The organism is Chryseobacterium sp. PvR013 (genome assembly GCF_017833095.1).
Classification (GTDB): Bacteria; Bacteroidota; Bacteroidia; order Flavobacteriales; family Weeksellaceae; genus Chryseobacterium; species Chryseobacterium culicis_A.
Genome location: NZ_JAFIBT010000001.1, coordinates 288,356 through 519,041, shown reverse-complemented (window position 1 = coordinate 519,041; position 230,686 = coordinate 288,356). Strand labels below are relative to the sequence as shown.

The 230,686-nt window shown below is 35.4% G+C and carries 215 protein-coding genes, 6 tRNA genes and 1 pseudogene (2 of these 222 cut by a window edge); 108 read left to right on the top strand and 114 right to left on the bottom strand.

Going from position 1 to position 230,686, the window contains the following annotated elements:
- The 7 genes from JOE44_RS02405 to JOE44_RS02375 all read left to right on the top strand — a co-directional run.
- Window positions 1–33: the end of a heme-binding domain-containing protein gene (locus JOE44_RS02405; RefSeq protein WP_209784187.1), read on the top strand. Its footprint begins 924 nt before the window's first position; the window shows 33 of its 957 coding nt (coding positions 925–957); its start codon lies off the left edge, out of view; its stop codon occupies window positions 31–33.
- Window positions 34–36: 3 nt separating this feature from the next.
- Window positions 37–510: a hypothetical protein gene (locus JOE44_RS02400; RefSeq protein WP_209784186.1), complete on the top strand. Its 474-nt coding sequence runs from the start codon at window positions 37–39 to the stop codon at window positions 508–510.
- Window positions 511–564: 54 nt separating this feature from the next.
- A complete protein-coding gene (locus tag JOE44_RS02395; protein WP_209784185.1) occupies window positions 565–1,458 on the top strand; it encodes a hypothetical protein in 894 nt (297 codons plus the stop codon).
- A gap of 224 nt (window positions 1,459–1,682) precedes the next feature.
- The gene (locus tag JOE44_RS02390; protein WP_245169684.1) at window positions 1,683–2,615 is read left to right on the top strand and encodes a histidine kinase; all 933 of its coding nucleotides are present in this window, start codon (window positions 1,683–1,685) and stop codon (window positions 2,613–2,615) included.
- Window positions 2,590–3,357, top strand: coding sequence for a LytTR family DNA-binding domain-containing protein (locus JOE44_RS02385; protein ID WP_047383899.1), 768 nt, complete (start codon window positions 2,590–2,592; stop codon window positions 3,355–3,357). Before JOE44_RS02390 ends, JOE44_RS02385 begins: the two co-directional genes overlap by 26 nt.
- Before the next feature lie 76 nt (window positions 3,358–3,433).
- Window positions 3,434–4,000: a glutathione peroxidase gene (locus JOE44_RS02380; RefSeq protein ID WP_105682041.1), complete on the top strand. Its 567-nt coding sequence runs from the start codon at window positions 3,434–3,436 to the stop codon at window positions 3,998–4,000.
- A 312-nt stretch (window positions 4,001–4,312) separates the two neighbouring features.
- Window positions 4,313–4,894: a hypothetical protein gene (locus JOE44_RS02375; RefSeq protein WP_105682040.1), complete on the top strand. Its 582-nt coding sequence runs from the start codon at window positions 4,313–4,315 to the stop codon at window positions 4,892–4,894.
- Window positions 4,895–5,179: 285 nt separating this feature from the next.
- On the opposite strand, the gene JOE44_RS02370 is transcribed toward JOE44_RS02375, so the two are convergent.
- Window positions 5,180–5,632, bottom strand: coding sequence for a GNAT family N-acetyltransferase (locus JOE44_RS02370; protein WP_209784183.1), 453 nt, complete (start codon window positions 5,630–5,632; stop codon window positions 5,180–5,182).
- Window positions 5,633–5,825: 193 nt separating this feature from the next.
- Between JOE44_RS02370 and JOE44_RS02365 the strand changes: the two genes are divergently transcribed.
- Both JOE44_RS02365 and JOE44_RS02360 read left to right on the top strand, forming a co-directional pair.
- Complete coding sequence (locus tag JOE44_RS02365) at window positions 5,826–6,539, top strand: 2OG-Fe(II) oxygenase (protein WP_209784182.1); 714 nt, start codon at window positions 5,826–5,828, stop codon at window positions 6,537–6,539.
- A 25-nt stretch (window positions 6,540–6,564) separates the two neighbouring features.
- Complete coding sequence (locus JOE44_RS02360) at window positions 6,565–6,804, top strand: Ada metal-binding domain-containing protein (RefSeq protein WP_209784181.1); 240 nt, start codon at window positions 6,565–6,567, stop codon at window positions 6,802–6,804.
- A 191-nt stretch (window positions 6,805–6,995) separates the two neighbouring features.
- Here the strand turns inward: JOE44_RS02360 and JOE44_RS02355 are convergent.
- A tRNA-Met gene (locus tag JOE44_RS02355) sits at window positions 6,996–7,068 on the bottom strand.
- Between the two features lie 273 nt (window positions 7,069–7,341).
- Here JOE44_RS02355 and JOE44_RS02350 point away from each other — a divergent pair.
- Window positions 7,342–8,115, top strand: coding sequence for a GLPGLI family protein (locus JOE44_RS02350; RefSeq protein ID WP_209784180.1), 774 nt, complete (start codon window positions 7,342–7,344; stop codon window positions 8,113–8,115).
- Window positions 8,116–8,251: 136 nt separating this feature from the next.
- On the top strand, window positions 8,252–8,455 hold the full coding sequence (locus tag JOE44_RS02345; protein ID WP_209784179.1) for a hypothetical protein: 204 nt from the start codon (window positions 8,252–8,254) through the stop codon (window positions 8,453–8,455).
- A gap of 131 nt (window positions 8,456–8,586) precedes the next feature.
- Here JOE44_RS02345 and JOE44_RS02340 read toward each other — a convergent pair.
- From JOE44_RS02340 to JOE44_RS02325, 4 genes are all read right to left on the bottom strand, one after another.
- A tRNA-Met gene (locus JOE44_RS02340) sits at window positions 8,587–8,659 on the bottom strand.
- A 38-nt stretch (window positions 8,660–8,697) separates the two neighbouring features.
- Window positions 8,698–8,770, bottom strand: a tRNA-Met gene (locus JOE44_RS02335).
- A gap of 38 nt (window positions 8,771–8,808) precedes the next feature.
- Window positions 8,809–8,881, bottom strand: a tRNA-Met gene (locus JOE44_RS02330).
- A 38-nt stretch (window positions 8,882–8,919) separates the two neighbouring features.
- Window positions 8,920–8,992 (bottom strand) — tRNA-Met (locus JOE44_RS02325).
- Window positions 8,993–9,093: 101 nt separating this feature from the next.
- Between JOE44_RS02325 and JOE44_RS02320 the strand changes: the two genes are divergently transcribed.
- The 8 genes from JOE44_RS02320 to JOE44_RS02285 all read left to right on the top strand — a co-directional run bounded on the left by JOE44_RS02320 (window position 9,094) and on the right by JOE44_RS02285 (window position 16,144).
- A complete protein-coding gene (locus JOE44_RS02320) occupies window positions 9,094–9,708 on the top strand; it encodes an L-threonylcarbamoyladenylate synthase (RefSeq protein ID WP_209784178.1) in 615 nt (204 codons plus the stop codon).
- Between the two features lie 23 nt (window positions 9,709–9,731).
- Entirely contained in the window at window positions 9,732–10,448 is a 717-nt protein-coding gene (locus JOE44_RS02315) for a type II CAAX endopeptidase family protein (protein WP_209784177.1), read from the top strand.
- A gap of 4 nt (window positions 10,449–10,452) precedes the next feature.
- A complete protein-coding gene (gene yaaA / locus JOE44_RS02310) occupies window positions 10,453–11,211 on the top strand; it encodes a peroxide stress protein YaaA (RefSeq protein WP_209784176.1) in 759 nt (252 codons plus the stop codon).
- Complete coding sequence (prmC, locus tag JOE44_RS02305; protein WP_209784175.1) at window positions 11,212–12,060, top strand: peptide chain release factor N(5)-glutamine methyltransferase; 849 nt, start codon at window positions 11,212–11,214, stop codon at window positions 12,058–12,060. It begins immediately after the preceding gene.
- 27 nt (window positions 12,061–12,087) lie between these two features.
- On the top strand, window positions 12,088–13,110 hold the full coding sequence (locus JOE44_RS02300; protein ID WP_209784174.1) for a serine hydrolase domain-containing protein: 1,023 nt from the start codon (window positions 12,088–12,090) through the stop codon (window positions 13,108–13,110).
- Between the two features lie 2 nt (window positions 13,111–13,112).
- The gene (locus JOE44_RS02295) at window positions 13,113–13,472 is read left to right on the top strand and encodes a DUF4180 domain-containing protein (protein WP_209784173.1); all 360 of its coding nucleotides are present in this window, start codon (window positions 13,113–13,115) and stop codon (window positions 13,470–13,472) included.
- Between the two features lie 550 nt (window positions 13,473–14,022).
- Window positions 14,023–14,595 carry a hypothetical protein gene (locus JOE44_RS02290; RefSeq protein ID WP_209784172.1) on the top strand — a complete coding sequence of 191 codons (573 nt, stop codon included), beginning with the start codon at window positions 14,023–14,025 and terminating at the stop codon, window positions 14,593–14,595.
- Window positions 14,596–14,602: 7 nt separating this feature from the next.
- A complete protein-coding gene (locus tag JOE44_RS02285) occupies window positions 14,603–16,144 on the top strand; it encodes a hypothetical protein (protein WP_245169683.1) in 1,542 nt (513 codons plus the stop codon).
- 14 nt (window positions 16,145–16,158) lie between these two features.
- Here JOE44_RS02285 and JOE44_RS02280 read toward each other — a convergent pair whose 3' ends face one another.
- The 7 genes from JOE44_RS02280 to JOE44_RS02250 form a co-directional block, all read right to left on the bottom strand.
- Window positions 16,159–17,151, bottom strand: a complete 993-nt coding sequence (locus JOE44_RS02280; protein WP_209784171.1) for an NAD-dependent epimerase/dehydratase family protein — start codon at window positions 17,149–17,151, stop codon at window positions 16,159–16,161.
- Window positions 17,148–17,933, bottom strand: coding sequence for an SDR family NAD(P)-dependent oxidoreductase (locus JOE44_RS02275; RefSeq protein WP_209784170.1), 786 nt, complete (start codon window positions 17,931–17,933; stop codon window positions 17,148–17,150). The genes JOE44_RS02280 and JOE44_RS02275 overlap by 4 nt, the downstream gene beginning before the upstream one ends.
- Before the next feature lie 157 nt (window positions 17,934–18,090).
- Window positions 18,091–19,179, bottom strand: a complete 1,089-nt coding sequence (locus JOE44_RS02270; RefSeq protein ID WP_209784169.1) for a helix-turn-helix domain-containing protein — start codon at window positions 19,177–19,179, stop codon at window positions 18,091–18,093.
- 31 nt (window positions 19,180–19,210) lie between these two features.
- Entirely contained in the window at window positions 19,211–19,852 is a 642-nt protein-coding gene (locus JOE44_RS02265; RefSeq protein ID WP_034696498.1) for a rhomboid family intramembrane serine protease, read from the bottom strand.
- Window positions 19,853–19,892: 40 nt separating this feature from the next.
- Window positions 19,893–22,484 (bottom strand): DNA gyrase/topoisomerase IV subunit A, encoded by a 2,592-nt coding sequence (locus JOE44_RS02260; protein WP_209784168.1) that lies wholly within the window; start codon window positions 22,482–22,484, stop codon window positions 19,893–19,895.
- Entirely contained in the window at window positions 22,459–22,965 is a 507-nt protein-coding gene (locus JOE44_RS02255; RefSeq protein WP_245169682.1) for a hypothetical protein, read from the bottom strand. The genes JOE44_RS02260 and JOE44_RS02255 overlap by 26 nt, the downstream gene beginning before the upstream one ends.
- A 102-nt stretch (window positions 22,966–23,067) precedes the next feature.
- Complete coding sequence (locus JOE44_RS02250) at window positions 23,068–24,954, bottom strand: DNA topoisomerase IV subunit B (protein ID WP_105682024.1); 1,887 nt, start codon at window positions 24,952–24,954, stop codon at window positions 23,068–23,070.
- 140 nt (window positions 24,955–25,094) lie between these two features.
- Between JOE44_RS02250 and JOE44_RS25335 the strand changes: the two genes are divergently transcribed.
- From JOE44_RS25335 to JOE44_RS02230, 4 genes are all read left to right on the top strand, one after another.
- On the top strand, window positions 25,095–28,001 hold the full coding sequence (locus JOE44_RS25335; protein ID WP_209784167.1) for a histidine kinase: 2,907 nt from the start codon (window positions 25,095–25,097) through the stop codon (window positions 27,999–28,001).
- Window positions 27,991–28,722: a response regulator gene (locus JOE44_RS02240; protein ID WP_209784166.1), complete on the top strand. Its 732-nt coding sequence runs from the start codon at window positions 27,991–27,993 to the stop codon at window positions 28,720–28,722. Before JOE44_RS25335 ends, JOE44_RS02240 begins: the two co-directional genes overlap by 11 nt.
- A gap of 108 nt (window positions 28,723–28,830) precedes the next feature.
- Entirely contained in the window at window positions 28,831–29,028 is a 198-nt protein-coding gene (locus tag JOE44_RS02235; RefSeq protein WP_105682021.1) for a hypothetical protein, read from the top strand.
- A gap of 114 nt (window positions 29,029–29,142) precedes the next feature.
- A complete protein-coding gene (locus JOE44_RS02230) occupies window positions 29,143–30,858 on the top strand; it encodes a hypothetical protein (RefSeq protein WP_209784165.1) in 1,716 nt (571 codons plus the stop codon).
- A 98-nt stretch (window positions 30,859–30,956) separates the two neighbouring features.
- Here the strand turns inward: JOE44_RS02230 and JOE44_RS02225 are convergent, their stop codons facing one another.
- Entirely contained in the window at window positions 30,957–31,490 is a 534-nt protein-coding gene (locus tag JOE44_RS02225) for a DUF2867 domain-containing protein (protein ID WP_209784164.1), read from the bottom strand.
- 228 nt (window positions 31,491–31,718) lie between these two features.
- On the opposite strand from JOE44_RS02225, the gene JOE44_RS02220 reads away from it, so the two are divergent.
- The 3 genes from JOE44_RS02220 to JOE44_RS02210 all read left to right on the top strand — a co-directional run bounded on the left by JOE44_RS02220 (window position 31,719) and on the right by JOE44_RS02210 (window position 33,415).
- The gene (locus JOE44_RS02220; RefSeq protein ID WP_209784163.1) at window positions 31,719–32,867 is read left to right on the top strand and encodes a methionine aminotransferase; all 1,149 of its coding nucleotides are present in this window, start codon (window positions 31,719–31,721) and stop codon (window positions 32,865–32,867) included.
- A 187-nt stretch (window positions 32,868–33,054) separates the two neighbouring features.
- On the top strand, window positions 33,055–33,213 hold the full coding sequence (locus JOE44_RS02215) for a hypothetical protein (protein WP_209784162.1): 159 nt from the start codon (window positions 33,055–33,057) through the stop codon (window positions 33,211–33,213).
- A gap of 25 nt (window positions 33,214–33,238) precedes the next feature.
- Window positions 33,239–33,415: a hypothetical protein gene (locus tag JOE44_RS02210; protein ID WP_209784161.1), complete on the top strand. Its 177-nt coding sequence runs from the start codon at window positions 33,239–33,241 to the stop codon at window positions 33,413–33,415.
- An 86-nt stretch (window positions 33,416–33,501) separates the two neighbouring features.
- Here JOE44_RS02210 and JOE44_RS02205 read toward each other — a convergent pair whose 3' ends face one another.
- Window positions 33,502–34,266: an SDR family oxidoreductase gene (locus JOE44_RS02205; RefSeq protein WP_209784160.1), complete on the bottom strand. Its 765-nt coding sequence runs from the start codon at window positions 34,264–34,266 to the stop codon at window positions 33,502–33,504.
- 89 nt (window positions 34,267–34,355) lie between these two features.
- A complete protein-coding gene (locus tag JOE44_RS02200) occupies window positions 34,356–35,294 on the bottom strand; it encodes an AraC family transcriptional regulator (protein WP_105682017.1) in 939 nt (312 codons plus the stop codon).
- 282 nt (window positions 35,295–35,576) lie between these two features.
- Between JOE44_RS02200 and JOE44_RS02195 the strand changes: the two genes are divergently transcribed.
- From JOE44_RS02195 to JOE44_RS02185, 3 genes are read left to right on the top strand one after another with little or no spacing between them, the layout of a single operon-like run.
- Window positions 35,577–35,768 carry a hypothetical protein gene (locus JOE44_RS02195; RefSeq protein ID WP_209784159.1) on the top strand — a complete coding sequence of 64 codons (192 nt, stop codon included), beginning with the start codon at window positions 35,577–35,579 and terminating at the stop codon, window positions 35,766–35,768.
- 39 nt (window positions 35,769–35,807) lie between these two features.
- Window positions 35,808–35,990, top strand: coding sequence for a bacteriocin (locus JOE44_RS02190; protein WP_209784158.1), 183 nt, complete (start codon window positions 35,808–35,810; stop codon window positions 35,988–35,990).
- Between the two features lie 55 nt (window positions 35,991–36,045).
- A complete protein-coding gene (locus tag JOE44_RS02185) occupies window positions 36,046–36,204 on the top strand; it encodes a hypothetical protein (RefSeq protein ID WP_165791640.1) in 159 nt (52 codons plus the stop codon).
- Between the two features lie 446 nt (window positions 36,205–36,650).
- On the opposite strand, the gene ychF is transcribed toward JOE44_RS02185, so the two are convergent.
- The 5 genes from ychF to JOE44_RS02160 all read right to left on the bottom strand — a co-directional run bounded on the left by ychF (window position 36,651) and on the right by JOE44_RS02160 (window position 42,871).
- Window positions 36,651–37,742: a redox-regulated ATPase YchF gene (ychF, locus tag JOE44_RS02180; RefSeq protein WP_105682013.1), complete on the bottom strand. Its 1,092-nt coding sequence runs from the start codon at window positions 37,740–37,742 to the stop codon at window positions 36,651–36,653.
- A gap of 180 nt (window positions 37,743–37,922) precedes the next feature.
- On the bottom strand, window positions 37,923–38,474 hold the full coding sequence (locus JOE44_RS02175; RefSeq protein WP_209784157.1) for a ferritin: 552 nt from the start codon (window positions 38,472–38,474) through the stop codon (window positions 37,923–37,925).
- A 236-nt stretch (window positions 38,475–38,710) separates the two neighbouring features.
- Window positions 38,711–40,327, bottom strand: coding sequence for a family 10 glycosylhydrolase (locus JOE44_RS02170; protein ID WP_209784156.1), 1,617 nt, complete (start codon window positions 40,325–40,327; stop codon window positions 38,711–38,713).
- A 132-nt stretch (window positions 40,328–40,459) separates the two neighbouring features.
- Window positions 40,460–42,265 carry a translational GTPase TypA gene (typA, locus tag JOE44_RS02165; protein ID WP_209784155.1) on the bottom strand — a complete coding sequence of 602 codons (1,806 nt, stop codon included), beginning with the start codon at window positions 42,263–42,265 and terminating at the stop codon, window positions 40,460–40,462.
- 354 nt (window positions 42,266–42,619) lie between these two features.
- Complete coding sequence (locus tag JOE44_RS02160) at window positions 42,620–42,871, bottom strand: DUF1294 domain-containing protein (protein ID WP_209784154.1); 252 nt, start codon at window positions 42,869–42,871, stop codon at window positions 42,620–42,622.
- A gap of 138 nt (window positions 42,872–43,009) precedes the next feature.
- On the opposite strand from JOE44_RS02160, the gene JOE44_RS02155 reads away from it, so the two are divergent.
- Window positions 43,010–43,366, top strand: a complete 357-nt coding sequence (locus JOE44_RS02155; protein ID WP_209789045.1) for a hypothetical protein — start codon at window positions 43,010–43,012, stop codon at window positions 43,364–43,366.
- 71 nt (window positions 43,367–43,437) lie between these two features.
- On the opposite strand, the gene JOE44_RS02150 is transcribed toward JOE44_RS02155, so the two are convergent.
- Together JOE44_RS02150 and JOE44_RS02145 are read right to left on the bottom strand one after the other, a co-directional pair.
- On the bottom strand, window positions 43,438–44,115 hold the full coding sequence (locus JOE44_RS02150) for a YceI family protein (protein ID WP_209784153.1): 678 nt from the start codon (window positions 44,113–44,115) through the stop codon (window positions 43,438–43,440).
- Between the two features lie 111 nt (window positions 44,116–44,226).
- Window positions 44,227–44,448, bottom strand: coding sequence for a hypothetical protein (locus tag JOE44_RS02145; protein ID WP_209784152.1), 222 nt, complete (start codon window positions 44,446–44,448; stop codon window positions 44,227–44,229).
- A gap of 331 nt (window positions 44,449–44,779) precedes the next feature.
- On the opposite strand from JOE44_RS02145, the gene JOE44_RS02140 reads away from it, so the two are divergent.
- Together JOE44_RS02140 and JOE44_RS02135 are read left to right on the top strand one after the other, a co-directional pair.
- Window positions 44,780–46,903 (top strand): Tex family protein, encoded by a 2,124-nt coding sequence (locus tag JOE44_RS02140; RefSeq protein ID WP_209784151.1) that lies wholly within the window; start codon window positions 44,780–44,782, stop codon window positions 46,901–46,903.
- Between the two features lie 52 nt (window positions 46,904–46,955).
- Window positions 46,956–47,606, top strand: coding sequence for an HAD family hydrolase (locus JOE44_RS02135; RefSeq protein ID WP_209784150.1), 651 nt, complete (start codon window positions 46,956–46,958; stop codon window positions 47,604–47,606).
- Window positions 47,607–47,657: 51 nt separating this feature from the next.
- Here JOE44_RS02135 and JOE44_RS02130 read toward each other — a convergent pair whose 3' ends face one another.
- Window positions 47,658–49,019 carry a LuxR C-terminal-related transcriptional regulator gene (locus JOE44_RS02130; protein ID WP_209784149.1) on the bottom strand — a complete coding sequence of 454 codons (1,362 nt, stop codon included), beginning with the start codon at window positions 49,017–49,019 and terminating at the stop codon, window positions 47,658–47,660.
- 1,171 nt (window positions 49,020–50,190) lie between these two features.
- On the opposite strand from JOE44_RS02130, the gene JOE44_RS02125 reads away from it, so the two are divergent.
- Window positions 50,191–50,577: a transposase gene (locus JOE44_RS02125; protein WP_245169681.1), complete on the top strand. Its 387-nt coding sequence runs from the start codon at window positions 50,191–50,193 to the stop codon at window positions 50,575–50,577.
- Between the two features lie 246 nt (window positions 50,578–50,823).
- Here JOE44_RS02125 and JOE44_RS02120 read toward each other — a convergent pair whose 3' ends face one another.
- Complete coding sequence (locus JOE44_RS02120; protein ID WP_209784147.1) at window positions 50,824–51,258, bottom strand: LuxR C-terminal-related transcriptional regulator; 435 nt, start codon at window positions 51,256–51,258, stop codon at window positions 50,824–50,826.
- 819 nt (window positions 51,259–52,077) lie between these two features.
- Between JOE44_RS02120 and JOE44_RS02115 the strand changes: the two genes are divergently transcribed.
- Window positions 52,078–52,416 (top strand): helix-turn-helix domain-containing protein, encoded by a 339-nt coding sequence (locus tag JOE44_RS02115; RefSeq protein ID WP_209784146.1) that lies wholly within the window; start codon window positions 52,078–52,080, stop codon window positions 52,414–52,416.
- Window positions 52,417–52,768: 352 nt separating this feature from the next.
- On the opposite strand, the gene JOE44_RS02110 is transcribed toward JOE44_RS02115, so the two are convergent.
- The 3 genes from JOE44_RS02110 to JOE44_RS02100 form a co-directional block, all read right to left on the bottom strand.
- The gene (locus tag JOE44_RS02110; protein WP_209784145.1) at window positions 52,769–54,340 is read right to left on the bottom strand and encodes a M20/M25/M40 family metallo-hydrolase; all 1,572 of its coding nucleotides are present in this window, start codon (window positions 54,338–54,340) and stop codon (window positions 52,769–52,771) included.
- 268 nt (window positions 54,341–54,608) lie between these two features.
- Entirely contained in the window at window positions 54,609–54,785 is a 177-nt protein-coding gene (locus JOE44_RS02105; protein ID WP_047377485.1) for a histone H1, read from the bottom strand.
- Window positions 54,786–55,091: 306 nt separating this feature from the next.
- On the bottom strand, window positions 55,092–56,507 hold the full coding sequence (locus JOE44_RS02100) for a PLP-dependent aminotransferase family protein (protein ID WP_209784144.1): 1,416 nt from the start codon (window positions 56,505–56,507) through the stop codon (window positions 55,092–55,094).
- Between the two features lie 116 nt (window positions 56,508–56,623).
- Between JOE44_RS02100 and JOE44_RS02095 the strand changes: the two genes are divergently transcribed.
- From JOE44_RS02095 to JOE44_RS02085, 3 genes are all read left to right on the top strand, one after another.
- Window positions 56,624–57,139, top strand: coding sequence for a hypothetical protein (locus JOE44_RS02095; RefSeq protein ID WP_209784143.1), 516 nt, complete (start codon window positions 56,624–56,626; stop codon window positions 57,137–57,139).
- A 183-nt stretch (window positions 57,140–57,322) separates the two neighbouring features.
- Entirely contained in the window at window positions 57,323–58,243 is a 921-nt protein-coding gene (locus tag JOE44_RS02090; protein ID WP_209784142.1) for a helix-turn-helix transcriptional regulator, read from the top strand.
- Window positions 58,244–58,323: 80 nt separating this feature from the next.
- Window positions 58,324–59,529 (top strand): MFS transporter, encoded by a 1,206-nt coding sequence (locus JOE44_RS02085; RefSeq protein ID WP_209784141.1) that lies wholly within the window; start codon window positions 58,324–58,326, stop codon window positions 59,527–59,529.
- A 16-nt stretch (window positions 59,530–59,545) separates the two neighbouring features.
- Here JOE44_RS02085 and JOE44_RS02080 read toward each other — a convergent pair whose 3' ends face one another.
- Entirely contained in the window at window positions 59,546–59,899 is a 354-nt protein-coding gene (locus tag JOE44_RS02080; RefSeq protein WP_209784140.1) for a DUF488 domain-containing protein, read from the bottom strand.
- Between the two features lie 208 nt (window positions 59,900–60,107).
- Between JOE44_RS02080 and JOE44_RS02075 the strand changes: the two genes are divergently transcribed.
- Window positions 60,108–60,584, top strand: a complete 477-nt coding sequence (locus JOE44_RS02075) for a MarR family transcriptional regulator (RefSeq protein ID WP_209784139.1) — start codon at window positions 60,108–60,110, stop codon at window positions 60,582–60,584.
- The gene (locus tag JOE44_RS02070) at window positions 60,581–61,423 is read left to right on the top strand and encodes a universal stress protein (protein WP_209784138.1); all 843 of its coding nucleotides are present in this window, start codon (window positions 60,581–60,583) and stop codon (window positions 61,421–61,423) included. The genes JOE44_RS02075 and JOE44_RS02070 overlap by 4 nt, the downstream gene beginning before the upstream one ends.
- A gap of 28 nt (window positions 61,424–61,451) precedes the next feature.
- Here JOE44_RS02070 and JOE44_RS02065 read toward each other — a convergent pair whose 3' ends face one another.
- Both JOE44_RS02065 and JOE44_RS02060 read right to left on the bottom strand, forming a co-directional pair.
- Entirely contained in the window at window positions 61,452–62,048 is a 597-nt protein-coding gene (locus JOE44_RS02065; protein ID WP_209784137.1) for a Crp/Fnr family transcriptional regulator, read from the bottom strand.
- 114 nt (window positions 62,049–62,162) lie between these two features.
- Entirely contained in the window at window positions 62,163–62,519 is a 357-nt protein-coding gene (locus tag JOE44_RS02060) for a helix-turn-helix domain-containing protein (protein WP_209784136.1), read from the bottom strand.
- 117 nt (window positions 62,520–62,636) lie between these two features.
- Here JOE44_RS02060 and JOE44_RS02055 point away from each other — a divergent pair, with 117 nt between their 5' ends.
- The gene (locus tag JOE44_RS02055) at window positions 62,637–63,239 is read left to right on the top strand and encodes an NAD(P)H-dependent oxidoreductase (RefSeq protein WP_209784135.1); all 603 of its coding nucleotides are present in this window, start codon (window positions 62,637–62,639) and stop codon (window positions 63,237–63,239) included.
- Window positions 63,240–63,465: 226 nt separating this feature from the next.
- Window positions 63,466–63,882, top strand: a complete 417-nt coding sequence (locus JOE44_RS02050) for a RidA family protein (protein ID WP_209784134.1) — start codon at window positions 63,466–63,468, stop codon at window positions 63,880–63,882.
- Here JOE44_RS02050 and JOE44_RS02045 read toward each other — a convergent pair.
- Window positions 63,879–65,198: a M20/M25/M40 family metallo-hydrolase gene (locus JOE44_RS02045; protein ID WP_209784133.1), complete on the bottom strand. Its 1,320-nt coding sequence runs from the start codon at window positions 65,196–65,198 to the stop codon at window positions 63,879–63,881. The genes JOE44_RS02050 and JOE44_RS02045 overlap by 4 nt on opposite strands.
- A 472-nt stretch (window positions 65,199–65,670) precedes the next feature.
- Here JOE44_RS02045 and JOE44_RS02040 point away from each other — a divergent pair, with 472 nt between their 5' ends.
- The 6 genes from JOE44_RS02040 to JOE44_RS02015 all read left to right on the top strand — a co-directional run bounded on the left by JOE44_RS02040 (window position 65,671) and on the right by JOE44_RS02015 (window position 74,316).
- Window positions 65,671–66,117, top strand: coding sequence for a hypothetical protein (locus JOE44_RS02040; RefSeq protein ID WP_209784132.1), 447 nt, complete (start codon window positions 65,671–65,673; stop codon window positions 66,115–66,117).
- Entirely contained in the window at window positions 66,114–68,192 is a 2,079-nt protein-coding gene (locus tag JOE44_RS02035) for a GMC family oxidoreductase (RefSeq protein WP_209784131.1), read from the top strand. Before JOE44_RS02040 ends, JOE44_RS02035 begins: the two co-directional genes overlap by 4 nt.
- A 4-nt stretch (window positions 68,193–68,196) precedes the next feature.
- On the top strand, window positions 68,197–69,651 hold the full coding sequence (locus JOE44_RS02030) for a ferritin-like protein (RefSeq protein ID WP_209784130.1): 1,455 nt from the start codon (window positions 68,197–68,199) through the stop codon (window positions 69,649–69,651).
- Between the two features lie 18 nt (window positions 69,652–69,669).
- Window positions 69,670–71,196: a peroxidase, FMP-type gene (locus JOE44_RS02025; RefSeq protein ID WP_209784129.1), complete on the top strand. Its 1,527-nt coding sequence runs from the start codon at window positions 69,670–69,672 to the stop codon at window positions 71,194–71,196.
- Window positions 71,197–71,547: 351 nt separating this feature from the next.
- Window positions 71,548–72,702: a helix-turn-helix domain-containing protein gene (locus tag JOE44_RS02020; protein ID WP_209784128.1), complete on the top strand. Its 1,155-nt coding sequence runs from the start codon at window positions 71,548–71,550 to the stop codon at window positions 72,700–72,702.
- Between the two features lie 138 nt (window positions 72,703–72,840).
- Window positions 72,841–74,316, top strand: coding sequence for a serine hydrolase domain-containing protein (locus tag JOE44_RS02015; protein ID WP_209784127.1), 1,476 nt, complete (start codon window positions 72,841–72,843; stop codon window positions 74,314–74,316).
- 112 nt (window positions 74,317–74,428) lie between these two features.
- On the opposite strand, the gene JOE44_RS02010 is transcribed toward JOE44_RS02015, so the two are convergent.
- From JOE44_RS02010 to gndA, 5 genes are all read right to left on the bottom strand, one after another.
- A complete protein-coding gene (locus tag JOE44_RS02010) occupies window positions 74,429–75,067 on the bottom strand; it encodes a TetR/AcrR family transcriptional regulator (RefSeq protein WP_209784126.1) in 639 nt (212 codons plus the stop codon).
- Between the two features lie 721 nt (window positions 75,068–75,788).
- Window positions 75,789–76,427 carry a TetR/AcrR family transcriptional regulator gene (locus tag JOE44_RS02005; protein WP_209784125.1) on the bottom strand — a complete coding sequence of 213 codons (639 nt, stop codon included), beginning with the start codon at window positions 76,425–76,427 and terminating at the stop codon, window positions 75,789–75,791.
- Between the two features lie 684 nt (window positions 76,428–77,111).
- Window positions 77,112–77,822 carry a 6-phosphogluconolactonase gene (pgl, locus tag JOE44_RS02000; RefSeq protein WP_209784124.1) on the bottom strand — a complete coding sequence of 237 codons (711 nt, stop codon included), beginning with the start codon at window positions 77,820–77,822 and terminating at the stop codon, window positions 77,112–77,114.
- Window positions 77,823–77,849: 27 nt separating this feature from the next.
- Window positions 77,850–79,331, bottom strand: a complete 1,482-nt coding sequence (gene zwf, locus JOE44_RS01995) for a glucose-6-phosphate dehydrogenase (RefSeq protein ID WP_209784123.1) — start codon at window positions 79,329–79,331, stop codon at window positions 77,850–77,852.
- An 11-nt stretch (window positions 79,332–79,342) separates the two neighbouring features.
- The gene (gene gndA / locus JOE44_RS01990) at window positions 79,343–80,761 is read right to left on the bottom strand and encodes an NADP-dependent phosphogluconate dehydrogenase (RefSeq protein ID WP_209784122.1); all 1,419 of its coding nucleotides are present in this window, start codon (window positions 80,759–80,761) and stop codon (window positions 79,343–79,345) included.
- A gap of 253 nt (window positions 80,762–81,014) precedes the next feature.
- Here gndA and JOE44_RS01985 point away from each other — a divergent pair, with 253 nt between their 5' ends.
- Complete coding sequence (locus tag JOE44_RS01985) at window positions 81,015–81,374, top strand: prevent-host-death protein (RefSeq protein ID WP_105681978.1); 360 nt, start codon at window positions 81,015–81,017, stop codon at window positions 81,372–81,374.
- 163 nt (window positions 81,375–81,537) lie between these two features.
- Here the strand turns inward: JOE44_RS01985 and JOE44_RS01980 are convergent, their stop codons facing one another.
- On the bottom strand, window positions 81,538–82,296 hold the full coding sequence (locus JOE44_RS01980) for a LuxR C-terminal-related transcriptional regulator (RefSeq protein ID WP_209784121.1): 759 nt from the start codon (window positions 82,294–82,296) through the stop codon (window positions 81,538–81,540).
- A 772-nt stretch (window positions 82,297–83,068) separates the two neighbouring features.
- Between JOE44_RS01980 and JOE44_RS01975 the strand changes: the two genes are divergently transcribed.
- Genes JOE44_RS01975 through JOE44_RS01965 form a run of 3 tightly spaced genes read left to right on the top strand, consistent with a single transcriptional unit; the run spans window position 83,069 to window position 90,920 of the window.
- Complete coding sequence (locus JOE44_RS01975; RefSeq protein ID WP_209784120.1) at window positions 83,069–87,580, top strand: fibronectin type III domain-containing protein; 4,512 nt, start codon at window positions 83,069–83,071, stop codon at window positions 87,578–87,580.
- 51 nt (window positions 87,581–87,631) lie between these two features.
- Window positions 87,632–90,454, top strand: a complete 2,823-nt coding sequence (locus tag JOE44_RS01970) for a T9SS type B sorting domain-containing protein (RefSeq protein ID WP_209784119.1) — start codon at window positions 87,632–87,634, stop codon at window positions 90,452–90,454.
- A gap of 28 nt (window positions 90,455–90,482) precedes the next feature.
- Window positions 90,483–90,920 (top strand): hypothetical protein, encoded by a 438-nt coding sequence (locus JOE44_RS01965; protein WP_209784118.1) that lies wholly within the window; start codon window positions 90,483–90,485, stop codon window positions 90,918–90,920.
- Window positions 90,921–91,003: 83 nt separating this feature from the next.
- Here the strand turns inward: JOE44_RS01965 and JOE44_RS01960 are convergent, their stop codons facing one another.
- Window positions 91,004–92,443 carry a LuxR C-terminal-related transcriptional regulator gene (locus tag JOE44_RS01960; RefSeq protein WP_209784117.1) on the bottom strand — a complete coding sequence of 480 codons (1,440 nt, stop codon included), beginning with the start codon at window positions 92,441–92,443 and terminating at the stop codon, window positions 91,004–91,006.
- A 451-nt stretch (window positions 92,444–92,894) separates the two neighbouring features.
- Between JOE44_RS01960 and JOE44_RS01955 the strand changes: the two genes are divergently transcribed.
- On the top strand, window positions 92,895–94,130 hold the full coding sequence (locus JOE44_RS01955; RefSeq protein ID WP_209784116.1) for a PKD domain-containing protein: 1,236 nt from the start codon (window positions 92,895–92,897) through the stop codon (window positions 94,128–94,130).
- A 100-nt stretch (window positions 94,131–94,230) separates the two neighbouring features.
- On the opposite strand, the gene JOE44_RS01950 is transcribed toward JOE44_RS01955, so the two are convergent.
- The 7 genes from JOE44_RS01950 to JOE44_RS01920 form a co-directional block, all read right to left on the bottom strand.
- Window positions 94,231–95,397, bottom strand: a complete 1,167-nt coding sequence (locus tag JOE44_RS01950; protein ID WP_209784115.1) for an iron-containing alcohol dehydrogenase — start codon at window positions 95,395–95,397, stop codon at window positions 94,231–94,233.
- Window positions 95,398–95,463: 66 nt separating this feature from the next.
- Window positions 95,464–96,339: a helix-turn-helix transcriptional regulator gene (locus JOE44_RS01945; RefSeq protein WP_209784114.1), complete on the bottom strand. Its 876-nt coding sequence runs from the start codon at window positions 96,337–96,339 to the stop codon at window positions 95,464–95,466.
- A gap of 189 nt (window positions 96,340–96,528) precedes the next feature.
- Window positions 96,529–96,954, bottom strand: a complete 426-nt coding sequence (locus tag JOE44_RS01940) for a nuclear transport factor 2 family protein (protein WP_209784113.1) — start codon at window positions 96,952–96,954, stop codon at window positions 96,529–96,531.
- A 9-nt stretch (window positions 96,955–96,963) separates the two neighbouring features.
- Window positions 96,964–97,716, bottom strand: a complete 753-nt coding sequence (locus JOE44_RS01935; RefSeq protein ID WP_209784111.1) for an SDR family oxidoreductase — start codon at window positions 97,714–97,716, stop codon at window positions 96,964–96,966.
- Between the two features lie 37 nt (window positions 97,717–97,753).
- Entirely contained in the window at window positions 97,754–98,239 is a 486-nt protein-coding gene (locus tag JOE44_RS01930) for a DUF1097 domain-containing protein (protein ID WP_245169680.1), read from the bottom strand.
- Between the two features lie 25 nt (window positions 98,240–98,264).
- Entirely contained in the window at window positions 98,265–99,005 is a 741-nt protein-coding gene (locus JOE44_RS01925) for an SDR family oxidoreductase (RefSeq protein WP_209784108.1), read from the bottom strand.
- 95 nt (window positions 99,006–99,100) lie between these two features.
- Window positions 99,101–100,033 carry a helix-turn-helix domain-containing protein gene (locus JOE44_RS01920; protein ID WP_209784107.1) on the bottom strand — a complete coding sequence of 311 codons (933 nt, stop codon included), beginning with the start codon at window positions 100,031–100,033 and terminating at the stop codon, window positions 99,101–99,103.
- Between the two features lie 194 nt (window positions 100,034–100,227).
- Here JOE44_RS01920 and JOE44_RS01915 point away from each other — a divergent pair, with 194 nt between their 5' ends.
- The 4 genes from JOE44_RS01915 (at window position 100,228) to JOE44_RS01900 (ending at window position 103,796) form a co-directional block, all read left to right on the top strand.
- The gene (locus JOE44_RS01915) at window positions 100,228–100,815 is read left to right on the top strand and encodes a TetR/AcrR family transcriptional regulator (protein ID WP_209784106.1); all 588 of its coding nucleotides are present in this window, start codon (window positions 100,228–100,230) and stop codon (window positions 100,813–100,815) included.
- 94 nt (window positions 100,816–100,909) lie between these two features.
- Window positions 100,910–101,716, top strand: coding sequence for an SDR family NAD(P)-dependent oxidoreductase (locus JOE44_RS01910; RefSeq protein WP_209784104.1), 807 nt, complete (start codon window positions 100,910–100,912; stop codon window positions 101,714–101,716).
- Between the two features lie 274 nt (window positions 101,717–101,990).
- Complete coding sequence (locus tag JOE44_RS01905) at window positions 101,991–103,289, top strand: epoxide hydrolase family protein (protein WP_209784103.1); 1,299 nt, start codon at window positions 101,991–101,993, stop codon at window positions 103,287–103,289.
- Between the two features lie 48 nt (window positions 103,290–103,337).
- A complete protein-coding gene (locus JOE44_RS01900; RefSeq protein ID WP_209784102.1) occupies window positions 103,338–103,796 on the top strand; it encodes an organic hydroperoxide resistance protein in 459 nt (152 codons plus the stop codon).
- 104 nt (window positions 103,797–103,900) lie between these two features.
- On the opposite strand, the gene JOE44_RS01895 is transcribed toward JOE44_RS01900, so the two are convergent.
- Complete coding sequence (locus tag JOE44_RS01895; RefSeq protein WP_209784100.1) at window positions 103,901–104,470, bottom strand: hypothetical protein; 570 nt, start codon at window positions 104,468–104,470, stop codon at window positions 103,901–103,903.
- A 207-nt stretch (window positions 104,471–104,677) separates the two neighbouring features.
- Entirely contained in the window at window positions 104,678–106,477 is a 1,800-nt protein-coding gene (locus JOE44_RS01890; RefSeq protein ID WP_209784098.1) for a POTRA domain-containing protein, read from the bottom strand.
- A 305-nt stretch (window positions 106,478–106,782) separates the two neighbouring features.
- On the opposite strand from JOE44_RS01890, the gene JOE44_RS01885 reads away from it, so the two are divergent.
- A complete protein-coding gene (locus JOE44_RS01885) occupies window positions 106,783–107,655 on the top strand; it encodes an AraC family transcriptional regulator (protein ID WP_209784096.1) in 873 nt (290 codons plus the stop codon).
- A 52-nt stretch (window positions 107,656–107,707) separates the two neighbouring features.
- On the opposite strand, the gene JOE44_RS01880 is transcribed toward JOE44_RS01885, so the two are convergent.
- From JOE44_RS01880 to JOE44_RS01870, 3 genes are read right to left on the bottom strand one after another with little or no spacing between them, the layout of a single operon-like run.
- Complete coding sequence (locus JOE44_RS01880; protein WP_209784095.1) at window positions 107,708–109,171, bottom strand: hypothetical protein; 1,464 nt, start codon at window positions 109,169–109,171, stop codon at window positions 107,708–107,710.
- Window positions 109,171–110,559: a RagB/SusD family nutrient uptake outer membrane protein gene (locus JOE44_RS01875; protein WP_209784094.1), complete on the bottom strand. Its 1,389-nt coding sequence runs from the start codon at window positions 110,557–110,559 to the stop codon at window positions 109,171–109,173. Before JOE44_RS01875 ends, JOE44_RS01880 begins: the two co-directional genes overlap by 1 nt.
- Window positions 110,560–110,569: 10 nt before the next feature.
- On the bottom strand, window positions 110,570–113,584 hold the full coding sequence (locus tag JOE44_RS01870; RefSeq protein WP_209784093.1) for a SusC/RagA family TonB-linked outer membrane protein: 3,015 nt from the start codon (window positions 113,582–113,584) through the stop codon (window positions 110,570–110,572).
- A gap of 647 nt (window positions 113,585–114,231) precedes the next feature.
- Between JOE44_RS01870 and JOE44_RS01865 the strand changes: the two genes are divergently transcribed.
- Window positions 114,232–114,528: a hypothetical protein gene (locus JOE44_RS01865; protein WP_209784092.1), complete on the top strand. Its 297-nt coding sequence runs from the start codon at window positions 114,232–114,234 to the stop codon at window positions 114,526–114,528.
- A gap of 101 nt (window positions 114,529–114,629) precedes the next feature.
- On the opposite strand, the gene JOE44_RS01860 is transcribed toward JOE44_RS01865, so the two are convergent.
- The 5 genes from JOE44_RS01860 to JOE44_RS01840 are packed head-to-tail and all read right to left on the bottom strand — an operon-like array spanning window position 114,630 to window position 119,528.
- Complete coding sequence (locus JOE44_RS01860) at window positions 114,630–115,745, bottom strand: response regulator (protein ID WP_209784090.1); 1,116 nt, start codon at window positions 115,743–115,745, stop codon at window positions 114,630–114,632.
- Window positions 115,742–116,467 carry a hypothetical protein gene (locus tag JOE44_RS01855; RefSeq protein WP_209784089.1) on the bottom strand — a complete coding sequence of 242 codons (726 nt, stop codon included), beginning with the start codon at window positions 116,465–116,467 and terminating at the stop codon, window positions 115,742–115,744. The genes JOE44_RS01860 and JOE44_RS01855 overlap by 4 nt, the downstream gene beginning before the upstream one ends.
- Window positions 116,464–117,051, bottom strand: a complete 588-nt coding sequence (locus JOE44_RS01850) for a hypothetical protein (protein WP_209784088.1) — start codon at window positions 117,049–117,051, stop codon at window positions 116,464–116,466. Before JOE44_RS01850 ends, JOE44_RS01855 begins: the two co-directional genes overlap by 4 nt.
- Window positions 117,048–118,310 (bottom strand): hypothetical protein, encoded by a 1,263-nt coding sequence (locus JOE44_RS01845; protein WP_209784086.1) that lies wholly within the window; start codon window positions 118,308–118,310, stop codon window positions 117,048–117,050. Before JOE44_RS01845 ends, JOE44_RS01850 begins: the two co-directional genes overlap by 4 nt.
- An 18-nt stretch (window positions 118,311–118,328) precedes the next feature.
- Window positions 118,329–119,528, bottom strand: a complete 1,200-nt coding sequence (locus JOE44_RS01840) for a reverse transcriptase domain-containing protein (RefSeq protein WP_209784085.1) — start codon at window positions 119,526–119,528, stop codon at window positions 118,329–118,331.
- Window positions 119,529–120,041: 513 nt separating this feature from the next.
- Between JOE44_RS01840 and JOE44_RS01835 the strand changes: the two genes are divergently transcribed.
- Window positions 120,042–121,001, top strand: coding sequence for a restriction endonuclease (locus JOE44_RS01835; RefSeq protein ID WP_209784084.1), 960 nt, complete (start codon window positions 120,042–120,044; stop codon window positions 120,999–121,001).
- Between the two features lie 459 nt (window positions 121,002–121,460).
- On the opposite strand, the gene JOE44_RS01830 is transcribed toward JOE44_RS01835, so the two are convergent.
- From JOE44_RS01830 to dinB, 4 genes are all read right to left on the bottom strand, one after another.
- Entirely contained in the window at window positions 121,461–122,249 is a 789-nt protein-coding gene (locus JOE44_RS01830) for an alpha/beta hydrolase (RefSeq protein WP_348635068.1), read from the bottom strand.
- Between the two features lie 493 nt (window positions 122,250–122,742).
- Window positions 122,743–123,354, bottom strand: a complete 612-nt coding sequence (locus tag JOE44_RS01825) for an alpha-ketoglutarate-dependent dioxygenase AlkB (RefSeq protein ID WP_209784082.1) — start codon at window positions 123,352–123,354, stop codon at window positions 122,743–122,745.
- A gap of 23 nt (window positions 123,355–123,377) precedes the next feature.
- A complete protein-coding gene (gene dnaE / locus JOE44_RS01820; RefSeq protein WP_209784081.1) occupies window positions 123,378–126,431 on the bottom strand; it encodes a DNA polymerase III subunit alpha in 3,054 nt (1,017 codons plus the stop codon).
- 18 nt (window positions 126,432–126,449) lie between these two features.
- Window positions 126,450–127,598 carry a DNA polymerase IV gene (gene dinB / locus JOE44_RS01815; protein WP_209784080.1) on the bottom strand — a complete coding sequence of 383 codons (1,149 nt, stop codon included), beginning with the start codon at window positions 127,596–127,598 and terminating at the stop codon, window positions 126,450–126,452.
- A gap of 61 nt (window positions 127,599–127,659) precedes the next feature.
- On the opposite strand from dinB, the gene JOE44_RS01810 reads away from it, so the two are divergent.
- The 3 genes and pseudogenes from JOE44_RS01810 to JOE44_RS01800 all read left to right on the top strand — a co-directional run bounded on the left by JOE44_RS01810 (window position 127,660) and on the right by JOE44_RS01800 (window position 132,452).
- Window positions 127,660–128,436: a LexA family transcriptional regulator gene (locus JOE44_RS01810; protein ID WP_209784078.1), complete on the top strand. Its 777-nt coding sequence runs from the start codon at window positions 127,660–127,662 to the stop codon at window positions 128,434–128,436.
- 520 nt (window positions 128,437–128,956) lie between these two features.
- Window positions 128,957–130,360, top strand: coding sequence for a DUF3945 domain-containing protein (locus tag JOE44_RS01805; RefSeq protein WP_209784077.1), 1,404 nt, complete (start codon window positions 128,957–128,959; stop codon window positions 130,358–130,360).
- Between the two features lie 26 nt (window positions 130,361–130,386).
- Window positions 130,387–132,452 (top strand): annotated as a pseudogene (locus JOE44_RS01800) (DNA topoisomerase).
- A 35-nt stretch (window positions 132,453–132,487) separates the two neighbouring features.
- On the opposite strand, the gene JOE44_RS01795 reads toward JOE44_RS01800, so the two are convergent.
- The 3 genes from JOE44_RS01795 to mobC form a co-directional block, all read right to left on the bottom strand.
- The gene (locus tag JOE44_RS01795; protein ID WP_209784076.1) at window positions 132,488–133,729 is read right to left on the bottom strand and encodes a hypothetical protein; all 1,242 of its coding nucleotides are present in this window, start codon (window positions 133,727–133,729) and stop codon (window positions 132,488–132,490) included.
- A complete protein-coding gene (locus JOE44_RS01790; protein ID WP_209784075.1) occupies window positions 133,707–135,911 on the bottom strand; it encodes a hypothetical protein in 2,205 nt (734 codons plus the stop codon). Before JOE44_RS01790 ends, JOE44_RS01795 begins: the two co-directional genes overlap by 23 nt.
- A gap of 103 nt (window positions 135,912–136,014) precedes the next feature.
- Window positions 136,015–138,009, bottom strand: coding sequence for a conjugal transfer protein MobC (gene mobC, locus JOE44_RS01785; RefSeq protein ID WP_209784074.1), 1,995 nt, complete (start codon window positions 138,007–138,009; stop codon window positions 136,015–136,017).
- A 176-nt stretch (window positions 138,010–138,185) separates the two neighbouring features.
- Here mobC and JOE44_RS01780 point away from each other — a divergent pair, with 176 nt between their 5' ends.
- The gene (locus JOE44_RS01780; RefSeq protein ID WP_209784073.1) at window positions 138,186–139,193 is read left to right on the top strand and encodes a PDDEXK nuclease domain-containing protein; all 1,008 of its coding nucleotides are present in this window, start codon (window positions 138,186–138,188) and stop codon (window positions 139,191–139,193) included.
- Between the two features lie 14 nt (window positions 139,194–139,207).
- Here the strand turns inward: JOE44_RS01780 and mobB are convergent, their stop codons facing one another.
- Together mobB and mobA are read right to left on the bottom strand one after the other, a co-directional pair.
- Window positions 139,208–140,491 (bottom strand): conjugal transfer protein MobB, encoded by a 1,284-nt coding sequence (mobB, locus tag JOE44_RS01775; protein ID WP_209784072.1) that lies wholly within the window; start codon window positions 140,489–140,491, stop codon window positions 139,208–139,210.
- Window positions 140,481–140,930: a conjugal transfer protein MobA gene (gene mobA / locus JOE44_RS01770; protein ID WP_209784070.1), complete on the bottom strand. Its 450-nt coding sequence runs from the start codon at window positions 140,928–140,930 to the stop codon at window positions 140,481–140,483. Before mobA ends, mobB begins: the two co-directional genes overlap by 11 nt.
- A 555-nt stretch (window positions 140,931–141,485) precedes the next feature.
- On the opposite strand from mobA, the gene JOE44_RS01765 reads away from it, so the two are divergent.
- Genes JOE44_RS01765 through JOE44_RS01755 form a run of 3 tightly spaced genes read left to right on the top strand, consistent with a single transcriptional unit; the run spans window position 141,486 to window position 143,283 of the window.
- A complete protein-coding gene (locus JOE44_RS01765) occupies window positions 141,486–142,253 on the top strand; it encodes a ParA family protein (RefSeq protein ID WP_209784069.1) in 768 nt (255 codons plus the stop codon).
- Between the two features lie 10 nt (window positions 142,254–142,263).
- Complete coding sequence (locus tag JOE44_RS01760; protein WP_209789043.1) at window positions 142,264–142,665, top strand: DUF3408 domain-containing protein; 402 nt, start codon at window positions 142,264–142,266, stop codon at window positions 142,663–142,665.
- Window positions 142,666–142,668: 3 nt separating this feature from the next.
- Window positions 142,669–143,283, top strand: coding sequence for a conjugal transfer protein TraD (locus tag JOE44_RS01755; protein WP_209784068.1), 615 nt, complete (start codon window positions 142,669–142,671; stop codon window positions 143,281–143,283).
- Window position 143,284: 1 nt separating this feature from the next.
- On the opposite strand, the gene JOE44_RS01750 is transcribed toward JOE44_RS01755, so the two are convergent.
- Both JOE44_RS01750 and JOE44_RS01745 read right to left on the bottom strand, forming a co-directional pair.
- A complete protein-coding gene (locus tag JOE44_RS01750) occupies window positions 143,285–145,027 on the bottom strand; it encodes an ATP-dependent helicase (RefSeq protein ID WP_209784067.1) in 1,743 nt (580 codons plus the stop codon).
- Complete coding sequence (locus tag JOE44_RS01745; RefSeq protein WP_209784066.1) at window positions 145,020–147,146, bottom strand: AAA family ATPase; 2,127 nt, start codon at window positions 147,144–147,146, stop codon at window positions 145,020–145,022. Before JOE44_RS01745 ends, JOE44_RS01750 begins: the two co-directional genes overlap by 8 nt.
- A gap of 199 nt (window positions 147,147–147,345) precedes the next feature.
- Between JOE44_RS01745 and JOE44_RS01740 the strand changes: the two genes are divergently transcribed.
- The 11 genes from JOE44_RS01740 (at window position 147,346) to JOE44_RS01690 (ending at window position 156,321) form a co-directional block, all read left to right on the top strand.
- Window positions 147,346–147,651 (top strand): DUF4134 domain-containing protein, encoded by a 306-nt coding sequence (locus JOE44_RS01740; RefSeq protein WP_089696771.1) that lies wholly within the window; start codon window positions 147,346–147,348, stop codon window positions 147,649–147,651.
- A gap of 11 nt (window positions 147,652–147,662) precedes the next feature.
- Window positions 147,663–147,995: a DUF4133 domain-containing protein gene (locus JOE44_RS01735; RefSeq protein ID WP_209784065.1), complete on the top strand. Its 333-nt coding sequence runs from the start codon at window positions 147,663–147,665 to the stop codon at window positions 147,993–147,995.
- Window positions 147,992–150,502: a TraG family conjugative transposon ATPase gene (locus JOE44_RS01730; RefSeq protein ID WP_209784064.1), complete on the top strand. Its 2,511-nt coding sequence runs from the start codon at window positions 147,992–147,994 to the stop codon at window positions 150,500–150,502. The genes JOE44_RS01735 and JOE44_RS01730 overlap by 4 nt, the downstream gene beginning before the upstream one ends.
- Window positions 150,503–150,523: 21 nt before the next feature.
- Complete coding sequence (locus JOE44_RS01725; RefSeq protein WP_209784062.1) at window positions 150,524–151,156, top strand: DUF4141 domain-containing protein; 633 nt, start codon at window positions 150,524–150,526, stop codon at window positions 151,154–151,156.
- A gap of 1 nt (window position 151,157) precedes the next feature.
- Window positions 151,158–152,150: a conjugative transposon protein TraJ gene (traJ, locus tag JOE44_RS01720; protein WP_209784061.1), complete on the top strand. Its 993-nt coding sequence runs from the start codon at window positions 151,158–151,160 to the stop codon at window positions 152,148–152,150.
- 16 nt (window positions 152,151–152,166) lie between these two features.
- Entirely contained in the window at window positions 152,167–152,790 is a 624-nt protein-coding gene (traK, locus tag JOE44_RS01715) for a conjugative transposon protein TraK (RefSeq protein ID WP_209784060.1), read from the top strand.
- A gap of 10 nt (window positions 152,791–152,800) precedes the next feature.
- Window positions 152,801–153,079, top strand: a complete 279-nt coding sequence (locus JOE44_RS01710; RefSeq protein WP_209784059.1) for a hypothetical protein — start codon at window positions 152,801–152,803, stop codon at window positions 153,077–153,079.
- Window positions 153,076–154,374, top strand: coding sequence for a conjugative transposon protein TraM (traM, locus tag JOE44_RS01705; RefSeq protein WP_209784058.1), 1,299 nt, complete (start codon window positions 153,076–153,078; stop codon window positions 154,372–154,374). Before JOE44_RS01710 ends, traM begins: the two co-directional genes overlap by 4 nt.
- 17 nt (window positions 154,375–154,391) lie before the next feature.
- Window positions 154,392–155,291 carry a conjugative transposon protein TraN gene (gene traN / locus JOE44_RS01700; RefSeq protein WP_209784057.1) on the top strand — a complete coding sequence of 300 codons (900 nt, stop codon included), beginning with the start codon at window positions 154,392–154,394 and terminating at the stop codon, window positions 155,289–155,291.
- Between the two features lies 1 nt (window position 155,292).
- The gene (locus JOE44_RS01695; protein ID WP_209784056.1) at window positions 155,293–155,847 is read left to right on the top strand and encodes a conjugal transfer protein TraO; all 555 of its coding nucleotides are present in this window, start codon (window positions 155,293–155,295) and stop codon (window positions 155,845–155,847) included.
- 66 nt (window positions 155,848–155,913) lie between these two features.
- Window positions 155,914–156,321 carry a DUF3872 domain-containing protein gene (locus tag JOE44_RS01690; RefSeq protein ID WP_245169865.1) on the top strand — a complete coding sequence of 136 codons (408 nt, stop codon included), beginning with the start codon at window positions 155,914–155,916 and terminating at the stop codon, window positions 156,319–156,321.
- Window positions 156,322–156,589: 268 nt separating this feature from the next.
- Here JOE44_RS01690 and JOE44_RS25230 read toward each other — a convergent pair whose 3' ends face one another.
- From JOE44_RS25230 to JOE44_RS01675, 4 genes are all read right to left on the bottom strand, one after another.
- Window positions 156,590–156,661 carry a hypothetical protein gene (locus tag JOE44_RS25230; RefSeq protein ID WP_348635067.1) on the bottom strand — a complete coding sequence of 24 codons (72 nt, stop codon included), beginning with the start codon at window positions 156,659–156,661 and terminating at the stop codon, window positions 156,590–156,592.
- A 2-nt stretch (window positions 156,662–156,663) separates the two neighbouring features.
- Window positions 156,664–157,032: a JAB domain-containing protein gene (locus JOE44_RS01685; RefSeq protein ID WP_280893232.1), complete on the bottom strand. Its 369-nt coding sequence runs from the start codon at window positions 157,030–157,032 to the stop codon at window positions 156,664–156,666.
- A gap of 62 nt (window positions 157,033–157,094) precedes the next feature.
- Window positions 157,095–158,168, bottom strand: coding sequence for a DUF932 domain-containing protein (locus JOE44_RS01680; RefSeq protein ID WP_209784054.1), 1,074 nt, complete (start codon window positions 158,166–158,168; stop codon window positions 157,095–157,097).
- A 41-nt stretch (window positions 158,169–158,209) separates the two neighbouring features.
- Window positions 158,210–158,620 carry a single-stranded DNA-binding protein gene (locus JOE44_RS01675; RefSeq protein WP_209784053.1) on the bottom strand — a complete coding sequence of 137 codons (411 nt, stop codon included), beginning with the start codon at window positions 158,618–158,620 and terminating at the stop codon, window positions 158,210–158,212.
- 553 nt (window positions 158,621–159,173) lie between these two features.
- Between JOE44_RS01675 and JOE44_RS01670 the strand changes: the two genes are divergently transcribed.
- Window positions 159,174–159,398 carry a hypothetical protein gene (locus tag JOE44_RS01670; RefSeq protein ID WP_209784052.1) on the top strand — a complete coding sequence of 75 codons (225 nt, stop codon included), beginning with the start codon at window positions 159,174–159,176 and terminating at the stop codon, window positions 159,396–159,398.
- A gap of 1,577 nt (window positions 159,399–160,975) precedes the next feature.
- Here the strand turns inward: JOE44_RS01670 and JOE44_RS01660 are convergent.
- The 4 genes from JOE44_RS01660 to JOE44_RS01645 form a co-directional block, all read right to left on the bottom strand.
- Window positions 160,976–161,047 (bottom strand) — tRNA-Arg (locus tag JOE44_RS01660).
- 69 nt (window positions 161,048–161,116) lie between these two features.
- On the bottom strand, window positions 161,117–162,880 hold the full coding sequence (locus JOE44_RS01655; RefSeq protein ID WP_209784051.1) for a TonB-dependent receptor: 1,764 nt from the start codon (window positions 162,878–162,880) through the stop codon (window positions 161,117–161,119).
- A 34-nt stretch (window positions 162,881–162,914) separates the two neighbouring features.
- Complete coding sequence (locus tag JOE44_RS01650) at window positions 162,915–163,406, bottom strand: hypothetical protein (RefSeq protein WP_209784050.1); 492 nt, start codon at window positions 163,404–163,406, stop codon at window positions 162,915–162,917.
- A 3-nt stretch (window positions 163,407–163,409) separates the two neighbouring features.
- On the bottom strand, window positions 163,410–166,373 hold the full coding sequence (locus JOE44_RS01645) for a tetratricopeptide repeat protein (protein ID WP_209784049.1): 2,964 nt from the start codon (window positions 166,371–166,373) through the stop codon (window positions 163,410–163,412).
- 257 nt (window positions 166,374–166,630) lie between these two features.
- On the opposite strand from JOE44_RS01645, the gene JOE44_RS01640 reads away from it, so the two are divergent.
- The 4 genes from JOE44_RS01640 to JOE44_RS01625 all read left to right on the top strand — a co-directional run bounded on the left by JOE44_RS01640 (window position 166,631) and on the right by JOE44_RS01625 (window position 173,547).
- Window positions 166,631–168,871 carry a CocE/NonD family hydrolase gene (locus JOE44_RS01640; RefSeq protein WP_209784048.1) on the top strand — a complete coding sequence of 747 codons (2,241 nt, stop codon included), beginning with the start codon at window positions 166,631–166,633 and terminating at the stop codon, window positions 168,869–168,871.
- Window positions 168,872–169,020: 149 nt separating this feature from the next.
- Window positions 169,021–171,273 (top strand): CocE/NonD family hydrolase, encoded by a 2,253-nt coding sequence (locus JOE44_RS01635; RefSeq protein ID WP_209784047.1) that lies wholly within the window; start codon window positions 169,021–169,023, stop codon window positions 171,271–171,273.
- Window positions 171,274–171,377: 104 nt separating this feature from the next.
- The gene (locus JOE44_RS01630) at window positions 171,378–173,060 is read left to right on the top strand and encodes an amino acid permease (protein ID WP_209784046.1); all 1,683 of its coding nucleotides are present in this window, start codon (window positions 171,378–171,380) and stop codon (window positions 173,058–173,060) included.
- Between the two features lie 154 nt (window positions 173,061–173,214).
- Complete coding sequence (locus tag JOE44_RS01625) at window positions 173,215–173,547, top strand: DUF962 domain-containing protein (protein WP_209784045.1); 333 nt, start codon at window positions 173,215–173,217, stop codon at window positions 173,545–173,547.
- A gap of 332 nt (window positions 173,548–173,879) precedes the next feature.
- Here JOE44_RS01625 and JOE44_RS01620 read toward each other — a convergent pair whose 3' ends face one another.
- From JOE44_RS01620 to JOE44_RS01610, 3 genes are all read right to left on the bottom strand, one after another.
- Entirely contained in the window at window positions 173,880–174,344 is a 465-nt protein-coding gene (locus JOE44_RS01620) for a hypothetical protein (RefSeq protein ID WP_209784044.1), read from the bottom strand.
- Window positions 174,345–174,369: 25 nt separating this feature from the next.
- A complete protein-coding gene (locus JOE44_RS01615) occupies window positions 174,370–174,828 on the bottom strand; it encodes a lipocalin family protein (protein WP_209784043.1) in 459 nt (152 codons plus the stop codon).
- Between the two features lie 136 nt (window positions 174,829–174,964).
- The gene (locus JOE44_RS01610; protein WP_209784042.1) at window positions 174,965–176,986 is read right to left on the bottom strand and encodes a hypothetical protein; all 2,022 of its coding nucleotides are present in this window, start codon (window positions 176,984–176,986) and stop codon (window positions 174,965–174,967) included.
- Window positions 176,987–177,121: 135 nt separating this feature from the next.
- Between JOE44_RS01610 and JOE44_RS25080 the strand changes: the two genes are divergently transcribed.
- A complete protein-coding gene (locus tag JOE44_RS25080; protein WP_245169678.1) occupies window positions 177,122–177,736 on the top strand; it encodes a DUF4377 domain-containing protein in 615 nt (204 codons plus the stop codon).
- A gap of 127 nt (window positions 177,737–177,863) precedes the next feature.
- On the opposite strand, the gene JOE44_RS01595 is transcribed toward JOE44_RS25080, so the two are convergent.
- On the bottom strand, window positions 177,864–178,796 hold the full coding sequence (locus JOE44_RS01595) for an SPFH domain-containing protein (RefSeq protein WP_209784041.1): 933 nt from the start codon (window positions 178,794–178,796) through the stop codon (window positions 177,864–177,866).
- A 197-nt stretch (window positions 178,797–178,993) separates the two neighbouring features.
- On the opposite strand from JOE44_RS01595, the gene JOE44_RS01590 reads away from it, so the two are divergent.
- The 6 genes from JOE44_RS01590 to JOE44_RS01565 all read left to right on the top strand — a co-directional run bounded on the left by JOE44_RS01590 (window position 178,994) and on the right by JOE44_RS01565 (window position 182,743).
- Entirely contained in the window at window positions 178,994–179,566 is a 573-nt protein-coding gene (locus JOE44_RS01590) for a Crp/Fnr family transcriptional regulator (protein WP_105681884.1), read from the top strand.
- A gap of 107 nt (window positions 179,567–179,673) precedes the next feature.
- Complete coding sequence (locus tag JOE44_RS01585; RefSeq protein ID WP_209784040.1) at window positions 179,674–180,207, top strand: YceI family protein; 534 nt, start codon at window positions 179,674–179,676, stop codon at window positions 180,205–180,207.
- Window positions 180,208–180,234: 27 nt separating this feature from the next.
- Window positions 180,235–180,453, top strand: coding sequence for a 4-oxalocrotonate tautomerase family protein (locus JOE44_RS01580; RefSeq protein ID WP_105681882.1), 219 nt, complete (start codon window positions 180,235–180,237; stop codon window positions 180,451–180,453).
- Between the two features lie 8 nt (window positions 180,454–180,461).
- Window positions 180,462–181,196 (top strand): SDR family oxidoreductase, encoded by a 735-nt coding sequence (locus JOE44_RS01575; RefSeq protein ID WP_209784039.1) that lies wholly within the window; start codon window positions 180,462–180,464, stop codon window positions 181,194–181,196.
- Window positions 181,193–181,645 carry a nuclear transport factor 2 family protein gene (locus tag JOE44_RS01570; protein ID WP_209784038.1) on the top strand — a complete coding sequence of 151 codons (453 nt, stop codon included), beginning with the start codon at window positions 181,193–181,195 and terminating at the stop codon, window positions 181,643–181,645. Before JOE44_RS01575 ends, JOE44_RS01570 begins: the two co-directional genes overlap by 4 nt.
- A gap of 24 nt (window positions 181,646–181,669) precedes the next feature.
- Entirely contained in the window at window positions 181,670–182,743 is a 1,074-nt protein-coding gene (locus JOE44_RS01565; RefSeq protein WP_209784037.1) for a nitronate monooxygenase, read from the top strand.
- Between the two features lie 7 nt (window positions 182,744–182,750).
- Here the strand turns inward: JOE44_RS01565 and JOE44_RS01560 are convergent, their stop codons facing one another.
- Window positions 182,751–184,106, bottom strand: coding sequence for a deoxyguanosinetriphosphate triphosphohydrolase (locus JOE44_RS01560; protein WP_209789041.1), 1,356 nt, complete (start codon window positions 184,104–184,106; stop codon window positions 182,751–182,753).
- A gap of 202 nt (window positions 184,107–184,308) precedes the next feature.
- Here JOE44_RS01560 and JOE44_RS01555 point away from each other — a divergent pair, with 202 nt between their 5' ends.
- A complete protein-coding gene (locus JOE44_RS01555; protein WP_209784036.1) occupies window positions 184,309–184,938 on the top strand; it encodes a class I SAM-dependent methyltransferase in 630 nt (209 codons plus the stop codon).
- Between the two features lie 89 nt (window positions 184,939–185,027).
- Complete coding sequence (locus JOE44_RS01550; protein ID WP_209784035.1) at window positions 185,028–185,762, top strand: DNA-formamidopyrimidine glycosylase family protein; 735 nt, start codon at window positions 185,028–185,030, stop codon at window positions 185,760–185,762.
- Window positions 185,763–185,956: 194 nt separating this feature from the next.
- Here JOE44_RS01550 and JOE44_RS01545 read toward each other — a convergent pair whose 3' ends face one another.
- Together JOE44_RS01545 and JOE44_RS01540 are read right to left on the bottom strand one after the other, a co-directional pair.
- The gene (locus JOE44_RS01545; RefSeq protein WP_209784034.1) at window positions 185,957–186,679 is read right to left on the bottom strand and encodes a LytTR family DNA-binding domain-containing protein; all 723 of its coding nucleotides are present in this window, start codon (window positions 186,677–186,679) and stop codon (window positions 185,957–185,959) included.
- On the bottom strand, window positions 186,679–187,755 hold the full coding sequence (locus JOE44_RS01540) for a histidine kinase (protein WP_209784033.1): 1,077 nt from the start codon (window positions 187,753–187,755) through the stop codon (window positions 186,679–186,681). Before JOE44_RS01540 ends, JOE44_RS01545 begins: the two co-directional genes overlap by 1 nt.
- A 191-nt stretch (window positions 187,756–187,946) precedes the next feature.
- On the opposite strand from JOE44_RS01540, the gene JOE44_RS01535 reads away from it, so the two are divergent.
- From JOE44_RS01535 to JOE44_RS01525, 3 genes are all read left to right on the top strand, one after another.
- On the top strand, window positions 187,947–188,375 hold the full coding sequence (locus JOE44_RS01535; RefSeq protein WP_209784032.1) for a hypothetical protein: 429 nt from the start codon (window positions 187,947–187,949) through the stop codon (window positions 188,373–188,375).
- 7 nt (window positions 188,376–188,382) lie between these two features.
- A complete protein-coding gene (locus JOE44_RS01530; protein WP_209784031.1) occupies window positions 188,383–189,354 on the top strand; it encodes a DUF6268 family outer membrane beta-barrel protein in 972 nt (323 codons plus the stop codon).
- Window positions 189,355–189,609: 255 nt separating this feature from the next.
- Window positions 189,610–190,266: a glycosyltransferase gene (locus JOE44_RS01525; RefSeq protein ID WP_209784030.1), complete on the top strand. Its 657-nt coding sequence runs from the start codon at window positions 189,610–189,612 to the stop codon at window positions 190,264–190,266.
- On the opposite strand, the gene JOE44_RS01520 is transcribed toward JOE44_RS01525, so the two are convergent.
- On the bottom strand, window positions 190,263–190,598 hold the full coding sequence (locus tag JOE44_RS01520; RefSeq protein WP_209784029.1) for an SMR family transporter: 336 nt from the start codon (window positions 190,596–190,598) through the stop codon (window positions 190,263–190,265). The genes JOE44_RS01525 and JOE44_RS01520 overlap by 4 nt on opposite strands.
- 1,127 nt (window positions 190,599–191,725) lie before the next feature.
- On the opposite strand from JOE44_RS01520, the gene JOE44_RS01515 reads away from it, so the two are divergent.
- From JOE44_RS01515 to JOE44_RS01490, 6 genes are all read left to right on the top strand, one after another.
- Window positions 191,726–192,442, top strand: coding sequence for an ATP-binding protein (locus JOE44_RS01515; RefSeq protein WP_209784028.1), 717 nt, complete (start codon window positions 191,726–191,728; stop codon window positions 192,440–192,442).
- 151 nt (window positions 192,443–192,593) lie between these two features.
- A complete protein-coding gene (locus tag JOE44_RS01510) occupies window positions 192,594–193,001 on the top strand; it encodes a hypothetical protein (RefSeq protein ID WP_209784027.1) in 408 nt (135 codons plus the stop codon).
- A gap of 9 nt (window positions 193,002–193,010) precedes the next feature.
- Complete coding sequence (locus JOE44_RS01505) at window positions 193,011–193,757, top strand: YggS family pyridoxal phosphate-dependent enzyme (RefSeq protein ID WP_209784026.1); 747 nt, start codon at window positions 193,011–193,013, stop codon at window positions 193,755–193,757.
- 6 nt (window positions 193,758–193,763) lie between these two features.
- Complete coding sequence (locus JOE44_RS01500; protein WP_209784025.1) at window positions 193,764–194,186, top strand: hypothetical protein; 423 nt, start codon at window positions 193,764–193,766, stop codon at window positions 194,184–194,186.
- 482 nt (window positions 194,187–194,668) lie between these two features.
- Complete coding sequence (locus JOE44_RS01495; RefSeq protein WP_209784024.1) at window positions 194,669–195,280, top strand: transposase; 612 nt, start codon at window positions 194,669–194,671, stop codon at window positions 195,278–195,280.
- A gap of 117 nt (window positions 195,281–195,397) precedes the next feature.
- Complete coding sequence (locus JOE44_RS01490) at window positions 195,398–195,796, top strand: helix-turn-helix transcriptional regulator (RefSeq protein ID WP_142016916.1); 399 nt, start codon at window positions 195,398–195,400, stop codon at window positions 195,794–195,796.
- Between the two features lie 96 nt (window positions 195,797–195,892).
- Here JOE44_RS01490 and gcvP read toward each other — a convergent pair whose 3' ends face one another.
- From gcvP to tpx, 28 genes are all read right to left on the bottom strand, one after another.
- Window positions 195,893–198,751 carry an aminomethyl-transferring glycine dehydrogenase gene (gcvP, locus tag JOE44_RS01485; RefSeq protein WP_209784023.1) on the bottom strand — a complete coding sequence of 953 codons (2,859 nt, stop codon included), beginning with the start codon at window positions 198,749–198,751 and terminating at the stop codon, window positions 195,893–195,895.
- Between the two features lie 637 nt (window positions 198,752–199,388).
- A complete protein-coding gene (locus tag JOE44_RS01480) occupies window positions 199,389–200,036 on the bottom strand; it encodes a DnaJ domain-containing protein (protein ID WP_209784022.1) in 648 nt (215 codons plus the stop codon).
- A gap of 500 nt (window positions 200,037–200,536) precedes the next feature.
- Window positions 200,537–200,794: a hypothetical protein gene (locus tag JOE44_RS01475; RefSeq protein WP_209784021.1), complete on the bottom strand. Its 258-nt coding sequence runs from the start codon at window positions 200,792–200,794 to the stop codon at window positions 200,537–200,539.
- Between the two features lie 91 nt (window positions 200,795–200,885).
- Window positions 200,886–201,218, bottom strand: coding sequence for a hypothetical protein (locus tag JOE44_RS01470; RefSeq protein WP_105681861.1), 333 nt, complete (start codon window positions 201,216–201,218; stop codon window positions 200,886–200,888).
- An 11-nt stretch (window positions 201,219–201,229) separates the two neighbouring features.
- Window positions 201,230–201,784 (bottom strand): sigma-70 family RNA polymerase sigma factor, encoded by a 555-nt coding sequence (locus JOE44_RS01465; protein WP_228421575.1) that lies wholly within the window; start codon window positions 201,782–201,784, stop codon window positions 201,230–201,232.
- A 779-nt stretch (window positions 201,785–202,563) separates the two neighbouring features.
- Window positions 202,564–204,567, bottom strand: coding sequence for a S9 family peptidase (locus JOE44_RS01460; protein WP_209784020.1), 2,004 nt, complete (start codon window positions 204,565–204,567; stop codon window positions 202,564–202,566).
- 176 nt (window positions 204,568–204,743) lie between these two features.
- Entirely contained in the window at window positions 204,744–205,202 is a 459-nt protein-coding gene (locus tag JOE44_RS01455) for a hypothetical protein (protein ID WP_209784019.1), read from the bottom strand.
- Between the two features lie 116 nt (window positions 205,203–205,318).
- Window positions 205,319–205,777, bottom strand: coding sequence for an SRPBCC domain-containing protein (locus tag JOE44_RS01450; protein WP_209784018.1), 459 nt, complete (start codon window positions 205,775–205,777; stop codon window positions 205,319–205,321).
- A gap of 88 nt (window positions 205,778–205,865) precedes the next feature.
- Window positions 205,866–206,294 (bottom strand): SRPBCC domain-containing protein, encoded by a 429-nt coding sequence (locus tag JOE44_RS01445; RefSeq protein ID WP_209784017.1) that lies wholly within the window; start codon window positions 206,292–206,294, stop codon window positions 205,866–205,868.
- Between the two features lie 115 nt (window positions 206,295–206,409).
- A complete protein-coding gene (locus JOE44_RS01440) occupies window positions 206,410–207,243 on the bottom strand; it encodes an SDR family oxidoreductase (protein WP_209784016.1) in 834 nt (277 codons plus the stop codon).
- Between the two features lie 47 nt (window positions 207,244–207,290).
- Window positions 207,291–208,157, bottom strand: a complete 867-nt coding sequence (locus tag JOE44_RS01435) for a VOC family protein (protein ID WP_209784015.1) — start codon at window positions 208,155–208,157, stop codon at window positions 207,291–207,293.
- A gap of 144 nt (window positions 208,158–208,301) precedes the next feature.
- Window positions 208,302–208,541, bottom strand: coding sequence for a hypothetical protein (locus JOE44_RS01430; protein WP_245169677.1), 240 nt, complete (start codon window positions 208,539–208,541; stop codon window positions 208,302–208,304).
- Window positions 208,542–208,576: 35 nt separating this feature from the next.
- Window positions 208,577–208,990: an SRPBCC family protein gene (locus JOE44_RS01425; protein ID WP_209784013.1), complete on the bottom strand. Its 414-nt coding sequence runs from the start codon at window positions 208,988–208,990 to the stop codon at window positions 208,577–208,579.
- Window positions 208,991–209,068: 78 nt separating this feature from the next.
- Window positions 209,069–209,500 (bottom strand): VOC family protein, encoded by a 432-nt coding sequence (locus JOE44_RS01420; protein WP_105681853.1) that lies wholly within the window; start codon window positions 209,498–209,500, stop codon window positions 209,069–209,071.
- 129 nt (window positions 209,501–209,629) lie between these two features.
- Complete coding sequence (locus JOE44_RS01415) at window positions 209,630–210,406, bottom strand: alpha/beta hydrolase (RefSeq protein WP_209784012.1); 777 nt, start codon at window positions 210,404–210,406, stop codon at window positions 209,630–209,632.
- Between the two features lie 2 nt (window positions 210,407–210,408).
- Complete coding sequence (locus JOE44_RS01410; RefSeq protein WP_245169676.1) at window positions 210,409–210,909, bottom strand: DinB family protein; 501 nt, start codon at window positions 210,907–210,909, stop codon at window positions 210,409–210,411.
- A gap of 224 nt (window positions 210,910–211,133) precedes the next feature.
- Complete coding sequence (locus JOE44_RS01405) at window positions 211,134–211,595, bottom strand: hypothetical protein (protein WP_209784010.1); 462 nt, start codon at window positions 211,593–211,595, stop codon at window positions 211,134–211,136.
- Between the two features lie 29 nt (window positions 211,596–211,624).
- A complete protein-coding gene (locus tag JOE44_RS01400) occupies window positions 211,625–212,035 on the bottom strand; it encodes a VOC family protein (protein ID WP_209784009.1) in 411 nt (136 codons plus the stop codon).
- Between the two features lie 119 nt (window positions 212,036–212,154).
- The gene (locus JOE44_RS01395; RefSeq protein ID WP_105681848.1) at window positions 212,155–212,562 is read right to left on the bottom strand and encodes a VOC family protein; all 408 of its coding nucleotides are present in this window, start codon (window positions 212,560–212,562) and stop codon (window positions 212,155–212,157) included.
- Window positions 212,563–212,639: 77 nt separating this feature from the next.
- Window positions 212,640–213,230, bottom strand: a complete 591-nt coding sequence (locus JOE44_RS01390) for a Crp/Fnr family transcriptional regulator (RefSeq protein WP_209784008.1) — start codon at window positions 213,228–213,230, stop codon at window positions 212,640–212,642.
- A 260-nt stretch (window positions 213,231–213,490) separates the two neighbouring features.
- On the bottom strand, window positions 213,491–214,702 hold the full coding sequence (locus JOE44_RS01385; protein ID WP_209784007.1) for a DUF763 domain-containing protein: 1,212 nt from the start codon (window positions 214,700–214,702) through the stop codon (window positions 213,491–213,493).
- Between the two features lie 91 nt (window positions 214,703–214,793).
- A complete protein-coding gene (locus JOE44_RS01380; protein ID WP_209784006.1) occupies window positions 214,794–215,924 on the bottom strand; it encodes an NAD(P)/FAD-dependent oxidoreductase in 1,131 nt (376 codons plus the stop codon).
- Window positions 215,925–215,973: 49 nt separating this feature from the next.
- Window positions 215,974–216,807, bottom strand: a complete 834-nt coding sequence (locus JOE44_RS01375; protein WP_209784005.1) for a helix-turn-helix domain-containing protein — start codon at window positions 216,805–216,807, stop codon at window positions 215,974–215,976.
- Window positions 216,808–216,842: 35 nt separating this feature from the next.
- Entirely contained in the window at window positions 216,843–217,247 is a 405-nt protein-coding gene (locus JOE44_RS01370; protein ID WP_209784004.1) for a glyoxalase superfamily protein, read from the bottom strand.
- A gap of 12 nt (window positions 217,248–217,259) precedes the next feature.
- The gene (locus JOE44_RS01365) at window positions 217,260–217,607 is read right to left on the bottom strand and encodes a VOC family protein (protein WP_209784003.1); all 348 of its coding nucleotides are present in this window, start codon (window positions 217,605–217,607) and stop codon (window positions 217,260–217,262) included.
- Between the two features lie 85 nt (window positions 217,608–217,692).
- Complete coding sequence (locus tag JOE44_RS01360; protein WP_209784002.1) at window positions 217,693–218,382, bottom strand: alpha/beta hydrolase; 690 nt, start codon at window positions 218,380–218,382, stop codon at window positions 217,693–217,695.
- Between the two features lie 67 nt (window positions 218,383–218,449).
- On the bottom strand, window positions 218,450–219,025 hold the full coding sequence (locus JOE44_RS01355) for a Crp/Fnr family transcriptional regulator (protein ID WP_209784001.1): 576 nt from the start codon (window positions 219,023–219,025) through the stop codon (window positions 218,450–218,452).
- A gap of 82 nt (window positions 219,026–219,107) precedes the next feature.
- Entirely contained in the window at window positions 219,108–219,608 is a 501-nt protein-coding gene (gene tpx / locus JOE44_RS01350) for a thiol peroxidase (RefSeq protein ID WP_209784000.1), read from the bottom strand.
- A gap of 359 nt (window positions 219,609–219,967) precedes the next feature.
- Here tpx and JOE44_RS01345 point away from each other — a divergent pair, with 359 nt between their 5' ends.
- On the top strand, window positions 219,968–222,187 hold the full coding sequence (locus JOE44_RS01345; RefSeq protein ID WP_209783999.1) for an NADP-dependent isocitrate dehydrogenase: 2,220 nt from the start codon (window positions 219,968–219,970) through the stop codon (window positions 222,185–222,187).
- Window positions 222,188–222,509: 322 nt separating this feature from the next.
- On the opposite strand, the gene JOE44_RS01340 is transcribed toward JOE44_RS01345, so the two are convergent.
- On the bottom strand, window positions 222,510–222,845 hold the full coding sequence (locus JOE44_RS01340) for a helix-turn-helix domain-containing protein (protein WP_209783998.1): 336 nt from the start codon (window positions 222,843–222,845) through the stop codon (window positions 222,510–222,512).
- 100 nt (window positions 222,846–222,945) lie between these two features.
- On the opposite strand from JOE44_RS01340, the gene JOE44_RS01335 reads away from it, so the two are divergent.
- The 7 genes from JOE44_RS01335 (at window position 222,946) to JOE44_RS01305 (ending at window position 228,730) form a co-directional block, all read left to right on the top strand.
- The gene (locus tag JOE44_RS01335) at window positions 222,946–223,692 is read left to right on the top strand and encodes an SDR family oxidoreductase (RefSeq protein ID WP_245169675.1); all 747 of its coding nucleotides are present in this window, start codon (window positions 222,946–222,948) and stop codon (window positions 223,690–223,692) included.
- Between the two features lie 172 nt (window positions 223,693–223,864).
- On the top strand, window positions 223,865–224,845 hold the full coding sequence (locus JOE44_RS01330) for a heme-binding domain-containing protein (protein WP_209783997.1): 981 nt from the start codon (window positions 223,865–223,867) through the stop codon (window positions 224,843–224,845).
- Complete coding sequence (locus JOE44_RS01325; protein ID WP_209783996.1) at window positions 224,842–225,285, top strand: hypothetical protein; 444 nt, start codon at window positions 224,842–224,844, stop codon at window positions 225,283–225,285. Before JOE44_RS01330 ends, JOE44_RS01325 begins: the two co-directional genes overlap by 4 nt.
- Window positions 225,286–225,439: 154 nt before the next feature.
- Window positions 225,440–226,453 (top strand): sensor histidine kinase, encoded by a 1,014-nt coding sequence (locus tag JOE44_RS01320; protein ID WP_209783995.1) that lies wholly within the window; start codon window positions 225,440–225,442, stop codon window positions 226,451–226,453.
- Complete coding sequence (locus JOE44_RS01315; RefSeq protein ID WP_209783994.1) at window positions 226,434–227,198, top strand: LytTR family DNA-binding domain-containing protein; 765 nt, start codon at window positions 226,434–226,436, stop codon at window positions 227,196–227,198. Before JOE44_RS01320 ends, JOE44_RS01315 begins: the two co-directional genes overlap by 20 nt.
- A 326-nt stretch (window positions 227,199–227,524) precedes the next feature.
- Window positions 227,525–228,301 (top strand): DUF1223 domain-containing protein, encoded by a 777-nt coding sequence (locus tag JOE44_RS01310; protein WP_209783993.1) that lies wholly within the window; start codon window positions 227,525–227,527, stop codon window positions 228,299–228,301.
- Window positions 228,302–228,337: 36 nt separating this feature from the next.
- Entirely contained in the window at window positions 228,338–228,730 is a 393-nt protein-coding gene (locus tag JOE44_RS01305) for a DoxX family protein (protein ID WP_079242171.1), read from the top strand.
- 371 nt (window positions 228,731–229,101) lie between these two features.
- Here the strand turns inward: JOE44_RS01305 and JOE44_RS01300 are convergent, their stop codons facing one another.
- Both JOE44_RS01300 and JOE44_RS01295 read right to left on the bottom strand, forming a co-directional pair.
- Window positions 229,102–230,094, bottom strand: coding sequence for an MBL fold metallo-hydrolase (locus JOE44_RS01300; RefSeq protein WP_209783992.1), 993 nt, complete (start codon window positions 230,092–230,094; stop codon window positions 229,102–229,104).
- A gap of 85 nt (window positions 230,095–230,179) precedes the next feature.
- On the bottom strand, window positions 230,180–230,686 hold the 3' portion of the coding sequence (locus tag JOE44_RS01295) for an aldo/keto reductase (RefSeq protein ID WP_209783991.1). It continues 495 nt past the right edge of the window; only the last 507 of its 1,002 coding nucleotides appear in the window; the start codon falls outside the window, past its right edge; it ends in the stop codon at window positions 230,180–230,182.

The following is a 230,686-nucleotide window of genomic DNA, read 5'->3' as shown; positions in this document are numbered from 1 at the left end:
GATTTTGTATTCACCTCTCCTATTAACCATTAAGCTATGAAAAATCTGATCGTTTATTTACTACTATGCTTATTTACTGTGAGCTGTGGTTCCAAAAAAGAATACGAACCCGTGAATGAAAATGCGTCCCTTCCTGAAAGTTTTGATTTTAATGCAATGAACTTAAAGGTGGTAACCTCATCAATCAATCATAAAAAACAGACCATGATGACTCTGTATGGTAATGATTCCGCTATTGATGAGTTGAAAGATCATCCGGAAAATGATAACCATAAAGAAAGAATACTGGCTCTTATTACCTGGTCGCAGAAAGAAGATCCCTATTGGTATGGAGCAAAAATCCCCAATCATTTGCTGTCTGTAGAAATTGTTAAAAGTAAGGAGCCTTTTTCAGAAAACTCAGAGATTTTGTATCAAAAATACGAAGGGAAAGAACTTAGGAAAGCCAACGCAGACGGAAGAGACAGAATCCGTACAATACAGAGTATGAAACCTTCCATAATGCCTTAACACAGGTTTTTTAAATCACATATAAAAAAATAATATTCATTAAAACTATTAAAAATGGAAAAATTCACATTCAGTTCAAGCCTGATAACAGGATGTATTTCAACAGCATTACTGCTCTTCACCTCTGTTGCCTGTTCGAAGGATAATCAGGATGAGTCGTCCGATCCTGCCGTTAAAGAAGTTCAATTGAGGAATGATGCAAGTCTTGGCAGTGTTCTTACCGATAAAGAAGGACATACCCTTTATTATTTTGCAAATGATGCTACTGCCACCAATAATTGCACCGGAGGATGTGAACCGGTATGGCCCATCTTCAATATAGATAACCTTTCTTCCGAAAAACTGGGAGCCGGATTAGAGCTTTCTGATTTTACTACGATAACAACAGGTTCAGGGAAAAAACAGGTAACCTACAAAGGAAGACCTCTTTACTATTATGCACCTTTGGTGAACGGAACCAATGTAAAAGAAGAGGCAGGGAAAACCGGAGGCGAAAATATAGGAGGCGTTTGGTTCGTTGCCAAACCTGATTATACCATTATGCTTACTAACGTCCAACTTGTAGGACATGACGGGAAAAACTACACTTCCACTTATACGGAAGGCACAGGAAAAACATTATATTTTACAGATGCTAAAGGAGTAACATTGTACACCTTTAAAAATGACAAACAAAATAAGAACAATTTTACAGCTTCTGATTTCTCAAATAACGGAGTCTGGCCAATTTATGAAACAGATAAAATTGTTGTTCCTTCCGGACTTGATAAAACACTTTTCGGATCTATTACCATATTCGGAAGAAAACAGCTTATGTATAAAGGATGGCCTCTTTACCGTTTTGGTCAGGATAATATGATTATGGGATCTAATAAAGGGGTTTCATTTCCTGTTCCCGGCGGTGTCTGGCCAGTGCCTGTAAAGAATATGGCAGCAGCTATGCCTTAATCTTGTGTTTTTATAAAAATCTCTGTGCTAAATAACGGATGTGCTGCCGTGCCGTTATTTAGCTTTTGTATCTTTGTGACAGCTTAACTGCCTGATTTTTATTTATGATCTATGCAAAATATATAAACACAAACGGAAGAAAGGTATTCAGGATTGATCCGAGAATCATTCTCTTTAGTGCTCTTTTTATGGGGATCCTGGCTTCGGTACCCAAAATACTCCGTATGCATATTACATTGGGAGAGCTGATGATAGATTTCTCCATATCCTTTTTATTCTCGCTGTTTGTATGGTATTTTAATATCTATAGTCTGCCTAAGTTTTCTATTCAGAATATATCAACACGATTTTTCAATAAAAAACTGGTGATCAGCTTATTCATCGGAGTGCTGGTGATGGCCGCAATAGTACTTATTCATCATGTTATATTTCCGAAATATGGATTTAACACCATGGTATTGATGTATGAATTCCGGGGAGTACTGATCAATCTGACCATTTATATGTTTTTGTATCTTTTGTATCAGACTTATAATTCTCAGCAGATTAAATTTGAACTTGAACAGATCCGGACAGATAATCTGAATGCTCAATACGAACTGCTGAAACAGCAGATTAATCCTCATTTTTTATTCAACAGTCTCAATACCTTGAAATCTATGATTGATATAAAAGATGAAAGTTCGGGTGATTTTGTGGTCAGACTGGCAGATTTCTACCGTTTTACTTTAGATAACAGAAAAATGGATCTCATTTCCTTAAAAAAGGAACTTGCCATATTGGATGCCTATGTTTTTCTTCTGACCTCAAGATTTGAAGATGGTATAGAATTTAAAATAGATATTCAGGAAGAGATATTAAACTCCTATATTCCTCCTTTTACGCTGCAGCTGCTGTGTGAAAACTGTATCAAGCATAATATTGTATCACTGGCTTATCCGTTAATCATAAAATTATACAGTGACTCCGAATATATTGTCATTGAAAACAATTTTCAGCCTAAGAATATTCCACAGGAATCTGCAGGAATAGGAATTGAAAATATCAGAGAACGTTATAAGCACTTTGCAGAAAAGGAGGTGACTATACTTCAGAATGATTCTAATTTCACCGTCAAATTACCCATAGTAGATGAAAGTTTTAGTAATAGAAGATGAGATAAAAACTGCGAAGGCACTGGGGCGAATGATCGTCGCTGTACAGCCGGAGGCTACCATAGTACAGTATATTGAAAGCGTTGCTATGGCTGTTGAATATCTTTCTGGCTCTGAACTTCCGGATGTTATATTTATGGATATTCAGCTGGCAGACGGTAATTGTTTTGAAATATTCAGTCAGATCAGGATAAAAGTTCCTGTCATTTTCTGTACCGCTTTTGATGAATATGCTATAGAGGCCTTCAAAAGTAACGGAGTCGATTATATTTTAAAACCCTTTGAGAAAAAAGATATCCAGTCGGCTTTTGAAAAGATCAACAATCTTAAAAATTTCTTTCAGCATTCTCCTTCTCCCGACCGGAAACTGGAAGATATTCTGAATAACCTGACAACGGGAAGAGGAAAAACCAATTTCCTGGTCTTTTCCAACAATAAATACAGTAATATCCATGTCGACAGAATTGCCTGCTTTTACAGCCAATTTGGAAATACAGTACTGGTGACCCTTGATCAGAAAGAATATTCAATTTCTCAGTCGTTGGATGAGATAGGACAACTGGTTTCAGGAACTCAGTTCTTTAGGATTAACAGGCAATATCTGATTAACTTTGCAGCCATTGTTGAAGTGGAACATTATTTCTCACGAAAACTTCTGGTTAGTTTAAAAATTACCACTCCCGAAAAACCTCTTGTCACCAAAGACAAAGCTTCCCGTTTTCTTCAATGGCTTGAAGAACGGTAAAATGATCAAGTAAAAAACAGGAAATATGACATTAAATAAATCTAAGTTTTATAAATTAATATTAAAATCTTTTTAAATGAAAAAAATACTTTTTATCGGAATGGTGCTTATAGGAATCATAAGCCTTTCATCATTTATTACATCAGATGATACTACAGGTCCAAAACCTGCAAAGTCCATTTATGATTTTAAAATTGAGTCCATAGACGGCGGAAAAATTGATTTTTCCGAGTACAAAGGGAAATACATTCTTATTGTAAATACAGCATCCAAATGTGGCTACACTCCTCAATACAAAGGATTGGAACAGCTGTATAAAGATTATGGTGACAAACTGGTTGTGGTAGGCTTTCCTTCTGATAATTTTGCAGATCAGGAATTCCACGACAATGTTGAAATCAAATCTTTCTGTGAAAAGAACTATGGAGTAACTTTTCCGCTTACCACTTCTGTGGATGTAAAAGGTGCTAAAATCACTCCTGTATTTGATTATCTTACCCACAAATCTCAAAACGGAGTAATGGATGCGAAAATAAGCTGGAATTTCAATAAGTTTCTGATCAGCCCGGAAGGAAAATTATTGGAGTACTTTGATTCTAAAGTAGTTCCTGAAAGTGATAAAATCACCCATTATTTCAAGTAAATAACTCTAAAAAAAACACTACTATCATGACTATAGTAGTGTTTTTTTATTCTTTTGCTTCATTGTTTTTCTTATTATACTTAGATCATCATCATATAACTCCCCAATAATATATCCAAACGAAAGCAACTGAAATACTATACATTAACAATTTAAATTACAAAAATCACTTCGATAAAGACCCCAAACGCATCATTTTTACAACAATGGATCCTATACATTAGAGATTTGTTAAATTTTATTAAATAAATATTAAAATGTATTTGTTTTAACCGGGAAATTATATTTATTTTAGTGCTTTAAAAATTTCTCATGAAAAGATATAATTTATTGATTGTACTATTACTGCTTATTTTCAATGTTACTACAGCACAAAAGAAGGGTTCTCCGGCTGCTGATCTCAGCATTCTAAAAGATACGAAATCAAAAATCGAAGCTACCGTTCCATTGGTAATTCAACATCTTCAAACTATTGCAACTAAAGAAGGAGATAATAATATTGTCAACAACGGAAAAATAGCTTTAGGCAAAGAATATGGTATTTTAGAATCTGAATGGTTTTTATACAGAAACAATATGAAAAACTGTATCCTGAACAATTCTTCCAAGAAAGCTAAAAAATGTATGGAATATCATAACAATATGATGAGAGGTACCATGATCAATTACAACAATTATATCACCAACCTTACAAGAAAGAACGGATATCTGGGGGTTGAAGGTGATACAAAGTTTGAATTTAAGCCTGCCGATATTGCTACAAAATTAAATGAAGCTTATTTCAATGCAAATGATGCAGCAGGAAGAATGAAAGCTGATCAGAAAAGAGACTTTTTAGGACAGACAATGTCTGACGACAACAAGCTTACTCCTTACGCTCAACTGGCACAATAATATCTAAATCATATTTAAAAATAAAAAAAGAGAACTGCAGTTTGCAGTTCTCTTTTTTATTCAAAAGCAAAAAATCTCCGCCGGAAAAAGCAGTTTTGTGGTACTAATCATAAAACCCTTGGGGAAAAAGTAGAAAATTTGGCAGAGATTTTTTTGCATACACTCTACAGATCAACTGTCCTACCCATGATCTGTAAGAGCTTTACAAAAATAGGATTATAGCCACCTGCTGGCTTAAAATACCTGTAGAATTAAATATTCAGAATTGTAGAACTAATACTACTTTTATCTTTGCTTCCACCAGTGGTAGTAGTTATGCAGTCCATCATACTCAAATCCACAACGCGGGTACAAAGTGTTTCCTATATCATTCGTTTTTTCTGTTTCAAGCATCAGCCCACATGCACCTGTTTCCTCGCACCACTGCTTACTACGATCAATTAATGCTACAGAAATTCCTTTCCCTCTGTAATCAGGATGAACAAACAGATCACTTAACAGCCATTGCTTCTGTAATTGAGTATAATGGAATAATTTGTAAAGCTGTACAAAACCTACTGCTTTTCCATCGGCTACTGCAAGAAAAATATCAGACTCACTGTTTAAAAACCGTTCTTTGAGAAAAGCCTTTCCTTTTTCCACATCTGATTCCTGTCTGTAAAAAACACGATAGAGATTGAACAATTCAGCCGTTTCATCAAGATCCTCAAGACTTGCCTTTTTAATAATGTAATTCATCGTTATATATATTTTTATTAACACGGCAAAAGTAGCCTTAAACAGGTCCAGTGATATCATCCAGAATATTATTAAAAGTATAGTCCAGATAAATTTAATAAGGGTTTCCCACATTCATATTCCATAAATACCGCACGTTTCGGATTGTATCACGCTGAACAAGTCCTGATTTTTACAGAATAAAATCAAACCAATGAAAGAGATCATTCATAAAATCGAAAACGCAGACTGGCAGCACCTTACGGAAAAAATGCATCAAAACGGGTATGCCATTATTCCTCATCTACTGTCTGAAGATGAATGCGAAATATTAAAGTCCAGCTACGATCACTCTCCGTTTTATCGTAAAACAGTTATTATGGCCAGACATCGTTTCGGCCTGGGAGAATATAAATATTTTAACTATCCATTACCTGAAGTTATTCAAACCATACGCTCAACGATCTATCCCCATCTGGCATCTATTGCCAATTCATGGTTTAATGCGTTGCATATCGATACTCAGTTTCCCTTAAATCATCAGGAATTTTTACATCAATGTCATACTAATGGCCAACAGAAAGCTACCATCTTAATTTTAAAATATGGAAATGGTGGATTTAATACGCTGCATCAGGATTTATATGGAGACCTGTATTTTCCTATTCAAATCGTATTAATGCTCAGTGAACCGGATAAAGATTTTACAGGAGGTGAGTTTGTGCTTACCCAACAGATTCCGAGAGCACAGTCAAAAGCTATTGTTTTAAAGCCTAAAAAAGGAGATGTCCTTATGTTCACAACGCAATTTAAACCAGAAAAAGGAACCAAAGGATATTACAGGGTTAATATGAAACATGGAGTAAGTGAAATCAGAGAAGGAAGCCGCTATGCTTTGGGAATTATCTTCCATGATGCAATCAGTTAATTATTAAATAGTCAATACATGAGCTATGATTCAACATTCTCAAATATCTCCTGAAAGCCTGAGAAGCAAAATACACTGCAGAGAAATTCGTTTTGGGGGAAATATGAAACTGAAAATCTACGGATTACTCAGTTGCCGGTCAGGAAAAAGAATGAAGAAAGCAAACAGGGTTTTCTTCACAGAGGAAAAAGAAGCTTTACAAAATAACTATCGTCCCTGCGGACATTGTATGAGAGAAACATATAAGCTGTGGAAAAACCAGTAGTACTGACCATATAATCCTTCTTCCTATTTATTTTACCCAAAATAAAATCTTTGAGTCTTACCCAAAATGTAAATTCAGTTATAAAAGTTTGTCTCTTCAAATTATTCCGACCTGAGATTGCTTCACTTTGTTCGTAATGACTGGATAATAAATGAAAAGAGAAGCAATATAATATTGCTTCTCTCGTTTAGTAGCGGGAACCGGACTCGAACCGATGACCTTCGGGTTATGAGCCCGACGAGCTACCTACTGCTCCATCCCGCGATATTGTAGTACAAAGATAGGGCTTTTTCCATAAATTAAAAACATTTGTTCCATATTCATCCTGCATAAAACATAGTGTTCAGACAATCAGTAAGAAAAATTTCTCTTTGTTTGAATATTAACGTTTGCTAAGAGTGAACAAATGTAAAATCGTACTCAGCTACATATTTTATATGATAATATTTTTAACATAATAAAAAATATTTTAAAATTACGGATTCACTTACTAATTGATCAATATAATTTAGTATCATTAAAATACAAATGAAATCTATGAAAAATAAATTATTAGCATCATTATTTATTGTTAATCTTTCTTTTTTATCTGCTCAAAATAATAAAGCAATAATGGAAATAAACTATGAAACTAAATTAGTTTCGGATAGTTTAAATAAAGATAAAATGACAATTTTCGCATCAACACTACTATGTAATAATGTAGAATCAATTTACTTTAGTAGAGAAGCAAAGGCATTTTATAATGGTACTTCTAAAGAAACAATCAGTACAACTGCAGGTGCCATTCCAAAATATCCCAAATCTGTTGGAAGTGTATATAAATCTAAAGAAAATCTTCTTTTATCGCTTCCTGTTGGGAAATATATTTTCACCTATGAAGAACCAAAGTTAAAATGGGAAATCTTAAACGATACTAAGGACATTAAAGGCTTTAAATCAAGACTTGCTAAAACCACAACAGATACAGGAAATACATTCTTTGCTTGGTTTACTAATGACGTGACAATTCAAGACGGACCATTCAGGTTTAAAGGATTATCTGGTTTGATTTTGGAAGTTTATAACAAAAATAAAACTATTGAAATCTATGCAACAGATATAAAAAAATCTGATGAAATAATTGAACCTTTGAATTATGGAAATGATGTAAAAACAAAATCTAAGGATCAGTTTTTAGAAGCAAGAAAGAATTATACAGAAAATCCGTCTATGTACAATGGAAACTTAAGGGTTGTGGATGCCAATGGTAATGATAAAACTAAAACAATGTCTGATCGTCTTAAAAAGATGAATACTTTTCTTGATTAACAATTTTTCGACAATAAAAAAACATTAAATTTAAAAATTTCTACTATGAAAAAATTAATTTTCGTGGGCTTACTAGCTTTATCAACATTTACATTTGCGAATACTAAAAAAGAAGAAGTAAAGCAAGAAATTAAACATGAAAAAAACAATTGAAGTTAAGGAATTAACTATTGAACAAAAACAAGCACTAGCTATAATGTTTCAAACATGGTCTGTTGCTTACACTAATTCTTGTGGAACAACTAATACCGTTTTTTTCCAATCAGATAACGCAGATGGAAGCCCTGCCTTTATCAGAGAATTGGCATATGCTGTAAATTCAACTTATGATATTTGTTAATTAATACCATATCAACGTAAGAAGCATCTTATTAAAGGTGCTTTTTTCAAAAATATAATGCAATCTTGCAGATTATTAATTGCTAATATAAAAAAATCGGTATAACTGTTGTTATACCGATTTTAGTTTAGTAGCGGGAACCGGACTCGAACCGATGACCTTCGGGTTATGAGCCCGACGAGCTACCTACTGCTCCATCCCGCGGTGTATTTTTAGAGTGCTTACCGAAAGCACTTGCTTAGTAGCGGGAACCGGACTCGAACCGATGACCTTCGGGTTATGAGCCCGACGAGCTACCTACTGCTCCATCCCGCGGTATATTTTTAGAGTGTTTACCGAAAACACTTACTTAGTAGCGGGAACCGGACTCGAACCGATGACCTTCGGGTTATGAGCCCGACGAGCTACCTACTGCTCCATCCCGCGGTGTATTTTTAGAGTGCTTACCGAAAGCACTTGCTTAGTAGCGGGAACCGGACTCGAACCGATGACCTTCGGGTTATGAGCCCGACGAGCTACCTACTGCTCCATCCCGCGATATTGGATTGCAAAGGTACGAATATTTTTCACAAATCCTAATTTTTCTTTTAAATAAAGGACTTTTATGAAAACTATTTTATTATTTGTATCTTTGTTTTATGGCAAAAATATTAAAAATTTATCCGGAAAACCCACAGGAAAATCTTGTGAATGAGGTTATTAAAACTTTAAAAAATGGCGGGCTGATTATCTATCCTTCTGATACGATTTATGCTTTAGGCTGTAATATTTTTGATATAAAAGCCATGGAAAAACTGGCTCAGCTCAAAAAAATGAAGCTTGAGAAGTCAAAATTCTCAATTATCTGTAATGATCTAAGCCATCTTTCCGACTTTACAAGACCTATTGATACTTCGGTTTTCAGATTTCTGAAAAGTCACCTTCCGGGACCGTTCACTTTCATTCTTGAAGCGAATAAAAGTTTACCTTTAGCCTATAAAGGTCATAAGACCATCGGTATTCGTGTTCCTGACCATCCCATTCCACAACTTATTGTTGAAAAACTGGGACACCCTATTGCTTCTACTTCCATTAAAGATGATGATGAAATCCTTGAATATTCTACCGATCCTGAACTCATTGCAGAAAAATATGATCATTTGGTAGACATTGTCATTGATTCAGGGTATGGGGATAATGTGGCTTCCACTATTGTAGACCTTACTTCGGGAGAGCCGGAGATTATCCGTCAGGGAAAAGGGATTATTTTGTAGAGTTTCAGTTTCAAAGTTGACAGTTGGCCGGTTGGATTATGGGTTTTAATGGGAAATATTCTATAGGAATTTTACTCACTTTTATTCTTTTAACTGCAGCAATGCTTTATTCCAATCCGCTGATCACTTTGATAACAGGAATGGGTAAAATTACTGCAGATCATTTTTTTCTCAGCAGAATTCTGTTATGGGGCATTCTCATTATAGTGTTTCTGTACAACATTTTTGTAGAGAAGGGTACTTTTTTACTTAAAGAAGAAAAAAAATATTCGGCAGCATTTTATAGTAAAGCAGCGCTGATCTTATATTTCATCTGCATTCTTGGGGGAGCCATTCTGAATACCTTCATGATGTTCGTTATAGAAGAAAAAGTAAGTACCAAGCTTCTTAATCTCATACCCATTTTTAGAAACAATTATTTTTTAATTATTTTTACCTGTCTTACAGCTGCTATTGTAGAAGAATTCCTGATGCGGGGTTACCTACAGCCCAGGATTGAAAAAATATATAACAATCCGGCAATAGGAATTATTATTTCAGCTGTTTTATTTGGAATATTGTACAGCACTTACGGTACCATAAGCCAGGTTCTCGGGCCTTTCTTTATTGGAATTGTGTTTGCTATATTTTATAAACGCTATTCAAATATTAAAATTCTGATGATCTGTCATTTTATGATTGACTTTATAGCAATGATGATCATGAATTTTATGGATATTAAACACTTATCTGTATTTTAACATTATGAAAATTATAACATCTCCTGCAAAACTCATGAATGTAGAAAATTCAACAGACCTGTTGAGAACCACTACTCCGAAATTCATTGAAGATGCAGCATTCATTCAATCTTATTTAAAAGAAAAATCACCAAAATATCTTTCCGAACTGATGGAAATATCATCCAAGCTGGCTGATGAAAACTGGGAAAGAAACCAAAAATGGAAATCTAAACCTACTGCAAAAGAATCTGCTCCTGCCATGTTTGCTTTTACAGGAGAGGTTTATAGAGGCCTGGATGCCAAAACGCTGGATAAAAATGCTGTAGATTACCTGCAGAAAAACTACAGAATGCTTTCCGGACTTTACGGTTTACTGAAACCATCTGATAAAGTAATGCTTTACAGACTGGAAATGGGACGTCCATTTGAATTTGAGCAATACAAAAATCTGTATGAATTCTGGAGAGAAAAAATTACAGAACAATTAAATTCTGAGATGAAAAAAGGAGAAATACTCCTTCACCTTGCCAGCAATGAGTATGGAAAAGTAATCGACAGAAAGAAGCTGAACCATACTGTAATAGATTTTGATTTTTACGAATTAAAAGAAGGAAAACTGAAAACCATTGTGGTGTATACCAAGCATGCAAGAGGTCTTGTGGTGAGGTTCTGTGCTGAAACCAATGCAAAGACATTGGAGGATGTAAAAGCCTTTAATTATGAAGGATACAGAATTGATGAAGAGAAGTCAACGGATACAAAACTAGTTTTTACAAGATAAATGACAATTTCAGCATTTAAAAAATATTTCAAAACAGAACTTTCCGGCCTTTATACTGAGTCGGAAAGTGTGTTTTTATCGTCTTTGTTCATTCATCAGATTGTAGGATTTGATAATTTCCAGCAAAGAAGATCCTCCGAACAGGAACTTTTGATGGATGATGAAAAAAAGCTTTGTGATCTCGTTACAGAACTTAAAACAGGAAGACCTTATCAGCAGATATTGGGTGAAACAGAATTCTATGGGATGAAAATCCTTGTGGATGAAAATGTACTGATTCCCCGCCCTGAAACAGAAGAATTGCTGGAGATGGCGATCAGAGAAATTCAAGGTTTAAAGTTTGACGTTCAAAGTTTAAAGATTTTAGACATAGGAACCGGAAGTGGAATCATTCCGTTGGTGTTAAAGAAGTATTTTCCCGAGGCTCATGTTTCATCCATTGATTTTTCTGAAAAAGCACTGGAAACAGCTCAAAGGAATGCCGAATATCATCAACTGGATATCAATTTCATTCACGCCGATTATCTCAATTTTGAGCTGGCTGAAAGTTATGATATTATTATTTCGAATCCTCCCTATATCGGGATTGAAGAGGAGATTGAAATTGCCGATTCCGTGAAAGAATTTGAACCTAAAATGGCTCTTTTCTCCCCTACTGCTGATGCTTTGATCTTTTACAGGAAGATTGCGGAAGATGCTAAAAAATATCTGAAAGACGAAGGATTGTTGTTTTTAGAAATCAATCAGAAACTGGGGCCTGAAACCCTGGAACTGTATCAATATTTCTCTAACGCTCAATTATTGAAGGATTTATCCGAAAATGACAGGTTTATTTATGGAAGGAAATAAGTAATTTTGCTGCCATACACCTAACCTATGAAAACTTTGATATGGAACTTCTTCATCGCTATTTCACTAATTATACAACTAATATCCTGCAAACAGCATCCTCAGGATATTGTGAGTGAATATTACCGCAAAGGAGAATTCAACGGTTCTGTTCTGATTATAAAAAATGGCCAGATTGTTTGTGATACGGCTCTGGGATTCCGTAATATTGAAAAAAGGCTGAAAGCAGATAAAAATACTTCGTTCTATATTGCATCTCTCAGTAAACCTTTCACGGCTGCTGCTATTCTCATGCTAGAGCAAAAAGGGGCATTGAAACTGGATGACAAAGCTTCCCGGTTCATTACACTTCCTGAATATGCTAAAAACATTACTATCAGACAACTTTTGCATCATACTTCAGGAATTAGGGATTATGAAAATCTGTTTTCTAAAAAGGAATTAACCAATCAGGAGGTGATTAACTGGCTGCTCAGTGGTAAAAATCTTGATTTTGCTCCCGACAGCAAGTTTAAGTACAGCAATACTGGGTATATAATTCTCTCATGTATTATTGAAAAGGTTTCCGGAAAGTCTTACAGTACTTTTATCAATGAGCATATTATTACTCCTTTAAAAATGCATCATACCTATGTATATGAAGCTGGTACGGTTATTCAGAATAGAGCCTTAGGTTATAATAAAGAGAAGAAACCTGATGACTACTCGATTTTAACAACGGGTGACGGCGGAATCTACTCTACCCCTGAAGATCTTTATCAATTTGATCAGGCTTTACGAAATTATACTTTGATTAATAAAGAAAATACCCAGGCGATGTATTCTACTTTCCCATTATCTGACGGCAAAATATCTGATTATGGATTCGCATGGTTCATAGAGAATAACAATGGGGAAATTTCAGCGATGCATACCGGTGGTTTAAATGGCTTTAAAGCTTTATTCTGGAGAGATTTACAGCATAACACCTGTATTATTGCTCTTACCAATCAGGGAGATGCATTTCCACTAGGTAACTTTTTACATGATATAAAAAAAGCAATACGGTAAACATGACTATTCAATCACACGAAATCAACAATATAAAAATCGCAGAAATAATTTCTGATGATATGATTATCCAATCCGCACAGGATGGGCTGGATCTTATGGGAAATATCTATTACCAGGGTTTTGATAAAGTTATTCTTTATGAAAAAAACATTACCCCTGAATTCTTCGATTTAAAGACCAGAATAGCGGGAGAAATTCTCCAAAAATTCTCAAACTATCGTATAGGTTTGGCTATAGTAGGTGACTTTAGCAAATATGAAAGTAAAAGCATGAGAGATTTCATTTTTGAAAGCAATAAGACCAAACACATCAATTTCGTTGATCAATTAGAAAACGCACTGGAAAATTTTTCAAAATAAGCTCTTTTTCAAATCTTTATCTAAGAAGTTTGATGTTTGTAATGTTTTCAAAAATAATAATACTTTTATAAATTTAATTTTTAGAATTCCTTAATAAAACATAAAAATTTACACAATAAAAACAATATTGTTAGTTTATCAATTGTGTAAAAATTTAAATTAAAACTTATTAATTATTAATAGAAAACTAGAATTAATTCTATAAACATAATCTTATCAATATTTCTTTGTACATTTGCATAAAACACGAGGGAATATGAATCTTACTTATTTAATGGCTATTACAGCTACATAATTCAATTTATTTTTCCGACTATTTCAGATTAGACATAGAATGCTCATGGATGGGCATACTTGTAACATCTGCTATTGGCTTTTGGAGCAAAAGTCTCCTCATGCCATGCTACGACATTCTACATTTCATGAGCCAAATGAATTGTTAGAGACACTTATTTTCCTTACGGAATTAAGCCATCAGAAAGGACTTTTCTAAAAACATAACCATCAAAAAAAAACATAAAATACACAGATAAAAATTATTAAGAACATCATGATTAAAAAATTATTTCTACCATTCGTTTTAGTAAGTTCGTTATCATTCGCCCAAGTAGGGATTAACACAGCCATGCCTGACGAAAGTGCAATCCTGGATGTTTACAGTCAAAATAAAGGAATGCTGATCCCAAGACTTACTACAGCAAAAAGAGACGCCATTACCAATCCAGCCAACTCACTTCTTATCTATGATACGGATAAAAAATGCTTAAGCCAGAATATTGGTACCCCTACAAAACCTGATTGGCTTTGCATTAGTAATAATGCTGTAAAAATGTTTTATATGCCTAGTGTTTCTTTTGATACATCAAGTAATGCCACTGGCCGAACAAAAGATTTGTATACTCTTTATAAAACCCAGTTCGGATCTCCAAAAGCAAAAAGCACCAGTGCTCCAGCTTCAATCCCGTTTTTCCCATCTAGTAAAGATCTTTACTATTATGTAACTGATGCTGATCCTAATGTGTTCAGTAATATCTCAATTTCTGATGACGGTGTGATGACTTATGATGTAAAAGCTGCAGCCACAGACTGTTCATTTATCAATATTGTTTTTGTTGTTAAATAATTGAGCTATGATAAAAAGTACTTCAATTGTACAGCACAAAAAGTTTTTGTTTATTCTTTCCTTATTTGTTTTCTCTCAAAATATTCAGGCACAGAATGAGCAAGGGACAGGCTATCCGTATTTTGTCAATTTTACCCAGGGATTACAACCTCAGGAAGCTTATAAAGTGGCAACCAGCGGGGTTCAGAATGATGCAACCTTTACTACGGACGGGCTAAGGCTTACCCGAAGTGTGAATAATATTTCAGGAGGTGTTATACTTGCCGATAAAATATTCAAAAGTGATCAGGGAATTAAATTCGAATTTGAATTTGCTATTTATGGAGGAAATACCAACGGAGGAGACGGTATTTCCATATTCTTAGTGGATGGATCTATTCCTAAGAGCCAGCTTAATCTGGGATATTTTGGAGGAGGATTAGGATATAGTTTTGTACGTGGAGGAGAGTCTACGGAAGGACTGAGAGGAGCTTATCTGGGAATTGGTCTGGATGAATTCGGAAATTTCAAAACAAGCTTTAACCAAGGGGAAAGAGTTAGAAATGGAATATTTGGAGTGGGGTTAGCTGATGGACGCAGTAATGTTTCTTTAAGAGGTAAGCGTGGAAATCAATATCTGTCTTCAGCTGAGCCTGCGGGATACAATGGTTATCCACTGCTTTACAGCATAGCAACCAATGCATCACCTTCCAGCACTAACAGATCAGCTTATCTGGATACCACAACTGGGAAATATATTGGTGTTAAAAATACAGCTCTTCAACAATTCAGTATAGAAAGCGGAGGAACTACAATTCCTCTAAATGAAAATGATGTAAGATTCCGTAAAGCCTATATTACATTAGTTCCCAATCCTGCCGGAGGTTACAATATATCCCTGGAAATACAGCACGGAACAGTGAAAGAAAAAGTGATTGATAATTATTACTACCCCACTTCTCTGAAATATACCGAGACTACGATATCCAACAGTACAGTGAGAACGCTGGATACTTCAGCGCCCTCTACTTTCAGAATTGGGTTTGCAGCTTCTACAGGAGCCGCAAAAAATATACATTTACTGAAAAACTTAGGGGTTACAAGACCTTATGCTGCCGAAGTAACAGATGATCTGTTTGCTGGCTGCCCGGGGATAAAATCAATCTATTATCCTTTGCTTAATGATGCAGCTTATTCTTCTGCAGCCGGACAAAATCCGCCAACACTTTCCTATAACAACCTTGATTTTAATTCATTCCGCTTTTTGGATAACAACGGAGCCGTAATCCCGAATATAACAGGAGGTGTCTATACCAGCAGCCAGGGAACATGGACCTATTTTCCAACTACCGGAGCGCTTTCTTTCAAACCTGCGGCTGGATTCACAGGAGTTGCCCAGGTACAATATGATATTAAAGGAGGTGGAAGCAACGGTACCGAAGCTCCTTACAATAAGGAAGAATACAGATCATTGCCGGCATTGGTACAGGTTAATATTTCAAGTACTAATAACTGCAGTAAAGCCTGTGTTATTTCCAACAAAAATGTAACTCAGAAAATAACAAGATAATTTGATAAAACCAGCTATTGAAAGCTGGTTTTTTTATTATTAACGTGATTTTCAATAAAATACTGAACAGCATCTTCTATCGCTTTATCAGTAGACTGGTATTGAAGATTCAGATCTTGTACTGATTTCCGATTAGAATAATAATTACAGATCTGCAGGGCTTTCATATTGGAAGTACTGAGGTTTGTTTTTATGTTTAATTTTCTCAAGCCGTCACCTATCAATCCAAGGAAACTTAAAATTCTGTTGGGAATGGCTATCATAACCGGATTTTGATTTGTAATCCGGTTTATTTTCTTAAAAAATTCTTTGTAGCTTAAATTTTCATTGGCTAAAAGGTATTTTTCACCATTCCTTCCTTTTTCAATAGCAGTTACTATTCCGTTGGCGGCATCTTCCGCGTGTACAAAGTTTTTGCCTCCTTTCGGATACAATATTACTTTCTTTTTCCATGCCCAGAAAATAATTTTTCCGGAACTGGGTTTGCTGTCATAGGCTCCGATCATAAAGGTTGGGTTAACAATCACAACCTCTGTATTTTTCCGGTTGTTTAAAAGATAATCTTCTGCTTCCCGCTTACTCTGAGCATAGAATGATTGGGTAAAAGGATATAGCTGCGGTGCATTTTCATTTCCCGGGAAAGCAATATTTCCAAATCCTAAAGTATTCGCTGAACTTACAAACAAAAATGTTTTTACTCTCATCAGTTCTGCATGCGTAAAGAGATTCACAACGGTTTCATAGTTCACTTTCCTGTATTCATCATAATTGAAGAGATTTTGACGTGTTTCTGCCGCTATATGAATGATACAGTCGACATCAGTGAAAAGTGCTGATATATCAGACGAAAGATCAGCTTCCATCAGTTTCACATTTTCATTTTCTTCGCCCAGCCAGCTGCTTTTCTTGCGCACCAGAGCAATAACAGAATAACCATTTTGTAATAATTTTAAGATAACATTAGTTCCCAGAAGACCTGTTGCTCCGGTTACACAAATTTTTTTCATGCTTCAATCTCTCTTTTTATAGCCTGGGTCATCAAGGGAAGTTTAATCCATATGGGTAATATTTTCATTACCAGCCAGCTGATTGGATTCACCATAATTACGGAATCTTTTTTAAACAGTTGACGAATACAGTATGAGGCTACTTTATCAGGATTTAAAAGCGTTAATCTCCCCATAAAACCTTGCTTTTCTATTCTTTCACATACATCCTGATTCGTTTTCATCGCGCCCGGATTTACTACACTTACAAAAACGTTGGTATCTTTCAGTTCTTCATGAAGTCCTCTTGAAAATGAATGGATAAAGCTTTTGGATGCGGGATATACAGTCTTAAAACCAATGGGTGAAAATGCAGCCATGCTTGAAACATTCAGAATATAGGCTTTGGGTTGTTTTAATAGATTTGGAAGCAGCTGATGGGTAATTAATGATGTTGCTGCTACATTCACCTGCAATATCGTGTTGATATAATCCGAAGAAGCTTCTGTGAACTTTTTTGTTCCGCCCAGCCCTGCATTATTAATCAGGATATGAATATCAAAAGAGCGATTAAGCCATTCCGTAAGTTTCATCACATTTTCATTGACAGAAAGATCCGTTTCATAATAATGGACTTTTATTTTATAGTGTTCTTCCAGCTCTCTTGAAAATTCTTTGAGGTTCTGATCCGGAAGACTTATAAGAATAACATTGATCTTTTTTTTGGCCAACTGTTCTGCGAATGATTTGCCTAATCCCTGACTGGCTCCTGTGACTACAGCATATGATTCTTTGGTATCCATACGTTTAAATTTATGGTACAAAGCTATCATGAAAGACAGGCTTGAATGTTCAGAATTATCTGAGCGAACTCATTTTAAAATTTTAAAAACAAATAATTAATTAGTTTAAAATCAGAAAATTAAACACAGAACAAAGTAAAACTTTATAAACCGGAACTTATTTTTTGAATTCAGAAGGGGTTTGTCCGGTTACTTTTTTAAAAGTTGTATTGAAAGAGGTTTTGGAGTTGAATCCGGATTCGTAAGCAATTCCTAGAATGGATAATTTACCGTTCGGTTCTTTCAGAAGCTTTTTAGCATAGTCTACCCTATACTCATTTACATATTGGAAGAAATTTTTTCCAAAACCTGTATTGATCACATACGACAGATGATGGGTAGAAACGGATAACATTTCAGCCAGCCTGATCAGATTAAGCTCACTGTCAAGGTAAGGTTTTTGTGTTTCCATAATACCTTCCAATGAGGTTTTAATCTTTACTAATTCTTCATCGGAAATAAGTTTTCTTCTGGTTTCTTCCGGATCAGAATCTTCATCAATAGAGATCAGCTCCTGTCTCTGTTTTTCTTCCAAAGGATAAATTTCCTTCTGCTTTAGGGAATAGTAGCCCACACAGTAAATAACGGATAAGAAGACTGCATTGATAAAGAAATTCAATGATTTTGGATCGTAGAAAAGATTGTAAATTACATAGATAATATTTACAATGAGAAGCACCAGAATAATATATTCCAGCCAGTTCAAGTTGATTCCTTCTGTGTTGGAAGAAAACTGCTGGATCTTCTTTTGATGTTTTCGGATGGTAATATAAGAAAGTGCCGTATAAAACAAAGCCTGAATCAGGATCAAAATAACACTCAGGTATTCAAAAGGCTTTTCATAACCGAGGTTTACTAAGATAAGACACAACAGAAAAGCTGCAGGAAGTAACAGGAATCTAACATCCCTGATTTTGAAGGTAAAAGAGGGATTGGTAAAGAACAGTACACTAAAGTAAAAAACAATGGGTGTGAAAAACTGAATACATCTCACGAAAAACAGGGAGTGAAACTCTATAGTTACGCCTGTAATAAGAAACAAAACTTCATCCAGCCAGAAGGTAGACCACAGAAACAGAAATATCCCAAACCAGAAATTGGCTTTACGGTTTACTTTCAAAGGATTGGCCAGCTTCAGCAGAGAAAGCAAAACCAATGAACCATAGATAAGTATCACGATGAAACTGTTTAACTCTGATGTGTTCATTGGTTTTGATATTTTAATTAAAAATAGTCTTTTATCCTATTCGTTTCCTTACAAAAATTTCATATCCTAAATAAATTAACGGAAGCGACATGATTCCTAAGAAAAGGATATTGCTCATGGCCAGCTGTGGATGCATTACAATAGAGTAAACCAATCCAAAAAAAGCACCTCCCAGGTGAGCAGCATGGCCCAGGTTATCCCACTGCTTCGGGTTCAGCATCATATACACTGAATATCCGAAATATAATGTTCCAAATAACCATCCAGGCAGGAAATTCACGCTGATCTCATTGGGAGCCATGGCGATGGAAGCAAAAATAATTCCCGAAACCGCACCTGATGCTCCAATTGCAGAATACCAAGGCTGATTTTTATAAATCTGTAAACTGAATAAATTCCCAAGAATCATTGATCCGAAATAAAGAATCAAAAATCCTATTTCCCCAAAGAAACTAATGACTACTCCCTGGAAAAAATACAGGGAAAGCATATTAAAAAATAAGTGCATAAAGTCTGCATGTAAAAACGCAGAACTGATAAGCCTTACATATTCTTTACGGTTTGCAATAGCTCCAACATTGAATTTATATTTTTCAAATAATGCTGTATTATTGAACCCCATGTAACTAAAAATACACGTGGCTGCAATGATAATGATAACAACTATATCCATTGTATTCTTTTTATGTTATACCTGAACAGATGTGTTCAGTCTATTCATTTTCATTATTTCCATCACCTTGAAACAAATCACCAATAACTCCTCCGTCTTCATCCCCATCTCCTGTAGGTTCCGGATCTTCATATACTTCAGGCTCTTCTTCTATAGGTTCAGGAATAGTGATATTGATGGCTTTTACTTTGAACTTTGTAAACTGGTTACCAATGGCTTTTATTCCTTTTACCGCGATGAATTCATCGATATTAATTGTTTCCGGATCACGTTCTTTTCCTTTATCTTTTGCAAAAATAATTTCTGCAGTAACATCGTTGGCAACAATTACATTTTCAATGAATGATTTCGGATGTTCAGAAGGCATAAAAGTCTGTACATTTACGGTATTTTCCAGTAAGAATCTTTTAATGAAATAAATATCTTTTTCTCCATCGTAATAGATACAGGTAATTGGCTGTGCAGGTCTCCATTTTTCCAACACCAGATATTCATCATCAAAACGGTTACCCAGATCAAAAGACACCAGTTTCACCTCGCCGTTTGTATTGATCGTCAGGATTTTGTCATCTCCTTTAAAGCTTCCCAGTAGTGTTCCTCTTACATCAGCATTCAGTCTTCTTACCGTATCATCAAACCAGATCTTTCTAGGTGCCAGAGTAGAAACTCCTTCTTCCTTCATATCTACTTTCTTCACGGCATACTTAGTCACAAGATTCCCTTTGGAATCACGTCCTTTAATCGCAAGATCGGAGAAGTTGATCTCCATTTTATTCTTTCTGATTCTGGGATTAGGTTTTAAAAGCACGGTTACCGTTTCTGCTTCCCCATTAGGATTTGCTGAGAAATATAGGGTTTCCGATCCTTTTTTATCTGAAGCTAGCGGATAATCTGTATTTCGGGTAACTCCGGTTACAGAGAATCGTTTCATATAATATGGTCCTTCTCTTCCTTCGCGATAGATCATATTATATACCGTTCTCTTATCATTTTTCTTCCAAATAGCGACATGCAGAATATCTTTACCAACAAATGTTTTGGCCTCTACTTTTACCACTTTCATACTTCCGTCTTTTCTGAAAATGATGATATCATCAATGTCTGAACAATCGAAAAGATACTGGTCTTTTTTCAGAGATGTTCCGATGAAACCTTCTTCGAAATTAGCATAGAACTTCTCATTGGCAACGGCTACTTTTGTAGCATCAATGGTATCAAAGATTCTAAGTTCTGTTTTTCTCTGCTTGTCTTTACCGTATTTTTTCTGAATGTTTAAATAATAATCAATAGCATAAGCAATCAGGTTGGCAAGATGGTATTTTACCTGTTCAATTTTACCTTCAAGTGAGGCTATATTTTCTTTAAATTTATCTAAATCGAATCTTGAAATTCTCTTGATTCTGATTTCTGTCAGTTTTAAAATATCCTCTTCTGTAACCGCTCTTAAAAGATGTTTGGTATGAGGTTTTAATCCTGCATCAATGGTTTTTATTACCTCTTCCCAGGTTTTCACCTCTTCAATATCATGGTAAATCCTGTTCTCGATGAAAATTCTTTCCAATGAAGAGAAATGCCAGCTTTCCTGAAGTTCGTGAAGCTCAATTTCAAGTTCTTTCTTCAGTAAGGATACGGTATGATCTGTATTTGTTTTCAGAATATCGGATACCGTCAAAAACATAGGTTTATCTCCTACAATCACACAGGCATTTGGAGAAATGGTTACCTGACAGTCTGTAAATGCATACAAGGCATCAATAGTTTTGTCTGGCGACACATCATTATGAATATGAATCAGAATTTCTACCTTATCTGAAGTATTGTCTTCAATCTTTTTGATTTTGATCTTTCCTTTCTCATTGGCTTTTAAAATAGAGTCAATAAGATCAGTTGTCGTTTTAGAATAAGGAAGTTCCGAAATCACCAATGTATGCTTATCCGTCTGGGTAATTTTGGCTCTTGCTCTTACCTTTCCTCCTCTGTGACCGTCATTGTATTCGGAGACATCAAGATAACCGGCTGTTAAAAAGTCCGGATACAGTTCAAATTTCTTACCTTTTAAATAGGCTACTGAGGCATTGATAAGCTCATTAAAGTTATGAGGAAGTATTTTTGTGGAAAGCCCTACCCCAATACCTTCTACTCCCTGTGCAAGAAGCAGGGGGAATTTCACCGGTAAATCAATGGGTTCATTGTTTCTTCCGTCGTAAGACTTTGTCCAGTCTGTAGTTTTAGGATTAAATACTACTTCCAGGGCAAAAGGAGTCAGTCTTGCTTCAATATATCTTGCCGCCGCCGCAGAATCTCCTGTATAAATATTCCCCCAGTTTCCCTGAGTATCAATTAACAGCTCTTTCTGCCCAATCTGCACCATGGCATCTGTAATGGAAGCATCACCGTGTGGGTGATATTTCATGGTATTTCCCACGATATTGGCCACTTTATTGTAACGGCCATCTTCCAGTTCACGCATGGAGTGCATAATTCTTCGTTGAACGGGTTTTAAACCGTCATATATTGAAGGGATAGCTCTATCCAGAATTACATAGGAAGCATAATCAAGAAACCAGTCTTTGTACAGCCCGGAAACTTTTTTCAAGCTTTCACCCTCATGCGAATATTCTTCTGTCGTCATCTGTTTTATCTTTTTTCTCTTTATTAGCTTTCACTACTTTGTTTAGAGAGAGTTTTAAATCGTTTACTTGTTTTCTGTTCAAATAAGAAATCTGGTACTTAAGTATTGTAGAACCATTATTCTTACTGGAAACCGTAATGTATAATCTTTTGAAAAAGAGAATACTGACTACATCATATTTTATCAGTTTATATTTTGGAAATTCATCGTGAAGAGGTTTGTTTAAAAAGGGAATAATATTCCTGTTTTTAAAATTCAACGCTTCTCCATCGCTGTCATATTCAAAAATCTGTCTGCCGCTGATGTAAAAGATAATCAGCAGTAGAAGGGGAACAATAATCAATAAATAACTTTCTTTGCCCATTGCATTAAACCTGTATTCATTAGCGACAAATGCGATTATACAAAACACAGTTGTCATCAAAAGCAATGTACTCAAAGAGTTATAAATTGATGCTTTATTACGGTTACTTAGTCTCATTTTAATTTTTTGGCTGGGTAAGTATTATAATTCTTACTTCATCCAAAATTGTGTTTTTTTCAGTATTTGCAATGGTTTTGCAACCAGTTTTTTTAAGTCCTATTAATTTTCTACTTCATCCAGAATTTGTTTTTTATCAATATCCGTATCATCTTCCACCACAAGGTTTTCAAGGATGAAGGTCTGTCTGTCCGGAGTATTTTTCCCCATGTAGAATTCCAGAAGCTGATCAATCGTCTGGTCTTTTCCCACTACTACGGGTTCTAAGCGGATATCTTTACCAATGAAATGCTTAAATTCATCTGGAGAAATTTCTCCTAATCCTTTAAATCGGGTGATTTCCGGATTTTTTCCCAGTTCATTTAATGCTTTCACTCTTTCGGCTTCTGAATAGCAATATCTTGTTTCCTTTTTATTTCTCACTCTGAATAAAGGAGTCTGAAGGATATAAAGGTGTCCGTTTTTAATCAGATCCGGAAAGAACTGCAGAAAGAAAGTAATCATCAGCAGACGGATGTGCATCCCATCCACATCGGCATCGGTAGCAATGATCACCTGATTGTATCTCAGGTCTTCCAGACTTTCCTCAATATTTAAAGCTGCCTGAAGAAGGTTAAACTCTTCATTTTCATATACAACTTTCTTCGTAAGGCCGTAGCAATTCAGGGGTTTACCCTTCAGTGAAAATACAGCCTGCGTTTCTACATCTCTGGATTTTGTGATTGATCCTGATGCAGAATCTCCTTCGGTAATGAAGATCTGAGTATCACCTTTTCTCTCAGCTTTCTGATCGTTATAGTGCTGCCTGCAGTCACGAAGTTTTTTATTATGAAGAGATACTTTTTTTGCTCTTTCTCTGGCCAGTTTCTGGATTCCGGAAAGTTCTTTTCTTTCTCTTTCGGAAATTAGTATTTTTCTCTGGATTGCTTCTGCTATTTCCGGATTTTTGTGTAGGAAATTGTCCAGTTTACTCTTAAGGAAATCAATGATGAATGTTCTTACAGTAGGTCCGTTCGGTCCCATATCATTAGACCCTAATTTTGTTTTGGTCTGGGATTCAAAAACCGGTTCTTCTACATTGATTGAGATTGCCGCGATGATAGACTTTCTGATATCAGAAGCATCAAAACTTTTATTGAAAAACTCACGAATCGTTTTTACATACGCTTCACGGAATGCATTAAGGTGAGTTCCCCCCTGCGTTGTGTTCTGTCCGTTAACAAATGAGAAATAGGTTTCTGTCTGTGATTTGTCAGAATGGGTAATGGCTAACTCAATATCATTATCCTTCAAATGAACAATCGGGTAAAGGATATCGCTTTCCAATTCTTCTTCCAACAAATCTTTAAGACCATTTTCAGAATAAAACGTTTCTCCGTTGAAAAGTATTTTAAGTCCCGGATTCAGATAGGCATAATTGCGGAGCATTCTTTCGATATACTCTTTTCTGTATTTGAAATGCAGGAAGATTTCTCCATCAGGAATAAAAGAAATCTCAGTACCGTTTCTATCCGAAGTTTCCTTTTCATCAAAGTTTTCCTGGATCATACCACGGGAGAATTCCGCTACTTTCATTTTTCCGTCACGGAAAGAGCGAACTCTGAAGTAATCGGAAAGGGCATTTACCGCTTTGGTACCGACCCCGTTCAATCCTACAGATTTTTTAAACGCTTTACTGTCGTATTTACCACCGGTATTCATTTTTGAAACAGCGTCTACCACTTTCCCAAGCGGAATTCCACGGCCAAAGTCACGGATAGTAACTTTGCCGTCATCCAGCTTTATTTCAATTCTTTTCCCTGAACGCATTCTGAACTCATCAATAGAGTTGTCCAGGATTTCTTTTAACAGGATATAAATACCGTCATCAGCAGAAGAACCATCACCGAGCTTCCCGATGTACATACCGGGGCGCAGACGGATGTGTTCCTGCCAATCAAGGGTTCTGATATTATCTTCGGAGTAGGTTGGATTTATTTCTTGTGACATATATGATTTCAGCAAACATACAAAAGTACAAAATTGTCTAAAATTATCCGAATTTTTTCAACTTGTTTTTTTCAATATTCCGCTGTAATCATTGTATTATTATTAATCAAATTATATATTTACGAAATTATCAATATCATGTGAAAAATATATTTACTTTCCTCACATTATCTGTAGTTTTATTCTTTTCCACATTATTTTCTTCACAGATCCCCGGGATGGTGAACTATAGTGATGAGGAAGGATTAAACTGCTCCTATACGTATCATCTGAGACAAGATAAAAATGGCTTTATCTGGATAGGCAGTGATAATGGCTTATTCAGATTTGATGGAAAAGAGTTTAAACAATATGGTAAGCAGGAAGGTTTAAAGAATATTGATATTATATCCTGTGAACCTTTGCCCAACGGTGAAGTATTCATTCTTCCCTTTCTGAATGATTTTGCTTACTTAAAAAACGGCCGCGTTATCAATCTGAACATTAATGACTATGTAAAAAATCAGTTTTCAAGCTCAATTCCGAAAGTAACCCGTAACGGAAACCGACTTTATTTTTATGGAAATTTCAATCCTCAGAATATTTTCATTTATGAAAATGGAAAAGTTAAAAAGATCCCCGTCCCGTTAGATTATGAGAAAAAATCTTTTGAAACACTCAGGTTTGAACCCCACACTTCCAATCTCTACTTACATGATCCCCATCAGGGAGAAATACTTGTCTACAATATCATTACCGGAAAAAAACAATATTTGAGAGGGAGTATTGGAAATATGATCTGTGAAAAGGATGATCTATTTGTGTTCTTACATAAAAATACGATTGAAATTTATCAACTCTCTGCTTTCTCAGCCATAAAAAAGATACTGTCTTATAAATGTGGTACACAAGAAAATGTTTTCTACGGACTTATTGATAGAAACAACAAACTGTGGCTGAATTTAAGCAATGGAGGAGTTTTATATTTCAATCAATCCCTGACTGAAAAGAAGAAAACCCTTGCTACTCCTATCAAAATACTGGATCGGTATGTGATCAATAATGTTCTGGTAGACAAGGATGAAAATGTATGGTTCAATTCGCGGAACAATGGTGTATTTTTCATTTCAAAGTCTCTTTTCGCCAATCATATCAATTTGCCTTTAAAAAGTAATTCTGAATATATAAAAGCCATTGCAAAAGATAACGGAAATATTCTTGTCGGCTATAATCATTCTGCAGGCGCACTTATCAGTAAAAACAATAAAATACAAAATATAATTCTTGATAAAGGAGATAAAGATGAAAATATTGCTGTTTATTTAAAAGGTACTATTAGTATTTTCGGTTTATCAGGTAAGGTTATTGTTCATGATATGGCTAATAACACTTCTGAAAAAATATACTGTTCCCTCAAAAACATTGTCTCTTACACACCGGATTCCCTGTTTTTCTGTACTTCAGGCGGTTTATTGAGCTACAGTTTAAAAAGTAAAAAAATAAACACTCTTTTTCAGGAACGCGTATACACGGTTTTCCCTTATGACAGGGAGAATCTCTTTATTGGCAGCTTCAGTGATCTTTACAAATATAATATCAGAACCCGGCAGAAGACTTTATTTTTAAAGGGATACTATTTTACGGATATTAAAAAATTAGACGATCATACGTATTTGGGATCTACTAACCTCTATGGGATCATTATTTTTAATACTAAAGGAATTATCAGGAAGATCGGAAAGAATGATGGATTAATCAATGATCAGGTAAAAAAAATAGAGGTAGAAAATAAAAATACGTTCTGGGCAAGCACCAATTCAGGGATATCGAGAATCGAACTGGCAGCAAAAGATCAACACATCAATAACTTCACCCAGACAGACGGACTTCCCTCTGATGCAGTAGCCGGTTGTGTGATAAAAAATGACACCATCTTCATTGGAACCTCTAAAGGACTTGGAATATTTTCCATCAAAAAACTACTGACTCAGGAAAAATTCATTCATAAAAAGGTAGTCATTAACTCAGTATCCATTGAAAATAATGAACATTATGACCTACAGAAAAGCCTGGCTGCCTACACCCATAATACGGTTATTTTCAATCTGAGCTTTCTTGATTATCCCTCATTGGGAAAAATAAGCTATAAATATAAGCTGGAAGGTCTTAATAACTCTTGGCAGATCAATAATTCTTCTAAAATCATCTTCAGCTCTATTCCCCCAGGTAAATATACTTTCCGGGTTTACGGTTTAGGATATAACGGAAAACAATCCTACACCTCTTCCGACATCACCTTTGATATAAAACCTCTGTTCTGGCAGACCTGGTGGTTCAGGCTGATATTAGCTATCGTCATCATCGGAGCGCTGTTGATGATTACCTTTTCTTATCTTCATAAAAAACGGAATAAGAAGCTAGAAAAAATGGAGTATGAAAAGAAAATTGCTGAACTTGAACTCCAGGCTATTAAAGCTCAGATCAATCCTCATTTTATTTATAACTGCCTGAATTCCATTCAATTTCTCCTGTATAAAAAAGATTACCGCGAAACAGAAAACTACCTCGATATTTTCGCCAAAATGATACGAAAAACACTTTATTATTCAGAAAAGACCTTTATGTCTATTAAAGATGAAGTGGAATATCTCACATTGTATCTTGATATGGAAAAACTTCGTGTAAAAGATCTTTTTGATTACAAAATCATCATTTCTGAACAGGTAGATCAAAACTGGACGATTCCTTCTTTACTGATACAGCCTTTTGTAGAAAATGCGATAAAGCATGGTATTTCAGGATTAAAAGACAGAAAAGGACAAATTATCATCAGCTTTGATTATACGAATGTATCTTTATGTATTATCATTGAAGATAATGGTGTAGGAATCTCCAATAAGGAATCTTTGAAAAAAGACAACTCTTTTGGGGTAAAACTTTCACATAAGAGGATTGAGACTTTTAAACAGCTTTTTGATACCAATATATTTTTAGAAATCAATACACTTACTGAAAATAGTGGGCAGGGAACACAAATCAAACTTTATATACAACCTTATGAGAAATAAAATACAGGCATGCATTGTTGATGATGAAAAAGATGGAAGAGATTATATTGCATTACTTATGGAAAATGAATTTCCTGAGATCAACATAGAATTCCAGGCTTCCTCCGTTGAAGAAGCGTATATTTACCTTATCAAAAGTTCTCCTGACATTCTGTTTCTGGATGTTCAGTTAGGTGATGGGACTACTTTCGATTTACTATCAAAGTTGAATGAAGTTCATTCTCAGATTATTTTCATTACTGCGTACGAAAATTTTGCTATTCAGGCGATTAAAAATGGGGCTACAGATTATCTTTTAAAGCCTATAAAAAAAATGGATTTCATTATTGCCGTCAATAAAGCGTTGGATCATATCAAAAAAATGCAGCCTTCACAACCTACTCTTTTAAAAGATAACAGAATCATTCTTTCTACTCTTCAGGGATTCAAGATCGTAGATATAGCCTCTATTATCCGATGCGAAGCAGATTCGAGCTACACCACTTTTTATCTTACCAATAAAACTAAAATCATGGTATCCAAAACCCTTCATGAATTTGAACCTATACTTCTTGAACAGAACTTTTTCAGGATACATCATAAGCATCTTATTAATATTGATCATCTGCAGGAATACATTAAAGGGAGAGGCGGACAGGTAGTAATGAGTGATGAATCTGTTCTGGATGTATCTTACCGGAAAAAAAATGATTTTCTCTCTACAATAGGAAAAACGGAATAAAAGCATTTTCCTGCGCACTTGCTTGCCCATCCTCCACACTTATTAATTGTTCCTGTTGTGTATTAAGCCTCTTTTCTATTTTCGTCATGTTAAACAAAAAAAATCATCATGAAAATCACTAGAAAAGTACTCAAGAGAAATCAAATGAACTCCATTATTGGAGGAACAGCGTTTATTACACCAAGCGGTCCCGGAGCGATTCCTCAGCCCCAGCCTCCCGTTGCTCCAAATCCACAACCCATTGGAGGAATTCCTTTTATCTACACAATGCCATGGAATGGATTGCCATGGATTGAACCTAAATAACAGATTAAAGATACATTCCAGTCTGCAGATTGGAATGTTATTTTTTAAACAAAAACATCCGGTAGTTCAATTACCGGATCAGAAAACAATACAAAAAACTGAAAAATCAAAAACATGAGAAAAATAACCCTCTATATTGCCTTGGCTTGCCTTTTAACGGCATCCTGCTCCGATACGATGGAACAATACAACACTGAAGCTTCCAATTCTGAACTCATGAACAGGAATCTCACTTCAGAAGATGAAACAAAATATGCTGAAGAAGGAGAACCTACAGTATTAGGAGAACAGCTTCCTGTTCCTTACACGATTGAAAGCATGATGGCTGCTTACAAATCATTACTGGCTGAACAAAAAGCAGAAGGCAACAGATCACTGACTGCTGTGAACATTCGTCCTACACACAAGTACATTAAATTTAATCCCATAACAGAAGATGAACTGGAAGCACTTCAGCAATCCGATCTTATTCTTTATGATTATCCGCTTGACAGAGAAGTATTGGTAGTCGGTAAATTCTATCATGATCCCGATGTTCCCGCTGATCAGCCTACACCTCAATATGCAACTGTAAGAAACGAAACCCCCTTACCTGCAGGAGTTAGCTATGAAGTTCTTCAGGAAGTGTATCTTCCCGAGGAGGATATCGAACTTTTAGGCACAGGTAATATGAATTATAAATTCGTCTATAGCCTGGTCCACAGAGCAGAAAATCTATCCGGGTTCACACCTTGGGAACCAAGCGACTATAAGCCCTGGGATAATATAGGAGAACCAGGGCAATGGTATCCCAATCCAAACCCGAATCCCGGAGGAGGCGGAGGTGGTGCCCCAATATATGGTACTATCCGAATCTTCGATACAAGATTAAACACACTCATCCCTTTTGAAGGCGCCAAAGTTACTGCCAAAAGGAGCTTGAGAACAAGAGAAGGCATCACCAATGCAAACGGCCAGTACGGATTGAGCGGCACCCCTTTTCCAAACAATAAAAAAGTAGATTTCAAGCTGCATATGGATAGAAAGCATTTTGTAATAAAGGATAATATGGTGAGTCCTTCCAATGTTGTACGAAATAATATTAAAAGCAACCATTGGAGTCATGACATCATGCCTGGATATGAAAATATGCAGGGTCATATGTTCAGAGCAGCCTACCGCTATTTTTATAAAGACATTGGAGGTTTACAAAGACCCGTCAGACCAAGTGGAAACCGTTCACACATTATAGCTAAGAATACAGCTAAAGATTGGCAGGGAATCAATTATGTTGCTTTTCCATACCTGAAAATAGCAAGATTCCGACCTGGTTCAACTACAGAATATAACTCTGATGACTATTTCTCAACCACTGTACATGAACTCGCCCATACGTCTCATGTTATCAAAATGAACACCGGTTTAGTTCAGTATTCACAGGTTAGCTCTATGCTGCAGGAAAGCTGGCCATGCGCTGTAGAATGGTTTGTAACAGGAATAGAATACAGAGAAAGAGGAATTCCTAATTATGGAACTCCTAATTATAATCCATCCAATCCTCCTGTATTTCCTAACCGTTTCGGGTATCAGTTCTGGAGTTTGAATACAAGTTCTGACTATACAAGCTTATTCATTAATTTAGTTGATAACTTTAACGAATTGGGACAGTCATTCAGCCCTCAACCTATGGGAACGGTAAATGATCAGGTTACCGGCTATACTTTAGCCAATATTGAAACTAATTTCCTAAAATATTGTTATGGATTAAGCAGTTTAAGTGTTCAGCTTAAGGCGAACAGACCCGCTGGAGTAAGCAATGCACAGATTGATTTACTATTAAGTTCCTATTAAATTTATTCCTTTTAAAATAATGACCATCCTCACAACAGGATGGTCGTTTTTATATAACTATTTTATTTCAAGCATACCTTATGTGAGGATTCAAAATATTACCTTTTATTTTCCAGCTGCCCAATCATATTTTTCAGCATCGCTGGTACAATCAGTCTATGGAAAGGCCGAACGGGTAAAAAATAGAGAACTCCCAGCCAGTTATGAAATTTTACCGTCGTTGATATGGTAAGGGAGTTTTTATTGATCTCTTTTTTATTCTTTTCTACGAAAAGAGAAACTCTGAAATCCAAATGTTTGTCATCTTCGCCCAGGACAATTTCATTATGGGTTTTATCCAGCACCTGAAAAAGTCCAAGGCGCTCTCCCACTTCACATGTAAAATCTTTTTCCGTCTGATTATTTTCTGTTTCCGCTCCGGTTCTCAACCCGAACAGTCCCACTAACTTATTTCTGAAGGTAAACATTTTCTTTCCCCATTTCGGACTGCTCGTAAAGAAAGCTTTTCCAACTGTCGTGATATCAAGTTCTTTATTCATCAGTTCTCCTTCAAAGCTATCCATATAATCAAAATCTTTTTTTCCCGGAGATAGAATGGATTTTTCAGGAAACTCAGTCTTTTTAATCTTCATTGTCATTGTTTTTAATGGTTGTTTGTCTAGCAAATGTAGCAATATTGCTGTGGATTCGAAAGAAAAAATCAAACACATGTTTAAAATCATGTTCTGTCTGAAAACCAGGTTGTTTATTCTTAAAAATACTCAGCATAAGAGGTAAACTTGTACTTTATATAATTTTTATCCTGTCAATTTCAAACCGTTGTAAATATTTCAGTAATTTCGGTCAACAAAACTGTTTTTATGATACAACTTCCTTTGTCGAAACTTTCCAATGTAGGAACTACTATTTTCAGTCAAATGACTCAACTTGCCAATGAAAATGAAGCCATCAATCTGTCTCAGGGATTCCCGGATTTTATGCCCGATTCAGAATTGTTAGATCATGTGGACCACTTTATTAAAAAAGGCTTCAACCAATATGCTCCTCTTGGCGGAATGATTGGCCTAAAGGAAGAAATTGCACGAAAAATAGAAAACAGCCATCAGGCCATTTATCATCCGGATTCTGAAATAACAGTTACAGCAGGTGGAACTCAGGCTATTTTCACCGCGATTGCTTCTTTTATTAAAAAAGATGATGAAGTGATTATTTTTGAACCTGCTTATGATTGTTATGAACCTACTGTAGAGCTTTTCGGAGGGATTGTAAAACGTTTTGAAATGAAAGCTCCGGATTATGAAATCGACTGGGCTGCAGTAAAAAATCTTGTCAGCGAAAAAACCAGAATGATTATTCTTAATAATCCCAACAATCCTTCAGGAAAAATACTGAAAGAAAATGACATACAAGAACTTATTGAACTCGTAAAGGGAACTTCCATTCTTATTCTGAGTGATGAAGTGTACGAGAATATTATTTTTGACGGAAAAGAACATTTAAGCATTTGTAAATATCCTGAGTTGAAAGAAAGAAGCCTTCTTGTTGCCTCTTTTGGAAAGCTTTTTCATGTTACAGGTTGGAAAGTGGGTTATTGTGCTGCACCTAAAAGTTTGACAGACGAATTCAGAAAGGTTCATCAGTTCAATGTATTTTGTGTAAACACACCTATTCAGCTTGCACTGGCAGAATACATGAAAAACGATGAACATTACACTTATCTGAATCAATTTTTCCAGGAAAAACGGGACTTTCTGAGAAAAGGTCTTGCAGGCACTTCATTTGAACTATTGGATTGTGAAGGAACTTATTTCCAGGCGGTAAAGTATGATAAAATTTCTGATAAAAATGACTTTGATTTCGCTTCCGAGCTTACCATCCGTCATAAGGTAGCCAGTGTTCCTTTCTCCTCATTTTATAAAAACAAACTGAATGAGAATGTGATCAGGTTATGCTTTGCCAAGAAACAGGAAACCCTGGAAAAAGCACTTGAGAATTTATCAAAGTTGTAATAGGAATCTGTACTTTCAAGAAACGATTTCGAAGAGTAAAAGTATCTGCTCTACCTTTTAATCAGTGAGAATTTTTATTATGATTTGATTATTTTCTGGTACAATTATTTATTTTTGTCATTAATGAGTGATTTATTCAATTTGTTTTCCTATTTTTATAATAATCAATCATTTAAATATCAAAATCATGAAAAAAGTAGTTTTGCTGCAAGGACAAAAATTAAACAAAAAAGAATTAAATATGATCAAAGGAGGTCTGAAGATTTGTATTCTTCCCGGAACTACAGAATGTTCTGAATATGCAAGATATTGCGGAGAACCTCAATGCCAGGTGCCTATCAACTAAAATCAATAACCATTAAAACGATCCCATGAAAATCAAGAATGTAAACAAAGGAAAAAAATTAACCAGAAAAGAACTGCATGCAGTCAATGGAGGTCTTGGCAATGTAAGATGTACCAATTCTTCAGGGTATTGTGTATACATCGGACCTGGATGTATGGAGCAGAAATGCCAGCTTCCGGAACCTCTTGAAGCTGTAGAATAAAATACATTATTCCACATTAAAAATCGGCCGGCTCATTTTGAGCCGGCCGATTTTTAATAATATTGTTTCGTTTGGGTGATAAAACGTTATAAAAACATTCCTCCTGAAACTTCAATTCTTTGTCCATTGATCCATCTTGCATCTTCTGTACACAGGAAGGCTACTACTCCGCCAATATCATCGGGAAGACCAACTCTTCCAAGAGCTGTAGCTCCGGCTACCATACCGTTGATCTCTTCATTATCTCTCACTCTTCCTCCACCGAAATCCGTTTCAATAGCTCCCGGAGCCACCACATTGGCTTTGATTTTCCTTGAACCTAATTCTTTAGCCATGTATTTTGTCAGCATTTCTACTCCTGCTTTAATTGACCCATAAATGGAAGAACCTGGTGTTGCAAATCTGGCCAGTCCTGAAGAGACATTGATAATCCCTCCTCCATCATTCATAAATGGTAATAATTTTTGAGTCAGAAAAAACACCCCTTTAAAGTGAATATCCACTACATCGTCCAGCTGTTCTTCCGTTACTTCCGTAATTGGTGAATATAGGGCCGTTCCTGCATTATTGATAAGAAAATCAATATGAGTACTTCCTGTGTTTTCCTGCAAATGATCTGTTACATTTTTTACAAAGGCATCAAAACTTTTCAGGTCTTTTGTATCCAGCTGAAATGCCACAGCATTCCTTCCCATTGATTTTATCTCATTCACAACAGCTTCTGCTTCTTCTTTGTTGCTTCTGTAAGTAATAATAACGTCTAATCCTTTTTGAGCAATTTTAAGTGCTGAGTTTTTCCCTAATCCACGGCTTCCTCCGGTTACCAGTGCGATATTTGTTTTTGTGTTCATTGTATTTTGATTATTTTGATGATACAAAGTTGGGATATTTTCAGACTGAAGGAGTTGCTTGAATCAATCTGAAATTTGCAAAATTCAAATCAGGAACGAAATTCTAATGGAGTAAAGGTTGTTTTCCTTTTAAAGAAATTAGAAAAATGGGCAATCTCCTCAAATCCCAGCGCGTAAGATATTTCTGAAACATTCCATTTCGTTTGTTTTAAGAGTATTTTGGCTTCCTGAGTAATACGGTCAGAAATAAATTCTGTAGTGGTCTTTCCGGTACTTTCTTTTAATCTTTTATTTAAATAGTTAACATGAACTGCCAGCCTGTCTGCATAATCTTTCGCGGTCTTCAATTGCAGTCTCTGTTCCCAGGATTCAATAGGAAACTGTCTCTCCAACAGCTCTATAAACAAAGAAACCACTCTCATGGAAGCATCGTTTGAAGCCGATATTTTGGACGCCGGCTGTAATTTCTGTCCGTAATGGATCAGCTCCAGAACATAGTTTCTGATCAGATCATATTTAAATACATAATCTGAGTCGATTTCTTTTTTTATCTTTTTAAAAAGACTTTCAATCTCTTCTGCAAGTTCATTATCAATTTCAAAGACAGGAACTCCTCCCGGCTGAAAAATAGGGAGATCTTCGAGATTGTAGTAAGATTTATCTTTAATGAAAAAGTCTTCAGTAAAAACACAGAAACTTCCTGACTGATCAGGGTCTTCGGGTACCCAGTGATATGGAACCTTAGGCGTTGCAAATAGCAGGGCATTCTGTTGTATTGAAATTACTTTATCTGCATATTCTGCTCTGTTCCGTCCCTTAATGAAGCTTATTTTATAGTACTTCCTTCTGTTATAAGGCATTTCAGAAGTAGTTTTTGCCCTTTCTATAGTCTGGGCGATATCAAAAACATTAAAATGACCAATGTCTTTATGAAGACCCTTTGGAAAAATACTTTCAAGATCTTTCCCCAGTTTGGCAGCCATCTCTTTATAAAAATCTTCCAGTGAAGTATGTGCTACTTTTTCCATCGCAGATGATTTGTAAAATTCAAATATACGAACTTATAAAACAGTCTATTTCAAATGGATAACAAATTATCCTCTGAACTCCAAATTCTTATAGGCATTTTCAGTATAAAACACCTTACCCGCACATTAAAAAACTCCGCATATTTATTGATTTAACCTAAAATCAATAACTGACATCAAGATATATCATTTAAAAAATTCTTATTTTTTTTCTAAACACAGTGATATAACTCATTTATTTTACTTACTTTCGTCAAAACTAACCCTTTAAAAATCAAACCAATGAAAAATCAAATCAATCAAATTGGAAAAAAATTAAACAAAAAACAATTAAGAACAATTAAGGGAGGCCTTATCAACTGTATGGAACCAGTTCTATGCCCTAGCCTTCCTTGTGAGCCTTCTTCTGATCCGAATGGATGCACGATCATTTCTCCAAAATGTGCGCAAAAAGAGTGCAGACCTCAATTATAAGACCCAATAATTTCATCAACGAAAAAAACTATGAAAAAAATGGAACTTAACAAAGGCAAAAAACTCAACAAAAAAGAATTAAAGTCTATTCAAGGAGGAATGCTTAACTGTATGGAAGCCATTCCCTGTACAGAGTTTCCTTGCGAAGCCTATCCTCCAGGGGATATTAGAAATTGTACCACAATATCTCCAGGCTGCGCTCAGAAAATTTGCAGACCATAAAAATCTCCTATCTATTGAATTATAATTATATCAACAATCACTAAAACCAAACATTATGAAAAATCAAGATTTAAATCACGGAAAAAAACTTAACAAGAAACAATTAAGAGTCATTACCGGCGGAAAAGAAATGTGTCTGTTACCAGACCTTACTTGTAAGAAATATTCGCTTGCCTGTGCAGAATTACAGTGCCAGCCTGGTATTGAATTGTAATAAACCTAAAAAAAACTAAACCATGAAAACTTTAACGAATGAAAAAACAAATGTTAGAGAATGGTAAAAAACTCAATAAAAAAGAGTTGAAAACTATTCATGGAGGTGTAATGATATGCAGCCATCAGGGCATTTGCGCACAAATTCATCCATCATGTTATGAGCCCAAGTGCCGAACAGGTGAGGCAGAATTAAGATGTACAGATATAGTTGGCAACTGCGTTATGATCTCCCTAAGTTGTATGGAACCAAAATGCCGATTCGAAACAGGTATTCCACTTTAAGGATAAAATAATAGAACTGCTCTCTGATTTCAGGGAGCTGTTTTCTTTAACAGAAGCCTTCGTTTTGAACTTCAGCTAAGAAGTATAAATCCAACTTGCAGCAAAAAGCGCTCCCAAATACATGGAAGCGCTTTTTATTATAACTAACTTTAATACTTTTCTTTATACGTTGAATCTAAAGTGCATGATGTCACCATCCTGTACAATATATTCTTTACCTTCTACAGAAAGCTTTCCTGCTTCTTTTATCTTTACTTCGGAACCGTAAGTGATGTAATCGTTATACTTGATTACTTCCGCACGGATAAATCCTTTCTCGAAGTCTGTGTGGATAACACCTGCAGCCTGTGGAGCTGTCCATCCCTGTCCGATAGTCCAGGCTCTTACTTCTTTCACACCCGCTGTAAAATAGGTCTGAAGTTTTAGAAGGTCATACGCCTTTCTGATCAGACGATTCACACCTGGCTCTGTAAGACCTAGTTCATCAAGGAATATTTCTCTTTCTTCAAAAGTTTCAAGCTCATTGATGTCCGCTTCGATCTGTGCAGCTAGTACTACTACTTCAGCTCCCTCATTCTTAGCCATTTCTTCAATCTTACCAATCCAGTCATTTCCGTTTTTAATAGAATTTTCATCTACATTACAAACGTAAAGTACCGGTTTGTTGGTTAGCAGCTGAACCTCTGCAATAACTGATTTTGTGAAATCATCAGTCGCAAATTCTCTTGCATTTTTACCATCTTCAAGGAATTTTTGTAAATTCTGAAGGGTTTCGTAGGTAAGAATATCTTCTTTCTTCCCTGATTTGATGAATTTCTTAGCCTTCTCAACTGCTTTCCCTACTGTTTCAAGGTCTTTCAACTGAAGCTCGATATCAATAATTTCTTTATCTCTTAATGGATCTACTGAACCTTCTACGTGAACAATATTTCCGTTATCAAAACATCTTAAAACGTGAATGATTGCCTCACACTCACGGATATTTGCTAAGAACTGGTTCCCCAATCCTTCTCCTTTGCTGGCTCCTTTTACAAGACCTGCAATATCAACAATCTCAACTACAGCAGGTAAAACTCTCTCAGGTTTTACGATTTTCTCTAGTTCAAACAATCTTTGATCCGGTACAGAAACTGTTCCTAAGTTAGGTTCAATAGTACAGAAAGGATAGTTTGCTGATTGAGCTTTTGCATTACTCAAACAGTTAAAAAGAGTTGATTTACCTACATTCGGCAGGCCTACGATTCCACATTTCATATTGTAAAATTCAAAGTTTAAGGTTTAGGGGTAATTCAAAGACGCTTCAACTTTAAACATTGAACTCAGAACCTTGAATTACGAGTGTGCAAAGATAGTGATTTTTGAGGGAGTTTCATAATAAAAAAATCTGCCAGTGTTCTGACAGATTTTCAAAAGGTTCAGGATTCACCTGATAATTTATGGATTGTTTCCTGTGGCATTCTGAGCCAGAGGAACATCATTCGGTGCTTCCTGTAAAGTTTTATCTAAAGTAAATAAAGATTCATCCGTAGCTCTGTCTCCACCTGCAATTTTCAATTTGTCAATTAAATTCTGAGCTAATGTTTCCTCTTCAATCTGCTCCTGTACAAACCATTGCATAAAATTCCAGGTTGCCCAGTCTTTTTCTTCCATGGAAAGATCTACAATTTTGTAAATAGCGGTTGTATTATCAACTTCATGTTTAAAAACACCATCAAAACAAGCGGTAAGGCTGTCCGGATCTGCCGGAGGAGCTGGAATTGCTGTTACCTGTGGTTTTCCGCCTCTGTTTAAAATGTATTCCATGAATTTGATTGAGTGATTTCGCTCTTCCTGAGCATGGCGGTAAAGAAAATTGGCAATTCCCTGATAGCCCTTGTCATCAGCCCAGATTCCATACGATAAAAAAACGTGTGATGCATGAATTTCCTTGTTCATCTGGTCACTAAGTGCTTTTTCCATGTTGGTGGAAAGTCTTTTAGTATTCATAATGTTATATTTTGGTGATTATGGAATAAATAATGCAAAAACAGTTCCGATAAGGTGATTACATTATATACAACATGACAACAAACGAAAATAGATATCTGATTTTCAATATTTTAAATTATTAATTTATAGCTATTCTAAAATACAAAACCAGCTCTTTTTCAAGAACTGGTTTTAAAAGTTATCATTGAGATTGCTTCAACTTATGGTTCGCAATGACTCATAATGGATCAGTATTATTTAATTTTTCTGGCGGTATAATCACTTTCATTTCCTAATCTGTCAATCGCTTTAATAGCAACGGCATTCAGTTTTTTACCGTCTTTAGATTTAGGAATGTCTTTTGAAAGGGTATCCAATGTCAAAATTTCTGTCTGCCAGACCCCGTTATATTGCGTAAAAAGTACCCATAGAAAAACGTCTGCTACATTTTTTGTACTCCAGCTTGTCTGTGCAAAGCTTCCGTTATCAGCAATAAACAATGTAGGCGTCTGAAGCGGAATAGCTTTTATCCATGGAGATTTCGGTACTAATGCTTTTTCATTGTATGGTCCGTTTTTCAGAGTTGGAAGCATATTTGGATTTTTAGTAAGCCCGGCAATACTCCAGTGAATTTCTCCGACATCATTTTTCAAAATATTTCTCGAAATTGCAATTTGATTTTTGATTTCCGTAGGGCGGTCAGACACTTTAATCTCAACAGTATTCAATCCCGGCCATAAGTGACGGTTCATCGTATTTTCAGACTGCCACCAGCTCAACAGGGCTTCAAAGCTCTGTCCTTTGGAATCAATAGGCCAGTAAAGCTGTGGTGAAAAGTAATCTACCCAACCTTTATTGAGCCATAATTTAGCATCTGCATACAGCTCGTCATACTGTGAAGACCCTACAATTCCTGCAGGATATCCAGGTTTCCATATTCCGAACGGGCTGATCCCGAATCTTACATTATTTTTTTCTGCGTGAATTTCTTTATAGATACGTTCTACAAATTTATTAACGTTATCTCTTCTCCAATCTGCTCTGGATAATGTACCGCCATTGCTTACATAGGTATTCCAGGTTGCGTTATCGGGGAAATCCGCCCCTTTGTTATAAGTTGCATAAGGATAGAAATAATCGTCAAAATGAACGGCATCAATATCATATCTTTTTACAATATCTTTCACCACATTTGATACGTGCCCCTGTGTTTTGGGATTGGCAGGATCAAACCAGTACATTCCATTCTTTAGTCTTACAACAATATCAGACAATTTATTGGCCATTGACAACTTATTCACAGCACCACCATTAGTATGATGGGCACGATAAGGATTTAGCCAGACATGCAACTCCAATCCTCTTTTATGAGCTTCCTCAATCCAGAACTGAAGCGGATCATAATTGGGTGATGGAGCTGTTCCAGTTTCTCCGGTAAGAAAATAAGACCATGGCTCGATATTACTCGTATAAAGTGCGTCTGCAGAAGGTCTGATCTGGAAAATAGCAGCGTTAAAATTATTATCTTTCAGCATATCAAGCATACTGATTGCTTCGGCCTTCTGTTGGTCCACCGTAAGATCATTTCTTGAAGGCCAGTTGATATTCGCTACACTGGCAATCCATGCTCCGCGGAATTCTCTTTTGATTTCCGGAAGGTTGGTTCTGAAATTTTCTTCCGTTGAAGCTGTCGTTCCTGTAGTAGGTTTTGTAGCTACCGGATTTACTTTTGGCGGGTTTGTATTGTTGGTTGGTTTTGTCGGATTCTTTGTGGAAGGTGTTTTTACAACATTGTTCTGAACAGAACATGAGGTAGTGTAAGATGCAAAAACGCCCAATAAAACGATAAGTTTTAATTTATTCATTCTCATAGTCACAAAACTACTTTAAAATTTATTTTTTATTTCTCAGAGATTATTATGCCAAAATAAGCATTTTAATGGGTTGGCATAGAAAAAAAAGCCTCGAAAATCGAGGCTTTGATTTTATGTATAAGATTTTTATTATGCTTTTGCAGATCTTTCTAATCTTTTTCTTTCTTCTTCAGAAAGGATTTTCTTTCTCATTCTGATGAAGTTTGGAGTTACCTCAATCGCTTCATCACCTTGGATGTATTCCATACATTCTTCCAGAGAGAATAAGATTTTCGGAGCAACACCAGTATCTTTATCTTTTCCTGAAGCTCTCATGTTGTTCAACTGTTTTGCTTCTACGATGTTTACTACCAAATCTCCAGGTTTGTTTTGTTCACCAATGATCATTCCTGTGTAGATTTCCTCACCCGGATCAACGAAGAACTTACCTCTATCCTGCAGTTTTGCAATAGAATATTCTGTAGCAGGACCTGTAGTTTTGCTAATCAAAACACCATTGTTTCTTCCTGGGATAGTACCTTTGAAAGGCTTGTATTCTGTGAAACGGTGTGCCATAATAGCTTCACCAGCAGTAGCTGTCAACATCTGAGAACGTAGTCCAATCAAACCTCTTGAAGGAATTTCGAACTCCATGTGCTGCATTTCACCTTTAGTTTCCATAATATGAAGGTCACCTTTTCTTTGCGTTGCCAAGTCGATAACTCTTGAAGCAAATTCTTCAGGAACATCTACAACCAAAGATTCATAAGGCTCACATTTCTCACCGTCAATTTCTTTGAAGATAACCTGCGGCTGACCAATTGTCATTTCATATCCTTCTCTTCTCATTGTTTCGATCAAAACAGATAAGTGAAGAATACCTCTACCGAATACCAAGAAAGTGTTTGCATCATCAGTCTGCTGAACTCTTAATGCTAAGTTTTTCTCTAATTCTTTTGTTAATCTTTCTTTCAGGTGGTTAGAAGTAACATATTTACCATCTTTACCGAAGAAAGGTGAATTGTTGATAGAGAACGTCATGTTCAAAGTAGGCTCGTCAATTGCAGTTCTTTCCAATGGCTCTGGATTTTCAAGATCTACAAAAGAATCACCAATCTGGAAGGCATCAAAACCTACTACAGCACAGATATCTCCTGCTTTTACTTCAGTTACTTTTTTCTTTCCTAATCCTTCGAAAACGTAAAGTTCTTTTACTTTTCCTTTTACAATTTTACCTTCTGCCTGAGCAAGACCGATCCATTGGGATTCTTTGATCTCACCTCTTGTCACTTTCCCGATTGCAATTCTTCCTAAGAAAGAAGAGAAGTCAAGAGAAGTAATCTGCATCTGAAGATTTCCTTCTGTTATTTTCGGTTCAGGAACATATTGTAAAATACCATCTAATAGTGGTAAGATATCCTCAGTTGGCTCTAATGAAGTGTTGAACCATCCTTGTTTTGAAGATCCATAGAACGTAGGGAAATCCAATTGCTCTTCTGTAGCTTCAAGGTTGAAGAATAAGTCAAATACTTTATCGTGAACTTCGTCAGGACGGCAGTTTGGTTTATCTACTTTATTGATTACCACTAATGGTCTCAATCCTAACTCCAATGCTTTCTGAAGTACGAATCTTGTTTGTGGCATTGGTCCTTCGAACGCATCCACCAACAAAATAACTCCATCAGCCATTTTCAATACTCTTTCTACTTCTCCACCAAAATCGGCGTGACCAGGAGTATCAATTACGTTAATTTTTGTGTCTTTATAAGTAACAGAAATATTCTTGGATAAGATAGTGATCCCTCTTTCTCTTTCAAGATCGTTGTTATCCATAATTAACTCCCCACTCTCCTGATTTTCTCTGAAAATGTTGGTAGCGTGAATGATCTTGTCAACCAAAGTCGTCTTTCCGTGGTCAACGTGTGCGATAATCGCAATATTTCTAATGTTTTGCATAAAAGATTTTTACGGGTGCAAAAGTAGTGATTTTTAATGAAAAAATATTTAGTTATATAAATATTTAATATTTTGTTTAAAATACTTATTTATAAGACAATGAAAAAGTGTGTCCAAAAAACACTCTTTAAGTCATTTATACTTCCCTGATTTCTCACTGCCGGTTCTCCACATATCAGCTCAGATAACCTGCAATTAAAGGGAAACCAGATTTCATTTCCGGAAATTCATCTAAGATTCCTCTTGGAGTTTGCCTACTCATTATCAGCATGATAAAATTATAAATAAAATACATAGCGGCAAATATTTTTCACAATATTTAACATTTAAGGAAATACTGTAACATTTATTGTATCAATGTCTTATCAATCGGTAAAAAAGAACCAGATCAATTAAAACCACAATGAAAAACTTTACAAGAAAAGATTTTTTTGAAACTTTATGATGGAAAATAATCATTCCTGATGCGGCTCCCAGGATGCCAATCAGAGAAAGTCCTAACAGAGTATTTTCGGAAATCCTCCATTGATGTTTTTTGGCTTGCCATTTGTCAAAACCAAAGACACCAAATGTAATCAGGTTTGCGATCAGCAGAAAAGGGATCATTTTCAATTAATTTGCCGCAAAAATAAAATTTAATTTACAGATAGAAAAGCTGCGGGAATTTAAATCCAGGTTCAGAAAAATATTTTTGATGCTATGAGAACAAGATTTTTTACATTTGCTCTTCTTAAAAACAAATCAATGACGGTACAGGATCTTGCAGGAAGCTATTCAATTGAAGGAAGTAATCAGGAAGAATCTTCCAACCCTACTTACCATGGCATATTAACCTTATCCATTGATGAGAACAACCGTATTATTGCTCAATGGATCATTGGTGATCACCAACAGAATGGCACCGGATTTTATAAAGATCATATTTTAGTTATCAACTTTCATTATGAAGGAGATGATCATAAAATCTATAAAGGAGTTGCCGTATACCGCTGTTTAAGCAAAGATGTACTGGATGGCTTTTGGTCTGAGAAGCATGGTAATCCCTTATATCTTGGAAGTGAATTTTGTGTAAGAATTCAGAACTCCATGATTTTGAACTGATTCCATTTGTAATATTAAAAAGAGCTGTCTTCCATGAAGACAGCTCTCGTAGTTATTGAAATTTAAATAACTTATTTTTTAGCTTTTACGTCGATCGCAATCTCAATATCTTTGCTGATCATCCATTCTGCAGGATCTGCTTCAGAAGTACCGAATTTGATTCCCCAATCTGCTCTGTTTACCGTAAATTTAGCCTGAATAGCTGCTGTATTTTCTGCTACATCTACTTTAGCAGGGAAAGTAACATTCATTGTTTTTCCTGATAACGTAAGGTTTCCGCTTACTGTTTTATTAGCTCCTGCTACAGCATCTTTTGGTGCTTCTTTCAAATCTGTAACACTTGTAATTTTGAAATCAGAAGTAGGGTTTTTCGCTACATCAAAGAAATCAGGGTTTTTAAGGTGAGCTTCAAGATCTGCCGGCTTTTTATCTTTTTCTGTTACTGAAGCCGGATCTACTTTGATTGAGTTCATATCAATCACAAAGTTTCCTGCAGAAACCTGACCTGCATCAACACTGATATCTCCTGATTTTACAGTAAGTGTTCCCCAGCGAGGTGCCATTCCTCCTTTGTGGAAAGCTTTCCAGTTTACGATAGAAGTTACAGTATCTACTGCCAATGTTTCTCCTTTGCTCTCTGCTACAGTTTGTTCCTGAGCCGTAGCTGCAGTTTCTGCTGTTTTTCCTTTATCACATGATGCCAAAAGCAATCCTACTCCTACTAATGCAATTACGCTAATTTTTTTCATATTGAACTGTTTTAAAAAAGTTTATTGAAATTTTGTTGTTTTCGGGTACAAAAATAGAAAAACCAGCTTACCTTCATCTTAACATATATCAAGAAATACAAATTCGTATAATTATTTACAGTCATACATCCACTGGCGATAGACATCCCATCTATATTGAGAATCATAACTGCTGAAGAATTCTTTACTCTTCTGAGTCCCATTTCTAGAGCATTCAACGGTATTATCTTTCTGTGGATCTCCTTTAGCCACCCAGCCCGTATCTGAATAATCGGTATAGGTACCATCGTGATCATTTTTTAAGGTCACAGTCCGTTCATACTCCTGTACCATACAGTTACATTTTTTAGGTTCTTCAGAATCAGCATATATACAGGATTTCATAAAAGAACAACAGATGAATAGGATCAATATTTTCCTCATATTTATCATAGCGAGCTACTAGTTTTTGAATTCATATAAATAAGTAAATATTTAAATACAAAATCAGGACAAACACAGATTTAAAAATTAATTATCAATCAATTAAAATACAGTTAAAATCAGACACAAAAAAAAGAGTGGAGAAGAATAATTTAAGATTAAAAAAATAAAGAGATTAATGCATTCCGTATTCGTTATTTCTCATTCCAAAACCCTATTTTAGCTTTCCGAAAACAGAACAATGACGACCGTAGAATTTATACAGAAGCAGCTCAATATTTCTGAAAAGAGCATCAACAATACTTTACAATTATTAGCAGAAGACTGCACTATTCCTTTTATTTCCCGTTATCGAAAAGATAAAACCGGAAACCTTGATGAAATACAAATCGAACAGATTTCAAAAATCAGCAAGCAATTTGAAGAAATCGTCAAGAGAAAAGAATCTATTGTAAAATCTATAGAAGAACAGAATGCTTTGACTCCTGAGCTTCGACAGAGAATAGAGGAAAGTTTTGATATCCAGGAACTTGAAGACCTTTATCTGCCTTTCAAAAAACGCAAGAAAACCAAAGCGGATACAGCCAAGGAAAAAGGACTGGAACCTCTCGCCAAAATCATAATGAGCCAAAAAAACAATGATATCTCTTTTCTGGCTTCAAAATATCTTAACAATGAAGTAGCTTCAGAAGAAGAAGCATTGCAGGGCGCAAGAGACATCATGGCAGAATGGATCAATGAAAACATGTATGTCCGTAAGAATCTCCGCAGACTATTTCAGCGCAAGGCAGTGGTTACCTCTAAGGTTGTAAAAGCTAAAAAAGATGAGGAAGAAGCACAGAAATTCTCCCAATATTTTGAATGGGAAGAAAGCCTTAACAGAACACCGTCTCACAGACTTCTCGCCATGTTAAGAGCAGAAACCGAAGGCTTTGTAAAAACAAATGTAGGAATAGACAAAGAAGAAGCCATTGATTTCATTGAAAAAGCCATTATCAAATCCAATAATGAAAGTTCGGAACAAATTGCACTGGCTATAAAAGATAGTTATAAAAGACTTTTGGAACCAGCAATTTCAAATGAAGCCCTACAGGAAGCCAAAGAAAAAGCAGACAAAAAAGCCATTGAAATTTTTTCTGAAAACTTAAGCCAACTCCTTCTGGCTCCACCTTTGGGAGAGAAAAGAATTCTGGCAATAGACCCCGGATACCGAAGCGGATGTAAAGTTGTATGCCTGGATGAAAAGGGAGATTTATTACACAACGAAACCCTTTACCCTCACGCTCCGCAGAATGAAAGCGGTATGGCTATGAAAAAGATCCGCTCTATGGTCAATGCTTATAATATTGAAGCCATTTCTATAGGTAACGGAACAGCAAGCCGTGAAACAGAGTTCTTCATTAAAAAAATTGCCTTTGATAAACCCCTGCAGGTTTTTGTGGTTTCAGAAGCCGGAGCATCAGTCTATTCTGCAAGTAAAATTGCAAGAGATGAGTTCCCTTCATATGATGTAACGGTGCGTGGAGCAGTTTCTATCGGAAGAAGACTTTCTGACCCACTGGCAGAATTGGTAAAGATTGATGCCAAATCAATTGGTGTTGGGCAATATCAGCATGATGTAGATCAGACCCAGCTGAAAAATGAACTGGATTCTACAGTGATGAAATGTGTAAATTCTGTAGGAATTAATTTAAATACGGCGAGTAAGTCCCTTTTAAGTTATGTTTCGGGAATCGGGGATAAAATGGCGGAAAACATTGTTAATTACCGCACTGAAAACGGTGCATTTGAAGACAGAAAACAGCTTAAAAAAGTACCAAGACTAGGAGAAAAAGCTTTTCAGCAGGCTGCCGCTTTTGTAAGAATTGCGAATGCTAAAAATCCGTTAGACAATTCTGCTGTACATCCTGAAGCGTATGGAATTGTAGAGAAAATGTCAAAAGATTTAGGAATTAAAACCAATGAACTGATTGCTAATAAAGAAAAAATAGCGCTGATAAAACCTGAAAACTACCTCACAGGTGAAATCGGAATCTTAGGAATAAAAGATATTTTAAAAGAACTTGAAAAACCAGGACTGGATCCAAGAAAAGCCGCAAAAGTGTTTGAATTCGATCCCAATGTTAAAAGCATTAAAGATTTAAAAGCAGGCATGATCCTTCCGGGAATTGTCAATAATATTACAGCTTTTGGGTGTTTCGTAGACCTTGGCATCAAAGAAAGCGGACTTGTTCATATTTCCCAGCTGAAAGACGGATTTGTATCCGATGTCAATGAAGTCGTAAAACTTCATCAGCATGTTCGTGTAAAGGTAACAGAAGTAGATGAAGCAAGAAAAAGGGTACAGCTGAGTATGATTTTATAATTTTCAACTGTTTACTTATTTAAATTAAAGCAGAAACCACAAAACAGTCATTTTGAACACAAAAAATTTAATTTTCGACCTCGACGGCACATTATGGGATTCCAGAGCCACCATCATCAAAATATGGAATGAAGTATTGGGTAGAAATCAGTGGCTCAAGCAGGAACTGAAACCCGAAGATATGGATCAGTATATGGGATTATTAGCTCATGACATCATAAAAGATATTCTTCCCGGTATTTCAGATTTGCAAGCCCAGGAACTTCTTTCTGAAATTGTAGCCGAAGAAAATAAAATACTACACCTACAGGGCGGAATTTTATATGATGGTGTTGAAGAAACTTTAAAGAGTTTAGCCAACACCCATTCTCTTTTCATTGTAAGCAACTGCCAGGAGGGTTATATTGAATCATTCTTAGACTACTATCAATTCAATGGTCTGTTCGTTGATTTTGAGTCTCACGGACGAACCCAAAAACCAAAATCTGAAAACATACAGCTTCTGATGGAAAGAAACCAACTGTCCGTTGAAGATTCGGCATACATCGGCGACACCCAAACCGATTATGATTCAGCCAATTCTAATGGATTACCGTTCATTTTCTGTCAATACGGATTTGGAAAGTTAATTGATCCCTTTTATGAACCGGCAATTCTGACCTTTTCACATCTGAGAGATCACATTTCCGGTACTTCAAAATAAAAGGCTTCCTCTGGTGAGGAAACCTTTTATTTTCGCACAATATTTACCAACTCAATAAGCATCCTCAGGCGGTTTTACTGAATTTAAGCTTTGTAAAAAAAAGTAAATATCCACATCAGAGGGAATATCCAATTTTTTCCGTAATCTATTTTTCTTTGTTTGTACTGACCTGTGCTGCATAAACCCATACTGCGCAATTTCTTTAGAAGAAAAACCTAATTGTATCATTGCACAGAAGGAAAGTTCATTAGTGGAGAGCTTTGGATTAATATCAAGAAGCTTTTCTACTAACTCCGGATAAGCGCTTTGATATTCATTAAAAAATAAAGGATCATTTTTCTTGGCTAAAAAGATCAGTCTTTCATCATTAATCGACATTTTTTTTATTAAAAATTCGGTCTCTAATTCTCTAGCCTTTATAATTTTACGTTTTCGGATAATTCTTTTATTATAACTATAATACACGAATATAATAATGGCAATTAATAAAAAAACAAGTCCATTATAAATAATAGCGGAACTTCGTCGCTCACTATCTACTTTCTCCTTTTCCTGAGTCATTTTATCAATAGAAGTATTGATTGACTTATCCCATGCACGGCCCAGGCTATCATTTAATTTACTATATTTCTCCAGATACTCCCTCTCTTTTGAACCATCATTTAATTTTTTATAAGTATCGACAATAACTTGGTACACCCTCGGGATTTGATAAATTCTTCGAGTCTTTTTAAGAATTTCTACTGACTTCATATAGTAATCCAATGCTGAAGTATAATTCTTCTTTGCAAATAAAAAATCCCCATAATAAAGATAAGTGATTGCCCTTTGAGAATCCCAGTAATCTCTTTTTCCTAAAAGAGCAAAAGCTCTGTTAAAATAAACCTTTGATGAATCTTCATTTTTACCATAAAGCAAATAGTGATTAGCTATTGTGGAAGTAATAACCGGCGTAGGTTTTACATCTAAAGCCTTATGTAAATAAATTAGTGAAGAATCAATTGAGCCGGTTTCCCTTAAAAAATCAGCTCTGTTGGCATACACCAAAGATAAAATTTCCTGATTGCGTTTATCTTCTATGAGTTTTCCGTAGTAAATTGATTTTGAATTATACTTAAGCGCTTTTTTATAAAGACCTATTACATAATTAGCCTGACCATATTCCTGATATAATTTAGTATACAGATAGTAATCTTCTCCCCCTTCAAGATTATCTTCAGCAATCTGAAGATACTGGAATGCATTATCATACATTCCAACTGTTGCATAAATATTACCTAAATTAATATAAGAAAGAACTTCACCTCTCTTATAATCCTGCTTTTTACTAATATCACAAAATTTCTTATTAAGATCAATCAGTTCTTTCCTTCTGCCACTTATCCTCAAATCCTCATTAACCTTTAGCAGCATACTATCAATATATTGAGGAGTATACGTCTGAGAATATAGTAAATCAGAAAATAACAGACAGATTAGGGTGCTAATCAATATTTTCGAAAATTGATTAAGCTTAGGCATTCGCATAGTAAATTCAATAATAATTAATTTCAAAAAGATAAAAAAGATGTTAATCCCTCATATATAAAATAGTACTTAACAGGATCTTTATAACACTTTTTTTCAAACCCATCACACACTGCAATTTGTTTGCCATAAAATTAAAAAAAATAAAAATATTTACAATATTTTTACTAATTTTAGTTAAAATTGGTAAAAATATAAACATTATTATCACTATGCATTGATTAATTATAACAGTTTAAAAAACATTGATACTGAGAAAAATAAAATCAAAAAAACGCATCATAAATTGATGGATAGAAAATTTATTTTTTTTAAGTAATTATCATCATTTTATGAATTTTAAATTCATTTACAGATTCTATTTTAAAATTTCATCAAAAAAAACAATTCATCTGCCCCTAAATCCTATTGACAGACCTAAAAAAACAAATGATGTACTTTTGATGTATCTAAAATTTTGCTTGGTGTAATGATCAAATCTAAATTTGCAAGAGATAATTCTTTTGGTAAATCTATATTTCTGATTTAAGAATTTCGTTAAAAGTAGGAAAGATTTGTTTTAAAGTTTCAGTCCATGCCCTACCAATAAAAAATCTATTGTATTTAAACTTTAATAACACAAGCAGTTTTCATTTTGACTTTTATAAGTCTTTATACTGATCAAAGTTGCTACTCCCGTTTTTTTACGGGAGTTTTTTTTAATTTTATACATAAAGTTCATTACAAAACTATCCGTTCTAAATCAGGGAGTTTCAAAATGGTGTACTTATGATGTATATCTATTTAGTTCGAACAAAATAATCAGTACTAAATTTGAACAAAAATTATAACCAAGCTTTTACTTAATTATTTCCACTTCTATTCAAGTAGAAATTAATGTTGAAGATCTATTAATATTGTGAAAATTTACACTATACATTATAAATCCTCACTCCAGCTTGGTAAAAAGAACCTTAGATCTTTACTATAGTTTCAAAAAATAAATTTTAATTATATAATCCCGTTTATTTTGAACTTTAAAAAAATACATATTGGCAGCACAATCAAAGCTAAATTTATGGAAGAAGCACTGGATATGCAGAGAGCTTGCAGTTTTATGAAATGCACCGAATCCGAAATTGAACAAATGTTCCTTGAAAAAGATCTGACAACAGATAAATTATTGAGATGGAGCAAACTGTTAGAATATGATTTTTTCCGGACCTACTCACAACACCTGATACTCTTCTCTCCTCCTAAAAAAGAAATTTCAAACAAAACTCCCCATAAAAAACCATCTTCTTTACCTGAATTCAGGAAGAACATATACACTAAAGAAATCATAGAGTTCATCCTGGAACAAATTGAAACAGGAAAAAAGACAAAATTAGAAATTATAAATGATTACAAAATCCCAAAAACTACACTGTATAAGTGGATTGCCAAGTATTCAGAAAAAAAATAACTTGATTACAGGAATTCATCAGAAAATAAGAGAACAGAAAAAGCATCAACCACTGTTGAAGCTACAAAATTAAATAACCTTTCAAAGCAGAATACCGAAAGCGGAAAGGCCCTTAACAAAACATAGACTTAAGAATAAGCCTGTTTTTTTGTTATTTGAGTTTCTAATCCTTTTGAATATGAGCTATATAGACCTAACCGTTTTCAAAGTAAGAATTGATACAATCTTAGCTTATTCTTCTGAAACCTAATGTTCAGAAAGATTTTTAAAGAACAAATACAGGTCAACATCAGAAGAAATATTCAGTTTTTTTCTAAGCCTGTGCTTTTTATTCTGTACAGATCGGTGCTCCACAAAAGTATATTGTGCAATTTCTTTTGATGATAATCCCAGCCATATCATTGCACAAAAAATCAAATCAGATTTTGACAGATTAGAATTTATCGCAAGTAATTTTTTAATAAAATTAGGATACGCTTCCTGAAATTTATTAAGTAAATCAGGATCATTTTTCCTCGCCAATTCAATCATACAATCGTAAGAATTATTGAGTTTTTCCTTTAAGATATTCGTTTCAGATTCTTTTTGCCTTAGTATACCTTTGTTCTTACGACAACGGATATAGGCAAAAAGTAAAACAACAATAAGGCACAAAACCAAGATATTGTAAATAAAAAACATATTTTTCTTTGAAATATTTTCAGATTCTTTTTCTTTCTCCTCATCATTTAACACCCTTTAAGTATTGGCATTACTTTGTCAATTGAGGAAAACTACAGACCTTCTTTGTCTTTTTTCAGAATAGCCACTACTATCCCTGGTAACAAATTCTGATTTAATTTTCGGGACAATGATTCTACTTCGAACAATCAACTGTGTTGGGTTTACAACTCCGCCTAAAGTAATTTCAGGAGCAGAAGAATCAATTCCGACTTGGGAATACACATGCAATAAGTATAATATTAATAAGGCTAATACAATTTTTATCTCCACGCTATTTTTTTGTTTCGCCGTAAAAGTATAAAATAAGCATTATGATGTATTAAATAACACGTACATCATAGATACAGCATGGCGAAATGCGCGTAATTTCAAACAAATAACCCTATTTTATTGAGGAAGGCAAGTTGCTTTTTGTTGTAGCAAATTTTTGCATTTTTTAGCATTAAACAAAAGCTGTACACATGATGTATATGAAATATTGCAACATATAGAATGGAAAGCTAATTTTACATGAAAACACAAACTATATACTTTTTATCAGCTTTCAAATTGTTTAGTTGATATTAAGACTAGGTACTAGGGCCGTAAATGAAATTAAAGAAGTAAAAACACTATTTAAAGTTTAAAAGCAGTTTCCGCATTATTATTTTTAAATATTGAAATCATTCTTATTGGTTGGGGATCTTTCTTTAATTAATTTATGAACTCTAGTATCTATTTTTATCAATATGGCTCATTCAAAAAAGTTTATAAAATAATTAAACCACATCATTATATATGGATCATCATAAACAATCTCACTCAACGACTCCTGATTACAAAAAAATTTACAGCGATCTTGTTGACCTGAAATATCCGGAGAAAAAGCATGAATGTGAAAAAATTTTATCGAAGAAAAATCTTTCTGCGTTTGATGTAATAGAAATAAACAGGATCATATTTAGTTATAATCAGAACATTAAGGAAAACCAGTCTCACCGTTCTTATAACAAGGAAACGATATACAAAATTCTTGAATATCAAAAAAAGAATTATCTTAATAACACTCAGCTTGCTTTACATTTTAAACTAAGTCGTAACACCGTTGCAAAATGGAAGACTTTATTCAGTATTTAATCAATTCACACTCCTATACATTTATTATAAAGTTCATCTGTAGTTAAAAATATTATATTTTTTATTTAGAATATATTTTATACAGAGGGTAAAAGAATATTATCTCTTTCTTATTTAGATAGTAAGGAATATTCTATTTCTTAGGAAATTCATAATAAAAAATGCCATCATTGGCTAAAACATATATTATTCAACTAGATAAATAAATGCATTAGCCAATAACGGCAAAAAAGAATAGGATAAATTAAAAGGCTTTACTGTTATTTATTCAGAGAAATTTAAAATTATACTGAACTAATATATCTGCTCCACCCATATATCTAATCTTTTATCTGTTTCAAATAAAGAATACCTATTTGTAATCTTTAGAACTTCTTCTAGGTTCTTTTACTTCCGGCCATTTTACGACCTCTCCTTTTTCATCCTGAGGCATTACTCTTTTTTCTCTGTTGCTGAATTCAGGATCTTCGGAAGCCATATAAGCTAAGGCTGCCGTTAAAATCACATTATTTTTAACTTCATCAAAAACGATCTTATCGTAAGTATCTTTTGTAGTATGCCACGTATATCCGAAATACCCCCAGTTCAGAGAACCTAAAGAAATTCCGGGTACTCCTGCTGCCACGAACGAAGCATGGTCAGAGCCTCCACCTCCAGGCATCCCTGGGAAATCAGTCTTAATATGGCTTCTTACTGCTTTGGGAACACCATCAAGCCATCTTCCAACATAATCATAAGCTTTTACAAATCCCTGACCGCTGATATTCACAACACGTCCGGTTCCGTTATCCTGATTAAAAGCAGCCTGTACTCCTTTAATAATCTGTGGATTATCGGCTACAAAACCTCTAGACCCATTTAATCCCTGCTCTTCACTTCCCCAAAGTCCGATTACAATAGTTCTCTTGTTATTAGGATAATATTTTTTCAGAATTCTCATTGTTTCCAGCATGGTGATCGTTCCTGTTCCGTTATCTGTAGCTCCCTGAGCTCCGTCCCATGAATCAAGGTGGGCAGAAAGGATCACGTACTCATCAGGTTTTTCTTTACCTTTGATCATACCGATTGTATTAAAGCTTTTTGCTTCAGGAAGTATTTTGGATTGAGCATCAATTTTGATTTTAGGCTGCGTTCCTTTTTCTGCCATTCTGTACAGCATTCCATAGTCTTCCACATCGATATCAATCATTGGAATTTTGGATGTTTTCGCTCCGAATATTCTGTTGGCTCCCATGATACCAGTCCAGTTTGAAATGGCAATACCTGCCGCTCCGGCCTTCTCTAAAGCTTCAGGAAGACTGTTATTATCATAACCGGCATTCTTTATATAAGCAGCAAAATCTTTGGCAGCCTGTTCTTTTTCTGCTTTAAGCTTTTCATACAATTCAGGTGTTGCAAATTCTTTGATTTGTTCATCAGAACGACCGATTTTCTGGTACTGTGCCATCAGCACAATTTTTCCTTTCACGGAAGGAAGCCATTGATCAAATTCAGCTTTAGAAGATACTTTCGGAAGAATAATTACTTCTGCCTCTACAGCTTTTTTAGTAGCCGGGCTCCATGCAAGCTGTGTTGCAGAAAGAGATTTTACACGCGGATACGTCATATCAACATGAGTAACACCTCGCTGCCAGCCTTTCCAGGTTCCAAATTGCTGAAGATTGGCATCTACTCCCCAGGAACGGAGTTTATTGGCACTCCATTCATTGGCAGCAAGCATTTCCGGAGTTCCTACAAGACGAGGTCCGATTCCATCCAACAGCTCAGACGCCAGGTTTTCCAGCTGGGAATTATTATTTACTTCATCTACAAAACTTTTTACGATAGGGTTTAACCTTTCTTTTGGGTCAACCTTTACCTGAGCCCAGGAGAACTGAGCGGCCAGCACTACTGCAGGCACTGCAAAAAATCTATTTATCCTCATAATATTTATTGATTGCTTTAAAGATAAAAGAAATTAGGGAGATGATGAAAGATTAAGCCTGAAAAAGAGGCATTCCCTTGATAATATCCATTTTTTAATCTAAAAATAATAACAAGAATCTACTATGGGAATAATTCACAAAAAAAGACTATCCATATGACAGTCTTTGGCATTTATAAAATGACATTTTATTTTCTATTGAGAAATACCTGATAAGCAGATGTATTAGAAATAAAAAAGCCGGCTTCAAAAGCCGGCTGAAGGTAAATTATTTCTTAGCTTCTTCTACAGAAACTTTTCTGAAGTCTTTGAACAATTTGCTTAGTTCTAAAGCTGCTTTACGAGCTCTTGTACCAGCTGCTTTGTTTCCTTTTTCCGCTTGTTGGTTTGCCTCAGTTGTGAACGCTTCAAATTCTGCGTTGATTTTTTCAATTAGTTCTTTCATTTATTTAAAAATTTAGGCTGCAAATATAGGTTTTATGGTGATTCCAGCCTAATTGTGTTGAAAAAAAATAGTGGATTTAATCATTTTTTCTAAGTCTTACTTAAATTCAATTTAATTTTTAAAATAAAATCAATTTATTGTAGAAAATCAGCCCTATACCTGGATATTATATAGAGTAGAAGTAAATTTTTAAATAAACTATTCAAAATCAATAAGAATCAAAAAAAGTAAACGAAGATTCTCTTAAAAAATTTCATTTAGGAAGCCATTTTACTTTCTCTATTTTACTTAATTGCTCTTAAAGTTTTAAAACTGCAGCTCTTTTGCTTTCTTGCCTGCATCTTTCAGTAAAACAATGCTTTCAGAGGTAATTCTTTCACTAAAAATAATCCTGAAATGAAAATGATATTTATCCGTGAAAGAAAAGGTATTTCCGGGAGTAAACAAAATCTGATGTTCCTCACAATACTGGTAAAATATTTCCATATCAGTATTCTGAGGAAGTTGCCCCCAAATACTGTAACCTCCTCTCGGCCTGTGGAAATAAGAGTCTTCAGGAAAGGAATTTCTTAACACCTCCAATACCTGAACAGCCTGCTGACTGAGTTTTTTCCGGAATAACCGGAGATGCCTTTCATAACCGCTTCCCTGTAGCAGTTTTAGAACCAATTCCTGGTAAATAGGCGAAACGGTGCGCCCTAAAGCAAACCTTACTCTTTCGGATTTTGCATAAAAACTTCCGGCATATAACCAGCCTAAACGAATTCCCGGAGCTAACGTCTTTGAAAACGATGAATACATCATGACTATCCCTTTTTTATCAAAGCTTTTTATACTTTGCGGCCTTTGTTCTTCAAAATAAAGATCGGAGTACATATCATTCTCAATAATACAGAACTGATACGTTTCTGCCATGCTCAGAATTTCTTTTTTTGTTTCATCTTTCATTACAACACCTGTGGGATTGTGAAAATTGGGAGTCGTGACAAGAGCACAGATCTTATTTTCCTCACAGATCGTTTTGAAATATTCAGTATCAAAACCTGTTTTATAATGTACAGGAAGCTCAATGGCTTTTAACTCAAGGTGAGCAAGTACTTCCAGTACAGAAAACACACATGGACTCTCAACAGCCACTACATCTCCTCCTTTTGTAACCGATTTTAAAGCAATTGTAAGGGCCTGCAACGCACCATCCGTGATAATTATTTCGTCTGGGTTGAATATACAGCCATAAGCTCCCATTTGTTTTGCAATCTGTTTCCTTAATAGCTCCAATCCGTTTGGGGGATAATACCTGAGCAGTGATGCCCCTTTCTCACGAATAACTTCCTGCATTGTTCTGAGGATAAGTTTTTGCGGAATCAGAAGATCTCCGGGTACAGCTGTATTGAAAGAACTGAATTCTGAAGTTCTTTTGGAAGTAAGCATCATATTTTTCATAAATACTTCATCCCTCACTACGACCGGAAGCTTTGTTTTTACTTCCGGAATATTTTCCTCCTGAATTCCTGTAACGAAATAGCCAGACCGTGGATTACTCCTGATCAGCCCTTTAATCATAAGATATTCAAATCCACTTTGCACAGAGCTTGTGCTCAGTTTGTATTTTTCCTTAATGTAACGAACGGAAGGAAGCTTGTCATTTTCCTGCAAAATTCCATTGTAGATCTGCCTCTCTATTTCGGCCGTAAAAATTTCGTACTTATAAGGTTTCATCATAATACATCAACTGTACTGAACAAATTTACAAAAATACCTTTCTGTACCGATGATATTTTAGCGAACTGTATCCTTTTTGAATAGATTAATCTTATAATTTTGAATAAAAAAATCCCATGGATATCATTTCAAAATTTACAGTAGGTTCTGAAGAGGGAATTTCTGATCTTATAACCATTATTGATTCTTCCATTTATTCATTACACAGAGAGCTTGTCAATGAGGAAGACATAAAAAAATATATTCATCACGAAATAGATCCGAGAAAGATGATCAATGATCTGAATGATCTTTCCAATCAACTAATCATTATGTATGCGGATCAGAAGCCTATTGGATACAGTGTTATCAAAAGCGGCTCTCTCCATCCCGGAATTCCTGAGGGAAAAAGGGCTACAGAAATCAGTTTTGTAATTCTTTCAGAGTTTGACACTCCGGAAACAAGACAATCCCTTTGGAAAAAATGCAGATCCGCAGTGAGTTTTACAGATGTTATATGGATTAATATCCTGGATCACGATCCGCTTGCAGACTTTTTAAAAGAATATGGTTTTGTAGTGGCGGACAGCTCAAAGGCAGGTCCTTTTCAGTTGCCATCACATATTTTAGAATTGGAGATTAATAAAAGTTAGTTTAATTCATTTTTTAACCACAGATTTCTCAGATTGTATAGATGCTTTTCTATATTTTATCACTGCAGGTCTTTTTTAAGACAGATATCGAGAGAAACTATCATTCTTATTTTTATTATCTCACTTAAAATCATTCTGAGTGAACAACCATTTACTTATCTTTGATTTTTATAATTTTTACTTATGAGCGATCAGCTGGAAACCATAGAAGATTATTACAGACGCATTCGTAAAGACCAGATCAAAATATTTGATTCTGAAGATTTTGAGACAGGAAAATCTCATTTCAATATTTCTATGCGGAGATATTGCAGCTTTAAGAGTCCCTACAACCGACGTGATTATTATAAAATAAGCTTTATCATAGGAAAAGGCACGATTCATTATGGTACCCATCAGCTGTTTATTGATGGGCCTGCATTATTTTTCCCTTCTCCAAGCATTCCGTATTCATGGGAGTGTGAAAGTGATGTACAGGAGGGATATTTCTGCTTGTTCAATCAGGAATTTTTTAATGGAAATTCAGAATTTAATCTATTTAAAAAAACATCAATGTTCAAAGAATGGAGTAAACCAGTGGTATTTCTGACGGAAGAACAGGCTCAGCTGGCAACTCTTTATTTTGATCAGATTTACAGGATGAATAATTCTGCATATCCTTTCCGTTGCAGCAGTATCAAAAGCAATCTTGCCTCTGTGATGCATCTGGCACTGGAAAACCGTGTGGAAGATATCAATCCTAATGAACTCCCTGCGAATGTACGTCTGTACAAGTTATTCGATGAATTGCTCACCAAACAGTTTCCTCTGGACTCTCCTGCTTATCCATTGGCGTTAAAAACACCTTCCGACTTTGCGGAGCATCTCAATGTACATGTCAATCATTTGAATTCTTCTGTAAAATCTGTAACCAACCTTACTACTACTCAAATTATCAAAGAAAAAATGTTTGAAGAGTCTAAAAACCTGCTGAAGTATACGAATTGGGATATTGCCCAGATAGGCTATACTTTAGGGTTTGATCAGCCTGCTCATTTTAATAACTTTTTTAAAAAGCATGCCCAGACTTCACCATTAAAATTTAAGAATTTATCTGATATTTGATTTTCGTAATTTTTGCTTTGTCTTTTAAAATCCAGTTTCCCATTTCTTGACTTATTTTTGCATGGTAAAAACGAATGAATATGTTGAGAGAAGCATCTGAGCAACGAATCAGATTAATTACCATTATGGCCTTCGTGTCTATCCCGCTTTCCGGGTTTGTCACGGATATTTATTTACCATCGTTTCCTTCTATGGCCAAAGAAATGATGGTTTCGGAAAAAGATATTCAGATCACGCTGACCTCATATCTATTGAGCTACGGAGTTTCCCAGTTGTTTGTAGGAGGAATTCTGGATAGTATCGGACGTTACCGTCCTAAATTGATCGCCTTGTTCCTTCTGATCCTGACCAGTATCCTGATTACGATGACCAACAGCATTTTACTGATCTGTCTGCTTCGTATCCTCCAGGGAGCAGCTGTTTCGGTTCTTGTGGTGGCTACGCGTGCTATTTTCGTAGACATTTATGATTCGGAAAGAGTAAAGCATTATTTGAGCTATTTTACCATTGTATGGTCGTGCGGCCCTATTCTAGCTCCTTTCCTGGGAGGATATCTTGAGAAAATATTTAACTGGCATGCTAATTTTTATTTTCTAGCCGGATATGCCGGATTCCTGTTCCTTTTTGAGTGGTTTTTTAGCGGCGAAAGTCTTCCCCAGAAAAAGAAACTGGATCTGTCAGAGAATATCAGTCTTTACAAAATGATGCTTAAAAACAGGATTTTCATGTTAGGGATTTTCATTTTAGGATTGAGCTACTCTATTGTTATGCTCTTTAATATTACCGGACCTTTTATTATTGAAAATACTTTTCATTTTACGCCGGTAGTTATTGGATACTGTACATTGATCCTGGGCTTCTCCTGGATGATAGGAGGTTTTATCGGAAAACGAAGACTGACTCTTGATTTTAAACCAAGAATTCTACAACCTATTTTGCTTCAGCTGATCCTGATTGCCGGGCTGATCATCACCAGTTATTTTGCAGAAAGTCTTTTCATTATGATTCCTTTTGCCTTTTTTATTCACATCTGTTCCGGAATTTTATTTACCTCCTTTTTTACAACAAGTATGCTTTACTTTCCTAAAAATGCAGGTACTGCCGGAGGGCTTATGGGTGGATTGGTATATGTAATCACTTCTGTAACGAGCTTTATCATTTCTGTAAGCGGAACGGTAGCGGATCAAAAAGATCTTTCGTGGCGTTATCTGATCATCGCATTTTTCCTTTTGGGAATTATCCTTTTTATGCATCAGGCCGTTAAAAAAGAAAAAGCAGAGAACTAATCTCTGCTTTTTCTTTTTATTTTATACTTTCCAGATACTTTTTTATAATGATGGCATGGCAGTGGGCTTCATCTTTAGCAGCATATAACAATGTAATTTTTTCCTGATTCTTATGACGTTTCAGAAAGTCTTTCCCTAGATTACTTTCATGAAGTTCCTTCATATACTTTTCTGAAAATTCTTGCCATAACGCAGGATCGTGATGAAACCACAGTCTTAATTCTGTTGATGGCGCAATGTCTTTATCCCATTCATCAAGATCAGCATTTTCTTTTGAAAGCCCTCTTGGCCAGAGACGATCTACCAGAATACGACAGCCATCGTCTGCGGACGGTGTTTCGTAAATTCTTTTTAACACAATTACAGACATATCCTTTTTTAATTAATATTCTAGTTATCTGACTACAAAATTTGTTCCTGAAGATTTATTTTTTCATTTTTTATCTCTTGTTATAGAATACTTTACCTTCAATTAGTTTTAATTAAAACTAATTTTTCGTATATTTGTTAGGATAAGTCATGCTAAAATCCTTTTGGATATCGATTTTATACTGCTGTATCATTATTAATTATAAAGTATGCCTGCAAAACAGAATAATAGATCAGAACTGGCTCTGGAACTTGGTCTGGCGATGAGTGAAATGAAAAGCCGTCTCCGGCAGAAAATCCAGAACAGTATTAATGAATATGATCCTGATCTGTCTTTTGAACTGATTGAAATTCTGGGACTTCTTTCACGCAACAATGGCATCAATCAGCAGGAAATCGGGAATAAAGTAAGTAAAGACAAATCAAGTATTACCTACCTCATCAATAGCCTTGTAAAAAGGGATTTAGTGGAAAGGATAGCTGATAAAAACGACAGGAGAAATAAACAGATCTTTTTGACTCAGAAAGGGAAACAGATTGTAGAAATCGTTTATCCCTGGGCATTGGATCTTTATAAAAAGGCAGCAGGTACTATAGACGAAGAAGAGATTAGCAAAGCGCTGCTTTTAGTAAAAAAAATGACCGCAAACCTGGAAGAACCGGGATCAAAACATGATAGCATATGAGAACAATCCTTGTACCCATTGATTTTACATCAACTACGGAAAATGCAGTAAGAATTGCCGCAGATTGGGCAAAAACCTACGAATATCAAAACATTATCCTACTAAAAACGGCAGGTGAATCTGAGTTTGACTACCTGCATATTGCAGAAGGGCATTCCTTTGTGAATGAAGAAAGTGTAAATAATTTACTGCAGAGAACGGAATCATTATTTGACCACTTAAGCAGTATTATTACCGAAAAGTCGCCCGAGGTAAAGGTTTCCAGGATTTTAAGTGACTGGGTCATTACCAGAAGTATTAATGAGCTTTTAAAAAATCAGCCGTCTGTGGAATTGATTATTTTGGGAAGTGATGATCAGACTTCCAGTACTGAGAGTTTTGTTTCTGATAATATTATAAGTATTGCAAGAACAAGCCCTGTGAAGACCTTGATTGTTCCTAACAGCTATCATTACACTCCTATTAAGAATATCTTTATTCCTTGTGATATTAAAGGAATTAAAAGATTAGAAAGATTATTTCATCACAAATCTGTTATTCATAAGCAGGATGTACGATTGTCATTTTTAAATATCAACAACAATGAAAAAGAGAATGAAGACCATAAAAAAGAACTGGAAGACTATATCCGTGAACATTTAACAGAAATCCCAAGCAGCATTCACTATTCTCATGATGAAAACGTCATTAATGGAATCCTGTCTTTTGCGGCATCAAATGAGGCAGATCTCATTATTGCGTTACCTGGTAAGCACAGCTTCCTGTATTATCTGGCAAGCAGAAGTATTTCTGAAGGAATTTACCAAAATACGCATCAGCCTGTTTTAATTTTAAAATAATAAAGAACTTCGTTTGAATTACTGAAAGCTAATAATAAATTTTAGTACTTTCAATTTTAACCATTTTCTGTTCCTCCATTTTTTTGACATATCTGATCACCGTTTCCACCCGAAGACCGGTTAAGGTTGCTATTTGCTGTCTCGTATAGGGAATCAGAAATGAATACGCTTCTACGAATCCGAAATACTTTTTAATATGATCAAAAAGCTTTGTGAGCTTTACAATGGGATCCGAAATGGCCAGAAAACTGGAAATCATAAATCTGAAATGCATTCTGTCTGCCATGTATTTATTAATTTCAAGTAGCAATTCAGGGTTTTCCAGCAGGATTTCAAGAATTTTTGTTTTGGAAATTCTAATAATTTCACATTGGGTAACGGCAATGGCATTAACAGCATAATGATGATCAGTAAATAAATAGCTTTCACCAATACAATGCCCATCAAAAGGCAGCCCGTGAACAAATTCTTTTCCGTCTTCTAAAAACGTATTCAGCTTCACAGTGCCGTATCTGATCTGGAAATAATATTTTGCTGCGGTACCTTCCTGAAAAACAGCATCTCCGGCTTCATAATTTTCCAGAGTGGCTCCGTAGGAAAATAATAAGTCTTCACCTATGACCATCTTGTTATTATTAATTTGAGTAAAAATACTTAAAGTATAAGCAATGCTGCAACTTATCAAATACCACAAAATACAGTATTCTCTAACCTCAACACTACTCTTCTATTTTTATTATCAGGCAGTAATTTTCTTTTTATGTTTTGCTCCCCAATCTGCCAGAGCAGCAATAACATCTTTCAGTGATTCGCTATATCCTGTGGGAACATATTCTACCAACACCGGTTTCTGATCTGTAATAACCGTTCTTTCAACCAGATGATTTACCTCCAGTTTTTTTAATTCGCTGGATAATACTCTTGCTGAAATTCCTTTGATGGTTCTCTGCAGTTCATTGAAACGGGTATGTCCACCCAAAATAGCAATCATTACGCGGATGGTCCATCTGCCTCCTAAAACATACAAAGCATCCTCTGTAGCAGACAGATGAGTACTGCATTGCGGCCTTGAATACACTATTTTTTCTTCTTCCATTGTTTCTGTTTTAGCTTATTACTAACCTAAATGTTATTACTAACCTTTTGGTAACTACTATCTTTTTATTAGTAAATATAAATAATTTTGAAACATCAATTTTAAAAAAAATAAAAAATGAAACGAGTACTTCATATTGTCTCAAGCCCGAGAAGCGAATCATCAATCAGTAAAAAACTGGGAAATGCCGTTGTGGAAAAAATTACAGCAAAATACCCTGACAGTGTTTTTAAAAAACGTGATTTGGCGAACCCTCTTTTTCCTCATTTAGAAGAAGCACATATCAATGCATTTTTCACACCTGCTGAAAACCGTACTTCTGAACAATGGGAAACGGTAAAACTTTCAGATACAGTCATTGATGAGCTACATGAAGCCGATATTATTATTATCGAAGCTCCATTGTACAATTTCAGCATCACTTCTACCCTGAAATCATGGCTAGATCATATTGCCAGAGCAGGAAAAACTTTCAGCTACAGTGAAAACGGTCCTGAAGGTTTGGTAAAAAACAAAAAAGTATATCTGGCTTTTTCCAGTGGCGGAGTATATTCAGAAGGGGAAAGACAGGCTTATGATTTTGTTGTTCCTTACTTAAAACAAACTCTTGGATTTATGGGAATGACGGATATTTCTGTAGTACGTGCAGAAGGTCTTTCTGTTCCTGTCATTCAGGAAACGGCTTTACAAAGAGGGATTGAAAGTATTGTTGTAGAGTAAAAAATTTAATAAGGCTGTCTCAAAAATGAAATTCTTCATTACATTTCCGGGGTGTGTTCATAGACTTCCGGCCTATTCAGAATGAAACTTTTGAGACAGCATTTTTTATTTGAATTCCATTTTAATTGAAAGGGAACTTTACCCAAATAAAAGAATATTTTTCTCAACATATGTAAAGAGTTTTTCAATTTTTATCTCTCACCTTTACCTCATTAAATGAAAGATTATGGAAAGCAATAAACAACCTGTACTGATTAATCCTGCTGAATTATTTAATCCTGGCCCTTATAGTTTCTCACACAGCATTTCTATAGAATCTCCTTCTCAGATGTGCTTTATTTCCGGGCAGAGCGGAGGTGTCGGGGAAAATCATGAATTGGCGGATGATTTTAAAACTCAGGTTCAGGATGCTTTAAAAAACCTAAAAATTGTGCTAAAAAGCCATGACATGACATTTGAGAATATTGTCAAAATTACCTTACTCATTGTGGATCACAATCAGGAAAAACTTGAAATATGGGCGGATGAAGCGAAGAAAGCATGGAATCATTCATTCTTGCCTACCAGTACACTTATTCCGGTAAGTCAGCTCGCTTTACCCGGAATGTTGTTTGAGATAGATGCGATTGCTGTTAAGAATTAGTTTCTGTTAAGACGTTCTATCAATAATGATGAAAAACTTTTCACTCCGGTTCTGATGCTTTCCTCATCCACTTGGAAATTAGGAGAATGATTCATTGCTATCACTCCTTTTTCAAAATTGGATCCCCCAAGGAAAAAGTAAACTCCGGGTATTTTTTGTTGAAAATAAGCAAAATCATCATTAAAAAACGGAACCTGACCATAATCTGATGCAACAGCATTTTTTCCATAAAGATTCTCAAGGATTTCTATTGCCGATTTTGTCAGTTTTTCATTATTGATAACCGTTGGGTTTTCCTGAACAAATGAAACGGAAAGCAGTTGATTTTTATATCCACTATCTTCAACAATCTTCTGAACTTCAGGAATTATTTTATCTACATTGGAAGCATTCGTCTCATACAGGTAGGCTTCAAGAAAAGATTCATTATTTTTAGAATAAGTACTGAATTTTCCATCGGTAAAAAGATAATCTTTGAAAATAGTATCTGGATTGGTCAACCCTATTTTAGGATCAACAATAGACTGTATTTCCCAGGGTTTGCTTCCGGAAGAAACCCGAAATAAAGAATTACTGATTTTTTTTGTTAAACCATTGAGCTCCTCTTGAGATAGTCCTTTTTTTAATTGAATCCTTATTTTCTTCTGATAGGCAAACATTTCACTGGGTTTCACCATGATCTGGCCAACAGGAGTAGCCGTCACATGAAGCCCATAGATTTCATTAGGGTTTATTTTAGATAGCAATCCATTATTAAGCAGTTCTTTTGCGCCTTTGAAGGTTTCCTCTTCAGGTTGAAATATAAAATATACTGTTCCCTTTAAATATTTTCTATTTTTGGAAAGAACCTCAGCAATTCCTAACCCGATCGCCATGTGAATATCGTGACCACAACCATGCTGAACTCCCTTTACTTTTGATTTGAAAACCTCCGGATCCGGATAATCATTCGGTAGTGCATCCATATCTGATCTCCAGGCTATTTTTTTGCCTTTTTTATCTCCTTTCAAAATCCCTACAACGCTATACCCGTAATGACCTGTTTGAACTTCCAGTCCCAGATCCAGCAGATACTGCTTAATTTTTTCCTGAGTTTGCTTTTCCTTACCGGCTAATTCAGGATTTTCATGAAATGTTCTTCTTAGGTTCACTAATTTATTGAATACTTTATCTGTCTCCAGCTGAACGGATTGATGTACCGGCTGTTCATTTATATTTTTGGACAAATTCGTACCTGTTTCTTTCTGGCTGTTCAATCCCTGTGCAGAAAAAAGAGAGGAAGCAAAGCACAATAAAGTAAGTAAAAATCTTTTCATGGTCAATAGTATTTGGTTTTATCTGGGATAACTGTTTAGCAAAAAGTTAACTCATATTGATTAGACTACCATAGCTTCACTTTTGTTACATCCTGATCGTCAATTTATTATTATTTTTTAAATTCAATTGAATCGATTCCCTTTAATATCCTATTCTGTTTCAATACCACATTATTTAAATTAATTCTAAACTAGGTGAAAACAAAACCCCTTGAAACCCTTTGCTACAAAGGGTTACTTTATAATTTTTCAAATTACCGTTAACATAAATTACGTAGAAATACTGAATCTTATCTGCCGGGATCTGATTAATTTCGGATAAACAAAAACTGGTTACTATGGATCGCTTGAAATACATTCAATCATTTCGGAAAAAGAGATGGTATCTGAAAAATCTTGCAGCTGTAGATCAATCGGCTTGATGCCCTCCTGTTGAAGGAATTGAAGATATCTAACCCAAATTTTTAACGAAATGAATATTATTAACAAAATTCTCAACGTCGACGATTATTATTTCGACGTGTTTATGTCTATCTCGGAAGCGCTCGCGGGATTTACGGTAAACGAACTACAATCCACAGGTCTTGCGGAAACCTATTACACTTATGTTTTAAAAAGCTTAGAAGCCGCCACTTTTGTAGAATTCCTTACCCTATCTAAAAATATTCTTGAAAATTCTTCCGGTGAAGAGGAATTAAAAAAGGCCATTCAATCCGAAATTATTGGTAATGCAGGAATGAACGAGATCGCCGGAAAAGTAATCACCATGTGGTATTTGGGAACCTGGGAAGGCAGTTACATCAATGATCTTTCTTACCAAGAAGGTCTTGTCTGGAATCTGATGCACTCTCATCCGCCAGGAGCAAAACAACCTGGCTACAAATCATGGAATATTAAACCTGTAAACAGCAACTCATGAACCAGACCCATAACAAAAAAGATGTGATCATCGTAGGAACGGGGATCGCAGGATCATTGATCGCAAAACTACTGTCTGATCATGTATTTGATGCCGCAAAAGGAAAAATGATTCACCGTGCAGATGCCGGAAAATCGGATAGCATCAAGGAAATATCAATACTCATGTATGAGGCGGGACTGGAAGCTGGGCTGGAACTGGATTCCGTATCCTCAATGACCACTTACAATGAATATATACGTACTTTTTATCGGGAGGAAGCCAAGGTTCCCAATTCACCTTATCCGAATTTAAAGCAAGCTCCTTCTCCCAATGTTCTGGATATGGAACATATTGTTCAGCCGTTCCCTGATAAAAAAGGATATCTGGTTCAGTTTGGGCCTATGCCATTTGCAAGTGATGCTATAAGAGTGGGAGGCGGAACTACCCTTCACTGGCTGGGAACTACACCAAGAATGCTTCCAAACGATTTCAAACTCACCGAGAAATATGGAATTACAATACACAAACCGGATTCTCAAGAAAAAACGCCTATCAACTGGCCTATTGACTATGAGGAATTAAGGCCTTATTATGAAATGGCAGAATTTGAAATCGGAGTTTCCGGAGATGTTTCAAGACAGGAATATCCCATTGATGAGAATATGGAAAAATATTATGGAAATTATGTATTCCCGATGGAGGAAATTCCTCAGAGTTATATGGACCATAAGATTATTGAAGGGCTTAAAGGGACAAGTGTGAAACTAAGTTCCGGAGAGATTCCTTTAATGATGGTACCTTCTCCACAGGGAAGAAACTCTATCCCCAATCCAAAATACGGAAAAACAAAGATCATCAAAGCCGAACCAAAAGAATCCGGATATAAACTGGTTTTAGACAGTTCTGAAAAAGAAGAATATAAAGCATTGGGTTCTGTATGGAATCCTTATATGGGAGAACGTTGTGAAGGGAATGCTTCCTGTGTTCCCATCTGTCCTGTTCAGGCTAAATACAATGCGCTAAAGACATTGAAAAAAGCTTTATATAAACTTAATGATCACGAAAACCTTAAGCGTAATCCATACATGCAGATTCAGGCTCAGAGCGTGGTTTACAGATTGAGCGTTGACCAGAATGATAAGGATAAAATTTCCAAAGTTCATCTGAGAAGATATACCTCAAAAGAGAAAACAGATTTCATTGAAGAATCTATAGACACTTCAGATGCTATCGTAATTCTTGCTGCTAATGCTTTTGAGAACCCAAAGATTTTGCTGAATTCCCCATATACTACTCAAAACGGTGTAAAAACCGCGGCCAACAGCAGTGATCAGGTGGGAAGAAACCTGATGGATCATATGGTAATGCTGACCTGGGGACTTTTCCCTGAACCGGTTTACCCGTACAGAGGGCCTGGCTCTACAACAAATATTTCGTCTTTCCGTGACGGGAACTTCAGAGGTGAATTTTCGGCGTGGATCTCTCCTCTTGACAACTGGGGATGGGGATGGCCGGCATTTTCCCCGGGATCTGATGTTGCCTATTTTATCAGCCAGGAGAATCTTTTCGGTGCTGAATTGAGAGAGGCTCTTACCAACAGACTTTCAAAACAGGTATTATTCCATTTTGAAATCGAACAATTGCCGAATCCCAATAACAGGGTTACGATTAATGATCAATACATGGATGTTCTGGGAATTCCGCGGCCTGTCATTCATTATGAGCTGACAGAATATGAAATGAAAGCCATGGAACAGGCAAAACATGCTTCGGATCAGATGTTTAAAAGATTAGGCATTAAAGATTTCACCAAATATACTGCAGCAGATATGAACTCCGTGATGTACAATGGGGTAAGGTATTCTTACAATGGAGCAGGTCACATCGTGGGTACTCACAGAATGGGTTCTACAGCAGAAGATTCTGTTACCAACAGTTATTGTAAAGCCTGGGATCACCCTAACTTATACATCGTAGGAGCTGGAAATATGACTACTCTGGGAACTTCAAACCCTACTTTAACATTATCAGCATTTACGATCCGTTCAGTAGAGTCTATTCTTGCTGATCTTGAAATTCAACTTAAAAAATAACAACATGAGACAAAAACTTATCAATAAAACTGCTCAACCACAGGAAACGTTATTAACAGCAGGAAGAATGGCAGCCAGAAGTGCTGTTGTTACTGAGGCCGTTTCATTGCCTTCTTTGCTGTTTGCTTCAACGCTTAGCAAGGAAGACTGGATGGAAGGATTAAAGCATCACAGTAAAACCTTAACTAATCTTCTGTTAACCAATCAGATCAAAGAGTTTAATGCTTACCTTCAATCACAGTTAGGATCCGGAGTTTCAGAATTAAAAAAGGGATTAATCGAAATTGATTATAAACCGATTTTACAGGATCTTTTACAGACAGCAATTCTTATCGAACATTCCACCATTCCACCTTACCTTACTGCTTTGTATTCAATCAAGGATGGTACTAACGCCCTGGCTTCGCAAATTATCAGAAGTGTTGCTGTGGAAGAAATGCTTCACCTGATTATGGTTTGTAATGTTCTGAATGCTATTGACATCCAGCCTTCTGTCAACAAACAGGAAAACTATCCTACTTACCCGATGAAACTACCAATGAATGTTGATTTCTATGTTGGCCTTGAAACATTCTCAAGCAACAGTATTGCAACATTTATTGCAATTGAAAGTCCAGGCAAGCCTTTGGTAAAAGCCCCCAAATATGATCACGACACTGACACTTCAGCATTATATACTCAAAGAGCCTCGGTACAGGAAAACAACTTCTGGACTCTTGAAAACATGAAGGGCTTCATTATGGAAAATGTACACACCATTGGGGAGTATTATGATGTTTTATTCTTCTATATCGTTATTTTCCAAATCATTGCATACTACAAAGAACACGGACAACTTCCTGCGAATTTTGAAGAATTAAATACCGGAGGAATTTTCACAGGAAATCCTGCCAAACAAATCCGTCCTGAACAATATTACGGAAGTGGTGGGAAATTACATTCTGTAGAGGCTTTAGCCGGAGTAATTGCTGTTTTTGAGGAAATAAAAGGACAGGGAGAAGGTGCTGATGATTCTATTTTTGATGTTGATCCTTCTCAGTTTGAAGAAGGGGCGGAACTGGCGCATTATTTCAGATTTAAAGAAGTTTTCCATGAGCATTTCTATCTGGGAGGAAATTATGAACCTTTTATGGATGAAAACGGAATGATGCCTGTAACAACGCCACCTACTGGAAAAGATCTTCCGGTAGACTGGAATGAGGCATATCCAATGAAACCTAATCCTAAACTGGAAGATTATATCAAAAATAAAGAATTATATGCCCAAGGTATTGAGTTTAATAAAACCTACAAGCGTTTATTAGATGCTATACAAAGTGCTGTAGAAGGAAATCAGAGAGAGCTTGAAAAGTCCATTATGTATATGTATGCCTTGAAAGAACAAGCCGTTAATCTGATGAAACAACCATTGGACGCTCAGAATAATGCAGGCCCAACTTTCGAATACATCAATCTATAACCATAAAAACGATATATCATGCTTAAAAGAAAAAAAGAGAGTCCCGAAGCGGGAGGCGAACAGTTATTCCGTAAGATGCCTGGCCAAAATGAGGTTAATCTGGCTGAGGTAATGGATGGATATTCAAAACTTCTTATTGATGATCCGGTAAGACCTTTTAGAGAAGACAACCTGCAGTCCATAGAAAATAGTGTAGATTATGGAGTTCTGGCAGCATTGGATGGAACCTGGGTAAGTTACAATGTTAATTACAATAAAGACATTACCAAGCCTTCATTAGCAAGTGGAGTACATACTACAATTATGCCTTCTCCGGGAACTAATTCAGGAACAATTCCCGGAAAATTCGCTTTTGACAGTGAAGAATATATTGAAAAGTTAACCTTTTCCATTGTTCCGGGTGGAGTTCGTAACCGTGGTGGAGCCAGTGAACTTTTCTGTGGGGCTGTTAAATATGAACAGAGCATTAAAAGTGTTAATACCGTACAGGGACAGGATGCTTTAAAATATACTCCTATCCATGAAGAAAACGGTATGTATCTTTGGCTGAGTGACGTTTACAATCATGCAGCAACCAAAGAATCTATTGAAAGAGACCGCGGGATTCATGCTATTTCAACAGAAGATGCGAAGTATGGCTATACAGGGGAATACAGAGATGAACCTTTGGTAAGGATAACACCAGACGGAGAGGCCAACCCTAAATATATTCTTTTAAGTCAACTACAGCCAGGGCAGCCTTATTATGAAATCATTCCGGCTCAGGAAATAAAACCGGGAGCAGGAATTGACGGGCCTTATTTTATTCCGGACTACTCTATCTCTAGAAGCGGCGTCATTCCTCATGGAAGCACCATTACTTTACTTGGAGATATCATTCCTCAAAATAAGGACAACCAAACGTTCTATTTAATCGAAGGCTCACCTCAATTCCCTTATGGTAAAGAAGCATGGGATACGAATCATCTTTCCATTTCACGTACAATGGGAAACGCAGGAGTAACACCGGATAATATCATTGATCTGGACAAACCTGCACCTGCCTGGGTTCATGAAACACTTAATGACGTTAATGATCAGGGTTCAAACAAGATTTATACCCAGCGAATACTGGCAGACGATTTATATCCTTATTCTGTACGTCCTGATCTTAGGCTTAGGGATACATTAAGAGGTCAGAAGGTCAGCAATTATGTTCATGTAAGAATGTCTTCCAAGATGAAAACCGGAGCACAGGGAGGCGTTTTGAATGTTCCTTTTGTCAATCGTTTTGTTCCGACTGTTGAGGTAGATATGGACATGTGGATTGAAACAGTGATTGAAGATGGAAAAGAGATTCTTCAGCTGCAATATGAGCAAATCGTATTCTTCGAATTTGATTTCGGGAATGATGGCGGTACTACCAGCTGGCCTCATATCCAGGTCAACACCCTTCGTAAAATACAGGATATTCCTGAGGATCAGAGAAAAGTGATTGAAGAGCAGTTCTTCAATATTTCCGGGAATTCTGATGCAGCATCAGGGTGTCCTTATCATAAAGGATAATATTGTTAAAAATAGGTGGTATTTAATTTCATGACTACCCACAATCAAGTAGGAGGCCTTTATGAGGTCTCCTACTGATGTAAAATGTCAGGTACTCGCCTATTATTTATCTTCACTCACAGTCTGTTTTCCAGAACAAAAAAAACTTTAAACACTTATTTACATGACTGTTACTTCAAATGATTTAGAGAATCAATATGGGAGCCAGAACATCTTTTTAAAAAAATATATTATTTCAATCTAATGTCTATATTTGCACAGTTTCATTTTGAATTTCAAGCCTTACTTTAGCTTCACGAAATTCAATTGCAAACCAGAAAGACTATTGAACTATGAACAAAAAAATAAAAAATGGATAAGAATAATTTATTAATTATTGTAACAATAATCTCTTTGTTCATTTCATTTTTTCTTGCATTTTTTCTCATTACCGTTAAAACAAAGCATAAAACAAGTAATTCTCTTTTTGCTTTGTTCCTCATCATCACTGCAATAGACATTAGCGAACCCTTATTGAGTCTCATAACGGATGTTCCTTCAAATTTTGGAATGCTCAGAAACACTCTTGCCTTTCTGCAGATTCCAACCTTTTACCTGTATGTACTATCGGTTTGTTATTCTGATTTTAAATTTAAACCTAAATATCTCATACACCTGCTTCCTTTCTTAGCAGCCAATATCGCTTTGATCCCCCGTTTTTATTCAGTGGATACTGCTTCTAAAATTGATTTCATTATGGATCGTCAAAATATGATAGAGATCCAGTTCAATCATATTCTTTTTCATATTCAGACATTTATCTATTTTACGGCTGTTTTTATCCTATTGAGGAAAGCAAAAAAATTATATCTCGAGAACTATTCCGGTACCAATATCAATTCTTACCACTGGTTGTTCCAATTCACCAGTGTGCTTGCTGTTGTGTATTTAACCGCACTTTTAAAAAATATTTTTAAATTCTCAGATTATCCCTACATCTCGGAGTGGATAAAAATCGGAATCCTGGTTTCTCAATTGTTTATTGTGTGCTGGTATTTGTTTAAAGCACTCAACAATCCCGGTCTATTCAGAAACATCGATTCAAAATTAAAGCTTGTTTCTGATATTATTTCTGAGGAAAAAAAGAATGAGCCTGAAGCTGTAGATGAAAAAGAGTACAATGAGGAACTTCTGAAGTTAAAGCATTTTATGACCGCAGAAAAACCATTTCTGAATCCTTCGATAACCATTCAGAATATTTCTGATCATATTGGAATTCCTACCCGTGAATTATCTGTGTTAATCAATCATCAGCTAGGACAGCATTTTTATGATTTCATAAATACCTATCGGATAGAATATGCTATGGATATTTTAAAAGATGCTACAAAAACGAAGGTAACTATTCTTGAAATCTTGTATGAAGTAGGTTTTAATTCAAAATCTTCATTTAATACTGCTTTTAAAAAACATACAGGAAATACGCCAACAGAATACCGTAAGTTACTACAAAACAACATATTGTAATTACTCGTACTTCGAATCTAAAGTATTCGTACTTATTTTTTTAGTCAAATCCGGCCAATTACATGTACTCGGTCGCATAGGATCAGCTGCTTTCTCACATTTGTATCATAATAATGTTTAACCATAAATAACGATACAATGAAAACTTCATTCAATCTTTTAGCAGTACTATTACTAATAAGCACTTTTACTTTTGGGCAGAATATTTCCAGAAAGAAAGACTATAACTTTCTTACAGATAGTTTAAATATTGAGTCACAACTGGGAAAATATAAGCTCTCCGGATTTAGCCTTGTTGTCTTTGAAAATTATAAGATTGTATATTCAAAACAGTTTGGATTAAAGTCTATAAATTCTAAAGAAAAGATAGATGAAAATACCGCTTTTTCCACGGCATCTATTGCCAAACCAATTACCTCGCTTCTTTGCCATATTCTTGAAGAAAAAGGGTTAATCAATTTAGATGAACCTATAGACAAATACCTGAAACGATGGCACTTGCCAAAAAGCAAGCTGACTGAAAATAACAGTCCAACCTGGAGACAATTTCTGAACCATACCGCAGGTACAAGTCAGAGTGGATTTGAGGATCATTATGAAGGAGAAAAGATCCCTACTCTACAGCAAAGTCTTTTAGGGCAAATCCCCAGATATGATAAAGAAATTGAATTTCTGTTTACTCCGGGAACTGACTGGCAGTACAGCGGAGGTGGGTATGTAATTGTTCAGATGGCACTGGAAGACACTTTACATCAATCTATTGCAGAACTTGCCCATACCTATATTTTCTCACCTCTTGGTCTGAAAAATACAACGATGATTCAGCCCAACGAAAATGGATTTCCCACCAATGTGGCTCTTGTTCATGATAAAGATGGTAATGTGATTAAAACCGGTTTGCCTATCACTCCACAAGTGGCAGCATCAGGACTTTGGTCTACCCCTTCAGACCTTGCTAAACTTTCGATTGAGATTCAGAATGCATTGCGCAATAAAAACAACAAAGTGATCTCTCATCAGGTAGCAAAAAAAATAACAGAAGTCTCTGCTTTAAAAAATGCAGTAGGCGGTTGGGGATATGGATGGCAGAAATCTTTTGGATACAATAATTATGAATGGTTTTCATGTAATGGTTCCAATACGGGAGTGGGCGGCAATACTTTTGCGACAATGAAAGACGGAAATGGTTTTGCATTCCTAGCCAATGGGGAAAAGCCTAATCGTATTCCTGTGATGATTCAAACGCAAAGAAAAATTCTGAGCCTGATGAACTGGAACGGAGAATCAGATCATGAAAACATTCAGGAAATACCTTTAGAGCTAAAAGAGAAACTGTTAGGGACTTATGATGATTTTCTCTATTCACAAAAAATGGTAACTAAAATAGTAGAAAAAAATAACCGCCTGTATGTTGAATCTCCAATTTTAGAAATGTTTAAAGGCAAAAATGATAATGAACTGGTATATTTAAAAAATGGACTGTTTAAAATTGTTGATTATCCTAATTTGCTGAAGTTTGATTTTACCAACGGGAAACCAAGTTCAGTCACTTTAATAAGAGGTAATCTGAATACTAAAGTAGCACTTGATAAAGAAAAAATAGCACAGGACTAAGCAAAACTGCGAATTGGTTCAATAAGCAATTGCCGGCCAATTCCATTATTCGTCAATTCCACCATTTAAGGGGCAGATTACTGCCTCTTTTTATTATGTTCTTTACAATAGATTAAAGGTTTTCATAGGTCTGATCGACCATAAAGGATATTGCTTTTTTGATTTTCTCGCGTCCTTCAGGAGTGTTCGTATCTATTCCGCAGAAGAGGCTGCCATTTAGGGAGGCAAACATATTCAGATAATAAAGTCCGGAAACCATGATCGCCATAATGGAACGATAGGTATCCATTTTATCTTTGAAACGGGATTCCATTAATAATTTGAAGATATACTCTCCGTTTTCTTCCTGAGTATCAATCAGTTTTTTCAATGATTTTCTAGGTTCAGAAATCGTCCACAACAGTAATTTTTGAGCTTCTTTATTGGTGTACACATAATCGAACTGTGACTGAAGCATATGCTGAATAAATTCTTTTCCTCCGTCTTCAAGATTGGGTTTCATTTTTTCAACTTCTTCGCTGGTTGCTTTCACCCAGAAGTCTTGTGTACGGACATATTCGTCCATCAGGCCATCCATTCCGCCAAAATACGTGTAGATCATTTTTTTATCTACCCCGGCAGTAGCAGCGATATCATTAATCTTCAACCCTGCATGTCCCTTCGTTTTGAGAATTTTCCCCACGGCATCCAAAAACTTTTTTTTGCTACGCTCCTTATTTCTAATACTCCCTGATGCTGACTTTCTTTCCATGACTAAACATTCAATATACAAGTTTAAGAAATTTTTTTATCATTTTAGACACCAACGAGTGTCTAATATCAACTATTTGTATATATTTGCACAAACTAATACCATTCTCTATATAAAAACACGATCGAGATCAAAAAATTAAAAACTATTCAGATTGTATCGTTAGTTCCCTCAGTTTAAAATATTTCGAACATTCACGACTGAGGTAAAAACACAACCAACAGCATCATTTTTTCCATAGTGGTGCTGTTTTTATTTCTTAAAAAATGGTTTCATATTAAATAAAATACTTTTCTATAGATATTTTTTATGGCCCATTCTTTTTTAATAAACATTTTGCTGCTTTATAGAAATATCTTCTTCTATATTTTATAGATTAAACTGAACTGTCAGCATCTATTCAGAGAAGTATTTACATCTATTACAAAAAATAATATATTGAAATTCAGACAATTAAATAAAATTATGAAAAATTTTAACATTTTACACACTTCACAGTGTCTTATTTTATATATTTGTACAAACTAAAACCAACTATATATTTTAAAACACTATTAGGTTGAAAAATAAAACAATCCAAATTGTATTATTGAGTTCCCTTACTTTAAGACAATTTCGAAACCGAAACAACTAAGGTAGAAACACAACTTATAGACAGACCATTAGATTTCTAATGGTTTTGTTTTTTTATAAGGTTCTCTATTCTTAAAAAATTACACACTTACAGATTTTCATAAGTATGATGTAACATGAAAGAAACAGCTTGCTTGATCTTATCCCTTCCCTCAGGAGTGTTAACATCGATGCCACAGAAAATACTTCCATTTATTGCCGCATACATATTCAGATAATAAAGTCCGGAAACCATAATCGCCATGATGGAGCGTACACCTTCAGTATTATCTTTAAAATAAGGATCCATCAACAGCTTAAAGATGTATTCTCCATTTTCTTCCTGGGTATCGGTAAGTTTCTTTAAAGCTTTACGGGGTTCAGACAGACGCCATAGGAGTAGTTTTTGTGCTTCTTTGTTGGTATTCACATAATCAAATTGAGAAAAAAGCATTTTTTCCATAAAGGATTTCCCTCCGTCATCTAATTTGGGCTTTATTTTCACAATTTCTTCAGTGGTTACCCTGCTCCAGTAATCCTGTGACTGGATGTACTCATCGATCAGTCCGTCTATACCTCCAAAATAAGAATAGATCATTTTCTTATCTACCCCGGCTGTAGCAGCAATACTATTCACTTTCAAGGCAGTATATCCTTTGGTTCTCAGTATTTTTCCAACCGCGTCCAAAAACTTTTTTTTACTGCGTTCCTTGTTCCGGATACTTCCTGCTGCAGACTTTCTTTCCATGGTAAACTTTCAATCGTACAAGTTTAAGAAATTTTTTTCATTTTAGACACTTTTTAGTGTCTAAATGTATATATTTGCAAAAACTAATAACCACTTTTTTAAGCAAATGATCTAAATTATGAGATTAAGAGAGATCAGATTGTATCGTTAGTTCACTCAGTTTAAATATTTTACTATTCAATCACTGAGAGAAATATAACTCATACGGCATCACTATATTCTAGTGTTGCTGTTTTTATTTATGAACATTCCGCATTCATCATTACCCAATAGATCATATTTCAGTTTTTTTTCAATTAAATCCAATTTTCAGGATGGCATTATTCACAATAACACACTATTTTACAATGCTTTATATTTATTAATTAAAAATTAACATATTTTTTTCATCATTAGACACTACGAAGTGTCTTATTTTGTATATTTGCTCCAAACTAATAACCATTTTATATAGAAACACTATGTGAGTTGAAGGAAATGACAGGTTTCGAAAACAAGCAACTAAGGTAAAAACACTAAATGCAACAGTATCATTACTTCTCTAGTGATACTGTTTTTAAATTTGAAGTAATGAGCTTTGAATTTATAAAGAAGATTGTATATGCCGATATCGGTATTATAATAGTTGATATGAAAAGAGACTGTCTCAGGACAGTCTCTTGTATTTTATTACGGTTAAAAAAATCAGCTTTTCGCTTTTTCATCTGTGAAAAATTGAAACCCTTCTTTTCTTTCAATAAGCTGCATTGGATATAATTCAGGATTATATTCACCATTCAGTACTTCATTCAGAGCATGTTTTTTAGATTCTCCAAAGGCTACTACAAGAATATTTTCAGCTTTGTTAATCAATGGTGCGGTCAGTGTGATCCGGAACATTTCCTGAGGCTTCAGATAATAGGCAGATACCCATTTTTCTTTTTCATGCAACACTTCTTCACCCGGAAATAATGAGGCTGTATGACCATCATCTCCCATTCCTAAAAGAATAAAATCAAAAATACCTTCATCACCAAGAACATTTCTGATCTCTTGTTCATAGGTTTTTGCATAGTCTTCAGGAAGTTTTCCGTCACTATACATAGGGAAAACATGGCTTTTATCAACAGGAACCTGGCTTAAAAGGGCTTGATCCGTCATCCGGAAGTTACTTTTATCATCATTTAAAGGAACCCATCTTTCATCGACCCAAAAAAAGTAGACTTTATTCCACTCTATCTGTTCTTTATATTCCGGTGCTGCCAATAACTTGAAAATAGCTTTAGGTGAAGAACCTCCGCTTAAAGCCACTACAAAACGGCCATTTTTCTGAATAGATTTTTTTGAAAGGTCAACAAATGCATCTGCTGCCTTTGTGTACAGTTTTTCCAGATCGTCAAATACTGTAATATTCATTTTTCTTTGTTTAAATTTTATATTGTTTTATACCCAGCTGTGTCCTTGTCTTTCAACCAAAGCATTAACATCTTCCGGCCCCCAGCTTCCCGCTTTATAATTCGGGAAAGACAGGTCTTTGTTATTTTCCCATGCTTCCTGTATTGTGGTGACAACATCCCATGCTTCTTCCACCTGATCAGAACGCATAAATAAGGTAAGATCTCCTAAAAGGGCATCCTGTAAAAGAGTTTCATAAGCTTCCGGAGTATCTTCCTGACAGGCAAAATTATCAAAGATCATTTCGGCAGGTTTCAAATCCAGGGTAAGTCCTGGTTTCTTCGTCATAAACTGCAGTCTGATATCCATCATCGGCTGAATATTAATAATCAGTCTATTGGCTGATAAATGATGAGGACTGTCTGAGAATGTGGAATGAGGAAGCGGTTTAAACTGAATGGTAATATAAGAGTGCTTTTCTTTCATTTTCTTTCCGGTACGAACATAGAAAGGAACATCCTGCCATCTTTCGTTATCCAGGTAGAATTTGATCGCCGCAAAAGTTTCAGTATTGGAATCTGAAGCAATTCCATCTTCCTGACGATATCCTTTCACTTCCATTCCATTCACAATACCTTTTCCATATTGTCCCCTTACGGCATAATGATCAACCTGATCAGAAGAAATTCTGCGGATAGATTTCAAAACATCTACTTTACGATCTCTGATTTCCCCTGACTGCAATGAAGCAGGCGGTTCCATAGCTACCATGCACAGGATTTGCAAGAGGTGATTCTGAATCATATCTCTCAAAGCTCCGGTCTGTTCATAAAAGGCTCCTCTGGTCTCAACTCCCACTTCTTCTGCCACCGTAATCTGTACGGACTCTATATATTTATGGTCCCATAAAGGTTCAAAAATAGAGTTCCCAAACCGGAATGCCAATATATTTTGTACTGTTTCCTTTCCCAGATAATGATCAATACGATAGATCTGTTCTTCCTCAAAGGTTTTTGCCAGAAGGCTATTAAGTTCGATTGCGGACTGTTTATTGTGACCAAAAGGTTTTTCAATAATAATACGGTCTTTTTTCGGATCGGAAGCTAATGATGTAGTTTTGATATGATTGGATATCGTAGAAATGAAATTAGGGCCAATTGACAGGTAAAACAACCTGTTGCCTCTCATTCCGTAAACGGTATCAAAATTCTGCAACTTCTGTTGTAGATTTTCATAAGAACTTTCTTCATCCAGCTGATGCTGAAAATAAGTTATATGAGCCTGGAAACCTGCCCAGTCTTCAGATGTTACTTTTTTTCTGGAGAAGCTCTCGAGATTTTCTTTGATGTAATTTCTGAAATTTTCATCGGTATTTTCTGCCCTTCCCAGCGCTACAATATTGAAGCCTTTGGGCATTCTGCCATCGATATATAAGTTGTAAAATGCCGGAAAAAGTTTTCTTTTTGCCAGATCTCCTGTAGCACCAAAAATAACGATAGTTGTTGGCTGCAAGATTCTATTTTGATTCATTTTTCCGAATTTTAATTGTTTGCACTTTGCCAAGAGGTATGGAAAACTCCTTCCCTGTCGATACGCTGATACGTATGAGCCCCGAAATAATCACGCTGAGCCTGAATCAGATTCACAGGAAGAGATTCTGTGGTATAAGCATCAAAATATCCCAACGCCGTCTGAATTCCTAAGCTTGAGATTCCGTTTGTAACAGCATATCCGGCAGTTTTTCTTAACGCTTTGATTTTTGATTTTACCAGTTCAGAAATATCATGATCAAGCAGAATATTGGAAAGATTAGGATTTTGGGTATATGCTGAATAGAATTTTTCCAGCAGAACGGAACGGATGATACATCCTCCTCGCCAGATTTTCACAACATCTTTCAATGGGATTTCAAAACCATATTCTTCAGAAGCCTTTACCAGTAATGATAATCCTTGTGCATAGCTGATTAATGTGGAAAGAAAAAGAGCATCGCCTACTTCCTGAATAAACAATTCTGTGTTTTCCGGTTTTGTGATTTCTTTTTCAGTATATATTTTTGAAGCCTGAATTCTCTCGTTTTTATAAGCAGACAGAATTCTTGACGTTACCGCAATATCAATTGTAGGAATAGAAACCCCGATTTCCATAGCTTGCTCAGAGGTCCACTTTCCGGTTCCTTTCGCTCCGGCCTTATCTAAAATCACATCAACAAGGTAGTTGTCTGTCAAATCATCTTTCTGGGTAAAAATATCTCTGGTAATTTCAATAAGGAATGAGTTCATTTCACCATTATTCCATTCTCTGAATACCTGATATAGCTGGTCATTATTTAAACCTGCACCTCTTTTCAGAAGGTCATAAGCTTCACTGATAAGCTGCATGATGGCATATTCAATACCGTTGTGTACCATTTTCACATAGTTTCCGGCAGACCCTTTCCCCATATAAGCTGTACATGCTTCATTGTCTACTTTTGCAGCAATGGCTTCAAGCATTGGTTTCAGAAGTTTGAATGCTTCCAGATCTCCTCCAGGCATAATACTTGGGCCTGTTCTGGCTCCTTTTTCACCACCTGACACACCCATTCCCATAAAATGCAGTTTTTTGGATGCCAGATCAGCAACACGTCTGTTGGTATCTTCAAAATAAGAATTTCCTGCATCAATTACGATATCACCTTCGTTTAAAAGCGGGGTAATGTTTTCCAGCACAGCATCTACAGGTTTTCCTGCAGGCACCATAAGAATAATTTTTCTTGGAACTTCCAGTGCAGATACAAAATCTTCCAGAGAGCCTGTACCTTTTACTTTCATTTCGGAAGCAGCTCCGCCTTCTAATTCTTTAACTTTCTCCTGATCAAGGTCGAATCCTGCGATTGAAAAACCATTGTCAGCGATATTATAAAGCAGATTCCGCCCCATTACTCCAAGGCCAACCATTCCATAACTATATCTTTCCATTATATTGGTATTAATATGAATTTTTGTTATACAGAGAATAAAATTACGTAAATGCCTATAATGAAAAAAATAAAAGGAAAGAAAAAGTTTATACCTCCTTTGTTTTACCCTGATTGATAAGCCCCTAATATTCACATTTTCATATGATTTTGTGTTTACAGAATAAAATTCAATCATTAATATGGGAATGATCTATTAAAACAGTCTGTTTTTTGGCATAATTAAACTTATATTTGCCAAAATTTATAAAGTAATGAACTATAAACTTGAACTCAACACTCAGGAGCCTAATTCTAAAATCGTTTTTAATAACATCATATTTGATTCGTTCAAGATTAATATAGTTGAAAGATATATCGGTTCTATGAAGGCTCGTCCTACATTATGCGAAGTTTTATTTAAAGTAAGGACTTTGGATAATGTACTTATTAACAGAAAAGATGGTAATATAAGAGTAAAGGTGAAAGGTGACGATTTTGAAACGTATCAGAAATTATCCAGAGACCTGAATTCTTATGAATACAAAAACAAACTGATTAACAGAAAAGAGGTAGAAGAGAACTATGTTCATTTCATCCTGAGTTTAGTAATTACGAATTATCAGCTTAACTAAGCTGTTCCGGACATTCTCCTTCTATAGCATTTGTAGAGGGAGAATTTTCAGGAGAACAAGGTATAGGAAGCAACCCATTTTAAATTAAAACAGTTAAGGTATACGGAGAAAAGCAAGGTGTTTCTCAGTGCTTTTCGATCTGGAAACATGTAAAAAGTATAGTTTAAATCAAATTATTCGTTATTACGTAGGATATGGCTTCAATTATATTTTTCACTCCAATTCTTTCAAACAATTTGCTCCTGTGAAACTTTATTGTACTGGGTGACACAAACAGCTGTTCTGCAATTTCTTCTATTTTCAAGCCCTGAAGGTACAATCGTATGATTTCGATTTCCCTTAATTTTAAGGCTACTTTAGATTCTTCCGTCCATTTTCCTGTAAAGAGATTATACTTCCAATAGCTTTCTGAAGTATTGGATATGATCCTGATATTTCCGGCAGTCCGGTTCAGGGAATAGGACACTATACAGACTATTTTAGAGATTTCTCCGTCATCACAGAGCTCTATGGGGGTAATCCTGTGATTCACCAGCACATCTACACTATTGGTATATTTAAGATGAAAATCATAGGTGATGGTGTGTATTTTTTTCTCCTCGGGTGAAAGACACTCAAAAAACTTAAGTCCATACGTACTTACTTTCTTTAATATTTCAAGATCTTCCTTCTTAGTGTATTTACGAAAAAAGCTATAGCCCATTTTTTCAACTTCAGCAGACCCAAAACCGGAAAAAAGAAGAGGGTTTTCCGAAATAAATTCTAATTTCTTTGTTTTAAGATCTGCAATATAAACACTACCCAAGCTGGTTTCCGACACTGCTTTAAGTACATTAAAATATTTGTCTGATGCGTTCTTTTTTTCAGAAATGGGTATGCCCGACGCATTCCTGGCATACATTGAATTTATTTTATCACTCATATTTTTGACATGATAACAAGAGATACAAAACTATTTTATTAGACTACTTTTTATAAACATATTTACAATTAATTAAAATAAAAAAATCTATTAAAATTTAATTATAATTAAATTTAAAACTACAAATATTTATTTTAATATCAAAAAAATCTACACTTTGTTATTTTATTAAACTTTTAATATTTGTAATGAATATTTTCTGTCTTGTAGGGCTGTAGAAACGACATTAAAAGACGAAAAGCGAAAACTCTATGTCAAAAAAATCATTCCATTATAAAAGTAAAACTTACCCATTGTCTTCTCCAAAAGCATTCTGTGAGGAATCACCTCAACTTAATTCATCAGTATTTGATTTAAAACTATACGAAAGTATAGTCATATTAAGATTTTATTAAATTATTTTTACCCAAGTCATCATTATAAAAACTAATCTAAGAAAACTATAAAAATGAAAGGAAATCCAACACGTTAAAAACTGCAACAAGTTATACGCAGTAAAGTGAACAAATATCAAATTGTAACTAATCTGCAACTTCCCCCATTCCCACTTACTTAGTACCTACTATTTTTTTCTGTTTATCCATTAATCACTTTTTTTAAAAGAGGTGATAAGGAAACGCAGTGATATATTTTAACCGTTTACCCTATCTGTGATTGAAAACAGAGTTTTTCTATGAATTTATCAAACAAATTCTATGGAAGAACTCCGCATATCTTTCACAGGAGTAAGTAAGCAAATTGAATAACAGACTCTAACTAAAAATGAAACTATATGAGAAAAATTCTACCTATTATCCTATTTTTATTGACTTTTGGTCATGCCCGGGGACAAACCTGCGCTCCGGTTCCGGTGCCTTTTTTACAGTCATTCAGTACCGGTGCACTTCCTGCATGCTGGATCAGCCAGAACCCTTCTTCAGCATCCACAAATGCTAACGTCAAATGGAAGTTTTCCGGAGCAGCAGGCTACGGAGCTACCGGAAACGGAGGAAAACCTGCCGGAACTTTTGCATGGGTTGATGCCTCTTCACCTTATGCTGATGAACACACTGTGGAACTGGTGAGCCCACAGATCAACTTAGCGGGATTAACGAATCCTTATATCAAATTTGAATGGTTTAAAGATCATTTGACCGGACTTAACGGTACCGTACCTGCTGCCGACAACAATCAGTTAAAACTTGCCGTAAATAACGGTTCAGGATGGGTGCAGGTATGGTCAGGTGATACCAATTCCCCAGAATGGAGAACAGTTGGTGTTCCTTTGGCAGCAAGTTACGTCGGAAATACCATACAGCTAAAGTTTACCGTAGATAAAGATGCTGCAGGAAATGGAAATTTTTATGATGATGTATTATTGGATGAGGTTCAGGTAATTCAAGCTCCCACCTGTTTTGAGCCAGTGACTTTACCGGCCTCCAATATTGCACCTGCTTCTGCAACACTGAACTGGACTGCTCCACTTGCCCCAGCTCCGGCGCCAGCCAATGGTTATGAATATTATTATAGTACAAATAATACTCCTCCTACAACTGCAACAGCAGGTACACCCAATCCGGGAACAAGTGCTAATATCAGTTCACTTACTTCCGGAGCTACCTACTACTGGTGGGTAAGATCCGTTTGTTCCGCCACTGACAAATCACCATGGATTGCAGGTATTCCCTTTACTCCAGGACAGATTGGCGGAGGTACAGCTACCCATGCTTTTCTACCTGTCTATTCTTGTTCCGGATTTAATTATTCCCAGCAGATTTATATGGCTTCAGAGATTGGAGCAGCTGTAGGAACGAATAATTATATAACAGCCATCAGATTTTTTGTTTCCACTACTGCTGCTGCCCAGGCTAATTATAATCAGTGGGTGGTCTATATGGGAAACACCACGCAAATAGATTTTGCAACCACTTCAAGCTGGGTACCTTCAACTTCTTTAACACAGGTGTATTCCGGTACTTTACCGACAATGGCAGCTGGTACATGGGTTGAAATTCCATTAAGTACTCCATTCTTATGGGATGGTGTCAGCAATGTGGTGATAGGTGTTGACGAAAATTCAACAGGGACCTCATGTACCGCAAACTGGGGAAGTTATTCTGCGGGAAATAACCGTGGAATGATTTATTATAATTCAACAACCAATCCGGATCCGGCGAACCTTCCTACGGCAACAAGCCGGTATGCTGTACTTCCAAGAGTACAATTAACAGGTACAACGTTACCAAGCTGCACCAATACGCCTCCGGCCAATATTGCTGTGAGTAATATTACCGCTACCTCAGCCAATGTTACCTGGAATGCAACAGCCAATGCAACGTATGTGGTAAGATACAGAATCCCTCCTTCCCTTACATGGCAAACCATTACTATAACAACTCCTTTTACCAATAGTGTAACGCTTACTTCCTTAACTGAGCAAACACAATATGAGGTAGAGATCGCAACAATCTGTGGAACTCAGGGCGTATTTTCTGCGCCTGCCAGTTTTACAACTCCGGCTCTGACTTATTGTAATGCAGCCACGGCAACCGTTACAAACGGTTATATCAACAATGTGACTATGATCGGTACTAATGTCCCTTTAACCAGTAATAATTCCGGGCCAACAACGTATACAGATTACTCTACAGATCCTGCAAAGACAGTTACGCTGCTTAGAAATTCAGTGAATAATACGTTGTCTGTAGGAAGATCAATTATATCAGGAACGTATTCTACCAATGCATGGATCGATTTTAACGGTGACGGTATTTTTGATAATAATCCGGCAACAAGTCCTGGTGGGGAAAGAATTATGAATCTGGGCTATTCAAACACGACTCCTGTTACCGCTACTTTTGATGTACCTGCAAATGCCTATATGGGAACAAGTAAGGTAAAAATGCGCGTCATCGTATATTCTCTCACTCCAGCCAACGCCTGCGGACCTTTAACCAGCAATGGAGAAGTTGAAGATTATTATGTGAAATTTATTGATCTTCAGCCTTGTACTACTGCTGCTCCTGCTAATATTGCAGTGAACAACCTTACCCATAATACCGCTTATGTATCATGGATGCCTGCTGCTAATGCTACTTATGTTATCAGATGGAGACAAGGAAGTACAGGAACATGGTTTCCGAGTCCAACAGGGCAGACTCTTCCTGCAGGACAAAGCTTTTATACCATAACGGGACTTACCGAGCAGACCGGATATCAGGTACAAATTGCAACGATATGCAACGGAAACCAGGGAGCATTCTCTTCCAGCATAAGTTTTACGACTCCGCCACTGACCTATTGCAGCATGACCGGAACAGGAACGAACGATTATATTTCAAATGTAAAAGTGACCCCTGTCAACTTTCCGATAATGGATAACACTTCTGTTCAGACAAATTATATCAGTTATACATCGACAGCCACGCTTATTAATCTTGAAATCGGTTCTCAGGGAAATCAACTGTCGGTTTCTAAAGGCTGGGTAGGAACTCAATATGCTGATGCTGTAAATGCATGGATCGATTGGGACCGAGATGGAATTTTCACCGATACTGAAAAGGTACTGACTTCTGCAGCCAGCACAACGACTCCAATAACAGCCACTTTTGATGTTCCCGCAACGGGAGTTTATACAGGACCTTTAACAACTACCATGAGAGTGGTAATGAAACGAACCAGCGCTCCAGTAATGTGTACAGATCCAGCCAATGGTGAAGTAGAAGATTATAGTGTAAGATTAAGACCATGCAGTAATGCAACACCTGGAAATCCTGTATTTACCAATATTACCCATAATTCAGTGAATATAAACTGGACTGCATCCGCTAACAATAATGCTTTTATCCTGGAATACAGACCTGTTACAACACCTGCTTCTGCTTGGACAACTTTGAACCTTTCTGTTTTAGGAGGAAATCCGCCCATAACAATCAATACTTTAACTCCGGCTACAGCTTATGAGGTAAGAATTGCAGCAGTTTGTGGTAGTGGCGGAATCGGAGCTTACACTCCTATAAAAACATTTACAACAAGATGTGATCCTACTCCACCATTTGTAACTATAAGCAATGTAACCTCCAACTCAGCACTGATTACCTGGAACCCAATTGTTCCGAGTGCGTCCTATATTTTAAGATGGAGAGAAGTGGGCACTATTCCATGGAATATGCCAGCAATCCCTCAGCCACCGGCAAATTCATACACGATTCCAAACCTTGATTCATTCAAAACGTATGAAGTGCAGGTAGCCAATATCTGTAATGGAGAACTAACCGCCAATCCGTGGTCTAACCCGAAGGTATTTACTACAGAAAGAATTTGTGAATTAATCTCTCCTCCTGGGCTTATGATCACTCAGATTACTCCAACAACGGCAGAAGTGGTATGGGATTCGTTTCCGGGAGCCACTTACCTGCTGAAATACAGAAAGGTAGGAATTCCAAGCTGGACTGATGTTCCTGTGATTACCAATACTTACACCATTACAGGTTTGCTGGAACTTACCAAATACGAAATGCAGGTGGCCAATATCTGTAACGGAGTACCGGGAAATTTTACCAAACTATACTATTTCACTACTCCTACTGTAATCTACTGCCCGATGTCAGCAGCCAATTCCACAACAGAATTTATTTCAAAGGTTACTGTGAAACCTAATGGTAATAAGGAAATGATCAATGAATCGCTCGCATCACCCTATACGGATTATACAGGAAATCCTTTACAATTTATTGATTTGATTCAAGGATCAAAAGGAAACCAGATTACTATTGATAAGACTTTAAGTTCAGGAACTAACGCAGGTATTGCTGTCTGGATCGACTTCAACAGAAACGGAGAATTTGATATCAACGAAAGAATTTTGGCGGACGGCCCTAACGGAAATCCAACGGCAAGTACTGTTTTCTCAGTTCCGACAGAAGCTTTCATCAGTATGACCGATCATAAATATGTAGTGATGAGAGTAGCTTTACAAAAAGACGGTATTCCTGTGAACTGTACCAAATTCAAAGATGGTGAAGTGGAAGATTATACGGTCAGAATTTCGAAGCAGCCAGTACCGAATTCGCTTAACCAATCGGAGATCCACATTTATCCCAATCCGGTAAGTTCTGTATTGTATGTAAAAAACATAAGTGCAAAGGCTCAGTATAAAATTTACAGTGCTGTTGGAAGACTTATATCAACCGGAATTATTCTTAACAATGCTATTGATGTCAGCAATCTCATCCACGGAATGTATATGATAGAGATTGAGGATGGAGGCATTACCGTTCAGAAGAAATTTATAAAGGAATCATAATCTCTTTTGTAGATGAAAATTCAATTTTTTAGAATCAAAATTCTGTAATTCATGAAAAATATTATATTCAGTTTATTATTCATTCTTTTGGGCATTCATATTTCGGCTCAAAGAGACACCGATCACTGGTTTGCTCCTTATTATGCCTCCACAAGTTATACACAGGCACTATATCTTTCTACTGATTCTGCAACTCCTTTTGTTGTGACGATAAACAACAACAATACTCCGATCGGTAATGTTACCATCAGTAAAGGGGCTCCTCAGATATTTGTTGTACCCATTGCTGTTATCGCTGCCAATGTAACGTCAGATGCTTATAGTGTTATCAACAAAGGACTGCATGTGCAGGGAACAAAGCCATTTTATTGTTCATTAAGAATGGTAAGCAATACTACACACGCTGAAATTATAACAAGTAAAGGAAAAGCAGGGATTGGTAAGGAATTCTATGTCGCAGGAACTCCTACTACCTCATCACTTAGCGGATATAATTTTACAGCAGGAATACTGGCTACTGAAAACAATACGGTAGTAACTGCCACATGGAGCGGAACTGTAACGTTCTTTGGAGCTGCACCTGTAACCAACACGCAGACTATTACCCTTAATAAAGGACAGTCTTTTATTTTTGCAGGTGGGCCTGGGATGGGTGGCCAAAACCAGTCTGCTTTTATCGGGGCTAAAATTGTTTCTGATAAACCCATTACCCTTACCAACGGAAATGTCAACGGAAATTTTGGAAACAATACCGGATCAGGGTCCGATGCCATTCTCGATCAGTCTGTTCCTACAGAAAGACTTGGAAGTACTTTTGCCATGGTAAGAACAAGATCTACCAATGATGATCTGGAAGGAGGTATCATTGTGGGAACGGAAGATCATACCCAAATATTTATTAATGGTTCCAACACTCCTATTGCCACCATAAACAGTGGTGATTTTTACAGAATTTCAGGAATCAATTATGTTCAGCAGGGAACTTCCGGGCATTTTAACATGTTTATTACCACTTCAAAAAATGTCTATTTATACCAACTGGTTTCTGTAAATAACAGCAGCGCAACATGTGGATTCAACTATATTCCACCGTTAAACTGCTTTTTACCCAGAAAAATTGATGAAATCGGGAAGATCAATGAAATGCCCACCGGAACAGGAACAACAAGTACTGTTCCTAACGGAACTATTGTAAAACTGAATATTTTGACAGAAGCAGGAGCTACAGTCACTGTCAATGGAAATCCTCCATTGGCAACAGAAGGCCCTTTTCCATTAACGGGAAATAACAGCTGGGTAACTTATGCCATCCCATCGATTACCGGAAATGTAACTGTTATTTCTAACAAAGCTGTAACCGCAGGGATTAATGGAGGCTACAGCACATCCGGATATGGAGGCTATTTTGCAGGTTTCTCATCCATCCCGCTGATCGCTAAACAGACAGGAGAATGTATTCCTGGTATTGTTCTTGAAGTGGATGACAGCTATGATACTTACCAATGGTTTTTGAATGGAAACCCTATTACAGGAGCCAATAGCAACTCTTATACTCCATTGGTTGCCGGAAATTATACGGTAAGAATCGCTGTAGGTTCATGTACTCCGGCAATCACTCCGGTTTATAAGGTGTATACCTGTCTTGAAGAGTCTACCAAGGCAATGACTGTCTGCGAAGGCTATCAGGCTATCGTCCCTCAGTTTACCAATTCTACTCAAAGCTATGTTCCGAGTACAGTAACTATTTTAACACCTCCGGCAAACGGTACCGCTACTATTGATCCGGCAGGAGTGATTACGTATGTCCCAAATTTCGGGTATATGGGTACAGACACTATTGTTTATAAGTTTTGTGGAAACAATCCTGACTTTACAGATTGTGAGCAGATAACTTTAACGCTAACGGTTTCCGAAAGCCCAATTGTTAAAGATGCTGCCTTAAGATCATGTTTTGAGCCTTCCAATCCTGTATTGGGTCTGTTTAATTTAACTTCAGCAGGAGTGAATGTACAGCCGGGAACAATCAAACAATATTATCCTTCTCCTGCCGATGCCCACAGCGGAACCAATGAAATCCTGACCCCAGCCAGTTATATTGCTCCAGACGGAGTGGTTTATATTAAGATAAGCAATGCCAACGGATGTTACAGAATTGCAGAGGTTACCCTTACGGTTATTCCTCCTTCCTACTCGGATGTATTAAAAGATAAAATTATCTGTATGGAAAATACCACCACTCTGGATGCCGGCCCCGGATTCACCTCTTACCTATGGAGTACCGGAGCAACAACACCATCCATCAACAATGTCGGAGTGGGAACGTATTGGGTAGATCTTAAAAACAGAGAATGTACCACCAGACAGACTGTAAAGGTTTATCCTTCTGAGCATCCTGTTATTTCGGATGTTAACATCAGCAATAATTCGGTTACACTCACTGTAATCGGAGGAACAGCGCCTTATCAGTATTCCATGGATAATATCAACTGGCAGAATGAAAATGTATTTACCAATGTTCCGCGCGGAACCCACACGTTTTATGTAAAAGACTCTTATAACTGTACTCCTGTAGAGGTAGAAATTACAGTACCTAACCTTATTAATATCATCACTCCTAATGGCGACGGAATAAATGATGTGCTTGATTATTCTGCTCTCGCTGGAAAACCTAATTTCAAATTCAGTATTTATGACCGTTATGGAAGCAAGATTCATGAAGGAAGTAAATTAAACGGCTATCAATGGGACGGCGGCATTGGCGGTAAGAAAGTATCTACCGGAAACTATTGGTTTGATATGGGATGGAATGAAAATAACAAAAAACAGACCCCGATAAAATATACGGGATGGATTATGGTAAAAAACAGAAATTAATCAAACCTTCAAAAAATTTATTTTAATTATGAAAAAGCTACTATATCTATTGCTTGTATTCTTTTCAGGAGTACTGCTGGCGCAAAAAAATACCCATGTAAAGTTTGCGGTTTATAATAATGCCATTGGAACGGACACTATGTTTGATCTTTACAAAAGCAGTATTGAAAAGGTAACCGTTTTTAAAACCAAAGCCAGCCTGCCTTCCCATTTAAAGAAATTTGATTATCTGGCAGACCATGGTTTAATAGAAATCAGGTTTAAAAAAAATGCAGGATTTCCTGACAGCTTATCACTGGAAATGCTGAATGAACAGAATAATCTTCCTAAAGACAGACCTGTGTTTATTGAAGGGTATCTGTTCAATGACACCACATGTCTGGTCTATAATGATATGATTGGTAACATTGAGCTTAAAGATACCAACGGACAACAATACATTCATATTTCCACCATAAGAAATTAATGACCGCATCGGAAATTAATTTAAAAGCAGAGGCTATTTCAAAGTGAAATAGCCTCTCTTATTTTGAGGAATGATGCCAGACTTTATTTCAATAATTTAGAAAACCACACATAAATATCCATATCACCGGGAATATTCAGCTTTTTCCTTAGATTATACTTTTTGGTCTGCACTGTACGTACTGAAGTAAATGTATATTCGGCGATTTCTTTTGTAGAAAAATTAAGGTAGATATAGGCACAGAATCTTATTTCCGAAATTTTCAACGGAGAAACTTTCAGCAGCTCCTCTGAAAAATGTGGGCAATACTCATTGAAACGAGTTAAAAACTCAGGATTATTTTCTTTGGCGAGCTGTATAACTTCCTTAAAAATACTCTCCTGTACCGGCATCTGATGAGGGATATCAATCTTATCCAGATTTTTACTCTTGTGTTTTCTATAGTAATACAGAAAAAGAAATATAAAGAGAAGACATGTGGCAATGCTCAATGACAGGATGAAGAAAAGGTTTTTTGTTTCCTTCTTTCTCTCGGCATTTTCTAATTCATTCTGTTGATCTACAGTATCATTCAGGGTTTGGTATTGCTCGCTGCTTAAAGACTCTATATCCAACAACCAGTTAGAATAATAACCGATACTGTCTTTTTGCCCAAGACTTTCGTATAAAGCTTTAAGTTCTCCTGCTACAGCGATCTGATAATTTTCACTTTTATAATAATTTTTAGCAATATTTTTACATATCCATAAATAATACTGAGCCTGTTTAACATTTTTAACAGCCTTAAAATATCTTCCGGCATAGAAAGAAGTAATATATTTTACCCCAATATCATTGACCTTTTTTTCATTGTGAATGGCTTCTTCAATATATATTTTTGCAGAATCTAATTGATTGAGGTCAGTATAAATTCCTCCAAGATAAGCTGAAGTTTTATAGCTGTTACTCAATCTGTTTTTATCTATCCTATAGCGGTTACCTTTATTTTCTCTGTAAATCTTTGAATATTTGTATGCTGTTCTATTATACTTCAATGACAATTCCTTTTTATTGACTTCATCATATTTACTGGCATATTGCCGGTTAATCAGATAAATAAAATATGCATTGTCTGTTTTCATTGCCTTATCATAGATTTCCTCCAATTGTTTAAAGGATGCAACCCTTTCCCCCAGCTTCTGGTATAAAAAAGACTTTTGCATATGGAGGTAAAAAATGACTTCAAAGTCAGTATCTGAATTGATGAGGTTTTCTTTTTCTACTTTATTGATATAATAAAAGGATTTCTTTGTATCATTCATTTTATCGTAGATATTGGCAATTTTGAGGTATCCTAATGCGGCACAATCATTATAGGAATCTTTTTTACAAACCTTAATAAGGCTGTCAATCTTTTCTATTTCTTTAGGTCCGGCAGCAGAAAAATCTATGTCAAACAGCATATTCTTTAGCTCCTTTTCTGTATGCTGTGAATAGAAAAAGGAAGAAATCAATAAGAAGAAAACAGTTAGCTTTTTTACCATAATTCCGACAAAATACAAATGTAATATTAATACTACACTACTACTAATTTACATACAATACATACGTATTACATACTCTATATAACAAAACAACAACAAAACATTAGTTGCATTACAAAATTAGCAATTACTTTTGAATACCCGAATATTATATTCATTCTTCGCAATATCACTATTTAAATACCTAATTTTTAAAATGAGAAAAACTCTATTATCATTATTTTTGATTTCAGGCTTCTGTCTTTCCAATGCACAAAGATGGGAATCCTCTTCACAGAAAGTTTGACATTTTTAAAACACCTTTTAATCTTTTACCTGCGGTTTCCTGCAGGTGCTTTTAAAAGGTTTATAATAAAAAAACATTTTTAATCATCGTTTGTATTGTGTACCTGCGCTAGAAGTGGTTTTTCGCAGGTACCTTTTTTAAATAAGAATCTAAAAAACATATGATATGATAAAAAAACTACTCTTTCTGATATGTACTGGTTTTTCAGTCTTATCTTTCTGCCAATCCGATGAGGTTCTGTTTATAGGAAACAGTGTCACGTATTTTAATGACATGCCTGAAATTTTCAAAAATATAGCTGCTTCTAAAGGAAAGAATGTTTCTATAACAACCCATACTCCGGGAGGAACCGGATTTGTTAATCATGTAGATGATCCTGCCCTGTACCAAGAAATAAAATCAAAAAACTACAAGTATGTTATCATGCAACCCGGTACTGGTGAATCTGCAGGTCATTCTTATCCTGTTTCCGTGACCGCAGAACGTGGCCGCAAAATCAGGGATTCCATCCGAAAATACAGTCCATGTTCCAAAATATTCTTATATGAAATTCCCTATGGAGTACCATCCGCTAATGAATATAATGTCTATTTTACTTTTCAGCAGAAAATAAAGGATTCCATTACTAAGATGTCTAACCTGATGCAGGTGGAAATGGTTCCTGCCGGAGAATCAGCAAGGCAATATTACACTTCATTACAGGATCTGGCTCTTCATGGATCGTATAATGATATTCATCCGGGGCCGAAAGGAAGTTACCTTGTAGCAGCTTCTATGTATTCTGCGGTTTTCCAGGATCATGTTTTCCCTTCTGCATTTTATAACGGACTGCCTCAAAACACGGCTGAAAATTTTCAGGAGATTGCTGATCAGGTCTTTTTTAATAATCCTGCACAATGGAACAGCAATGTGTTTCATCTTCATTCGGACTTTACTGGCGCAATCAATGGAACGAATGTGAATTTCACCAATCACTCCACCAATTACACTTCAATGTTATGGAACTTTGGTGATGGCACCACGGATTACTCATCAGATCCGGCTCATCAGTATGCCTCTCCCGGAAGTTATACCGTCACCCTGACAGTTAATAAAAATGCCTGTTCAGAAACATTGAGTAAGGTTATTACTATCGGTTCTTTGGGAACTGCAGATCCTGCCATTGAGTCCGGACTTACCTTTTACCCTAATCCGGTCAACGATTTTTGTTACCTGAAAAGTAAAGGAAAAATAAAGAACATCATTATTTATGATATCGCTCAAAGGAAGCTTGCCGAATGGAAAAACCTCTATGTTTTTGATCTCAAAATAGATTTTTCAACGTATGAGAAAGGGGCTTACATGATGAGTATTCTATATGAAAATGATCGTAGGGAAAACATTAAAATCATGGTCAAATAATTAAATAACTGAAGAAAGAGAACCCAATCTGAGTTCTCTTTCTTTTTACTATACAAATAGTATATTTCTAGATATCAACACATTGAAGTATTTTCAAATCTTATCCTGCAACAACTTCCTCCGCATATACAGCACCTTCATAACAGGCATTGTAAATTGCTTTCAGTTCCTCTAAAACAGGCACTCTCGGGTTGAAACCTGTACAAGGATCTGCTAAAGCGTTGGCTGCAATATAGTCAAGGTTTTTATCCCAATCTTCTTTTGAAATTCCGAAATCTTTGATCGCTGAAGGATTGTTAACTTCAGAACGCAACGTCTCAATAGCCTGAGCCAGTTCTTCCGTAGTTTCTTTCCCGATGACCTTTGCAAGTTCAGGATAACGTTCTGTAGCCAGCGCATTATAACGGATCACATTCGGAAGGAAAATAGCATTGGAAGCTCCGTGAGGAATTCCGTACAATGCTCCTACCTGATGAGAAAGAGAGTGAACAATACCCAGCCATGCATTGTTGAAGGCTAAACCAGCCATAAATGATGCGTCATGCATATTCTGACGAGCCTGGATGTTATTGGGATTTTCCACTGCTTCTTTTAGATTGTCAAAAACAATTTCTAACCCACCTTTAGACAAAGCATCTGCAATATTATTATCAATATTTGAAACATAAGCCTCCACGCAATGCGTCAATGCATCAAGACCTGTATTGGATGTCACATGTGCCGGCATTGAAGCGCAGATTTCCCCATCAATAATAGCAATATCCGGTGTCAATTCGTAAGAAACAACAGGATATTTTACGCCTTTCTCTCTATCTGTAATCACCGCAAGACCAGTAGTTTCCGTTCCTGTACCACTGGTAGAAGGAATGGCAATAAACTTAGCTTTATTTCTCAAAACAGGAACTGTAAAAGGCTTGATTAAAGCATCAAATTCTACCTCAGGATATTCGTAAAATACCCACATAATTTTTGCAGCATCAATTGCGGAGCATCCACCTAAACCGATAATCCAGTCGGGTTGGAAGGTATTCATCACCTCTGCACCTTTCAGACACGTTGCTGAAGAAGGATCCTCTTCTACTCCTTCAAAAATCTGTGTTTCGATGCCTGCCTCATGAAGGTAAGCCACTGCTTTATCAAGGGTTCCGCTTTTTCTCATGGAACTTCCTCCTGTTACAATAACTGCTTTTTTTCCTTTGATATTTTTTAATTCATCAAGACTTCCCGCGCCATGGAAGACTTCACCTGCAATAAATAGTTTGCTCATTTTCTTATCTGATTTTAATGATACAAAATTAGACAAGCCTTCATAAGCCCTGTTATACAAACAGGACTACGCGTTATACATTTGCGCCAGTTCCTGCTGAAGTTCGGTGGGAGTTTCTTTGAGCTTTGCTTTTACAAATTTATTGAGAGCAGAAGGGGAATTAAAACCCAGATCAAAAGCAATTTCTTTATGGGAAAGGTCTGAAAACATCAGCTGCCGTTTAATTTCCGTTAAAATACGGTTATGTATAGCCTGAATAGCAGTCTCTCCGCAATGTTTTTTCGTAATAGAGTTTAATTTTTTGGAAGTAATGGCCAGTTCTTCTGCATAATACTGAACCGTTCTGTGTAGTTTATAGTGTTCATTCAACAGCTTTTTAAACCTTACGTACATAGGCTGGTCTGCTGTTTTTTCATGCAGAACCGGATGCAGTCCGTGAATCGATTCAATAAGTCCGAGAAGGACAATTTTAATGTAAAATCTGGCCTGTTCTTTCTTTATAAGAGTTGGCTGTTCGTAAATTTCTTTGATGATTGAAGTGTTGCGTAAGCTTTGTTCAAAGTCTTCCCGTGAAAGTATCGTACAGTTGAGCTGTGTAGAAAGATTAACATTATAGGTACTCAATTCATTTTTCAGAATATCAGAACAAAAGAGTATTTCCTCAAACAGGATAATCTTCCCCATCAGATCTTCGCTTGAATCCCCTACAAAATGCACCTGTTCCGGAAATATCACAGAGATTTTCCCTGCTTTTATCCAATGAATTTTATCTTCAATATACACCTGAAGTTTTCCCTGTTCTACAATAAAAATACAGAAATGATCTTTTTTATGAGGCTTTGCATATTGATCCAAGTGATCTTTAGTCAAATCAAAAACCCTGAAAGACAAGTTTTTATCTTCCTGCTTCTGAATATTTTTTTTAATCTCCAGTTTCTTCATAGTTCCTTTTACCACAGCAAAGTTAGGATTAAAAAAAGTTATACGTCTATCTGCCCTAAATAAAAAGCCCCTAAAATAGAGTGCCCCCAAAAGTTCTCTGTTAAAAAAAATCGTGATCTTTTTCATAGTTCATTCCATACAAACAGAAACTCCCAAACAATGTATTGAGAGAGAGTTTCTCATGAGTTTTTAATTATCTGCCTGCCCTATTTCAAGCTTGTTTATTTTCCCTTCTTTATTAAAATGGAATTTAAAATAGGCTTTAAAATCTCCGTATTTATCACTGTGGAATGCTCCATACACTGAATTTCCGTTATCCTCCACTTTATCAATGCTTACGAAATTTTCAATAAGAATGGCATGGGTTGAAAATTCTTTCAGATCTCTTGGGTTACCGTCATCAAGCAACACTGCGTCTTTAGCAAAAAGAGATATCCATTTTTCTATATCACTTGCCTGGAAAGCTTCAATAGCCTGTTTTACTTTTATATTTTTAATTTTCGAAGTATCCATACTCTTTATTTTTTTGTGTTGATGGTTTTGATACCGCTGTCCACAAGCATTCAGACTGCAAGCCATCATCAATACCATACTTAATAATTTAAAAATATTCATAGTATTATTTTACTGATTAGCTCCGCCATTGACTAATAAATGCTGCCCGTTCACAAATGAAGAAAGATCACTGGCAAAGAATTCTGCAATATTGGCTACATCTTCTACTTCCGCCAGTCTTCCCATCGGACAGCTGTCAATCAGGGATTTTCTCAATTCAGGATAGCTTCCTTCTTCCGCAAAAATTCCCGAATGATCTACCGCAAAAGGAATAATTGTATTCACCGTTACTCCACGATGGCCAATTTCTTTGGACAATACATCTACCAAATATCTTGGTGTTGTTTTACTTCCGCCATACACTGCCATCCCGGGAACAGGAAAAGCTGTAGTACTTGAGGCAACATAAATGATACGTCCATGGTCTTCCACATTCAAAGCTGCCTGCTGCATCGTAAAATAAGCCCCCTTGGTATTGATGGAAAAAAGTCTGTCAAACTGTTCTTCCGTGAACTGCGTTACAGGAGTTTCCACCATTTCAATTCCGGCATTGGCAACAACAATATCTATTTTCCCGAATGCTTTTTTAGCTTCATCAAAAAGATATTTTATCTCAGACACTTTGCTCACATCTGCCTGAACGGAAATAACCTTTCTTCCCATAGCCTTGATATTGCTTTCTACCTCATCTGTGGAAGCTTTGTCACGGGAATAATTTAATATGATATCTGCCCCCAGCGCAGCATAACGTTCTGCAATAGCTTTTCCCAAACCTCTTCCTGAGCCGGTAATAACGGCTACTTTATTTTGTAATGAATTCATTTTTTTAAATTTTAATAATGATTGTGTGTAATAGTTGTTATTGAACAGTTGATTTTGATGTCTGTCTTTCATGAATCATATCAACTACCTTATTGTTCAGCCAGGCAAATAGAAATCCTGCTAAAATGGGTATTAATAAGTTGAGTACAGGCAATGGTTCCAGTGGAGGGTGAGCTCCAAACAGGATGATTAAACCCAGAAACCAGGCAGGAATATTGTTCAGTTTTTTTGTTCCTGCAAAGTAGGCTAATGATCCAATGTACAGGAAAACTGCCAGGGGAAAACCTAACCCTCCGATCAGCTGCTGCAATCCGCCTGCAGTCACCTGTATCAGAATCGCCATCATCATTCCCAGTACAATCTGTAAAAGTGCCCAAAGTGAGGTTTCTATCTTTTTACCGAAAATATAGAAACTGACCCAGGCTACAAACATCACCCATGTAGGCCACTGCAAAGAAAAAGAAACAGAGACAGCAACCGCTCCGAAAAATCCGAAAGCAATAGCAATTGGTAAAGTCTTCATAATATAATAGTATTGGTGTATGATATTAAGCCATAGCCCCATTGGCTCCAATCGTTTGTCCGCTGATCCATTTGGCATCATCACCAGCCAGAAAGACCACAATTTTGGCGATATCAGCAGGTTCTCCCAGACGGTTAAAAGCATTTAAAGAAGCCAGTCTGTCTATTACTTCCTGAGGTTTTCCTTCTGTAAACAATGCGGTGTTAGTTGGTCCCGGAAGGATTGCATTCACATTGATTCCTCTGCTTCCCACTTCTTTAGCGAAAACGCGGGTTAATTGTTCCACAGCTCCTTTAGTCGCTACATACGTTCCATACGTGGGCATCATCACTCTGGTAGTTGTTGAAGAGAAATTGATAATACTTCCGTTATCAGCAAGCTTAGTGGCAGCTTCTCTCAGGGTATTGAACGTTCCTCTTACATTGATGTCAAACTGACGGGAAAAGTCTTCATCAGTAGTGTCTTTGATCAGTTTTGTAATCATAATTCCGGCATTATTCACCAATACATCAATCTTACCATAATGACTGATTGCCTGATCGAATAACTGTTTTACAGCCTCAGCATTGCTCACATCTGCCTGTATGGCAATCGCATTCCCCCCATTATCTTGTATGGATGCAACTACTTTTTCTGCAGCCTCTTTTCCGCCAGCGTAGTTAACAATAATTTTTGCTCCGGCTGAAGCCAATTGTTGTGCTATTTCAGCCCCGATACCTCTTGACGCTCCGGTCACAAGGATTACTTTGTTGTTTAATGTACTCATATTACTTTGTTTTATCAATGTTAATTTGATAGGACAAAGTTGGCACTTTACACCTCCGGAGAACGTACAAGAATTATAGCAGATGTTGCAAATTTCTAAGATTCCTTTCTGAAGTATTGTTTTCTGTACTCAACAGGGCTGATGGAAGTATGTTTTTTGAAATAATTGCTGAAATGAGAGGTTTCCAGAAAGCCTAGGCGGGCAGCGATTTCTTTGATACTGAGTCCTTCATCCTGAAGCATTACTTTTGCTTCGGTAGTCGCTTTATCTGCAATCCATGAGCTGATTGTTTTTCCGGTTTTACTGCTGATCACACTTGACAGATAGTTAACATGGAGTGACTGCAGATCTGCATAATCCTGAACTCTGAACTGGGTATTGGTTTTTCCGTTAATCAGATCTCTGAAATGCCGTTCAATGTTCTGTTTAAAATTTTTTACAATCTGAGAACTGCGGTTTCCTTCATAAATAGGATTATATTCCTGGAAGAAATATTCTTTAATTTTCAACAGTAACGCAATCACAAGAGCTCCGATAATTTTATTTTTATAGAGTGAACTTCCTCTATATTCCTTATGAATCAACGTGTATAGTTCTTCTATCTGACTAAACTGATCGGAAGTTAAAACACGCGGTGAAACCACTTCGGACAAAAGAAACGAGAAGTCATTATAGACATCATCATGTACATATTCTTTCAAAAATCCTTCCCCAAAGGTTATCAGGCAGGTATGCTCCAGTTTTTCCCATTCAAAAATCCGGTAATTGCCGGGATTGGTGAAATAAACGGTGTCTGAAGTCACTTCAAATCTCTGATCATCAATGGTATAATATCCGAATGCACTTTTAATAAATAAGAAGCTGAAATAATTAGGACGAAAAGGTTCTGAACGAAAAGGCAAATCATGGAAAGTTTCTTCCAGGTAATGAATGGTAAAGCCGGATTCTTCTTCCAGATCATCTACAGGAAGTCCCAGTTGCTGATAGAGCTCGCGCAAAGTGCGTACATTCAGATTACCGTTTGCCATTGCATTAATTTTCGGGTAAATTTAGAAATTTAATTAAAGTATAGCCATTGTAAACACTAAAAAATTATTCTCCAGCATTTTCCTTCTATCAGGGGATTGAAGCAGATATTCCATCATTTTTCATAAAAAACATCAAATAAAGTTTGTTTTTATGACCAATCGGTCATATATTTGCATCATTATTTAGTCTTATCATGGCAAAAGGGGAAGAAACCAGACAGTTCATTATAGAAAAAGCAGCACCTATTTTTAATACAAAAGGGATTGCAGCTACTTCTATGAGTGATATTATGGAGGCAACCAAATTGTCTAAAGGCAGTATGTACGTCCATTTCGAGAATAAAGAGGTTTTGGCCTGTGCCGCTGTGGAGCATAATATGAAAATGCTAAGCGACAGACTTCAAAGAGCTTTAACCCAGCATAAAACTTCTAAAGAGCAGTTATTCGCTTACATTGATTTTTTTAGTGATCCTAATCATCCTCCGGTGGCGGGAGGCTGTCCTTTATTAAATTTCGGAACGGAAGCTGATGATACCAATCCCATTGTAAAAGAAAAGGTAAACCGTTCCATTAAGCAGGGTCAGGATTTACTTTCCGGCATCATTGAGAAAGGAATTGCCCATAAAGAATTCAGAGCAGACTGGAATCCGGCAGAATTTGCAACGGTTTTATTTGCCATGCTGGAAGGTGGGCACCTGATGTCAAGAATGTCCGGTAATAATGATAGAATGGAAGTGATTGGCAACAGTTTAAAAAAAATGATAGAGGAAAATGGGCTATAATTTTTTTTGCTATAAATATGACCGATCGGTCATTTAATATAAAAACAACTTTTAGAAAAAGTATAATCATAACAATCAATTAAAAAACAGAACAATGTCAAAAACAGTTTTAATTACAGGTGCATCAAAAGGTTTCGGAAAAGCATGGGCAGAAGCTTTTTTAGCAAAAGGATACAAAGTAGCGGCAACAGCCAGAAATGTTGAAACCCTTCATGATTTAAAAGAAAAATATGGAGACTCTGTGTTGCCTTTAACGTTAGATGTAGATAAAAGGGAAGAATCTTTAGCAGTGGTTCAGAAAGTTCATCAGCATTTTGGCAGCATCGATATTCTGATTAATAATGCAGGATATGCATTAACGGGAGCAGTTGAAGAAACAAATGAAAAGGAAGCCAGAGCACAATTCGAAACGAATTTCTTTGGAACATTATGGCTTACACAAGCAGTACTTCCTATTATGAGAGATCAGAAAAGCGGTCATATCATTCAGGTTTCTTCTATTTTAGGATTGGCAACTTTACCGACTATGGGACTTTATAATGCTTCTAAGTTTGCGTTGGAAGGATTAAGCGAAACCTTAGCTACAGAAGTGAAAAGCTTCGGTATTCATGTAACTTTGGTAGAACCTAACGGCTATGCATCCAACATCTGGCATACAGGAATCAATACCCAAAGTAATCCGGCTTACGATGATGTGAAAAAGGCTTTCTCTGAATCTGAAACCTCATTTGGAAATGTAGAAGCAACAGCTCCTGCCCTGATAAAGTTAGCAGAAACTGAAAATCCGCCATTGCGTTTATTGCTTGGGAAAGTAGCCCTGCCATTTGTAAAACACAATTATGAGCAAAGATTAAAAGTATGGGAAGAATGGAATGATTTATCTGTAGAAGCCCACGGGTAATTTCCCCAAAATATACTCACAAAATAAGCTCCGTTTTTATCAAGAACGGAGCTTATTTTTTTATTCTTTTTCAAGATGAGCAACTGCACACTTTTCCAGTTCTTATTTTCAACTGTTTCATGCTTATATAGTTTTCCTGTTCACCTCTGGTAATGTCTATTTCACTAATGAATATGACTACTTGAACAAATTACCCGTTTATCAGCTGTTTTTCAGCGCATAATTTTGTCCCATCAAAAAGAAAAACAGATCTAAAATCTAATACAACAAAGCAATGAAAACAACAATTTCAACCATTATGTTAGCAGCAACTTTTATTCTAAGTACACCTGCTATTTCAAAAGCACAGATTAACAAGGCTATTACATCTTCATCAAAATCGGATACCAGTATACGCCCTTTTCACATCAGTATCCCGCAATCCCAATTGGATGATCTTAAAAAAAGAATCTCCGAAACCCGTTTTCCGGATAAAGAGACTGTGAAAGATGCATCTCAGGGAATTCAGCTTGAGCAGTTAAAAGAACTGATTACCTATTGGGGCAATGGATACGACTGGAGAAAGGTGGAAAACAAACTGAACGCTCTTCCGCAGTTTGTAACCAATATTGACGGACTTGATATTCAGTTTATCCATGTACGTTCAAAGGAAGCTAATGCAATGCCTGTGATACTCACTCATGGCTGGCCGGGCTCTCCGCTGGAGTTTATCAATACAATAGGTCCTTTGACTGATCCTGTAAAGTATGGAGGAAAAGCGAGTGATGCATTTGATGTGATTATACCAGCAATTCCGGGTTATGGTTTTTCAGAAATCCCTACCGAACTGGGATGGAATCCTGACCGTGTTGCCCTTGCCTGGGATGTACTGATGAAAAGACTCGGCTATAAAAAGTATGTTTCTGAAGGTGGTGACCACGGCTCGGTAATCTCTGATGCGCTGGCAAAACAGGCTCCTTCAGGTCTTTTAGGAATTCATCTTACAATGCCCGCAACTATTCCTGCTGAGCTTGTAAAACCGATCAATGCAGGTGATCCTGCTCCTGCCGGACTTTCTGCTTCAGAAGCACAGGCTTATAATGCTATGAGTACTTTCTTTGGAAGAAATGCAGCCTATGGAGGAATGATGGTTACGCGACCACAAACTACGGGCTATTTACTTTCCGATTCTCCAAGTGCTTTAGCCGCTTTTCTCTATGAAAAAATTGCAGAATGGAGTGAAAGTGATCTTCATCCTGAAAATGTAATTGGCCGTGATGCTATCCTCGACGATATTACATTGTACTGGCTGACCAATACAGGAGCATCTTCTTCTCGTTTCTACTGGGAAAACAATAAAAATAATTTCAGTGCAGAAGCACAGAAGACAAAAGACATAAAAGTTCCTGTAGCAATTTCGGTATTCCCTCACGAGATTTATCAGGCTCCGGAAAGCTGGTCAAAACGCGCCTACCCTACTTTATATTATTATCATAAAGCTTCAAAGGGTGGACATTTTGCAGCCTGGGAACAGCCACAAGTCTTTACAGAAGAGCTTCGGGCAGCTTTCAAAGATCTAAGAAAAAAACTTTAATCATAATAGTATCAATCAACAAGATCGTTCAATCTAAATAATAAAAATATGGAATTAAATACCATTCAGGAAGTAGAAAATACAACCGTAGTCAATATCAGTAAAGTGTTGTATTCCGGTAATGTCATCGTAACCGGAGGTCGTAACGGAGCAGCGAAAAGCAGTGATGGAAAACTGGATATTGAACTGACATCACCCGGTACAAAAGGAAACGGAACCAATCCGGAACAGCTATTAGCAGCAGGATGGTCGGCCTGTTTTATCGGAGCTATGCATTTGGGTGCTGCTACAATGAGAATTACTCTTCCTTCAGACCTGTCTGTCAATACCTCAGTAGATCTGGCAACCCATGATGACGGATTTTTTCTGCAGGCCCATTTACAGGTCATTTTACCGGGAATGCCGGTAGATGAAGCAAAAAAAGTTGTGGAAACAGCCCATGCAACCTGCCCTTATTCCAAAGCTACCCGTGGAAATATTAATGTAAAGATAGATGTAGTAGTCTAATTTGAGAATGTTTTTACCATTCTGATTAAAGCCTTCCTTGCCACAAACAAGGAAGGTTTTTGTTTAATTATGATTGAAGTAAGTAATTTTGATTTAAGATATAACTATTTAGCGGCAGTAGTGACTTTATTAAATGCATAAGGCACTACTCCAATTCCCAAGGTCAATAAAACACCAACGAGATCATTAAGATTGGGAAAGACATTGACATCAAAATAATTCCAGATGGCAAAAGTGGTCAGAACACATGCCAGACCTACAGATACCAGCCCGCTTATAAAGGCAAGAAAACGGCTAACACTTGTATTAGGTTTCTGAGCATTGGATTCTGTAGTGGTATTCAGTGTTGTTGCTGCTTCATTCATTGCCTGCTGGCTAGCCAGAGGAGCAGCTAAAAAAGCCTCCATCTGTTTTGTTTTTTCTTCCTCCATCTGAACATTCGCATCTTTATCCAAAAGCAGGTCTTTTAAAGATACCTTATCTTTTTTCAGCTTAAAAAATACCAGGCATGTAATTAAAAGAAAGAGTAAAATAGGAGAAAATGCAATCCACTTTTCAGCATCAGTTATAGGAATTACCTTTGGTACAGGCAGTGTTGTGTCAGTTGGGTTTGCATAAAGACCGGCAGATGTAAAAAATGCGGTCAACGATAGGAAAAGAGTCAATGGTTTCATAGGTATTAGTTTTCAGGTTATTATTATTTATTTTGAATGGCATGGAATGCATTTTACAGCACACCACTTATTTCATCACAAATTTTGTCATTATATAATAACCTGTCAATTACCCATTTGGGTAATATCATTTCCTAAAATGAGAAAATATATAACCTGAAAATCGATCTTTTTCAGTTTTTCAAATACCGAATTGACTTTCCACTATCAGTTCCCAAAATTGACAAAATGAGGAATATCCGTAGCAAAACTGTTCATCGGTAAAAGATTATTCCTGTTGCTGTTAAAATCAAAAACGGAATTATTATCAAAAGGAACACGGGGATAATACATGAAAGAAATCTGAATCCTGTTGAAAACCAGATAGGGATTATTAATTAAAACACCTATTCCGATTTTTGTATTTACTTTTGTTTTAAACAGTTTATCATCAGGCATTCCCAGCCAGCCGACTGCTGTTGTCAAATAAGGGCTGAAGTGGAAATTCTTCCAGGTCTTATTAATAAATAATTGAAGCTGGTATCGTAGAACCAGTTTTTTAGTTCCGATATAATCCGTATTGTAAACAGGAAATTCATCTGCGGAAGAAAGATTTATTCTATCTTTATAAGAGTAGTTATGCTGTGGATTTCCCAAGGCTAACGTGGGAGAAAAGAAATGTCTTGCTTTGGCAAATTTCCAGTCCATAAGATGGGTAAAATAGGTTGCATCAAAACGGAAAGATTCCCTGTTCTGGCTGTCTTCATTAAAAAACCTTCCAAACTGGCCTTTCACTGTAAAGTATCCCAACTTTGTAAAACGGCCGTAAGATGCAGAAATTCCTACATACGGATTCACTTCTTTATTTCTGGATAAGCCTCCTGCAATAATGTTCACAGAATTACCGTAGGCAACATCCTCAGGCAAATCATATTGGAAAATATTTTTCTGAACCGAAAAGTTTCTGTGGATAAACCCTACAGACATCAGGAAGCTGTTGTAAGAGCTGAAATACTGGTACTGGTCAATTCCAGGACTGTCTTTGTACCTGTAATTCTGAAATCTTCCTATAATGGCAATATTACTGGATATTTTTTCATTGGGATCCGCTGAAACCGGAATCTGATAACCTCCCCATAAATCCTGACTGTATACTTTGATCTGAACTTCGGGAAAAGTGGTATCTGTTTGTATCGGAAGTAACACTTTCCGCATAAAATATTCAAAGGTAAAACCTCCTGCCCATTTCGTTAAAGGAGAGAAAAAGTCTCTTCTAAGGCTGAAATTGATTCTTTCATTTCTCGAAAAATCCCTTTCTCCAAGAAGCTGGGCGTTAATATAAGTACCAAAAAGATTATAGGTGGTGTAGCTTCCTAAAAGATAATCCTGCTTCTCTTTGGAATCATTTCTGTAAAGGAAATCCAATGTGTGTCCCAGCCCCAGTACATTTTCTTCCGTAACCCCCAGACCAATCTTACTTCCGGAATAACTGATTCTCGGTTTCAGACTCCAGGAATCAAGAACCCGTACAACAACATCTATGGAATCTTTACTGGAAGTACTGTCAGAAACACTGATATTCACCCTGTTTATAAAAGGCATTGTTCTCAGCAAACGTTCAGATTCGTAGAGTTTCTGGGCATTATATTCTTCTCCTTCTTTAAAAAGCAAAAAATTATTGACGGTTGATTTTTTAGTACTGGCATGAAGATGATCTGCCACCCAGTCATACCATTTCGTTCTTTCTTTACTGTCCTGCGAGCCATATCCGAAAGGGTCAATGGTTTCAATCCTGACCTTTCTGATAATTTTTTTATTATATGTCTCCTGGGAAAGCTTTTCAGTATTGGACTTCACGGAAGTGGAATCCGGTTCTCTACGAAATATAAAACGGTGAATGAATTTGGTAACTTTTCTTTGATCCGAAAATTCTTCTATTTTGTAATAAAGCGAATCTTTCTTCTCTTGTGCATTTAAAAAGAAAAAACCACTTAAAAAGAAAATCAGAGTTACAGTCGTTCTAGTCATTAGTCATCAAAATTCAATTCAATTTGTAGTATCAATTTGCAAGCCAATAAGGCTTAAAATATATAAAAGAAGCAACTTTATGGGAAATAATGATTACAGTTGCTTTCTATACAAGTTCCTTTTTACAATTTAAGACGCTCTTTTTAATTTTCTCAATTAAAATAAAATGAATACAATTTATTTTTTACATTAATTGTTTCAGCGCTTATTCATATCAAAGGAAGATGTCAATCGTGCTGATAGATGTATTCTCATTGTAAATATGAGTGTCTTTCTTTATATTTGATTTATAATTTTATGTTGCCATGAAAGCCACCATCGTGCCTGAAGAGCTCATTGGAGCACCCTATTATCGAAATTTTTTATCGATAGATTCCGTTAATCTGGTAGAATCCTGCTCTCACAGTATTGATGATCAGAAAGGAGGCATGTTTCTCAAAGATCATATGCTGCTGTTTGTACTGCAGGGAAAAAATCTTATCACCCACGGCAGAAAAACCTATCTGGTAAAAAAGAATGAAATGGTGATTTTGAAGAAAAACATCAGTATTACTTACGACAAAACAGGATCTGCAGAAACCGGTGAAATGTACGATAGTATCATGTTTTTTCTGAAAGATGAATTTATTTCCGACTTCATTAAGATGGCTGGCATTACCAACAGCAAAACAGAGAAACTGGCAGATGTTAATGTAAAACCTGTAGAAGAGCCTCTACTGTCCTTTATCACTTCTATTAAGGGACACTTTAATGCTCCTGATAAAATTGATAAACGGCTTCTCAGAATGAAAATCATGGAACTTTTATTTGATTTAACTCAGGTTGATCATAACTTACTTTTACAGTTGCTCCAACTGAAAAAACAGTTCGTGACGGATATATCAACAGTCGTAGAAGAAAATTTCATGAATCCCTTAAAACTTGAAGATCTGGCTTATCTGTCCGGAAGAAGCCTGGCGAGTTTCAAAAGAGATTTTAATACCATTTATAAAGTTCCGCCTGCTCAGTTTATAAAGGAAAAACGGCTTACTAAAGCAAAAGATTTACTAACGGCCACGGATTGGCCTGTCAATGAAGTAGGATATGCCGTAGGTTTTGAAAGTATTTCTCATTTTTCACGGGCATTTAAAACATTGTATGGAATATCTCCTACTGTTTTCAGGAATGAAAATTTGTAAAACAACCTGTCCTTTTAAACCTTACCTGCTAAAAAAATCTATCCCCGGCAGATTAATACTTCCGGGGGCACAATTTACTATTTTGAATGGTAGTAAAAAGCAATAGATTTTCTGCTGTAATTTTATCTGAATTTTTTGTATAGTTAAGTTCGTTAAGAACTTTAGAATAAAATGAAAGCTCAAAAGGATAATTGGCAAAGTTTGATTTATTCTTAAAATCTAAAATTTTACAAATGCCTTTATTATTTGTGAACACTTGCTTAATCTTACTTACTTTACTACTATATTTCCATATACCTGTGGGGCCATCAAAGTAAACATTATTCTCATCTGTAAAATAAGCATTCTCAAAGTTCAGATTTTTTACATTTTTATATCTCATTGTATTCACATCCAGCAATTTCCATTTTCTTCCATGCCTATAAATAAGATATTTACCATCAGGAGAATAATTGACGTTTGATCTTATTGTATCAATATAATCATATTGATCACTTGATGCATTATAACGATATACTATAGCAGGTACTTTTTTAGCTGTATAGTCCTGCAATTCAGAAAAACTAAAAGCTAAGAAATAAGTCTTGTTGCCAATATCCACTACCCTGTTTAACTTATCCGTTCCCATTACTTTGACGTTTTGTTCTACTGGTGACCAGAGAAACTTTGTTGTTTCGGACTTTTTAAATTTCTCAATAAGGTTATTGTCAGATGTTAACCAGATTTCCGGTGTTTCAGCTGATTTTTTATCTTTAACTTTTTCGGCATTAATTACAATTCTGCCGTCGGATCTCTGGTATGCTGTTGCCGAATTAAACTGTAGTGGTTGAACTTCTGAAAACTTATATTCCAATTGATGTTTCGTATTATAATAGATAATATCATTCAACTGGTTTCTCTGTTTTTTAAATATTAAGAATGCATTAACCTGTGCTCCCACAAGGTTTGAAATCTGTTCTGACGAAGAATAAAGCTTATTTTTTTTCCTTTCACTCCATTCTATGATTTGAAATTTGCTGTTCTCTCTAATCTGCAGATAAATACGGTCCTTTATGTAGAATACATTGATGACATTATTAATACGATCAATTATTTCTCCTCTTCTTAAATCGTAAATCTGTACGTTGTCTAAAGTTTTTAGAACTAGTATATCTTCATTTTCTATTGTACCAATGCTTTCACAAGCGGGTAAAATCTTGTTCTTACCACTGAGATAATTAAAAATTTCTGTTTGATTCTGATATTTTAAAATGAGCTTATCCCTGCTCCATTTATGATCTAAAACCTTTATTCTATAATATTTTTTGTCAGGATTTGATCGATTTATTATGAAAAGACTGTCAGTGTTATGATCATACACTTTAAAAAACGCTATCCATTTCCCTTCTTTCGATGTACTTTTTAAATAAATATCATAGGCTTTATTTTGTTCGGTGTAGGGAATAGAATCTTTTTCCGTTTGTGTATATGCCCATTGATATATACACATTAATAGGAATATCATCAACTTTTCCATCAGTACCCCGGATTTTGCGGATTAAGATTAGGGTTAATGACCATTTCTTTTTCAGGAATTGGAAATGCACTATGAAAACTTTTCCAGTTTGGTTTAGATAAAGCAAGAATATCGATTTTTTTTAAACGCTTAAGATCAAAAAAACGATGTCCCATTTCAGCAAAAAACTCATATCTGGACTCATCCAAAATTTTGTTAATCATTTCCTGTTTTGAAAGACCTATTGGTAAAGGATTCAATCCTGCTCTTTGCCTAATTTTATCTACTATTATTTTAGCTTCCAATATTTTATTTTGATTCACTAAACTCTCAGCATATAATAAATACACTTCTTCGATTCTAAATATTACTGAATTTTCAGTGGTATTAGAATTTGCGGGATTTCTATACTTCATGGGACGGAAATAGGTTTTTTGATTGATTACAATTGGAAGCATCCAAGCTGTTTTTCGTAGATCACCTAGTTCAAAGGAATTCACTAAAGCATCCGATAATGAAAAAGATGTTGGTATACTTGTCGTAAAATTATAGAGAAGATATTCTTTGGTAGCATCTGTTGAATTTGCAGGTTTTAGCTGCCATAAAATATGTTTCCCTGTTTTCGTGAAAACTTTACTCAAATCTGTCTCCCAGACATATAAAGGAGACTGCGTAATTTGAAAAAGCAGATTTTCTGCTTGATTCCATTTTTCCTGACTTAAAAATACCTTTGCTAATAGAAGTTCTGCCACCTTTCGATTGACATAGATTCTTTCCTGATTCGCATATTGATCGTTCAAACCATTTAATACTGTTTGAAGATCACTTTCAAGATTTGACATGAGTTGAATCTTGCTTATTTTCTTTAGCTGGCTATTGTATTGGTAATCCGTAGTGTCCGTATATGGCACTTCATCAAAAATTTGTGATAGGTTATAATATAGCAGAGACCGTATGACAGTTGCCTCACCTATTAAACGGTCTTTATTTACTTGAGAAATTGAAGAAGATTCTTTAACCCCTTTGATAATTGAATTTGCGTAATAGATGTGTTTATAAGCTTTCGACCACAAATTATAAACAATGGTGTTGCTTGGAATTTGTACGTTGTTATATACATCGACTAACCCATTTTGAATATAAGGGGCGTAGCAGGTAAGATCGTCTGTATATGTTCCAAGAATAGCTGCAGAACCAGTAACATCCCCTGAAATCATTGAAGAGCTCCATAATTCGGCATATAAACCTGCTAAAGCTGCATTTGCAGACGATACATCTGAGAATACTTCAGACGTTCCTATTTGATTTGTGGGTAGGTCTGTGTCAATAAATTTTTCACATGAAAAAAAGCAAGTCATCCCAATACCCAATGACAGACACTTAATTATATTTATAATAGTCTTTTTCATTTTGTAAGATTTAAAAGTTAATTTGAGTTCCAATAGACCATGTTCTTAAGGGTGGCAAGAAGCCTGTTGTTACAAATTCCGGATCTAGTCCAAAATATTTTGTCCACGTTAAAACATTCTGCCCTTGAACATATAGAATAACCTCTGTGGTAGCAGCATTATTGAAAGGGATTCTATAATTAAGCTGAACGTTCTTCAGTCTAATAAATGATGCATCACCTACTGCTGCGGTACTTCGCATGAAATTGGCATGAGCGGCATTCTTTCCCGCATTAACTCCGGTGGAAAAAGGCATATAGTACCCCGTTGGATTAGCTTCAGACCATACGTTCGAAACTACCTGAGTCTGATTATTCATCGTTCCTGCAACAGGCATATAACTATGATAATTGTAATTTCTTTGTTTTGTAAATTGAAATAAAAACGATAAATCCCAATTCTTATATCTCAACCTGTTTGACCATCCACCATAAAACTTAACCGCTAAATCTTCGATGCTTTTATTATCGTCAGGAGATGAAATTTTGCCGTCTCCATTGACATCAGCAAATGAATAAAGCCCTGTATTAGGATTGATTCCTATAAAATTATAGAGTTTAACAATAGATGTACTAGAACCTATGACATATTGATTGGCATAGGTAGAGCCTTCAAGTCCCGGAAATGCCAATAAGCGGTTTCGAGGTATGGTCAGATTGAAATCTGATTGCCATGAAAACGTTTTTATCTTCACTGGTAAGGTTCTGAATTCAAACTCCCAACCTGTGTTTTCAACGGTTGCAGCTAAATTGGCCTGAACGGAAGTAAATCCAGTTGTTGCAGGCAAAGGCAATCCTACTAGCTGGTTATCTGATCTATTTCTAAACCAAGAAATGTTAAGCCCTATTATATCTTTAAAAAATGAGGTTTCAAGCGCAAATTCAAGCTTTTTTGTTTTTTCCCAGCTAAAATTTCCATTGAACAATCTGGTTGGAACAAGCCCCACTACTTCATTATAAATGCTTGATGACGCTACAGAATATGTATCACGATATTGAGCATCTCCAATATTATCACTGCCAGCTATTCCATAGCTTCCTCTTATTTTACCAAAGCTCAGCCATTTTTTACTATTCAAAAAATTTTCTTTTGAAAGTAGCCATGCTGCTCCCATGGCTCCAAAATTTGCAAATCTATTATTCGGTCCAAAGCGGCTGGAACCGTCTCTTCTTGCTGTGAAATTAATAATATACTTATTATCCAGCTGATAATTTACCCTTCCAAAAACAGCAACATATTTGTAGTCTGTTGAAATAATATCAGAAAATATCTTTGTTTTTGCTGCATTGACATTCATCATAAGTGCATTACTTTCGAATCCGGAACCTTGAATAGAAGATTGTTTAGATTCAGATGAATTGATCGTAGTTCCAACTAATACATTTAATTTGTTTCTTCCCCATTTATAATCTGCTGTCAATTGAGGTTCTACATTATATGAAAATGAAGAAAAACTACTTGTAAAGGTACTTGACCCGTTGGCACTTGTAAAATTAAAAGCAGGATTATACCTTGTATGAGGTCTTAAGTTAAATTCCTCAAAATTCTGATAATTAAACCCAGAATTAATACTGAAACTTATATTAGGAAAAATCTGATAAGAAATATTCAGACTGTTATTAATCTGTTTTGTATCATTCTGATACGTAACAACCGAGGAAGCCATCGGATTGGTAAAAGTATTGTTTTGCCAGTTTAATGAACCGTCTGCATTATATAATGCTGGAGCATTAGGACTTAAAAAGATGCTTGTAGTTGTTAAATCTTCATTGATCACATTATTAAATTGCTGTGAAAAATTGTTTGACAGCGCAATATTTAATTTTTTATCCTTTGACCTATGAGTGAACCCCATTGATAAGGTATTATTTTTATATTGATAGTCGGCAGGATAGACAGTTGTTTGCTCATTATGTGTGACATTAACACGATATGTCCAACCGTCTGAGCCTCCTGATAAACCTACACTGGTATTAGAAGTTGTGGCAGTTTTACCAATAAGTGTTTGTTGCCAATCAGTGTAACGATTTTCGTCCCAAGCTCCATTTACATCATATGCCGTTGTTGGATATACAGAAATGTTATCATTTGCAAATGCTGATTTACGCATGACAATATATTCTGAAGTATTCATCATTTTCAGATGAGATGCGACATTACTGAAAGCCAAACTTGAATTGATGCTAATGGTAGACTTATTTTTACTTCCTTTTTTTGTAGTAATTAAGATTACTCCATTAGCTCCTCTGCTCCCATAAATTGCCGTTGCATCTGCATCCTTTAAAATTTCAAGACTTTCAATATCATTGGGATTTAGGCTATTTAATGGATTAATATTTCTGAAAGGAAGTATTTGAGAAGAAAAGGTAGAGGTCATTGACGTAGACATTGGAACACCATCCAGAACATATAGCAGTTGATTTCCATCTACAGCACTATTGGATAATGTTCTTAAACTGTTCCTTCCTCTGATTTGTACATCATAGCCTCCGCCTGCAATACCCGAATTTTGGGTAATACTTACTCCTGCCATTCTTCCTTGTGCTGCAGATAGTACATTATTGACAGGTTGATTTCCGAGGTCTTTTGCGGTTACTTTGGCAATACTTCCTGTACTCTCCTTTTCCTTTACCTTATAATATCCTGCATTAATAGTAACTTCTTCAATCTCCTTTTCCTGCCCTCCCAACGTAATATTCATTACATTACGATTTCCCGACACCACTTTATGATCAGGATAATCCGGATGTCTGAACACAAGAACTGCTTTGGCTCCTGCGATTTGAATTTGGTAGTACCCTTTGTCATTTGTAATTGCGACGGACTCACTACCTTGTTGAAATACCGATACCCCCTGTAACGGCTTATTATTCTCTGTGACAGTACCTGATATGGTACGCACCTGCCCTATTGCTACGCTGGAAGCGAGCAATGTGAAGCCAAAAGCCATTTGAAGATGACTCAGGCCGCAAAAGTTTTTTTTCATACTTTTATACGTTTAATTAAATTAAGCTCACGGCTCTTTCCTGCACAGTCTAATGCCAATAAACTATCATGCGGAAAGGGCTTTCTTTTTTCTATGGTTACTCTACACTTTCTGTTTCTTGTATGTTTTTTAGGTTCCTGATCGTAAATTTATGCCTGGGAGGAAGCATTCTAGTAATAAAAACACTCCCTACCCAAAGCATATCATAAAAATTAATATGAATGAAATTTGTGTTCTCTGAAAGCTGCAAAGCCTCAATGGGTTGTACACCCCATTGTAACGTGTCGTAGATACTCTATGTTGGTAAGCAGCTTAGAAATAGAATAATGTAGAAAAGCAGAACAGCATCAGAAAATAAAACGGCATGGTACTCTACATTATCCGCCCTGAGGTACTGGTATACCCTACATACAGATAAGAGAGCCCACGCCTAGGTCGTGAGCCTTTTACTTATCCTCTCGTATGTTAAAAATTACCAGTTTTCGGGCGAGATTCAAAGCAATAGCTTCTATTATTTTTTTTGAAGTATCGCAAAGTTACATTTATTGTAACTTATTTTACAAATATAATAAAAAAAACAAATCATTCGCCATAGCGAACAATAAATTTCATTTTAATCATTTTTTTTGATAAAGATTATTATCAAAATGCAGAGTAAAGAAGTTTTAAATAAAAAAAATACATTAGTAAATAAGCATTTATGCAATTTTATTGAGGGTAAATTTCTACGTGAGTACCATGACCAAGACGGCAAAATTATTTCACAAAATAAATATGCAAAGCTCTGTGGAATAACATCTTCGACAATTTCGAAGCTAAAACAATCTGAAGGTTATGATGTTCCAATGTCAACGATATACAATATACTTCGACATGAGCGCTATACATTAGAAATTTTTTTTAAAGAATTTGAAAATGATAAAGGTATTAATATACCCGATTAGACTATTCGAAGATATTTTTAGTCTTTTAAAATTACTGTTTTTTTGACTTTATTACTTCCTGGAAAATGAATAAAGCCAAAATAAAAGCTTGAAACTTTAATTTAAATTTCATTTGATAAAATATCTGTAACAAATGTCAATATTTTGACATTCATTTTGTAGGTATCATTAGAGTCCTGAATTATTAATTTCTTACTGAAAATATTATCTAATGAACTATGTATATAATCGATATTATTTCGAAAATTATTAAGACTGCTGAAGCTAATTAAATGCCTATTTCTTAAATTACTATTTACTAAAAAGTAAGCATAAATTAGTGAATAAATTTGATCACTCAAATTAACCTTTCCAGTTAGATATTGACTCTCATATGATATCATTTGTATTTTGTTATTATGGACATAATTTATTTTGCATTCTACTTCTGAAAGATTTTCTATAAATTTTTCTCCATTTTTAAAAATCCAATTGCCTAAAAATTCATAACTCCTATTGGTTCTATTATAATACCATGTCATATTTGAATCAGTGAAGGCTTTGGACACTTCTTCTAAAATAGACCAAAAAATAATAAATGATAATGAATCATTATTGGAAAGCAAAATATTTTTTTCAACCTTTGTTTGTTTTGAAAACAACTGAGCATAGCCTAATTTTAATTTATCAATAATTCGTTGTTTAATATTTTGATCCTTGGAATTTGTATTAAAGTACTGATGATTTTCTAGGATAATAATAATGGAAGTGCATAATTCCCAAATTTCTTTTCTTTTTTTTCCCTCTTCGTTTAATATCAAAAAGTTTTTCTGTAAATTTTCTAAATTTTGTTTGGAAAACTCTTTATTAAAAATAAAATTTGGATGTTCTTTGATGTAATATTCGTCTATTCCATATTGTCTAAATGAGTCTATATTCCATATCTTATTCGAGGCAGTAATCAATATTATGGGAGTTGAAAAATTTTTATTGAGAAAATCTTTTCTTATTTCATTTAATAACATAAAGCCTGAATAATTTTTTATTTCAGTACTCTTATGATCATCTTCTGTAAGTCTTACATCTAAAAAAATCAAATCATATTTATCATTAAGTTTATTTAGTGCTTCATCATAAGTAACTGAAAAGTCTAAATTTCCAACATTTTTAATAATGGCTTTTTCAATTATACTTTTCCATCCCCTTTCTGCTAGATCATCAATAAGTAAATATCTCATCCTCTCCTTCTTTTTGTTGGTGGTAATTCAATTTTGCCTAAAACTTTAATTTTTGGCAGTTTATCTGCATAGCTTTTCTGCTTCTCTATCTGTTCAGCTGAGACTGAATCAAAGAGACTATTTTTAGCAATTAACCATTTAAAATATAATTTATTAAATTTACTTTGATTAAAACCTTCTATATCATTTATCTCTATGCCCGCATTTCTAGCTATCTGAAAAATTCCCCATTCGTTTGCAATACTATGATCGTCAAAATAATCGTCCGGAATTTTTAAACTTAAATTATTTATTTGATGAAACCATTCTTCTTCATTAATTATAGAATTATTTTTAAGATTAATTTCAAACTCTTTATTTGAATAAGCCATCAAATTAACCTCGGAAAATTTAATAATATCAAAACATTCATTGTTTAGCAATTCTGATAAATTCGATACCCCATAAATAAAAATGTTCGATAATTTTGATTCTGACTGGCAAAATTTCAAATACATTGCTATTCTTAAACCAACTTGATCCGTATAAGAGCCGAATGGAGCTAAGGGAATAAAAATATTATCATACTTCTCGTCAAAAAAAAACTTCCTAACAATCTCATTTACAATATAAAAATCAAGATCACTAGATTGAGAATATATTAAAATTTCAAATTTAACTGAATGGTCATCAATCAATCTCACGGCTTGGTATCGATCAGAATACAGAATAAGATTCTTCATTTTATTAACATGAATTTTAATTTTCCTACATTTTGAACCTCTCTTAACATAGACATAATTTCTTCATTAAAAAATGTTTTTTTCTGTAATTCATAAATTTCGTTCTCATTTAAATCATATCCGTCATCAAATTTAAACAAATAATTATCAATTATATTTTTAATATTTAGCCATTCTTCGATTTCATAATTTATACCGTATGCAAGTATTCGAAGATTTTCACTATCAGTTTTAATATAAACTTCAAGATTTTGATATAACTTGCTAACAGGTATTTGCAATGATTTTTCTGAATATTCTGTTACACTAAATGATCCACCAAACGTTACTAATCGAATGCCCCGTTTCTTAACTCTTTCCTTAAACTCAAATAAAGACTTATCAGTCAGATCAAGGTTTTTAAAAAAAGAATCATGAAGTAAAATTATATTACTAGAATCGCCTAGCAAAACATCAGAACTAATTTCTTTCAAATTTTTAAAATTGTTTACAAGAATTATTTCACTTGAATATTGATTAAACTTTTCATCTAACCATCCATATTTTTCTTGTCTATTTTTTTTTTCGTCAAGTAAATAAATCATAATTTTAGCCCTAAATCAAACTTAAGTTTATATAAAATCCCATCAACTGGGTTTGGCAATTTTTCAAATACTTCAAAACCGGTAATTTCTTTATTTTCGCGAAGAATAATGTCATTTTGTATTACAATTCCTTTCGTCCAAATAGGAATTTTATAACTACTTCCATCTTTAAGATCAGTGAAAATTTCTAGATCACATAAGCCATTGCAAAGTTTCATTAAGCTTTTGGTATGTTTACCAAATCTAAATGTATAATTATCAGAATTCATTTTACTTGATTTATTAAAAATAAAAAATTCTGCATATCCATCATTTACTGTAAAAGTAAATTCAACATTTGGTATATTTTGTAAAGAATGTTTGTCAATAATTAAAAAAAGAATTTTTCTAATAATCTGTTTAACTTTTTCAACGTCTGTAAAGAGTTCTATTGTGTCATTAACATTATCAAAATTCGTTTCTATTTTCTCATAAAACTTGTTAATGGGTTCAAATAAAATTGCCTTTATAATTCCAACTAAAGAATTAGATTCTCTGATATGAATCTCATTTTTAAAAATGTAGACTATATCTTTAAATATTAAATCTTTAAACCTATAACCTTCATATCCTAAATCAACTGCTGGGGTAGGAACTTTATTTGGATTTTCTTGACACCATTTTAATAGTTTTCTGTCCGACCAATTCATACTATTTCCATGTTCGCCCCATTTATTTCCTCCATTTATATAACTTTTTATTTTTGCATGTAAATCTTTGGAAATTGTGATTTTTGAAATTCCACTGTATTTAGTTTTATATTTGCTATCCTTAACTGTTAAAACATCGAAGACTTCTTTTATTTTTGTAAGATGCTTTTCAAAACTGTAATTTGCCTGAAGGCTATTCTCTAGATCTGAAAGATCTGATGAATCAATATCATGAGTTAAAAATTTAGTATAATTATTATTATTCAATAATCTTAGAAATCGAGGAATATTCTTTAGGTCAATGTAATAAATAGTTTCTTCTCTAATTTCTTCTTTTTCAGCGTAAGAAGTAATATTAGAATTTTCTTTCTTATTACTTATAATATTTGTAACAGTTTTGCCTTTTTGTATAATATCTTCAATTATTTTCAATCGAAAATCTATATCTTTTAACACACCAACCTCTTTTTTAAATTCCTTTTCTGCTAATATTAAAATACGCTCTTTCTGTTGAAAAGTGAGTTTTTTATTTAAAAGCATGTCTCTAATAAAATTATATTTATTCTGCATTCGACAAAATTTGAATTACTATCTATAATAATATTCTATTGCTTTCTCAATACTTTCGAATTCCCACAAATCTAAGATTTTATTCATTTTAGCATTTTTTATTGATAGCCTATTAAAGCGTTCCCGCAAACTTTGATATGTAGAATTACTTTCTCCTTTTATCATCTTCAAATAATTTAATTTGCCATCAATAACATTTTCCATAAAAACTGGAGTGGAACCAATGTATTTTGTAAAACCTTTTTCTTTTATATAGCTATTTATAAACAGGTGATAAGCTTTTTCTGCTCCATATTTTTCCCACATGCTTAACCATAGACGTATTAATTTTATATAATTCTTTGTTACATTTACTTTTTCATTTACTACGATCCCAGTAACTTTTTGCCTAACATTTCTTTTTTGCAGTCTTGTTTTTTTTTCTTTTATGCGAAAATATTGTTCTCCAATAATTTTCTCCACTTCATTACGAAAGATACTTTTTTCTTGATATACATTATGCATCGAACTAAAAGTTATATCATCAGCATAACGACTATAAGTAACATTAAATCTTTTTGCTACACCCGTTAATTTATAGTCTAATCTTTCACAAATTATATTAGTCAATATTGGAGATAATGGAGATCCTTGGGGTAATACTTTTTTTTTAATTTTAAGCAATTTACCGTTAACCTCTTCCTCTAAATCAATTTCTTCGCATGCTATCCATCCTATATAATTACCTATAATCTCTCTACCATTATCCTTGTTCAAGCTAAATGGAGGATAATTGAATCTCTTTAATATCCTTCCAATTTCAATACTTGAAAAAAAATCTTGGAGGTCAAGGTTAAATACATAATTATTTTTGCAATGTATTTTAGCATTATCTAAAATTGATCTTCCATAGATAAATCCATATGATGCATGGTGTGGTATAAAAATACTATGAAAAATAAGATTTAAACATTTCAGTAAAACTTTAAGTTCCGAACTAGGTGCATGAATTATTCTAGTACTTCCATCCTTTTTTTTTATTTCAAAATAATGATAACGATTTTGTGAATTTTGATTTGCAAATCTTTTTAATTTTTCTTCATCTATAAAATTTGACTCGTCAGAAAATAGTATACTATAGCAATGATTTAAAAGATTGCAAAATTCTTTTAAATCACTCATTTTTTCAAATTTTTCTTTAATTTTTACTTTATCTTCAGAACTAATATACTTGTTCATATCATAAACTTAAAAGTTATTGAAACCCGTTTGTTTTTCTTTATTTTATTTAAGATAGCCAAAAAGCATAATTGATAATCATCATATAAATGTTAGTTAACAAAATTCATATAAAATTTAAGATAATTTATAAATAGTAAAAGTTAAATTAATATAAAAATATTATCGTATATATATGTGCTGCTAACTAATCCATTAATTTATTCCAATAAATTGGAATACCTACAAAAAACAGTAGGCGTAGTCAAAATTTAAACGGGCTTCAATTAACTTAATTTCTATACCAAAATAATAATGAATTTTGGATAATAAAAATATTAGCACAAATTTACTAGAAAAATAATAAATTCAATATAGAAGATTATGATGTAGCGAAATTTTTAGAAAGCTACTTGTTACTTGCAGCTGATAAAAATACTTCGAAAAAAACTAATAAGAAGAGTTTACTTTAAAAGATAATATAAGTTAATTTATTTAATCTATTGCGTAATTTTGATAATTAACTTATATACCATGAGCCCCACCAAAAAAGATGAATTAATCCGAGACATTCTTGTTTTAGAAAACTCTACAATAAGCCCTAAAGACGATCGAGAAATTTGCTTTACATTTCACCAAGTTATTTCAAAACTTCTATCAAATGATGGTTTTACAACCATACTTAATCCTAGCCCTGACACAAGTAAATTTGATTTCATGTGCACAAAGCAAGATTCTCGAGATAGAATATGTATTTCTCTTCAAAATACTGCTAAAAGCGTTAATCAAGACCGTGTACATGAGAGAGTTTCGTTTGCTTTCAACTTTCCTTATGACCGTCTTATTTTATTTGCGCCTCAGGGATTTACTACAGCATGTTATAATTTTCTAAATATCACCGAACCTTTAAAAGTTGAACTATTAACCTTAGATGACTTGAAATCCTGGGCATCTAAAATAGAAATAGAGTCTGAGCTAAATACCCATGAATATGAAGACATCATCAAAATTGTAAGTAAAACTTTCATCGAAAAAATAGCGGAAGATCCAAACTTCTTGTTAAAAATAGAATGGAGAGAATTCGAGAAAACAATAGCTGAGTTGTTTGAAGGGTTGGCATTTAATGTTACACTTACACCACCAAGCAAAGATGGAGGTAAGGATATTATTCTGGAGATCATCAAAGAAGGAATACCTCGGAAGTATATTGTTGAGGTTAAACACTGGAAATCCAAACAACTGGTAGGTCAGAAATCTGTAAAAGAATTTTTAAAAGTAATTTGCAACGAAAAGAGAGAAAGCGGTTTGTTTTTGTCAACATATGGCTTTACTTCAAATGCCTTCGAAGGTTTAACAGAGTTAGACAGAAAAAAGATCAAGTTTGGAAATGAAGAAAAGATCGTTTCGTTATGCAAAACTTACTTAAAAGTTAAATCGGGAATTTGGACACCTCTACAGGATTTGCAAGAAGTGCTTTTTGAACAAACTCATTAAAATCTGCTGAAGAAATTTTCAAAATAAAGAGCTAAATTGTATTTACTAATAATTTCGATAATAAGTTTTTCATTTGGTTTCTCATTACGTTATTGTGTTAATCGTAGCAAATTCAATCGGCGTGGTATTGGAGGCATCGAAGAATATTCAAATTACGAAAAAGCAATTGGATTCAATTTTTTAGAACGTTTAGGAATATGGATTGCTTGTATTTTGATAGTAATTAGACTGCTTTATTTATGGGAATTATATAAACATCAAACCTCATTGTAGCAGTATTAGCTCTAGCCCCAATTATTCTTTTTATTGACATTAATTTCTATGATGATTATGGTTTAAAAAGTAGCAAATTTAGAAATATTGGTCTAGTTATTTATTAGAGACCTAATTACTTTTTTTGCAGTCTATATCACCAATGATTAAAGAGCTTATAAAAAATTCAGTAAATATCCTCACATACTATTCAATAACCGAGATTAGAAACGTATTAAAGTTGGGATTTTCTATATATGCAACAACAGCATGACTTCTTTGCTTATTATTCTTGTCCTCAGAGAAATTAATTCTTGAATAGATCTTCGAATCATTTTTAAAAAATGCTTGTACTGCAAGATGATCATCTTCTCTGCAAGCAAGCGTTGTTGCACCAAAAGAACCTGCTAAAAATCCTTTTGTTGTTGCAACATCATATTTATTAAACCCATTTACAAAACGATAATTAGTCATTGTTGTAACGACGGAACTCCCTTCAACTGTTCTATCATAATATTCATGGAATACATTATATCCAGGGATAGCCGGAGCAAGCATTCCTACAGAAAATTTTGATGTTGGGGTATTATAGATAGCTTGTAGATTTGCTATTTCTTTACCATTGTAATTTGTAATGTAATATTTATCATCAAATCTTCTTACATTAAATAAAGCTTCTGTAATAACACTTGCACCGTGACTGTGGGTTATCACGTAATTTTCTTTGTTTTTTATGTTAATTAATATTTTGCGGAGACCCAACCCTGCCATTGAAGAGCTATACTGGGCATTATTCCAAATTGTTGTACTGTTTAAAGGGTTGTCTCGCTTTGTAAGACCATCCCAGTATACCTCTACAAATTGAAATTTTTCATGGGGAAACTTTTTAATTACCTCAACTCGTAACTTTTCTAAAGCAAGTGAAGCTGATTCACCAGTATTGTTATAACCGTGGATCAGAAAAACCAGTTTTTTATTATTACTTAAATTATTGATCTGTTGTATATATTGATCACGAATGTGGTCTTGGAGAATCTGAAAATTTAATTTTACATCGTTATTTTCGACATATTGTAAACTTTCCTCCTCAAAAGCTTTTTTCAGGTAAGCTTTATTCTCTATAAAATATTTCTGTAAAATAGATTGTGCTTCTAAAAACTCGGTAGAATTGAGTGACTGTTTCGGATAAAGATCACATACCTGTCAAAAAATAACCGTAGCGGTGGGTTGTATGAATCACTGTAATGCTTTACTTCTTTAAAACCACTGAAATTATTATACAATTTATTAATGGGTGAACACCCCCACAAAAGGAAAATTCCTAAAATAAATATATAGTTTCGCATGGTAAATAGTTTTATTAAATATACAAAATTTAATAAAAACCATCAATAATTTTAAAATAATACATCATTATTAAATAATATTTATCAATGGTTTCCTGATACATTTATATATAGTTATTTATAATTCAATAACATTTTTTTGATTAAACAGACTCTTTCACAAAACGAAAAGTTAGGTTAATCCGCTCCTTCATCGACAATGTAGATTTAGCAATCCGATGTTCCCAATGTTCCTGCAAATCACCTTTCATGATGAGTAGTGAACCGTGCGGAAGCGGAAGACTATATTTACTCTGATAATGCTCCTTTTTTCTAAAATCAAAGTTTCTGGTTTGTCCAAGGCTGATTGATGCGATTACAGGCCGTTTCCCATAACGGCTTTCTTTATCTCTGTGCCAAGCAACAGAATCGTTGTGGTCTCTGTAGAGATTGAGTAAAACCCCATTAAACTGGTAACCAAACTCTTTCTCAATTTTTTGCTTTAAAGAAAACAATTCGGGAGTCCACGGATGAGTAGGCTTTTTATTTTCTTTTAATGTAGTATATTTTGAATCACCATACCAGGCTGTTAATCGTGGAGTCAGCACTGTTTTATCATACATCTTCTGAGTACTCTGTTCCCATGGAGCTGTATGTAACAATATATCTTTAAGCAGATCTGCTTCTTCCCTGCTGAGGAAACTCTCTCTGTAATCTAAAAGATCTTTCGGAAATTCATAGAATTCTTCTGTATTAAATAAACTCAACTGATTCATTTTTCAATTTTTAATAGTAATGATTATTGTATCTTGTGTCTTATCAATCCAATTTCATGAGCCTGAGGATAAGGCTTTCTATGGGTCATACTGACATCTTCCTTAATCTGACGATGGATATCATATTGCTTTTCTTTGTCATAAGCATACCGAGGATCGGGAATCATGGGCATTTTTGCCATTTTGTGAATGGTGATGGTAGGAAAATGGAAATCTACTTCTATAGTCCCCAAGAGTAAATAGCATCCTCCCCCCTGAAAATCGTATTGCTTCAGACTATCAGGAAAATGTGCCGTATCAAAATACTCTCCATTGACATCGATCCAGGTTCCGAAATACATGGTTCCTTTCTTTGTGGGAACATGCTTTCTGGAAATAAGGTAGGCCAACATTTTCACCTGCTGTTTGTGCAACTTCAATAGATCTTTTACAAAAACTGAACCTCTGTATTTAGTCTGCAGCAAATCAAAAGGCGTGCATGAAACCGGAAATCCGATGAGTTCTATTTCATCAAAAGCGTCTTCAAAGGCTTCTCTTTTTAACTGGGGTAACTTAAATTCCTGAACCGGTTCTTCAATGAGCATAAGCCCTCTATTTTCGGGTTTAAAGTTGACCAGTAAAATTCTTGCTTCTACGAGGAGCTCATTTTTAGGTTTTCCTGTGAATCTAAAAGCTCCTATAAAAATCAGAATCTGTACGGTTTCAATACCTATAGGAATACGTTTTATAAAGTCTTCTAATGATCTATAGTCACCATTCCTTTCCCGTTCTTCTACAATTCCGTGGGCAATCCTTGTTTCGAGACCTTCTAATACCATCAGACCTAAATAAATATCTTTTCCTTTGAGTATAGTTTGAAACTCACTGGTATTCACGCAGGGAACCTGAATATTTCCGCCCGAAATTTTTGCTTCATGAATATAGACTTCTGTCCGGTAAAACCCTCCCTGATTATTGATGACCGAAACCATAAACTCTAAGGGGTAATATACTTTGAGATACAAACTCTGATAGCTTTCTACGGCATAGGAGGCGGAGTGTGCCTTACAGAAAGAATATCCTGCGAAGGATTCTATCTGTCGGTATGCTTCAGCCGTTAATGTTTCTGAATGTCCTAGCTTTTTGCAGGATTCAAAAAAATTGTTTTTTACTTCTCTGAGCTTTTCGATTGAACGACCTTTACCACTCATGGCTCTGCGGAGAATATCTCCATCAGCCAGAGACAAACCACCAAAATATTGAGCAATCTTAATCACGTCTTCCTGATAGACCATAATGCCGTAGGTTTCTTTCAGGTGTTCTTCGAATACTGAATGGAAATATTCGAATTGATCGGGATGGTTATGCCTGAAAATATACTCGCGCATCATTCCGCTTTGTGCCACCCCGGGTCTGATAATAGAAGATGCAGCTACAAGGATTCTGTAATTATCGCACTTTAATCTTCTTAAAAGCCCTCGCATTGCAGGAGATTCAATATAAAAACAGCCTATGGTCTTTCCTATGGCCAGATATTCATTGGCTTGGGCTTCATCTTTGGATAGCGTTGTATCTCTAATATCAACACTAATGCCTCGTGTCTTTCTGATCAGCTCTACGGTATCGTTGATGGTACCTAATCCTCTTTGGGAAAGAATATCAAATTTTTCAAGTCCGATGTCTTCGGCAACATTCATATCGAACTGTACAATCGGAAATCCTTTGGGAGGCATTTCGAGTGCAGTGTAATTGGTAATAGGTTCTTCTGAAATTAAAATTCCACAGGAATGCATGCTTCGCTGATTGGGAAACTTCTCCAAGAGTTTTCCATATTGATGCACCAGTTGTACCACCTCATTCTTATCATGTTGTATCATCGGCCGCTTTGCCAAATCATCCAGTTCTTCCTTGGGAAGCCCAAATACTTTCCCTACTTCTCTGAAAATAGATTTGTATTTAAACTCCACGTTAGTTCCGCAAAAAGCAACATGATCCTTCCCATACCGGTCAAAAATATATTCCAGTATGGTATCCCTGTTCTGCCAGCTCCAGTCGATATCAAAATCAGGCGGAGACTTCCGATTAAGGTTTAAAAACCTTTCAAAATACAGATCCAGTTCTAAGGGGCAGATGTCCGTGATCCCTAAGCAATAGCTCACAATAGAATTGGCTCCGCTACCCCGCCCCACATGCATAAAGCCCATGCTGTTGCTGTAGCGGATAATATCCCAGGTAATTAAAAAGTAAGAACAAAAATTAAGTTCATCGATTACCTTTAATTCTTTTTCCACTCTTTTTTGAGCTACTTCATGCCGACTGCCATATCGTCTTTCCAAACCTGAATACGCCAACCTTCGGAGTAGCTTTACATCATCGGCTTTTGATTTTGTATAAAACTTCTTATTCTTGACCTTTTTAAAATCAAATTCGAAACTACATTGCTTCAACACATCTTTCGTTCTCTGAAAAATTTCAGGATATCTTTCGAATGCTTTTGTAATAGTCTGCTCACTTATAAAATATTCAGATTTTCTGCACACTTCCCTTTTAGTAAGCTTTGACAATAGGGTATTGTTATCAATTGCCCTGAGAATCTTATGCAATTCATACTCTTCATCGGTACTGAAAGTAACAGGATGGAGAACCAACATTTTAGATATTAATTTCTGATATTCAGATCTGATCAAAAAATTCAGTTCCTCTATTCTTATGCCTATGAATTCATTTTCTTTAAGTTCAGCAGGGATATTACTCATAGGGTATACTACAAAGACGTTTTTAAATTCCGTAGCTGTTTCTGAAAGTGCTTTGCCTTCACAATTATGATCGGTAATAACTTTATTAACTTCCCCAATTCCTGAAAATTCTTTTGCTACAGCGATATAAAGCAGCTTCCCTTCCTTTCTGACTTCAACCCCTACAATAGGTTTAATACCTGCATTCTCACATTCCGTTTTAAAATCATAGATCCCCGTAATGGTATTGATATCGGTAAGCACTAATTCTTTAACTCCTAATTCATGAGCCTGTTTTACCAATTCTTTTATGGATAACGTCCCGTAACGAAGGCTGTGGAAAGAATGACAATTTAAAAACATTGCTAAAAATTTAAAGTTCTATTTTTCAAAATCAAAACCTGAAGCCCTACCTACTGCATCAATACCAAAGCGGTTTTTCAAATAATCCATCGTTTGATACAGGCTCATCTGCTCTTCGGTATCTTCGAACAGATTCATCTGCTGGTTACCATGAACGAGCCCGGTAAAGCGTAATCCTACCAACCTCAGCCTCATTCTTCTTGTATACACTTTATTAAAAAGCTCCAACGCTACTCTGGAGAGGGTATGATCTGCAGAGGTATACGAGACTTTAGATTGTTTAGTCTCAGTGTCGAAATTAACATAGCGGATCTTTACCACTACAGTCGAAGTCAGCCATTTCTCTTTTCTTAACTGATAGGCTAATTGTTCGGCCATTCCTGAGATGAGTCTTTTTAGTTCTACAATATCCATGGTATCGTTGGTAAACGTTCTTTCTGTAGAAATTGACTTCCGTTCGGAATAAGGAACTACAGGATTTTCATCAATACCATTGGCTTTTTTCCAAAGCTCCTTTCCATTTAATCCAATCATCTGCTGCAATACGAGAACAGGCATTTCAGACAATGTATGAATGGTACGGATTCCGATTCTAGACAGTAACTGAAAAGTCTTATCTCCTACCATCGGAATTTTTTTAATTGATAACGGATTTAGAAACGGCTGAACTTCCAGCTCTTTAATTTCCAATCTTCCGACAGGTTTTGCTTCTCCTGTCCCAATCTTGGAAACTGTTTTATTGGTAGATAAAGCAAAACTTATGGGAAGTCCTGTTTCTTTGGTTACGGCTGAGGCAATTTCTTTTGTCCATTGGTAACATCCAAAGAACTTATCCATTCCTGAAAGATCAAGGTAAAATTCATCAATACTTGCCTTTTCCATTAGAGGAACTTTTTCCCGAATAATTTGGGTGACGGTATGTGATAAATTGGAATATAGCTCGTGATCTCCCCGAATTACTTTTGCATCAGGACATAAACGTAAGGCCATTCTAATTGGCATAGCAGAGCGCACTCCGAATTTTCTTGCTTCATAGGAACATGATGCTACTACTCCACGGTCTCCACCTCCGATGATGAGAGGAATCCCGTCAAGCTGAGAGTTATTACGTCTCTCACAGGATACAAAGAATGTATCCAGATCCATATGTACAATTGCCCGATTCACGTTACAAAATTAGATACTAATTGTATCATTTTTACTATATTTGCAGATACAATTTGTATCAATGTCAATTTTTTCAGATAACATCAGGTTTTTAAGAACTCAGAAAAATTTATCCCAGCAGGAGCTTGCGGATCAAATTTTGATGAGCAGGGTTCGCTATTCCAAATATGAGGATGGTCGCTCTGAGGCTCCTTACGAGCTACTCATTAGAATTTCCAAGTATTTTAATTTAAGTATTGATTTACTTCTCACGGTAGATATCAGAAAGTATCCGTTGGAAGATGTATTAAAACTTCCGGATAACAGAATTGTTTTACCAGTTGTAGTGGATCAATTAGGTAATAACAGTATTGAAATTGTTCCACAAAAGGCTTCTATGGGCTATTTATCGGGGTATAGCGATCCAGAATATATTGAAAGCTTACAGAGAATTTCTTTACCTTTTTTAACCAATGGTAAATACAGAGCATTCCCAGCTCAAGGAGATTCTATGCCACCATTTAAAGATGGTTCCTATATTATTGGAAAATATCTTGAAAATATTGATGATCTAAAACCAAGTAAAAGCTATGTTTTTGTTACGTTAAACGATGGTATTTCTTATAAACGATTTACCTCTACAAATAAGAAATCAATAACTGTTTCTGCGGACAACTCATTTTATAAACCTTATGATATTCCTTTAGGAGAAATCGTTGAAATATGGCAGTATGCTTCAGGAATTTTCCCAGAGGACTTTGAACCTGAATGTCTTGAAAACTATAATCTAAAAGAAATGTTTCTTGAAATCCGAAAAGATATTCAGGACCTTGATGAAAAAATTTCAAAAAAAAATTAAAAACTTAGACCTATTATGACCATATCTTATTATGATTTTCAGAATTTACCTGATCGTCAAGCTCAGTATGATTTTGTTATTACTCATGGACGTTTAATAAGCGAAAGAACAACTTTCCAATCAAAATATGTTTTATATGAAGTTTCAAATTTTTCAGTGGAACTTATTTATAACATGGTACACGATAAAATTATTGGTCTGAACATTTTTGAAAATAAGTCTTCTTATTTTAAGGGACATTAAAGATTTTATGATAAAAAATCCTGTTTTATTACTCATAAAACAGGATTAAAAACACAAATGATGAAAAAAAAATATCTCTTACTAGAGACACTATAAAGTTAACTATTTTTAGATAATAAGAGATAACAAAGAGCTTTCAAAAAATCATATAAGCTCTTTTAAAACATCCTGATGATGATATCACTGACAATCTAAGCCAAATTTTTCCACTCACTTCCATCTTTAATTTATGTTACTCTAATCTTTTACTTTCGATGTTAAATAAACATTTAGCACCATGGAAGATATTAGAAACACTCAAGATCCAGACCCTTCTTTAATAAATATTCTATTGGTTTTAAATCCAAAAACCAACAAGATTGAAGCAGTCAAGACTGTTGACAATAAAGGGGATCTAAAGACTGTACCCAATACAGAAAAGTATCAGAATCAATTTTTAAAAATTGATAAACAAGGAGATTTTTTCTCCAATTTTTTCTCCAACTTTTTAAGTCAGCTCAAAAACCCGTCACTTTTCAATTTCTTTAAATCTCCACTTAAAGAGTCTGAAGATATTGGAAAACAGATCCAGCACCACCTTAAAAATCCAAGTACTGAAGGGGAAGAATTTCTAAATACATACAAAATATTAACCTCAAATACCAACACTATGAATACTAATCCATTATCAGAAAAAGAATATCAGTATTCTGCTGATCAAATTGACTGGAATATGATGTCAAAATTTGGCTTAACCCAGGAAAAACTAGAGAATGCTAATGCCTTAGATCCTATGTTAAAAGGATTTAAAACCAATAATCTTGTTCCTGTAACCATTAATCTTGGTACTGCACTTACCAGAATGGATGCACGTCTTTCACTAAACACTAATGATGCCGGAGACGTTGTCATCAATATCCATGGTATAAGAAAAGAGCCTAACTTCAACTTTAAATTTCTTGGACATGAATTCAGCCCTGAGGACAAAAAAAATCTAATGGAGAACGGCAATATGGGACGAGTTGTAGACCTTATTAACCCAAAGACTGATGAAATCATACCATCTCTTATAAGCAGAGACCGATTAACCAATGAGCTTGTAGCTTACAAAGTTGAGAATATTAAAATTCCCGATGAAATTAAAGGTATCAAATTAAATGAAGAACAAAAGCAAACGCTGATAGAAGGCAAACCTTTATATCTGGAAGGTATGATTTCTGCTAAAGGTGAACCTTTTAATGCGCATGTTCAATTTAATGCCGATAAAAAATATGTAGAATTTCTTTTTGATAACAACCAAAAGCAGCAACAAATCCAAAATAATCCACAGAGTGAGGTTCCAAGAACTTTCAGGGGAAAAGAGCTCAGTGAAGAACAATACAGCCAATTTAAATCAGGTCAAACAATTTATATTGATGGCTTATTGGATAAAAAAGATCAGCCTTATCAAGGTTATATCACTCTTAACCCAGAAACAGGAAAAATTGACTTTTCCTTTCAAAATCCTAATAAATTGAAAGAGCAGGCAAAACCTACAGAGGCTCACAAAACTCAGATAGCTGTAAACTCGGAAGGAAAAACCAACGAGACCACTAAAAATCTTAAAACGCCTTTACAGAAAGCCCAACAATCTCCGAAAGATAAAAAACAAAAAGATCAACAGGAGAAGCCTCACCCCCGTTCTAAAGGGCGTAAAATGTAATAATATCTTCAAAAAATATTATCAAAATGAAAGTAGTATTAGCAGAAAAGCCCAGTGTAGCGAGAGAAATTGCCAATTTACTGGGAGCATCAGAGAAAAAAGATGGTTATTTGGTAGGTAACGGGTATTGTGTTACTTGGGCTTTTGGGCATCTGATAGCCCTTGGAATGCCTGAAGATTATGGGGTTTCTCGTTTTGATAGACCATCTTTACCTATTTTACCAAATCCTTTTCTACTCACTATAAGAAAAGTAAAAAAAGGTAAGGAATTGGTTATTGATAAAGGAGCAAATCAACAATTAAGAGTTATTCAAAGGCTATTTAAAGAATGTGAAAGCATTATTGTTGCTACTGATGCGGGGCGGGAAGGCGAACTTATATTCCGCTATATCTATGAATATCTTAACTGTAAAAAACCTTTTCAAAGATTATGGATTAGCTCATTAACAGAAAAAGCAATTCAAGAAGGGTTTAAAAATTTAAAACCAGGAAATTACTATGATGGTTTATATTTAGCAGCACAGTGCAGAAACAGAGCCGATTGGCTATTGGGAATCAATTCAACACAAGCATTAAGTATTGCAGCAGGAGACGGTATATATTCGTTGGGAAGAGTACAGACCCCAACATTAGCAATCATTTGTAAACGGTATCAAGAAAATCAAAATTTCACATCCCAGAAATACTGGCAGATTGAATTCTTACACCATAAAGATTTTATAGAGTTTAAAAGTCTAAGGTTACTAAATTTAATGAGAAAAAACAGGCTGAAGATATTGTTAAATTAATCGAAAGAAACCGTATACAGTTTACTATTACGGCAATTGATACAAAAATAGTTACTGAACAGACTCCTTTTCTATTTGATCTTACGGGATTACAGAAAGAGGCCAACAAAAGATTCAACTTTACTGCAGAAGAGACGTTGAATATTGCTCAAGGTCTGTATGAAAGAAAATTTATAACCTATCCACGTACAGGAAGTCGATATATTCCGGAAGACCTATGGCCAGAAATACCTGACCTGATAAGAGCATTACACGAGAACGAACACTACAAGCCATTTACGAGCATTCTTCCTTGGGGCAACTTCAACAAAAAAATAGTTAATAACCTAAAGGTGACAGATCATCATGGCTTACTGACTACTGAAAAGGTTCCATCTGCTCTGTCAGTGCAAGAAAAAGCAATCTATGAATTGATTGCTTTTCGTCTTTTTGAATCAATTTCACAACCCTGTATAAAGGAAATTACTACTATTATTTTGAAAATACTTCATTACGATTTTGCCACCAAAGGATCTAAGATATTACAAAAAGGTTGGCGAGGTATTTATGGAAGTTTTTCAGATGATCTTGAAAAAGTACAAGAATTTCCTGAATTAAAAGAAGGAATGGAGGTAAAGATTAAAACGACCAATGTATTGGATAAAAAAACTCAGGCTCCTACACTTTATACTGAAGCAAGTTTATTGTCTGCCATGGAAAATGCCGGAAAAGAAATTGAAAATGAAGAGAAGAAAAAAGCCTTGAAAAATTTAGGAATAGGCACTGCAGCAACGAGAGCTTCAATTATTGAAATATTACATGACAGAGGTTACATTCGCAGAGAGCAGAAATCACTCATTCCCACTGAAAAAGGTGGTCGAGTATATGAACTGGTAAAAGATAAAAAAATTGCAGATGTATCATTGACTGCTGAATGGGAATTGGATTTGCAACGTATTGAAAACAAAGAGTTAAATACTACTATTTTTCAAAAACAAATTGAAGTTTATACCCAATCTGTCACTGAAGAATTATTAGAAAGTCATGTAGAAATAAGTGATCTACCTAAGCTATTATGTCCTCAATGCAAAACACAGCATTTGATTATTCAGCGTATAATTATAAAATGTCCTGATGAAAATTGCAACTGGTTACAATTCAGAAATATTTGTGGTGCATATCTAAGTCTTTCTGAAATTCTAAATCTCATCAATAAAGGAAGGACTAATTTAATTAAAGCAATGACTAGTAGGTCAGGAAATAAATTTGATGCTTTTATAACTCTTAATAACAACAATAAAATAGCATTTGAATTTAAAAGGTAGTAATAAATTACTACCTTTTATTATGTTATAAAAAATCATTCACCTCCACATTCCGGAAGATAACTATTTGTAAGAATATCATTTACACTTTCGTGAAAATTTTGCGGATAGTTTTCAAAAACAAAATCCAATAGATCTCTATAAAGTTTAGAATGTTCTAATTCTCCAAAATTTTTTTGATGAAATCGCCCTCTTGCATACTTTTCATACCAAGATTTAAAATTTTCATAGTTATCTTGCTCATCTTCTTGAATTGAATTTAAAATATCCCTTATTGATTTTTCATTTGTAGCTAAATCACGAAACATTTGTATTAAGCCTGACGTTTGGGCATAAATACTCTTTGCATTATATTTTGTATGAATTTGAAAAACATTAATATTCCCGTGCTTTGGAGCTAAATGTATTTCATCTTGATCTCCAATTAGCTGTTTCCAACGTAATGAATTTCTATCAATTTTTAATTTAATATCAATTCCCAAAACCTCCTTTCCAAATTCATCCATAAGAGGTTCAAACTTCATATCATTTTTAAACCCAGATATATACGGATTTAAATGTAATTCATCCGAAAAATGTATTTCATGTTTATTAGCTGTATTACATACTGAATCACTAGGAACTAAATTAAATAATGATAATGATAACAATGGATATGTAGCTTTATCAAAAAAATGATCTAATTGATGCTGATCCGCAATTTTTCCTGTGACAGGATTAACACTATAAAATGCTCTAGAAATATTACAATATGGGCAAAACTCCGTAATATTTTTTTCGTGAAAAAATTGTCTAACTTTTCCGCCAATATCACTATCATATAAAAAAGCATGTTTAAGGATTTTAATATATATTTCTTCATTAATATTAAAATCATCTAAAAGCTTGGTGTTGTTAGTGAATAAATCTTCCGGTGCACATATTAATAAATCTTTTAAAGAATCATTTGTATCATCTAATAAGTAATCAAGAAATACGGAAAGAGGTTCCAAATCAGTATCCATAACTTCTCCCCCGTTTTTATAATTTAATAATGTATTTTTATATTCTGCTACTTTAAGATCTTTTATATCAATTACTTTATCTCTAATTAAATCAATAATGTGTTTAGTACTATGTTTGGCACTAGATCTTTCATTATCATTAATATGATCAGGATCTCTTAAATGACTAACTGCATAGTTTAAATTTGTTATTCGTTTAACAATATCTTCTTTAATCTTTAACAAATAATCACTTTTAAAAGTATCAATATCACTTATTTGTATTTTGATCATATTGCCTTTTTTTAAAGTTTTCCAGACTAGTTTTTAAAAATGAATCTCCTACCATATCAAATAGGGCATTATCAATATAATCAGTATTATTATTTTTGATATTTTCTACTGACTCTGTAATTTTATTTTCAGCATGTTTCCCCATTAAAGTTCCTTTAAGAAAAAAACTATCGGCAAGAAGTTCATTAATGTTAGCTGCAAAAGTTTGAGATTCTGGTATTTTAGGAATAGATCTTTTTCTTTTATCAGAATCTAATAACAAAATATTATTACTAGGTATATCAGAGAGAATAAAAGGTGAATGTGTGAGTAGTATTATATTTACTGATTCGACTCCTGTGTTACCTCCAATATAAAAACGTTCAAATTCTTTTAATAAATCTGCAATAAATCTTCTTTGATAATCAGGATGAAAATATAACTCAATCTCATCATAAATAATGTTTACATTGTTATATTTTAATCTTTCCCCTTCTCCTAAATGTGCAGATTGAATATTATTAAGATGATAGATTACAGATTGAATTGTATGCACTAACTGCTGCTCACCAGAACTTAAAGCGCTAAATAAATAATTAGAATCTGTTCCATTTGCCAACTTAAAATCTATATCAAACAATGAGGGTGGAAGATTAGCCATAATTTCCCTTCCCGATTGATTTCCCATCCACTCAATAAGGCTCTCCAATGTAAATTCAAATCTTATATTTGCGCGCCTGTCAAGTTGCTCTCTACTAATTACAAAACCGTTTTTATTATCATTTAACGATCTTTTTAAAAAATTTATAGTTTGCTTTAATTTGTAAGTGACATGACTTTTATCTTTTTTAAGTAAATCAAAAAATTCATCATTTTCTAAATGCTTGGTATTACTTGAAAAATGATATCCTTTACCAAACCACGGATACTTTTCCGGAATTGAATTGATTTTGTTAATTAGGTAATTACTTATAATTTGTTTTAAAGGAAAATCACTTGCAAATTTAATAAGCTCTTCGGAGTTCAAATAAGTTGACAAAAAAGTATTTAACATATTCATATCCCGAGCAGTTCCCAACATTTTATTCATTCTAAAACGAACTCTTTTAGGAATAGCATTAACTTTACGCCAATTTAAGGTGAAAACTACCTTATCTATAAAATGGTTTTCCGCTATATATATTTTATCTCTTTTACCGCTATTATATTCTTGAAGTTTATTTGTAAGTAATCTATATTTGGCAAAACTAATTTCAGAGTTTATGTCGAAGTTTCCATCTGTCCTCATTGGACTTATTACAATAGGAGTCTTGTAGCCATCATTTTTATGAAATAACGACTTTATCCATCCTCCGATATGAAATGAATTTAGAGCATAATGAGAATAGTTGATAGCAATGGTATAGAAAAAATTTCTGGCAAATTCTTCAGCTTTAACATTCATCTTTTTTGACCTAAAATTTTGATTATTTAAGTCAGAAATGGTTATAATCTCACAAGTATTCTTATCATTTTTTTTATCATAGTTAAGATGAAGACAATAAAATTGATCATCAATTTGATAATAAATTTCAGCCTTCAATTTTTGATTAAAATCGACTATTTCACTTTGTTGATTTGTAATGTCTTTTAATTGAAAATTTATATTCGGATCAAATTCCTTCAAATCATTTTCGAGTTTCGAAAAATCTTTGATTTTATTTTTAATAGAATCAAAGGATTTTATATTTAGTCTCCCATCTACCCCTATTAACTCTTTAATTAAATTATCCCTGTGCTTGTTAACTTTTGACTGTTGCTTTTCTTTATTTAAAAGCTGTTTCTTTAATTTTTTTGAGTTCTTTTCTAAACTATTAAAATTAGGCTCTAATATATTTTTATTCGTACAGTAAAGGTAAATACATGCAAAAAAAAGTTCTACTATTGAACTTTTCCCACTTCCGTTCTTACCTGCAATAGCCGAAATATTAATATCGATCTTATGCCCATCTGCTGTTTTAGTATTGTAAATATTAGGTGGAGATTCATCAAATGATATATATCGAATTTCCTCATTTGAGGATGTCTTTATCTTATTTTTAGTAGAATTATAATAAGAGTAATTATGATACAATGGATAAATCTGACCAGAAGTTAAGTTTTTCAAAAACCTTTTGTCACATCCTATTAAAGGGCGAATAGCTAATAGCTTAAATTTTGACATTCTATTAAGTAAAATTTTTAGTAAGAACTATCTAGAGAAAGCTCTTCATTTCTTGGTTATTATTTTGCTCAAATTTAATGAAACTTTTTTAAGTTAAAATTTTTCATAAAGCCAAATGCTGCAAATCAGGATCATTTTTAATCCTTTCCAATTCATCTTCAATAATCAAAATAACATCCCTTTTAATCTGTTTATAATTATAATCAATAATCTCTTTCATATTATCATTCCCCTGCAAATCTGTAAAAAATAAAATCTCCGGGATTTTCTGATATCCTTTTATTTCTTCTAAAACTTTTTCGTTGTCAACAACGATTTCAGCGTGAAACATTTTCTGTTCAATACGTTCATCAAAATTATCAGATACTGCTCCTACAAACATTCCTTGACTTAATGTTGAAATTTTTGAAGCTGGTATCAGACTGTCCAGTTGAGTAGATATAGAAGTAGATTTATCGTTTCTGTTAATGGTCATGCTTTGTCTCTTTTGTAAAACCTTTCCAAAACGCTCTGAAAGGCTTTTTGCGGTTTCTCCTACCACCTGCCCACTAAAAATATTTCCCACGGTGTTCTGAATCACCTTACTTTCTTTGTCACCATAATCTCTTGTCAGCTGAGAGAAATCCTGAAATCCAAGACATACTGCTACTTTATTACTTCTTGCGGTTGCAATCAGATTATCCAGTCCCCTGAAATAAATAGTAGGAAGTTCATCAATAATCACAGAACTTTTCAGCTGTCCTTTTTTATTAATCAGCTTTACGATACGGGAATTATATAACCCCAATGCTGCCGAATAAATATTTTGTCTGTCCGGATTATTTCCAACACATAAAATCTTAGGTTCTTTTGGATTATTAATATCTAGTGAAAAGTCATCACCGGTCATCACCCAATACAGTTGTGGAGAAATCATTCTGGATAAAGGAATTTTAGCTGAGGCAATTTGTCCCTGGAGTTGATCCTGTGCACCACCCTGCCACGCATCCATGAACGGAGACAGATAGTTTTCAAGATCAGGATAAGAAGTTAAAATGGTAAAAACATCTGAATATTTTTTATTCAGTAGTTCAATGGCATGAGGAAAAGTACAGTATTTACCATCTTCATAAATTTTTAAAAACCAAATTATCGCTGCCAACAAAATAATGGGTGACTCTACAAAAAAGTCTCCTTGTTTCTGTATCCAACTGCGATTTAGATTCAGCATTATAGTATAGGCGGCTTCATAAGCATCAGATATATCTGTCATGAAATTAGGATGTAAGGGATTACAACGATGACTTTTTCTCGGATCATCAAAATTGATTATATAAAACTTTGGTTTAACCTTATACTTATCATAGTGTTTTAATAAATGATTATAAGCAATATTCGAAAGATCATCAAACTTAAAATCATAGATGTACATAGAAAAGCCTTTCTCAATCTGCTGCTTAATAAAATTGTTTACAATAGCATAGGATTTTCCGGATCCAGGTGTTCCTAAAACAATAGTAGCTCTAAAAGGATTAACAATATTTATCCACCCCTTATTCCATTTTCCGTTGTAATAAAACTTAGTGGGTAAATTGATGGAATATTCATTTTCCATTAACTTTGTTTCCTGCACAAAGCTTTCATTCTCATTATTGAAAACATCTTCCATTAAGTTATTGGTCAATAGTCTGTGCATCCATAATCCACCCACCATGAGAAAAATGTATCCGACAGAGATTGAAATAAAATAAAGAATTGTCCCTGGAAACAAGTTCAGTTTCAATAAAGGAAAATTCAAAAAATACAACAGAAAGCCAATGATTAATACTTTACTAATTTTTGCCCATGTAATTTTCTCATCTTTCACTCCTTTGGTTCCAAGACAGCTTAAAGCCAATAATACCAAGGCAAAAACTTTGGTATAGATTGGGTAAGAAAACAATCCGGTAGTTTTTTGAAAATTAGTGAGTATTGTATCGACAATTTCCAATGTCCAACCTTGCTCTAGAAAAGTGTGATAACAGTACCAGTATAGATGCATAAGTACCATTACAATGCTTACAGCTCTCATAAATCCCATTATTTTAGCAAGTCCCCTTAAGTCGTCTTCACCCTGCATATGATATAATTTTAAGTTCAGGAATGAATGTAGAAGTCATCAGTTCATGAAAATATCAAAGGCTATTATTGGCATCATTTGTCTATCATTGGCATTGTTTAAAATATAATTTAGACGCATTTGAATGACCTGCTCTTTATTGAAAATATTTACATTTGTCATTACAACAAATCAAGATGAATACACTACAATCAAATTATAATAATCTACTTAACAGCATTGGTTCAACTATAGAAACGGCAAGGCAAAATGCTGTGCGAGCCATCAACAGTGAATTGGTGAAATCCAATTGGGAAATCGGCAGGCACATTGTGGAGTATGAACAGCATGGTGAGGAACGAGCTGAATACGGAAGTAATTTATTAGCAGTACTTTCCAAAGATTTGAAACAGCGATATGGCAAAGGATTTGGCAGGCGTAATATACTTGATATGCGTCGTTTTTATCTGGCTTATCCAAAATGGCAGGCAGTGCCTGCCAAATTAAGTTGGACCCATATCATCACATTGTTAGCTATATCAGATGAAAATTCCAGAAAATTTTATGAAAAACAGGCAATAATTGAGAATTGGGGTTACAGAGAACTTGACCGTCAGATCAAGTCTTCGCTGTATGAACGCCTTGCCTTGAGTAAAGATAAAAAAGGAGTCCTGAAACTTTCTGAACTTGGGCATATTATTACAGATGCAGAAGAGGCTGTAAAAGACCCTTATGTTCTTGATTTTTTAAAGATTCCACAAGAAAATATGGTTACTGAAAAAGCATTGGAACAGAAAATCATTGATAATCTTCAATTGTTCCTTCTTGAATTAGGAAAAGGATTTACGTTTGTTGGCAGACAATACAAAATATCGTTAGGGAAAAGGCATTTTTATATTGATTTGGTATTTTATCACCGTATTCTAAAATGCTTTATTCTTATTGATTTAAAAATCAAAGAGGTCGAGCATCATGATATTGGTCAAATGAACCTTTACCTTAACTACTTCAAATCAGAAGAAAATGTAGTGGACGACAATGAACCTATAGGAATTATTCTTTCCGCAGAAAAAGATGAAGTCTTGGTAGAATATGCAACGGGTGGAATTTCCAATAAAATATTTGTTTCAAAATACCAGCTATACTTACCAGACAAAAAAGAATTGCAGCGAAAAGTGCAGGCTCTAATAGCAAAAGAAGGATAGATTTATTTACCATTTTATCGTTTTCTTCTCTTTTTCCGCTTCATCATTTGTTGTGCAAAAATTTCGTCTTCGTGATCTTCACCCTGCACCGTTGGTAAAAACCCAGGCAATGAATTTTCATCGTTATAGATGTTATTATTATTTTCACTACTCAAAAACCCAAATAAAGAATGGATTTCAGCAGAGAAGAACTTATCTGTCGGAACAGATTGAGATTCCTGCTGTTTTAAATCGGAACTTTTTCTATGGGTTTGTTGATTCTTCCAAAGATCATTAAATATGTTGGCTGAATACTGTTTTCCGAGACTTGATCCATTCCAGACGGTTCTGGAATTATGGTCTATAAATGTAATGCCATATAACCTTCCAGTTTCATTTCTTCGTATCACAGTATTAATACCTTTGGCTCTCATTTTCTCAACAAAAGCCCTTTCATTATTACTGGATTTCAAAACATCATCAATAATTGCTTTTATTTCAGATTTATTAGAGGAGTTTAGCACAAGTTCTTTACTTTTCAAAAAGTGTGATTCCAAGGCGTTCAGTCCCGCCATTTTACCCATGATTGAAGCTTTAAAGGGATGCCCAATCTTTTGCTTATTTTTGTCTAATGCAAAATAGACTAAACCTCGCTGTGGTTTTCCATGCAACTCACCCTCAATTTTTTCAGCATTAATATTAAAAAGTGAAAGCAAAGCATTGTACTCTCCCAGCGTTTTAAATGAATAATAATCAGCTATATTTCGAATTACAGAAGCTATTTGATTTTTACTATTACCTGCCTGATAATCAACAGGACTAAAAATCAGCTTATTTTCAGATTTTTTTTGCTTTGTTGCTGATAGCAAATTATAACTTCTTTCCAGCTTTCTACATATCTCCATTGATCTTTTTTTCTCAAATTTATCTGAGATTTTTTTACCATATTCATCCACACCTACTGAAACTATGTGAATGTGGCTGCGGTCAATATCGGTATGTTTAAATACAATATAGGGTTGTTTTCCATAGCCCATTTCATTCATGTAATCTTCTGCCATCTTTACAAAATCCGTATCGCTTACTCTATCATTCGGATCGGGATTAAGTGATATGTGCAGTGTGTGTTTTTCTGTGTTTTTATTGGCCGCTAAATAAGGTTCAAACGATTCAATCAGCTTTGGTATTGTATATTTATTGTCTGGAGTTTCAATCATATTATTGGTAAATAATATGATTGCATTTCCCTGCTCAACTTTAAGATGATTGTAAGCCAATGCACCATATAACTTGCTGCTTCGTCCAATTTTAGCGATCATTTTCTTTCAATTTTCTATGATGACTTGAGTTAAATTCATTTGCCAATTCAATGATTTTCCGACATAAAATAGTAAGTTCAACAGTTTGTTTTTCCAATCGATATAAAAATGCAGCGGCTTTTTTTTCGGTAAAATGAGTATATAATAATTTGACAACCTGATTATAATTAACACCGACTGCTCGGAATTGAGAATAAAAGGAAGTAAGTCTCATATAAAAATCAACAGATCCTTTGTCAATCTTTACTGTTTTAATCTCTTTGGAAAATAGTACAGAAGTAATAAATCGAGCTTTATTATCGATTCCTGAAGCTTCAAAAAGGGACAAAAATTTGTTATTTTCATCATCATTCAAACGAAAAACATAACGATGAATAGAGGGATCAACCTTAGGTTTTCTTCCTCCTTTATTTCTATTGTTTTTTTTCTGATTATCCATTAGATTTCTATTTTAACAGTTATAAACCTCGACTTTGGAGAGTGTTTTAAAGCTCCCGGCAGGGCAAGTTGTTTTGAGGCACTCAAAACACAACTTGCCGTGTTCAGGTGAACACTATAAACACAGCTGATAAAACTGCTTGAGCAGTTATAAATTATTTTTTAGATGTCACGGAAAAACTGGGTTTCTCTCCGATTTATCCATAGTGTAATTTAAGGTCTATTTGCCCCCCTTCATAACTTCCATAGTTTCCAAATAGCGTCATAAAATACCAGAGAGTGCCTACTGAAAACATTGATATCAAAAGGTGTTTTATTTACGGTATTATTTAAAACAAGTAGTAAAAAAAGCAAGAAATAAAAATGTAAAACTGTAAAAGCATTTTTAAATATTTAAAAACGACAGTACCACTTACAAAACCTAAGTTCATACAGACAATTAACAATATTTCAAAGTATACAAATAAGTTTATAACAGGTAAAAAAACATACCTACTAAGAAATAATAAACGTATAAAAACAAGCAATAAAGAAAATAACAATCAAATTTCACAAAATGGAAACAATAAAGAAAACATTGAAAATAAGTTTTTCTACACAAAAAGGGGGTGTTGGAAAATCAACTATCACAACCCTCCTGGCGAGTATGCTTCACTACCGTTTAGAGTATAATATACTGGTTATAGATTGTGATTTTCCACAATATAGCTTAAGTAATATGAGAGAGCGTGATAAAAAGGCAATCATGGTGAATGATTATTACAAAAAGGCAGCCATGAAGCAGTTTCAACACCTTAACAAAAAAGCATATCCTATTATTAGATCAAAAGCAGATACAGCATTGGAATCCGCATCAGATTATTTACAACAAACGACTATTGTTCCTGATATTATATTTTTTGATCTCCCCGGAACTGCTAACACAAAGGGTGTCCTCACTACATTAAAAGCTATGGACTTTATCTTTGCTCCTTTAACTGCTGACCGTCTGGTTGTAGAGAGTACTTTAGGATTTACTAAAGCCTTTTTAGGATTACCACAAACAGAAAATGACAGCAGACAACAATCCATTTGGTTGTTCTGGAATCAGACTGATGGACGTGAAAAAACAGGATTATATGACATTTATGAAAAGGTAATTATAGAACTCCAGCTTAACATTATGAATATTAGGATTATGGAAAGCAAAAAATTCCGTAAAGAATCTGATGATATGAATAATAGTATTTTCAGATCCAGCTTGTTACCGGCAGAATCACATCTTTTAAAAGCTACAAAAATGAATTTGTTTATTGAAGAGTTTTTACAAATCATACAATTATAAAAGGAGAATGATGGCTATAGAAAAAGAAAATATAGAGCATGAAAAACCTCATGTAGATGAAGATTATTTAATGCAGGTCATCAGTGGTGAAGAACTTGCAACGTTAAAAACAAAAGATCAAAAAAAAGAACCACCTATTCAAAAATCTAAGGAAAAATCAAAAATTAATTCTACCAAAAAAGGAACCTATGAAGATACATTCTTGATCAATCGATTTCCTTCAGGTCGTAATGGCAAAGTTGTCTACATAAGACCTGAATACCATGAAAGACTGTTGAGAATTGTCCAGCTTACAAGAGAAGACCGCACAACGCTTTACTCTTACATTGATAATATTCTAGAACAACATTTCTTGGATTATGGAAATGACATCACCGATTATTTTAACCAACATTTTAAACCAATACTGTAAGTTATGGAAACTGTCATTGTTATATGCTTAGTCACAATAATCTTGTTACTTCTACATGATAAAATTATTCTTAAGCCAGCTTCAAGCTCTTCAAAAGAGGATAAGAAAGTCCTTCATAACACTCATAACATTATGGGTAAAGCTAAAACATTTCCAAGTCATGTGCCTCCAATCTCTCTCATTGAAAGACAAAAAAAGGAACTTGAAATTGACCCAGCGACTTTAGACATAGAATACGATATAAACGAAAACATCTATATTCAAAATCTAGAGGAAGAACCGGAAAGGTTTTTTAATAATGAACCTAATTTTATTGAAGAGGAAGAAGAATGGAAAAAATATAGAATTATAAACGAGGACAATGGTTTTGCCCAAGGGGTTACCTTCGAAGAACTGAGCACTGCAAAGATCATCTTACAACAAGAAGTCTGTGATATATCTGAAAAAGAAACAGCAGTAGCTGTAGTTCAGAAAATATACGGAACCGATTTATATGCCCTACTAGAAAATTCTATCGAAAATACTTCCCATAAAATAGCTGAGCTATTGGATAAGGGTTTTGACTGCACAGGAACAAAAGGTTCGACAAGTAATTTTAATATTAATGGTTTGCTATGAACTAGTCGTAATTATAGACAACCGTAGTCAATTGATTTGTTGGACAGTACGATCTACCAGACTGTGTAGTTCTTCCTGTTTCCGAAAATAAATATAGAGCTCTTTTAGATCTTGAACATATTACGTATAATAGCTTTTTTGCAGCAATATCATTATTTTCATTCCAATTAGGCACTTTACCATGCAGTAACCCAAATGCAATAACAGTATCGAACTCTTCTCCTTTTATACCATGACAAGTATTTACGACAACACCTTCTTCATGTTTGAACATTTTACGAAAACTATGAATATCTTTAGCCATATCAAAGTCAGGATTATTCAATCTTTTTTTTGCTCCGTCAATAAACGAAGTAAGTTGCTCATTTAGCAATTTATTGGAAACTAAATTAATTTGTAATCTATCAAGTAGCTGACTAAAACAATCTTCAAGATGCTCTATACCATCTGTATTAGTAGAAGAAATAGTATTAATAACTTTTAATAATTTCTTTGACCTAAAGTTAAGATTTTCAAATAGTGTTATTCCAAAACTTTCCAGTTCTAGTAACAGTTCACTGCTCCACCGTTTTCTTATAATAAAGTTTGTGGGTGAAGGAGAAACAAGAAAAAGTCTAGCAATTTTAAACCAAATATTTTCTCTATTTTTCTGTAATGGCGAAAGACCAACCGCATCAAATTTCACATTTGGCAATAAAGTCTTTAATCTTCTTCCCATTGGTATTACTAAATACCAATTGGGTGCAAGTACGCAGATTTCATTTTCTGGTATACCTTCACCTATTTTCTCTTCAATAATCCGAGCAATTTCTACTACCAGATCATCTTTATCTACTTCTGTATCATATTTTATGATAGCTCTATCTTGAGCATTTGATCCCAGTGCAAGAATTTCGACATCAGTAATTTGAAAGTTTTTATTATAATTTATTATTTGCTGATTTGAGCGATAATTTCCAGTTAATTCTTTACTCAGAAAAGTTTCTTGGAACTCATATTCTATTTCCTTGTGATTTTTAGCAACACCTCCTAAAGATCCATATATTGCCTGATCAGAATCTCCGACAATGAACATTTTACAACTTCCTCTGTCTGCTTTCATTATGCTACTAAGAATCGAATATTGTAATTGCTGTGTATCCTGATATTCATCAACACAAATTAAATGAAACATTTTTTTTAAAATCGAAGCAATTTTTGGATAGGTTGAAATTAGCTTATATGAATAATGCAAAATTTGATCAAAATCTATTAGTTTATCCTTAGCTAAAATTTCATGATATTTATCTAATAATTCTCTAAACACAACTTCTTCTTTTTCACCAGTAAGCAAATATCTAGTAGATACATTGTCAAAAAAACGTAATCCGTACTCTGTTTTTAGATCATTAATAATTTTTTCTGAATTATACTCATCAGATATTGAAAATCCATTTTTAAGTTCATCCAGATAGCATCTATATGGTCGTATTATCCATTCCAAACAAAAGGCATGAATTGTACCCGCCCATAAAGCACTATCATCCATATTGAAATCTCTAATTCTTCGCTGAATTTCATCAGCTGCCCTATTAGTAAATGTTACAGCAATAATGATCTTTTTAGAATTAAAACTTTTTTCAAGTTCATACGCGATCTTATGTGTTAATGTTCTTGTTTTACCACTTCCTGGACAAGCTGTTAATAAAACATTTCCCGCAGCTTCAATAGCTGTAATTTGTTGTTTATTTAATCCCTTAAGCATCTATTAAAACCATTATTTCTGATAAAACATCATTTTGTAATTCTTTTTTATAATAGTCTAATGCTTCTGTTTCATCATCAAAAGCACTTAGATTTGCAGAGATTTCAGAGTAATTTAATTTATCAATATGGACATCTACTAGTTGACTAATTCTGTATTTTGCGATATAAATAAGAATAGATTTTTTAATGTTTGGACAAGCAAATATCAATGCTTCCAAGATGTATTGAGGAATATATGTGAGATGATTTATATTTTCTGAAATCATAATTGAAAACCATCCTTTCCCAAATTTTTCCGCAAGTCTTAAAATCTCCTTTCCTGAAATTGCAACATTATCATTATCAATAAGAGACCCAATACTTTCAATATTCTTCTTTTGTTTATAGGCTTTTTTAACCGTCACTTTTATTTCATGAGAATTATACTCCAATAAAAAATCAACCTCAAATGTATGTTTTGCATAAAATGCTTTAACATAATCATTATTTTCACAGAAACCATCTAGATCTTTCTTTCTATCTTCTCCGGAAATCTCTGAATTACGACAATCTCTCTGATATTGATCATCATCTTTTTTATCTTTTGGCAAAGGAACTATGGAAATATCATTATCAGTCAGAATACTACATCTTCTCCTTACCCTATCTTCATGAAAAAGTTGAGCTATATTTTCAAAACCAGTACTTCCAATATTTATTATAGAGATTCCTAATTCATCTAAACTAACACCCAACACCTTCTTTATTAATACCGGAATTAAAATATGTTCGGCGTCACCTTCAACCAATATAACTCCTTTTGCAAATAACAAATTAGTTCTATTTGCATCCAAATATCTTTCTAATTTGATAACCTCATTAGGTTCAAGATTATTAGAAGGATTAAAAACCTCAGCCTTTTTCTTACCCCTTGCGAGAATATTTATTGAACTAATAGCTGATACAGAAGATATGTGTGTAGAGTGAGTAGAAATAAAGACCTGTGTACTGTCCTTATCTAATTTTTGGAAAAGTGTTTTCTGTATATGATTATGAATATGTGCTTCAGGTTCTTCTATCAGAATAAAATTAGCAATTTTTTCATTTTTTTTAATTCTTTCAAACTCTAATAATTTAAGTGATATATATATTAAATTAGCTCCACCTAAGCTCAACTCTCCAAGCCTTCCGTCATAATCTTCTTCATCAGGGTCTCCTACCCATAGTTTTAGAGACTGTAACAACCTCTCCATATTGGCAGGAAGCTCGGACTTGATATTTACATTTGGAGCATAAGTTTCTCCAACAGTATCCCTCATAGTTTGTGAAATACCTGATGACACACTTTTAACCTCATCTAATGCTGAAATTGAGCTATTCAACTCTTCAACCTGATTTTCTAGTTCGCTTTTTTTCTCAATTGGAATATTCTTTTCTTTATCTCTTAAAAGATTTATAAGGGGATTATCTTTAAATGATCTTAAATCTGCCTCAACATCTCTTAAAGCCTTAGCAAAAGTGCATGCAAATTCATTAGGTATCGATATTCCATACATTTTAATTCCATAAACGTCCACTTTTTCCTCATCAGGATCTGGAAATGTCATCGATTCAAAATCTCCAACAAATGATGAATAATTCTCATCTATTGAAAAATCAATACTTCCTCTTCCAGTGTAGACAGTTTCATAATCATTTAAACTTATCTGTGACAAAATTTCAGATAATTCTTCCTTCGTTTTACCTTCTTTTTCTGAAAACTCAAACAAACTTCGTCTAATGTCGATTCTGGGACGAAAAAATAAAGAGTATGTTCCCTTTGAACTATCAAAGTTTTCAGCATCTGCCATTTTATGCATTGCAATTGATTGAGCCTCCTCGCCATTATCTAAATCATCAAAAATTATTTGAATTACTATCCAGTGTCCAGCCCAATTTCCGATAGAACGATTGAAATCATTTTCGTAAAATCTGATTGACCTAGGCATACTATCATCAATCATTATTCTTAATGCATGGAAAAGATTTGATTTTCCAGCTCCGTTTTCACCGATAATAGTATTGACTCCTTTTGTAAAACCTAATGATGCCGAATTAAAATTTCTGAAATTTCGAAGAGAAAGTCTCGATATGTACATGTGTTTTTAGTTTTTAGCAAAAATAACTAAAGTTTCATAAAGTACATCACAACATGAATTTTAGAATGTAACATTCAGAGAATTTTAATGCCAAATACTTCCCTAAAATCTCATTTCTTTAATTAAATCTCTTCTTCCAAACACCTTTGTCTCAAGACCCATAAAGCATGGGTTTCATAATCATAAAAATCTATTCATTATGAAAAGACAAAGAAAAAAAATCATGTTCACAGCATTTCTTATGCTTATTGGTTTGGGTATTAATGCCCAAGGAAACGGTTCTGCAGGAATCACTGAAGCTACGCAAATGGTCACGTCCTATTTTGATCCTGCAACGAAACTGATCTATGCTATCGGAGCTGTTGTAGGATTGATTGGTGGTGTCAAGGTTTACAACAAATTCAGCAGTGGAGATCCTGATACCAGTAAAACTGCTGCTAGTTGGTTTGGAGCCTGTATCTTTTTAATTGTAGCAGCCACTATCCTACGTTCATTCTTCCTTTAAAATAATTGATTATGAATACCTATCATATCAATAAAGGCATAGGGAGAACGGTTGAGTTCAAAGGATTGAAAGCACAGTACCTGTTCATTTTTGCAGGAGGATTATTGGGAATACTCTTATTCATAATGATCATGTATATGGCTGGTGTCAATACTTATATCTGTTTACTTCTTGGCGGAACTACTTCCGGTCTTCTCATTTGGAAGACGTTTTCTCTCAACAAAAAGTATGGAGAACATGGAGTAATGAAATTGGGAGCAAAAAAGAAGCATCCAAAGTACATCATTAGCCGTAAATCCATTTTTAGATATATCAGAGTACACTCTAAAAAAACTGTATCATGAGAAATCAATCGAGAGTGGCAACGCTGGAAAGTAGATTTCCACTGCTGGCTATTGAAGAGAACTGCATCATTTCGAAAGATGCTGATGTTACGGTTTGTTTCAAGGTAAGGCTTCCTGAACTTTTTACAGTAGCATCAGCTGAATATGAAGCTATCCATTCTTCATGGTTTAAGGCTATAAAGACGTTACCTGATTACAGTATTGTTCATAAGCAGGACTGGTTTATTAAAGAGAACTATCAACCTGATTTATCGAGTGATGCTCAAAACTTTTTATCAAAGTCTTTTGAGAGACATTTTAATGAAAGACCATTCCTTAATCATTATTGCTATCTCTTTATTACTAAGACTACGAAGGAAAGAATGAGGATGCAGAGTAATTTCTCATCGCTTTGCAAAGGTGTTTTAATTCCAAAAGAAATCAGAAATAAGGAAGTGATGAGTCGCTTTATGGAAGCAGTTGATCAGTTTGAAAGAATTATGAACGACAGTGGATATATTTTCTTAGAAAAGATGTCCGCTGATGAAATTACGGGAACTGAAAAACAATCAGGACTTCTTGAACAATATTTGACCTTATCCCGAGAAATCAACCCTTCTCTTCAGGATCTGAATTTAGGGGCAGAAGAAATGCGTATTGGTAACAACCGCATTACCATCCACACCTTGTCTGATACAGATGATCTTCCGGGAACAGTTTCCTCCCATAGCCGCTATGAGAAACTGAGTACTGACCGAAGTGACTGTTTACTCTCTTTTGCTTCTCCTGTGGGACTTTTGCTCAATTGTAATCATATCTACAATCAGTATTTGTTTATTGATAACAGTGATGACAATCTTCGTCAGTTTGAAAAATCTGCCAGAAATATGCATTCACTGGCAAGGTACAGCAGAGCCAATCAAATTAATAAGGAATGGATTGAGAAATACCTGAATGAAGCTCATTCTTTTGGATTACAATCCATCCGTGCTCATTTTAATGTGATGTCATGGTCTGACAACCCCAATGAATTGAAGCAAATCAAGAATGACACAGGAAGTGCTTTGGCACTCATGGAATGTAAGCCAAGACATAATACAACAGATGCTGCCACATTATACTGGACAGGTATTCCTGGAAATTCCGGAGATTTTCCGAGTGAGGAAAGCTTCCATACATTTATTGAACCTGCTTTGTGCTTTTTTACTGAGGAAACCAATTATCAGAATTCACCCTCTCCATTTGGGATCAAAATGGCAGATAGACTGACGGGAAAACCTGTTCACCTGGATATTTCAGATCTTCCTATGAAACAGGGAATCATTACCAATCGAAACAAGTTCATTTTGGGACCTTCGGGGAGTGGGAAGTCTTTCTTCACCAACCATATGGTGAGGCAGTATTATGAACAGGGAGCCCATGTACTACTGGTCGACACCGGAAATTCTTATCAGGGGTTATGCGAACTCATCAAAGGTAAAACTAAAGGTGAAGACGGAGTCTACTTTACCTATACTGAAGATAATCCAATAGCCTTCAATCCATTCTATACTGATGATGGGGTTTTTGATATAGAAAAACGGGAAAGTATAAAAACGTTAATTCTTACACTATGGAAAAGAGATGATGAACCACCAACCCGCTCAGAAGAAGTGGCATTATCCAATGCTGTTAGCGGATACATTGAAAAGATTAAAAGCAGTGATCAACATCCCTCTTTTAATGGATTTTATGAATATGTCAAAGATGATTATCAGAAAGTGCTGGAGCAGAAAAAGGTCAGGGAAAAGGATTTTGACATTGCTAATTTTCTTAATGTTCTGGAACCATATTATAAAGGCGGAGAATATGATTACTTATTAAATTCAGAAAAGCAATTAGATCTTTTATCCAAGCGATTCATTGTTTTTGAGATTGATGCCATTAAAGATCATAAAATCCTGTTTCCTATTGTAACCATCATCATTATGGAGGTCTTCATTAACAAAATGCGAAGACTAAAGGGAATCAGAAAGCTGATCCTGATCGAAGAAGCCTGGAAGGCGATTGCTAAAGAAGGAATGGCTGAGTATATTAAATACCTCTTCAAGACTGTAAGAAAATTCTTTGGCGAAGCTATAGTTGTTACACAGGAGGTGGATGACATTATACAGTCTCCTATCGTTAAGGAGAGCATCATCAACAATTCAGACTGCAAGATCCTGTTGGATCAGCGAAAATACATGAACAAGTTTGATGACATTCAGGCTATGCTGGGTCTTACAGACAAAGAAAAAGCACAGGTTCTTTCCATCAATATGAATAATGATTCTAAAAGGCTTTATAAGGAGGTCTGGATTGGATTGGGAGGAACACACTCTGCAGTATATGCCACTGAAGTTTCCACAGAGGAATATCTGGCCTATACCACAGAAGAAACAGAGAAAATGGAAGTCATGCAATTGGCTTCTGAACTTGATGGCAATGTAGAGCATGCCATCAAGAGGATTTCCCTTAGGAGAATCAAATCGAACACAAAAGAAAATTAAATCATTTAAAATTTTATACCAATGAAAAATCTAATCATTACAAGCGTTATGGTTATTGTATTAGCCATAACATCATTTGCAAAAGCACAATTTGTGGTTACTGACCCGGCTAATCTGGCTTCAGGAATACTCAACTCTGCTAATGAAATCGTACAGACCTCATCGACCGTTTCGAATGTAGTTAAGAATTTCAATGAAGTTAAAAAGGTGTATGAGCAGGGTAAGGAATATTATGACAAATTAAAAGCAGTTAATAATCTGGTGAAAGATGCACGCAAAGTTCAGCAAACAGTTTTATTGGTGGGTGACGTTTCAGAAATGTATGTCAATAATTTCGGAAAAATGCTGAATGATCCCAATTTCAATGCGCAGGAATTAACAGCAATAGCCAATGGTTATTCAACACTATTAAACGAAAGCACTGAACTGCTTAAAGAGCTAAAGCAGATTGTCACTTCTACCAATCTATCATTGAATGATAAGGAAAGAATAGAAATCATTGACAGAGTATATAAAGAGGTTAAAGATTATCACAATCTGGTAAGATATTACACCAATAAGAATATCTCTGTTAGTTATCTGAGAGCCAAAAAGCAGAACAATACACAAAGAGTTCTCAACCTGTATGGTACCGTTAATCAAAAATACTGGTAAGATGGAACCTACTAATTTACATGAGGTGCTTCGTTCCGTGTATGAAGAGATGATGCCGATGTGTGCTGACATGGCGGCAGTTGCAAAAGGAGTTGCTGGATTGGGAGCATTATTTTATGTGGCAGTAAAGGTTTGGCAGGCTTTAAGCCGTTCCGAACCTATCGATCTCTTCCCTATGCTTAGACCGTTTGCCATCGGAATCTGCATTATGTTCTTTTCAACAATAGTTCTGGGCAGTATCAACGGAGTATTAAGTCCTATCGTTCAAGGCAGTCATTCGATGTTGGAGGGTCAGGTCTTGGATCTCAATGAACTCCAGCAAAAAAAAGATCTACTGGAACGAGAAGCTATGCTGAGAAATCCTGAAATGGCTTATCTCATTTCTGATGAAGAATTTGACAAAAAATTGGAAGAACTGGGATGGTCACCTTCAGATTTGGTTACGATGTCGGGAATGTATATTGAAAGGGAAATGTTTGCCATTAAAAAGGATATCAGAGACGGTTTCAGAGAATTTCTGGAAATACTCTTTCAGGCAGCGGCATTGGTGATTGATACGATCAGAACTTTCTTTCTCATTGTGCTTTCGATTCTTGGTCCCATTGCATTTGCCATATCGGTTTGGGATGGTTTTCAGTCTACACTAACCCAATGGTTAACCAGATATATCAGTGTATACCTATGGCTTCCTGTTGCTGATATGTTCAGTGCGATCCTTGCCAAAATCCAATCCCTTATTATCGAAAGGGACATCGAAATGCTGGCAGATCCCAACTTTATTCCTGACACTTCCAATACGGTATACATTATCTATATGATCATTGGAATCATTGGCTATTTCACTGTGCCTACGGTTACAGGCTGGATCATTCAGGCAGGTGGAGCGGGAAACTTTATGCGTAATGTTACCCAGATGGCACAAAAGTCAGGAAATGTTGCGGGTGCTACTGCGGGTGCAGCAGCAGGTAATATATCAGGACAACTTCTCAAATAATCAAAAAAACAAAAAAATGGAATTTAAAACCTTAAGAAATATTGAAAATAGTTTTAAGCAAATCAGATTGTTCACTTTTGTTTTTGCCATCCTTTGTTTTGGAGTTGTCGGCATTGTTGTATACAAATCTTACAGTTTTGCAGAAGAACAAAGACAAAAGATATATGTCCTTGACAATGGTAAATCATTGATGGTAGCCTTGTCCCAGGATATGTCTATCAACAGACCAGTAGAAGCCAGAGAACATGTAAGGCGTTTTCACGAACTCTTCTTTACTGTGGCTCCGGATAAAAATGCTATTGAGAGCAATGTGAAAAGAGCTTTTAATATGGCCGACCAATCTGCATTCAATTACTATAAGGATCTCTCTGAGAAAGGATATTACAACAGGGTTATCAGCGGAAATATTCAACAGCGAATTGAAATTGACAGTGTGGTTGCCGATTTTAACAACTACCCCTATGCTGTAAAGACGTATGGAAAGCAATTCATTATACGCTCAAGTAATTTAACGATCCGAAATCTTGTTACGAACTGTCAACTGGTCAATTCTGTCAGATCAGACAGCAACCCTCAGGGGTTTACGATTGAAAAATTCAATGTCATTGAGAACAAAGATGTTGAAACTGTTAACCGATAAAAACAGTCATATGAAAAAATTAAGAATAAGAATTGAGGAATCTGTTGAAAAAGCAGAAGGGAAATGGAAATCCTTACCTACCAAAAGACAACGCTCTTTGACCAAGATATTTTTTACAGCGTATGCGATAATGACGATTTTAACGGTCATTCATCTATGGTCAAAAGGTTCAGAAAGTAGAGCTATTCTTTCAGTTGGACATATCAATAACATTCCAAAGGAGATAAAGATGCGATATCAGCCGCCTGAAAATTCAGTAAGTAGTTCAACCCATAAAACATCCCCATGAAAGATACAGGAACTATTAAAATCACCGAAGGAAACAGCCATTCCTCAGACGAAAATGAACCTTTGGATCGTAAGCCAAAGTGGGAAAAATTTAAAAAGCCGATCATTTATTTTTTAATGTTCATTGCTTGTATTGGATGCTTTTATCTGATTTTTAAGCCTAAAGATGATAAAAAAGTGATTGAAGAGGCAGGTATAAATGCTGAAGTACCACAAGCTGCGGATGACAAATTACAAGCAGATAAGCAGAAGGCGTATGAGCTAAAGTTGTTGGAACAGAAAAATGAAGAAAAAAGAAATGCAATGACAAACCTTTCAGATTATTGGAGTGAATCAAATGGTTCAAATCAGCTGACTACTCTATCTCCAGAATCTTATAACAATGCTCAGACAGCAGATCAGAATGCTTTGAACAGCTATCGCAATGCACAACAAACATTGGGATCATTTTACAGCAGAGATGAGCATGAGGTTACCCAATTAAAAAGGGAAATTAACAGGCTTAAGAATGAAATTTCACAAAAGGATGCCATTCCGAGTACAGGAGGAATCAATGATCAGTTAGAATTGATGGAAAAGTCTTATCAGATGGCGGCAAAATACCTACCTGTACCAAAGCAGCAGGAAGAGCCTGAGCCAAAGAAAACCTCTGAGGCAACGTCTGAAGAAAACAAAATCAAAATAACGGCAGTACAACTTCAAAAACGCAACGTCGTATCCAGCTTGTATCGAGAACCTTCAGACAGTACTTTTTTAGCATCCATCAGTCATAATCGATTTTCGGGGTTACAGAATGAACAGGAAAATACGGTATTCGAGAATCACAGCAGTATACATGCCGTAATACATGAAACCATGACATTGGTAAATGAAAGTATTGTGCCCTTACGACTAACACAAGGTTTGCTCCTTGGAAGGATAACCATTCCTTCAGGTACAGTGTTAAAAGCATCAGGAAAGTTTCAGGGAGGAAGACTGTTATTAAAAATTTCAAGCATTGAATACAAAGGAACCATCACTCCTGTCGATATTAATATTCATGATAATGACGGGCAGTTGGGGCTTTACATTCCCTATTCTTCAGAACAGACCGCTATTAAGGATATAGCATCCAACATGAGCCAGAATTCCGGGACCAATATCATGATGACCCAATCGGCAGGACAACAGGTTGCTGCCGATCTCACCAGAGGTTTGGTTCAGGGAGTTTCGGGATACTTTCAAAAGAAGGTAAGACAACCTAAAATTACTGTTAAGGCAGGACATCAGGTACTTTTAGTTTCAAAAAATAATTAACCTTTAAATTAAAATTAATGAAAATACGATTTAATATATTTTTCTCGGTTCTGTTGATCCTCTTCGGTATCTGCAGATTAGCAGCTCAGAAAAATTCAGGTTTCGCATCGCTTTCTCAGGCTAAACTGGAACCATACAAGATGGAAGTTACGTACAATAAAACAACACATTTATTATTTCCATCCCCGATACGATACGTGGATTTAGGAAGCGAAAATTTGATTGCCAATAAAGCGGAAGATGTAGCGAATGTTCTCAGAATAAAATCTTCAGTAAGGGATTTCGAGGAAGAAACAAACTTTTCGGTCATTACTCAGGATGGTAAATTTTACAATTTTGATGTTTTTTACAGTTCTTATCCCGACACTCTGAATTATGACCTTCTGAAATTACAGCGAAATCAGGAAAAAGAATACTCGACAGATGTTCTGTTTGAAGAACTTAAAGGAGAATCTTCATCATTAACTGAGCTTTTGATAAGAACCTTGTACCGGCTTCCTAAAAGAACATTAAAGCATATTGGTTCAAAAAGTTTTGGGATTCAGTTTCTGTTAAAATCTCTCTATGTCCACGAAGGAAAATTTTATTTTATTTTTCAAATTAAAAACAAGAGTAATGTTTCCTTTGACGTTGATTTTGTGACTTTCAAAATCACCGACAAAAAGAATCTGAAAAGGACAACCGTTCAGGATAAAGTATTGTCACCCCTTCGTACTTATTCTCTTAACCCTACCGTAAACTACCAATCCGATGGTGAATTTCTTTATCTCATGGATCAGTTTACGCTTTTAGAAGATCAGATAGTAGAGATTGAATTGATGGAAAAAGATGGTGGACGACATCAAAAGATCCAGATAGAGAATTCAGATTTAAGCAGTGCCAAGGTGGTCAATGATATTCAATTAAAACTAAACTAGCATGAAGAGTTTATTATCATTTATAATAGTGCTTTTTTGTGTTTATGCAGTCAAGGCACAAAGAATGTTACCGAAGCAAAAAAGTATTGGAATAAATACAGGATTGCTGTTGAAAAAGTCATCCGGAAACTATTTCGTCAATACCGATTTTATTATCTATTCAAAAAAAGGGAACTATTCGATGTATTCTTTTGAATACAGTAGACAGATTATTTTCTATAAAACTACTGACGTCCCTGTTGAAAACTACAGTCTTGAAGTCGGTTATAGTTTTAATTTGATTGCTGATCGGACAAAAAGCTTTTTAATCAATTCTACATTTTCAGCCACAGGAGGATATGAGAATATTAATAGGGGTGAAACAATCTTGTATGACGGAGCTTTACTTATGAATGAATCATCATTTGTGTACGGGGGAAACGCAAAACTAAGTGTTGAAACCTATTTGTCAGATCGGATTGTTTTAACAGGCTTTTATAAAGCAAAAATAATATGGAATACTTCACTTGAAAAAATAAGACCTAGCCTTGGTCTTGGAATCAGATTTAGCTTATAAAATTAAAAAATTATTATGAAAAATTTAATCAATATCAAAAGACATTTTTTTGCTGCTCTGTATCTTATGGCAACCTTATTCGCAGTCGAAGTTTGTTTTTCCTCTTGTTCAGAAGATGAATTACAGGTACAGAAGAATTTTCCGTTTGAAGTTCAGGTAATGCCTGTTTCAAAATATATAGCTAACGGAGAAACTGTAGAGATCAGATGTCGCATTATTCCTGTCGGAAACTATAGTGAAACTGAGTATTTCTTCAGGTATTTTCAGTTTGATGGAAAGGGTTCGTTACGTTTATTCAATGAACCTGCTTTTTTACCCAATGATTCATATCTTCTGGCTGAAAAAGAATTTAGGCTATATTACACTTCTGAATCAACCGTATCTCAAAGTTTTGATATTTGGATTTCGGACAATATGGGTAATGAAAAAAAGCTGACCATACAGTTTAGTCCTCAAAATACAGGAACTGTATAGATAGAATTCAATGTAAAATATAATGTATTAGGCTATTTCTGATGAAATAGCCTTTTATTTTTCTTCCCATTACAGGCTATAGGAAGTAGCATCGCAAAATAACTGTAACCTTTTTGAAAAAATTTAAGTGAGAAAATTTTTATCAATGGTGTTACTCCTTATGAGTTGCGAAAAGACGTTTCCGACCACAGGAAGGAATTGTCTTTTCGCCGAAAATTTTAAATAAACGACAATTCAATATTGTCGTTTATTTTATTGGTTAGAAATTTTATAAACATCCGTTATCGGCAAATGACAGATAATCTGTCGATGTTAAAATGCAATGATCAAGTAATTTAATGTTTAAGAATTCGGATGCATTTTAATATTCTTTGTAATTTTTAAATCTTCATTAGAAGGTTTTAGATTCCCAGATGGATGATTGTGTGCTACAATTATAGATGATGCATTACAGAGAAGGGCTGTTTGCATAATTATCCGAACATCCACTATAGTTGAAGAAATTCCGGATTCAGAAATCTTTCTTATTCCTAAAACCTTATTACTCTGATTTAAATATAAAGCGAAAAAACATTCTCTATAATCTATTTCATCAGAATCAAAATGTTGTCGAAATACCTCTACCGCATCATATGAATTATTAATTACTTTGTCGGAATTACCTTTTCGTGAATAGCTTAATTTTATTTCATTGACAATATTGAATTTCATTTGATATGCTCCTATACGGTGGAGACTTGCATTTACCGTATGTTATAATTAATAAATTATTTTCAGTTCATTTTAAAAATGTCTGCTCCAAAATGAGCAACGTTTTCACAAAGTTCAAATGCTTTTTGAGACTTCATTTGAGCAGTTCCTCCCATCACAATGGATTGTAATTTGGCTTCATCATCTTTGTAAGTCTTTACATTCTGATAGAAACCTGTCACCGCATTATAAGCACCGAATAAAGTTCTTTTTGTGGTTTCCATTTGTTGGGTATCACTCATCATCGCATAGGCAAATGCATCATCTACCGTATTTTTAAAAACAGTAGACAATTCTTCAAAATTTCCTTTCTGCAGATGACTTAAAGTTTCTTTATTGGGACATAGTGCCAATTGAATTAATTTTTTCATTTCATTATCACCAATTTTAATTTTTGCCCAATAATTAAAAGTTTCTTCTAATTGATTGCTTAATATATTAGCTAAACCCATTACTTTGTGAGCATCTTCCAAGCGTTGTTTTGCGCCTGCAGTATGTCGGATTCTCACCACGTTACTCATATTCTTGAGCGAAGCATTTAAAGTGTTTTGGCAAACGATACGAATGGGAGTAAATGCGGCGGTAATACTTCCGCTTCCGTCATGTGAAGTTGTTAGAAAAATATATTTTTCTGTAATATCATCTCCGTTTCCCACACGGATATAATCGGGAAGTTTAGCTGTGATAAAAATTCGCTCTCCATTTCCCAATGCTCCTGCAGTCTCATACAAAATACCATTACCTCCTCCTACAATGGCATCGAAGAAAGAAAATGCTTCACGATTTTGTACAATGTGATAATCCTTTCCAACTACTCCCAAAACGGTATTGTTATCGGTACGGATATTGGCGAAGTAGTTAGGAACTTCCAATTCTGAATCACTCATTATGAGTTCATTTTGCGATTCTGTAAGACCAATTCCTTTTGTAAATAATGGAGACTTTTCTACCTCGTAGTCAAGCCCTGCAAATCTGATGGCTTCTTGACTTGTAGGATGTTCTTCAACAATCTTTCCTAAGTTGTGCCATGCTTTTTCTTTAACGGTGAAAAATGAGTATTTTCCTGTTCTGTCGTTGAAATTTAAATTATGTGCCATGATATTGTTATTAAAATATTATACAGCTGTTTTTGATTAATTTAAAATGGGAGGTCATCATCCTTATAGCTTTCACTGGATTTAGGTTGACCAATTTCCTTGTCATTTGTTTTGTTGGAAGGTGTAGAATTACTTTCAGCTCTTTTATTACTACTATGTAATTTAATTTGTGATGTATGGAAGTTCAGACCTGCGTGTGCTTCTCCATCTTTTCCTATCCATGCTCTTGTATAAACTCTTCCAATTAGCTCTACTAATGTCCCTTTAATAAGTAATCTTGCTACTTTTGAAGAAATCCAATAGGAGCAGTCAAAGAAAGTTGTTTGTTCGATTCGCTCGCCTTGTTTGTTGCGATAATTGTCATTGGTAGCAATAGAGAAATTGACTACTTGTTTTTTGTTTGACAGAGTACGGACTTCCGCATCTCTTGTCAGTCTTCCGATAATGTTCATAACTGTTCTTTTTAAGATTGCACATTTTGATATGTTTTGAATCTTTTCTCCGCCCTTTCTCTGAAAGCCCTCGTGGGCCTCGCTAAATATTTTTCAAAAGAAAAACCGGAAAAAAGAAAGCAGATAATTTTATAGGGCAATAGAAAAAGTCAAAAGGAAACGGAATAATTGGAGGGTACCTTTAGGGAGGAAACCGTTTATGCCGTAGTCTTTTGACTGGATTAAGCTATGGCTGAACTATATACCTTAGCTGCCTTTTTACCGGTTTATTGAGAAAATATATTTATCTATAATAATTTAGCATTGTCCAAAAGCACAACTGAAATTTATCCTACTAGATTCTACACACCTTTTACTGAAAATTTAAACCTACAAGAAAAGCCGCTGATTTCTCGGTTCACATAGGTTTTTGGAAATTGCTAATAGTAAGATCGGCCAACAATGGACATTAATATCCATAAAAAGCAAATTTTTCGTTTTACACTTTCAATAATTATAATTTAAGTCAGAATAAAAATGAATACTGCCGGTATCTCTACAAACACATAAATTTATGAAGAGAAATCACCATATAAAGACAAGAAAGGGTACTTCTATTACTAAAGAATTACCACAATCTTTATATCGGTACAATGGTATTCAAAAGCTTTCATTCGAAAAGTCAAAAAAAATACTTTTAGATTCTGGCTTCAAATTAACAGATGAAGAGGTAAAGGAAATCTCCGATATTATGCATAAGATTGCAGAACTTGTAATAAAAGAATTCATTTCTAAATAATTCATATATTGCACTGGTTACTACCACTTTGAATAAAAACAGAAAGATTATGCAGATAGCAGATTTATACATAAGAGTGTCTACTGATGAACAGGCTGACAAAGGCTATTCTCAACGTGATCAGCATGAAAGACTGGAAAGATATTGTCATCAAAACCAAATTACGATTGGACAAGTAATCTTTGAAGATCATTCAGCTAAGAACTTCAATCGCCCCGAGTGGACTAAATATATCAATTATATCAAAAAAAGAAATCTAAAATCCAATTTAGTTTTATTTACAAAATGGGATCGTTTTAGTAGAAATGCAGGTGATGCCTATCAAATGATAAAATTACTGTTAAGTAATAATATTTCACCGCAAGCTATAGAACAGCCATTGGATATGTCTATACCGGAAAACAAAATGATGCTTGCCATTTATTTAGCAGCACCGGAGGTAGAAAATGATCGAAGAGCACTTAATACATTCTATGGGATGAGAAGAGCTCAAAAAGAAGGAAGACTGATGGGCACCGCATCTTATGGTTATATTAATAAATGTACTGAAGATGGAAGAAAGTATGTGGCCTTAAAAGAACCTGAGGCTTCAAATATGCGATGGGCATTTAATGAAATCGCTAAGGGTAAATATGCAACCAACCAGATAAGACTTAAAATGAATAAGATGGAAGGCGCAAAAATTAGTAGTACTTCTTTTTACAGGGCAATAAAAAATCCGGTCTACATTGGTAAAATATATATTAAAGCATACAAAGACGAGGATGCCCGTATTGTTGAAGCCAATCATGAAAGTTTGATTCCAGAAAGCCTATTTTATAAAGTGCAAAATGTTTTAAGCGGAAAAACTTTGGCTGAAAGACCTCAAGGTAAAATTATTGCAGCTAATGAATTTCCACTAAGAGGATTTTTAAAATGTCCACGATGTGGAGGACATATTTCAGGTAGCGGATCTAAGGGCAAGAAAAATGTTTATTATTACTATCACTGTAATGCTAAGTGCGGCTATAGGCATAGCTCAGACAAAGTTAATTCTGCCTTTGAAAAAGAATTAGTAAAATATGATTACCACGAAAGCATAAATACGTTATTAAAAGAAATAATATTACGCAATTTTAAATACATACAGGAAAATATTGATGGTAAAAAAAAGGAACTTTCCGAACAAATTGTTAATTTAACCAATAGGCTATCTAGCGCTAGAGAAAAGTATCTCGAAGATAGATTAGATTTTGAGGATTATCAGATTATTAAAAATGAAAGTAAGAAAAAAATTGATGAGCTTGAAATGGAACTTCAGAATCAAAGGCTATCACGTAAAAATATAGATATTAGAGCAAAGCTTGATCAAGTTCTAAACATTTTGCCAAACCTTTCTCAACTGTACATGAAAGGTGATAATGAGACAAAAAATTCTATATTGTGTTCGATTTTGGCCGAAAAACTTGAATTTCAAGAAAATGTTTTTCGAACACCTAAATTAAATTCCGCACTTACCCAAATAATACTGATTCACAATCAGTTACAAAGTAAAAAAAAAGGAAAGAACACTTCTAAAAGTGCTCTTTCCCGCAGAGTGACCGCAGAAGGATTCGAACCCTCACTGTCGGAGCCGAAATCCGAAGTTCTATCCATTAAACTATGCAGCCTATTCCAGGTAGCAGATTGTAGGATTCAGGTAACAGGCGCCGGGCCTTTTTACATCTATCCTTCTACCTTTAGAAAGTAATTTTCACACCTCCCAGAATCTGTGCACCCAGGACTTTATAGCCTTTGTACGTCTGGTATTTTGAGCTCAGAAGATTATTTCCGAGTGCGAAAATACTGAAATTTTTGTGAATTTTATACTCTGCAGAAAGATTTAAATCAGCATAACCACCAACTTTATCGTTTGTATTTTCTGTAGACTGGAAAATTACATTCGGAGCTCCTACCCCTTCGATTGCATAAGAATTTGTAGTTCTGTCACTTGCAAAGATTCCTTTGAAACCTAACAATAACTTTTTGTCAAGCATAGTATATTTTGCCCCGATGCTCGCATTGAACAATGGAACGTTATAAATATTGTCGTAATTCTTAAGATCGTACTTTGTAAATCTTAATTCTCCATCTAAAATAAGGTTAGCCAATGGGAAATACTGCACGCTACCTTTGATATCACTTACATTTCCATCGTCATATACTGCGGAGAATGTATTGGCAAAATTGTAGGCAGAACGGTTAACAGAGGTATTGTCAAAAAGACCGTTGGCTTTAAAGAACATAATATCTCTCATTTTTCCGTACCCTGCAGAGAAGTCGTATTTCAGCGTTTCATCAATATCTCCTCTCAATCCTACATAAAAATGATATTTCGTCTCTGTAGGCTTTAAAAACTGGTCAGAAAGGATGAATGGATTCGCCTGCAGCATATCCCCGTAAGTATTCAGCTTCAAACCTCCGTCTACCCCTCCGTAGAATTTAAATTCTTTGGCAGCCGCAAACTGAAATTCTGCCTGTGGAAACCAATACGTTTTATTATTTTTCTGCTGTTCCAGCTGATCATTAGAGTTTTTAGCATTCAGGAAAGAGAATGAAGAACCTAAGGTTAAATAAGAATCCCCTTTTCTGAACGTCACTTTCGGGGTCAGGCTGGTATTGAAGAAATTGGAAGAGTTTTTATCCCTGATCGCAAAATCGGTCTTAACAGCATCCAATCCTACTCCAAGATCAGCATTCAGATTGATTCCTGATTTTCCTAATTCCACCGCATGTTTGGAGAAATTGGCAAGGATGGAAACCTGGTTTTCCTGAGCATCAAAATGATCTTTAAGGAAAGAAGATTTTACCCTTACATCATTTAAAATTTCGTTGGAATAAAAATCATAGTAACCGTTTACTTTAAACTGATTGACTTTCTGCTTCAGATCCAGTTCACCCGTTGGCTGCATGGCATAAATACCGTAATAATTATAGCTGTCTAAACCATATTCTGCATTGATATTGAATTTTCCTTTTTCTCCATAAGAGTTTAAGAAAGCTCCGATATTCGCTGAAGTCTGCCCGGATTTCCAGTCGTAATCTTTTTTAAGACCATTGGTGGAAAGTACATGAACATCTGCTCCTACTTCAAACTTATTTTCAAGGGTTTTTGAAACGTTTCCGTCTACCAGCACTTTTCCGTAATTACCCATCCCGAACTGGAAGTAATTATTCTGAGCCGTTCCGTCAAATTTCGGAGCAACATCTTCCCCCTGAATGGTAGACGTTTTGAAGTCTGAAACAGCAGGAACATCTGTGATGGTATACTTCACAGGGGTTTGCGATTTCTCTTCCGGCGGATAATTTTTAATGGTTTCCACAGAAGTTTTCTTCTTCTCGATCTTCTTCACTTCCGGCTCTCTCTTTTTGTTAAGAACCAGTTTTTCCTCCTTGATCTGGGAAAACGCCACTGACGAAATTCCTAAAAATAATATGGATAATATTTGAATCTTCTTGTTCATATTTTCTTTATTTGAAAAAAATATATAACGGGTTTTATTTATTGGAAGCAATATAATTGCCTAATAAAGCTTTCCCTGACTGTTTTGAAAAAGTTCTCCCTAGTCTGAATATATTAAACAGCCAAAGGCTTTGATAAACTTGTAATTTGTATTGATAATTTTTTGTTGTGCTGTTCTCAGCTACATCATAACTGTAAGAAATATCGTAAGGAAATCCTGAAGGCAGTAATCCCACTGTAAGCATACTCCCAATCATAGGATTTCCACATGGCGGAGTACGGGTCAGCATGGGATGCAGTGTTATTTTAACTGCATGGGTACTGTCATCTACAATTTCATAAATATCAGAATGTTTTAAAATCTTAAACTCTTTCTCAAGATCCTTATTCACTACAAAAGCCTTTTGCTTAGGAAAATCAGCTTTTGCGTGGTTATACTCTTTAGGATATGCACTGTACGATGGAATGCAGCTCCAAAGAGAAGCAGAAATTAAAAAAGAATATGTGGTAATTTTAAACACCTTCATGTCCTATTTCTTAATCTGTTTTTTAACTTCTTTAGCTTCAGCAACAATTTCAGGGAAATCCTTATAATTGGTAATGATCTGGTCACATGTATAACTTGCCTGATAGTTATCTTTCAGACCGATATAGTTTTTCGCCATCAATACCAGGGCTTTCGCTCCCCAGAATTCTTCTGATGCATAGTTATTGGCAAGCTTAAAGATCGTTTCATTAGAAGATTTGAAAGCTTTTCCTTTGTTCTGATAATACGCTTTAGCATACAAAGCTTCCGCAGCTACTGAAGTGTTGGATGATTTCTCAAGAGAAACATAGGCCGCCTGAGCATCTTTATCTTTTCCTGAGTTCATCAGACTTCTTGCTTTGATCACTTTTGCCGTTTCAATTACCGCTGCTGAGTTTTTAGAATTAGCGATTACTGCATTAGCTAATTTTTCAGCTTCAGAGAAGTTATTTTCTTCAGCATACAGTTTCATCAGCTCTACATTTGCATAGTTTTTAATGCTGATATTGGAAGAGTTTTTAATGCCTTCAAGGTACTTTTTCGCTTCCGCAGTATTACCTTGTGCGATAAAGATTTGAGCTAAACGAGTTTGTGCGTCATCCTGGTAATCATTCTGAATTCCAGCAACTTCCTGAAGAACAAGTAAAGCTTTAGTTGAATTATTGGTTTGGTAGTAACTTTCTCCTAATTCATACTTCGCCTGATACAATCCCTCACCTGTTGGATTCTGTGTCAGATACTTTTCGTAGTAAGAAATTGCATTTTTATAATCTTTCTTCGCGAAATATTGTTTACCGGTAGAAAGGTTGATTTCATCAATTTCTGCAGCATCTACATTCACCCCAATATTTCTTGCAAAATTTTCATATCCGGAAACATCTCCGTTTTTCGTAAAGATAGGTTTTGCAGCCTGAACAACCTTTTGAGCATAGGCTGTATTTTTATACTGCTCACCCAAAGATTTAAGCTCAGAAAGTGCTTTATCGTTTTGATTCTGATCAATATAATTCTGCGCTCTGTAAATAGAAGCATTGGCGATCAGATCTTTGTCCGAAGATCCTTTAATTACTTTTCCGAAATAATCATTGGAATTGGCAAAATCATCCTGAGCAGCATAGGCTGTTCCTATTTCATATTGAGCATCATCGTAATATTCGGAATCCGGATATTTTGATAAAAGGTTTTTAAGGTTGGTAATCTTCGCCTGTGTATCTCCTTTAAATCCTAAAGCCATGGCTTTTTGGTACAAAGTATAATCCGTAGCATCTTCATTTTTATCATAGATGGCAATTGCTTCATTCAGGTCATTATTCGCATAATGAATATCTGCAAGACGAAGTTCTGCATCATTTTTAAATTCCGGCTTCGGATTGGTAAGATACTGTTTGAAATACGTTGATGCCTGATCAAATTTCTTGGATTTAAAATAAGCATATCCTAAATCATAAGGCAACTGTTGTTTCTCAGGGAAGCTTTCGGTAAGAAGTTTCTCGTAACGAACAATGGCAGACGGATAATTCCCTTTCTGGTAATACACCTGTGCCAGCCAGTATAAAGCCCGGCTGTTGAATTCCTTATTGATATTGAAACCAAGACTTCTTAAGAAATATTTCTCAGCTTCATCATAGTTTCCTTTGTTGAACTCTTCAGTTCCCAATAAATAAGAAACTTCCTGATCTACTTTGTTGATTTCAGGCGTTGAGCTCTGCAATCTGTCAATAGCGTTCAGCGTTTCTTTATAGTTTCCGGAATACAGATATGATTTCACCAATAATGACCTCATTTCTGTGGCATTGGCTCCATTCTGATTATCATTGATATAACTTTGGATTACCGCAGAAGGACTTTCAAACGGGTTACCAATATCATAACTTAGTTTAGCATACTGCTCATGAGCCAGCTTTTTCACTTTCGCATCATAATCCATCTGATAAGAAGAACGGAATGCTGAAAGAGCTTCCTGTTTTTTATCTACTGCCAGGTAAGCATTTCCTAACTGGTAGTAAGCATTTTGAGCTAACGCAGAATTACTGTTCAGAAGCTGGTTGTAATAGGAAACCGCTTCATCATATTTTTTAAGCTGTGCAGCCACAAATCCCATCTCATACAAATCGTTTTCAGACGGATTCTGCTGTACGCTGAGATAATCTTTCAAATGCGGATAGGCAGAAGTGTAATCATTCTTCATGAAATAGCTCTCTCCGATGATCTTGTGAACTTCCGCTTTATAAGAATCTGAAATATTTTCGTTTAACAGAGCATTTCCTTCTGTAATCGCCTGATCGTAGTTCTTGTCATTATAATACATCTGTACATAATAAGGACGTACCAGCTTAGAGAATTTATCCTGATCTTTTACAGAATCAAAATATTGGAAAGCTTTATCATTCTGTCTGTTGCTGTAATATAAATGCCCAAGCATATAAGCGATATCTCCTTTTTGAGACTGATCTGCTGTTTTATAAGCTTCTTCCAGAGCATCAATGGCGCCTTTAGAATCACCCGTCATGAATTTTGCATAGCCAAGCTTCAGAATATACTGTGTATTCTCTTCTTTTGAAAGCTGATACTGATTCACTTTTTTCAAAGTTTCCAGCGCCTTGTCAAAGTCTTTTTTTGCCAAGTAATAATCCGCCAAAGGAAGATTAGCCTGCGCAAAATAAGCAGAATTCGGATATTCTTTCATGAAAGCGGTTAATCCTTCTTCAGCATGATTTTTCTGAAGAATCACACCAATTACATTATCAAAAAACTGCGCACCTTCCTTTTTCGAGCGGGACAAATTCTGATTATAGAAGTATTGTCTTGCATATTCGTATTGAGAAGCGTTGTATATTTTAGTTTGATAAAGATTTTCGGCTAGATTAAACCTGTAATTTTCTTTCTGGGTAAAATATTGGGACTGTTGAGCATCGGAGATTCCGAAATAGATTACAGCAGCCGCTAAGAGTATTTTTTTTGATTTCATTCTTCTTGATATAAGAAAATTAGTCTAAATAAGTTAACGAAAATATTAAAAACTTATTGTTTAAGCAAGTTTTAACAGCGTTAATGGTTGTTAATATTCATTCCATAACAATGAAAATTTTCTCACTGCACAATGATAAAATTTACTACTTTCGTCTGATAAAATGTAAACAATTTTAATAAATAGTTATCAAAAACCTATTTTGACCGGATACTTTTTTGAACAGCAGCGAAAAACATACCATAAACAAACTATATATGAAATTTAAGATACTTTTAGCATTAATTTTTGTAAACCTCCTGCAGGCGCAAAAATTTCACTTTCCAAAGGCAGCTGTCACAGACTCTGTTATATTGGAAAAACAGATGCCGGGACTTGCTCAGCAAGTGATACCCCAACTTCAATCCGCCAAATACAAACCGGAAAATACGGTGGATCTTATGGACAATCTTTTCCGTTTACAGATGGTGGCACAGGATTATAAAAATTCGTTAGTTTCTCTTTCCGAAAACCGTAATCTTTTTGCTGATCATAATATGGGAGGCTACAGATATATAGGATTCGAACTGTACGGCATGGCTAAGATGGCCCAAAAAGAAAATAACATTTCTTTTTCCGGTGCACTCCAGAAAGTATTCAATCAAAAATATGAAAGCCTTCCGGAAAAATTGATTCCCAGACTTATCCTTGCCCTTGACGGTGATGTAAGAGAATCCCGAAAACAATTGAACAAACTACTGGATAAACAAAAAGATAAAGACAGCATTGATTACAGAACGGCTCTTGCATTATGCAAAAGCTACCTGAGTTACAAAACCTATTCTGGCATCAAACCTCAGGTGATGCAGCTGCTGGATTCAAAAAATAAAGAAAGATTTATTACTGAAATCAGAGATTTAAAATTAAAAAATGGAAATACCTTAACGATTACCATTGTTCGAAAAAAAGATAATACCTCTCCGCTTCCTGTTATTCTTACTAGCAATATTTATGCTGGGCCTATTGATGATTTCTTCGGAAAAAGGGCTGCTACTTATAATTACGTAGGCGCTGTTGTTAATACCCGGGGTAAGAGAAACAGCAATAATGTGAACAATCCTTTTGAGCATGAATCTGAAGACATTTACGAAGTAATCGATTGGGTAAGCAAACAACCGTGGAGCAACGGAAAAGTAGGAATGATTGGAGGAAGTTATTTGGGATTCAGCCAGTGGGCGGCAGTAAAAAAACTGCATCCTGCATTAAAAACTATCGTGCCTCAGGTTGCCGTAGGAATCGGGATCGATTATCCGGCTCAGAATAATATCTTCATGAGCTATATGCTGCAATGGATACAGTATGTAACCAATAACAAATTTACCGATGAAAAGGATTTTGCCAATGCCATAAAATGGGATTCTATCAATACAAAATGGTACAAAAGCGGAAAATCATTCAGATCTTTAGATACAATAAGTGGTAAGCCAAGCAAAATATTCCAACGATGGCTGGATCATCCGGGATATGATCAGTACTGGCAGAAAATGGTTCCTTATAAAGAGGATTTCTCTAAAATCAATATTCCTATTCTAACGACAACAGGATATTATGATGATGATCAGATAGGGGCACTGTATTATTTCAAGCAACATCATCAGTACAATAAAAATGCAAACCATTATCTTATCATTGGTCCTTACAATCATGGAGGAGCACAAAGTTTCGGATTTACTTACGTGAATGGCAATCCTATTGATCCGGTAGCCAGAATAAGCATTGATGATCTTGCCTTTTCATGGTTTGATTACATTCTAAAAGGCGGAAAAAAGCCGGAAATATTAAAAGACAGAATCAATTTTCAGGTGATGAATACCAATACATGGAAGCATGTAGCTGATCTTGACAAAATGCATACTTCTTCTTTGAAATTTTATCTTCAGGACAAAAAAAATACATCTTCGGTATTCAATAAACCTGAGACTCAGAATTTCACTCAACAAACGGTTGATTTTAAAAACAGGGATCAGAAAGACGTCTATTACAAAGTCAGCAAAAAAGACAGCATAAAAATAACGAATTCTATCACTTTTGAAAGTGAAGTATTGGATAAAGATATGATCATCAGTGGAAATCTGTCAGGGATCTTCAATGTTTCCATCAATAAAAAAGATTTTGATACCGATACTTACCTTTATCAGATTCAACCGGATGGAAAGTCTTCATTATTGTCCACTCATATCGTGAGAGCCAGCTATGCAAAGAATAACGAAAAACGACAGCTTCTGGAACCCAATAAAACAGAACAGATTCCTATCAACAATTCCTATTTTATGAGCAAAAGGATAGAAAAAGGAAGCAAGCTCCTGTTATTAGTCGGGGTCAATAAAAATCCAAACTGGCAGATCAATTATGGATCCGGTAAAGATGTAAGTGATGAAACAATAAAGGATTCCGGGGAACCGCTGGAGATAAAATGGTACAATGACAGCTACGTGGAAATCCCTGTTTATAAAGATTAAAACCTTTTGTCTGAGCAAATTCCAGCAGACTTTATATGATAAAAATTCTTATTTTAGTCAGCTAAAAAAAATAACCAATTGGGTAATCAATGATCAAGACCTTATTTTAATGTAAGGCTTTTTCAGCAGCAGCTCAAAATACACTATTAATGAAATTTAAGATACTTTTAGCATTAGTTTTTGTCAATCTAATGCAGGCCCAGAAGTTTTACTTTCCGAAAACAGCAGCAACAGATTCTGTCATTCTGGAAAAACAAATCCCGGAACTTGCTCTCAAGGTGATTACTGAACATCAGTCTCCTAAAAATAAACCGAAATCTAACGTCACATTTTTAGACAACCTGTTTCGTTTACAGCTCGCTGCAAAAGATTACAAAAATTCTATTGCCAGCTTAACTGATTACCGTAAAGAATATGCAGATCATAATATGGCAGGGAACAAATCTCTTGTTTATGAAATCTACAGCATGGCCAAACTGATGGAAAAAGATAAAAAAGTTTCTTTTCCCAATGCTCTTCAAGCAGCCTTTACAACAAAATATGAAAGTTTACCCGATCCGCTGATTGCCAAAATAGGGACCATTCTGGATGGTGATGTAAAGGATTATAAAAAATCTTTGAAAATAGCTCTTACCAAACAAAAAGATAAGGATAGTATAGATTACGCTTCCGCACTGGCTTTATGTAAAAATTATGTCAATTATAAGACTTATTCCAGCATCAAGCCTCAGATTATGCAGCTATTTAAAGCAAAGGAGCAGGAAAAATTCATCATCGATACCCAGAACCTTACCTTAAAAAACGGAACGAAGCTCACGATTACTATTGTACGAAAAAAAGAAAACACCTCTCCTCTTCCCGTTATTCTCACCAATAATATTTATGCCGGAGAACTTGCAGATGCAGGGATGGGAAAAAGAGCAGCCGTTTACAATTATGTAGGAGCCGTGGTGAATACCCGTGGAAAAAGAAACAGTAATGACCCCAATAATCCATTTGAAGATGAAGCACAGGATCTTTATGAAGTCATAGACTGGGTAAGCAAACAACCCTGGAGCAATGGTAAAGTAGGAATGATAGGCGGAAGTTATTTAGGATTCAGCCAATGGGCAGCGGCAAAAAAACTGCATCCGGCTTTGAAAACAATCGTACCTCAGGTAGCGGTAGGAATCGGGATCGATTATCCTGCTCAAAACAATGTATTCATGAGCTATATGATGCAGTGGATTCGCTATGTCACCAATAATAAGCTGACCGATGAAGCAACCTTCACTAATTATCCAAAATGGGATTCTATTAATACAGCGTGGTATAAAAGCGGCAAATCATTCAGAACCCTGGATTCCATAAGCGGGAAACCCAATAAAATTTTCCAACGATGGCTGGATCATCCCGGTTATGATAAATACTGGCAAAAAATGGTTCCTTATAAAAAGGATTTTGCTAAAATAAACATTCCTGTTTTAACGACTACAGGCTATTATGATGCTGATCAGATCGGAGCATTGTATTATTATAAACAACATCACCAATACAACAAACACCCTAACCATTATTTAGTAATAGGGCCTTATGATCACGCAGGAGCTCAAAGTTATGGATACAATTATGTCTATGGTACCGGGAGCACCCTCATAGATCCTGTAGCCAGGATAAGTATTGATGAACTTGCTTTTTCATGGTTCGATTATATTCTGAAAGACGGCAAAAAACCGGAACTTCTAAAAGATAAAGTCAATTTCCAGATTATGAGCAGTAATACATGGAAACATGTTCCCAGTCTTGATAAAATGCACTCTTCTACGCTTAAATTTTATCTTCAGGATCATAAAGACGGATCTTCGGTTTTTGAAAAACCCCAAACCGAGCAATTTACCCAACAGACCATTGACTTTAAAGACAGAAATCCAAAGTATCTTTATCATAAAGTAAGCAAACAGGATAGTGTATATGTAACCAATTCTGTTCATTTTGAAAGTGAAGTTCTGGACAGGGATATTATACTAAGTGGAAATTTATCCGGAGTATTCAACGTTTCCATTAATAAGAAAGATTTTGACCCTAGTACTGCATTGTATCAGGTACAACCGGATGGCAAGACGTTTTTACTCTCTACACATCTTACAAGAGCCAGCTTTGCAAAAGACAATTCCAAACGCCAACTTCTTAAGCCTGGCAAAAAGGAGCAGATCCCGATCAAAAATTCATTGTTTATGAGCAAAAAAATAGAAAAGGGAAGCAAACTGGTATTAGTGGTAGGAGTTAATAAAAGTAAAAACTGGCAGGTCAATTATGGATCCGGTAAAGATGTAAGTGATGAAACAATAAAGGATTCCGGGGAACCTCTGGAGATAAAATGGTATAACGACAGCTATGTGGAAATCCCTGTTTATAATGATTAAAGCCTTTTGTTTGAGCATTTTTCCCCAAATGTTCTTAACAACTGTTAACATCAAAATAAAAAATCATTACATTTGCTTTTTTTCAAATCAAATATAGTTATTGAATGAGTCAACTTTTTAGAAGAAAAATCTATTCAGATACAGATACTTCAACGGGACTTTTAAGGGTCTTAGGTGTATGGGACATTGTATTTTTTGGTATAGCGGCCATTATTGGAGCTGGAAGTTTCAGTAGTTTAGGAGAAGCCGTTTTCAGAGGTGGTCCCGGTGTAATCCTGCTATATTTGATTTGCGGCTTTGCCTGTGGATTTACGGCTTTATGCTATGCTGAATTTGCCAGCAGAATTCCTACGGCAGGATCTGCCTACACCTATGCCTATGCCAGCTTTGGAGAGCTGATTGCCTGGGTAATTGGCTGGGCCCTGATCATGGAATATTCTTTCGGAAATATTTACGTAGCCTTTTCCTGGTCAGATTATTTTACGAGCTTCTTAGGACGTCTCGGAATGCATATCCCTGATTATCTGACCTGCAGTTATACGGAAGCCAGAAAAGCCGTTCAATATGGTTCAGAAAACAAAGAACTTTTAAGTGCATGGAATACTGCCCCATTGATTGGAAGCTTAAAGTTCATTGTAGATATTCCGGCATTGGTCATCAATGGTTTGATTACATGGCTTTGTTATGTAGGAGTAAAGGAAAGCAAGAACTTCAACAACTCTCTGGTTATCTTAAAACTGGCAGTGATCATACTGGTAATTCTTGTAGGCTGTGCTTATGTCAACACTGAAAACTGGACCCCAATAAGCCCTACAACCGGAACACCATCCTTCATGCCTAATGGTTTTGCAGGAGTAATGAGTGCCGTATCCGGTGTATTCTTCGCTTATATCGGATTTGATGCTTTGAGTGTACTTTCTGAAGAGACCAAAGATCCACAAAAAACCTTACCAAAAGGAATGATCATCTCTCTTGTACTGTGTACGGTGATCTATATTGCATTGACGCTTGTATTAACAGGAATGGTAGATTACAAGAAATTCGATGGTGTGGGAGACCCGCTTTCATTCATATTTGAAAAAACAAATGCTAATGTAGCCTGGATGGAACTTATTGTTTCGTTTGTAGCGATTGTTGCCATTACCACTGTATTATTGGTATTCCAGATGGGACAGCCAAGAATCTGGTACGCAATGAGCCGTGACGGATTGATGCCTCAAAGATTTCAAAAAGTACATCCTAAGTATAAAACACCATCTTACGCAACAGTCGTTACCGGGGTTGTAGTAGGAATTCCTATTCTATTTACAGATAAAACATTCATCCTTGATTTTACAAGTATCGGAACTATTTTTGCATTTGTATTGGTGTGTGCCGGGGTACTTCTTCTTCCTGCTAAAGAAAAAATAAAAGGCAGATTTCACCTTCCTTATGTGAATGGTAAAATCATCTTCCCTGTTATTTTTATCGGCGGTTTGCTGGCTTTCTACAAATGGCAGCCGGAGTTTTTTGACAACCTGATGAACTGGTCAGATCCTAATGAAGGAGAATTCAGAGCTTCTATTTTCTTCTTTATCATCATCAACCTGATCTTATGTATTGTGACTTTTGTAAAGAATTTATCATTAATTCCATTGATTGGATTAAGTTCATGTCTGTACCTTCTTACAGGAATGAGCCATGAGAACTGGTTCTGGTTCGGGATGTGGTTCCTGATTGGTATGGTGATTTACTTCTGCTACGGATACAAAAACAGTAAACTGGGAAAAGAATTAAAGAATAGCTAAATAAACAAGCATAATTGTAAAAAGGCAAAATGGCAAAGAGGTTAAACCTGATGGAGAAACTGATTTGCGATTTTGCCTTTTTCTTTTTTTATTCACTTTCAAAATCGGCAGAATTATTGCTTTAACTTCAATAGAATCAATAAACTAGATTGCCATGACTGAAAGAATTAAAACATATAGAGAGTTTTACCAGTTTTATCTTACTGAACATAGTAAAACAGGAACCCGTATTTTTCACTTTATCGGAACATTTCTCGTATTTTTCGTAATATGGTATGTCATAAGTTCCGGAAAAGAAAGGTTTCTATGGTATATTCCCATTGTAGGCTATGGCTTTGCGTGGTTCAGTCATGCTGTGATTGAGAGAAACAAACCTGCTACTTTCAAATATCCTTTATGGTCTTTAATTTCTGATTTCAGACTGTTTTTTGAACTGCTTATTGGTAAACAGAAATTCTTTACATCCAATAATCAGCCTCAGAATTAAGGGTAACCTTAAACTTTTCTCTTATTTTTTTGCTTAAAATTATTTAATGTTGGAAAACGCAAAGGCGCAAGAATTCATATTTTGCGTATATTTTAAGGCGCAAGAAAATCCCAGATTTTCAGCAAGTAATATTATCAATTTCCCAAAGATCACATTAGAAGTGAGAGGTTAAGAATATGCAGTATCCAATTTTATCAAAGATAAAATCCTTGCGTCTTACATACACTTGGTTTGTAAAAATCTTAGCGCCTTTGCGTGTTCAAAAAAACTTATACTTAGTATTCCAAATTCTATTTCTCTATTGAGATTGCTTCACCTTCGGTTCGCAATGACTATGCGTCGGTAGAATTCTGTTTATTCTGATAAAGTTTTTTCCCAATCAGATATCCCAATGAAGGCAGAATGAAAGATAATACTACCGGGAATATCAATGCCAGGCCTGAACCCTCAAGAATAACCGTTAGAGAAAAAAGATACCCGTTATACACAAGCAGTGCCAGTGTAAAGAAAAAACTGTCACTATTGCCATTGGAAAGGATATTAAAATGGCTTCCAAACTGATCAAATAAACCGGAACAGATGAATAAAAATACATTCACAAAAAATACCCACAGAACAGTTCTGTAGATCATTTTCTGCTTTGCATTCAGGTATCCTGCAAAGATCAGAAAAAGGGACAGGATTCCGGAAACGGTATAATCCAGGCTGGACATTGCTACCTCACTTCCGGTTCTTCCAAAGAAATATAAAGCATATAGCAGAATATTCAGGAGATAGATTATTGTTACATAATTCATACGTCAAAAAGTTTAGGGTTTACCATTAATATTTTTTTTCAAGTATGTCGTAGTGAACCGTATTTACTATTTTTTCAGCAAGAGCGTCTCCATTCACACTTGTCCGTTTAGGAATATAACTTGAAAAAGTTATTGTATGATCTTTATTCAATGTTACTTCCACCTCTTCAAGAATATTTTGGTCATCTACATAAAACTGAATTCTGTTTTCTACAATCCTCCAAAAAGAAAGTCTGGGTTCTGAGGGACTGCAGTCACCTGTTTTTCCTTCCACATAGTTATAAATGGCAAAGCCATCTTCCCGGATCGCATAATTCCTCATCAAACGGCAGTTATCAAATTGTTTTACTACCTTCTTGTTATCTTCATAAAATCCGGATTCCTTCAGTTTCCAGAATCCTGTAACATTTTCTTTGGTTAATTTTTGCGCCTTCACCAATGGAGAAACCGCCATAAAAAACGCAAGAACAAATATCTTGTGCATGGGTTAATCTTATAATTGTATGATTTTAAACGAATATATCCTTAGAATAAAAAGTTTCAGCGGGCGGCTTCGCCGCCCGCTGAAACTTTAAACTTAAAACTTTGAACCTTAAATTTTAAACTTTGAATTTAAAGTTTTATTTAAATTTCTTCTTAAAACTGAATTTCAGCATATTCATCAGTCCTGGTTCAATAATGTCTATTCCCAGTCCGAAATTACTATCTGCAACAGTATGATGGTCAGTTCTGAACTGTTCAAACTCATTTTGCGGAATCTCAAGATTGACCAGAGGGTGGTATTCTATAGATACACTTGCCCCGTTTTTATGTACTTTTTTACGGCTTTTATAGTCAAAATATGGATTTGCAATGGTACTTTCCTGAATGGTATATTTTTCTTCCATATCAATTTTCTGATCTGTATGGAGATTGATTTCATATTTCTCACTGTCGAAATTATGCCAGAATGGTAAATCTTTGTGCATAAAGTCTCTTGCGCCTGCCTTCACTACATTTCGGTCAAAGTACATCAGAAAACGGTTTTTCTGAGGATCTACAAAATACGGATTCTCAACAACAGCTGTATATTGAATCTTGACTTCATTCAGCCTTTTATCATCACTTACCACATCAATTGCAGCATCTTTGAATACATTTCTGACATCAGTACCATTTCTGTCTCCTGAATAATTAAGCGCATAGAAAAGGAAACTGTTCCAGGTGTCTATAATTTCTCTTTTATTGGTACTTTTAAAATACCTTCTCATTGCATTGGCTCTGCTTCCTTTGTAAGTAGTTGACAACGTAAGATTTCCGGTATTCCCTTGTGCATTCAGATCTACTTTTTCATCAATACAGAAATAAGGGAATTTATAAGATTTCCTTACCTGCAGTTCCTGATCTTTTTTCACTTCCAGATAATGCATAAAATACATAAATCCTCTGTTTTCAATCAGCCCGAATTCATCACGGATAGTAGCATCAATAAAATACTCTTCGCCTTTATAGTTCACTTTTACGACAACATGGTTAAAGTTTAGCAATGATGGCAGATAATATTTAATATAATAATCGGTATTAAAATTCACCAGTACAACGGATGCATCTACTCCTATATAATCAAGGATTACTTTTAACAGAACGGATTTTGCTTTACAGTCACCCTGTTTATTTTCATAGGTTACTGACGGCTCCTGCGGCTTATGCCCATTCATTTCATCAGCATTGAAAATATAATAGATGTGGTTCTGAACATATTCTATCGCAAACTGCAGTTTTTCATCCTGATCAGCTATAGCGTCCAGTTTTTCAACCAGATTCGGAGCAAAATCCTCTAAAGAAGAAGCATTAAAAATCTCCTCATAGATGGGTACAATATAGTTGGAAAGATCTTTCCAGTTACTGTCTGTAGCAAAATCTATAAAAGGAAAAATTTCACGTCCTGAGTCTACAGGATTGATATAATTCTCTTCTTCAATCACAAACCGTTCTCCTTTTTTCAGATGATTGGTCTCCGGCTCAAGAACATGGCCCTGTTCGTCTCTGAAAAATGTTTTTTTGTAGGCAATAGTCTGCTCACGTTCGTTGATAAAAGTGAATTTAAAACTGCCGTAAGCCCAGTAATTATCAGGACTTACCCAAACATATTTTGAGAATTCCTTTCTTAGAAAATCACGGTCTGTGAATTCTTTAATTCTTGAATCTTCCAGAATCAGTACATCATACAGCCTGAGATCTTTGATGGTAATATTGATCTTTTTATTGCTGCTCAAAACTCCTCCACTACTTTGATTCTCACTGTCAAGAACCTTAATTTTCGTATCCGGAATCTTATCAATCAAAACGCCATCTCTCAACACACTGATTCTGTGAATCTGATACACTTCATTCTCTTCCACAATGACATCAGAAACCGAGGCTCTTTCCAGGTTTCCAGGTTCGTTCAGGGTATATGCCATACAGACATATTCACTGTTTTCTTTATTGCTTGTATAGTATTTTTTGTCTAAAAAATAGCAGTAATCACGACCTTCATCAATTTGTCTCTTGGCAAATTCGGAGTCTTTGATTCGGTTTTTTATTTCCTCATCCCCGATATTTCCTGCCCACATTTCAGGTTTTTGAATCCTGTAATTTTCAACTTGCATTTGATTTTCCATATTTATTATAAGAATTATGTTTTGTGGTTAGTGTTTAAGAAATTCAAATTAAACGATTAAAAAAATAAAAAGCAATAGCAGAAGTACTACAATTTCGGCATAGTAATTGCGAGGTATGGGGAAAAAATCAAGTTTATGAAAAGTATAGCAACAATTCTAAAGGGGACTGTACCCGCATTAGCATTATTTGCAATGACGCAATGTACAACCACAGCCAATGCATCCGCAGGTGATGAAAAAACATTCATCGTAGGACCACAGACGGCAGACTGTACAGGCGTAGCTCCTATGAAATGTCTGCAGGTAAAAGAAAACACTTCCGCAAACTGGACCAATTTCTACAGCAATATCGAAGGATTTACTTATGAACCGGGATATGAATATGTTTTAAAAGTAAAAACAGAAAAAATTGCCAATCCGCCAGCTGATGGATCTTCTATAAAATACACATTGGTAAAACAGGTTTCTAAAACAAAAAAGAAAGAACTGGCAGCTAATGAAAAAACAATTATCGTAGGGCCACAAACCGTAGACTGTTCTGCAGGAGCAGGTCGTATGAAATGCATGCAGGTAAAAGAAAATGCTTCTGAAAACTGGACTAATTTCTACAGCAGTATTGAAGGATTTACTTATGAACCGGGTTACGAATATGTTTTAAAAGTAAAAACAGAAAAAATCGAAAACCCTCCGGCAGACGCCTCTTCAATCAAATATACATTGGTAGAACAAGTTTCTAAAACGAAGAAATAATTAATAAAAAAAGTTCCTGAAATTTTCAGGAACTTTTTTTATGTTGGAAGCTGGAAGAATGAAGTCAGAAGTTACTTTTGGTCAATCCGGAAAAGTTAACAATTATATATTCATTTTCCTTTCTATCTTAAAATCCGGTTTCTTTCTGAGGTGGATCAGGATATTTTCCTTTGGTAGTCTCTCCTACTGTATTGGCGGTTGTCATGGCTACAACCAGATCATTCAGCATTCCGCTGGCTGCAGTAGGCGAATTGGGAAGAAGTACAAGACTACTTCTGTTGCTTGCTCCCACCGAGTGCAGCGTATCATAGTGCTGTGTTACCACGATAAGCGCTGATGCTTCATGAGAATTGATGTCTACATTATTCAGCATTCTTACAGACTCTTCAAGTCCTTTTGCAATTTCTCTTCTTTGGTCTGCAATCCCTTGTCCCTGAAGTTTTTTAGATTCTGCTTTTGCAACGGCTACAATTCGGATTCTCTGTGCTTCTGATTCATATTCTGCAGCTGTTTTTTCTCTTTCTGCCGCATTAATTCTGTTCATAGCGTGTTTTACCTGCTCATCAGGATCAATATCTGTTACCAACGCTTTGATAATATCATACCCGTAGCTGTTCATCGCTTCCTGAAGTTCACTTTTCACCGCAATTGCCACATCGTCTTTTCTTACAAAAACATCGTCCAGTTTCAGTTTCGGAACCTCAGCACGCACTACATCGAATACAAACGAAGTAATTTGATTTTCCGGATTTTCCAAACGATAATAAGCATCTCCTACCTGGCTTCGGATCACCTGGTACTGAACAGAAATTTTCATTTTGATGAAAACGTTATCCAATGTTTTCGTATCAATCATTACGTCCAGCTGCTGAATTCTCAAATTCAGTCTTTTCGCAATCTGATCTATGATGGGCAGTTTAAGATGAAGCCCTGAATGTTTTACACCCCGAAATTTTCCGAAACGTTCAATAATAGCTGCAGTTTCCTGTTTAACAACAAAAAACGAAGCAAATAAAATGATAAGCCCGAAGAAAATAACGGGCGCTAAATATATACCCATAGTTTTAAGTTTTTCTAATGTGTCGCAATAAATCCTGTTTTGTTAAAAACAATTTTTACTGGTGTTTGCTTAAATATATGAAAAATAAATTTAAGACTTAGGGGATCATCTTCAGGAAATCAAACATCGGAAGTATCGCATTATTTAAATTAAAATTATTCTGAAAAAGACTTACTTTTGAATATTCATTCCCCATCATGGTTAATTCTAAAGAAATATTAAAAGATCACATTTCAAAATTTACGACGCTCACAGACGAGCAGCTGGATTATGTTTTTGGACATTTTAATCTGATTACTTTAAAGAAAGGACAAAGCCTGATCCTGGAGGGTGACTTTGTAAACCATGAATATTTTGTGCTTGAAGGCTGTTTAAAAGCTTTTTATCTTAATGACAGCATGAAAATGTTTATTCTCCAGTTTGCTATGCCGACCTGGTGGGTTACCGATTTTGATGCTCTTTATAACAAAACAAGAGCTACTATCAATGTAGATTGTATCACCAACGCAACAATACTCTCTATTTCCAATGAAGACAGAGAAAAAATCTGCAATGAAATTCACGAGGTTGAACATTTTTTCCGATGGAGAACCAATAAAGGATATGTTGCTGCACAGAAACGCCTGCTTTCTTTTATGAATAACGATGCCAAATTCCGGTATCAGGAGCTTTTATCCATGTATCCTCAATTGTATAATCTGGTTCCAAAACACCTGATTGCTTCTTATCTTGGGGTAACGAGAGAAACTCTGAGCAGACTTCATCAATAATTATCATCTTTAAATGGTTGATCTCCGCCTCTATTTTGTGAGGTACATCACGTAACTTTTTCTTTTGATCGACTGAACTTTGTGTCAATATTTAAACCCAATAAAAAATGGACACAAAAAATTTTAAAGTCAATGCCGGAAACAGTACCATCAACTGGATCGGCAGAAAAGTAACCGGAGCTCACAACGGTACAATCAATGTAAAAGAAGGAAACTTTACATTAGGAGAGGAAAAATTTTTATCAGGAAAATTCACAATAGATACCCGAAGCATCAAAATCCTTGATATCGAGGATGCTGAAACCAATACTCAATTTGCCAATCACCTGGCTTCTGATGATTTTTTTAATTCTGAAATGTTTCCTGAAGCCTATTTCGAAATCACTCACGCTGAACCTGGTGATGAAAACCTTTATTATGTAAAAGGAGATCTTACCATAAAAGGGATTAACCATCCTATCGAGACCAGCCTGCATATTGTAACAACAAACGATACCGCTGTTGTAAAAAACAAAATCATAGTCGACAGAACGAAATTCAATATCAAATTCAGATCCTCCAATTTCTTCACCAATCTTGGAGACACTTTGATCTACAACAATTTTGATTTAAACATTCATCTTGTTGCGGAAGCTTATTAATTCTATTCACCTTAAAAAATTACCATTATGCCATTTATAAAAGTAGAGGTGCTTCGCGAAGATCTTACCCGCGAAACCAAACAACAATTAATCAGAAAAATCAGTGAAGCAGTCACTTCGGTTTTGAATAAGGATCCTCATTTAACCCATATCGTGATTAACGAAATTGAAGATGATAACTGGGGATATGCCGGAGAACAGGTTTCAGTGTTAAAAGAACAAGGATTTTCAACAGTTAAAAAATAAGCATAAAAATGAAAAAGCAAACCATAATTATAACAGGAGCCTCTTCAGGAATAGGATTAGAAACAGCACGTTATTTTCTGGACAGAGGCGACAATGTAATCATCAATTCGCAAACAGCATCCAAATTAGAGGAAGTCTATCATGAACTGGGAGCCGGAGACCATCTGGCCATGGTGGCCGGAAATGTTTCAGAAAAGTCAACGGGAGAAGCATTGGTGCAGACAGCCCTTGAAAGGTTTGGTTCCATTGACGTTCTTATCAATAATGCCGGAATTTATGAGAACAAACCCTTTCTGGAAGTCACTGAAGATTATCTAGATCGATTTTTAACAACCAATTTAAAGGGAACGTTCTTCACAACACAGGCTGTCATTCCTCAGATGATCAGGCAAAAAGACGGAGTGGTTATCAATGTAGGAACGCCATTGGTATATCATGCGATTGCAGAATCTCCTTCTACAGCACCTATTTCAAGCAAAGGAGCGATTCATGCTCTTACTTTACAGCTGGCGGCAGAGTTTGGAAAAGATAATATCAGAGTTAATACGGTTGCTCCGGGATTGATAAGAACTCCGATGCATGGTGCGGATCTTGACAATAATGCAGGAATACATCTGATTAACCGCATTGGTGAGCCTGAAGAAGTCGCTCAGATGATTCATGCTATCGCCAAAAACAAATTAATTTCCGGTGCCATCATCAATGTTGATGGAGGAATGGGAGCCGGACATCATTTATCATGAAACTATCATTAATTATAGCATGGCTGTTCAGCTTTCCGTTGAGCGGCCATGCACAAAATGTAAAGGATATGAAAACCTACCTAACCCCAGAAACCGAAATAAGAAATGTCATAGAGAATTATTATTTCAAAGGAATTTATGAAGGGAATACTGAACTTCTTAAAAAAGCATTCTATAAAGGCGCTTTGCTTTTCGGAGATGTTGATGGAGTTCCCTATTTCAAAACAGCAGAACAATATATTGAAGGAGTCGGAAACCGTGTAAGCCCACAGAAATCCGGAAAAGATTTTAAAGCAATAATTCTTTCTATTGAGGTCATTAATTCGATTGCTGTTGCAAAATTACAGGTCAGAATGTATGATTTTAATTATTATAATTTCATAACTTTCAATCATATAGACGGAAAATGGTTCATCATTAACAAGACATTAACCAACGTACACCTTTAATTCAAATTTTTAAAGAGTAAAGTCATGTGGAATAAAAATAGAATTACGGAATTATTGGGTATTGAATATCCTATTCTGCAAGGTCCTTTCGGAGGAGGTCTTTCTACCGTTGCGTTGACAACAACAGTGAGTAATCTTGGCGGATTGGGAGGGTTTGGAGCTTACACATTGTCACCACAGGAAATCTATGACATTCACAAAGCCATACAATCCAAAACAGATCAACCTTACAACCTTAATCTCTGGGTAAATGATCACGATATTATTGACGAAGAACACACGAAAGAGCAATATCAAAAGACCGTTGAAACCTTCAAACCGTATTTTGATTTTTTAAATATCGATATTCCTGAAGCACTACCCTCTTTTGAATCAAGGTTTCAGAATCAGTTGGAGGTTGTTCTTGATATTAAGCCCAAGGTGTTCAGCTTTATGTTTGGTTTACTGGATGAAAATATCATTGAGGAACTTCATCGTCAGGGAACAGTGGTATTGGGAAATGCAACAACGCTGGATGAAGCGATTGCCCTGGAAAAAACGGGTGTGGATGCTATTGTGGCTTCCGGTTTCGAAAGTGGTGGCCACAGACCTTCGTTTCTGGATCAGGCTGAACTTTCTACAACGGGAACTTTCGCTTTGATTCAATTAATTAAGGATAAAGTAAAAATTCCTGTAGTGGCTGCCGGAGGAATTGCCAACGGCCGTGGCATTGCGGGAGCTTTTAAACTGGGAGCTGATGCTGTACAGATTGGAACCGCTTTTCTGGCAACTGAAGAATCCGGGGCTTTGCCAATCCATAAAGAATTTCTATTTTCTGATGCTGCTAAATCCACCACGCTTTCCAGAGCTTATACCGGAAGATTGGGACGTGGAATTACTACAAAAATCACAAGAGATGTATTGGCTGCAACAGACAAAACACTGCCCTTTCCTTTGCAGACTCATTTCATGGGAGCATTGAGAAAAGCAGCTTTGGAACAGCAAAAGAACGATCTGGTATTTTTCTGGTCGGGTCAGATTGCGCCGCTTTTAAAACATAAAAAAGCCTCCACTTTAATGCTGTCATTAATCGAAGAGGCTTCTGAATTATTACAATAAATAGAATTTACACCGTCATTCCGATGTCTATTCCTTTAATTTTTCGATACAAATCGGTCGCATAGTTATCCGTCATCCCTGAAACGAAATCAATCACACCCAGCACTTTCTGGTAATCGGTTCCGTCATTGTAAATAAATTGCTTTGGAATGAGTTTCAAAGCTTTTTCATCATAAGATTTTCTGTGGTCTTTAGTTTTCAGAATGGAAGGAATAAAATGGTCCAGCAATTCATACATTACATTATAACCGGCATTTTCAATTTCAACAACCGCTTTGTGATTGTAGATTTTTTCTACTGAGAAACTTTCAATATCCTGTAAAGCTTTATTTTCTTTTTTGTAGATATCGAGTAAACCATTTCCTAAGTTTCCTTCAAGAATCGTCTCAAAGTTATGCTTATACATCTCAATCGACTTATTGATCAAAGCATTGATTACTTTTGCTCTCAAATAGGAAATCTGTTCGTTCTCATTGGAGATAGAGCTTAACTTGGTCTCAATTCTCTGAACATCATCTGTTTCAGATTTTACCAGTTCGAAAAATAAGTTTTTACAGTCTGCAGTTGAAACAATTCCCAGTCTGTGAGCATCTTCCATATCGATGATGTTGTAGCAGATATCATCAGCCGCTTCTACCAGCCAAACAAAAGGATGTCTCTTGAAAATATGCGGTTCTTCGCTTTCAGAAATAAGCTGAGTTCCTTTTGCAATTTCGAGGAATATATCTTTTTCATTCTGGAAAAAACCGAATTTCTTCCTGTGAATGATTCCTTTTTTCTTTGCTACAGCTTCGCACGGATATTTTGCGATACTTGCCAGTGTTGAGAACGTAAGCTGAATACCTCCGGCATCTTTTCCTTGCTGTTGCTGCGCCAACACTCTGATTGCATTGGCATTTCCTTCAAAATTAACCAGATCTGCCCACTCTTTTTCATTGAACTTTGATTTCAGGTCTTTTTCGTTCCTTTCAAAATAGCTTGCAATGGCATCTTCTCCGGAATGTCCGAATGCCGGATTTCCCACATCATGACACAAACATGCGGCTGCAATTACATTTCCTAAGTTATAGAGATAAAAATTCTTTGAATCTTCAGTCAGTTCATTTTTAAAATCATCCGCAATAAATTCACCAATAATACTTCCTAGACTTCTTCCTACAGACGATACTTCTAAAGAATGCGTCAGTCTGTTGTGTACAAAAACACTTCCGGGAAGAGGAAAAACCTGAGTTTTATTCTGCAGTCTTCTGAAGGCAGAAGAGAAGATAATTCTGTCAAAATCCCTTTGAAAATCAGTTCGTGAAGCCTTGGTCTGTGGATTGTTTCCTGTACGTTGATTGGTGAAAATCTGGTTTAAATTCATCATTTTTCAAAATTACTCCAAATTTTAATTGTACGGAATAGTATTTAGATTTTTATTAGAGAGATCTGTCATTCAAAAAATCTATGATAATAAACGTTTTTTCGGAATCAGAAAGCTTGAAGAAATATTCTACATTTGATACGACTAATAAAACTGAAGAATATATCATTTTTCTTCATCCAATTTTAAATTCTTTTTTACAATGACGGACAATACATGGCTCAACAGATGGGACGAAAGGTACAGCAGCGAAGAGTTTGCGTATGGAACAGAACCCAATAATTACCTGAGAGAACAGCTCACCAGATTAACTCCTGGCAAAATACTCTTCCCTGCAGAAGGTGAAGGCAGGAATGCTGTTTTTGCAGCAACACAGGGATGGCAGGTTTCAGCTTTTGATATCAGTGCAAACGGCAGGAATAAAGCGTTACAGCTGGCTGAACAACAAAAAACCAGAATTGATTATCAGGTGGGAGAGCTTTCCACTTTGAATTATCAAAAAGAACAGTTTGATGCTATTGCCCTTATCTATGCTCACTTTCCGGGAAATATAAAATCTTCCATCCATCACATGCTGAATCAGTATCTGCGAAAAGGCGGTTTTATTATTTTTGAAGCTTTCAGTAAAAGCCATCTTGAATATATTGCAAAGAATGAAAAGGTAGGCGGGCCAAAGGATATTGAATCCTTATTTTCTATTGAAGAGATCAAAGCTGATTTTCCGGATTATGATATTATTGAATTAGCAGAAACAGAAATCGAGCTCAACGAGGGATTGTTTCATAATGGGACTGGCTCTGTGATTCGTTTTGTAGGGCAAAAACTGGTCTAAGGATATTTTAAACAGGCTGGTTTTGGGATAAAGCTCAGATTTTATTGGGTTATGGAATATTATTTGAATCTTTATCTCAAAACAAACGTATGCCTGAAGGTCCATCCATCATATTAATGAAAGAAAACCTGCAGCCATTTGCAGGTCAGCAAGTGACAGAAGTTTCAGGAAATGCCAAATTCGAGAAAGAAATTTTCATTGGCCAATCCCTTCTGGAAATCCGAACTTTTGGAAAACAAACTTATCTCGTTTTTGAAAAAGCAGCCATCCGGATTCATTTATTAATGTTTGGTTCTTACAGCATTGATGAACAAACCAAACCGGATAAAAGCTTGCGTTTAGCATTGTTTTTCTCTACGGGAAGCATCTATTTTTACACCTGTTCTGTAAAGTCTGTAGACCTTGAATTTCTCTCCACAATTGATTGGGAAGCCGATGTAATGAGCGATCAGTGGAGTCCTAAGAAAGCTGAAGAGAAATTAAAATCGAATCCAAAAATGATGGTTTGTGATGCACTGATGAATCAGGATATTTTCTCTGGTGTCGGCAACATCATTAAAAACGAAGTGCTTTTCAGAATTGGAGTACAACCGGAAAGTCTGTTGGGAAATCTACCTGCCAAAAAAAGGAAAGAACTTATAGCTGAAGCCAGGAATTACAGTTTTGATTTTCTGAAATGGAAAAGAGAATTTGTGTTGAAAAAACATTGGCTTGCTCATACTAAATCTGTATGTCCCATATGTGGACAGAAATTGATCAAAAAACAAACCGGTAAAGGAAAAAGAAGGAGTTTCTATTGTGAGAAGGATCAGAAGCTGTATTAGATCAATACTATTTTAAGTTTTGTAAGCCATTGAATGATTTATTTATCTGAACAGGCTAAAGCCCGTTTTCTATTGAATGGTTTTTTCCGCAGATTACGCAGATTTCCACAGATGATAATGTATATTTTTGATTGGTAACAGAAGGTTTCAAGGATTTTATTACTCATTTCTTATTATTCATTACTGATGAAAAGCTAGTCTGAGTTGAGAAGTCCTCCGGCAAATCTTGTAAAGAATTCAGCGCGGTAGACTTCTCCGAGAGGGATCTCGGAATCTTCGATGTATATATTATGATTATCAAATGAATCAATATAATTCATATTCACAACGTATGATTTGCTGACTCTGATGAACGTTTCCCCTGAGATTTTCTGATGAATGGTTTTTAAATTCATTGCGGTGATCAGCTTTTGCTGTCGGGTATGAATAACTACATAATCTTTAAGTCCTTCTATAAATTTAATGTCTGAAAAACTGATTTTATAGAACCTTCGCTCAGCTTTGATGAATAAAAAATCTGCGGTATTGGATTCTACCGTATTTTTCACGGTATCTTTAGACAAAAGTTCGGTATACAGTATGGCTTTATCAATGGCCTTTTCCAGCCTTTGGGGATCAATGGGCTTCAGGAGATAATCAACGGCTTCCAGTTCATAGCTCTTCAATGCATATTGGGAATAGGCTGTAGTAAAAATGATCAGGGATTTTTTTGGGAGCATTTCCGCAAACTCAAGACCTGTCACCATCGGCATTTCTATATCGAGGAAAATAAGATCTACATCATTATCTTTAAGAAATTCAAGGGCAGAAGGCGCATTGGAAAATTCACCAAGGATATCAATACTGGAAATTTCAGCAATCAGCGATCTCATTTCGGATCTTGCCAGCGGTTCATCATCAATTATAATACAGTTCATCACACGGGAATTTTTAAATTTACAATATATTCTTTATCTCCGGACTCTATCTGCAGGTCAAAAGTATCACTATAGAGAAGTTCCAGCCTTCTGGTAATATTGGCAAGGCCAAGCCCACTGTTTTTCTTATCCGAAACAGCATAGCCCGAACTTCTTGAGTTTACACATCTGAAATAAAGCTGCTTATTCTCAATATTGATTTCTATTTTCACATACGATTCTCCCCCACTGATATCCACACTGTGTTTCACCGCATTTTCTACGAATGTGGTAAATAAATTAGGGGGAATAAAAGTACTGTTGAGAACTCTTTTGTCCACCTCTGCATGAATATCAAATAAGAAATTGTCACGCCTGATTTTTTCAAGGTTTAAAAAGTTAGACAGAAAATCAATCTCTGAGGTCAGTAACGTTTTCTCTTCACTGTTTTCATAAAGCTGATACCGTAGAAATTCGGAAAGTTTGACAATCACTACCGAAGCTTTTGCGGGATCTGTTCTGATGAGTGCTTTTACATTATTCAGCATATTAAAAAGAAAATGAGGATTGATCTGGTTTCTCAGTTCATTCAACTCCATATTCAATGTAAGATTACTCAGTTCATTAATCCTTTTGTTGTCACTGATCCATTTCTGTAAAAGTTTTACTGTAGTGGTGGTCATGATAATCGGAATACACATCAGAACGCCTTCATAAATTCCTCCTTTCTCATTTTCTCTAAGAATATTTTTAATTCTGAATTCCTCGAAGAAAAGCTTAAAACCATATCCGATAAAGTTGAGTCCCAGTACTCCCATCAAAACAAGCAGGACAAGATAAGTGACATATTTTGTTTTAAAGAAAAACCGCGGAACCAATACATATATATTTATGTAAACCATGGTGATCAGGACGGTATACACAAAGAATAAAACATAATACTGATAGATCCCTGAGTACCAGTGCCAAAATCTCGCACTGTAGATCAACAGGAAAAAGAAGATCAGAAACAGCAGATGTCTTCGAAATCGGTACTTCCCTTCCACCAGAAAATCCATGACAAAGGTTTCTTCAAATTTCCAAGGGCTGTATTTCATGTGATAGGCTCGTTTTATGAGTAACAAAAATAGACAATAACGGAAATTATTACTACTTTATTATACAAAACCTGCATTTTATTATACCAATTTTGGGTTTCCCGGATTTTGTATAAAATACCTGCCATTTCGTATAAAAACACAATCACGCTGTACTTTTCTCTATTCCTTTGCATCGTAAAATGACACTTATGGAATTAACAGCTTTTCACGAACTGACTCAGGAAATATCACTAGAATGCTTTTTTATGACAGAATCTCAACAGGAAGAAAAAGTAATACAGCTTATTGATTTACATCATTTTGTAGAATGTTTTGACCCAAAAATGAATATTCTAAGCTACCTCCATCATCCTATTAATATTGTGGAACACCAGGGAGATAAAAAAGGAATTTTATTCTGTGACCTCAAGCATTCTGCCGTTCCTGACAGCAATGCTTCTGAAGAGTTTAGAAGAAGATACGGACTCTCAGAACTCTGGTTTGTTTTTGTGGAGGAAACATTTGTTACGGATACTTCCGGATATGCTGATGCGATTATTGAAAACAGTCTGGATATTTTCTATGACAGGATTTTTACATTCAATTTTTTCCAATCTATAATCCAACCCTTAAAATAAACTCACCATGAAAACATTGAGAAGAATGCTGGTTCCTTTTGCCATACTTCCTTTAAAAAACAGTATTTACGCCCAGAAAAAGGATAGTATTCCATTGAAAGTCCGTGCTTTTTTTGCGGATAAAATTCCACAATCCCGAAATTTCAACCTTGAATACACTTTGGTTACTCCCTCCTCTTTCTCTTCACAACTTCAGGGAAAAGATCTGCCGGATAACAAAGTGAAAAGCTTTCAACAGGTAAAAGCGGATGCCAATATTTATTTCATCAAAAACAGAAGCTGGCTTTTTAGCACTTCCCTGAGTTATCGTTTTACCTCGATAGGCAACGAAAATCCGGTAATCCCCGGAACTGAAGGGGAAGAAAACTTTCATTATCATTCGGAAGCGATTAATCTTAGTTATTTCTCAAGGTTATTCAAAAAAACGGCAATCTATTCCGCCAGTATTTCTACAGATGGAAGCGATCAGCATTTTGAACGTATCAGAGGATTGGTTACCGCTTCATTAATTTTAAAAGCAACTCCTAAAACAAAAATGTCTCTCGGACTGGCTGGTATTATTGATCCCAGCACTCAAATTCCCATTCTTCCTATTTTCACTTTAGAAAACAGATTTAATAACGGATGGGTACTGGATGTACTGCTCCCGAAAAAAGTATTGGTAAGAAAAAACATTTCTTCAAGCGGAAGGCTCTCTCTGGGAACAGAGATGGATAATACCTCTTTTTATACCTACCACAATAATAATACGTATGAATTCCGGCAGGCTGCCCTCAATTCAGGAGTTATTTACGAATACAATCTTGGAGGAAATTTTATAGGAACATTTAAAACCGGGCTTCGAGCGAATATTAATTCAAGAGCATTTAATAAGCAGGAGTCCTTTAATGATTATATATGGAAAGGAACTTATAAGCCTTCTTTCTATTTCAATGCCGGAATTTCATATAATCCTTTTGAAAGACGAAAAGTAAAATAATATCCAACTGCAATTGGATTTTACAAGTTCCGAACTTATTATAAATTTTCTCAACCAAAATATTAAAAAAAAATTAAAATTTCCCTCCTTCAAGATTTAACTATTCTCCTAAAATAGAATCAAAAGTTCAGCTAAGCATAAGCTGTTTCAAATATAGAAACCTTTCTCTTTCTTGAAAAATCTTATTACTGCTACACTTTGCTGATGAAAATAATTTCGGGATTTTATATAAGAATAGACTTTAAAAAATAGAAAATGGCAGTACCCAAACAAATATTTCAGACTTTTAAAACTAAAAAACTTCCTTTGATTACACGGTATCACATCTGGAATATGAAAAGGAAAAATCCGGAGTACAGCTATTTCTTTTATGATGACCATGACATAGAGCAATTTCTCACGGAAGAATTTCCTCCTGAATATATTGAAAGCTATCGAAAACTGAGAATTGGAGCTTCAAAAGCTGATTTCTTCAGATACGCTGTTTTATATAAAAAAGGCGGAATATACCTGGATATAGACAGCAGTATTATAAAACCGTTTAAAAAACTTATTCAGGAAGATGATGAAGCTGTGATCAGTGCAGAAAGACACGAAAATCTGTATGTTCAATGGGCTCTTATTTTCAATAAAAACCATCCTTTTCTAGAGAAAACATTAGAACTGATGATTGATAATATAAACCATCACCGCTATCCGCATGATATCCATGCCACTACTGGCCCTACTGTATTCAGTAAAGGAATCAGGAAATCATTAGAGGAAAATCCGGCAATTCCCTTTAGATTATTTCACGGCATTGAGTTCCGTGGATATTTAAGGTTTAAATATAAACTGGGAAAGTTCTTTTTATACAAATCAAGGTCCCAACATTGGAAACAGATGGAAAAGCGTCAGGAAATTATTTTTTAGTGAGTTCCCATTTTTGAAAATACATTAATAATAATTACTCCAACAACAATCAAAGCAATCCCAATAATGGCAGGCAGATCCGGAACCTGCTTGAATGCTATAATTCCGATCATCGTTATAAAGACAATACCTACTCCGGACCAGATGGCGTAGGTAATGCCTACCGGTATATGACGAAGAGTAAGACTCAGAAAGTAAAAAGCACAGGCATATCCTATGACTGTTACCACCGATGGCCATAGCTTCGAGAATTCCTCAGATTTTTTCAAAAAAGTGGTAGCAATGATCTCAAATATAATAGCCAAAGCAAGAAAAATATAACTGCGTCCCATAAATTCATTCTTTGTACAAAAGTAACAAAAGCACTCCGGTAATTCCAAAAAGGAATAATGGGAAAATTCTCTGCTGATCAAGAGACAGCAAATGCTTCTCTTTCTTTAACGCTTTGAAAACCCTCAGTTTTTTAACCAATAATCCTACAATTATACTTCTTTCAGGCACTTAATTCATCTTAAGTGCTTTATTTTTAGCTTCATTCAATATTTTAAAGATTTTGAAAAAGTATACCATTGTGCAAACTTATTTTTCCGATCTGGCATAAAAAAATTATTTCTCTATGTCATGAAGTGTGACAGCTGACAAAAATTCCGAAGGAAAAACTAGACTAAAAATAAATTTTCTTAACATGAAAATCCTTTTCGCGTGAAAAATTTACATTCAAAAAAAGTGGTTTACAACAATATTATGCTAAGCATTATTTATTATTTGTTTTATCAACTCCAATATAGAAGTCGATAAACGATTAACATTTTCACATAATTTTACAGATAGAATAATAAAAGTATTAATAAATTCTCAATAACACATTAATTTAATGTAAACAAAAATTCACTGATAAATGAACACTAATCCTCGTAATACACTGATATACATCATAACTATTTACTTTGGCACATGATTTGAAAGTAGTAATATTGCAATTGAAAGATTGATAAAAAAAAGTCAAATAATTAAAAATAATACAAAATGGTAACTTATATCGGTATCGTAACAGGTTTAGTAGTAATTACATCATATTTCATGACAGTAAGAAGAGAAAGAAACTAATCTTAAATAAAACAAGCCTATAGAAAATCTATACTAATTATATTGTTTTATGTTTTTAGTCTGAGAGATCGGATTGCTCTTTTACCATCGGGTAAAAGGGCCCAAAAACATAAACAGAAAGATCTTAGTTTCATAACAAATTTTAATATCCAAATGAGAAAAGCCGGGCGCAAGTCTGGCTTTTCTTTTTTTATTGAGTCTTTTCCCCACAGATCTCACAGATTGTTTTCTAATACCAGCATCCATTCATCATTCATTTTACGCTGGACCAGATACTTATTATGATTCAGGATTTCTTCCGGCATCTAATAAAGCTTTATCTTTGCTTATTCAATAATCCTTAAACGTCATTATGAATCTGTACAACCTCATTATTCAAGATAAAGAACAAGTTACCCTAAACCAAGTATTTCTAGGAAAAACCAACAGAGATGAGCTTGTACAGCTAATCAAGGAGCATACCTATATTAAAGAACTACAGGAATACGGCCTTCCGGTTAATAACAAGATTTTACTTCAGGGAAGTTCAGGGTGCGGGAAAACAATGACTGCAAAGGCTATCGCCAATGCCTTAGGGAAAAATATTATCATCCTGAATCTTAGCAATATTGTCTCATCACGAATCGGAGAAACTTCTCAGAATATCAAAATGATATTTGATAAAGCAGCAAGGGAAAGATCAGTACTTTTTTTGGATGAACTGGATCAGATCGGGAAAGCAAGAGGCAGTGATGATAAAGATGTAGGCGAAATGAGAAGGCTGGTTAATACCTTGATTCAATTGATTGATTATTACCCTGAGAATGCCCTTTTAATCTGTGCTACCAACCACCCTGAAATCATTGATACAGCACTGTTAAGACGTTTTCAACTGAAGATTAATTATGAAATGCCTTCTGCCGAAGTTTTGGATGTGTTCTACGATCAGTTGCTGGCACAGTTTCCTGAAGAAATGAGAAAAGTTGAAAGACGGTATTCTATTTCTTTTGCTGAAGCTAAAGATTATGCATTTACCGTGGTTAAAAGTGCTTTGATAAAAAAGTTGGAAGCAAAAATAGTTGAGAATTGAGATCACTAAATTAATTGCCAAAATTATACGGATCCGTTTTCCTGGAAACGATTTTTTTCTTTACTAAAAAAATATCAATTGAGCAAGTACTGAATTAAACCCATTTTGAATTTGAAAATTTATTAATTTTAAAACACTAGAATGAATACCAATGGACGATATTTTTTTACTCAATCAGCTAACCAAATCATTTTTTAATTTGTTTACTAATACTAATGGAAAAAAGCCGGACTTTGAAAGTATTCATGATATTTGTTTAAATGAAACAATAATAATCAAAAAGGATAAAGGCAACGAAGAAATTTATACCCTTGACAGTTTTATTACTCCAAGAAAAAGAATTTTAACAGACGGAACACTTACCGAATTTGAGGAATATGAAGTCAATGAGGAAACAAAAATAGTTAACAATATTGCTCAACGTTTTTCTAAATACCAAAAGCATGGATACCTTAATGGTAATTATTTTGAAGGAAATGGCACTAAATTTTTTCAGTATGTTAAGACTGCAAAAGGCTGGAAAATAAATTCAGTTATTTGGGAAGACGAAAATATTTAAACATCCATCATGAAAGAAGACATTCTCCATAATCTTACCATCATTAATAACCGGATAAAAACCGCCTGTGAACAATCCGGAAGAAACATTGATGAAGTTAAATTATTACTGGCTACCAAAACAGTTTCCGCAGAGCGTATCAAAATTGCTTTGGAAAACGGACAAACCTTAATTGCAGAAAACAAGGTACAGGAATTGAAGGAGAAATATGAAAATCTGAAAGATATCCCTCATGAAAATCACTTTATAGGACATCTTCAGACCAATAAAATCAAAGATATTCTAAAATATAATGTCACCTGTATTCAGTCTCTGGATCGTCTGGAACTGGCCGAAAAGCTACATCAGAGGCTTCTGGTGGAAAACAAAACGATGGATGTCTTTATTCAGGCAAATACTTCCAATGAAGAAAGCAAATTTGGAGTTGACCCTGCTGAAGCGATTGAGCTCACCAGAAAGATTTCTGAATTTTCTACTTTAAAAATAAAAGGCTTAATGACCATTGGTCTGTTCAGTGCAGAAACTGAAAAAGTAAGATCATGCTTTAAAATCCTGAAAAAACTCCAACAGGACATTATCCTTGAAAATATTCCCGGTGTGGAAATGAAAGAACTTTCCATGGGAATGAGCGGAGATCTGGAAACAGCTATTGAGGAAGGAGCCACCATTGTACGGGTGGGAACCGCTGTTTTTGGAGCTAGGATTTATCCTGACAGCTATTATTGGGATGAGGGTAAAGCGAATAAAAAAGCATAAAATCACATGTTTCCATTTACTTATACTTTTGAAAGAGAAATCATCGGAGATAAAACATCTGATCAGGTTATTTATGCAGTACACGATCTATTAAAGGAAAAAAACATTCAAAATATTCTTTGTGGACCGGAGTTTATTTCTTTCAGTGAAGGTCTTTTCACAGAAAGATCCAATTGGCATTATTTATCTTTAATTGATAATGGGAAATTCACTTATCATGAAAACAACAAAACGCTTACTTACGAAGTAAAGTTATGGAAGTTAAACCTCTTTTCGCTTATTTTTTTCATTATTACCATGGCTAGTTTTAAAAATTTCTTCGGTAATCTGTTTCCTTTTTCAGCACTTTTGATCAATCATTTACTTTGCTATTTTGGAAACCGGGGATTGATAAAAAAAATTGTCCATAAGATTAACTATTTATCCTAATTCTTTACGTTAAATCATTTATTTCCAGCCAATCAATGTGTTCAAAACCCTTTAAACAAAGGCTTTTTTAGTCTACAAATCCGGTATACTTTTTGCTATAAATCTTTCATAACCAAATAAATGCATTTATGAATAAAAAATTACTATCGGTATGTCTGTTCATGACATTATTATTCTTTTTTTCATGTGAAAAAGAAAACACACAGATGAAAAGTGGAATTTCAATTGAAACCATTTCAATTATAACCTGCGTTACTATGGGCGTAGCCATTTTGCTTGCTTATAGCTTTAAAAGAAGGTAAAAAAACCGGAACTTAAACACTAAGACACCTCTCAATTTTTGGGAGGTGATTTTTGTTTTAAAATAGTAATTAAATAACTGACATACGCTCCGCAAAGTCTCCTGACTTTGAGGTATAAAAAAAGTTCTGTAAAAACATCTAATTTAAAGCTCCATTAATTATATTTGATAAAAACCAAATATGAAAGAAGGATATGTTATTAGAGATCAGGACAGACCACACTTTTTAACCTGTACTATTATTGAATGGATAGATATTTTTACCCGAAAAATATATCGAGATACCATTATAGAATGCTTTGAATTCTGTATCAAAAACAAAGGAATGATTCTGTATGGTTATGTCATTATGAGCAACCATATTCATTTTATTGTACAGTCAAGAGATGGAAAACTTTCAGATCTAATCAGAGATTTTAAAAAATTTACAGCGAAACAAATATTAGAAAAAATACAGACAGAATCGGAAAGCCGAAAAGATTGGATTCTGGAACGATTGGCTAAAGCTACTGAAACTCATTCAAGAAATAAAAATTTTCAGGTTTGGCAATATGGAAATCATTCTGAGGAAATTTTCAGTTTAAAGTTCCTCTGGGATAAATTAAACTATATACATCTGAACCCAATTCGTGCCGGAATCGTATCAAAAGCAAATCATTACATTTATTCCTCAGCAACTAATTATTCTAATGGTTCAGGAATAATCAATTCAATTGAAATCGCAGAAAATCCAGTGATTAAAGGAAATGGAAATTCTGAATTTTGGAAATATAACAATTATGATGATGAATAATGTACTCAAAGTCAGGAGACTTTGCGTAGCTGGCGATCAAATATCTAAGAAAATCCCTACTTTCATCATATTTTTTTATCTTTACTAATATATAATTTAAAGTTTTAAAAACCACAAATGGAACAAAAGATACATCAGGGAAGAAACGTAAAAAGATTCAGAGAAATGCTGGGCATCAAACAGGAAGCTTTAGCGCTGGATTTAGGTGATGATTGGAATCAGAAGAAAATTTCATTACTAGAACAGAAAGAAACCATTGAAGATCCTTTACTTCAAAAAATATCTGAGGTATTAAAAATTCCAGTGGAAGCATTTCAAAATTTTGATGAAGAACAGGCTATCAATATTATTGCAAGCAACTTCCATGATAACGCGACAGGTGTAATTGTCAATAATTACAATCCTATTGATAAAATCATCCAACTTCACGAAGAAAAAATTGCTCTTTACGAAAGAATGCTGAAAGAAAAGGATGATATGATGACCAGGCTGGAAGAACTGATTAAAAGTAAGTAAAAATCATTGAGATTGCTTCGCTACGCTCGCAATGACTATAAAAACAAAAATCCCTCTCATTACTGAAAGGGATTTTTTATAGTTAAAAAACTGAGATTACATATAAGCTTCAATCGGCTCACAAGTACATACTAAGTTTCTGTCTCCGTAAGCTTCATCTACTCTTGATACAGAAGCGAAGAATTTGTGGTCTCTTACCCACTCTAATGGATAAGCTGCCTTTTCTCTGCTGTATGGTTTATCCCAAGAATCAGAGATTACCAATTGTTCTGTGTGAGGAGCATTTTTCAATACGTTGTTTGCCGCATCTGCTTCACCGTTGGCGATTTCATCAATTTCTTTTTTGATAGAGATTAATGCTTCTGCAAAACGGTCAATTTCAGACTTGCTTTCAGATTCTGTAGGCTCAATCATCAAGGTACCAGCAACCGGGAAAGAAACGGTAGGAGCATGGAATCCATAATCCATCAATCTCTTCGCCACATCCGCTACTTCAATTCCTAAAGATTTGAACTGACGGAAATCTACGATACATTCGTGAGCTACTCTTCCGTTTTCGTTTGAATATAAGATTGGGAAATGCTCTGCTAAAATTTCTTTCAGGTAGTTGGCATTCATGATTGCATGACCAGTAGCCTTTTTAAGACCTTCAGTTCCTAACATTTTGATATAAGAATAAGAAATGTTAAGGATCAATCCTGAACCGTAAGGAGCAGCCGAAATACCTTCGATAGCTTCTTTAGAACCAATTCTGATATTTGCATTAGAAGGAAGGAAAGGTACTAAGTGTTTAGCAACACAGATTGGACCAACTCCAGGGCCTCCACCTCCGTGAGGAATGGCAAAAGTTTTATGAAGGTTAAGGTGGCAAACGTCAGCTCCGATGTTTCCAGGACTTGTAAATCCTACCTGAGCGTTCATGTTGGCACCATCCATATATACTTGTCCTCCGTGTTCGTGGATAAGGTTGGTAATTTCTTTAATGTTAGCATCAAAGAATCCATAAGTTGATGGATAAGTAATCATTACAGCAGATAAGTTTGCTGAATGAAGTTCTGTTTTAGCTTTAAGATCTTCGAAGTCGATTTCCCCGTTTTCAAGGTTTTTCACGACAACGATTTTCATTCCTGCCATAGCCGCAGAAGCCGGGTTTGTTCCGTGTGCAGACTGAGGGATTAATACTACATTTCTGTGGTGGTCTCCTCTTGAAATGTGATATTCTCTGATCACCATTAATCCTGCATATTCTCCCTGAGCTCCAGAGTTTGGCTGAAGAGAAGTTCCTGCAAAACCTGTAATTTCTGCTAAGTCTTTCTCCAGTTCACGGATCATTTCCTGGTAACCTTCAGCTTGGTTCACTGGTACAAATGGATGAACTGCACCCCAGTTTTCCCATGAAAGCGGTAACATTTGAGTCGCTGCATTCAGTTTCATGGTACATGATCCTAAAGAAATCATTGAATGAGTCAATGATAAATCTTTTCTCTCAAGACGCTTGATGTAACGCATCAATTCTGTTTCCGTATGGTATTTGTTGAATACTGATTCCGTAAGAATTTCGTCTTTTCTTAAGTTTTCTTCAGGAATGCTGTATCCTTCTTTTATTTCTAATTTGAAAGTCTGCTTGTCTTTAAACTGAGCAAAAGAAGCCATCAGATAGTTTAATTTCTCTAATGTAGTACTTTCGTTGATCGCAATACTTACTACTCCTTCTGTGAAATAATTAAGGTTTAATCTGTGATCAAGCATCAGTCTTACTAATCTTGCTTTCTCATCTTCAGCCATTTTCATTTTCACTGTATCGAAGATGGGCTCTTCTACTACCTGATATCCTAATGCCTTAAGACCGTTTTTCAAAGCGTTTGCCTTAAAGTGGATCTGATCTGCGATATAGTTTAATCCTTTCGGACCGTGATATACAGCATACATCCCTGCCATTACTGCCAAAAGAACCTGTGCTGTACAGATGTTTGAAGTCGCTTTTTCTCTTTTGATATGCTGCTCTCTTGTCTGTAACGCCATTCTTAAAGCACGTCTTCCGTACATATCCTGGGAAACCCCAATGATTCTTCCCGGAATATCTCTCTTGTAATCTTCTTTACAAGCAAAGAAAGCGGCGTGAGGACCTCCGTATCCTAATGGAATACCGAATCTCTGTGTAGTTCCTACTGCACAGTCTGCACCCATTTCTGCCGGAGACTTTAGTTTTACCAAAGCCATCGGATCACAAGCAACTGCTACCTGAAGGTCAAGTTTTTTATATCCAACGATATCTTCTGTATAGTCTAAAACGATTCCGTTTTTACCAGGATATTGTAATAAAACTCCATAATAAGAACCATCAAACTGATGTGTTTTATGATCTCCTACTACCACTTCGATTTCTAATCCTTCAGCTTTTGTTTTCAATACAGAAACTGTTTGAGGAAGAACAAGATCAGAAATGAAGAATTTATTAGCACCTGCTTTTTTCTGGTCTTTAGATCTGTTGTTGAAGAACATATGCATTGCTTCAGCAGCAGCAGTAGATTCATCCAATAAAGATGCATTAGCTAATGCAAAACCTGTAAGATCGCATACTACAGTCTGGAAATTAAGAAGAGCTTCAAGTCTTCCCTGTGCAATTTCTGCCTGATAAGGAGTATAGGCTGTATACCAGCTAGGATTTTCAAAAATATTTCTCTGGATTGCTGAAGGTAAAAGGGTGTTGTGGTATCCAAATCCGATATAACTTGTATAATCTGTATTTTTAGATGCCAATTCTTTTGAGTGGTTCAACATTTCGTATTCAGAAAGTGGTTCCGAGATCTCAAGATCTTTCTCTAAACGGATAGAAGAAGGGATGGTTTGAGAAATTAACTCTTCAATACTAGAAACGCCAAGTTTTTCCAACATCGCCTGTTTATCGGCTTCATTAAGGGAAATGTGACGGCTCACAAACTGTTCTGTATTCATTTTTATTTATTAGATTTTGTTTGTAAAAAGATTCGTAAAATTACAATTTTTTGGACGATTGTACAAGAGCATTTCCAGGGCGCTCATTCACAAAAATATTTGTGATTTTTATCACATTCTATTTTAAATAAACTTTTAACAGGGTTTACATAAATCCCAACAAGCACACTCCCTATTCTATGCATAATACACAATAATAACATCATTTTTCACACAATTAAACACTTTCCACTTTATTAAAAACAATGTGAATTTTTCAACAGTCTCTTTCTATTGATTAAGTCTACCTTCAAAATAATCCCTACAGCTTAATTGTATTCAAAGTATAAATTAGAGCATTATTTATGTGAATAAAAGAAGCTATCAGGTATAAAAAGTGAGACTCTGAATACCTTTGAAAACAGGTTCCTTCTGCTATACATCAGGTTTTAAGAATTTTATGAAAATTTATTAATTATATTTATTCTAAATTAATATATTTGCAACATGAATATGATTGTCCCATTTAAAGTTCCGCCATTGGCACCTTACTCATTCAATAACGAAGAGATGTTTTGTGAAAAGAAATCGTGTTGTAAAAAATTCAAGAAAGGGAAAAGATGTAAAAAATGCCCTGGAAGAAAGAAAATGGCATAAACTAGCTGAAGTTTCTGATCAGCATATAAACAGCAATTGCTAAGATAATAATTCCCCAAATCAGAATCATAATCTTAGGCTGACCCGATTTGTTCATTCTTGTTCTGGGTTGTGGCTTAAACATTTCTTCCACCGAGTTTTTGAATTTCTCAGAATCATTTTCAAAAACTTCCGTGATGGTAATTCCCTGAACAACCGTTTTGTGCAAAAGAGAATTCGTAGCATGAAGCAAAAGCTGGAATTTTCCATCTTTAAATTCTGTGATCTTAAAGATCCTCTCTCCATACGGCTTTTCTAATCCGAAAGGCAATACCTTTACCACATCAGCATTGCTCGTCTGCCAGTTGATGATAATCTCCTCCCCTTTTTTCGCATGAATTTTATTCGCTGTAAAAGTTTTGATGGCAGGCGGAATATTATACCTGAAACTTCTCTGATGGTTTTCTAAATTCTGATCATAGGAACGCCTTCTGACAGGATCACTCAATGTCTCATAAGCCTCCTGAATTTCACGGAACCGGTCTGCAAAAAAATCGTCATTGTCATTTTTATCGGGATGATATTTTAAAGACAGTTTTCGATACGCTTTTTTGACGTCTTCTTCCGAAGCATCCTGTGATATACCGAGAAAATAGTAGTAATCTTTCATTGAGAAATACAAAAATAAGGATTTATTTTTCTTTGTGTTTGATGTTTACGGTAAAATTTTGTTGAAAGTATAGATCAAAAAGTTATTGCGAACCGAAGGTGAAGCAATCTCAATACAGCTCGTAATCTATGGGTTGTAAAACGCAAGGGCGCCAAGTTTTTTTTCAGCTACCTGAATATTTTTTAAGACGCAAAGATTTTATCTCCGATAAAATTGTACCCCGATGTCATTGCGAACCGAAGATGAAGCAATCTCAATACAGCTCGTAATCTATTGGTTGAAAAACGTAAGGGCGCCAAGTTTTTTTTCAGCTACCTGAATATTTTTAAGACGCAAAGATTTTATCTCCGATAAAACTGTACTTCTCTAAAAGTTTACGGCTATTTCTACGGTGTACTTATCATTCTGAGTGAAGCAAGGCATCTCAATAAAAAATTCCGGCGCGGGAAGCAGAGCTTCCCGCGCCGGAATTAAACAATTTCAATTTAGTTCTTAGGATATTATGCTTCGCAGGTATTATACTTTTTGCAGCATCTTGAACTGAATTCTTTTTTAAATTTTCCTTTTAGTTCCTGATAGTCTTCGTCATTCATTTCTCTGATCTTATCTGCCAGTCCGAAAGGTGATTTTTCTTTGATTCCGTACTCATCAAAAATACCTTTGATAAATCTTTTTCTTTGTATTGCTTTTTTAGCGATCAAGGCTACGCCTACAACGGCTAATGCTCCAAGAGCTCCTTTTAATGCTGAATTTTTCATTTTTTCAAAATTTTAAATTTTACTACTTCTTATTTTTTATAGAGACGAATGAATTCTAATTTTACTTTACTACTTCTTTAAAAATTTCAAATTATTCGTTGTTTCTGTTGAAGAATCCACCTGAGCATTTATTTCTCCATACTTCTTTGAATTTCTCTCTTTCCTCAGGCGACCAGCTTTCCATTTTTTCTCTCATTTTTCTTTCCTTAAAATCTCTCATTCCTTTACCGAAATGGAAACCACCGAAAAGAATTTTGCTTAGGATCAGTATCCCCATTGCCTGCCAGAAATTAATGGTTTTCACTCCTAAAATCTCCGGGAGAAGGCAATTCCAAAGCAGCATTACAATCCATGTAACCGCGGCTAAAATTAATGGTGGACATAACAATAAAAAAATCCAGCCCTTTTTGTGTTTATGATTCATAATTTCTTTTTCTAACTTTTTAAATCTTCGTATAGCTTTCTCAGCCTGTTTCTCAAGTGCTTCACAGCATAGTTTTTTCTACTGATGATGGTTTTGATATTTTCTCCCTGTTCATCGGCAATCTCCTGGAGGGTTTTGTCGTTCAGTTCATTTTCTACGTAAACCAGCCTTTGTTTTTCAGGAAGTTCGTCAAGTGCTTCAAACAGTTTCTTCCAGATCTCATCCTGAAACATCTTCACTTCAGGGCCTGCGCTTTCATCCATCAAAAGAATATCCTTGATAGAAAAACTGCCGTCTTCATCTTCATATACGAAATCTTCAAGATTTTCTGTTTTCTTTTTACGGTAACGGTCTGTAATTTTATTCGCTGTTACCCTGTACAGCCACCCACCAACATTTACGATCTCCGAAATATTCGTAAGGCTACTGAACTGATACCACACTTCCTGCAGGATATCTTCCGCATCCTCCGTATTTTTCACTTTCGGACGAATATAAGACATCAGCTTCCCTCCGTAGCTCGAAACGGTCTGTGAGATGATACTTTCTTTATCCTTCTGTGGCATTGTTATTTTTTCGACAACCTCCATACTGATATGACGGCTATCCTTTTTGTTTTACTTTAATAAATTTAAAATATTTTTCTTACAATTCAACTTTTCTTTTATTCATCAGCCTTTTCTCTTCTCAATTATTCCCGGATTACTCATTACTCATTACTCATTACTCATTACTCATTGCTTATGTTTAAGGGAGCTTTTTCCCGCTATCCGCTCATACTCCTCACGCCCCACCATCCTACACTCTTCCCCTCCAACTCTCCCACTCATGCTCCGGGGTAACCGCTGCTATCGGGGCTAAGTTGATAATTGGTAATTGATAAATGATGAATGATAAAGCATATATAAAATGATTTTTGTGGGAGAGTCGCAAGGCGCAAAGTTTTTATCGTTATTATATTATATAGTTGTAAGACGCAAGAAAATCAAAGATTTTCAGCAAGTGAGATTTTTTTATTTTCTATTAAATAATTATTATCAGTATTTGCATAATTACTAAAAGGGATTATTGCCAAAACGGAGTCGGGATTCCTCGCTTCGCCCGCAATGACAAATGCGCCGTTAAAATATCCGTAAATCTTTAGAACTGTACAATTTTATCGGAGATAAAATCTTGGCGCCTTAAAGCATACCACTTGTAAAACATTGGCGCCTTTGCGCTTTTCCAACTCCATTTATTAGACTTATACATTATATTGAGATTGCTTCGCTTTGCTCGCAATGACTTTGTCATAAAAAAAACGGAAGACCTATGTCCTCCGTTCAAATATTATTTAATTAATAGTTTATTTATTAAAATTTTCTGCAAAGAATCCCAGCATCGACTTGTAAAGCTCAATTCTGTTCTGCTCTTTTCCAAATCCGTGTCCTTCATCATATTTTACCAGATAAGGAACTTCAAAACCTTTGGCACGCATTGCTTTTACAATTTGATCAGATTCATTGATATTCACCCTTGGATCGTTAGCTCCCTGTACCACAAATAAAGGTTTCTTGATCTTATCAATCTGAAAGACAGGCGAAACTTCTTTAGCAATTTTGGCCTCTTCAGGGTTGTCAAGATCATACCAGATTTGTTTTACCATTTCTTTGTATGGTTTCCAGTATTCCGGGAAAGAAGCAAAGAAGGTAAAAATATTGGATACTCCTACATAATCTACTCCACAGGTATACAGATCCGGAGTTTTGATTAATCCCATTAAGGTTGCATATCCACCATGGCTTCCTCCGTAAATGGCTACTTTATCTTTATCTACCCATCCTTGTTCAATGGCATATTTTACTCCATCTTCCACATCATCCATTGCTTTTCTTCCAATCTGTTTGTAACCAGCTTTCTGGAATGATTTCCCATAGCCTCCGGAAATCCTGAAGTTGACCTGAAGTGTAGCATAGCCTCTGCTGGCAAACAACTGTGTTTCCGGGTTGAATCCCCAACGGTCTCTGATTCCCTGAGGACCACCGTGAGGATTAACGATTAAAGGAACTTTTTTCCCTTCCAATGCGGCTTTAGGCAGTGTAATATATCCACGGATAGTCAATCCGTCTCTGCTTTTAAATTCGATAGGTCTCATTTCAGCCATATCTTCTTCCTTCAGCTGAGGCATCAGGTTGTAAAGAAGCTTGGTCTGTTTGGTTTTTGTGTCATATTCGTAATAGGTTCCATACAGTTTATCACTTCCTACAACCACTAAAAGTTTATCATTATTATCATCAGAAGAAACGATTCCAAATTCCTTGTCTCCAAATTGAGATTTTAATTTGTCATCTATTTCTTTATAAAATTTACTTACCGGAACTGTTTCTCCTTTGATCCCTTCATAGCTGATAAAATCCAGTTCATAGTTTCTGTTTTTACCGGCTGTACTTATTGAGCTTACATCATATACAGGATTGGAATAGATTTCTTTAATCACTGCATTTTTCTTTAGATCATACAATACGATTCTGGCTTTATCGCTATCCAGGTTCGTTACGACATACGCTTCATCTTTATTTTTAGAATTTTCATTAAACTCAATAATTCCAAAGGTATCAGACCAGTCAGCAGATTTAATCAGATTGAATTTTCCTGTCTGCAAATCTTTATAATATGTCTTTGTAGTCAGTCCGTTTTCAAGAATGTTGTATCCTCTCAAAGTTCCGTCTTTATCAAAAATATAGCCGTCAATAGGACTGTTGACATCTTTATTTTCATACAGCTGAGTTATTTCTCCGGTAACGAAATTGATTTTAAAAGGTTCAAAGATCTGCTTATTGTTTTTATTCATGGTAACCACAACAAAGTCTGTATCTTTTATAGGAATAATGGACTGTACTTTCGCTCCGTCAAATGGCGTTAAATCCTTCTGATTTCCTCCATCGATATCTGTGGCATACAAATGAATATTTTCATTCCCTCCTCTATCCTGAGTGTAGTAAAGACGTTGCTTGTTCAGCCAGCCATATCCTCTTACCAGGTCATCTTTTTCTACAATAGCTTTGGTAATTTTTCCTGTTTTCAGGTCTTTTACATAGACATGATTCTTTTTATCCTGATCTTTTTCTTTATAGGAAAGGTACTTCCCGTCAGGAGAGATTTTAAATGCTGAGGCTTTTGGTCTCGCAAAGTAGTCTTCCACTTTGTATTTAAAATTGCCTTTGTCATAAGAAATAAGTTTCTCAAGATTGGCTTTGGAAGATGGTAAAGTAGGATCTCCCGGCAGTGCGACAGTAGAGCTCTGTGCATTGGTCATGATAGTAGATAGTACAATAAATGCTGTACCGAAAATGTTGTGATTTAGTTTCATAACTTCTGTTTTTAAGGTTAAAGTTATATAGGCACTTATTTTCAAAACAATAAAAAATAAATGCATTTATATAATAAGACACGCCATCCCTATAAAACGTTACACTATTTTAACAATTAATTTTAAAAAAACATCAATTATATGAAAAAGACAGCCTCAATGACTGTCTTTATTATTTAGTGTAAGTATATCCCGAAATACCATGTCCAGACGATTAAGATAATCTGCATGGGAATTCTTTGAGTATAAAGGTATTTCATTCCCGGGCCTGTGTAATCGGCTTTAAAAATATTAATCTTTTTCCTGGAAGAATTGATATTGGCCATAAAAACCAATACATAAAAAATGATCAGTAAAATAGCAATGATTTCACGAATAGCCGGAATCATCAATCCAATTCCTGCTGCAATTTCCAATACTCCTGTAAAGTATACCCAAAACATTCTGGCAGGAATAACCTCCGGAATCATCATTGCCATTCCTTTCTGAAATTTAAAATGGGAAAAACCTGTAAATATGATGAAAACAGCCATTCCAAGATTGCCTGAAAATATAAAATCCGGCTTTCCCTGAACCAAAAAAGTTCCCAGCAAAGCCAGAATAAATGTGATGAAAAGTATTACGAGTAGTTTCATTCTTTAGGGTATGGATGATGGGTTATAGGTCGCAGGTAGTAGGTTGCAGGGATTAGTATTCAGGATCAAAACTCAACTTTAAACTTTAAACTTTAAATTTTGAACTTTGAATTTCATTATACTGAGCCAAGGCTAACGCCTTCTGCAAGGCTTTTTACAACCATGAGTCCTTTTGTAAATCCTGTATTCATGTGATCCTGCCATTGTTTTTCTACCTGAACTTCGGCATGAAGTTTTGTTTTTCCGTCAAAGTCGATCAGAAAGTATTTTTCAAAGCTTCCGTTCCATTCCATTACTTCTTTGCTTTGTGTATCCTCATTACCTTCTTTATCTACCATTCCCAGATGTTTAAAAACAATCTGATTAGGTTCATCCAGGCTGTCTATGGTTGAAACCATTCCTTCTCCATGAGCATTCAGAAAATAGGTTTTCCCTCCTACCTTCCAGTCTGATTTCATGACAGATCCTGCGCCGAAATATTTTGTCCATTCACTATAGGTTTCCGGATTCCAGAGGATGTCCCATACTTTTTGTAAAGGAGCATCAATTACTGTTTCGTATGATAAGGTTTCCATTTGTTTCATTTTTTTAGATTGGTCATTGCGAGCCAGGCGAAGCAATCTCAAAGCTCAATGATTTTTTCTTTCGTTCTAACGAAATTATTTACAGCTGATTTTCTGAAAGATGCTTAACAATCATCATCGCTTTTGGAAATTTTTCTTCAAAAAAATCTTTAAATTCTGCGGGAGTCTGAATTTCTGTTTTCAGTAACGTTCCCTCGTCATTTTCCTCAAGAAAATAAGCTTCTGTTGCTTCTCCCCAATCTTTCGCAACTTCAATACCTTCATAAATCTCTCCCAGGTGCAGAAATTTAATTTCTTCATTAGGAATGACTTTTAGTACTTTGCTGTACATTCCGTTATTTTTGGGATCAAGAAATTTAACGATATTGTTTTCTTCTAACGTTCCTTCATAAAAAGAACCATCTGTAAATGCCGTTGTCCATTGCCTATAGGTAATATCTCCCCAAAGGACACTCCATACTTTTTCAGGTTCGGCATTGATTTCTATTTCATATGATAATCGTTCCATATATTTTTAAGTTTTAGATAGTAGATAATAGGTTGCAGGTGGTTGGTGAGTTTGAGGGTAAGAGAGTTATTTTATAGACACATCTAAGATCTAACTTCTAGCCTCTAACTTCTAATCATCCTCCGACAAAATCACCTCCGTTAATGTGAATAATTTCTCCCGTAATATAACTTGCGTCTTTGGAAGCAAGAAAAACATAGGCCGGTGCTACTTCTGATGGCTGCCCCGCTCGTTTCAGCGGAGTATCTTTTCCAAATTGGGAAAGATCATCAAAAGCTTCTTTTACAAGAGGAGTCCAAATAGGCCCCGGTGCAATTCCGTTGACCAGGATTTCCTTTTCTGCAAGGTTATCAGCCAATGAACGGATAAAAGATAGAACAGCTCCTTTTGTAGCTGCATAATCAATCAAGTGATCGCTTCCACGATACGCTGTGACAGAAGTTGTGCAAATAATCCGTCCTCCTTTTCCGATCATCGGAAGAAAATTTCTGGTGAATGAAATCATGGAAATGATATTGGTATCAAATGTTTCCTGAATCTGTTCATCAGAGATTTTCTCCAAACTGCTTTTGGAAGTATGAATCCCTGCATTATTCACAAGAATATCAACACTTTTCCATTGGGTTTTGATCCTGTCTGCACATTTTTCCCTGAAAACTTTCCGGGTAAGGTCACCTTTGATCAAAAAGCACTTCTGCCCTTCTTTTTCCACCAGTTTTTTTGTTTCTTTGGCATCGTCATCACTTTCTTTATAGATAATAGCGACATCAGCTCCTTCTATGGCAAAATGAACAGCTACGGCCTGTCCTATGCCGCTGTCTCCCCCGGAAATAACTGCTTTTTTCCCAAGCAGCTTCCGGCTTCCCCGATAATCGTTCCGGATAATTTCCGGAAAAATCCCTTCTTTAGGGACTTTTGACTTAGATTGTGATTTGTTCTGTGTCTTCATAAGCAAATCTTTTCTCTAAATAACATCAAACAATACGCCGAAAATATTTATGAATGATAAGCATCTTCCAGATCCTGGATAATAATTTTCTGCATTTTCATCATTGCCTGAACTACTTTATAAGCTTTTTCCTGATTAGAATCGTTCATTAACTGAATGAGTCTTTTAGGTACAATCTGCCAGCTCAATCCATATTTATCTTTCAGCCAGCCGCACATACTTTCTCTGCCTCCGTCTGCAGTAAAGGTATTCCAATATCTGTCGGTTTGTTCCTGGTCATCGGTCATCACAACCAATGATATTCCTTCATTAAAATCAAACGGGTGATCATAGGAATTATCCATACAGAATAAGCTGTACCCGTCAATCACAAAATGAGCATGCTGAACATTTTCTGCCGGTTCCGGAATATCATGCCCTTCACTTCCTGCCCCATAGGTTAATATGTTTCCTATGCTGGAATTTGGAAAAGTTCTGGTATAAAGCTCCATTGCTTCTTTTGCTTTCCCATTATTCTGATGGATAAACATCAGCGTAGGAACTATTTTCTGATCACTTGCTTTTTCACCCAGAAACAACTGCCATGTTACCCCATATTTATCCTGAACCCATCCGTATTTTGGGCTCCATGAGTAAGATCCCAGTTCCATTAGCGCTATACCGCCATCCAGTAACTGATCCCAGTATTTTTGAACTTCCTCTTCTGTTTCACAGATCACCATGAAAGATATGGAAGGATTTTTTTTGAATTGAGGACCTCCGTTCAGAAGCATCAATCTTTGCCCAAACACATCAATGTTCATTACCACAGGAGTATCTGCCGTAATTTCGCCTCCAAAAACTTTACAATAAAATTCGGCAGATTGCTTGGCGTCTCCATCATACCAGAGACATGGGAAAATATCTTTATTCATAATTTTACATTTTAATAAGGCGTGTATTTATATTTCTAGCTTATTCATGAAGCAACCGCAAAAGATATCTTATGTCCTTGCATTTGAACGAAGCGATTCCGTTTTATGGCAAGACATTCCAACAAGCTTTCAGTTACTTACTTATTATACTTCTTTAAAAGAGACCTGATTTTCCTGCATGTAATTCTTCAGTTTCATCATTGCATTTTTACCAAAACCATGAAGCTGCATAATTTCTTTTTCGGAATAATCTGAAAGTTTTTCCAAAGAATTTATCTTTTCTTTTTCTAAGGCTCTTCTTGCCGGTATTGCAATAACCCCGTGAAGAAATTCTTCTTCAGAGTCATAATTAAAAGTATAAATGGAATTTAAACTCTTTGACATGATAACTAGATTGATCATGGCTACAAAAAATATTGTTAATGATTCTCAACATACTTATGGAAATTGTTCAAAATAGCATACCAGCCATCTCGCTGCATTTCCACAGAATTTTGTTTTTCCGGATCGAAAATTTCAATCACTTTCGTTGTATTTTCATCTATTTTATCGAAAACAACTTCTACTTTCCTTCCATCTTCCATGTGGTATTTGATCACCTCATGAGGGATAATTTCATCATATACACCTTCAAAATCAAATCCGAAACTTTTGTCTTTAGCTTCCATTCTGTTTTTGAATTTGCCTCCTACTGTAAGGTTGTTTTCAGAACTAGGACACTGCCAGCTTTCGTGGGCGAAATTCCATTTTGTGATGTGTTTGGGTTCATTGAAATAATTCCAAACCTTTTCCACCGGTGCTAAAATTGTAATGTCTATTTTAATTGGATCCATAGTTCTAATTTTTTTATGTTTGAATAAAGAGCTGCCCAAAAATGAGCACCTCTTTATTATTATTAGTTAAATATAAGATTATTTTGCATATTCTTCATTATAGTTCACCATCCAATGAACACCATACTTATCCTGAAAGCAACCGAAATAATCTCCCCAAAACTGGTCTTCAATCGGCATTTCTACATTTCCACCGTCAGAAAGCTCTTTAAAGATTCTGTCTGCTTCATTTCTGGAGTCCGGGAAAACAGATACATAATTATTATTTCCTACGGTAAGAGTCTGTCCAAATCCGGGTACAATATCCGATGCCATTAACAGGTCACCTCCGATAGGCAAAGCAATATGCATAACTCTGTTTTTTTCTTCTTCAGAAAGGTTTTCAGTACCGGGAGCATTTCCCATTTTATGAATTCCTCCGACGAATTCACCACCGAAAACAGTTTTGTAAAAATTGAACGCTTCTTCAGCTGTTCCATCAAAATTTAGATACGGATTTAATTTAGCCATGATTTTTAATTTTAAAGTTATTATTATAAAATATAGGTTCTACTGCTGGTTCATTAAGAATTAATTAAGTTAATATGAATCGTCAAGAAGGTTTCCATTCCCGGAATTCAGCTTGCTATTCTTAAAGTCTTAATGGTTTAAAAATTTTTCTACTTCGTTGACGGTAAAGTCTATTAAGTTTGTATCAATACTTCCGTCAAAGTATGGCATCATATAAATACCATGAGTAGCGGGAAGTATTATAAGCCGGGAATCTTTCACCAGACGCCACATTGCTGCGGTATGTTCCGGTTTCATGACATCCTGGTCCCCACTGATGAACAATGTGGGCGATTGTATGGAAGTCAGTACTTCATCATCCCAGTCTTCAAAAGTCTGCATCCTTTTGCAGTCTTTCTCAAAAAGGTTTTCCAGTTTTGAAAAATCCGGATTGAGATTTAAAAAATTGATTTTAAAAGGTTCCGGCATTGATTCAAAAGTGGCGTCCTGCATTCCTTCAAAAAAGCCGTCTATCATTCCGTTTCTTTTATAAAATGCTGAGGCAACGACCAGTTTTTCTACAATTCCGGGATGGCGGTGGCCAATTTGCATTACGGTACTTCCTCCATTGCTGAATCCCCAAAAGGAAGCTTTTCTTATGTTTAATTCTGCTAAAAGTCCGGCAACATCATCAGCATCCTGTTCAAATGTTTCAGGAATATCACGGTGTTCGCTACGTCCGTGGTTTTGCAGATCGATCCCTATGAGTTGGAATTTGTCTTCCAGCCTGGCTATGACTTCTTTAAAATCATACAGAATGGAAGAACCTCCGCCATGAATCAAAACCAAAGGTTTTCCTGATCCGTAGATTTCGTAATACAGCTGGATTCCATTGACTTTTTTATAGCCTTTTTCTACTGGAGTCATTGTTAATAGGTAAGTTTTTCGTCTACATCATACTTCATTCCCGGGTAGTTCAAAATTCTACGCATCAGGCCAATCTGCCCGCATAAATAGTCTTCACGGCCGATACACATTCCGGCAAAATTGAGTTTTGTTTCTTTGATGAAGGGGATATTCATTCCTATTTCAAATATCTCATCCAGTTCTTCATCTGTTACTTCATGAAGTTTTTGGTATACTTTAGCGGAAATTTTATGAAAGTTTTCCTTCAGTTCAGTTAAAGTGGGATACTTAAAACTTTCATCCAAAGCTTTTCCCTGAAAAAACAAGTCGCTGTAAGGATCTTCTTCCTGTATTCCAAGCACCCAGCCTAAGCCGTAGCGCATGTTGACAAAGTTTCCTGCCATCCATACAATGTGATTGGTTTTATTTTCAATTCTTTTCAATGCATCTTCTTCCGAAATGCCGTCCAAAACATTCATAAAGCTTTGGGAATGCATTCTGTAAGCCGGAATAATGACTTCCATTTTTTTTGATTTTGGTGTGTCCATTTTAATTAGAGATTAGAAGTTAGAAATTAGAGGTTAGAATTTTGGAGAAACGCAAAGGCGCAAAGTGTTTTACCTACTGTATGTTTTAAGGCGCGAGAATTTTATCTTCGATAAAATTGTACTCTTCTAAAAATGTAATACTAATATGTCAGCGATGTACTTGTCATTGCGAGCCAAGCAAGGAATCTAAAAATAGCATGCTATTTTATTGCTCCAGGTTTTCCTAAAATTCTGCGGAGATAGCCCAGCTGCCCGCTGTGGTAAATTTCATGAAGGCTTAAAGTGGATATATCTTTAACTGTTTCGGGCTGAAAACTTTCAATAGTGTTGAGTTTTGCTTCCAGTTTGTCCTGAGATTGTTTCAAATAGGATTGCAAATCTTCAAAGCTTACCAGTTTATCTTTTCGGTTCAAGGCAATTTCACCTCTGTTATAGAAGGAAAATTTTTCGCTGTCCCAGACAGATTCTTCTCCTAAAATATTCAGTAAGGGATTTCTGATGTAGATTAAATGTCCCAGAACCCAGTTCATACAGTTGGCTTCACCATTCGGAAAAATCATAGACTCTTCGTGGGAGATGCCGTCAATATTCATAGTAATCACATAATAGTTGCTGGCTACCTGATTTTTTATGATTTCTATATCGTTTGATTGTGTTTCCATGTGATTGGTATTTAAAGAACAATAAAGAATTATTCTGTAGGAATTTGAGAGGCATCTCCATGCATCACTTCCCACTGATGGCCGTTGATATCTGCAAAACTGCTCTGATACATCCATCCGTAATCCACTGGTTCACTATATTTTGAACCTCCGTTTTCGATAGCTGTTTTTACCATATCATCTACCTCATCACGGCTGCTGACTCCAATAGCCAAAAGCACCTGCGTTGTATCTCCTTTCGCAAAAGGTCTGTTAGTATAGGTTTGGAAAAACTCTTCTTTAAGAAACATCGTATAGATATGATTTTCTTTCATTGCAACACATATTGCTTTATCATCTGAAAACTGTTCATTGATAGAAAAGCCAAGCTTTGTCCAGAATTCTCTGGTTTTTTGAACGTCTTTTACGGGTAAATTGACGTAAATATCGGTAATGTTCATTTTGTAAATTTTAGTGGTGAATTGTACTCAAAATTACCAAGGTCTGATAAGAATGAGCTTGCCATAAGACAAGATTTATTTGTTAAACTTCAGAAAAGTCTTGTTATCTGAAATGAAAACTATTCTGTTGGCATTTGCGATAGATCTGCAAAAGTAATATTCCAGCCATGTCCGTCCAGATCCCAGAAAGAATTCTGATACATCCATCCGTAATCCTGAGGTTCTTCATGCTGCCACGCCCCATTTTCTACCGCAGTGTTTACTATTTTATCTACTTCTTCACGGCTGTTGAGTCCTACCGCAACAAGAACCTGACTGGTATTCTCTTTTGCCACAGGCTTATTGGTGAAGGTCATAAAATAATCTTCCTGCAAAAACATTGCATAGATGGTATCATTCAAAACAACGCAGGCTGCTTTATCATCTGAAAACTGTTCATTAATCGGGAAACCTACCCTGGTCCAGAAATCTTTTGTTTTCTGTACATCTTTTACCGGAAGGTTTACATAAATTTGATTGACTTTCATTTTTTGTAATTTTAGTGTTAAACTGTTATCCAAAATTACCAAGGTGCAATGAAAATCAACTTGTCATAAGGCAAGATTTAAATTTTCTTAGGATGGGAAACGATTTCTTTACGGATTCGGCTCAAAGAAGTGTCCGTAACTCCCAGATAGGAAGCAATCTGTTTCAAGGGTGCAAATTGTATTACTTTAGGTTTCTGCTCCAGCAGATTAAGATATCTTTTGGTGGCTGAAAGGGTAAACATTTCTACCGACCTTTGTTTATAGGCAAACAGTTCCTGAGACATCCATGATCTTCCCCATTCTCTGAGATTCGGGATTTTATGGAATAGCTCCTGAAAAGTATCATAATCCAGCCTCCAGCATTCGCAATCTGTAATACAAACGATATTTTCCTGAGAAGGTATTCTCTGAAACATTGATAAAACTTCAATAATCACTTCATTCTCCGTGAAAAAATGAGTGGTTACTTCATTCCCATTGAAATCATTCACATACGAGCGTGCCAGCCCACTTTCCAGAATATAGTATTCATTGGCTGTTTTACCTTCTTCAAGAATGAAATCACCTTTTTGGAAGGATCTTTTTTCGTGAGCCTGAAATATCTCTTCAAGTTCTTCCTTGAAAAAAAATGGAAAGTCATAGCAGATTTCTAAGGCTTTACTGGTCATTGGTGTCAATTTTTTTAAGACTTTAAAAATAAAATTTTTAATTGAATTAAGAGCAAAAAAACATTAAACAGTGAATTGAATACTTTCACAGACAATCAGATACCCTATTGAAATAAAGGAATTTTAAACTTATTATTTTTTTAAACAGTTATTTAAAACCACCCTGTCAAAAATTCTTTGAATTTTCGCCACCCCTCCAAAGAATAGGAATGACTATTTGTTGATGATTGTGATCTTAGACTTTTAAAGGAAAAGAAATTTTAAAACAGAGAAAGCTGTATAGGTTTTGGAGGGCTGGGTTTCTGGGCATCTCCAAATACAGTTTTCCCACCAAAACGCCAGGAGTTTTGTCTTTCTTCTTCAATGACCTGCTGAATATCAAAATCCGGAGTGAAATCTTTTTCTGCTTCGGTTATGATCTGATGAAGTTTATTTAAAGAGCTTAATTTATCAGAATTTCCCAGTTTGGACTTTTCTATTCCTTTTCTGAGAATGCTGATACTTTCATCGTAGGTATTGATGGGAACAGGGAAAGGATGTCCGTCTTTACCTCCATGAGCAAAGGAAAACCTTGCAGGATCTGCAAATCTTGAGGGTGCTCCATGAATCACTTCACTTACCAAAGCCAAGGACTGCATGGTTCTGGGGCCTACTCCTTCCAGCATCAGCAAATCTTCAAAATTCTGAGGCTGCTGTTCCCGGGTTACATACAGAAGTGCTCCCAGACGTTTTAAATCTACATCTGAAGCCTGAACATCATGGTGGGCAGGAAGAATCAGTCTGGCAAAATCTTTCATCACTTCTGCTGAATCGGTATGGGAAATATCTAAAATTCCTTTTCTGTTTTCTGAAGCTTCGGTATCCGTAAGATTCAGAATTTTCCCTCTTGAAATTCCATTAATTCCTGTGTGAGGTTTTTCTACAAATGATGTGATATTTTCAGAATGCCAGTGATAGCGTCTTGCTGTTCCGTCCGACTCATGCATTCCCTGCTGAATGACACTCCAGTTTCCGTTATCTGACAGAATAAAATTGTGCAGGTATAGTTGATAGCCATCCTGAATAGCCGTATTATCCACTTTTGCGGAAAGCTTGCTGGCTCTTACCAGCTCTGTTCCGTTGAGTCCTGTTTTATCGGCAATTCTGATCAGTTCTGACGGAGTTTCACGGGAAAACTTCCCTTTTCCGCCACAGATATAAAGTCCCAACGATTGTGAATTCGGATTAATGGAACGTTTCAATGCTCCCATAACGGAAGTGGTAATTCCTGAAGAATGCCAGTCCATTCCCATTACCGCTCCAAAGCTCTGAAACCAAAACGGATCTGCCAATCTGCGTAATACCTCATCTTTACCGTAATCCATGAGAATTACTTCGATAATAGAAAGTCCCAGAACAGACATACGCTCATACAGCCATGGTGGTACTTTGCCATAGTGAAGAGGTAAATCTGCTGTTCCTGAACGTTTCATTCTATTATTCTATTATTAAAATGTAAAGGTAAGTTTTATTCATCTTACTATTTAATGATCCGGATCATTAATTGTGCTATTGAATCAGCAACTAGTGGATAAGGCTTGTAAAAGAGAAATTGATATCGCGCATCTCCAACTCATTTTTACCTGATTCCAGCTGTGCTTCTCCGGCATAGATCAACATTTTTTGTTCGTAAGCTTCAATGGCTTCGGATATAGTTTGATAGGCTCCTTCCGTTAAATTCTCCGATAAAATTAAAGCATCCATCAGTCCGCTGTTCACTCCCTGTCCTGCAAAAGGAGGCATGAGATGAGCGGCATCCCCAATCAATGTTACAGGTAAAGGGCGATTATTTTTCCAGGGTTTATCTAATGGAATTTTCCTTGTCGGCAATCCTACAAAAAAGGAAGTTGAGTTAAATAACTGCTGATAAAGCCCTTTCCATGAAGACAGTCTTTCAGAAAGAAACTGACGGACCTGTTCTGTATTTTTAAAATCCAAATTACAGCCATCTTTCCATTCCTCAGGCTTTTTGAATATGACTCCATACGTCAAAGCTCCGTTATTAAATGGATTAGCCACCAATAAATTCCCTTCAAACGCAGCCATTGGTCTTTTCTCATCACACCATTTAAAAAATTCAGGGCATGACTTCTCGGGCTGAGGAATATCTCCCTGAATAATAAACGTTCCTGTTTCTTCCACTTCAGCATCTGTCACGTATTTTCTTACTTTGGACATTCCACCATTGGCACCAATAACAAGATCTGCAGCCACATCAGGTCTATCTTTAAAATGAAGCAGCCATTTTCCGTCATGTTCTTCCATTCCGGTAAAGTTCATATCCCAGATTACGGTATGATCTGCCAGACTTTCCAGTAAGATTTCTCTTAAATGATTTCTGTTGATTTCCGGGTTGTCATATTGATTTTCTGGGGTAATTTCCTTTGTAAAGAGTATGTTGCCCTGCTCATCAGCAATGTTGATTCCCATAGGCAAGGCAATCTCGTAATATTTATCCAACAATCCCGCCTTTTCCATCGCTTTCTGCCCTGAGTCCTGATGAAGATCCAATGTACCGCCCCAGACTCTCGCCTGTGCATTCACATCTCTTTCATAAACATTGACTTCAACGCCTTTTTGCTGTAATAAGACTGCCATGGTTAAACCCACAGGGCCAGCGCCAATGATGGCTACTTTTTTATGATTCAGTACCATAATTTTGTGATGTATTTATTATGCCACAAAATTCAGGAATGCAGTTGTATCATGCTTGTACAAATGCGACAAAATCATTGTTTATCGCCTGCATTCTTTTTCTTGCTTCTCTTGCAAAAGCTGCGGGTGTAGAACCGCTGTATCGTTTAAATTCTCTGCTTAAGTGAGATTGATCGGTATATCCGAATTCCTGTGCGAGTGCTGCAATAGAAGTCTCAGGAGCATGCCATAAACGGTTTCTTATCTGTTCAAAACGCATAATTCCGGATACATCTTTTACCGTGTGTCCCGAAGACTGCTTGAATTTTCTTTCTAATGTCCGAACTGTTGTATGGGCAGAATCAGCAACCTGGTTTACTGGAATAGCTCCGTAATTTTTTCTCATAGCCGCACCGGCTTTGAAAAGCAGACTGTCTATCGTAATCTGTGAGTGTAATTTCAGAAAATATTGTTCCACCTGAAAGATAGCATTCTCTATTTTTCCCTGAGTAATAAGATCATTCAAGGCAGATTGAAGCTGTGCAACGGGATTTTCAAACTTATGAACTCCGTTTTCTGTTTTTTCGGATGAAAGTCCCAATAAATCAAAAACTGCCCATGGAAAACACCTGATTCCGATGATTTCCAGTTGATTTTGAGCATAAAAAAGAGCTGGCTGGTTGAGTAACCCCATGATAAACGGAGAAGGTAAAGCCTGTAAAATTCCCTGATGAGAAATACTGCATCCGTTGCCAAAGTGAAAGATAATTTCGGTATAACCATCCGGCAGTACTGTAAATTCCGACAGTTCTTCTCCATAATCTCTTCTGTTATACCAAAAGCATTTTATGGTATCCCGAAGTTCTTCCGGGACTTCAAATTCCTGATGTATATTTGAAAACATAATTTACTAAAATCAGTTATGTTATTTGAGCGAAATCAATCATTAGAATACAATTGCAGGTCTTTGTGTTTTGCCTCATCATATTCTTCTTCGAAAGTGATTGTATTCCCAAAAGGATCAATTACCGTAAAGGATACAGCTCCATAAAACGTTTTTTCAAGTCCCGGGCGGTTGTATTTATATTTTTTTTCAATCAGTTCCTTATGATATTCAGGAACGCCTTCACCCCAGATCGACACCTTTGTTCCAGGTGTTCCATCACCATGATGTTCACTTAAATGGAAAATGATATTCTCTTTTTTCACTTCCATATAAACGGGTGTATTTTCTTCGAAATAATGTTCCCATACAATCTCAAATCCCAGCCAGTCTACATAAAACTCTTTTGTTTTCTGATAATCGAAAATTCTTAGTACAGGAATAATCTTTTCTGCTTTCATTAGGAAAAATATTTATTGGTGAGACAGTATATTAATCAGTTTTTCAAATGGATCTTTAACAAAAAAACGGCGAACGCCCCATTCCTCATTGGTCAACTCATAAGCGATTTCAAAACCAGCATCTTTCATTTTACCATAGATTTCATCTACGTTATCCACTTCAATGGAGAAATCAGGAACTTCTGTATTGTTTCCTCCCTGTCCGGCAAAGCTGATCTGAACTTTTGCCTCTTCGTTATTTCCCAATGTTTTGATCCATCCATGATCCATCAAAACATCCAGTTCCAGAATATCCTGATAAAACCGATTGGCTCTGGAAAGATCATTTGTTTTGATATTGGCTACGATTCTTTTTACCATTTTGACTTATTTTTCATTAAAAAAAGCCTTGTGAAATTACATAAAATTTCACAAGGCTTTATAAATTATTGTAGTATATATTCTGTTAAATTGAAGAAGCTGCGTCTAAAATCAGCTGAGTAACTTCTTCGGGATGCGAAGCCAATGAAGCATGTCCTGCATCCAAAGAGATTATTTTCTTAGGCTCAAGACGTTCTGCCATTTCTTTTTCTGTTTCTGCAGGGATCATACGGTCCTGCAGTGAAATTTGATACCAACTTGGACGTATCTTCCATGCAGGTTCACCCGCTACATCACCGAAACATTGTCCGTGAATAGGTTTTTGTGATAATGACATTACCAATGCTTTTTCATCATCTAAATCCTGGCAGAAAGCAGATTTAAATTCGTCGTATTTAATCCATAAAAAACCTTTACTGTCAGGATAAATACTTGCGCCACCCGGCGACTCTCTTCTCCCTAAAAGAGACCCAAGACTATCTCCCGCATCCGGTGCAAAAGCAGCAATATAAACCAGCCCTGCTACTTTATCATGATGTCCCGCTCCTGAAATAACAGCACCTCCATAAGAATGTCCTACTAAAAGCACTTTCCCTTCCTGGGCATCAATAAGGTCTTTGGTCTTATTAATATCGTCCTGAAGCGAAGTTAATGGGTTCTGGACACTTCTTACTTTATACCCAGCTTTTGTCAGTGAAGGGATAACGTATTGCCAGTGTGAACCGTCTCCCCATGCTCCGTGTACCAAAATAATGGTCAAATCTTTTTGTTCCATAATGATTGTGTTAAAATTTGATGACGATAAAGCTACGGTATAAAACATGAGTGGACGTTACCTTAAGTTAATTAACAATCCGGCTTCTTATACGGCTGAGTGACTGTTCTGTTACACCAAGATAACTGGCAATATGTTTCTGGGCTATTTTCTGAAAGAGTGCAGGCTGTTTTTTGACCAGATTAAGGTATCTGTTTTCGGGGGAAAAGCACAACAGATCATCAATCCGTTTCTTGGCATCCAGATAGATCTTTTCACTCATCATTCTCCCGAATTGCTGCCAGTACGCTTCTTTTTTATATAAATCCTGCAGACTATCTTTACTCAGCAGTAAAATTTCACAGTTTTCCAGCGCCTGAATATTCATATTAGATACAGTATCGCAGAGAATACTTTCATAATCCGTAAAAAATTCATTCTCAAAATAGAATCCGAAATTGATTTCGCGTCCCTGATCATTGATATAGAAACTTCTGATGGTTCCTTTTTTTATAAAACCCAGGTACTTGCATTTTTCCCCTTGTTTCAGAAAAAAATCAGATTTTAAAAGTTTTGTATCGTGAAGCAAAGCGTAGAATTCTTCAAAGTGATCTGAATCTACCTGAAAAAGGTCTCCATATTTCTTATAATTATTAGACGTCATTTGGTGTTTATTTGATTAGGTTTTATATTCAAAAAAAGCCTTGCAAAATTATTCACAAGGCTTTTCTACAAAAATTATTTTATTATTTTAATGCTGCAAGAGCGGCATCGTAATTAGGCTCGTTTGCTATTTCAGGAACCTGCTCAGTATAAATTACTTTGTTGTTTTCGTCTGTAACGATCACGGCACGGCTCAATAGACCTTTCATAGGAGAATCTGCGATTGTCACTTCGTAATCGTCTCCAAAGCTGCTTCTGAAATCTGAAAGTGTTTCCACATTATTCAAGCCTTCAGCGGCACAGAATCTTCCTAAAGCGAACGGAAGGTCTTTTGAAACATTGATAATGACTGTATTGTCAAGTTTTGAAGCCTCTTCATTAAATTTTCTGGAAGAAGCAGCACAAGTAGGCGTATCAATACTTGGGAAGATATTGAATACTTTTTTCTTTCCTGCAAAAGTTTCAAGCGTTTTTACCGCTAATCCTGAGTCCACCAGAGCAAAATCTTTTACAGTGGTTCCTACAGATGGTAATGTTCCTATTGTGTGTACTTCGTTTCCTTTTAAAGTGATTGTCGTTGACATAATATTTATTTTTTTAGTTTTTCAAATTTAATCAAAAAAGAAATTTCCCCCGTTTTATTATGGTTAAATTAATCTTAAAGTGAAAATAAAACTCATTCGTCTGATCCTCAGTTTTCAAATAGAATTACTTATATGCCGATACTCTTAAAAAAACTAAGCTTGAGACGGCAAAAGTTCAATCGTTTAAAGTCTACCATTATTTTTAGAATTAATGACAGCACATCCGGAAGCAATACAATGAGACAGATATAAAATTAAAGACAGAAAGGCCTCTTTTTTTTATGGAAATATCCCAAATAAAACAATGATATTTACTAAATTTGTGGGACTTAAAATTTCAAATAAAAAATAACAGTATAATGTCAGAAAAATCAAAAATCTATTACACACTTACTGATGAAGCTCCAATGCTGGCTACTCACTCGTTTTTACCAATTGTAAAAGCTTTCACAAAATCAGCAAATATCGAAATCGCAGTTCCGGATATTTCTTTGGCAGGAAGAATTTTAGCCAACTTCCCTGAATTTTTAAAAGACGAACAGAAAATTGGTGATGCGTTGGCAGAACTAGGAGAATTGGCAACACAACCTGATGCTAATATCATTAAGTTACCTAACATTTCGGCTTCTGTACCTCAACTGGATGCAGCAATTGCTGAACTACAAGGGAAAGGTTTTGCCGTTCCAAATTATCCTGCAGAGCCTAAAAATGATGAAGAAAAAGCCATCAAAGCTAAATATGCTAAAGTATTAGGAAGTGCTGTAAACCCTGTATTAAGAGAAGGAAACTCTGACAGACGTGCTCCAAAAGCTGTTAAAAACTATGCAAAAGCAAACCCTCACAGAATGGGCGACTGGGCATCTGACAGCAAAACTGACGTAGCTCACATGAATAATGGTGATTTCTACGGTACAGAAACTTCTACAACATTAGAAAACGCTACAAAATACAGAATCGTATTCAAAGGAAATGATGGTTCTGAATCTGTATTAAAAGATTTCGCAGGTCTTCAGGCTGGTGAAGTAATTGATTCTTCTGTAATGAACTTAAATGCATTAAGAGTATTTGTTCAGGAGGCAATTGAGGAGGCTAAGAAAAGAAATGTACTTCTTTCTGCTCACCTTAAAGCGACAATGATGAAAATCTCTGACCCAATCATTTTCGGGGCTATCGTTGAGACTTTCTTCAAAGAAGTATTTACTAAATATGCTGAGACTTTCAAGTCTTTAGATATCAATCCAAACAACGGTCTTGCTGATCTTTTTGATAAAATCAAAGGAAATGCTCAGGAAGCTGACATCAAAGCTGATATTGAAAAAGCTTTAGCTGAAGGACCTAGAGTGGCAATGGTAAATTCTGACAAAGGAATTACTAACTTCCACGTACCTTCTGATATTATCGTTGACGCATCTATGGCTGCTCTTGTAAGAGGCGGAGGTAAAATGTGGAACAAAGAAGGAAATGAGGAAGATACCGTTTGTATCATTCCAGACCGTTCTTATGCAGGTTTCTACCAGTCTGTAATTGATGATATGAAAGCGCACGGAAAATTAGACCCTACAACAATGGGATCTGTTCCAAACGTAGGTTTAATGGCTCAGAAAGCTGAAGAATATGGTTCTCACGATAAAACTTTCCAGTTAGCAGCTGACGGAACTGTAGAAGTTCAGGATGAAGCTGGAAACGTTCTTCTTTCTCAGAAAGTAGAAAAAGATGATATCTTCAGAATGTGCCAGACTAAAGATGCTCCTATCCAGGACTGGGTAAAACTAGCGGTAAACAGATCAAGATTATCTGATACTCCGGCTATCTTCTGGTTAGACAAAGGAAGAGCTCACGACAGAGAGATCATCAAAAAGGTAGAAAAATATCTTGCTGATCATGATACAGCAGGTCTTGACATCAGAATCCTTGATGTAAAAGATGCTATGACTGAAACATTGAAGAGAGCAAGAGAAGGTAAAGACACCATCTCTGTTTCAGGAAACGTATTGAGAGATTACTTAACAGACCTTTTCCCAATTCTTGAGCTTGGTACTTCTGCAAAAATGCTTTCTATCGTTCCATTAATGAATGGTGGTGGTTTATTTGAAACTGGTGCCGGAGGTTCTGCTCCAAAACACGTTGAGCAATTCCTGGAAGAAGGATACCTAAGATGGGATTCTCTAGGTGAATTCTTAGCACTTCAGGCTTCTTTAGAGCACTTGGCACAGACTCAGGGGAATACAAAATCTCAGGTTTTAGCTGATGCATTGGATGAGGCTAACGCTAAGTTCTTGGCAACAGATAAATCTCCTGCGAGAAAAGTAGGCCAGATTGACAACAGAGGTTCTCACTTCTATTTGGCAATGTATTGGGCTGAAGCACTGGCTAACCAGACAGCTGATGCTGAATTAGCGGCTCAGTTTGCTCCGGTTGCACAGGCAATGCAGGAAAACGAAGAAGTAATCAATGCTGAATTAATTGGTGCTCAGGGTAAACCTCAGAATATTGAAGGATACTACAAAACTGATACGTATAAAACGTATGCAGCTATGAGACCTAGCACAGTTTTAAATGAAATCATTGACGGAATCTAATTTTCGTTCTGATATACCATTAAAAGCTCCTTTTTAAAGGGGCTTTTTTTGTGGATATAAATTCCGCGTTAAAACCACCCCGTCAAAAATTCTTTGAATTTTTGACACCCCTCCGAAGGAGGGGAATATTGAGCACATACTTACTCATCAAAGGCCAGCGCGTCCCTAATCCCTAATCCCTAATCCCTAATCCCTAATCCCTAATCCCTAATCCCTAATCCCTAATCCCTAATCCCTAATCCCTAATCCCTAATCCCTAATCCCTAATCCCTAATCCCTAATCCCTAATCCCTAATCCCTACAACCTGCTACCTAACATCTGCTACCTATCCTCCACAATCACTCTTCTATGCTCTCTCCCCCAGTTGATCATTTCCTGAATGATATTTCCGAAGGTACGGCAATATTCTGTGGGTTCATATTCTATCAGAACAGGTGTTTCCGGGTAAACGGTGCGTTTTACCAGCTTATTCAGTTCCATATCTTTCAGTTCTTTTGAAAGCATTCTGGTGGTAATTCCGGGAATACTGCGTTCAATTTCCCTGAACCGTCTGTTTCCGTTACAAAGTGAATTGATCACAGGAATTCGCCATTTCCCTCCGATAAAATAAAGGGTATCCTGTAAGGCTCTAAGTTCTTCGTTTTGATCTCTTTCCATAGTTGCAAAGTTAAGTGATATCACCAATGATACTGATATACTCTGTGATACTGATTACAAAAGTATACCATTTTGAAATAACTTTGTCAAAAATTTTACAATGAAAAAATTCAGTAATAAAGTAGCTCTTGTAACAGGAGGAAACAGCGGAATCGGATTCGCTGCAGCAAAAGAACTTATTTCAGAAGGAGCAACGGTTCTCATCACCGGAAGACGAAAGGAAGCTGTAGAAAAAGCGGCTCAGGAACTTGGAGCAATCCCTTTCATCGCAGATCAGGCAGAACTTAATGATATTGATCTTTTAAAAGAAGAAGTAGAGAAACAGTTTGGCAAAATAGATATTCTGTTCATCAACGCAGGCATTACCGGAAGTCTGACTCCTATTGAAAACATGGATGTCGAAAATTTTGATCAGGTAATGAATATTAATTTCAGAGGCGCTTATTTTACGTTAAGCAAATTCATTCCTTTATTGAATGAAGGTGCTTCTGTCATATTCTTATCATCTATTGTGGCTTCTACTTATAAACCCAACAGTTCAGCGTATCAGGCAAGCAAAGCCGCATTGAATTCGATTGCAAAAACGGCAGCAGCAGAATTAGCACCGAGAAAAATCAGAGTGAATATGATAAGCCCCGGTCCTATAAAAACCGAGATCATGAGCAAAGCTGGTCTTGATGAAGAAACGTTAAAAAATATTCAAAATCATCTCGTTGATCAGATTCCATTGAAGAAAATGGGAGCAGTTGAAGAAGTTGCCAAGCTGGTTACCTATTTGTCAGATGATCAGATTTCAAGTTATGTCACCGGAACCGAAATTGTGATAGACGGCGGTATTACTTTATAAATAACAGATTTAATCAAATCCCGGTAATACAATGACCGGGATTTTTCTTGTGTATTTTCGGAGTCAAAAATTCCTCATTCACCTTTTGATTTGTCCGGATCAGCCTGTTTTCCGTTTCACAGGAGGTGCTGTCCACCTACTTTTGAATCAGAAAATAAAAACAATACTCATTATGGATACCGTAAAGAAAAAAAGAAATCCCATTGCCATAGTATTTCTGGCTATATTAGGAATCTTCGGAGGGTTGCAGCTATTCAGCAAACCTTTGGAAGGGAAGCCGGTTACAGGAAAAATTGAAGCACCAAGGGAAGTGATCAGCATTCTTGAAAACTCATGTTTTAGCTGTCATTCCAACCAGCAAAATTTAAGTTGGTATGATAAAATTGCACCTGTTTCCTGGGCCGTCAATAAAGACATTAAAAGAGCCAGAGAAGTCCTGAATTTTTCAGAATGGGGAAAATCTCCTGCTGAAAATCAGGGAAAAATGTATGCCATTCTCAATATGATGCAGAGCGGGAAAATGCCTCTTCATGAATACACGCTTCTGCATCCATCTGCTAAAATTACCCCAAAAGATATTGAAATCATTAAAAAATATACCCTTTCATTATCCTCAGTAAGTCCATCGGCTCAAAAAAGTACTGAAACCCCTCAAACCTCATCCATTGTACCCATGCCGGCATCAACAAAATTTCCGGTTTCTCCCAATGGAGTTCAATACACTCCTGATTTTAAAAACTGGAAAGTGATCAGTATGAGTACACTCTTTGACCATTCTATCCGTGTCATTTATGGAAATGATATTGCCGTAAAAGCTGTGGAGACAGAAAATTTTCACCCATGGCCAGACGGAAGTATTGTCGTAAAATCTGTATGGACACAACAGGAAATGCCAGATGGAGAAATCAGACCCGGAAAATTTGTCAATGCACAGTTTATGGTAAAAGATTCCAGACAGTATAAAGATACTGAGGGTTGGGGATTTGCAAAATTCTCAGGAAATGATCTCCATCCAACCGGAAAGACAGCTTCTTTCGCCAAAGAATCCTGTATTGCCTGCCATAGACAATTAGCAGAAAAAACAGGTTACCTTTTTGACGTTCCCATGAAAGTAAATACCCAAAGATTAATCCAAAATTTACAGAAAAAATGAAAAATACAATCCTGATTTTACTGGTAAGCCTTATTTCACTTACCGCCTGCAGCAAAGAAAATAGCGATACAAATAATGGACTTTCAAGGGTTATTTTTGACCCGGGAAATTTAAAATTCATTTCCAATTCTTTAAATCCTAAGAAAGAAACAATGTCTGCTTTATACGGAAATGAAAAAGCACTTGAATCTTTATCAAAGGAAACTCAGAAACCGGAAGCGGGTACCGTTATGAAACTGGTTACCTGGAAATATCATGAAAATCCTCAATATATTGGCGGAACAATCACCGGAGAATTATTAAGTATTGAAACTGTTCAGGCTGATCATCTTGGAAATATTTCTTATGAAATTAAAAACGATCCGGCAAAAAGTACTTCTCCCGATAAAGAAGGAAGAATACAGTATTTTATGAGCTACCGACCAGTCAGCAGACCTTAATAAAAGTAACCATAGGGTAATTTTTTGTGAATCCTGAATTTTGCCTTTTAATAATGATTGTACTCTGTAAATGGATAAAAGTTTACGTTTCACTATTTATCATAATATTTTCAAGAAAAAGCATTAATTTAACCCTTTCAAATCAGCAGATTTCATGCAACAGCAAAAAATAAAAATCTCACAGGCCATTATCTGGATAAGCTCTATTTTTCTGGGCATTTTATCTTCTGTACCTCAGCTTGCATCCCATCAGTTCAACTGGAAAGAAGCCGTTGTCAACTCCGGAATTACGGCTGCATTTTCTGTCATCATGTGGTACATCAATATTTACATGCTGAACCGCACAAAAAAACGAAGACAGCATATTTCCTATTCAAGGTTGATGGTGATCCTGGGTTTTGGAATGGTGATTATGTTTGGGCTGGCCTGGATTCAGCAGCTGATTCTTTCTCACATTAATTTCGGGCCGGTGATGCTGATGATTGAAGTAAGAGGAATTTTAATCAATCTGGTCTGCTATATGTTCCTGAATCTTCTTCAGAACAATTATACAGGACAACAGGTGCAGCTGGAACTGGAAAAGGTAAAAAGTGACAATCTTGGAGCTCAGTATGAACTGTTAAAACAGCAAATCAATCCTCATTTTCTCTTCAACAGCCTGAATACATTAAAACTGATGGCAGAAACCCGTGATGAAGAAACAGTGGACTTTATTGTGAAGCTTTCCGATTTTTACAGATTTACCCTCGAAAGCCGAAAATTAGACCTGATCAGTGTTCAGGAAGAAATGAAAATAGTAAATGCTTATCTTTTTCTTCAGAAAGCACGTTTTGGTGACGGCATTATGTTTACCAATGAACTTGGAAAAGAAACCGGTTCTACTCTTATTCCTCCTTTTACGCTTCAGCTTCTGGTGGAAAATTGTATCAAGCATAATATTGTTTCACAAAGTAAACCTTTACATATTAAAATCTATACTGCTGACGGTAATATTGTGATTGAAAATCCGATACAGAGAAAAGTAAATACTGAAGATTCTTTAGGGGTTGGACTTGACAATATTAAAATGCGTTACAAACACTTGCTGGAAAAGGATATTACTATTCATTCAGACGAAAAAACATTTCAGATAAAACTACCATTAATCCATGAATATAATCATTATTGAAGACGAATTCAGGGCAGCAAAATCCCTTCAGAATTTAATTTCAGAGTTAAAACCGGACTCAAAGATATTGGGTGTTTACGACAGTATTGAAGCAAGTATTGAAGGCTTAAAGGAGATCAAACCCGATCTTATTTTTATGGATATCCATCTTTCGGACGGACTTTCATTTGAAATTTTCAAATCTGTGGACATCACCTGTCCTGTAGTTTTTTGTACCGCTTTTGACCAGTACATGCTGGATGCCTTTAAAAGCAAGGGAGTGGATTATGTTTTAAAACCATTTTCCAGGGAAGATATTGCTGAAGCTTTGAGAAAAGTTGATGAACTGAAAAAATTCTTCCAGAAGAATGATCTTCCTGATCTGGAATTGTTGATACAAAAAATCAACCAGCCCGCTCCTACCGGTAAGAGTAGTTTTCTGGTTTTTAAAAATCAAAAATACACTACAGTTCTTACTGAAGATATTGCGTATTTTTATATCCATAATGAGATCACTCATCTTGTTACATTTGCAAAAGAACAGTTTCCCCTCACCCAGCCTTTGGGACAAGTGGCGGAACAGGTCTCTGGCAAACAATTCTTCAGAGTCAACAGGCAGTATATTGTTAATTTTAAAGCAATTAAGGAAATGGAACATTATTTTCAGCGTAAAATATTGGTAAAACTCACCATTGAAACACCTGAAAAGCTTCTTATTAATAAAGAAAAGACCCACAGTTTCTTTACGTGGCTGGAGGATAGGTAGAGGAGTTAGGAAGCTGGAAGCTGGGTGCTGGAAGTACTATGATCTATAAAAGTCTTATTTAAATACATTATACCCCTGATTGAAATGATCAGGGTTTTCTTTTGCTTTAATTTTTTAAGCTTCATTACTCATATTTTTACTATCAAAAAATATAAACATCAATTCCTCTTTGCACTCCAAAAACTTCCAGCCTCCCACTTCCAGCTTCCAGCCTTAAAATCCTTCCCCTCAAAATTTCCGAATTCACCCTCTGATTTGTCCGGTTAACCCTTTTTTCCATTTTTCTGCCTTTCCAGAGTATCTACTTTTGAATCAAATTAAAAGACATGATACTAAAAAACTTAATCACAGTAAGTGCTTTCACCACATTATTATTTGCTACTTCAGCATTTATTTATCAAAATAAAGATCAAAAGACAATAGTACAGCAAGCTTCAGAAAACAATGGTTTCGCTGTTTTGGAACTCTTTACTTCGGAAGGGTGTTCAAGCTGTCCTCTAGCAGATGAACTTATGGGAAAAATTCAAAAAGAATATAAGGATGAACCTGTTTACCTTCTCTCCTACCATGTGGATTACTGGAACCGCCTTGGATGGAAGGATAGATTCAGTACCGCCGAAAACTCCCAGAGACAGCAGCAATACAGCCGTATCTTACATTCACAGGTGTATACACCACAGCTGGTAGTCAATGGACAAAAGGAATTTGTAGGTTCTGATGAGGGCAATATCAAAAATGCTATTCAGGAAGCTCTGTTTGCTGCTAAAAAAACAAATGTAGAATTATCTGCAAATGTTTCGCAGAATAAAATTGAAGTGCAGTATAAAACGTCTTCTCTTGATCCTCAGAGTATGCTTCTGGTTAATCTGGTTGAAAAACATTCTTCCACTCAGGTAGGAAAAGGTGAAAATGAAGGGCGTCATCTGCATCACTGGCAAATCGTACACCAGCAAAACCAGATCTCACTGAATAAGCAACAGGGAGGAACAACAACATTCAAACTTCCGGAAGGATTTTCACCAGAGAGCTGGGAAGTCATAGCCTTTATTCAGAATATTAAAACCGGAAAAATCTCAGGATCAGCAAAAACAACTTTTCAATAATTTTTTACATCATCAACAATTAAAATTACTACAACAATGAAAACAAAAACAACAAAAATCATCTATTGGGCAGGAGCCATTTTTATGTCACTTTGGTTTGGAGCCAGTGGTTTCTTTGAACTTACAAAAAATCCGGTTGTATGGGACATTACCCAACAGCTTGGCTATCCTCCTCATTTCATTTATATATTGGGTGTTTTTAAAATTGCAGGCGTTCTTGTCCTTCTCCTTCCCAATAGATTGTTAAGACTGAAAGAATGGGTATTTGCAGGAATGTTCTTTGATATTCTCTTTGCTTTCTTTTCAAAAATAGCGGTACTTGGTTTTCCGTCTACAATAGATGCTATAGTCGCTTTTTCTGTCCTCACGATGACTTATCTGATGTTCAGAAAACTATATTCTCCTGAATTGATATTCGGAGAGGCTTAATGATAATAAACTCTAATTTTTTCTTATGTTAAAACAGATCCTCTCGTTGCCTGGGAGGATTTGTTGTGTAAAAGTAGTGATCAATAAGTTTTGGCTCAAGCCGAATGAATAAATATTTATTAAAAAAGCGGACTAAAGTCCGCTTCTATTGATTGGATTATTTGTATGCTTGATTATTCCGTTTAGTTAACCACCCCGTCAAAAATTCTTTGAATTTTTGCCACCCCTCCAGAGGAGGGGAATCCTGAGCACATATTTATTAATCAAGGTCAATGTATTTCTTATTTCTATGTTGTTGCCTCTAATCCCTAATTCATAATCCCTAATCCCTGCAACCTATTACCTATTATCTATTATCTATTACCTATTACCTAATTCATAAAACTTTCCGGGAACCATTCAAATGCGCCGGATTTTGTTTTTGTAAATCCTAATCCAGGCCAAGGTAAATGGCTGGCAAATGCTCTGGTCTTAGTTTCTGCCAACTGCTGAAGATTTTTTCTTCTTGAAGCGGTTGCAATATCCAGGTCAGTATCTCCGGAAAATCCCCAATCAGGATGAGGAAAAAGAATGATATCAGAATGGATAAGGTCAGCAATATACAATAGCTTTTCATTCCCCGAAGATATTGTGGTAATGGTTAAACCTGGGGTATGACCGGGAGCCAGCTGAAAACTGAAATACTTATACAGTGGATTCTCAAAATCATAGAACTTCAATTTAGGCTGAATGGTCTTTAATATGTTTTGAAGAGCAGGAATAATCTGATTGAGGACTTCAGGGTGATTTTTCAAAGCACTGTTATTAAAATCTTTAAGGGAAGCTTTCATCCAGAAATCATGTTCAATTTTTGAAATGAAAATATTGGCATTCGGAAAAACCAGATTCTGTTTTTTATCGATAACGCCTCCAATATGATCAGGGTGTGCGTGAGAAATAAAAATATCGGTAATGTCTTTAGGAGAGAACCCTGCTTTTTGAAGGCTTTTTAGTAAAAATCCGGTTCTTTCATCAGCAAAATTCCCCATTCCGGCATCCATCATAATAAGCTTATCTTTTGTTTTAATCAATAGGATATTCATCGCCAGATCAATATAATGATCCGGTCTGAAATGATCTGTAAGAATTGATTTCAGTTCCGAAACATTGGCTCTCGGAGCAAAGGTGTTCACATTTTCTTCACGGATATACTCATCGGTAAGTACAAATAACTCAAGTTCTCCAAGCTTTAATTTTTTAAAACCGGAAAGATCATCTTCAGTTTTTTCAGTAACGGATTTCTTTTCTGCCATTAAACCGGAAAAAGGGATCATACTTAATGTTCCCGCTAATAATCCGTTCTTTAATAATTCTCTTCTGTTCATAGCTTAGCTCTGTTCATTTTAACTATCAAAACAAAAAACTGAGCTCCTTTCATGATCGGGAACTCAGTTTTTGTATCATAGTCTTTTAGTTATTGACCAATTTCATTGAACCTTCGGTATATCTTTCCCCTACATTCGGGTATTTTTTCAGAATAGCATCAATGGTATCCAGATCTGATTGGGAAAGCTCTATATTGACGGCGGCAATATTTTCTTCCAGATATTTAATTCGCTTAGTACCTGGAATTGGGATAATATCATCTCCCTGGTTCAATACCCAGGCTAATGCGAGCTGAGTTCCTTTCACGCCTTTGGAAGCGGCAAGCTCATTAATTTCGTTAGCCAGTTTGGTATTATTTTCAAGATATTCCTGCTGATAACGTGGTAATGATTTTCTGAAATCGTCATCACCAAGGTTCTGCACATCGTAAATATTGGTAAAAAGTCCTCTCGCCAACGGTGAGTAAGGAACTAAAGAAATCCCCAACTCTCTGATGGTTGGTAAAATCTCTTTTTCAACATCTTTGGTCAAAATAGAATATTCTGACTGTAAGGCTGCGATCGGGTGAATTTTGTTGGCTTTTCTGATAGA

Coding starts and splice junctions, on each gene's coding strand:
- JOE44_RS02365 (WP_209784182.1), top strand. CDS start 5,826: ATGAAAGAGATCATTCATAAAATCGAAAACGCAGACTGGCAGCACCTT.
- JOE44_RS02095 (WP_209784143.1), top strand. CDS start 56,624: ATGGATATCATTTCAAAATTTACAGTAGGTTCTGAAGAGGGAATTTCT.
- JOE44_RS02235 (WP_105682021.1), top strand. CDS start 28,831: ATGAAAATCACTAGAAAAGTACTCAAGAGAAATCAAATGAACTCCATT.
- JOE44_RS01375 (WP_209784005.1), bottom strand. CDS start 216,807: ATGTTTTCAAATATACATCAGGAATTTGAAGTCCCGGAAGAACTTCGG.
- JOE44_RS01865 (WP_209784092.1), top strand. CDS start 114,232: ATGCAGAGTAAAGAAGTTTTAAATAAAAAAAATACATTAGTAAATAAG.
- JOE44_RS01940 (WP_209784113.1), bottom strand. CDS start 96,954: ATGAATATTTTTAAATTATTAAGTATGGTATTGATGATGGCTTGCAGT.
- JOE44_RS01500 (WP_209784025.1), top strand. CDS start 193,764: ATGTTTCCATTTACTTATACTTTTGAAAGAGAAATCATCGGAGATAAA.
- JOE44_RS01970 (WP_209784119.1), top strand. CDS start 87,632: ATGAAAAATATTATATTCAGTTTATTATTCATTCTTTTGGGCATTCAT.
- JOE44_RS02040 (WP_209784132.1), top strand. CDS start 65,671: ATGAATATTATTAACAAAATTCTCAACGTCGACGATTATTATTTCGAC.
- JOE44_RS02370 (WP_209784183.1), bottom strand. CDS start 5,632: ATGAATTACATTATTAAAAAGGCAAGTCTTGAGGATCTTGATGAAACG.
- JOE44_RS01980 (WP_209784121.1), bottom strand. CDS start 82,296: ATGAGTGATAAAATAAATTCAATGTATGCCAGGAATGCGTCGGGCATA.
- JOE44_RS01365 (WP_209784003.1), bottom strand. CDS start 217,607: ATGGTAAAAAGAATCGTAGCCAATATCAAAACAAATGATCTTTCCAGA.
- JOE44_RS01335 (WP_245169675.1), top strand. CDS start 222,946: ATGAAAAAATTCAGTAATAAAGTAGCTCTTGTAACAGGAGGAAACAGC.
- JOE44_RS02255 (WP_245169682.1), bottom strand. CDS start 22,965: ATGAGACTAAGTAACCGTAATAAAGCATCAATTTATAACTCTTTGAGT.
- JOE44_RS01545 (WP_209784034.1), bottom strand. CDS start 186,679: ATGAACTGTATTATAATTGATGATGAACCGCTGGCAAGATCCGAAATG.
- JOE44_RS01340 (WP_209783998.1), bottom strand. CDS start 222,845: ATGGAAAGAGATCAAAACGAAGAACTTAGAGCCTTACAGGATACCCTT.
- JOE44_RS01400 (WP_209784009.1), bottom strand. CDS start 212,035: ATGAACATTACCGATATTTACGTCAATTTACCCGTAAAAGACGTTCAA.
- JOE44_RS01380 (WP_209784006.1), bottom strand. CDS start 215,924: ATGGTACTGAATCATAAAAAAGTAGCCATCATTGGCGCTGGCCCTGTG.
- JOE44_RS02175 (WP_209784157.1), bottom strand. CDS start 38,474: ATGAATACTAAAAGACTTTCCACCAACATGGAAAAAGCACTTAGTGAC.
- JOE44_RS02280 (WP_209784171.1), bottom strand. CDS start 17,151: ATGAAAAAAATTTGTGTAACCGGAGCAACAGGTCTTCTGGGAACTAAT.
- JOE44_RS01935 (WP_209784111.1), bottom strand. CDS start 97,716: ATGAATTCATTACAAAATAAAGTAGCCGTTATTACCGGCTCAGGAAGA.
- JOE44_RS01620 (WP_209784044.1), bottom strand. CDS start 174,344: ATGAATTATGTAACAATAATCTATCTCCTGAATATTCTGCTATATGCT.
- JOE44_RS01480 (WP_209784022.1), bottom strand. CDS start 200,036: ATGAAAGATTACTACTATTTTCTCGGTATATCACAGGATGCTTCGGAA.
- JOE44_RS01900 (WP_209784102.1), top strand. CDS start 103,338: ATGGAATTAAATACCATTCAGGAAGTAGAAAATACAACCGTAGTCAAT.
- JOE44_RS01905 (WP_209784103.1), top strand. CDS start 101,991: ATGAAAACAACAATTTCAACCATTATGTTAGCAGCAACTTTTATTCTA.
- JOE44_RS01535 (WP_209784032.1), top strand. CDS start 187,947: ATGGAATTAACAGCTTTTCACGAACTGACTCAGGAAATATCACTAGAA.
- JOE44_RS02295 (WP_209784173.1), top strand. CDS start 13,113: ATGACTATTCAATCACACGAAATCAACAATATAAAAATCGCAGAAATA.
- JOE44_RS01645 (WP_209784049.1), bottom strand. CDS start 166,373: ATGAAATCAAAAAAAATACTCTTAGCGGCTGCTGTAATCTATTTCGGA.
- JOE44_RS02230 (WP_209784165.1), top strand. CDS start 29,143: ATGAGAAAAATAACCCTCTATATTGCCTTGGCTTGCCTTTTAACGGCA.
- JOE44_RS01755 (WP_209784068.1), top strand. CDS start 142,669: ATGGAAACTGTCATTGTTATATGCTTAGTCACAATAATCTTGTTACTT.
- JOE44_RS01625 (WP_209784045.1), top strand. CDS start 173,215: ATGACTGAAAGAATTAAAACATATAGAGAGTTTTACCAGTTTTATCTT.
- JOE44_RS01610 (WP_209784042.1), bottom strand. CDS start 176,986: ATGGAAAATCAAATGCAAGTTGAAAATTACAGGATTCAAAAACCTGAA.
- JOE44_RS02395 (WP_209784185.1), top strand. CDS start 565: ATGGAAAAATTCACATTCAGTTCAAGCCTGATAACAGGATGTATTTCA.
- JOE44_RS02105 (WP_047377485.1), bottom strand. CDS start 54,785: ATGAAAGAACTAATTGAAAAAATCAACGCAGAATTTGAAGCGTTCACA.
- JOE44_RS01435 (WP_209784015.1), bottom strand. CDS start 208,157: ATGAATAAAGATATTTTCCCATGTCTCTGGTATGATGGAGACGCCAAG.
- JOE44_RS02345 (WP_209784179.1), top strand. CDS start 8,252: ATGAAAAAAACAATTGAAGTTAAGGAATTAACTATTGAACAAAAACAA.
- JOE44_RS01540 (WP_209784033.1), bottom strand. CDS start 187,755: ATGAAATACAGCCCTTGGAAATTTGAAGAAACCTTTGTCATGGATTTT.
- JOE44_RS02275 (WP_209784170.1), bottom strand. CDS start 17,933: ATGGATACCAAAGAATCATATGCTGTAGTCACAGGAGCCAGTCAGGGA.
- JOE44_RS01945 (WP_209784114.1), bottom strand. CDS start 96,339: ATGAAGAAACTGGAGATTAAAAAAAATATTCAGAAGCAGGAAGATAAA.
- JOE44_RS02085 (WP_209784141.1), top strand. CDS start 58,324: ATGTTGAGAGAAGCATCTGAGCAACGAATCAGATTAATTACCATTATG.
- JOE44_RS02375 (WP_105682040.1), top strand. CDS start 4,313: ATGAAAAGATATAATTTATTGATTGTACTATTACTGCTTATTTTCAAT.
- JOE44_RS01305 (WP_079242171.1), top strand. CDS start 228,338: ATGAAAACAAAAACAACAAAAATCATCTATTGGGCAGGAGCCATTTTT.
- JOE44_RS01895 (WP_209784100.1), bottom strand. CDS start 104,470: ATGAAACCATTGACTCTTTTCCTATCGTTGACCGCATTTTTTACATCT.
- JOE44_RS01615 (WP_209784043.1), bottom strand. CDS start 174,828: ATGCACAAGATATTTGTTCTTGCGTTTTTTATGGCGGTTTCTCCATTG.
- JOE44_RS02150 (WP_209784153.1), bottom strand. CDS start 44,115: ATGAAAAAAATTAGCGTAATTGCATTAGTAGGAGTAGGATTGCTTTTG.
- JOE44_RS01370 (WP_209784004.1), bottom strand. CDS start 217,247: ATGAAAGCAGAAAAGATTATTCCTGTACTAAGAATTTTCGATTATCAG.
- JOE44_RS01690 (WP_245169865.1), top strand. CDS start 155,914: ATGGCAACCTTATTCGCAGTCGAAGTTTGTTTTTCCTCTTGTTCAGAA.
- typA (WP_209784155.1), bottom strand. CDS start 42,265: ATGCAAAACATTAGAAATATTGCGATTATCGCACACGTTGACCACGGA.
- JOE44_RS02080 (WP_209784140.1), bottom strand. CDS start 59,899: ATGTCTGTAATTGTGTTAAAAAGAATTTACGAAACACCGTCCGCAGAC.
- JOE44_RS01420 (WP_105681853.1), bottom strand. CDS start 209,500: ATGGCTAAATTAAATCCGTATCTAAATTTTGATGGAACAGCTGAAGAA.
- JOE44_RS01880 (WP_209784095.1), bottom strand. CDS start 109,171: ATGGAAAAGTTGATGATATTCCTATTAATGTGTATATATCAATGGGCA.
- JOE44_RS01650 (WP_209784050.1), bottom strand. CDS start 163,406: ATGAAGGTGTTTAAAATTACCACATATTCTTTTTTAATTTCTGCTTCT.
- zwf (WP_209784123.1), bottom strand. CDS start 79,331: ATGAATCAAAATAGAATCTTGCAGCCAACAACTATCGTTATTTTTGGT.
- JOE44_RS01360 (WP_209784002.1), bottom strand. CDS start 218,382: ATGGAACAAAAAGATTTGACCATTATTTTGGTACACGGAGCATGGGGA.
- JOE44_RS02125 (WP_245169681.1), top strand. CDS start 50,191: ATGGAAGAAGCACTGGATATGCAGAGAGCTTGCAGTTTTATGAAATGC.
- JOE44_RS02265 (WP_034696498.1), bottom strand. CDS start 19,852: ATGGATATAGTTGTTATCATTATCATTGCAGCCACGTGTATTTTTAGT.
- JOE44_RS01910 (WP_209784104.1), top strand. CDS start 100,910: ATGTCAAAAACAGTTTTAATTACAGGTGCATCAAAAGGTTTCGGAAAA.
- JOE44_RS02205 (WP_209784160.1), bottom strand. CDS start 34,266: ATGAACACAAAAACAAATATCGCACTGGTAACCGGAGGAAGCCGTGGA.
- prmC (WP_209784175.1), top strand. CDS start 11,212: ATGACAATTTCAGCATTTAAAAAATATTTCAAAACAGAACTTTCCGGC.
- JOE44_RS01845 (WP_209784086.1), bottom strand. CDS start 118,310: ATGCAGAATAAATATAATTTTATTAGAGACATGCTTTTAAATAAAAAA.
- JOE44_RS02100 (WP_209784144.1), bottom strand. CDS start 56,507: ATGATGAAACCTTATAAGTACGAAATTTTTACGGCCGAAATAGAGAGG.
- tpx (WP_209784000.1), bottom strand. CDS start 219,608: ATGTCAACGACAATCACTTTAAAAGGAAACGAAGTACACACAATAGGA.
- JOE44_RS01975 (WP_209784120.1), top strand. CDS start 83,069: ATGAGAAAAATTCTACCTATTATCCTATTTTTATTGACTTTTGGTCAT.
- JOE44_RS02010 (WP_209784126.1), bottom strand. CDS start 75,067: ATGGAAAGAAAGTCAGCATCAGGGAGTATTAGAAATAAGGAGCGTAGC.
- JOE44_RS01530 (WP_209784031.1), top strand. CDS start 188,383: ATGAAAACATTGAGAAGAATGCTGGTTCCTTTTGCCATACTTCCTTTA.
- JOE44_RS02120 (WP_209784147.1), bottom strand. CDS start 51,258: ATGTTTTTTATTTACAATATCTTGGTTTTGTGCCTTATTGTTGTTTTA.
- JOE44_RS01885 (WP_209784096.1), top strand. CDS start 106,783: ATGAAAGCCACCATCGTGCCTGAAGAGCTCATTGGAGCACCCTATTAT.
- JOE44_RS01735 (WP_209784065.1), top strand. CDS start 147,663: ATGAATACCTATCATATCAATAAAGGCATAGGGAGAACGGTTGAGTTC.
- JOE44_RS02220 (WP_209784163.1), top strand. CDS start 31,719: ATGATACAACTTCCTTTGTCGAAACTTTCCAATGTAGGAACTACTATT.
- gndA (WP_209784122.1), bottom strand. CDS start 80,761: ATGGAAAGATATAGTTATGGAATGGTTGGCCTTGGAGTAATGGGGCGG.
- JOE44_RS02270 (WP_209784169.1), bottom strand. CDS start 19,179: ATGAACACATCAGAGTTAAACAGTTTCATCGTGATACTTATCTATGGT.
- JOE44_RS02190 (WP_209784158.1), top strand. CDS start 35,808: ATGGAACTTAACAAAGGCAAAAAACTCAACAAAAAAGAATTAAAGTCT.
- JOE44_RS01445 (WP_209784017.1), bottom strand. CDS start 206,294: ATGGAACGATTATCATATGAAATAGAAATCAATGCCGAACCTGAAAAA.
- JOE44_RS02090 (WP_209784142.1), top strand. CDS start 57,323: ATGAGCGATCAGCTGGAAACCATAGAAGATTATTACAGACGCATTCGT.
- JOE44_RS02385 (WP_047383899.1), top strand. CDS start 2,590: ATGAAAGTTTTAGTAATAGAAGATGAGATAAAAACTGCGAAGGCACTG.
- JOE44_RS01955 (WP_209784116.1), top strand. CDS start 92,895: ATGATAAAAAAACTACTCTTTCTGATATGTACTGGTTTTTCAGTCTTA.
- traN (WP_209784057.1), top strand. CDS start 154,392: ATGAAAATACGATTTAATATATTTTTCTCGGTTCTGTTGATCCTCTTC.
- JOE44_RS02110 (WP_209784145.1), bottom strand. CDS start 54,340: ATGAGGATAAATAGATTTTTTGCAGTGCCTGCAGTAGTGCTGGCCGCT.
- JOE44_RS02060 (WP_209784136.1), bottom strand. CDS start 62,519: ATGGAAGAAGAAAAAATAGTGTATTCAAGGCCGCAATGCAGTACTCAT.
- JOE44_RS01470 (WP_105681861.1), bottom strand. CDS start 201,218: ATGAATCATAAACACAAAAAGGGCTGGATTTTTTTATTGTTATGTCCA.
- JOE44_RS01550 (WP_209784035.1), top strand. CDS start 185,028: ATGCCTGAAGGTCCATCCATCATATTAATGAAAGAAAACCTGCAGCCA.
- JOE44_RS01570 (WP_209784038.1), top strand. CDS start 181,193: ATGAAACTATCATTAATTATAGCATGGCTGTTCAGCTTTCCGTTGAGC.
- JOE44_RS01695 (WP_209784056.1), top strand. CDS start 155,293: ATGAAGAGTTTATTATCATTTATAATAGTGCTTTTTTGTGTTTATGCA.
- JOE44_RS01875 (WP_209784094.1), bottom strand. CDS start 110,559: ATGAAAAAGACTATTATAAATATAATTAAGTGTCTGTCATTGGGTATT.
- JOE44_RS25080 (WP_245169678.1), top strand. CDS start 177,122: ATGAAAAGTATAGCAACAATTCTAAAGGGGACTGTACCCGCATTAGCA.
- JOE44_RS01490 (WP_142016916.1), top strand. CDS start 195,398: ATGGAACAAAAGATACATCAGGGAAGAAACGTAAAAAGATTCAGAGAA.
- JOE44_RS01790 (WP_209784075.1), bottom strand. CDS start 135,911: ATGTCAAAATTTAAGCTATTAGCTATTCGCCCTTTAATAGGATGTGAC.
- JOE44_RS02005 (WP_209784125.1), bottom strand. CDS start 76,427: ATGGAAAGAAAGTCTGCAGCAGGAAGTATCCGGAACAAGGAACGCAGT.
- JOE44_RS01920 (WP_209784107.1), bottom strand. CDS start 100,033: ATGGCAAACGGTAATCTGAATGTACGCACTTTGCGCGAGCTCTATCAG.
- JOE44_RS01565 (WP_209784037.1), top strand. CDS start 181,670: ATGTGGAATAAAAATAGAATTACGGAATTATTGGGTATTGAATATCCT.
- JOE44_RS01575 (WP_209784039.1), top strand. CDS start 180,462: ATGAAAAAGCAAACCATAATTATAACAGGAGCCTCTTCAGGAATAGGA.
- JOE44_RS02300 (WP_209784174.1), top strand. CDS start 12,088: ATGAAAACTTTGATATGGAACTTCTTCATCGCTATTTCACTAATTATA.
- JOE44_RS01630 (WP_209784046.1), top strand. CDS start 171,378: ATGAGTCAACTTTTTAGAAGAAAAATCTATTCAGATACAGATACTTCA.
- JOE44_RS02225 (WP_209784164.1), bottom strand. CDS start 31,490: ATGAAGATTAAAAAGACTGAGTTTCCTGAAAAATCCATTCTATCTCCG.
- JOE44_RS02015 (WP_209784127.1), top strand. CDS start 72,841: ATGAAAACTTCATTCAATCTTTTAGCAGTACTATTACTAATAAGCACT.
- JOE44_RS02290 (WP_209784172.1), top strand. CDS start 14,023: ATGATTAAAAAATTATTTCTACCATTCGTTTTAGTAAGTTCGTTATCA.
- JOE44_RS02025 (WP_209784129.1), top strand. CDS start 69,670: ATGCTTAAAAGAAAAAAAGAGAGTCCCGAAGCGGGAGGCGAACAGTTA.
- JOE44_RS02160 (WP_209784154.1), bottom strand. CDS start 42,871: ATGATCCCTTTTCTGCTGATCGCAAACCTGATTACATTTGGTGTCTTT.
- JOE44_RS01915 (WP_209784106.1), top strand. CDS start 100,228: ATGGCAAAAGGGGAAGAAACCAGACAGTTCATTATAGAAAAAGCAGCA.
- JOE44_RS02115 (WP_209784146.1), top strand. CDS start 52,078: ATGGATCATCATAAACAATCTCACTCAACGACTCCTGATTACAAAAAA.
- JOE44_RS02075 (WP_209784139.1), top strand. CDS start 60,108: ATGCCTGCAAAACAGAATAATAGATCAGAACTGGCTCTGGAACTTGGT.
- JOE44_RS01410 (WP_245169676.1), bottom strand. CDS start 210,909: ATGGAAGTCATTATTCCGGCTTACAGAATGCATTCCCAAAGCTTTATG.
- JOE44_RS01825 (WP_209784082.1), bottom strand. CDS start 123,354: ATGAATCAGTTGAGTTTATTTAATACAGAAGAATTCTATGAATTTCCG.
- JOE44_RS01685 (WP_280893232.1), bottom strand. CDS start 157,032: ATGAAATTCAATATTGTCAATGAAATAAAATTAAGCTATTCACGAAAA.
- JOE44_RS01595 (WP_209784041.1), bottom strand. CDS start 178,796: ATGGGTATATATTTAGCGCCCGTTATTTTCTTCGGGCTTATCATTTTA.
- JOE44_RS01750 (WP_209784067.1), bottom strand. CDS start 145,027: ATGCTTAAGGGATTAAATAAACAACAAATTACAGCTATTGAAGCTGCG.
- JOE44_RS01760 (WP_209789043.1), top strand. CDS start 142,264: ATGGCTATAGAAAAAGAAAATATAGAGCATGAAAAACCTCATGTAGAT.
- JOE44_RS02020 (WP_209784128.1), top strand. CDS start 71,548: ATGGATAAGAATAATTTATTAATTATTGTAACAATAATCTCTTTGTTC.
- JOE44_RS01740 (WP_089696771.1), top strand. CDS start 147,346: ATGAAAAGACAAAGAAAAAAAATCATGTTCACAGCATTTCTTATGCTT.
- JOE44_RS01730 (WP_209784064.1), top strand. CDS start 147,992: ATGAGAAATCAATCGAGAGTGGCAACGCTGGAAAGTAGATTTCCACTG.
- JOE44_RS02170 (WP_209784156.1), bottom strand. CDS start 40,327: ATGAGAATGAATAAATTAAAACTTATCGTTTTATTGGGCGTTTTTGCA.
- JOE44_RS02045 (WP_209784133.1), bottom strand. CDS start 65,198: ATGAAAAGATTTTTACTTACTTTATTGTGCTTTGCTTCCTCTCTTTTT.
- JOE44_RS01465 (WP_228421575.1), bottom strand. CDS start 201,784: ATGCCACAGAAGGATAAAGAAAGTATCATCTCACAGACCGTTTCGAGC.
- JOE44_RS02350 (WP_209784180.1), top strand. CDS start 7,342: ATGAAAAATAAATTATTAGCATCATTATTTATTGTTAATCTTTCTTTT.
- JOE44_RS02360 (WP_209784181.1), top strand. CDS start 6,565: ATGATTCAACATTCTCAAATATCTCCTGAAAGCCTGAGAAGCAAAATA.
- JOE44_RS01635 (WP_209784047.1), top strand. CDS start 169,021: ATGAAATTTAAGATACTTTTAGCATTAGTTTTTGTCAATCTAATGCAG.
- JOE44_RS01590 (WP_105681884.1), top strand. CDS start 178,994: ATGGTTAATTCTAAAGAAATATTAAAAGATCACATTTCAAAATTTACG.
- JOE44_RS01320 (WP_209783995.1), top strand. CDS start 225,440: ATGCAACAGCAAAAAATAAAAATCTCACAGGCCATTATCTGGATAAGC.
- JOE44_RS01810 (WP_209784078.1), top strand. CDS start 127,660: ATGTCAATTTTTTCAGATAACATCAGGTTTTTAAGAACTCAGAAAAAT.
- JOE44_RS01455 (WP_209784019.1), bottom strand. CDS start 205,202: ATGAAACTACTCGTAATACTTTTCATCACATTTATTCTGGCTTTGCTG.
- JOE44_RS01860 (WP_209784090.1), bottom strand. CDS start 115,745: ATGAGATATTTACTTATTGATGATCTAGCAGAAAGGGGATGGAAAAGT.
- JOE44_RS01870 (WP_209784093.1), bottom strand. CDS start 113,584: ATGAAAAAAAACTTTTGCGGCCTGAGTCATCTTCAAATGGCTTTTGGC.
- JOE44_RS01510 (WP_209784027.1), top strand. CDS start 192,594: ATGGACGATATTTTTTTACTCAATCAGCTAACCAAATCATTTTTTAAT.
- JOE44_RS01640 (WP_209784048.1), top strand. CDS start 166,631: ATGAAATTTAAGATACTTTTAGCATTAATTTTTGTAAACCTCCTGCAG.
- JOE44_RS02250 (WP_105682024.1), bottom strand. CDS start 24,954: ATGTCACAAGAAATAAATCCAACCTACTCCGAAGATAATATCAGAACC.
- JOE44_RS01515 (WP_209784028.1), top strand. CDS start 191,726: ATGAATCTGTACAACCTCATTATTCAAGATAAAGAACAAGTTACCCTA.
- JOE44_RS01310 (WP_209783993.1), top strand. CDS start 227,525: ATGATACTAAAAAACTTAATCACAGTAAGTGCTTTCACCACATTATTA.
- JOE44_RS01425 (WP_209784013.1), bottom strand. CDS start 208,990: ATGGATCCAATTAAAATAGACATTACAATTTTAGCACCGGTGGAAAAG.
- JOE44_RS01680 (WP_209784054.1), bottom strand. CDS start 158,168: ATGGCACATAATTTAAATTTCAACGACAGAACAGGAAAATACTCATTT.
- traM (WP_209784058.1), top strand. CDS start 153,076: ATGAAAGATACAGGAACTATTAAAATCACCGAAGGAAACAGCCATTCC.
- JOE44_RS02065 (WP_209784137.1), bottom strand. CDS start 62,048: ATGGTCATAGGTGAAGACTTATTATTTTCCTACGGAGCCACTCTGGAA.
- JOE44_RS01315 (WP_209783994.1), top strand. CDS start 226,434: ATGAATATAATCATTATTGAAGACGAATTCAGGGCAGCAAAATCCCTT.
- JOE44_RS02130 (WP_209784149.1), bottom strand. CDS start 49,019: ATGCTGCTAAAGGTTAATGAGGATTTGAGGATAAGTGGCAGAAGGAAA.
- JOE44_RS02050 (WP_209784134.1), top strand. CDS start 63,466: ATGGAAAGCAATAAACAACCTGTACTGATTAATCCTGCTGAATTATTT.
- JOE44_RS01525 (WP_209784030.1), top strand. CDS start 189,610: ATGGCAGTACCCAAACAAATATTTCAGACTTTTAAAACTAAAAAACTT.
- dnaE (WP_209784081.1), bottom strand. CDS start 126,431: ATGTTTTTAAATTGTCATTCTTTCCACAGCCTTCGTTACGGGACGTTA.
- JOE44_RS01985 (WP_105681978.1), top strand. CDS start 81,015: ATGAACTATAAACTTGAACTCAACACTCAGGAGCCTAATTCTAAAATC.
- JOE44_RS01950 (WP_209784115.1), bottom strand. CDS start 95,397: ATGAGCAAACTATTTATTGCAGGTGAAGTCTTCCATGGCGCGGGAAGT.
- JOE44_RS02030 (WP_209784130.1), top strand. CDS start 68,197: ATGAGACAAAAACTTATCAATAAAACTGCTCAACCACAGGAAACGTTA.
- JOE44_RS01925 (WP_209784108.1), bottom strand. CDS start 99,005: ATGAGTACATTAAACAACAAAGTAATCCTTGTGACCGGAGCGTCAAGA.
- JOE44_RS01495 (WP_209784024.1), top strand. CDS start 194,669: ATGAAAGAAGGATATGTTATTAGAGATCAGGACAGACCACACTTTTTA.
- ychF (WP_105682013.1), bottom strand. CDS start 37,742: ATGAAATGTGGAATCGTAGGCCTGCCGAATGTAGGTAAATCAACTCTT.
- JOE44_RS01395 (WP_105681848.1), bottom strand. CDS start 212,562: ATGAAAGTCAATCAAATTTATGTAAACCTTCCGGTAAAAGATGTACAG.
- JOE44_RS01805 (WP_209784077.1), top strand. CDS start 128,957: ATGGAAGATATTAGAAACACTCAAGATCCAGACCCTTCTTTAATAAAT.
- mobC (WP_209784074.1), bottom strand. CDS start 138,009: ATGCAGGGTGAAGACGACTTAAGGGGACTTGCTAAAATAATGGGATTT.
- JOE44_RS01505 (WP_209784026.1), top strand. CDS start 193,011: ATGAAAGAAGACATTCTCCATAATCTTACCATCATTAATAACCGGATA.
- JOE44_RS02195 (WP_209784159.1), top strand. CDS start 35,577: ATGAAAAATCAAATCAATCAAATTGGAAAAAAATTAAACAAAAAACAA.
- JOE44_RS01355 (WP_209784001.1), bottom strand. CDS start 219,025: ATGACGTCTAATAATTATAAGAAATATGGAGACCTTTTTCAGGTAGAT.
- mobA (WP_209784070.1), bottom strand. CDS start 140,930: ATGGATAATCAGAAAAAAAACAATAGAAATAAAGGAGGAAGAAAACCT.
- JOE44_RS02200 (WP_105682017.1), bottom strand. CDS start 35,294: ATGGAAAAAGTAGCACATACTTCACTGGAAGATTTTTATAAAGAGATG.
- JOE44_RS01430 (WP_245169677.1), bottom strand. CDS start 208,541: ATGTCAAAGAGTTTAAATTCCATTTATACTTTTAATTATGACTCTGAA.
- JOE44_RS02145 (WP_209784152.1), bottom strand. CDS start 44,448: ATGGTACAGGAGTATGAACGGACTGTGACCTTAAAAAATGATCACGAT.
- JOE44_RS01890 (WP_209784098.1), bottom strand. CDS start 106,477: ATGACTAGAACGACTGTAACTCTGATTTTCTTTTTAAGTGGTTTTTTC.
- gcvP (WP_209784023.1), bottom strand. CDS start 198,751: ATGAATACAGAACAGTTTGTGAGCCGTCACATTTCCCTTAATGAAGCC.
- JOE44_RS01415 (WP_209784012.1), bottom strand. CDS start 210,406: ATGACTCCAGTAGAAAAAGGCTATAAAAAAGTCAATGGAATCCAGCTG.
- JOE44_RS02215 (WP_209784162.1), top strand. CDS start 33,055: ATGAAAAAAGTAGTTTTGCTGCAAGGACAAAAATTAAACAAAAAAGAA.
- JOE44_RS01585 (WP_209784040.1), top strand. CDS start 179,674: ATGGACACAAAAAATTTTAAAGTCAATGCCGGAAACAGTACCATCAAC.
- JOE44_RS01930 (WP_245169680.1), bottom strand. CDS start 98,239: ATGAAGACTTTACCAATTGCTATTGCTTTCGGATTTTTCGGAGCGGTT.
- traJ (WP_209784061.1), top strand. CDS start 151,158: ATGGAACCTACTAATTTACATGAGGTGCTTCGTTCCGTGTATGAAGAG.
- yaaA (WP_209784176.1), top strand. CDS start 10,453: ATGAAAATTATAACATCTCCTGCAAAACTCATGAATGTAGAAAATTCA.
- JOE44_RS02390 (WP_245169684.1), top strand. CDS start 1,683: ATGCATATTACATTGGGAGAGCTGATGATAGATTTCTCCATATCCTTT.
- pgl (WP_209784124.1), bottom strand. CDS start 77,822: ATGAATATTACAGTATTTGACGATCTGGAAAAACTGTACACAAAGGCA.
- JOE44_RS02210 (WP_209784161.1), top strand. CDS start 33,239: ATGAAAATCAAGAATGTAAACAAAGGAAAAAAATTAACCAGAAAAGAA.
- JOE44_RS02070 (WP_209784138.1), top strand. CDS start 60,581: ATGAGAACAATCCTTGTACCCATTGATTTTACATCAACTACGGAAAAT.
- JOE44_RS01440 (WP_209784016.1), bottom strand. CDS start 207,243: ATGAAGACACAGAACAAATCACAATCTAAGTCAAAAGTCCCTAAAGAA.
- traK (WP_209784060.1), top strand. CDS start 152,167: ATGGAATTTAAAACCTTAAGAAATATTGAAAATAGTTTTAAGCAAATC.
- JOE44_RS01330 (WP_209783997.1), top strand. CDS start 223,865: ATGGATACCGTAAAGAAAAAAAGAAATCCCATTGCCATAGTATTTCTG.
- JOE44_RS01840 (WP_209784085.1), bottom strand. CDS start 119,528: ATGAACAAGTATATTAGTTCTGAAGATAAAGTAAAAATTAAAGAAAAA.
- JOE44_RS01765 (WP_209784069.1), top strand. CDS start 141,486: ATGGAAACAATAAAGAAAACATTGAAAATAAGTTTTTCTACACAAAAA.
- JOE44_RS01390 (WP_209784008.1), bottom strand. CDS start 213,230: ATGACCAGTAAAGCCTTAGAAATCTGCTATGACTTTCCATTTTTTTTC.
- JOE44_RS01475 (WP_209784021.1), bottom strand. CDS start 200,794: ATGAAAAATTCAGCATTAAAAGGAGCTCTTGGAGCATTAGCCGTTGTA.
- JOE44_RS01520 (WP_209784029.1), bottom strand. CDS start 190,598: ATGGGACGCAGTTATATTTTTCTTGCTTTGGCTATTATATTTGAGATC.
- JOE44_RS02380 (WP_105682041.1), top strand. CDS start 3,434: ATGAAAAAAATACTTTTTATCGGAATGGTGCTTATAGGAATCATAAGC.
- JOE44_RS02140 (WP_209784151.1), top strand. CDS start 44,780: ATGACGACCGTAGAATTTATACAGAAGCAGCTCAATATTTCTGAAAAG.
- JOE44_RS01745 (WP_209784066.1), bottom strand. CDS start 147,146: ATGTACATATCGAGACTTTCTCTTCGAAATTTCAGAAATTTTAATTCG.
- JOE44_RS02285 (WP_245169683.1), top strand. CDS start 14,603: ATGATAAAAAGTACTTCAATTGTACAGCACAAAAAGTTTTTGTTTATT.
- JOE44_RS01300 (WP_209783992.1), bottom strand. CDS start 230,094: ATGAACAGAAGAGAATTATTAAAGAACGGATTATTAGCGGGAACATTA.
- JOE44_RS01460 (WP_209784020.1), bottom strand. CDS start 204,567: ATGAAACTAAATCACAACATTTTCGGTACAGCATTTATTGTACTATCT.
- JOE44_RS02240 (WP_209784166.1), top strand. CDS start 27,991: ATGAGAAATAAAATACAGGCATGCATTGTTGATGATGAAAAAGATGGA.
- JOE44_RS01580 (WP_105681882.1), top strand. CDS start 180,235: ATGCCATTTATAAAAGTAGAGGTGCTTCGCGAAGATCTTACCCGCGAA.
- JOE44_RS01670 (WP_209784052.1), top strand. CDS start 159,174: ATGAAGAGAAATCACCATATAAAGACAAGAAAGGGTACTTCTATTACT.
- JOE44_RS02185 (WP_165791640.1), top strand. CDS start 36,046: ATGAAAAATCAAGATTTAAATCACGGAAAAAAACTTAACAAGAAACAA.
- JOE44_RS01965 (WP_209784118.1), top strand. CDS start 90,483: ATGAAAAAGCTACTATATCTATTGCTTGTATTCTTTTCAGGAGTACTG.
- JOE44_RS01780 (WP_209784073.1), top strand. CDS start 138,186: ATGAATACACTACAATCAAATTATAATAATCTACTTAACAGCATTGGT.
- mobB (WP_209784072.1), bottom strand. CDS start 140,491: ATGATCGCTAAAATTGGACGAAGCAGCAAGTTATATGGTGCATTGGCT.
- JOE44_RS01675 (WP_209784053.1), bottom strand. CDS start 158,620: ATGAACATTATCGGAAGACTGACAAGAGATGCGGAAGTCCGTACTCTG.
- JOE44_RS01405 (WP_209784010.1), bottom strand. CDS start 211,595: ATGGAAACACAATCAAACGATATAGAAATCATAAAAAATCAGGTAGCC.
- JOE44_RS01960 (WP_209784117.1), bottom strand. CDS start 92,443: ATGGTAAAAAAGCTAACTGTTTTCTTCTTATTGATTTCTTCCTTTTTC.
- JOE44_RS01560 (WP_209789041.1), bottom strand. CDS start 184,106: ATGAATTTAAACCAGATTTTCACCAATCAACGTACAGGAAACAATCCA.
- JOE44_RS01345 (WP_209783999.1), top strand. CDS start 219,968: ATGTCAGAAAAATCAAAAATCTATTACACACTTACTGATGAAGCTCCA.
- JOE44_RS02035 (WP_209784131.1), top strand. CDS start 66,114: ATGAACCAGACCCATAACAAAAAAGATGTGATCATCGTAGGAACGGGG.
- JOE44_RS01795 (WP_209784076.1), bottom strand. CDS start 133,729: ATGATCAAAATACAAATAAGTGATATTGATACTTTTAAAAGTGATTAT.
- JOE44_RS01855 (WP_209784089.1), bottom strand. CDS start 116,467: ATGAAGAATCTTATTCTGTATTCTGATCGATACCAAGCCGTGAGATTG.
- JOE44_RS01850 (WP_209784088.1), bottom strand. CDS start 117,051: ATGATTTATTTACTTGACGAAAAAAAAAATAGACAAGAAAAATATGGA.
- JOE44_RS01325 (WP_209783996.1), top strand. CDS start 224,842: ATGAAAAATACAATCCTGATTTTACTGGTAAGCCTTATTTCACTTACC.
- JOE44_RS02055 (WP_209784135.1), top strand. CDS start 62,637: ATGAAACGAGTACTTCATATTGTCTCAAGCCCGAGAAGCGAATCATCA.
- JOE44_RS01450 (WP_209784018.1), bottom strand. CDS start 205,777: ATGGAAACCTTATCATACGAAACAGTAATTGATGCTCCTTTACAAAAA.
- JOE44_RS01655 (WP_209784051.1), bottom strand. CDS start 162,880: ATGAACAAGAAGATTCAAATATTATCCATATTATTTTTAGGAATTTCG.
- JOE44_RS01555 (WP_209784036.1), top strand. CDS start 184,309: ATGACGGACAATACATGGCTCAACAGATGGGACGAAAGGTACAGCAGC.
- JOE44_RS02260 (WP_209784168.1), bottom strand. CDS start 22,484: ATGACGACAGAAGAATATTCGCATGAGGGTGAAAGCTTGAAAAAAGTT.
- JOE44_RS02320 (WP_209784178.1), top strand. CDS start 9,094: ATGGCAAAAATATTAAAAATTTATCCGGAAAACCCACAGGAAAATCTT.
- JOE44_RS01710 (WP_209784059.1), top strand. CDS start 152,801: ATGAAAAAATTAAGAATAAGAATTGAGGAATCTGTTGAAAAAGCAGAA.
- JOE44_RS02155 (WP_209789045.1), top strand. CDS start 43,010: ATGACGGTACAGGATCTTGCAGGAAGCTATTCAATTGAAGGAAGTAAT.
- JOE44_RS01725 (WP_209784062.1), top strand. CDS start 150,524: ATGAAAAATCTAATCATTACAAGCGTTATGGTTATTGTATTAGCCATA.
- JOE44_RS01385 (WP_209784007.1), bottom strand. CDS start 214,702: ATGAAACGTTCAGGAACAGCAGATTTACCTCTTCACTATGGCAAAGTA.
- JOE44_RS02400 (WP_209784186.1), top strand. CDS start 37: ATGAAAAATCTGATCGTTTATTTACTACTATGCTTATTTACTGTGAGC.
- JOE44_RS01835 (WP_209784084.1), top strand. CDS start 120,042: ATGAGCCCCACCAAAAAAGATGAATTAATCCGAGACATTCTTGTTTTA.